Source organism: Lysinibacillus sp. FSL P4-0201 (assembly GCF_038593425.1).
Classification (GTDB): Bacteria; Bacillota; Bacilli; order Bacillales_A; family Planococcaceae; genus Lysinibacillus; species Lysinibacillus capsici.
Window position 1 is genome coordinate 2,820,331 of the sequence record NZ_CP151995.1, and the last position, 230,686, is coordinate 3,051,016.

The 230,686-nt window shown below is 38.1% G+C and carries 235 protein-coding genes, 5 riboswitches and 2 other annotated features (2 of these 242 running past the window's edge); of the genes, 57 read left to right on the plus strand and 178 right to left on the minus strand.

Features of this window, described 5'->3' with window-relative positions; genetic code table 11:
- Positions 1-176: the 5' end (the start) of an amino acid deaminase/aldolase gene (locus MKY76_RS14195; protein ID WP_342556771.1), read on the minus strand. The gene continues 1,000 nt to the left of window position 1, outside the view; the window shows 176 of its 1,176 coding nt (coding positions 1-176); its start codon is at positions 174-176; its stop codon lies beyond the left edge, outside the window.
- Between the two features lie 803 nt (positions 177-979).
- Here MKY76_RS14195 and MKY76_RS14200 point away from each other — a divergent pair.
- Entirely contained in the window at positions 980-1,237 is a 258-nt protein-coding gene (locus MKY76_RS14200) for a GlsB/YeaQ/YmgE family stress response membrane protein (protein ID WP_004231402.1), read from the plus strand.
- Between the two features lie 35 nt (positions 1,238-1,272).
- On the opposite strand, the gene MKY76_RS14205 is transcribed toward MKY76_RS14200, so the two are convergent.
- Positions 1,273-1,971, minus strand: a complete 699-nt coding sequence (locus MKY76_RS14205; RefSeq protein ID WP_016995260.1) for a lytic transglycosylase domain-containing protein — start codon at positions 1,969-1,971, stop codon at positions 1,273-1,275.
- A 204-nt stretch (positions 1,972-2,175) separates the two neighbouring features.
- Here MKY76_RS14205 and mscL point away from each other — a divergent pair, with 204 nt between their 5' ends.
- The 3 genes from mscL to MKY76_RS14220 all read left to right on the plus strand — a co-directional run bounded on the left by mscL (position 2,176) and on the right by MKY76_RS14220 (position 5,543).
- Positions 2,176-2,565: a large conductance mechanosensitive channel protein MscL gene (mscL, locus tag MKY76_RS14210; RefSeq protein WP_009370295.1), complete on the plus strand. Its 390-nt coding sequence runs from the start codon at positions 2,176-2,178 to the stop codon at positions 2,563-2,565.
- A 698-nt stretch (positions 2,566-3,263) separates the two neighbouring features.
- Positions 3,264-4,379 (plus strand): methionine biosynthesis PLP-dependent protein, encoded by a 1,116-nt coding sequence (locus tag MKY76_RS14215; protein WP_026023403.1) that lies wholly within the window; start codon positions 3,264-3,266, stop codon positions 4,377-4,379.
- Positions 4,380-4,382: 3 nt separating this feature from the next.
- Entirely contained in the window at positions 4,383-5,543 is a 1,161-nt protein-coding gene (locus MKY76_RS14220) for an aminotransferase class I/II-fold pyridoxal phosphate-dependent enzyme (protein WP_259419652.1), read from the plus strand.
- A 52-nt stretch (positions 5,544-5,595) separates the two neighbouring features.
- On the opposite strand, the gene MKY76_RS14225 is transcribed toward MKY76_RS14220, so the two are convergent.
- Complete coding sequence (locus MKY76_RS14225) at positions 5,596-6,024, minus strand: NUDIX domain-containing protein (protein ID WP_342556772.1); 429 nt, start codon at positions 6,022-6,024, stop codon at positions 5,596-5,598.
- A 69-nt stretch (positions 6,025-6,093) separates the two neighbouring features.
- Here MKY76_RS14225 and MKY76_RS14230 point away from each other — a divergent pair, with 69 nt between their 5' ends.
- A complete protein-coding gene (locus tag MKY76_RS14230; RefSeq protein WP_004231387.1) occupies positions 6,094-6,585 on the plus strand; it encodes a GNAT family N-acetyltransferase in 492 nt (163 codons plus the stop codon).
- A 30-nt stretch (positions 6,586-6,615) separates the two neighbouring features.
- On the opposite strand, the gene MKY76_RS14235 is transcribed toward MKY76_RS14230, so the two are convergent.
- The 16 genes from MKY76_RS14235 to MKY76_RS14310 all read right to left on the minus strand — a co-directional run bounded on the left by MKY76_RS14235 (position 6,616) and on the right by MKY76_RS14310 (position 21,182).
- On the minus strand, positions 6,616-6,954 hold the full coding sequence (locus tag MKY76_RS14235; RefSeq protein ID WP_342556773.1) for a cupin: 339 nt from the start codon (positions 6,952-6,954) through the stop codon (positions 6,616-6,618).
- Positions 6,955-6,974: 20 nt separating this feature from the next.
- Entirely contained in the window at positions 6,975-7,511 is a 537-nt protein-coding gene (locus MKY76_RS14240; protein WP_342556774.1) for a hypothetical protein, read from the minus strand.
- 119 nt (positions 7,512-7,630) lie between these two features.
- Positions 7,631-7,783, minus strand: coding sequence for a YpzG family protein (locus MKY76_RS14245; RefSeq protein WP_004231380.1), 153 nt, complete (start codon positions 7,781-7,783; stop codon positions 7,631-7,633).
- 108 nt (positions 7,784-7,891) lie between these two features.
- Positions 7,892-9,064: an amidohydrolase gene (locus MKY76_RS14250; protein WP_288584609.1), complete on the minus strand. Its 1,173-nt coding sequence runs from the start codon at positions 9,062-9,064 to the stop codon at positions 7,892-7,894.
- A 17-nt stretch (positions 9,065-9,081) separates the two neighbouring features.
- Positions 9,082-10,269 carry a hypothetical protein gene (locus tag MKY76_RS14255; RefSeq protein ID WP_115673345.1) on the minus strand — a complete coding sequence of 396 codons (1,188 nt, stop codon included), beginning with the start codon at positions 10,267-10,269 and terminating at the stop codon, positions 9,082-9,084.
- A gap of 224 nt (positions 10,270-10,493) precedes the next feature.
- Positions 10,494-10,808: a DUF3784 domain-containing protein gene (locus MKY76_RS14260; RefSeq protein WP_054549218.1), complete on the minus strand. Its 315-nt coding sequence runs from the start codon at positions 10,806-10,808 to the stop codon at positions 10,494-10,496.
- An 11-nt stretch (positions 10,809-10,819) separates the two neighbouring features.
- Positions 10,820-12,103 carry an alpha/beta fold hydrolase gene (locus tag MKY76_RS14265; protein ID WP_342556775.1) on the minus strand — a complete coding sequence of 428 codons (1,284 nt, stop codon included), beginning with the start codon at positions 12,101-12,103 and terminating at the stop codon, positions 10,820-10,822.
- Between the two features lie 13 nt (positions 12,104-12,116).
- On the minus strand, positions 12,117-13,196 hold the full coding sequence (locus MKY76_RS14270; protein WP_054549217.1) for a DUF5808 domain-containing protein: 1,080 nt from the start codon (positions 13,194-13,196) through the stop codon (positions 12,117-12,119).
- Between the two features lie 7 nt (positions 13,197-13,203).
- Positions 13,204-13,581 carry a GntR family transcriptional regulator gene (locus MKY76_RS14275; protein ID WP_054549216.1) on the minus strand — a complete coding sequence of 126 codons (378 nt, stop codon included), beginning with the start codon at positions 13,579-13,581 and terminating at the stop codon, positions 13,204-13,206.
- 538 nt (positions 13,582-14,119) lie between these two features.
- Positions 14,120-14,497 (minus strand): carboxymuconolactone decarboxylase family protein, encoded by a 378-nt coding sequence (locus MKY76_RS14280; RefSeq protein WP_112118372.1) that lies wholly within the window; start codon positions 14,495-14,497, stop codon positions 14,120-14,122.
- Between the two features lie 203 nt (positions 14,498-14,700).
- Positions 14,701-16,080 carry an argininosuccinate lyase gene (argH, locus tag MKY76_RS14285; RefSeq protein WP_009370279.1) on the minus strand — a complete coding sequence of 460 codons (1,380 nt, stop codon included), beginning with the start codon at positions 16,078-16,080 and terminating at the stop codon, positions 14,701-14,703.
- A gap of 81 nt (positions 16,081-16,161) precedes the next feature.
- Positions 16,162-17,355, minus strand: coding sequence for an argininosuccinate synthase (locus tag MKY76_RS14290; protein ID WP_004231366.1), 1,194 nt, complete (start codon positions 17,353-17,355; stop codon positions 16,162-16,164).
- Between the two features lie 288 nt (positions 17,356-17,643).
- Positions 17,644-18,450: a CPBP family intramembrane glutamic endopeptidase gene (locus MKY76_RS14295; protein WP_342556776.1), complete on the minus strand. Its 807-nt coding sequence runs from the start codon at positions 18,448-18,450 to the stop codon at positions 17,644-17,646.
- Between the two features lie 74 nt (positions 18,451-18,524).
- Positions 18,525-19,319 (minus strand): MerR family transcriptional regulator, encoded by a 795-nt coding sequence (locus tag MKY76_RS14300; RefSeq protein WP_342556777.1) that lies wholly within the window; start codon positions 19,317-19,319, stop codon positions 18,525-18,527.
- Between the two features lie 109 nt (positions 19,320-19,428).
- Entirely contained in the window at positions 19,429-20,184 is a 756-nt protein-coding gene (locus tag MKY76_RS14305; RefSeq protein ID WP_048392368.1) for an SDR family NAD(P)-dependent oxidoreductase, read from the minus strand.
- Between the two features lie 8 nt (positions 20,185-20,192).
- On the minus strand, positions 20,193-21,182 hold the full coding sequence (locus MKY76_RS14310) for an MBL fold metallo-hydrolase (RefSeq protein ID WP_342556778.1): 990 nt from the start codon (positions 21,180-21,182) through the stop codon (positions 20,193-20,195).
- Positions 21,183-21,529: 347 nt separating this feature from the next.
- Between MKY76_RS14310 and proC the strand changes: the two genes are divergently transcribed.
- Together proC and namA are read left to right on the plus strand one after the other, a co-directional pair.
- A complete protein-coding gene (proC, locus tag MKY76_RS14315) occupies positions 21,530-22,333 on the plus strand; it encodes a pyrroline-5-carboxylate reductase (protein ID WP_004231357.1) in 804 nt (267 codons plus the stop codon).
- A gap of 48 nt (positions 22,334-22,381) precedes the next feature.
- Complete coding sequence (gene namA / locus MKY76_RS14320; RefSeq protein ID WP_048392367.1) at positions 22,382-23,392, plus strand: NADPH dehydrogenase NamA; 1,011 nt, start codon at positions 22,382-22,384, stop codon at positions 23,390-23,392.
- Positions 23,393-23,441: 49 nt separating this feature from the next.
- On the opposite strand, the gene MKY76_RS14325 is transcribed toward namA, so the two are convergent.
- Positions 23,442-23,720, minus strand: coding sequence for a DUF1450 domain-containing protein (locus MKY76_RS14325; RefSeq protein WP_004231354.1), 279 nt, complete (start codon positions 23,718-23,720; stop codon positions 23,442-23,444).
- 379 nt (positions 23,721-24,099) lie between these two features.
- Positions 24,100-24,315 carry a DUF3955 domain-containing protein gene (locus tag MKY76_RS14330; protein ID WP_054549210.1) on the minus strand — a complete coding sequence of 72 codons (216 nt, stop codon included), beginning with the start codon at positions 24,313-24,315 and terminating at the stop codon, positions 24,100-24,102.
- A gap of 224 nt (positions 24,316-24,539) precedes the next feature.
- Here MKY76_RS14330 and MKY76_RS14335 point away from each other — a divergent pair, with 224 nt between their 5' ends.
- Positions 24,540-24,983, plus strand: a complete 444-nt coding sequence (locus MKY76_RS14335; protein WP_004231350.1) for a hypothetical protein — start codon at positions 24,540-24,542, stop codon at positions 24,981-24,983.
- 86 nt (positions 24,984-25,069) lie between these two features.
- Here the strand turns inward: MKY76_RS14335 and MKY76_RS14340 are convergent, their stop codons facing one another.
- From MKY76_RS14340 to MKY76_RS14475, 28 genes are all read right to left on the minus strand, one after another.
- Complete coding sequence (locus MKY76_RS14340) at positions 25,070-25,744, minus strand: serine/threonine protein kinase (RefSeq protein ID WP_112118366.1); 675 nt, start codon at positions 25,742-25,744, stop codon at positions 25,070-25,072.
- A 355-nt stretch (positions 25,745-26,099) separates the two neighbouring features.
- The gene (locus MKY76_RS14345; protein ID WP_269898231.1) at positions 26,100-26,666 is read right to left on the minus strand and encodes an NADPH-dependent FMN reductase; all 567 of its coding nucleotides are present in this window, start codon (positions 26,664-26,666) and stop codon (positions 26,100-26,102) included.
- A 13-nt stretch (positions 26,667-26,679) separates the two neighbouring features.
- Complete coding sequence (locus MKY76_RS14350; protein ID WP_131521583.1) at positions 26,680-27,735, minus strand: LLM class flavin-dependent oxidoreductase; 1,056 nt, start codon at positions 27,733-27,735, stop codon at positions 26,680-26,682.
- A gap of 16 nt (positions 27,736-27,751) precedes the next feature.
- Complete coding sequence (locus tag MKY76_RS14355) at positions 27,752-28,693, minus strand: ring-cleaving dioxygenase (protein ID WP_066036259.1); 942 nt, start codon at positions 28,691-28,693, stop codon at positions 27,752-27,754.
- 58 nt (positions 28,694-28,751) lie between these two features.
- Entirely contained in the window at positions 28,752-29,195 is a 444-nt protein-coding gene (locus MKY76_RS14360; protein ID WP_048392361.1) for a MarR family transcriptional regulator, read from the minus strand.
- 100 nt (positions 29,196-29,295) lie between these two features.
- Positions 29,296-29,916, minus strand: a complete 621-nt coding sequence (gene cdaS / locus MKY76_RS14365; RefSeq protein WP_054549207.1) for a sporulation-specific diadenylate cyclase CdaS — start codon at positions 29,914-29,916, stop codon at positions 29,296-29,298.
- 88 nt (positions 29,917-30,004) lie between these two features.
- The gene (locus MKY76_RS14370; RefSeq protein ID WP_342556779.1) at positions 30,005-31,384 is read right to left on the minus strand and encodes a DHA2 family efflux MFS transporter permease subunit; all 1,380 of its coding nucleotides are present in this window, start codon (positions 31,382-31,384) and stop codon (positions 30,005-30,007) included.
- An 81-nt stretch (positions 31,385-31,465) separates the two neighbouring features.
- Complete coding sequence (locus MKY76_RS14375; RefSeq protein ID WP_328016185.1) at positions 31,466-32,047, minus strand: TetR/AcrR family transcriptional regulator; 582 nt, start codon at positions 32,045-32,047, stop codon at positions 31,466-31,468.
- Positions 32,048-32,161: 114 nt separating this feature from the next.
- Positions 32,162-32,392 (minus strand): hypothetical protein, encoded by a 231-nt coding sequence (locus MKY76_RS14380; RefSeq protein WP_009370265.1) that lies wholly within the window; start codon positions 32,390-32,392, stop codon positions 32,162-32,164.
- A gap of 65 nt (positions 32,393-32,457) precedes the next feature.
- Entirely contained in the window at positions 32,458-34,452 is a 1,995-nt protein-coding gene (locus tag MKY76_RS14385; protein WP_269898229.1) for a HAMP domain-containing methyl-accepting chemotaxis protein, read from the minus strand.
- A 323-nt stretch (positions 34,453-34,775) separates the two neighbouring features.
- Positions 34,776-35,708 (minus strand): ribonuclease Z, encoded by a 933-nt coding sequence (gene rnz / locus MKY76_RS14390; protein ID WP_054549205.1) that lies wholly within the window; start codon positions 35,706-35,708, stop codon positions 34,776-34,778.
- Positions 35,709-35,806: 98 nt separating this feature from the next.
- Positions 35,807-36,643 carry a class I SAM-dependent methyltransferase gene (locus MKY76_RS14395; protein WP_342556780.1) on the minus strand — a complete coding sequence of 279 codons (837 nt, stop codon included), beginning with the start codon at positions 36,641-36,643 and terminating at the stop codon, positions 35,807-35,809.
- On the minus strand, positions 36,640-38,139 hold the full coding sequence (locus tag MKY76_RS14400; RefSeq protein ID WP_342556781.1) for a cobyric acid synthase: 1,500 nt from the start codon (positions 38,137-38,139) through the stop codon (positions 36,640-36,642). The genes MKY76_RS14395 and MKY76_RS14400 overlap by 4 nt, the downstream gene beginning before the upstream one ends.
- Positions 38,140-38,227: 88 nt before the next feature.
- Complete coding sequence (locus MKY76_RS14405) at positions 38,228-38,764, minus strand: cob(I)yrinic acid a,c-diamide adenosyltransferase (protein ID WP_048392354.1); 537 nt, start codon at positions 38,762-38,764, stop codon at positions 38,228-38,230.
- Positions 38,765-38,777: 13 nt separating this feature from the next.
- Positions 38,778-39,338, minus strand: a complete 561-nt coding sequence (locus MKY76_RS14410; protein WP_342556782.1) for a nitroreductase — start codon at positions 39,336-39,338, stop codon at positions 38,778-38,780.
- A gap of 33 nt (positions 39,339-39,371) precedes the next feature.
- Positions 39,372-40,139: a uroporphyrinogen-III C-methyltransferase gene (gene cobA / locus MKY76_RS14415; RefSeq protein ID WP_054549204.1), complete on the minus strand. Its 768-nt coding sequence runs from the start codon at positions 40,137-40,139 to the stop codon at positions 39,372-39,374.
- Positions 40,136-40,774 (minus strand): NAD(P)-dependent oxidoreductase, encoded by a 639-nt coding sequence (locus tag MKY76_RS14420; protein WP_112118356.1) that lies wholly within the window; start codon positions 40,772-40,774, stop codon positions 40,136-40,138. Before MKY76_RS14420 ends, cobA begins: the two co-directional genes overlap by 4 nt.
- On the minus strand, positions 40,767-42,134 hold the full coding sequence (locus tag MKY76_RS14425) for a cobyrinate a,c-diamide synthase (RefSeq protein ID WP_342556783.1): 1,368 nt from the start codon (positions 42,132-42,134) through the stop codon (positions 40,767-40,769). The genes MKY76_RS14420 and MKY76_RS14425 overlap by 8 nt, the downstream gene beginning before the upstream one ends.
- An 11-nt stretch (positions 42,135-42,145) precedes the next feature.
- Positions 42,146-43,267 (minus strand): cobalamin biosynthesis protein, encoded by a 1,122-nt coding sequence (locus MKY76_RS14430; RefSeq protein WP_342556784.1) that lies wholly within the window; start codon positions 43,265-43,267, stop codon positions 42,146-42,148.
- Complete coding sequence (cobM, locus tag MKY76_RS14435; protein WP_004231312.1) at positions 43,260-44,045, minus strand: precorrin-4 C(11)-methyltransferase; 786 nt, start codon at positions 44,043-44,045, stop codon at positions 43,260-43,262. Before cobM ends, MKY76_RS14430 begins: the two co-directional genes overlap by 8 nt.
- Positions 44,045-44,752 (minus strand): precorrin-2 C(20)-methyltransferase, encoded by a 708-nt coding sequence (cobI, locus tag MKY76_RS14440; RefSeq protein ID WP_004231310.1) that lies wholly within the window; start codon positions 44,750-44,752, stop codon positions 44,045-44,047. Before cobI ends, cobM begins: the two co-directional genes overlap by 1 nt.
- Positions 44,745-45,965 carry a precorrin-6y C5,15-methyltransferase (decarboxylating) subunit CbiE gene (gene cbiE, locus MKY76_RS14445; RefSeq protein WP_342556785.1) on the minus strand — a complete coding sequence of 407 codons (1,221 nt, stop codon included), beginning with the start codon at positions 45,963-45,965 and terminating at the stop codon, positions 44,745-44,747. The genes cobI and cbiE overlap by 8 nt, the downstream gene beginning before the upstream one ends.
- Positions 45,922-47,055: a cobalt-precorrin-5B (C(1))-methyltransferase gene (locus MKY76_RS14450; protein ID WP_004231305.1), complete on the minus strand. Its 1,134-nt coding sequence runs from the start codon at positions 47,053-47,055 to the stop codon at positions 45,922-45,924. Before MKY76_RS14450 ends, cbiE begins: the two co-directional genes overlap by 44 nt.
- Complete coding sequence (locus MKY76_RS14455) at positions 47,055-47,714, minus strand: precorrin-8X methylmutase (protein WP_004231303.1); 660 nt, start codon at positions 47,712-47,714, stop codon at positions 47,055-47,057. The genes MKY76_RS14450 and MKY76_RS14455 overlap by 1 nt, the downstream gene beginning before the upstream one ends.
- 12 nt (positions 47,715-47,726) lie before the next feature.
- Positions 47,727-48,488: a precorrin-6A reductase gene (gene cobK, locus MKY76_RS14460; RefSeq protein ID WP_009370247.1), complete on the minus strand. Its 762-nt coding sequence runs from the start codon at positions 48,486-48,488 to the stop codon at positions 47,727-47,729.
- Positions 48,485-49,429: a sirohydrochlorin chelatase gene (locus MKY76_RS14465; RefSeq protein ID WP_259950821.1), complete on the minus strand. Its 945-nt coding sequence runs from the start codon at positions 49,427-49,429 to the stop codon at positions 48,485-48,487. The genes cobK and MKY76_RS14465 overlap by 4 nt, the downstream gene beginning before the upstream one ends.
- Before the next feature lie 14 nt (positions 49,430-49,443).
- Complete coding sequence (cobJ, locus tag MKY76_RS14470; protein WP_342556786.1) at positions 49,444-51,111, minus strand: precorrin-3B C(17)-methyltransferase; 1,668 nt, start codon at positions 51,109-51,111, stop codon at positions 49,444-49,446.
- A gap of 4 nt (positions 51,112-51,115) precedes the next feature.
- Positions 51,116-51,487 (minus strand): (2Fe-2S) ferredoxin domain-containing protein, encoded by a 372-nt coding sequence (locus MKY76_RS14475; protein ID WP_342556787.1) that lies wholly within the window; start codon positions 51,485-51,487, stop codon positions 51,116-51,118.
- Positions 51,488-51,632: 145 nt separating this feature from the next.
- Positions 51,633-51,815: riboswitch (cobalamin riboswitch) on the minus strand.
- A 251-nt stretch (positions 51,816-52,066) separates the two neighbouring features.
- Positions 52,067-52,252: riboswitch (cobalamin riboswitch) on the plus strand.
- Between the two features lie 147 nt (positions 52,253-52,399).
- Here MKY76_RS14475 and MKY76_RS14480 point away from each other — a divergent pair.
- From MKY76_RS14480 to MKY76_RS14500, 5 genes are all read left to right on the plus strand, one after another.
- Positions 52,400-53,146, plus strand: coding sequence for an energy-coupling factor ABC transporter permease (locus MKY76_RS14480; protein WP_257960732.1), 747 nt, complete (start codon positions 52,400-52,402; stop codon positions 53,144-53,146).
- 3 nt (positions 53,147-53,149) lie between these two features.
- On the plus strand, positions 53,150-53,422 hold the full coding sequence (locus MKY76_RS14485) for an energy-coupling factor ABC transporter substrate-binding protein (RefSeq protein WP_009370241.1): 273 nt from the start codon (positions 53,150-53,152) through the stop codon (positions 53,420-53,422).
- A gap of 5 nt (positions 53,423-53,427) precedes the next feature.
- Positions 53,428-54,201 (plus strand): cobalt ECF transporter T component CbiQ, encoded by a 774-nt coding sequence (gene cbiQ / locus MKY76_RS14490; protein WP_103118389.1) that lies wholly within the window; start codon positions 53,428-53,430, stop codon positions 54,199-54,201.
- On the plus strand, positions 54,198-55,034 hold the full coding sequence (locus MKY76_RS14495) for an ATP-binding cassette domain-containing protein (RefSeq protein ID WP_131521543.1): 837 nt from the start codon (positions 54,198-54,200) through the stop codon (positions 55,032-55,034). Before cbiQ ends, MKY76_RS14495 begins: the two co-directional genes overlap by 4 nt.
- A gap of 147 nt (positions 55,035-55,181) precedes the next feature.
- A complete protein-coding gene (locus tag MKY76_RS14500) occupies positions 55,182-58,679 on the plus strand; it encodes a S8 family serine peptidase (protein ID WP_342556788.1) in 3,498 nt (1,165 codons plus the stop codon).
- 97 nt (positions 58,680-58,776) lie between these two features.
- Here the strand turns inward: MKY76_RS14500 and MKY76_RS14505 are convergent, their stop codons facing one another.
- Both MKY76_RS14505 and MKY76_RS14510 read right to left on the minus strand, forming a co-directional pair.
- A complete protein-coding gene (locus tag MKY76_RS14505) occupies positions 58,777-59,217 on the minus strand; it encodes a GNAT family N-acetyltransferase (RefSeq protein WP_048392339.1) in 441 nt (146 codons plus the stop codon).
- A 118-nt stretch (positions 59,218-59,335) separates the two neighbouring features.
- On the minus strand, positions 59,336-60,424 hold the full coding sequence (locus MKY76_RS14510) for a glycosyltransferase (RefSeq protein ID WP_066036238.1): 1,089 nt from the start codon (positions 60,422-60,424) through the stop codon (positions 59,336-59,338).
- A 256-nt stretch (positions 60,425-60,680) separates the two neighbouring features.
- Here MKY76_RS14510 and MKY76_RS14515 point away from each other — a divergent pair, with 256 nt between their 5' ends.
- The 3 genes from MKY76_RS14515 to MKY76_RS14525 are packed head-to-tail and all read left to right on the plus strand — an operon-like array spanning position 60,681 to position 63,190.
- Entirely contained in the window at positions 60,681-61,280 is a 600-nt protein-coding gene (locus MKY76_RS14515; protein WP_016993848.1) for a glycosyltransferase family A protein, read from the plus strand.
- A 30-nt stretch (positions 61,281-61,310) separates the two neighbouring features.
- Entirely contained in the window at positions 61,311-62,339 is a 1,029-nt protein-coding gene (locus MKY76_RS14520; RefSeq protein ID WP_054549192.1) for a polysaccharide biosynthesis protein, read from the plus strand.
- The gene (locus tag MKY76_RS14525) at positions 62,336-63,190 is read left to right on the plus strand and encodes a sugar nucleotide-binding protein (protein ID WP_054549191.1); all 855 of its coding nucleotides are present in this window, start codon (positions 62,336-62,338) and stop codon (positions 63,188-63,190) included. The genes MKY76_RS14520 and MKY76_RS14525 overlap by 4 nt, the downstream gene beginning before the upstream one ends.
- Before the next feature lie 47 nt (positions 63,191-63,237).
- On the opposite strand, the gene MKY76_RS14530 is transcribed toward MKY76_RS14525, so the two are convergent.
- Genes MKY76_RS14530 through MKY76_RS14540 form a run of 3 tightly spaced genes read right to left on the minus strand, consistent with a single transcriptional unit; the run spans position 63,238 to position 66,699 of the window.
- Positions 63,238-63,990, minus strand: coding sequence for an alpha/beta hydrolase (locus tag MKY76_RS14530; RefSeq protein WP_004231273.1), 753 nt, complete (start codon positions 63,988-63,990; stop codon positions 63,238-63,240).
- A 24-nt stretch (positions 63,991-64,014) separates the two neighbouring features.
- Entirely contained in the window at positions 64,015-65,253 is a 1,239-nt protein-coding gene (locus tag MKY76_RS14535) for a DNA polymerase IV (protein ID WP_004231271.1), read from the minus strand.
- Positions 65,254-65,301: 48 nt separating this feature from the next.
- Positions 65,302-66,699 carry a PLP-dependent aminotransferase family protein gene (locus MKY76_RS14540; RefSeq protein WP_004231269.1) on the minus strand — a complete coding sequence of 466 codons (1,398 nt, stop codon included), beginning with the start codon at positions 66,697-66,699 and terminating at the stop codon, positions 65,302-65,304.
- A gap of 128 nt (positions 66,700-66,827) precedes the next feature.
- On the opposite strand from MKY76_RS14540, the gene MKY76_RS14545 reads away from it, so the two are divergent.
- Entirely contained in the window at positions 66,828-67,991 is a 1,164-nt protein-coding gene (locus tag MKY76_RS14545) for a PLP-dependent aminotransferase family protein (RefSeq protein WP_048392333.1), read from the plus strand.
- Positions 67,992-68,033: 42 nt separating this feature from the next.
- Here MKY76_RS14545 and MKY76_RS14550 read toward each other — a convergent pair whose 3' ends face one another.
- A complete protein-coding gene (locus MKY76_RS14550; protein ID WP_054549190.1) occupies positions 68,034-68,588 on the minus strand; it encodes a helix-turn-helix domain-containing protein in 555 nt (184 codons plus the stop codon).
- Positions 68,589-68,701: 113 nt separating this feature from the next.
- Between MKY76_RS14550 and MKY76_RS14555 the strand changes: the two genes are divergently transcribed.
- A complete protein-coding gene (locus MKY76_RS14555; protein ID WP_342556789.1) occupies positions 68,702-69,289 on the plus strand; it encodes a LysE family transporter in 588 nt (195 codons plus the stop codon).
- 41 nt (positions 69,290-69,330) lie between these two features.
- Here the strand turns inward: MKY76_RS14555 and MKY76_RS14560 are convergent, their stop codons facing one another.
- The 6 genes from MKY76_RS14560 to MKY76_RS14585 form a co-directional block, all read right to left on the minus strand.
- Complete coding sequence (locus MKY76_RS14560; protein ID WP_004231260.1) at positions 69,331-69,453, minus strand: hypothetical protein; 123 nt, start codon at positions 69,451-69,453, stop codon at positions 69,331-69,333.
- A gap of 319 nt (positions 69,454-69,772) precedes the next feature.
- On the minus strand, positions 69,773-70,768 hold the full coding sequence (gene bioB, locus MKY76_RS14565) for a biotin synthase BioB (protein ID WP_112118343.1): 996 nt from the start codon (positions 70,766-70,768) through the stop codon (positions 69,773-69,775).
- Positions 70,765-71,358, minus strand: a complete 594-nt coding sequence (locus MKY76_RS14570; protein WP_259950828.1) for a biotin transporter BioY — start codon at positions 71,356-71,358, stop codon at positions 70,765-70,767. The genes bioB and MKY76_RS14570 overlap by 4 nt, the downstream gene beginning before the upstream one ends.
- Positions 71,351-72,727, minus strand: a complete 1,377-nt coding sequence (gene bioA / locus MKY76_RS14575) for an adenosylmethionine--8-amino-7-oxononanoate transaminase (RefSeq protein WP_342556790.1) — start codon at positions 72,725-72,727, stop codon at positions 71,351-71,353. The genes MKY76_RS14570 and bioA overlap by 8 nt, the downstream gene beginning before the upstream one ends.
- Positions 72,708-73,412, minus strand: coding sequence for a dethiobiotin synthase (gene bioD / locus MKY76_RS14580; protein ID WP_342556791.1), 705 nt, complete (start codon positions 73,410-73,412; stop codon positions 72,708-72,710). The genes bioA and bioD overlap by 20 nt, the downstream gene beginning before the upstream one ends.
- Positions 73,413-73,603: 191 nt before the next feature.
- Positions 73,604-73,786 (minus strand): DUF4177 domain-containing protein, encoded by a 183-nt coding sequence (locus tag MKY76_RS14585; protein ID WP_048392326.1) that lies wholly within the window; start codon positions 73,784-73,786, stop codon positions 73,604-73,606.
- A 139-nt stretch (positions 73,787-73,925) separates the two neighbouring features.
- Here MKY76_RS14585 and MKY76_RS14590 point away from each other — a divergent pair, with 139 nt between their 5' ends.
- Positions 73,926-74,390: a hypothetical protein gene (locus MKY76_RS14590; protein WP_103118398.1), complete on the plus strand. Its 465-nt coding sequence runs from the start codon at positions 73,926-73,928 to the stop codon at positions 74,388-74,390.
- Between the two features lie 177 nt (positions 74,391-74,567).
- Positions 74,568-75,269 carry a response regulator transcription factor gene (locus tag MKY76_RS14595; protein WP_048392324.1) on the plus strand — a complete coding sequence of 234 codons (702 nt, stop codon included), beginning with the start codon at positions 74,568-74,570 and terminating at the stop codon, positions 75,267-75,269.
- Between the two features lie 21 nt (positions 75,270-75,290).
- On the opposite strand, the gene MKY76_RS14600 is transcribed toward MKY76_RS14595, so the two are convergent.
- The 3 genes from MKY76_RS14600 to MKY76_RS14610 all read right to left on the minus strand — a co-directional run bounded on the left by MKY76_RS14600 (position 75,291) and on the right by MKY76_RS14610 (position 83,384).
- On the minus strand, positions 75,291-80,426 hold the full coding sequence (locus tag MKY76_RS14600; RefSeq protein WP_342556792.1) for an ATP-binding protein: 5,136 nt from the start codon (positions 80,424-80,426) through the stop codon (positions 75,291-75,293).
- A 922-nt stretch (positions 80,427-81,348) separates the two neighbouring features.
- Positions 81,349-82,392 (minus strand): beta-carotene 15,15'-monooxygenase, encoded by a 1,044-nt coding sequence (locus tag MKY76_RS14605; protein WP_103118400.1) that lies wholly within the window; start codon positions 82,390-82,392, stop codon positions 81,349-81,351.
- 98 nt (positions 82,393-82,490) lie between these two features.
- Positions 82,491-83,384, minus strand: a complete 894-nt coding sequence (locus MKY76_RS14610) for an AraC family transcriptional regulator (RefSeq protein ID WP_312125410.1) — start codon at positions 83,382-83,384, stop codon at positions 82,491-82,493.
- Positions 83,385-83,490: 106 nt separating this feature from the next.
- Here MKY76_RS14610 and MKY76_RS14615 point away from each other — a divergent pair, with 106 nt between their 5' ends.
- Both MKY76_RS14615 and MKY76_RS14620 read left to right on the plus strand, forming a co-directional pair.
- A complete protein-coding gene (locus tag MKY76_RS14615; protein WP_259419678.1) occupies positions 83,491-84,408 on the plus strand; it encodes a DMT family transporter in 918 nt (305 codons plus the stop codon).
- Between the two features lie 160 nt (positions 84,409-84,568).
- Positions 84,569-85,618 carry a Cj0069 family protein gene (locus tag MKY76_RS14620; protein WP_112118333.1) on the plus strand — a complete coding sequence of 350 codons (1,050 nt, stop codon included), beginning with the start codon at positions 84,569-84,571 and terminating at the stop codon, positions 85,616-85,618.
- 30 nt (positions 85,619-85,648) lie between these two features.
- Here the strand turns inward: MKY76_RS14620 and MKY76_RS14625 are convergent, their stop codons facing one another.
- From MKY76_RS14625 to MKY76_RS14635, 3 genes are all read right to left on the minus strand, one after another.
- Positions 85,649-86,281 carry a LysE family transporter gene (locus MKY76_RS14625; protein WP_048392317.1) on the minus strand — a complete coding sequence of 211 codons (633 nt, stop codon included), beginning with the start codon at positions 86,279-86,281 and terminating at the stop codon, positions 85,649-85,651.
- 102 nt (positions 86,282-86,383) lie between these two features.
- On the minus strand, positions 86,384-87,112 hold the full coding sequence (locus MKY76_RS14630) for a hypothetical protein (RefSeq protein ID WP_241489970.1): 729 nt from the start codon (positions 87,110-87,112) through the stop codon (positions 86,384-86,386).
- A gap of 105 nt (positions 87,113-87,217) precedes the next feature.
- Positions 87,218-88,930 carry a methyl-accepting chemotaxis protein gene (locus MKY76_RS14635; RefSeq protein WP_054549178.1) on the minus strand — a complete coding sequence of 571 codons (1,713 nt, stop codon included), beginning with the start codon at positions 88,928-88,930 and terminating at the stop codon, positions 87,218-87,220.
- Between the two features lie 202 nt (positions 88,931-89,132).
- On the opposite strand from MKY76_RS14635, the gene MKY76_RS14640 reads away from it, so the two are divergent.
- The 3 genes from MKY76_RS14640 (at position 89,133) to nspC (ending at position 92,154) form a co-directional block, all read left to right on the plus strand.
- Complete coding sequence (locus MKY76_RS14640; protein ID WP_004231223.1) at positions 89,133-89,339, plus strand: hypothetical protein; 207 nt, start codon at positions 89,133-89,135, stop codon at positions 89,337-89,339.
- 449 nt (positions 89,340-89,788) lie between these two features.
- Positions 89,789-91,018, plus strand: a complete 1,230-nt coding sequence (locus MKY76_RS14645) for a saccharopine dehydrogenase family protein (RefSeq protein WP_048392314.1) — start codon at positions 89,789-89,791, stop codon at positions 91,016-91,018.
- A complete protein-coding gene (gene nspC / locus MKY76_RS14650) occupies positions 91,015-92,154 on the plus strand; it encodes a carboxynorspermidine decarboxylase (RefSeq protein WP_004231219.1) in 1,140 nt (379 codons plus the stop codon). The genes MKY76_RS14645 and nspC overlap by 4 nt, the downstream gene beginning before the upstream one ends.
- A 45-nt stretch (positions 92,155-92,199) precedes the next feature.
- On the opposite strand, the gene MKY76_RS14655 is transcribed toward nspC, so the two are convergent.
- The 6 genes from MKY76_RS14655 to mce all read right to left on the minus strand — a co-directional run bounded on the left by MKY76_RS14655 (position 92,200) and on the right by mce (position 98,142).
- Complete coding sequence (locus MKY76_RS14655) at positions 92,200-93,081, minus strand: amidase (RefSeq protein WP_342556793.1); 882 nt, start codon at positions 93,079-93,081, stop codon at positions 92,200-92,202.
- A gap of 43 nt (positions 93,082-93,124) precedes the next feature.
- Positions 93,125-93,216, minus strand: a riboswitch (cyclic di-GMP riboswitch).
- A gap of 137 nt (positions 93,217-93,353) precedes the next feature.
- Positions 93,354-93,842, minus strand: a complete 489-nt coding sequence (locus MKY76_RS14660) for a CheW domain-containing protein (RefSeq protein WP_004231214.1) — start codon at positions 93,840-93,842, stop codon at positions 93,354-93,356.
- Positions 93,843-93,865: 23 nt separating this feature from the next.
- Positions 93,866-94,981, minus strand: coding sequence for a M20/M25/M40 family metallo-hydrolase (locus MKY76_RS14665; RefSeq protein ID WP_048392312.1), 1,116 nt, complete (start codon positions 94,979-94,981; stop codon positions 93,866-93,868).
- A gap of 134 nt (positions 94,982-95,115) precedes the next feature.
- A complete protein-coding gene (locus tag MKY76_RS14670) occupies positions 95,116-96,069 on the minus strand; it encodes a hypothetical protein (protein ID WP_066036220.1) in 954 nt (317 codons plus the stop codon).
- Positions 96,070-96,175: 106 nt separating this feature from the next.
- Positions 96,176-97,723: an acyl-CoA carboxylase subunit beta gene (locus tag MKY76_RS14675; protein ID WP_009370220.1), complete on the minus strand. Its 1,548-nt coding sequence runs from the start codon at positions 97,721-97,723 to the stop codon at positions 96,176-96,178.
- Between the two features lie 5 nt (positions 97,724-97,728).
- Complete coding sequence (gene mce, locus MKY76_RS14680) at positions 97,729-98,142, minus strand: methylmalonyl-CoA epimerase (protein WP_004231207.1); 414 nt, start codon at positions 98,140-98,142, stop codon at positions 97,729-97,731.
- A 125-nt stretch (positions 98,143-98,267) separates the two neighbouring features.
- Here mce and prli42 point away from each other — a divergent pair, with 125 nt between their 5' ends.
- Complete coding sequence (gene prli42 / locus MKY76_RS14685; RefSeq protein WP_009370219.1) at positions 98,268-98,363, plus strand: stressosome-associated protein Prli42; 96 nt, start codon at positions 98,268-98,270, stop codon at positions 98,361-98,363.
- Between the two features lie 22 nt (positions 98,364-98,385).
- Here prli42 and MKY76_RS14690 read toward each other — a convergent pair whose 3' ends face one another.
- From MKY76_RS14690 to MKY76_RS14735, 10 genes are all read right to left on the minus strand, one after another.
- Complete coding sequence (locus MKY76_RS14690) at positions 98,386-99,396, minus strand: aromatic acid exporter family protein (protein WP_081010952.1); 1,011 nt, start codon at positions 99,394-99,396, stop codon at positions 98,386-98,388.
- A gap of 152 nt (positions 99,397-99,548) precedes the next feature.
- Positions 99,549-99,989 carry a BrxA/BrxB family bacilliredoxin gene (locus tag MKY76_RS14695; protein ID WP_004231203.1) on the minus strand — a complete coding sequence of 147 codons (441 nt, stop codon included), beginning with the start codon at positions 99,987-99,989 and terminating at the stop codon, positions 99,549-99,551.
- A 161-nt stretch (positions 99,990-100,150) separates the two neighbouring features.
- Positions 100,151-101,248, minus strand: a complete 1,098-nt coding sequence (gene meaB, locus MKY76_RS14700) for a methylmalonyl Co-A mutase-associated GTPase MeaB (RefSeq protein WP_103118406.1) — start codon at positions 101,246-101,248, stop codon at positions 100,151-100,153.
- Positions 101,248-103,401, minus strand: coding sequence for a methylmalonyl-CoA mutase (gene scpA / locus MKY76_RS14705; RefSeq protein WP_004231201.1), 2,154 nt, complete (start codon positions 103,399-103,401; stop codon positions 101,248-101,250). The genes meaB and scpA overlap by 1 nt, the downstream gene beginning before the upstream one ends.
- The gene (locus MKY76_RS14710; protein WP_103118407.1) at positions 103,398-105,101 is read right to left on the minus strand and encodes a methylmalonyl-CoA mutase family protein; all 1,704 of its coding nucleotides are present in this window, start codon (positions 105,099-105,101) and stop codon (positions 103,398-103,400) included. The genes scpA and MKY76_RS14710 overlap by 4 nt, the downstream gene beginning before the upstream one ends.
- 121 nt (positions 105,102-105,222) lie before the next feature.
- Positions 105,223-106,566 carry a dihydrolipoamide acetyltransferase family protein gene (locus MKY76_RS14715; protein ID WP_048392306.1) on the minus strand — a complete coding sequence of 448 codons (1,344 nt, stop codon included), beginning with the start codon at positions 106,564-106,566 and terminating at the stop codon, positions 105,223-105,225.
- A gap of 170 nt (positions 106,567-106,736) precedes the next feature.
- Complete coding sequence (locus MKY76_RS14720) at positions 106,737-107,720, minus strand: alpha-ketoacid dehydrogenase subunit beta (protein WP_016993882.1); 984 nt, start codon at positions 107,718-107,720, stop codon at positions 106,737-106,739.
- Positions 107,720-108,736: a thiamine pyrophosphate-dependent dehydrogenase E1 component subunit alpha gene (locus tag MKY76_RS14725; protein WP_048392305.1), complete on the minus strand. Its 1,017-nt coding sequence runs from the start codon at positions 108,734-108,736 to the stop codon at positions 107,720-107,722. The genes MKY76_RS14720 and MKY76_RS14725 overlap by 1 nt, the downstream gene beginning before the upstream one ends.
- 86 nt (positions 108,737-108,822) lie before the next feature.
- Positions 108,823-110,250, minus strand: coding sequence for a dihydrolipoyl dehydrogenase (lpdA, locus tag MKY76_RS14730; protein ID WP_054549169.1), 1,428 nt, complete (start codon positions 110,248-110,250; stop codon positions 108,823-108,825).
- 177 nt (positions 110,251-110,427) lie between these two features.
- Positions 110,428-111,522 (minus strand): Glu/Leu/Phe/Val dehydrogenase, encoded by a 1,095-nt coding sequence (locus tag MKY76_RS14735; protein ID WP_048392303.1) that lies wholly within the window; start codon positions 111,520-111,522, stop codon positions 110,428-110,430.
- Positions 111,523-111,909: 387 nt separating this feature from the next.
- On the opposite strand from MKY76_RS14735, the gene MKY76_RS14740 reads away from it, so the two are divergent.
- Entirely contained in the window at positions 111,910-112,146 is a 237-nt protein-coding gene (locus MKY76_RS14740; protein WP_004231186.1) for a DUF2627 domain-containing protein, read from the plus strand.
- Positions 112,147-112,193: 47 nt separating this feature from the next.
- Here MKY76_RS14740 and MKY76_RS14745 read toward each other — a convergent pair whose 3' ends face one another.
- From MKY76_RS14745 to nusB, 15 genes are all read right to left on the minus strand, one after another.
- Positions 112,194-112,922, minus strand: coding sequence for a glycerophosphodiester phosphodiesterase (locus tag MKY76_RS14745; protein ID WP_342556794.1), 729 nt, complete (start codon positions 112,920-112,922; stop codon positions 112,194-112,196).
- Positions 112,915-114,486, minus strand: coding sequence for a FapA family protein (locus tag MKY76_RS14750; protein ID WP_048392301.1), 1,572 nt, complete (start codon positions 114,484-114,486; stop codon positions 112,915-112,917). The genes MKY76_RS14745 and MKY76_RS14750 overlap by 8 nt, the downstream gene beginning before the upstream one ends.
- A gap of 278 nt (positions 114,487-114,764) precedes the next feature.
- On the minus strand, positions 114,765-114,944 hold the full coding sequence (locus MKY76_RS14755) for a hypothetical protein (protein ID WP_082148132.1): 180 nt from the start codon (positions 114,942-114,944) through the stop codon (positions 114,765-114,767).
- A 303-nt stretch (positions 114,945-115,247) separates the two neighbouring features.
- A complete protein-coding gene (gene spo0A, locus MKY76_RS14760; protein WP_016993890.1) occupies positions 115,248-116,039 on the minus strand; it encodes a sporulation transcription factor Spo0A in 792 nt (263 codons plus the stop codon).
- A gap of 384 nt (positions 116,040-116,423) precedes the next feature.
- Positions 116,424-117,371: a SpoIVB peptidase S55 domain-containing protein gene (locus tag MKY76_RS14765; RefSeq protein WP_342556795.1), complete on the minus strand. Its 948-nt coding sequence runs from the start codon at positions 117,369-117,371 to the stop codon at positions 116,424-116,426.
- A gap of 122 nt (positions 117,372-117,493) precedes the next feature.
- On the minus strand, positions 117,494-119,185 hold the full coding sequence (gene recN / locus MKY76_RS14770) for a DNA repair protein RecN (RefSeq protein WP_342556796.1): 1,692 nt from the start codon (positions 119,183-119,185) through the stop codon (positions 117,494-117,496).
- Positions 119,186-119,218: 33 nt separating this feature from the next.
- Positions 119,219-119,668 (minus strand): transcriptional regulator ArgR, encoded by a 450-nt coding sequence (gene argR / locus MKY76_RS14775; RefSeq protein ID WP_004231170.1) that lies wholly within the window; start codon positions 119,666-119,668, stop codon positions 119,219-119,221.
- A 100-nt stretch (positions 119,669-119,768) separates the two neighbouring features.
- Positions 119,769-120,587, minus strand: coding sequence for a TlyA family RNA methyltransferase (locus MKY76_RS14780; protein WP_342556797.1), 819 nt, complete (start codon positions 120,585-120,587; stop codon positions 119,769-119,771).
- Positions 120,587-122,488 (minus strand): 1-deoxy-D-xylulose-5-phosphate synthase, encoded by a 1,902-nt coding sequence (gene dxs / locus MKY76_RS14785; RefSeq protein WP_048392297.1) that lies wholly within the window; start codon positions 122,486-122,488, stop codon positions 120,587-120,589. Before dxs ends, MKY76_RS14780 begins: the two co-directional genes overlap by 1 nt.
- Before the next feature lie 163 nt (positions 122,489-122,651).
- Entirely contained in the window at positions 122,652-123,533 is an 882-nt protein-coding gene (locus MKY76_RS14790; protein WP_115673382.1) for a polyprenyl synthetase family protein, read from the minus strand.
- A 3-nt stretch (positions 123,534-123,536) separates the two neighbouring features.
- Positions 123,537-123,770, minus strand: coding sequence for an exodeoxyribonuclease VII small subunit (gene xseB / locus MKY76_RS14795; protein ID WP_008179899.1), 234 nt, complete (start codon positions 123,768-123,770; stop codon positions 123,537-123,539).
- Complete coding sequence (gene xseA / locus MKY76_RS14800; protein WP_054549164.1) at positions 123,767-125,125, minus strand: exodeoxyribonuclease VII large subunit; 1,359 nt, start codon at positions 125,123-125,125, stop codon at positions 123,767-123,769. Before xseA ends, xseB begins: the two co-directional genes overlap by 4 nt.
- A 230-nt stretch (positions 125,126-125,355) precedes the next feature.
- The gene (locus MKY76_RS14805) at positions 125,356-126,171 is read right to left on the minus strand and encodes an undecaprenyl-diphosphate phosphatase (RefSeq protein ID WP_048392294.1); all 816 of its coding nucleotides are present in this window, start codon (positions 126,169-126,171) and stop codon (positions 125,356-125,358) included.
- 129 nt (positions 126,172-126,300) lie between these two features.
- On the minus strand, positions 126,301-127,155 hold the full coding sequence (gene folD, locus MKY76_RS14810; RefSeq protein ID WP_054549163.1) for a bifunctional methylenetetrahydrofolate dehydrogenase/methenyltetrahydrofolate cyclohydrolase FolD: 855 nt from the start codon (positions 127,153-127,155) through the stop codon (positions 126,301-126,303).
- A gap of 31 nt (positions 127,156-127,186) precedes the next feature.
- Positions 127,187-127,570 (minus strand): transcription antitermination factor NusB, encoded by a 384-nt coding sequence (gene nusB / locus MKY76_RS14815; protein ID WP_004231146.1) that lies wholly within the window; start codon positions 127,568-127,570, stop codon positions 127,187-127,189.
- 385 nt (positions 127,571-127,955) lie between these two features.
- Here nusB and MKY76_RS14820 point away from each other — a divergent pair, with 385 nt between their 5' ends.
- Complete coding sequence (locus MKY76_RS14820) at positions 127,956-128,858, plus strand: MerR family transcriptional regulator (RefSeq protein WP_342556798.1); 903 nt, start codon at positions 127,956-127,958, stop codon at positions 128,856-128,858.
- A 124-nt stretch (positions 128,859-128,982) separates the two neighbouring features.
- A complete protein-coding gene (locus tag MKY76_RS14825; RefSeq protein WP_048392291.1) occupies positions 128,983-130,152 on the plus strand; it encodes an MFS transporter in 1,170 nt (389 codons plus the stop codon).
- A gap of 95 nt (positions 130,153-130,247) precedes the next feature.
- Here MKY76_RS14825 and MKY76_RS14830 read toward each other — a convergent pair whose 3' ends face one another.
- Positions 130,248-130,658: an Asp23/Gls24 family envelope stress response protein gene (locus MKY76_RS14830; protein WP_004231142.1), complete on the minus strand. Its 411-nt coding sequence runs from the start codon at positions 130,656-130,658 to the stop codon at positions 130,248-130,250.
- Positions 130,659-130,769: 111 nt separating this feature from the next.
- Positions 130,770-131,075: a nucleoside triphosphate pyrophosphohydrolase gene (locus MKY76_RS14835; RefSeq protein ID WP_342556799.1), complete on the minus strand. Its 306-nt coding sequence runs from the start codon at positions 131,073-131,075 to the stop codon at positions 130,770-130,772.
- Positions 131,076-131,203: 128 nt separating this feature from the next.
- Between MKY76_RS14835 and MKY76_RS14840 the strand changes: the two genes are divergently transcribed.
- Positions 131,204-131,611, plus strand: coding sequence for a hypothetical protein (locus MKY76_RS14840; protein WP_333879728.1), 408 nt, complete (start codon positions 131,204-131,206; stop codon positions 131,609-131,611).
- A 176-nt stretch (positions 131,612-131,787) separates the two neighbouring features.
- On the opposite strand, the gene accC is transcribed toward MKY76_RS14840, so the two are convergent.
- The 13 genes from accC to MKY76_RS14905 form a co-directional block, all read right to left on the minus strand.
- The gene (gene accC, locus MKY76_RS14845) at positions 131,788-133,155 is read right to left on the minus strand and encodes an acetyl-CoA carboxylase biotin carboxylase subunit (RefSeq protein ID WP_004231135.1); all 1,368 of its coding nucleotides are present in this window, start codon (positions 133,153-133,155) and stop codon (positions 131,788-131,790) included.
- 14 nt (positions 133,156-133,169) lie between these two features.
- Positions 133,170-133,676, minus strand: coding sequence for an acetyl-CoA carboxylase biotin carboxyl carrier protein (accB, locus tag MKY76_RS14850; protein WP_004231133.1), 507 nt, complete (start codon positions 133,674-133,676; stop codon positions 133,170-133,172).
- Between the two features lie 200 nt (positions 133,677-133,876).
- The gene (locus MKY76_RS14855; RefSeq protein ID WP_004231131.1) at positions 133,877-134,431 is read right to left on the minus strand and encodes a SpoIIIAH-like family protein; all 555 of its coding nucleotides are present in this window, start codon (positions 134,429-134,431) and stop codon (positions 133,877-133,879) included.
- Positions 134,432-134,851 (minus strand): hypothetical protein, encoded by a 420-nt coding sequence (locus tag MKY76_RS14860; protein WP_048392288.1) that lies wholly within the window; start codon positions 134,849-134,851, stop codon positions 134,432-134,434.
- 62 nt (positions 134,852-134,913) lie between these two features.
- Positions 134,914-135,057: a hypothetical protein gene (locus tag MKY76_RS14865; RefSeq protein WP_004231124.1), complete on the minus strand. Its 144-nt coding sequence runs from the start codon at positions 135,055-135,057 to the stop codon at positions 134,914-134,916.
- Between the two features lies 1 nt (position 135,058).
- On the minus strand, positions 135,059-135,970 hold the full coding sequence (locus tag MKY76_RS14870) for a stage III sporulation protein AE (RefSeq protein WP_004231121.1): 912 nt from the start codon (positions 135,968-135,970) through the stop codon (positions 135,059-135,061).
- A gap of 12 nt (positions 135,971-135,982) precedes the next feature.
- Entirely contained in the window at positions 135,983-136,360 is a 378-nt protein-coding gene (locus tag MKY76_RS14875; protein ID WP_016994741.1) for a hypothetical protein, read from the minus strand.
- Between the two features lie 5 nt (positions 136,361-136,365).
- Positions 136,366-136,575 (minus strand): hypothetical protein, encoded by a 210-nt coding sequence (locus MKY76_RS14880; RefSeq protein WP_012295089.1) that lies wholly within the window; start codon positions 136,573-136,575, stop codon positions 136,366-136,368.
- Between the two features lie 90 nt (positions 136,576-136,665).
- Positions 136,666-137,673 carry a nitronate monooxygenase gene (locus MKY76_RS14885; RefSeq protein ID WP_048392287.1) on the minus strand — a complete coding sequence of 336 codons (1,008 nt, stop codon included), beginning with the start codon at positions 137,671-137,673 and terminating at the stop codon, positions 136,666-136,668.
- A gap of 194 nt (positions 137,674-137,867) precedes the next feature.
- On the minus strand, positions 137,868-138,425 hold the full coding sequence (gene efp, locus MKY76_RS14890; RefSeq protein ID WP_004231115.1) for an elongation factor P: 558 nt from the start codon (positions 138,423-138,425) through the stop codon (positions 137,868-137,870).
- Positions 138,426-138,442: 17 nt separating this feature from the next.
- Positions 138,443-139,504 (minus strand): Xaa-Pro peptidase family protein, encoded by a 1,062-nt coding sequence (locus MKY76_RS14895; RefSeq protein ID WP_081010950.1) that lies wholly within the window; start codon positions 139,502-139,504, stop codon positions 138,443-138,445.
- A gap of 2 nt (positions 139,505-139,506) precedes the next feature.
- On the minus strand, positions 139,507-139,941 hold the full coding sequence (gene aroQ / locus MKY76_RS14900; RefSeq protein WP_036126950.1) for a type II 3-dehydroquinate dehydratase: 435 nt from the start codon (positions 139,939-139,941) through the stop codon (positions 139,507-139,509).
- A 122-nt stretch (positions 139,942-140,063) separates the two neighbouring features.
- The gene (locus tag MKY76_RS14905) at positions 140,064-140,489 is read right to left on the minus strand and encodes a hypothetical protein (protein WP_048392286.1); all 426 of its coding nucleotides are present in this window, start codon (positions 140,487-140,489) and stop codon (positions 140,064-140,066) included.
- A 151-nt stretch (positions 140,490-140,640) separates the two neighbouring features.
- Between MKY76_RS14905 and MKY76_RS14910 the strand changes: the two genes are divergently transcribed.
- The gene (locus MKY76_RS14910) at positions 140,641-141,573 is read left to right on the plus strand and encodes a DUF1385 domain-containing protein (protein WP_016994746.1); all 933 of its coding nucleotides are present in this window, start codon (positions 140,641-140,643) and stop codon (positions 141,571-141,573) included.
- Positions 141,574-141,610: 37 nt separating this feature from the next.
- On the opposite strand, the gene MKY76_RS14915 is transcribed toward MKY76_RS14910, so the two are convergent.
- From MKY76_RS14915 to MKY76_RS14935, 5 genes are all read right to left on the minus strand, one after another.
- Complete coding sequence (locus MKY76_RS14915) at positions 141,611-142,345, minus strand: ABC transporter permease (protein WP_281216225.1); 735 nt, start codon at positions 142,343-142,345, stop codon at positions 141,611-141,613.
- Positions 142,342-143,064: an ABC transporter A family member gene (locus MKY76_RS14920; protein WP_342556800.1), complete on the minus strand. Its 723-nt coding sequence runs from the start codon at positions 143,062-143,064 to the stop codon at positions 142,342-142,344. The genes MKY76_RS14915 and MKY76_RS14920 overlap by 4 nt, the downstream gene beginning before the upstream one ends.
- Positions 143,057-143,524 carry a DUF3021 domain-containing protein gene (locus MKY76_RS14925; RefSeq protein ID WP_048392282.1) on the minus strand — a complete coding sequence of 156 codons (468 nt, stop codon included), beginning with the start codon at positions 143,522-143,524 and terminating at the stop codon, positions 143,057-143,059. The genes MKY76_RS14920 and MKY76_RS14925 overlap by 8 nt, the downstream gene beginning before the upstream one ends.
- A 10-nt stretch (positions 143,525-143,534) precedes the next feature.
- Positions 143,535-143,975, minus strand: a complete 441-nt coding sequence (locus MKY76_RS14930) for a LytTR family DNA-binding domain-containing protein (RefSeq protein WP_004231099.1) — start codon at positions 143,973-143,975, stop codon at positions 143,535-143,537.
- Positions 143,976-144,387: 412 nt separating this feature from the next.
- Positions 144,388-145,314: an alpha/beta hydrolase gene (locus tag MKY76_RS14935; RefSeq protein WP_333879712.1), complete on the minus strand. Its 927-nt coding sequence runs from the start codon at positions 145,312-145,314 to the stop codon at positions 144,388-144,390.
- A gap of 469 nt (positions 145,315-145,783) precedes the next feature.
- Between MKY76_RS14935 and MKY76_RS14940 the strand changes: the two genes are divergently transcribed.
- Both MKY76_RS14940 and MKY76_RS14945 read left to right on the plus strand, forming a co-directional pair.
- On the plus strand, positions 145,784-146,290 hold the full coding sequence (locus MKY76_RS14940) for a helix-turn-helix domain-containing protein (RefSeq protein WP_066038258.1): 507 nt from the start codon (positions 145,784-145,786) through the stop codon (positions 146,288-146,290).
- Positions 146,287-147,129, plus strand: coding sequence for an IS3 family transposase (locus MKY76_RS14945; protein WP_342556801.1), 843 nt, complete (start codon positions 146,287-146,289; stop codon positions 147,127-147,129). Before MKY76_RS14940 ends, MKY76_RS14945 begins: the two co-directional genes overlap by 4 nt.
- Positions 147,130-147,880: 751 nt before the next feature.
- On the opposite strand, the gene MKY76_RS14950 is transcribed toward MKY76_RS14945, so the two are convergent.
- From MKY76_RS14950 to MKY76_RS14965, 4 genes are all read right to left on the minus strand, one after another.
- Entirely contained in the window at positions 147,881-148,357 is a 477-nt protein-coding gene (locus tag MKY76_RS14950; RefSeq protein WP_048392278.1) for a hypothetical protein, read from the minus strand.
- Positions 148,354-149,139: a Nif3-like dinuclear metal center hexameric protein gene (locus MKY76_RS14955; RefSeq protein WP_342556802.1), complete on the minus strand. Its 786-nt coding sequence runs from the start codon at positions 149,137-149,139 to the stop codon at positions 148,354-148,356. Before MKY76_RS14955 ends, MKY76_RS14950 begins: the two co-directional genes overlap by 4 nt.
- A gap of 143 nt (positions 149,140-149,282) precedes the next feature.
- Positions 149,283-151,853, minus strand: a complete 2,571-nt coding sequence (locus MKY76_RS14960) for a vitamin B12-dependent ribonucleotide reductase (protein WP_048392276.1) — start codon at positions 151,851-151,853, stop codon at positions 149,283-149,285.
- A 200-nt stretch (positions 151,854-152,053) separates the two neighbouring features.
- The gene (locus MKY76_RS14965; RefSeq protein WP_081010955.1) at positions 152,054-152,833 is read right to left on the minus strand and encodes a biotin/lipoate A/B protein ligase family protein; all 780 of its coding nucleotides are present in this window, start codon (positions 152,831-152,833) and stop codon (positions 152,054-152,056) included.
- 263 nt (positions 152,834-153,096) lie between these two features.
- Here MKY76_RS14965 and MKY76_RS14970 point away from each other — a divergent pair, with 263 nt between their 5' ends.
- A complete protein-coding gene (locus tag MKY76_RS14970) occupies positions 153,097-153,483 on the plus strand; it encodes a rhodanese-like domain-containing protein (protein ID WP_004231073.1) in 387 nt (128 codons plus the stop codon).
- 523 nt (positions 153,484-154,006) lie between these two features.
- Positions 154,007-154,083, plus strand: a riboswitch (glycine riboswitch).
- 152 nt (positions 154,084-154,235) lie between these two features.
- Positions 154,236-155,573 (plus strand): amino acid permease, encoded by a 1,338-nt coding sequence (locus MKY76_RS14975; RefSeq protein ID WP_342556803.1) that lies wholly within the window; start codon positions 154,236-154,238, stop codon positions 155,571-155,573.
- Between the two features lie 34 nt (positions 155,574-155,607).
- On the opposite strand, the gene MKY76_RS14980 is transcribed toward MKY76_RS14975, so the two are convergent.
- From MKY76_RS14980 to comGA, 21 genes are all read right to left on the minus strand, one after another.
- The gene (locus MKY76_RS14980; RefSeq protein ID WP_048392274.1) at positions 155,608-156,573 is read right to left on the minus strand and encodes a glutaminase; all 966 of its coding nucleotides are present in this window, start codon (positions 156,571-156,573) and stop codon (positions 155,608-155,610) included.
- A 69-nt stretch (positions 156,574-156,642) separates the two neighbouring features.
- A complete protein-coding gene (locus MKY76_RS14985; protein WP_342556804.1) occupies positions 156,643-158,058 on the minus strand; it encodes a M20 family metallopeptidase in 1,416 nt (471 codons plus the stop codon).
- A gap of 19 nt (positions 158,059-158,077) precedes the next feature.
- Positions 158,078-159,298: an MFS transporter gene (locus tag MKY76_RS14990; protein WP_342556805.1), complete on the minus strand. Its 1,221-nt coding sequence runs from the start codon at positions 159,296-159,298 to the stop codon at positions 158,078-158,080.
- Positions 159,299-159,598: 300 nt separating this feature from the next.
- Complete coding sequence (locus MKY76_RS14995) at positions 159,599-160,900, minus strand: hypothetical protein (protein WP_342556806.1); 1,302 nt, start codon at positions 160,898-160,900, stop codon at positions 159,599-159,601.
- Between the two features lie 153 nt (positions 160,901-161,053).
- Entirely contained in the window at positions 161,054-163,903 is a 2,850-nt protein-coding gene (locus tag MKY76_RS15000; RefSeq protein WP_342556807.1) for a hypothetical protein, read from the minus strand.
- A gap of 264 nt (positions 163,904-164,167) precedes the next feature.
- Positions 164,168-166,504, minus strand: coding sequence for an ATP-binding protein (locus tag MKY76_RS15005; RefSeq protein WP_342556808.1), 2,337 nt, complete (start codon positions 166,502-166,504; stop codon positions 164,168-164,170).
- The gene (gene comX, locus MKY76_RS15010) at positions 166,495-166,653 is read right to left on the minus strand and encodes a competence pheromone ComX (protein WP_009370188.1); all 159 of its coding nucleotides are present in this window, start codon (positions 166,651-166,653) and stop codon (positions 166,495-166,497) included. Before comX ends, MKY76_RS15005 begins: the two co-directional genes overlap by 10 nt.
- 276 nt (positions 166,654-166,929) lie before the next feature.
- A complete protein-coding gene (locus tag MKY76_RS15015; RefSeq protein ID WP_054549147.1) occupies positions 166,930-167,313 on the minus strand; it encodes an SMI1/KNR4 family protein in 384 nt (127 codons plus the stop codon).
- A gap of 29 nt (positions 167,314-167,342) precedes the next feature.
- Positions 167,343-168,290 (minus strand): ADP-ribosylglycohydrolase family protein, encoded by a 948-nt coding sequence (locus MKY76_RS15020; protein WP_048392267.1) that lies wholly within the window; start codon positions 168,288-168,290, stop codon positions 167,343-167,345.
- 30 nt (positions 168,291-168,320) lie between these two features.
- On the minus strand, positions 168,321-169,088 hold the full coding sequence (locus tag MKY76_RS15025; protein ID WP_048392266.1) for a macro domain-containing protein: 768 nt from the start codon (positions 169,086-169,088) through the stop codon (positions 168,321-168,323).
- Between the two features lie 397 nt (positions 169,089-169,485).
- Positions 169,486-170,949, minus strand: coding sequence for an aminomethyl-transferring glycine dehydrogenase subunit GcvPB (gene gcvPB / locus MKY76_RS15030; RefSeq protein ID WP_048392265.1), 1,464 nt, complete (start codon positions 170,947-170,949; stop codon positions 169,486-169,488).
- Complete coding sequence (gene gcvPA / locus MKY76_RS15035; RefSeq protein WP_004231057.1) at positions 170,942-172,288, minus strand: aminomethyl-transferring glycine dehydrogenase subunit GcvPA; 1,347 nt, start codon at positions 172,286-172,288, stop codon at positions 170,942-170,944. Before gcvPA ends, gcvPB begins: the two co-directional genes overlap by 8 nt.
- A 25-nt stretch (positions 172,289-172,313) precedes the next feature.
- A complete protein-coding gene (gene gcvT, locus MKY76_RS15040; RefSeq protein WP_048392264.1) occupies positions 172,314-173,417 on the minus strand; it encodes a glycine cleavage system aminomethyltransferase GcvT in 1,104 nt (367 codons plus the stop codon).
- 248 nt (positions 173,418-173,665) lie between these two features.
- A riboswitch (glycine riboswitch) is annotated at positions 173,666-173,760 on the minus strand.
- 144 nt (positions 173,761-173,904) lie between these two features.
- A complete protein-coding gene (locus tag MKY76_RS15045; RefSeq protein WP_004231053.1) occupies positions 173,905-174,420 on the minus strand; it encodes a shikimate kinase in 516 nt (171 codons plus the stop codon).
- Positions 174,421-174,440: 20 nt separating this feature from the next.
- Entirely contained in the window at positions 174,441-174,602 is a 162-nt protein-coding gene (locus MKY76_RS15050) for a hypothetical protein (RefSeq protein ID WP_225340350.1), read from the minus strand.
- Between the two features lie 16 nt (positions 174,603-174,618).
- Positions 174,619-175,044, minus strand: coding sequence for a competence type IV pilus minor pilin ComGF (gene comGF / locus MKY76_RS15055; RefSeq protein ID WP_342556809.1), 426 nt, complete (start codon positions 175,042-175,044; stop codon positions 174,619-174,621).
- Positions 175,037-175,354 (minus strand): hypothetical protein, encoded by a 318-nt coding sequence (locus tag MKY76_RS15060; protein WP_112118304.1) that lies wholly within the window; start codon positions 175,352-175,354, stop codon positions 175,037-175,039. The genes comGF and MKY76_RS15060 overlap by 8 nt, the downstream gene beginning before the upstream one ends.
- A complete protein-coding gene (gene comGD / locus MKY76_RS15065; RefSeq protein ID WP_048392261.1) occupies positions 175,347-175,784 on the minus strand; it encodes a competence type IV pilus minor pilin ComGD in 438 nt (145 codons plus the stop codon). Before comGD ends, MKY76_RS15060 begins: the two co-directional genes overlap by 8 nt.
- Positions 175,784-176,122, minus strand: a complete 339-nt coding sequence (comGC, locus tag MKY76_RS15070) for a competence type IV pilus major pilin ComGC (protein WP_342557911.1) — start codon at positions 176,120-176,122, stop codon at positions 175,784-175,786. Before comGC ends, comGD begins: the two co-directional genes overlap by 1 nt.
- A 10-nt stretch (positions 176,123-176,132) precedes the next feature.
- A complete protein-coding gene (comGB, locus tag MKY76_RS15075) occupies positions 176,133-177,206 on the minus strand; it encodes a competence type IV pilus assembly protein ComGB (RefSeq protein ID WP_257960691.1) in 1,074 nt (357 codons plus the stop codon).
- Positions 177,181-178,200, minus strand: a complete 1,020-nt coding sequence (gene comGA, locus MKY76_RS15080) for a competence type IV pilus ATPase ComGA (protein ID WP_342556810.1) — start codon at positions 178,198-178,200, stop codon at positions 177,181-177,183. Before comGA ends, comGB begins: the two co-directional genes overlap by 26 nt.
- A 327-nt stretch (positions 178,201-178,527) precedes the next feature.
- Between comGA and MKY76_RS15085 the strand changes: the two genes are divergently transcribed.
- Both MKY76_RS15085 and MKY76_RS15090 read left to right on the plus strand, forming a co-directional pair.
- Positions 178,528-179,238, plus strand: coding sequence for a helix-turn-helix domain-containing protein (locus MKY76_RS15085; RefSeq protein ID WP_048392257.1), 711 nt, complete (start codon positions 178,528-178,530; stop codon positions 179,236-179,238).
- A gap of 117 nt (positions 179,239-179,355) precedes the next feature.
- The gene (locus tag MKY76_RS15090; RefSeq protein ID WP_004231035.1) at positions 179,356-179,598 is read left to right on the plus strand and encodes a DUF2626 family protein; all 243 of its coding nucleotides are present in this window, start codon (positions 179,356-179,358) and stop codon (positions 179,596-179,598) included.
- 75 nt (positions 179,599-179,673) lie between these two features.
- Here MKY76_RS15090 and MKY76_RS15095 read toward each other — a convergent pair whose 3' ends face one another.
- Positions 179,674-180,318: an MBL fold metallo-hydrolase gene (locus tag MKY76_RS15095; RefSeq protein ID WP_342556811.1), complete on the minus strand. Its 645-nt coding sequence runs from the start codon at positions 180,316-180,318 to the stop codon at positions 179,674-179,676.
- A 169-nt stretch (positions 180,319-180,487) separates the two neighbouring features.
- Here MKY76_RS15095 and MKY76_RS15100 point away from each other — a divergent pair, with 169 nt between their 5' ends.
- Positions 180,488-180,667 carry a DUF2759 domain-containing protein gene (locus MKY76_RS15100; protein ID WP_004231029.1) on the plus strand — a complete coding sequence of 60 codons (180 nt, stop codon included), beginning with the start codon at positions 180,488-180,490 and terminating at the stop codon, positions 180,665-180,667.
- A 55-nt stretch (positions 180,668-180,722) separates the two neighbouring features.
- On the opposite strand, the gene tyrS is transcribed toward MKY76_RS15100, so the two are convergent.
- The 5 genes from tyrS to rpmG all read right to left on the minus strand — a co-directional run bounded on the left by tyrS (position 180,723) and on the right by rpmG (position 185,808).
- The gene (tyrS, locus tag MKY76_RS15105) at positions 180,723-181,937 is read right to left on the minus strand and encodes a tyrosine--tRNA ligase (protein WP_269898109.1); all 1,215 of its coding nucleotides are present in this window, start codon (positions 181,935-181,937) and stop codon (positions 180,723-180,725) included.
- Between the two features lie 141 nt (positions 181,938-182,078).
- Positions 182,079-182,320: a binding site (T-box leader), on the minus strand.
- 254 nt (positions 182,321-182,574) lie between these two features.
- Positions 182,575-184,470, minus strand: coding sequence for an LTA synthase family protein (locus tag MKY76_RS15110; protein WP_048392681.1), 1,896 nt, complete (start codon positions 184,468-184,470; stop codon positions 182,575-182,577).
- A 280-nt stretch (positions 184,471-184,750) separates the two neighbouring features.
- A complete protein-coding gene (locus MKY76_RS15115) occupies positions 184,751-184,960 on the minus strand; it encodes a YqgQ family protein (RefSeq protein WP_004231021.1) in 210 nt (69 codons plus the stop codon).
- Positions 184,953-185,546 (minus strand): 5-formyltetrahydrofolate cyclo-ligase, encoded by a 594-nt coding sequence (locus MKY76_RS15120; protein ID WP_342556812.1) that lies wholly within the window; start codon positions 185,544-185,546, stop codon positions 184,953-184,955. The genes MKY76_RS15115 and MKY76_RS15120 overlap by 8 nt, the downstream gene beginning before the upstream one ends.
- A 112-nt stretch (positions 185,547-185,658) precedes the next feature.
- Positions 185,659-185,808: a 50S ribosomal protein L33 gene (gene rpmG / locus MKY76_RS15125; RefSeq protein WP_008408521.1), complete on the minus strand. Its 150-nt coding sequence runs from the start codon at positions 185,806-185,808 to the stop codon at positions 185,659-185,661.
- Between the two features lie 150 nt (positions 185,809-185,958).
- Between rpmG and MKY76_RS15130 the strand changes: the two genes are divergently transcribed.
- Together MKY76_RS15130 and MKY76_RS15135 are read left to right on the plus strand one after the other, a co-directional pair.
- Entirely contained in the window at positions 185,959-186,411 is a 453-nt protein-coding gene (locus MKY76_RS15130; RefSeq protein ID WP_231595624.1) for a hypothetical protein, read from the plus strand.
- Positions 186,412-186,414: 3 nt separating this feature from the next.
- Complete coding sequence (locus tag MKY76_RS15135) at positions 186,415-186,897, plus strand: hypothetical protein (protein WP_048392679.1); 483 nt, start codon at positions 186,415-186,417, stop codon at positions 186,895-186,897.
- Positions 186,898-186,943: 46 nt separating this feature from the next.
- Here the strand turns inward: MKY76_RS15135 and MKY76_RS15140 are convergent, their stop codons facing one another.
- From MKY76_RS15140 to MKY76_RS15180, 9 genes are all read right to left on the minus strand, one after another.
- Positions 186,944-187,516, minus strand: coding sequence for an aminodeoxychorismate/anthranilate synthase component II (locus MKY76_RS15140; RefSeq protein ID WP_342556813.1), 573 nt, complete (start codon positions 187,514-187,516; stop codon positions 186,944-186,946).
- On the minus strand, positions 187,513-188,898 hold the full coding sequence (gene trpE / locus MKY76_RS15145) for an anthranilate synthase component I (RefSeq protein ID WP_103118432.1): 1,386 nt from the start codon (positions 188,896-188,898) through the stop codon (positions 187,513-187,515). Before trpE ends, MKY76_RS15140 begins: the two co-directional genes overlap by 4 nt.
- A gap of 138 nt (positions 188,899-189,036) precedes the next feature.
- Positions 189,037-189,247: a binding site (T-box leader), on the minus strand.
- A 39-nt stretch (positions 189,248-189,286) separates the two neighbouring features.
- Positions 189,287-190,357 (minus strand): mechanosensitive ion channel domain-containing protein, encoded by a 1,071-nt coding sequence (locus MKY76_RS15150; RefSeq protein WP_048392250.1) that lies wholly within the window; start codon positions 190,355-190,357, stop codon positions 189,287-189,289.
- A gap of 77 nt (positions 190,358-190,434) precedes the next feature.
- Entirely contained in the window at positions 190,435-191,307 is an 873-nt protein-coding gene (locus MKY76_RS15155; RefSeq protein WP_048392249.1) for a hypothetical protein, read from the minus strand.
- A 177-nt stretch (positions 191,308-191,484) separates the two neighbouring features.
- Positions 191,485-192,144, minus strand: a complete 660-nt coding sequence (gene phoU, locus MKY76_RS15160; protein ID WP_048392248.1) for a phosphate signaling complex protein PhoU — start codon at positions 192,142-192,144, stop codon at positions 191,485-191,487.
- A gap of 13 nt (positions 192,145-192,157) precedes the next feature.
- Positions 192,158-192,991: a phosphate ABC transporter ATP-binding protein PstB gene (gene pstB / locus MKY76_RS15165; RefSeq protein ID WP_048392247.1), complete on the minus strand. Its 834-nt coding sequence runs from the start codon at positions 192,989-192,991 to the stop codon at positions 192,158-192,160.
- A 12-nt stretch (positions 192,992-193,003) separates the two neighbouring features.
- Positions 193,004-193,882: a phosphate ABC transporter permease PstA gene (gene pstA, locus MKY76_RS15170; RefSeq protein ID WP_048392246.1), complete on the minus strand. Its 879-nt coding sequence runs from the start codon at positions 193,880-193,882 to the stop codon at positions 193,004-193,006.
- Position 193,883: 1 nt separating this feature from the next.
- Positions 193,884-194,831 carry a phosphate ABC transporter permease subunit PstC gene (gene pstC, locus MKY76_RS15175; RefSeq protein WP_048392245.1) on the minus strand — a complete coding sequence of 316 codons (948 nt, stop codon included), beginning with the start codon at positions 194,829-194,831 and terminating at the stop codon, positions 193,884-193,886.
- A gap of 64 nt (positions 194,832-194,895) precedes the next feature.
- Positions 194,896-195,870: a PstS family phosphate ABC transporter substrate-binding protein gene (locus MKY76_RS15180; RefSeq protein ID WP_004231003.1), complete on the minus strand. Its 975-nt coding sequence runs from the start codon at positions 195,868-195,870 to the stop codon at positions 194,896-194,898.
- A 243-nt stretch (positions 195,871-196,113) separates the two neighbouring features.
- Here MKY76_RS15180 and MKY76_RS15185 point away from each other — a divergent pair, with 243 nt between their 5' ends.
- On the plus strand, positions 196,114-196,305 hold the full coding sequence (locus tag MKY76_RS15185) for a hypothetical protein (RefSeq protein WP_066036425.1): 192 nt from the start codon (positions 196,114-196,116) through the stop codon (positions 196,303-196,305).
- Positions 196,306-196,645: 340 nt separating this feature from the next.
- Here the strand turns inward: MKY76_RS15185 and MKY76_RS15190 are convergent, their stop codons facing one another.
- The 4 genes from MKY76_RS15190 to MKY76_RS15205 form a co-directional block, all read right to left on the minus strand.
- Complete coding sequence (locus MKY76_RS15190) at positions 196,646-198,850, minus strand: penicillin-binding protein 2 (RefSeq protein WP_048392244.1); 2,205 nt, start codon at positions 198,848-198,850, stop codon at positions 196,646-196,648.
- Positions 198,851-199,130: 280 nt separating this feature from the next.
- Positions 199,131-199,736, minus strand: a complete 606-nt coding sequence (locus MKY76_RS15195; protein WP_016995356.1) for a superoxide dismutase — start codon at positions 199,734-199,736, stop codon at positions 199,131-199,133.
- 175 nt (positions 199,737-199,911) lie between these two features.
- Positions 199,912-200,391, minus strand: a complete 480-nt coding sequence (locus tag MKY76_RS15200) for a DUF456 domain-containing protein (protein ID WP_342556814.1) — start codon at positions 200,389-200,391, stop codon at positions 199,912-199,914.
- Positions 200,392-200,453: 62 nt separating this feature from the next.
- The gene (locus MKY76_RS15205; RefSeq protein WP_342556815.1) at positions 200,454-202,085 is read right to left on the minus strand and encodes a Na/Pi cotransporter family protein; all 1,632 of its coding nucleotides are present in this window, start codon (positions 202,083-202,085) and stop codon (positions 200,454-200,456) included.
- Positions 202,086-202,279: 194 nt separating this feature from the next.
- Here MKY76_RS15205 and MKY76_RS15210 point away from each other — a divergent pair, with 194 nt between their 5' ends.
- The 4 genes from MKY76_RS15210 to MKY76_RS15225 all read left to right on the plus strand — a co-directional run bounded on the left by MKY76_RS15210 (position 202,280) and on the right by MKY76_RS15225 (position 204,992).
- The gene (locus MKY76_RS15210; protein ID WP_103118434.1) at positions 202,280-202,798 is read left to right on the plus strand and encodes a DUF1189 family protein; all 519 of its coding nucleotides are present in this window, start codon (positions 202,280-202,282) and stop codon (positions 202,796-202,798) included.
- Positions 202,799-202,850: 52 nt separating this feature from the next.
- A complete protein-coding gene (locus tag MKY76_RS15215) occupies positions 202,851-203,195 on the plus strand; it encodes a hypothetical protein (RefSeq protein WP_004230996.1) in 345 nt (114 codons plus the stop codon).
- Positions 203,196-203,291: 96 nt separating this feature from the next.
- The gene (ispG, locus tag MKY76_RS15220) at positions 203,292-204,407 is read left to right on the plus strand and encodes a flavodoxin-dependent (E)-4-hydroxy-3-methylbut-2-enyl-diphosphate synthase (RefSeq protein WP_004230987.1); all 1,116 of its coding nucleotides are present in this window, start codon (positions 203,292-203,294) and stop codon (positions 204,405-204,407) included.
- Between the two features lie 12 nt (positions 204,408-204,419).
- The gene (locus MKY76_RS15225; protein WP_048392241.1) at positions 204,420-204,992 is read left to right on the plus strand and encodes a nucleotidase; all 573 of its coding nucleotides are present in this window, start codon (positions 204,420-204,422) and stop codon (positions 204,990-204,992) included.
- Between the two features lie 60 nt (positions 204,993-205,052).
- Here the strand turns inward: MKY76_RS15225 and MKY76_RS15230 are convergent, their stop codons facing one another.
- Positions 205,053-207,140: a methyl-accepting chemotaxis protein gene (locus tag MKY76_RS15230; RefSeq protein WP_342556816.1), complete on the minus strand. Its 2,088-nt coding sequence runs from the start codon at positions 207,138-207,140 to the stop codon at positions 205,053-205,055.
- A gap of 757 nt (positions 207,141-207,897) precedes the next feature.
- On the minus strand, positions 207,898-208,026 hold the full coding sequence (locus tag MKY76_RS15235) for a hypothetical protein (RefSeq protein WP_255349862.1): 129 nt from the start codon (positions 208,024-208,026) through the stop codon (positions 207,898-207,900).
- 198 nt (positions 208,027-208,224) lie between these two features.
- Between MKY76_RS15235 and MKY76_RS15240 the strand changes: the two genes are divergently transcribed.
- The 6 genes from MKY76_RS15240 to MKY76_RS15265 all read left to right on the plus strand — a co-directional run bounded on the left by MKY76_RS15240 (position 208,225) and on the right by MKY76_RS15265 (position 212,713).
- Positions 208,225-208,710 carry a hypothetical protein gene (locus tag MKY76_RS15240; protein WP_342557912.1) on the plus strand — a complete coding sequence of 162 codons (486 nt, stop codon included), beginning with the start codon at positions 208,225-208,227 and terminating at the stop codon, positions 208,708-208,710.
- A 173-nt stretch (positions 208,711-208,883) separates the two neighbouring features.
- Entirely contained in the window at positions 208,884-209,267 is a 384-nt protein-coding gene (locus MKY76_RS15245; RefSeq protein ID WP_342557913.1) for a MerR family transcriptional regulator, read from the plus strand.
- A 32-nt stretch (positions 209,268-209,299) separates the two neighbouring features.
- Positions 209,300-210,634, plus strand: a complete 1,335-nt coding sequence (locus MKY76_RS15250) for a hemolysin family protein (protein ID WP_048392236.1) — start codon at positions 209,300-209,302, stop codon at positions 210,632-210,634.
- Between the two features lie 91 nt (positions 210,635-210,725).
- Positions 210,726-211,130 (plus strand): hypothetical protein, encoded by a 405-nt coding sequence (locus MKY76_RS15255; protein WP_004227282.1) that lies wholly within the window; start codon positions 210,726-210,728, stop codon positions 211,128-211,130.
- Positions 211,131-211,268: 138 nt separating this feature from the next.
- The gene (locus MKY76_RS15260) at positions 211,269-211,718 is read left to right on the plus strand and encodes a helix-turn-helix transcriptional regulator (protein WP_009370152.1); all 450 of its coding nucleotides are present in this window, start codon (positions 211,269-211,271) and stop codon (positions 211,716-211,718) included.
- Positions 211,719-211,978: 260 nt separating this feature from the next.
- Positions 211,979-212,713 (plus strand): metallophosphoesterase, encoded by a 735-nt coding sequence (locus tag MKY76_RS15265; RefSeq protein WP_342556817.1) that lies wholly within the window; start codon positions 211,979-211,981, stop codon positions 212,711-212,713.
- Between the two features lie 68 nt (positions 212,714-212,781).
- Here MKY76_RS15265 and cyoE read toward each other — a convergent pair whose 3' ends face one another.
- From cyoE to MKY76_RS15290, 5 genes are all read right to left on the minus strand, one after another.
- A complete protein-coding gene (cyoE, locus tag MKY76_RS15270) occupies positions 212,782-213,732 on the minus strand; it encodes a heme o synthase (protein ID WP_257960681.1) in 951 nt (316 codons plus the stop codon).
- Between the two features lie 313 nt (positions 213,733-214,045).
- Positions 214,046-214,699, minus strand: coding sequence for an esterase (locus MKY76_RS15275; RefSeq protein ID WP_269898102.1), 654 nt, complete (start codon positions 214,697-214,699; stop codon positions 214,046-214,048).
- Positions 214,700-214,736: 37 nt separating this feature from the next.
- Positions 214,737-215,294, minus strand: coding sequence for a hypothetical protein (locus MKY76_RS15280; RefSeq protein WP_066036433.1), 558 nt, complete (start codon positions 215,292-215,294; stop codon positions 214,737-214,739).
- A gap of 137 nt (positions 215,295-215,431) precedes the next feature.
- Complete coding sequence (locus tag MKY76_RS15285; RefSeq protein WP_103118439.1) at positions 215,432-216,133, minus strand: O-linked GlcNAc transferase; 702 nt, start codon at positions 216,131-216,133, stop codon at positions 215,432-215,434.
- 104 nt (positions 216,134-216,237) lie between these two features.
- Positions 216,238-216,708, minus strand: coding sequence for a thioredoxin family protein (locus MKY76_RS15290; protein WP_066036434.1), 471 nt, complete (start codon positions 216,706-216,708; stop codon positions 216,238-216,240).
- A 192-nt stretch (positions 216,709-216,900) separates the two neighbouring features.
- Here MKY76_RS15290 and MKY76_RS15295 point away from each other — a divergent pair, with 192 nt between their 5' ends.
- Positions 216,901-219,198, plus strand: a complete 2,298-nt coding sequence (locus MKY76_RS15295; RefSeq protein WP_342556818.1) for a YhgE/Pip domain-containing protein — start codon at positions 216,901-216,903, stop codon at positions 219,196-219,198.
- Positions 219,199-219,277: 79 nt separating this feature from the next.
- Positions 219,278-219,790, plus strand: a complete 513-nt coding sequence (locus MKY76_RS15300; protein ID WP_315062639.1) for a PCYCGC motif-containing (lipo)protein — start codon at positions 219,278-219,280, stop codon at positions 219,788-219,790.
- Between the two features lie 32 nt (positions 219,791-219,822).
- Here MKY76_RS15300 and MKY76_RS15305 read toward each other — a convergent pair whose 3' ends face one another.
- Positions 219,823-220,242: a hypothetical protein gene (locus MKY76_RS15305; protein ID WP_233732086.1), complete on the minus strand. Its 420-nt coding sequence runs from the start codon at positions 220,240-220,242 to the stop codon at positions 219,823-219,825.
- Positions 220,243-220,546: 304 nt separating this feature from the next.
- Complete coding sequence (locus tag MKY76_RS15310) at positions 220,547-221,083, minus strand: hydrolase (protein ID WP_054548538.1); 537 nt, start codon at positions 221,081-221,083, stop codon at positions 220,547-220,549.
- A gap of 395 nt (positions 221,084-221,478) precedes the next feature.
- Here MKY76_RS15310 and serC point away from each other — a divergent pair, with 395 nt between their 5' ends.
- Positions 221,479-222,567: a 3-phosphoserine/phosphohydroxythreonine transaminase gene (gene serC / locus MKY76_RS15315; RefSeq protein ID WP_342556819.1), complete on the plus strand. Its 1,089-nt coding sequence runs from the start codon at positions 221,479-221,481 to the stop codon at positions 222,565-222,567.
- A gap of 280 nt (positions 222,568-222,847) precedes the next feature.
- Complete coding sequence (locus tag MKY76_RS15320) at positions 222,848-223,231, plus strand: hypothetical protein (protein ID WP_048392221.1); 384 nt, start codon at positions 222,848-222,850, stop codon at positions 223,229-223,231.
- Between the two features lie 63 nt (positions 223,232-223,294).
- On the opposite strand, the gene MKY76_RS15325 is transcribed toward MKY76_RS15320, so the two are convergent.
- The 3 genes from MKY76_RS15325 to MKY76_RS15335 are packed head-to-tail and all read right to left on the minus strand — an operon-like array spanning position 223,295 to position 225,343.
- Entirely contained in the window at positions 223,295-223,723 is a 429-nt protein-coding gene (locus tag MKY76_RS15325; protein WP_048392220.1) for a Fur family transcriptional regulator, read from the minus strand.
- Positions 223,720-224,583: a metal ABC transporter permease gene (locus MKY76_RS15330; protein ID WP_048392219.1), complete on the minus strand. Its 864-nt coding sequence runs from the start codon at positions 224,581-224,583 to the stop codon at positions 223,720-223,722. The genes MKY76_RS15325 and MKY76_RS15330 overlap by 4 nt, the downstream gene beginning before the upstream one ends.
- A gap of 13 nt (positions 224,584-224,596) precedes the next feature.
- A complete protein-coding gene (locus tag MKY76_RS15335) occupies positions 224,597-225,343 on the minus strand; it encodes an ABC transporter ATP-binding protein (RefSeq protein WP_048392218.1) in 747 nt (248 codons plus the stop codon).
- Positions 225,344-225,508: 165 nt separating this feature from the next.
- Between MKY76_RS15335 and MKY76_RS15340 the strand changes: the two genes are divergently transcribed.
- Positions 225,509-225,745, plus strand: a complete 237-nt coding sequence (locus MKY76_RS15340) for a Nif11 family protein (RefSeq protein WP_004227236.1) — start codon at positions 225,509-225,511, stop codon at positions 225,743-225,745.
- 44 nt (positions 225,746-225,789) lie between these two features.
- Here the strand turns inward: MKY76_RS15340 and MKY76_RS15345 are convergent, their stop codons facing one another.
- The gene (locus MKY76_RS15345) at positions 225,790-226,683 is read right to left on the minus strand and encodes a deoxyribonuclease IV (protein ID WP_048392217.1); all 894 of its coding nucleotides are present in this window, start codon (positions 226,681-226,683) and stop codon (positions 225,790-225,792) included.
- 12 nt (positions 226,684-226,695) lie between these two features.
- Positions 226,696-227,997, minus strand: coding sequence for a DEAD/DEAH box helicase (locus MKY76_RS15350; protein WP_036076216.1), 1,302 nt, complete (start codon positions 227,995-227,997; stop codon positions 226,696-226,698).
- 293 nt (positions 227,998-228,290) lie between these two features.
- Between MKY76_RS15350 and MKY76_RS15355 the strand changes: the two genes are divergently transcribed.
- Positions 228,291-229,346: a 2,3-butanediol dehydrogenase gene (locus MKY76_RS15355; protein WP_048392215.1), complete on the plus strand. Its 1,056-nt coding sequence runs from the start codon at positions 228,291-228,293 to the stop codon at positions 229,344-229,346.
- Positions 229,347-229,396: 50 nt separating this feature from the next.
- Here MKY76_RS15355 and kdpC read toward each other — a convergent pair whose 3' ends face one another.
- Entirely contained in the window at positions 229,397-230,041 is a 645-nt protein-coding gene (gene kdpC / locus MKY76_RS15360) for a potassium-transporting ATPase subunit KdpC (protein WP_115674097.1), read from the minus strand.
- An 11-nt stretch (positions 230,042-230,052) separates the two neighbouring features.
- On the minus strand, positions 230,053-230,686 hold the final stretch of the coding sequence (gene kdpB, locus MKY76_RS15365; RefSeq protein WP_257960670.1) for a potassium-transporting ATPase subunit KdpB. The gene runs 1,430 nt beyond the window's last position; the window shows 634 of its 2,064 coding nt (coding positions 1,431-2,064); its start codon lies beyond the right edge, outside the window; its stop codon occupies positions 230,053-230,055.

Below are 230,686 nucleotides of genomic sequence, written 5' to 3' on the forward strand. Positions count from 1 at the left end.
TTTTTCTGTATATAACGAAGGACCTCAATAGAACGAATCGATTTTGTTGCAATACGAATTTGTTTTCCCCCACAAGCATCTTGAACCATTTGTATATTTTTATCTAGTGCATCTAAATCTAACCATGCAAATGGTCTTTCCAAATCACAAAATGCTTGATCCAATCTTGACGTCATTTCATCACTCCCTTGTATAAACTATGTATTTGACATTTAGCAGAATAATTCCTTTTTTCAGTTAATTAAGCATAATAAAACAACCGTGAGCCTGTTTTACAATAAGACTACACGGTTGTTTTAATATGGGATAAACATTTCATTCACCTTTCTATTAAATTGGTTACGATGCGAATAAGAAATCAGCTGCAAGATTTAGCATTACTAATAAATGCAAACCAGCAATTAAAAAGCCTTGACGATTTAAACGTTTCATAACAGCCATATTCATATGACCACGCTCCTTTTCTACATTATAATCCCTTTATACAGAATTTTCAAACTATTAAAAAGTGGAAATTTACCCATTTTTCTTTTTCTACACAAAAAACTCTCCCAAAGAAATAAGGAATCGCACATAGAATTGACATTCTGTTTCAATAAAAAATAATGTATTTTTTCACGAATGAAAAGGCTATTGTAGTAAATAATTTAGTTAAATGGCTGTTTTTTATTGTTACTGGCGATTGGGCGTTGCATGCATTTCTGGTACGAATTGAATACATGAACATACTATAGAAGTAAGCGATAATCGGTGTATGTACAATATAGAAGTAATTGTAGTTAATGTGGACATTTTCACGGTAGTTTATGCAGGTGGATTAGCTATAAAGTGAGCACAGCAAAGGAGCTGCATTCACTTGTCTACAGCCTTATTTACAACATGTAATAATTACTAAACAAAATCACAGTGTTTAATCTACTCCATTCAGGGTATAACTAAGTAATCGCCATTATATCTTAAATTTAAGGAGATGAAAGTAATGATTAGTTTCATTTGGTATTTAATTATTGGAGGAATTCTTGGATGGCTAGCTGGCGTCATTTTAGGTAAAGATGTACCAGGCGGCATCATCGGGAATATTATTGCAGGGATTGTCGGTTCTTGGATTGGTAGTATGGTTTTAGGGAACTGGGGCTGGAGAGTAAGTGATTTCTACGTGTTCCCAGCACTAATCGGTGCCATCGTGTTGATCTTTATCGTCAGCCTTATTTTAAAAGGTATGCGTAAAGCAACTTAAATATGTAATGAAGAGCCATCCAATGTGATGGCTCTTTATTTTTTTTCATGTAAGAGAACAGCTGCTTGGAGTTCATCGTGAAAATCATCATACAACTGGTAGTAATATAACACATCCTCAACATATTTCTCGCTATGGTTGTATTGATAAACAGCTTTCTTAATATTCCCTGTCGCAGCACCGTATTTGGATAAGTAATTCGCAGCACTAAATACTGCATCCTCAATATCATAGGGATCAGCTATTCCATCCCCATTTGCGTCAACGCCATATCCTCCATATTTAGCAATCGTCTCAGGACTCATCAATTCAGTTTTTGTGATGCTTCCTTTTCCCAAACCTGAGCATGTGGGATGCTGCCAGCCAACGAATGTACAGGGCATGAATTGCATATGCCCCTCTGCCCCAGCAGATGATACCATTGATTTTACCGTAGAAAACCGTGTTTCAATACGATGATGCGCAGCAAGTAATGTCCAGGGTACACCATATTTTTCTTCTGCAGCTACATAAACGGGAATGTATTGCTCAGGAATTTTCATATCGAAATGCTGTTGAATCTCCTCAATTGCCTTTTGCTGGACAAGCTTTTCGAATATCGGTAATGTTTGAAGCTCCTTCCAAGCAAAAAATGTGAGAACATATACGGTAATTGCAATTGGAATCAATAATGCTATCATACCCAATTTTGTCGCGGGTGATAACAGAGGTTTGTTATTCTTTTTCTTTGCCATACGTCACACCTAATCTAGTATTCTTTTTCTATATTACCAAATTTTCCGTAATGTGCAGTATATCTTTTCATTTTGAAAGAATGAAGTCTTCCACATCTATGAAAGTACATCATTTCCACCATGAAAGCAGTTGAAAGGTTTGCTAAAAATATAGTAAAATACAGATTGATTCGTTTATTGGATAATAATAGGGAGGAATTTATTTTGTGGAAAGACTTTAAAGAATTTGCGATGAAAGGCAATATTGTCGATCTAGCAGTAGCAGTAGTCATTGGTGGTGCTTTCGGTAAAATTGTTACCTCCTTAGTTGAAAATATCATCATGCCATTAGTCGGTGTTTTAACAGGTGGTATTGATTTAACAAAGAGTTTTGTTTTTGGCTCAGGTGAAGCCCAAATCAATTTTGGTGTATTTCTACAATCCATCATTGATTTTTTAATCATAGCATTTGCCATTTTTATGGCCTTACGAATTATGACAAAGCTCACACGTAAAAAAGAAGAAGCAGTCGTGGAAGAACCAGCACCTGAACTCGATGCCAAAGAAGAGCTTCTCAAAGAAATTCGCGACTTGCTAAAAAAAGAACAAGCCTAACATGTTGTTAAAGCATCTGTCTCTCAAAGGAGGCAGATGTTTTTATTTTGTCTCCTTTATTTTTTGTGTTCTAACCGCTACTTCAAACCTCTCCCCCACTTTGTCTGCTCTATCCATCACTTTTCACGTTGTATCCGCTACTTTTCACGTTCTAACCGCTACTTCAAAACCTATCCCCCACTTTGTCTGCTCTATCCACCACTTTTCACGTTGTATCTGCTACTTTTCACGTTCTAACCGCTACTTCAAAACCTATCCCCCACTTTGTCTGCTCTACCCCTCATTTTTTACGTTTTATCCGCTACTTTTCACGTTCTAACCACTACTTCAAAACCTATCCCTCACTTTGTCCGCTCTATCCCTCATTTTTTACGTTGTATCCGCTACTTTTCACGTCCTAACCGCTACTTTTGAACCTATCCCTCACTTTGTCTGCTCTATCCATCACTTTTCACGTTCTATCTGCTACTTTCTATCTTGTATCCGCTAACTTGAAACTATCCTCTCTTTAGCTCTATCTTTATCCTGGAATCTCCTACTATTCCTAGGTGATTAACTATAAATAATCTAGCTAATTTTCAGAAATCACCTTGTTCTTCTTTAGTATCCATGTTAAATTGGTAACAATTATTGAGAATACTATTAAATTGAAAGCAAAAGTTGTTGCTTTTAATAATATTGAAGAAAAGAGTGACGTCATGACATTAAACAGAAGTATTGAAACAAAGCTTGTACAACTTGGTAATTTAAGTGACCCAGCAACAGGAGCTGTGAGCCCACCCATTCATTTATCGACTGCTTATAAACATACTGGGATTGGTGAATCTACTGGTTTTGACTATACACGTACAAAAAATCCAACACGTGCTCTTTTAGAAGCAGGAATTGCTGATTTAGAGGGTGGCGATATGGGCTTTGCCTGTAGTTCCGGGATGGCTGCCATTCAATTGGTGTTATCCCTATTTAAACCAGGCGATGAATTAGTCGTGCCAGATGATTTATATGGTGGTACATATAGACTTTTTAATTTCTTCCAAGATACTTATAATATTAAGCCTGTTTATTCAAAATTTGAATCGGTTGAACAGGTGGAAGCATTAATGAATGAAAATACACGTGCAATATTTATTGAAACACCAACAAATCCACTTATGCAGGAGTTTGATTTACAAGTGTATGCGGAGTTAGCACATAAGCATGGGGCATGGCTAATTGTGGATAATACATTTTATACGCCATACTTCCAACGCCCTATTGAATTAGGCGCAGATATTGTGCTTCATTCTGCAACGAAGTATATTGGTGGTCATAATGATGTTTTAGCTGGGCTAGTGGTTGCTAAAGGCACAGAATTAGCCGAACGCATTGGCTTTATTCATAATGGTAGTGGCATGGTGCTAGGAGCTATGGATTCATGGTTACTTATTCGTGGTCTAAAAACAATGCATCTACGCTTAAAGCAACATGATGCCAATGCGAAGGCGATTGCTGCTTACTTAGAGGAAGAAGAGTTAGTGACCGATGTCCTTTACACTGGAAAAGGTGGCATGCTGTCATTCCGCTTGCAAAAGCCTGAGTGGATTGACCCATTCCTTCGTAACTTAAAGTTAATTACTTTTGCTGAAAGTCTTGGCGGTGTCGAAAGCTTTATTACGTATCCTGCTACACAAACACATGCAGATATGCCTTATGAAGAGCGTGTGGAGCGTGGCGTTTGTGATCGTTTATTACGCTTCTCTGTTGGCATTGAGGAAGCAGAAGATTTAATTGCAGACTTACGACAAGTGTTTGATATCCTTAGAAAAGAGGCGTAATTGATGAAGCAACGTATTGAAACAAGCCTCATTCACGCAGGTGTTCGTGATGGCTATAGTAATAAAAAAGGGGCTGTTAACGTCCCGATGTATCTGTCCTCTACTTTCCATCAAGAAAGTATAGATGAATTTGGAGAATATGATTATGCTCGTTCAGGCAACCCTACAAGAGATGCGTTAGAAAAAGCTGTAGCAGAGCTTGAGGGAGGCGTTCGTGCCCATGCATTTTCATCTGGTATCGCTGCCGTATCAGCAGCATTAATGCTGTTATCGCAGGGAGATCATATCGTCATGACTGAGGATGTTTATGGTGGAACCTATCGTTTTGTAACAAAGGTGTTGCCGCGCTTTGGGATTTCCCATACATTTGTAGATTTTACGGATCTAGCAGCTGTAGAAGCAGCAATCACGCCAGCTACAAAACTACTTTATATGGAAACACCATCAAATCCAACGTTAGGCATTACAGATATTCGTGGTGTAGTGGCGCTTGCCAAGCAACACCACTGCCTTACATTCTTGGATAATACTTTTATGACACCGTTACACCAACGCCCACTAGAACTTGGTGTAGATGTCGTCATTCATAGTGCAACGAAGTTTTTATCTGGACATTCTGATATTATTGCTGGCTTAACGGTTACTGCCGATGAAAAGCTAGGTCAGGATCTCTACTTTATCCAAAATTCATTCGGTAATATTTTAGGTGTACAGGATTCATTCACACTACTACAAAACATCAAAACAACAGATGTACGTTTTAGTCGTTCTGCTGAATCTGCACAAAAAATTGCTGTGTATTTGGCTAGCAATCCACTAGTTGAGCAGGTCTACTATCCAGGGCTTGCTTCACACCCAGGCTACGCTATTCATCAACGTCAAAGCACAAGTCCTGGGGCCGTTTTATCCTTCCGACTACCAAGCTATACAGCTGCAAAGGCATTGGTTGAGGCGATGACAATTCCAGTATTTGCGGTCTCTCTTGGAGGAGTAGAATCTATCCTTTCTTACCCTGCAAAAATGAGTCATGCGGCTATGGAGCCTGAAGAGCGTGCTAAACGAGGCATCACAGATGGTCTTCTACGTTTTTCTGTAGGACTTGAGCATGTTGATGATTTAATTGCTGATTTTGCACAAGCCCTAGAGATTGCTGCCAAGGCTTAATTGAATCAACATAAAAACCGCGTCCAATTGACGCGGTTTTATTATAATAGGTTCAATTTCTTACCTTTACTAACAATCGGTATAAATAATCGCCATGCCCCTTTGCTAGCAGGGCATCTTGCTCAGCTGAAATCCAATAGAATGAAAAGATTAAATCCCCTTCGTTTAAGCCTGTTGGATGATGTTGCCATGCATCCCGTGTTTCATCGGATGTTAAATGATAAAAATACCGTTTCTGTAAAACATCTGATGGATGATTAAAATAATCCTGTGCTATTAGCGCTTGAACGACAAGTGTGGTTAGACCTGTTTCTTCTAGCATTTCCCGTTTCACAGCATCTAAAGGTGTTTCCCCTTCCTCAACCGTACCTTTGGGCACCTGGATACCTGCCCCAACTGAATTCTGTTCAAATACGAGTACCTGTAATTGATCCTCATGCGTTCTCGTGATATAGCCAAAAGCTTTTTCAATTACTTGCATGAAAGTGACCCCCTTTGAATGATTGAATGTTACAATAAAGAGAAAAATTGGAATAGAAGGTGAAAAGTGTTGACACTTATTATACGACAGATGCAAGAAAATGACATTACTTTTGTACAAGAAATTGCTAGAATAAGCTGGCATCATACATACGAAGGAATCATTCCACGTGACATTCAAGATCGTTTTTTACAACTAGCTTATAGTCGAGAACGATTAATCGAACGTCTCATCAATAGTCCGTTTCTCGTTGCAATTTTTGATGAATGGCTAGTAGGCTTTGCTAATTTTTCAAATGTAACACAAGGTGAGGCGGAGCTACATGCGATTTATTTACATCCTGATATGCATGGTAAGGGCGTGGGTACTGCACTTTTACAGGAAGGACTACGCATGCTCCCAAATCTATCGTCTTTATTTGTTTGTGTAGAGAAAGAAAATAAACTTGGTATGCATTTTTATCAAGCAAAGGGATTTGTAGCAATAGAAGAATTTGATGAACAATTTGATGGCCATCTACTTAAAACAGTTAAATTGGTTAAACAATATGAAAAAGTGTAACGGTTCTTGCAACTACCGTTACACTTTTATTTATGTAAGATTTATCTGCTCCGCTTGGATAACAAGTGCTGTTAAGCCCGTTATACTACCAGATTCATGTGCCAGACCTTGATGCCATAGTACTCCCTGTCCTGTTTTTATCGTGATTTTTTCAGCATCTTCACCACTAATCCATCCCTCTCCATTAATAACGATAAATAGCTGTGGAATGGGGGCTTCATGCAAACCAACCACACCGCCTGGCTCAATATAGATGAAACCGATCGTCGTAGGTACTTCCGTTTTCGTGATTTTTCTATAAAATGTATCGATGGATTGGTATTGATGAATTGGATTTGCTAAATCTTGTGTAAATTGTATGAGTTGCATTTCGCGAAAATCCCTTCCTTTTAGGCTAGTTCTTCTTCAGCAAATGCTAAAAGTGTTCCATCTTCTTTTTTAAAATAAAAAGCAAATGCATCATAGCCATTTCTTTTAATCGTTTCCCAGTTAGTGGTTTCTCCATTTATAAGTTGAACATTTTCTTGTTCATCTACCTCATAGTCGTCTATTTCTCCGTCATAGTCGATGTTATAGAAAAATGATATTACGACTTTTGTTTCGGGTAAATTATATTTTTCTAGAGGACGGTTGTCACGGTGATTCTCTGTATACGCCTCACAAAATAGCGCATTATAACCATGTAGAGTCGCATCAAAGAGCAAAATTTCCTCGGCGGATAAAGGATCTTTAGCAACGATTCTAGCGGTTGAGCCTGTAATATAAGGCATTTCCTCCCCTTCAATCATTAGCAAATCACCGTAATACCAAATTTCAAATTGTTCATTGCCTGCACTAGAATGAAGCTGAAACTGGGATTCAACATCATCTATAATTTGGACGTTTCCTGCAAATTGCTGTAGATAAATGGGAATAGGATTAATCATAGCTTTCCTCTCCTTTTCTGTTAGATATTACTTTCTTACAATATAATACATCTTTCTTAGTCATAAAGAAAAACCCAGAATTTTTTCTGGGCTTGATGACACTTACTTTTCTAGCATGATTAAAACTGACGGGCCTTTGCTTCACTTCGCAAGAGACGGTTATGGAGAGTAATCTCCGTTTCACCATTTACTTGCGATTTTGATCGCTTAATCCTTGACCAGTTGCGGTGGATTTTTTGAGATTTGGGGTCTAGTTGTTCGAACCTACTCATTTTTCATCCTCCTCATCATTATAGATTTCATAAGTGAAATCTTCTTTATTATGACCAGCTAAGGTGAATTTATACTAATTTCATAAGAAGCTTAGTTACTTCACTTTATTAGTTTTCGCTTAACCAAGTTAACGCATATTGTACATATAATTCGGCTCCAACGCGCAAACCATCTTCATCGATATTAAAATGGCCGTTATGATGTGCCCAGCGTGTATCCTTTTCTGTATTGCCTGAGCCTACTAGAGCAAAACAGCCAGGTACTTCATCTAAGTAAAAGCTAAAGTCTTCTCCACCCATTGTCGGATCATCAATATGATAAGCATCCGCGCCAAAATGTTCAGCTGCAAGGCGCTCGACTAATCTGGCACTCGCCACATCATTGTTGACGGCTTGTGTACCATATTCATAAACGACCTCTGCTGTGCCACCATAAAGTGAGGCAATCTGGTCAGCATAATGACGAATTTGCGTTTCGATATGTGAACGAACCTCTTTATCAAAACAACGCACAGTCCCTTCTAAAATGGCATCTTCTGCAATTACATTAAAGCGTGTGCCAACCTCCATTTTTCCAATTGTAAGAACGGCAGGTTGAAGTGGATTGACTGTACGTGCCACAACTGTTTGGACATTCAAAGCAAACGTTGAAGCAATCATCACGGCATCAATGGCATCATGTGGGACTGCGGCATGACCGCCCTGCCCTTTAAAGCGCACTTTGAAAATATCAGCAGAGGCAAAGGCAGGACCTTTATTACACTGAATTTTCCCTGTGTCAATTTGTGACCAAATATGAATACCAAAGACGTTATCTACACCTTTCATTGCTCCTTGCTCTACCATCGCTTTTGCGCCTGTAGCTACTTCTTCCGCTGGCTGGAAAATAAAACGAACTGTTCCCTCAATTTCTTCTTGTACCATATGTAATGTCTTAGCTGCAATCAGCAACATGGCTGTATGCGCATCATGACCACAGGCATGCATCTTACCATCAGTTTTAGAGCGATACGGAATATCTTCTCGTATTTCATAAACTGATAATGCATCCATATCTGCACGTAAGGCAACGGTTTTTCCTTCCTTGCCCCCTTTTAACTCCGCAATAATGCCTGTTGGCTCTATTCGTCTAAACGGAATACCAAGGTTCTCTAAATATGCTGCTACATAATTCGTTGTTTCATATTCTTCCCAAGAAAGCTCTGGCTCACTGTGCAATTTTTGACGAATTGCCACAAGCTCACTATTTAATTCCGCAATAATTTCTTTCATTTTATTCATGCTGACTCTCTCCTTCTTTATAGCCAATTGACAAAAATACCCGCTAAAATCACAGATGTTATCGTTACACTAATGAAACCTCCCACAAGCATCGGTGGTAACATATGACTTAACAGCATTTCTCGTTCTTTTTGATCGGCTGTGGACGATTTCACTACTTCATTCGTTAAAATATAATCTGCTGGGAACCCATAGAGCGCTGTTAAGGATACAGCAAACGCTAAATTCGGGCTGACCTTTAAAACTTTTCCTGCGATGAAAGAGAAAATATACATACCAATGACTGCTAAGACAATAGACACTACTAATGGCACAATAATACGCATCAGCATTTCAGGGGAAGCCTGTTTTAAGCCATCAAATATAAAGAGCATTAACCCCATAATGGCAAAACCGAAGCCATTTGCTTTTTGCAATGGTTGTCTTTCTAAAAAACCAAATGTCGATGCAAGGACACCAAACACTAGGCATAGCACTAACGCATTGACTGTCACAACAGGTGCTAATGCTGTAGATGTACCATACGCTAATAATCCAACAAGCGCTAAACGGAAAAATTTAAAGTATTCTGTATTGTACTTGGTAGGAATTTTACTAAATAATTTTGGTTGCTCAGATGCCTGTTCAACATCTTCCTCTACCTGTGTTACCGATTGTATATTCCCTTGCTGATGTTCTTTTAATAAACGTTTTGCTTCACGCTTCAATACAATGGACGTGATGGGATATCCTGCAAAACCTTGAATAACATAAATTACAATGGCAAAGACGGCTAAATCCTCTAAGCCAGCTGCAGAAGCGCCTTCTGACATCACTAGCGCTGCCACAACACCACCGACTAATGGTGGAACTGCAACAATCATCGTTTTTAAATCAAATAGCAAGGCACCAATTGTAAATAATATGGCGATGATGCCTACAATACCAGCTAAAGAAATAACGATGGCTTTCCACTGGTTTTTCAATTCCTTAAGGGACAGAAGTGTACCCATATTCGTAATTAATAAATACATTAACATCGTGGCAACGACTGGACCAATCCCGGCAATACTAACAATATCTTTCGGGAAGAATGTCCAATAGCCAATTAAAAATAATACCGCACAGACGAACACAGATGGAATCCACGCCTTCGTTCTTGTTGCTACGATATCTCCGATGTAAAGAATAGCAAGTACTATCGTCAGTGCTAACATTTGCGACATATCAAAGAATTCTCCTAACTTAGTAATTTTTTAATGTCATCTATAATAATACTAATTATTCTTAAAATTCTATTTTTACAGAAAAGAAGAAAAACAGCGCATGAACGAGCATATTCGTGACACTAAAATTACGGTTTTCCAAATATTTAGATTTTAAAGAATTTTCATAAAGCGCTTACAAAAAAATAGAACCATTATAAAATGGTTCTACTTTTTCTTACATGCTATTTTTTGAAACGATTACCTGTGTTCGCATAGATCAATAAAAATATCGTAAGGGCGACAAAAAGTACAAGACCTACATGAAATAACCATTGTGTATGGAAAAATTCGTTTAGTATCCATAAAAGTACACAAAAACAGTAGCCATACATCATTTTTCCCATAAATCTTGCCAGTGCCTTTTCATCATATTGTTCTTTATCTTCCTGTGCCATCGTATGAAAGCCTTCAAGTAGAAAAGCTCCTTTACCTTGCGATAGAACAATGGCGAAGATGAGAAACGGCAGCATGATTATTAAATAGACAAGTACTCCCAAGGTTAATCATCCTACTTTTCATTTTTAATAAATTGCTCAATTGCTGGTAGTAATTCTTCATGCAGTGGCAGCGAAGGGTCTGCATAGGTTGCTAAGTTTTTGGAGCGATCTGCCGGTGCCTTTTTCAATACGTGATTCATACCCGCTAGATAAAGTAATTTTGAGTCTTGTTTGCCTTTCTTCAATGCCTCAGCATCGGCTTCCTTCACTTGTAAATCCGTTGTTCCTTGTACTAGCAATACACGGCTTTTTACTTTTGCAAGCTCATTAGCAGGTTGATATTTTAGCAAGGAAATCAGGAAAGGCTGTACAGATGGACGGAAAAGGGCCTGTAGCTCTGGCGAAATATTTTTCACTTGCTCACCTTGCTTTAAAGCTGTCAAAATATTCGTGGATTCATTAAAAAGCTTTGGTGCTAATTGACCTTTTAATTGCTCTAAAAGCACTTCATCTAACGATCTACCTGCACCGGCAATGGAGACAAAGGATGCTACGCCTGTCTTTTGAGCCGCGAGCAAACCAATGAGTGAGCCTTCGCTATGACCAATCACATGGACACTTGTGTAGGCTTTATCAGCCATCAATGTTTGGATAATTTGTACAGCATCATCAACGTATTGGTCAAACGTTCCATCCTCTTCCTTTGTTAAGAGCGCTTGATTGTCACCAAGTCCTCGCTTATCATAACGCACCGTCGCAATGCCCTGTTGTGCTAAACCTTCGGCCAACATTTTCAAGCTATTATTTTTTCCAGCCAAAGCCGAATTACCATCTTTATCAGTTGGCCCTGATCCTGCTATTATCAGTGCCACTGGTGATGGAGATGGAGAAGCCTTTTGTACAGCTACCGTTAAGTTACCGTTTTGAACGGGAATTTTTAATGTGTCATAGGTAACAGGTTGCTCTTTATAAGCCTTTAGTATTAAAGGAAATTTCCCACCATTTTGTTGAAATGTAGCCTCTATTTGTTCATTTTTGATTGTGCCATTAATGGCAATAGCAGAGCCGTTTAAATTTATGGACACTTTTACTTTATCACCTGTATACGTCACACTTTGAAATGGAAAATTAGATAAGCCCTGTGCTGGCACGGATAATGTACCACTTTCCTTCTTTAAATCGATAATAATCGGTAATGGTCCATTTGGCGTTTCAATAGTTCCTTCCCATTTTCCAATAAACTGTTCATTCATTGCATTTGTCCCCTTTGATCCTTGATGTTGTGCAGTGACCTCTTTTTGCCCACAGGCAGCTAAAAGTAAAATTGTACAGCAAATCAATAACCATTTTTTCATCTAATCTTCCTTTCTATATGAAAATCACCAATAAAATTGGCAGTAACGTAATCGCTATTAAGATGTAACACCATTTGTTCGCGAAATTTACAGTCCAACCAATCCCGAACTTTTTAGGCACTAATAAGGATGGATCATTTTTATTGCAATAAAAAATACCCCATTTCCAGTATTGATCATCTGTGGCAGCTGTTTCATTTGTATGTACCTCATCAAAACGTTCATTACTTTTACTGAGCTTCCAAATGAACACTAGTAAACCACCCAACGTAACGACATTAAAGACAAGAAAAAGTGGGAAGAAGTAGGGAGCCGTTTGGTCTTGTAAAATAACAGTTGTATAGTGTAAAACAACAAATAGAATTGTCATACTAAAATTAATGGCTGCCAGGTACCAGCTTCCGTATTTACGCTGAGTTAACTCCCGATGAATGGATGCTTCTTTGGCCTGTGCACTTAATTGAATTTTGGCACTTTTCATGCCTTGACTCATCATGAAAAAACTAATTTGTATTGCCAATAATATAAGTGGCATACTGATGACTGAAAGCCGCGATTTTTGAGTCCAACCATCGACCTCTCCTGCCCCATTCCAATGTGTTGCGAAAACCTCAGGGATTGACTCATAGTTCATGTACGTAAAAGCGATTAATGCAAGTGTGATGATAATGGGTACACTAAAAAATATAGGTGATAATGTTTCCTCTTTCTGACGGATAGACAAATCTGTCACATATACTGTTTTTATTTGTGCCTCCCACTGCTCCTGCACCTTTAATTTTTTCGTTTTAGCATGATAACTCATGTAAAGACCTGATGATAAAAGGAGCATGACATACAAAAGGATAAAGGAAATTAAAGATACCTTCTCCTCTTGTATAGGTGAAAGATAGAGAGCGATTTGACCTACTAAGAATAAGCCAGCAATCCCTGCGATGATTTGGCTATAATGCTTCTTCCACAGCTTTAATTGTGGATGTTTGACATATGGTTCGGGTATGGAAACACCAAAAACAAGTGTTTTTCTTGTTAAATGTGGTGTCATCATTTCCATAATTCCGACAATGATAAAGATGCCTACAATTATAAGCATACTACCCCTACTTCCATTGTTTTAAAATTCGCTGGAACAAACTTGTCATTTGCTCTTTCTCGAGGCCACGCGCAAAAGCCTCCGCCATGATAGGCTTCAAGGCATTTTCGACTTTTTCAACCTCCGTTTCTTCCAGCGCTCTCTTTTGACCACCAATAATGACCGCTTTTGCTTTCGGCTTCAATTCAATTAAGCCCTTCTCTTCAAGCTCATGATAACTTTTACTGACCGTGCTAACATTGATGCCTAGATCTGTAGCCATCGAACGTACAGACGGTAAAGTATCACCATTTTTCAGCTCACCTTGCGCAATGCATTCTATTATTTGATTGGCCAATTGTTTATATAGCTGCAATTCACTGTTTGGATCTAATTGTATTTGCATAATAACCCTCCAATCTGTATTGCTTGTAACCAAACAGAAATCTGTTATGTATAGAGTAATACAGATTTTCTTTAATGTCAAATGAAGGAATTTTTTATGGTGTTGAGTAGAGGTTTTTTCACAATAAGAGCGGGAGCCTTCCCTTAGTAGTGCTTTGAACTTCATTTAGAGCGGGTTCTCCTTCCTTATGAGCGCTTTAAATTTCATTTAGAGCGGATCTTGAGTACTTTAGACCCCAAATAAGAAACAAAAAGGACCCAGAATAATTCTGGATCCATGGACACTTATTGCTTCTATTTGATTTTTAACTGATATGGTTTACACTTCTTCTTAATCTATAGCAAAACAGAATGTTCTGTTTCACCTTTAGGCTTAAGATTTAGAAGCTTCAACCTTCAACAGTTGTGGCGGACTTTCCTGAGATTCTTGGTCTTTGGGTGTTTGACTATTACTACTCATTCTGCATCCTCCCCATCAGATTAGATTAATAAGTGGTTCCTCTCTTATTATGAACCTTCTTCTATTTTTTATACATGCTTTAGCTTTTTTCTGCAAAGACTTGTTGGGCTATCGTTAAAGCATTTTGCACTCTTGGAAAACCGATGTAGGGTGCTAATTGTAAAAGTGCCTCGACCACTTCTGTCTGTGTCAAGCCTGCATGTAATCCACGCTGAATATGCGTTTTGGTTTGTGGTGCAGCACCTTGTGTAACTACCGCTGTTATCACGACGAGTGCTCGACTCTTTGCATCCAGCCCAGGCCGTGCATAGACATCACCGTAAGCAAATTCAATAATCATTTTGCGTAAATCGGGTGCTATATCGGCTAATGCATCGGATTCAATCATCCGTGCTGCTTCTTCTTCTGTCACATATTGTTTAATTGTTTCGAGCCCCTTTGTAAAACGTTCATTCATTTCTTCATCCCTCCTACATTTACTTATACAAAAACCCCAATTCCGCGTCTCCAGAATTGGGGATTGTCCTTCACATATGTAAGGTTCTCTTCTTCACGTCACCCTCTGGCTCAGTTGAAAAAGGATAAAGGTTTTCATAGTGCCTCACAGGACAGCTTTAATGAATATCTATGCAAAAAGTCACAAGGACATGCACGCAAAAATTAAATGGCTACAAGACAGGCTTTCGCTTTTTCAATTTGGATTTTTACTTGTTCAAAGCCAGTACCACCTAAGGAATGGCGGCGACGAACAGCAGCTTCTGGCGCTAGTACATCATAAATATCCGCTTCAATTAACGTACTTTCTTGCTGCATTTCTTCCAATGGCAAGTCTAATAAATAAATGCCCTTTTGAATACATGTAAAGACAAGCTTACCAGTCACCTCATGTGCCTCACGGAATGGCATCCCCTTTGTAGCAAGATAATCTGCTAGCTCCGTTGCATTTGAAAAATCAGCGTGAACAGCCTGATGTAAGCGTTCCGTGTTGACAGTCATTGTACGAACCATACCTTCAAAGATTTTAAGTGAACCAAGAATCGTATGAACAGTGTCAAACATCCCCTCTTTGTCCTCCTGCATATCTTTGTTATATGTTAATGGTGTGCCTTTTAACACCGTTAATAAGCCCATTAGATTCCCATAAACACGCCCTGTTTTACCACGGATAAGCTCTGCCATATCTGGGTTTTTCTTTTGTGGCATAATCGAAGAACCTGTTGAGAAGGCATCATCCAGTTCGATAAATTTAAATTCATCTGTAGACCAGATAATAATTTCCTCAGCAAAGCGTGATAAATGCGCCATAAGTAAGGAGGAATGACTTAAAAATTCCACGATAAAATCACGATCACTTACAGCATCCATGGAGTTTGCGTAAACCTCGCTAAACCCTAATAACTCTGCTGATTTTAAACGGTCAATCGGGAAAGTTGTCCCTGCCATTGCCCCAGCACCTAAAGGTAAAATATCAATACGTTTTATGGATTCTGTAAAACGTTGTTTATCACGCTCTAGCATCCAAAAATAAGCCATTAAATGGTGTGCAAAGGAGATTGGCTGTGCACGTTGTAGATGCGTATAACCTGGTGCAATCGTTTCAATATGCTCTTGTGCTTTGTCTAATAGTGTTTGTTGGAACGTCACAATTAAATCAATTGCTTCCTGCACACGCTTTTTCAAGAAAAGATGCATATCCGTTGCTACTTGGTCATTTCGGCTACGTCCTGTATGTAGTTTGCCACCGACAGGACCTATTAAATCAATTAACATTTTTTCTAAATTTAAGTGTATATCTTCATTGGCAACGCTAAATTCAAGCTCACCTGCGATTGCCTTATCTTTTAATTGGGCAAGACCACCTAGTATGGCCTCTACATCAGCTGCTGGTAAAATTCCTGTAGCACCAAGCATTGTGACATGTGCAACACTACCTTCAAGGTCCTCTAGCACAAGTTGCTGGTCAAAGCCAATGGATGCGCCAAATTCGTCTACCCATGCTTCTGCTGATTTTTGGAAACGTCCACCCCAAAGTTTTGTCATGTCAGCTCACCTTTTCCTCGATTACTTATCAAAAGGTGTAGTAAAAGCACAAATGCCTCACCACACCTTGCTTGTTCAACATTACTTTTTATTCACAGATGAGTTCACTACAGTTGGTAGACCCCATAACTCGATAAAGCCTACAGCGGAAGCATGATTGAATTGATCTTCCTTCGAGTATGTTGCTAGCTTTTCACTGTATAATGAATTTGGTGATTTACGTCCTTCTACAATCGCATGTCCTTTAAATAGTTTCACACGTACTGTACCATTCACATATTGTTGTGTTTGCGCAAGGAATGCTTCCAGAGCATCACGTAATGGTGAGAACCATAGACCGTCGTAAATTAATTCGGATAGCTTTTTCTCGATTACTGGCTTGAAGTGTGCTAATTCTTTTACAAGCGTTAAGTCCTCAAGCTCTTTATGCGCTGTTAACAGCACTTTTGCACCTGGAATTTCATAAACCTCACGAGATTTAATACCAACTAAACGATTTTCAACGTGATCGATACGTCCTACACCATGAGCACCTGCTACTGCATTTAATTCTTGAATTAAATCAGCAAGCTTCATTTCTTTTCCATTTAATGCTACTGGTTTACCAGCTACAAACTCGATTTCCACATACTCTGCTTCATTCGGTGCATTTTCAACAGAAACAGTTAAGCCATAAGCTTCTTCTGGTGGTGACACCCATGGGTCTTCCATAATGCCAGCTTCATTCGCACGGCCCCATAGGTTTTGGTCGATTGAGAATGGTGAATCCAATGTTGCAGGAATCGGTACATTATGCTTCATTGCATATTCGATTTCCTCATCACGGCTCCAGCCCCACTCACGTACTGGTGCTAATACCTCTAAATCTGGATTTAATGCTTTAATAGATACTTCAAAACGAACTTGGTCATTCCCTTTACCTGTGCAACCATGCGCAACAGCATCTGCGCCTACTTGATTAGCAATCTCTACTAATTTTTTCGAGATAAGTGGACGGGAAAGTGCTGATACTAATGGATACTTTTGCTCGTACCAAGTATGTGCTTGTAAAGAAATTAATGCATACCCTTCAGCAAATTCGTCTTTCGCATCCACCATATAAGATTCAATCGCTCCTACTTGAAGAGCTTTATTTTTTACGAATTCAAGATCTTTTCCTTCGCCAACGTCAAGACATACTGCAATTACGTCCCAACCTTGCTCTTTTAACCAAGGAATTGCTACCGAAGTATCAAGTCCACCTGAATAAGCTAATACCACTTTTTTATTTGCCATTAAAAATGCGCCTCCATTGCTCTATCGATATGTATGTTTATACATTCATTTAAAAGTTTATACACGAATAGTATCATGTTATAAAAATAAATACAAGTGTATTTTTATAAATTCATAGACTTTTATTTTTATTGTCAAAAGTAAGTCGTTCCTTGTATAAGGTTGACAAGAAATCCATGGCAATTCACTCGAAAAAACGTTTTTTTACTATATATATAAATGTATACTATATAAATTTAGCAACGGACGAAAAAAAAGAATCCATGATACAAACTGGATTCTTTCTAGTTACTCGGCTGATTGTATCTTATACAATACTTTTTTAGGATTAATCAAAATAAGTAGAACGGCCACCGCCGAATATAAAATGGCATTATACATAATTAAATCAATTAGGTTTCCATTAATGGAGCCGATAAAAAAATTAAAGAGCTGATGAATAATAATAGGAATGATTAAATTCTGATTGATCGTATAAAATACTGTCATGATGATGGTCGTAGCTATAATCGTTAACATAAAGAAGAAGCTATATTTGATCAAATCCATTCCTATAAACCCTGTTGTAAGCCATATCGGTAAATGCCACATTCCCCACCAAAAGCCTATGATAATTGAAGCTATTAATAGCGAATACTTCTTTTGCAGCTCCAGCAGTGCAAAGCCCCTCCATCCTAACTCCTCACCCAGTGGTCCTGACAAAAGCGTTTTAACAAAATAAAAACTGAGCATGCCCCATGAAGACAGCGTAAAAATAGAGTTTTCTTCATAATTATTCATGATTTGAAACAAAATCATGATAAAGATAGCTGTTTGTATCATCACGATTAAAACAATTACTGAAAGTGACAATTTGTTTTTGAATTTTTGTTTGACAAAGTGTATAAAACGTTGCCCAGGATAGATTCTTGGAAATAGTAACGCAAAGGCAAAGGTGGATGACCAAGCCGATAGACAGCGTACGGTATCAAATAGCCAAGTAGGATAGCCTAATAGCTTGACGGCTCCTACAACACAGAAAAGTGGCCAAAAAATAATATTGGTTAAAATAATAAAGCTTGCTACTGGTTTTTTTAATTTCTTTTTTCTACGCAAGTAGATCCCCCATTTCATCTGAATATCTTCAGCATAAACCTAGGGGTTGCTCACAGGTCAAACCCATTTTGCCTTTATTTTATCGGTACATACATTTCTAAAAAAATACGTTCAAGCCCTTCTTCATAAGTGGTAAGCAATAAGTTGATATAAACAAGCCCTAAAAGCTCATAGCCATTTTCCTTAGCTACTTTTCTTATACTAGCCTCTACTTTATTGTCTATATTTTTGCCACCTGTTGACCAGCGCCCATCTTCAATAACTGTATAAAGACATTTGGGATGCGCTAAAACTTCACCTTTAATTGGATGATCGCTATTTTCTACTTTCCTGACAACCATAAATTTATTTTCGAGCATTCCGCTATCATCGAATCTAATAACTCTTCTTAAAGAAGTAAGAATTACCGCTTTCTTTATACTGTCTGCATTTTCTTTTAACGAATCATATTCATCATAGGCTGTATAATGATCTATTACGCCCATTATTTCTAATGGTTTCATTTCCTTTATAGTATACGTGCCTAGATATTGGCTAATTTTTTGACAATCCTCTTTTACAAGCTGGAGCTTTTTTAATTGTAGCTTTTTATAAGCTATTTCCTCTAACATTACTTGTTCTTTTTCTACTAACAATGATTGGATGCCCTCTATACTCTTGCCTTTTCTCAATTCCTGAATCTTTTTGATTTCAAAATCAATTTCTCTATAAAAATTGATTGTTGTGATATCGTATATATCAAAATGATTGTATGTTCTATACCCATTTTCACTATTTTGCTGAGGCTTTACTAATCCCTTTTCTTCATAAAATTTTAAGGTATCTCTAGAAACTCCTAAAAATTTTGCAACTTGACCAATTGTATACATCTATGTCTCCTTTTCAACTCTTCCTTTTTACTACTATAGCTACAATTATATGTAAATATGAAAAAACCGTAGACATGCACGTGAAGCATGTTTACAGTTTCAAATGTTGTTATTTCTTATGGAAAAATGATTTGCCTAGCCATTCAATGGTTGCAGGGGCTAATGCATACAATTTACTCGACAATCCCATAATTCTAGGTAGATTAATCTCACGAACAGGACGATCAATCGTTTTCACTGTCTCTTGAGCTACTTCCTCCGCTGACAATAAAAAGCGCCCTAAGGATTCTCGGTAGCCACTTGTATCATTGGCTTTATCTAAAAATGGTGTATCAATGGGACCAGGATGGATGGCTGTCACTTTTACATTGTACGGAGCTAATTCCATACGCAATCCATTGGTAAAACCGACAATAGCATGTTTCGTCGCAGCATAGACACTCGCTTTTGGTGTGGCCACCTTCCCAGCCTGAGAACCAATGAATATTAAATGGCCCTGTTTGCGCTCTATCATCTTAGAGGCTAATCGTTTGGCAAGATAAATGGGTACGCTAACATTTAATTCGATCATTTGCGCAATATCCTCATCCTGTAAAGCAGGGGCTACAGCAAACTTCCCTACACCTGCTGAAAGAATCGCTACATCAATCGGTGGTAGCTGCGCACAAACATCATCAAGTGTATGTAGATTGGTTAAATCCGCTTGGATCACTTGAGCACCTAAACGCTCTAGCACCTTTAGTGCAACGGCATTGCGACCTGTGGCATAAACGATATGCCCTTGAGCTACTAGTAATTCAGTTATTTTTAAGCCAACCCCACTTGTAGCTCCTGTCACAAAGATTGTTTTGTTAGGATGTTTCATGTATAAACCTACTTCCTTTGAAATAAATAGATACCTGCTTCTGTCTTTGTTGACGTAATATACTCATTGGCCTCTAGGTAATCTAAATGACCAAGTGTTTTAGATAAAGTTAAACCAAGCTGATGCTGGAAGATAGCCGGATACAAGCGTTTTGTTACTTGGACAACTGTTAATTGATCATTGCCTAATAATTCAAAAACCTTCATTGATTGTTGGTGCTGTCGCTCTAATCGTTTATCAATTAACAACGGAATATCCTCTAGCTCTGCTCCATGACCTGTATGCATCATTTTGACAGGTAATTGACGTAGAATTTCAAGGGATGCATTATATTGTAGTAAAGATTTTGTACGTCCTACAGTACGATCCAATGGTGGCTCTATTAGTGGATTGGGCGTTATTTTTTCAAGCAATAAATCTCCACCAATCACATGATGAGTTTTTTCATCCCAAAAAATGAAGTGACTTTGTGCGTGACCTAATGTTTCGATTGCCTTTAATCCTGGATGCCCAGGAACTTCATCTCCATCTTCCAAAATTTGCGTTAATGGTCGTTCCCCTACAAGCTCCAATTCACGACGAACATGGACACTTTTTGCAATATATTCTTGTGGTACCCCATGCTCCAATAAACGTTCACTGTAAAATTGTTCATGATAGCGTAAAAAGTCTTCATCATGACGAAGCCATTTGTCATTATAGGCATGCCCTAAAATTTCTGCATATGGAAAAGCATCGACCCATCCCGCATGATCTGGATGATGATGGGTTAACACAACCTGTTCAATATCTTGCATGTCAAAGCCTGCTGCTCGAATCCCCCATTTTAAAGCATCATAGGCTTCCATTGTTTTTGGGCCAACATCAAAAATGCTAAGTGCATCGCCTTTTACAATAAATGCATTGACATCTCCTACTGCATAGGGTGTTGGTATTTCTATTTTGTATATAGACAAAGTTGTCTCCCCCTTTTCACGCACTTGTGAATACTGATTCATTCTATTTTACAAGTTTTTTCTGTTTTCGTCATCCTCCTGTTGACAGGTTGCCTATTCCTCACTATAATTTTGAATAATCTAATTATTTATGTGCGTTGAAGAAGACGAGTACGTATCTGGTGAAGGTGTTAGAGAGTGTTACATTTGCTGAGAGTAACATCACCCGCTCCCATTACCGAACCTACTTCTGAGCAGTTATGCAAACATAACCGTTTCCCTTGCGATAAGAGGGCTAAGAGTTGTGCCAACAATTGGCAAACAAAGGTGGTACCGCGGAAACGAGAGCGTTTTCGTCCTTCTAGATAAGGACGAGAGCGCTTTTTTATTTTGAACTGGAGGTTTTGTTCATGAAAAAAATTTTATTTATCGGTGCAGGCTCAATGGCGGAAGCATTGATGCAAGGCTGGATTAAACAAAAGGTGTTCACACCACAGGAAATTTACGTCACCAATCGCTCAGACAAGGAACGCTTACATTTCCTACATGAAACATATGGTGTCCATTGTGTGTTTGATCCTGCGATTTTTCAACAGGCAGATCTGATTATCTTAGCGATGAAGCCGAAAGATGCTATTGCTGCTATGTGTGATTTAAAGCCTAAACTTACGGCACACACTGCTGTACTATCTATTTTAGCAGGCATTGCGATTGATACAATTACAGAATTTTTAGGGAGTCGCCCAGTAGCAAGGGTGATGCCGAATACTTCCGCTACAATCGGCATGTCAGCAAGTGGCATTGCATTCAATAACGAGGTATCTGCAGACCAGCGTATCCTATTCCTCCAGTTATTAGAGGCTGTTGGCTCCGTTATTGAAGTCGATGAAGATCAGTTACATGCAGTCACAGCCCTTTCAGGTAGCGGCCCTGCCTATATCTATTATTTAATGGAAGCTTTTGAACGAGTAGGGACGAAGGTAGGCTTATCGAAAGATACGGTGCGCTTGCTAATGACTCAAACACTTGCGGGGACAGCTGAGATGCTCAAGCAGTCATTAGATGAACCAGATGTCTTACGCAAAAAGGTGACGAGTCCTGGTGGCACGACGGAGGCAGGGATACAGGCATTAGAACAATATCAATTTAATGAAGCCATCGAAGCTTGCATTAAAGAAGCGGAGGCACGATCTCGTTCACTTGCAAATGGGTAGCATTATGTGCAAAATAGAGTGTATCACTAGGAATTAGGAGGCTTTATTTTGAGTAAATTATTCGAACCCTATACATTGCAATCTATCACCTTAAAAAACCGTGTTGTGATGGCACCTATGTGCATGTACTCAGCACAAGACGATGGCATGGTAACGCCCTTTCATTTCGTCCATTATGCAACACGTGCAGCTGGTCAAGTAGGCTTAATCATTTTAGAAGCTACTGGTGTTGTGCCAGAAGGTCGTATCTCAAATAAGGATTTAGGGATTTGGGATGATGCACATATTGAAGGATTAAGTCAATTAGTTGAGGGGATGAAAGCGTACGGCGCTAAAACAGGCATCCAGCTTGCACATGCTGGTCGCAAAGCAACAGTAGATGGCGAAATTTTTGCTCCATCAGCTATTGCCTTTAGTTCAGACTATAAAACACCAACAGAAATGACAGAAGAGGACATTCACTATGTCATCGAGGCATTTAAACAAGCAGCTATTCGTGCCGCAAAGGCTGGCTTTGATGTACTAGAAATTCATGGCGCACATGGCTATTTAATTAGCGAGTTTTTATCACCTGCTACGAATAAACGTCAAGATCAATATGGGGGCTCACAGGAAAATCGATATCGCATTCTACGTCAAGTCATCGATGCTGTTCGCAGTGTATGGGATGGTCCTTTATTGGTACGTGTCTCTGCGGAAGATTATGCGGAAGATGGTACAACAATGGATGACTTTATTGTTTTTAGCCGCTGGATGAAATCTCAAGGTGTTGATTTAGTTGATGTGTCAACAGGGGGCGTTGTACCAGCAGCCATCAATGTCTTTCCAGGCTATCAGGTACCACATGCAGAAGCGATAAAGCATGGGGCTGATATTCCTACTGGTGCAGTTGGTCTTATTACCACAGCCATTCAAGCCGAAGAGATACTCCAAAATAATCGTGCAGATTTAATATTCTTAGCGCGTGTTTTATTACGAGACCCTTACTGGGCACTACATGCAGCTAAAGAGCTAGGAGAAGACGTGCAGCCTCCCGTACAATACGTCCGTGGTTGGTAATTACATTTCCATCAAAAAACAGCTTGTGCTCCAGCAAGCTGTTTTTTCATTAGAAAAGTGGATTTTGTTTTAATTCTTCATCAATAGCCTGTACCAATGTCTCCGCGTCATCTGCTGTCACAACTTCCCCATTTACTATCGCAAAAATACCTTGCTCACAGATTTCACAATGGGATGTACAACCAGATTCCTCTATCTCAATATCTTCTCGTTCTACTAATACATCATACGCATCTGCCGCACCAAGTGCTAAATTAGTGATACAAAACTCCACTCTATTTTTTAGCTGCTGTGGTTCCTTCTTTTTTTTAAAAAGAGAAAATACCATGTTTATTGACCCCCTACTCTCTAAAAATAATCATACCACAATTCCATAAACTTCATGCAAACTGTAGCGTTAAGCAAAATGATTATCATAAAATACTATTAATCTTTCAGCTCAATCAACATAAGTTTTTCTTATGAAATTAATGTACAACCATTAAACGAAGATGACTGCCTTGAAAAAAGGTAGTTACAAACTTATCATGCAAAACCTTCAAGTACAATTTTGCAGTCAACTAAAATAGCTATTTATGTTGTTCAATCAAATCATCAGTCTACTCCATACATCGTGTAAACAAAACTCCCACACAAATGTAGTGCTTTTATTAAGTAAATATTAAAAATAACCAAGTCTCTTATGTATGACCTGGTTGTTTTATCTATTATTTAACGTATTGTGTCTTTTTAATAACCGAATTTAACGCCACCCCTACTACACATATAAATCCAATAACTAACAATAAAAATCCTATTGGAATAAGAAAGAATGGTTCTTCTAATGTACCATCAGGTGCTACATTACTCCCTTTCACCATAAAGATTAAAAAACTAAGTACGCCTAATATGATTGGCATTAATGCAAAAATATATTTTTTCATAACTTTTTCTTCTCTCCTAAATATTTTTATGTTTAATTCCTACACTGCAGCTTTCTACAACTCGCTGTAACAATCATAAATCCAAAATATATTCTAAGTCAATCATTTTTTATTGATAAACAATAAATTTTTATTCTAATTCAACCAATCTCAAAATTGACATTTTGAAATTCTAACTATAAAATGACCATAATCTCGAGTGATAATATGGAAGGGTGATTTGTATGAACTATGAAGATTTAATGCAATGGAAAGGTTATTTGTTTTTAGATAATATAGTAGAGCCAGGGACAAACTCTTTGAGAGTTTCTATTTCTAGAGCTTCCGTCAGCGCCGAAAGCGAGGATATAAGTTTTGAGGAATATACTATAAATGATGTCTATCCTATTGAAATTGATAAGACATTACCGGTCATACATATAGAATTCGATTCATATGTAGCCTATACTGTTTTTGACGAATCATTTCATTTTGTCAATCAAGAAGATGATTTCTTGGGTAACTCAGTACGTCTTTTTACAAAATCAACTTATTTAGATTTTATAAGTAAAGGAACTATAGCTCTCGATATCTATTCCTACAAGGAGCTATTCCATTATCAGATTGTTTGTTTAGACCATATTATTGATATTGTCTCATTCGATAAACCCACTATTATAAGCGAATAAGTAGTTTTTAAAACAGTCAATGAAATCTTGTTGTCTGTTTTCTTTATTTCTATTAAAGCATCTCGTAAAAGGTAGCTCCCGTAAGTTCAATTATTTTTTAATAGAAACTTTAAAATATTTTTTGTAAACTCTTCGTATGAAGTATTCTTTCCACGCTGGTTATACCACTTTCGTATTGTTTCTACTAACCAAAACGGCACAGAATTTCCATCAATTAAATGATAGTATTGCTCATATCCTTTTTTTAAATGCTCCCATCGATGATCATTACCCTGTAGTGTGTACTCAGAGACATCAATTATTTTTGCCCTTCCATTCTGTAGCAAAATATTTTTCAAATGAATATCACGAGGGTTAAGGCCCTTCTTCCGAACATATTCTCTTGCATCCTCCACTTCATTTATAACCTGTTTTGGAATATGAATACCTTGTAGAATGCAATCAAAAAGCGTTTTTCCTTCTTCGTAACTTAAAACAAGGTATTCGTCATGTGAAGCAAAGCATGTTGAAAAGAAAGGTGAATCTCCAAGTAATTGATACACATTTGCTTCAACTTTTACTTTGTGCACTTTGTCTTTGGCATATAGTTTAAATGCATACGCTGGGGCGGAAAGAGCTTGAAAAACAGCCGCATCTGTCCCAACACCTATACATTTCAAATCATCAGCTTCACCACTTATGGTAACCGGCTCGTTATTTGGATTTGAATAAACGTTTATTTTAGAAAGAGAACCTATAGCTTTATCCCAATCGTTTTCCATTTCCATCTCTCCCATCATTTGCATTGAAGTATACTACACTATCTAATTACTTTAGTAGGGATTCTATATCGCCCCTAACAATATTCAAATCTCAAGTTTCCTACACGTACTCTTTAATTTTAAAACGTTGGGAACTACTAGAAGTTTCTATATCCATTTCTCCATATGAAAGTATACGGCTTTGTTAGCTACAGAAGAACCAGTTCTATCCTCTATTTACCCTTAACCACCTTTATTAAAAACTCAAAGTGATTTGGGTATTATTTTTATCATGATTGTCACGAACTTATAGCTAGCCTTGACACAAAAAGAAACGCTGTGTCAGACTACTTCACAGCGTTTCTTCTATTAATCTTTAAAAATCATATTCAGCATCTTTTTTGGCTCGAATTTCTGCAAAAGCCTCTGTAACCATCACGGTATCCTCCGCTAACCGTTCTAAACGAAAAAGGACATCATCATTGACAATTTCTTTACGTAAAAAATCCTTTTCTTCTATAAATACATAGGTCGGTACGATGTGCGCTTTCATATAAGCAAGGATCGGCTTTAGTTGCTGTTCCACCATTAAATAATGCTTGGATGTACCTGCTGTAACAATAACACTGACGACTTTATCGCGGAAGGCATTGACAGGTAAAAGGTCAAAGATGTTTTTTAATGTAGCTGGTATAGATGCTTGGAATGTTGGCGTCCCAATAACGATTGCATCAGCAGCCATAATGGTTTCCGTCACATATTTTGTATCGCCTTCATATTCAAAGTAATTACGTCCATCACTAAAAACTAGCTGATAGTCAGCAAGATCTAGTAATGTTACTTCATGCTGTGGGTATTTTTCTTGTAACATCTCGACTAACTTTTGTGTAGCTGTTCTTGTCTTTGAGCCGACAATAGAACCCGCAAGTGCGACAATTTTCATAATGAGCCACTCCTTATTTTGCTGTGTGTTTTTTTATCGCTGGAATTATATCATTACCAATGATTTCAATATTTTTCATCAATTTTTCGAATGGTACGCCACCAAAATCGATTTGTGCCATAAAGCGTTGCATGCCATATAGTTCGTATTGATAAAGTAGTTTTTCAATAATTTGCTCTTTACTGCCCACCATTAAAGCATCACGTGTATCAGGCGCTTGTGCAAATTGTTGCTTTGGATAGCCCCCACCACGAATAGCTTGGAAACCACCGTTTAAATGTGGATACATGCCCTGTAATGCCTCTTTTGTTGTGTCTGCTACATAAAACAAGCTTGTTGTGGCAATAGGTAATTCATTTGGGTCAAAGCCTTTGCGCTCTGCCGCTTCGCGATAGGCATCCACTGATGGTTTAAAGTTGATAGCAGGTCCACCTAATGTTGTAAGCATCATCGGAATGCCCATATATCCTGCTTTAATGGCGCTGGCAGGTGGTCCACCCACCGCACGCCATATTGGCAACGAGCCGTTTTTTGGCTGCGGTAAAATTTGTGCATGGTGGAGAGGTGCTCTAAATTGCCCTTCCCAAGTCACAAGCTCCTCGTCATTGATTTTCATAAGAAGCTCTAATTTTTCCTCAAAGATTTCTTCATAATCTTGTAAATCAACACCTAGTAAGTGATAGGCACCTACACGTGAACCACGTCCCGCTACTATTTCTGCACGACCATTTGATAATAAATCAATTGTGGCAAAATCCTCATATACTCGTACAGGGTCTGAAACACTTAATACGGTTGCGGAGCTAGACAATTTAATAGTCGAAGTTGCTTGTGCGATAGCACCTAACACGACCGTATGTGCCTGTGTTGTAAAATAAGACTGATGACTTTCACCTATGCCAAATACATCAATTCCAGCTTGCTCTGCTAATTGACTTGCCTCGACTAGCTCTTTTAGTCGTTGTTGAGCAGAAATACGCTCGCCTGTTAGTGGATTAGGGATATGATCACCTAAAGAGTACAGTCCGAATTCGAGTCCTTGTGCTTGATCAATACGATATTTTTCCATCATGTGTTATCTCTCCTTATTCTAGCGGTTCTAAAATAGCTTCAATTTCTGAACGTCTCTCTTCTAAAAATGGCGGGAGGTCTAACTCTTTGCCAAGTTCTTCGACTGCTGAATCTACCGTAAACCCTGGCCCATCTGTCGCCATTTCAAATAAAATACCGTTACGATCTCTAAAATATAGACTTTGGAAATAATAACGATCAACCACACCAGTACTATCCAATCCAAGCTCCTTAATTTTGGTATCCCATTGCTGTAATTCTTCAACGGTTGCAACACGTAACGCAAGATGGTGAATACTGCCTTTACCAGGTTTCTCGCTTGGTCCTTCTAATTCTTTGACAACAATCTCGCCAAGCACTTCCCCTTCTATCGATTGTAGGACCGTTTCTTTGTCCTTTTCTGCAATAACTGTATAGTGAAATAAATCTTGTAATAAATTGACCGTTCTTGATAAATATCGCACAGTGATTTCAATAGTCCCCATGCCTAAAATACGATGTTCCTGCGGTATATCATTTCCATCCCATGGTTGCCATTGAGCAGGCGTTTCTTGTCCTTGGTGGTTTAACAATACCATCCGTAAACCTTCATGATCTTCAAAAAATAAAGCCTCTTTGCCTGCATAAGTAGTGATTTCGCTATGTTCTACCTCTAGCTGCTGAAAGCGTTCTTTCCAATATAGTAGGCTTTCGAAGCTAGGTACAAGTAAGCCAATACGTGTAATAGCATTCGTCCCTCGCACTGTACGTCCTGCAACAGGCATTTCAAAAAATGTTAATTCTGTACCTGCTGCTCCTGTTAAGTCTCCATAAAATAAGTGATACATGGAAGGTGAGTCTTGATTCACCGTTTTTTTCACACGTCGTAACCCTAAAATAGTTGTGTAGAAATGATTATTCTGTTTACCATTTTTCGTTAGCATTGATATATGATGGTGTCCGCTTAATTTGTTCATCCTAATTGTTCCTCCTCATCATTTTCACTTGACTAAGCAAGTGATTTTACAAAAAAAATTACACGGGCGGCAATTTTTTTTCTCGGCTATGTTTTTCAAGCTTTGTCATCGCAATATATAAAGATTTAATTTCTTCAGCTGATAATACTTCTTCAAAAAACGAAGACTGGAAGTGAAGTTGACTAGGTGTTGCTGCATCAATCATTTGCTCCCCTTTTGATGTCAATGAGATGGTTTTCGTCTTCCAATTTTGTTTACGCTCGATTAGTCCCTCTTTTTCTAGTCGGGCAAGCATGCGAGACATGCCACCTTGTGTTACAGTTACTTTTTCTGCTAATTGAGACTGTGTAATCGGGGCATATGTTTTAATCTGGATTAACACATCAAATTGTGCTGTCGTTAAGTCGAAACGTTTTAAAAATTCATTCGATAACTGATTACTTTGCGTTGTAAAGCGCATCATCCGAATCCACGTTAAGGTGCCTAGTGTATGATTTCTCATGACTTCACCCTCCCTTCAGTTATCACTTTACCACGCAAGTGATACTTCCGCAAGAAAAATATCTTGAATTCAAGATATTTTTTAAACATAGGGAGACCCCCTATATGATGCCAGGTGTTGTAACAGGATATAAATTGCCCTTAAGAGCAAAAGAAATTCTACCCGTTTCTTCTGATACAACCATTACAAGTGCATCACTTTGCTCACTCAATCCCAGCGCTGCACGATGTCTTGTTCCTAATTTCTTTTCCCCTGTATACCGCTCGGACAATGGCAGTACATTGGCAGCTGACTCAATTTGATTTTGATGGACAAGTACCGCTCCATCGTGAAGGGGATTACCAGGGAAGAAAATAGATTCTAATAAAGAATGGGTTAAATCTGCACCAATATGAATACCAGGCTGAATTAAATTCTCTAAAGCATCCTGTCTTTGAATAACAATTAAACCACCATGCCTTCTCAAAGACATATTTTGCACACTATGTGATAGCTCTGGATACTTTTCAGTAAACGGGGAAAGATAACAATTTAAATAGAACGTCGCAGCTTTCATTTCAATTGTCATAAACTTCTCTTTAATTTTCTCAAAATTACCGAGGAGACAATTTGCATCTGTATCCATTTCCTGCACACTCTGCTGTAAGGACATGATCACTTCGAGAAGCTCATCTTTTAAAGTTTCTTTCATTGGTGAAAAATCACAATTTGTTGGATCCACAAAAAGCACCTCTTTTCTAAAATCGTGAAGCCTCTTCTCCCCTTAGTTTCTCTATTTAGGCTATTTTTATGCGTATTAGAAATTGAGGTTAATGAGTACTTGGCCCTTTCCTTACATATAGAGACAATAGTAGTCCAATGCTACTTAAAATCGTTGTGGCAATAAAAGCAGTTCGAATACCATTTAGCATCGCATCAGCTTCTCCCAACTCATGTTGTAAAGTAGTCACAGTACTCATGATGGTTACAAGTAATGCCGTCACTAATGCACCCCCAACCATACGCAATGTGCTAGTCATTGCTGTTGCATGGGCCATTAAATGTGTAGGTAACGCATTCATGCCAGCCGTTGTTAGGGGCATCATAATCATTGAAATCCCAAAGGAAATCATCGTAAACACCCCTGCCAGTAGCAAAAGGTTCGTATTCATTGATATCATTATAAGCAGACTTGTTCCAATAAAAATACATGTGAATCCTACTAGTGCTAAGCCCTTTCCTCCAACTTTATCGAAAATCTTCCCTATCACTGGAGACATAAAGCCCATCACTAGAGCACCAATTAATAAAACTAATCCTGTTTCAAGTGCAGAAAGTTGACGCACGTTTTGAATATAAAAGGTTAATAGTATTTGTGTACCAATCATAATGGCATAGACTAAACTTGATAAGAAGGTTGTGATAGAGAACATAGTAGATTGAAAGACACGAAATTCTAGCATGGGTTTGGGTAATCGTAGCTGTCGCCTAATAAATAAAGCCAACATCGTCCCACCCATCCCTAATGTGACAACAACCTGCATTGACTGGAAGCCTGCTGTTCCTGCAATACTAAAACCATATAACAAACCTCCCCACCCTAATGAAGAGAACACGATTGAAAGAGTATCTAGCTTTCCCTCTTTTGTAGTCGTTACATTTTTCATAAAAATCGTCGCTACTGTTAACACAATGACCGAAACAGGTAGGACAGTAAAAAATAAATGTCGCCATGTAAGGTGTTCTAAAATCCAGCCAGATAAAGTTGGGCCAACTGCTGGCGCAAAGCCTGTTACAAGACCCGCTAGCCCCATAATCGAACCCCGTTTTTCTTTTGGATACATCGTTAATAAAATCGTTTGCATTAACGGCATAATCACCCCTGCTCCAGCTGCTTGAATAATTCTTGCGAGAAGCAAAATTGTAAAAGTTGGTGCAAAGGCACCTAAAAATGTACCGATACTAAATAACGTGAGTGCAACGATTAGCAGCAATCGATTTGAAAAACGACCGATTAGAAATGCTGTAATGGGGATGAGAATTCCATTCGTCAATAAATAAACCGTCGTGAGCCATTGTGCTAAGTTAGCATGAATCTTAAAATCTTCCATAATGGGCGGCATAGCTATGAGTAATAAAGTCTGGTTGAGAATAGACACAAATGCTGCAGATAGTAAAATTGCTACTATCACATTTCTTTTTTCCTTCATGTTTGAATCCCCTTTAATTTGTTAGTTAGTTATAACTAACATTTTATTTAAAAAATATATGAAAGCTTTGTGGGTAGAGCATTAAATACAGACTCCACCCACAAAAGTAGCTACTAAATGATCAACAAAACTTTCCTTTTGGTTTTTTAAAAAATGATCATCCCAAAATGCATTGGATACAAAGAAACCGAAAAGGCTCGTTAAAAAAACAGTGGCCTGCCCATTTGTATCAATATCCTTCATCTTTCTCTGTTGGATTTGGACTTGAAAATAACCTTCCAATAATTTTAATAATTGTTTGGTTTGGCTATCCGAAATAAGCTCCATTACTCCTGGTAGTATACTTCTATCTTGTATAGTAATGAGAAATATCGCTTTATTTTTTTCCATAAAAGCTAGATAAGCGTTAGCAATTTGCTGTAAGTCATTCACTAGATTTCCTGATAAATCTCGAGCAAATAACTGTTCAAAGTATGGAATATAAGAATGTCTATCTAGCACAGCTTGTAGAATCCCCATTTTTGTTTCAAAATGACGGAAAACAGTCATTTCACTCACTCCAGCAGTTAAAGCAATGTCTTTCACAGAGACATTGGAGTAGCCCCTTTCAGTCATTAAGCTTGTTGCAGCGGCAAGAATTTTATCCTTTGTATCTTTTTTCATTTTACACGCCCTCTAAATGTTAGTTATGACTAACAAAAATATAGAGGATTGAACCCAATTTGTCAAAAAAAATGTGTTGTTATTAGAACATGCTCTAATAACAACACTTGTGAGTTACATATGCCCTGCTCGGATTTTCTTTACGATGCTGAAAGTCGTGTAGGCAGCAGCGGGTGCTAATACAACAATAAAAATAATCCACACAGTTAAATTATTTGTTGCTTTTAATGTTTCATAATTTGTCATGACAAAAATAATTAGACCGAATAATAGTAAATAGCTCAGCACATTGGGAAAAATGACGATTAATCGTAATAATGCTGGCGGCATCTTTTGTTGATTCATTTAAACCACACCCCTTTTTTCAATTATACGGGAATCTAGTGATTTATCGTACTATATTTTTCCTTTTATACTTTATATTTGCCTGCTGATAGTTGGAGGTTTTCCGCTGTTGTATTTAATTGGTCGATAAATGCGGTCATGCTCTCCATATTTTCCGCTTGATGTTTAGCCTTTTGAGCAACGGCATCAACACTTTGCGATGTCTGCTTAGCCAAGAGCGAAACATCTTCCATGGTAGCTGTTACTTCCTCTGTACTAGCAGCAATTTCCTCAGTGGAGCTTGATACTAAATCCACTTGTGTTGCTAAGACCTGTACATCATTATGAATTCCTTCAAACGATTGCTGTGCTTCTTGTACGATAGCACGTCCTGTATGTAAGACATCTGCTGTTGCTTGGATGGTTGCCACAATATTGGCTGTTTCCTTTTGGACATTCATCACCACCTGAGTGATTCTATCCGCCGCACTCTTAGAATCTTCAGCTAATTTCCGAACTTCTTCAGCTACAACGGCAAAGCCTTTCCCCGCTTCACCAGCACGAGCCGCTTCAATAGATGCATTTAATGCCAGTAAATTCGTTTGATCAGAAATTCCCGTAATCACATTGGTAAATTCCCCGATCATTGTAGATAGTTTTTCAAGCTCCTGTGTTCCAATCACCGCAAAATTCGTTTTCTCATGAACAGTCACTAATTGCTTTTGTAAGGACTGCATAATTTGTAATCCATTATCTGCGTTTTCCTCGGTATTACGTGAAATACTAGAAATTTCTGCTATGGATTCCGAAATATATTGAATGCTGCGCGCCAATTCCTCCATTGAATGCGCACTGTCTGCCGTATTATTCTGTTGTGCAAAGGAGGCCTGAGCTACCTGACTAGATTCTCCTTGGATAATTGCGGCTGATTCAAGTGTTTCATGAGCATTTTCTTGTATTGTATAGGTAGCCTCTTTTATTTGATTGGCCCCTTGCTTTATCTCACACATAATTTGTTGGAAATTATCCATCATCCCATTAAATGATGTCACTAATTGGCCAATCTCATCCTTTGCATGGATTGGAATACGCTTGGTTAAATCTGCTTCTCCTTTACTAATTTCCTCTAAGGAATTGCGCACACTTAAAATACGCGATACTTGTTTTGAAATAGACAGGCCCGTAGTGAAGAAAATCACACAGACAACGATCAATGAAGCTACAATTGTGCCTACCAAAATTTGTGAGAGGATAGCATTGGATACAATAATAGCTAAGTATGTACCGTTTGATAATGGCTTTACATATTGCGTGACACGTGTGCCATCGTAGCGCCCTGAAAATTCAGTCGACTTTTGTGCTGAAAATTGGGCTGGCTCAAAACCAATATCCGCTAAATTTTGTTTTGCTGTAGCGGCAATGGCTTGGCCTTTTTCATCTACAATAGCGGCGAATAATACGGTTGAGGATAAATAGTTGTTCAGTTGATCGATATAAGATTCACTGCCGATACTTGCTTCTAAATCTAGTAGCTGCTGTCCATGGCGAGCCACCTGTACAATTTGTGGAGTTGCTGGATTCCAGCTACCTACCCCGACAAATTTGAAAAATTGATCATCGACATCGCGAATTTGTGCTTTTTGGACAATTTCTTTCGCTCTTCCATCTAAAAGTTGCATATATTCGGCAGCTTGTCCGTTTGGATCAGCGCCAAAGTTAAAATCAACAGTTGGAGCTACTGATGTCACCGTTGTATTCCCTTTATTATCTGTACTCCAAATCTCATCGATGCCACCACGCTCAGCAATGGCCCTTAAATCCTCATATGTAGCACCTTTGTCAATGATGTAAGAAGCCATTACAGATTCGGCAATCATTTCTTTTTCCATAATTTCTTCTGCTTTTTCTCTAGATTGAATCGCTCCTTCCAACCCCATGACAATGGAGTTGGCGATTGCTTCTCCATTGCTTTTTTCACTTTTATATGTAGCTTGATAAACATAAATAGAAAATGCCGCTATAATGAACACCACAATGCCCATAATCTCCAGAAGCATTTTCCATTTCATTGACTTTCTCATGATGAGATCCCCCTAAAAATTACGATTATTTCCACTTCATCATACAATATTACTTCCATATATTTCATTAACAATTTATTAAATATAAAATAATAATTTTTGAAGAAGTTTAAATTGTCATTAATTTGTAAAAATTCCGAAATAGATAAGCAAGGAGGATAAATCTAACTATTTTGTACTAGTAGAGGCATGCAAAAAAGGATCATTCTCATGATTAAACAGTAATATTTAAACAAAATTATCTACACACCTTTAGGACTATAAACTAAAAACATCTATTAGAAGAATCTCCTCTAATAGATGTTTCTTACTTATTAACTATATCAAAATAATTTATTATGTTGCCATGTATATACGGCTTGATCAGCTGTTAGGAATGTATTCGGAAAAATCCCCTGTGCTTCAGCTAAAAATTGAGGTAAGTCATATGGAAGAAAACGTGCGCTTAAATGATTTAATAATAAATAGTGTGCTCCAGCTTGCTGTGCGACTTTTGCTGCCTCCACATTTGTTGCATGACCGTAGCTTGCTGCTAAATCTGTTGTTGTACCATCAAAAGTTGCTTCATGGACAATGATATCAGCGCCCATTGATAATTGGATTGCTTCTTCACAATATTTCGTGTCGCCTAAGACTGACAATGTAAAGCCCTTTTTGGCTGGTGCCACCACGTCTTTCGCAAGTACCACATCACCATTTTCAAGTACAATATCGTGGCCATTTTTTAATTGGCCTAGTAAAGGTCCCTTTGGAACACCAAGTGCCTGTGCTTTGTCGATTAATAATTCGCCTGGTAAATCCTTTTGTTCGATACGATACCCATAGCAAGGTACAACATGGCGTAATTCCTTAGCATGAATTGTAAAATGAGCATCCTCAAAAATAATGCCTTCTTGTACTTCTACAAAGCGTAAAGGATATGTTAAATGGGTTTTTGATAGGGCCAATGTTTGTTCAATCCACTGTTGTAAGCCAGATGGTCCGAAGATCGTTAGCGGCTCATCCCCACCTTGAAAGGAACGCGAGCTTAAAAAGCCTGGAAGTCCAAAAATATGATCCCCATGTAAATGTGTAATAAATATTTTCGTCACTTTCCGTGGCTTTAACGACGTATGAAGGATTTGATGCTGTGTCGCCTCCCCACAGTCAAATAGCCACATTTCACTCACTTCGTCTAATAGCTTTACCATCAGAGCACTTGTATTTCGTTCTTTTGAAGGCATGCCTGCGCCTGTCCCTAGAAAATGTAGCTGCAACATAAGCCACCTCACTTCTTATTTATATCATTTTATTGTACCTTATCCATTCCCATAAGAAAAACCTTTGGTGTACAGTTTCTCCAAAGGTTTCTTGATTATTTTGGTTGCCATGAAACAAGCGCCGCATGGAAATCATGACGATAATAATAACGTCCATCCTTTTCTTCGATAAAAGGTAGCAGTGATTCTTCTACATGGGCTCGCTGAAAATTCGTCGTTAATATTTTTTTACTCTGCGTTGTCACAAGCTGCTCATAGCTTTCATATTCATAGACACGTTCTAGAGGGATAATCTGACAATCCGCGTAAATATCCATTTCATAGAGTAGATTCAAAAACTCGATATAATCTCTGCGCGGAAATTTAATGTCATAACCATACTTTTCATATAACTTTTCATAGTGTGGCTGAATGGGGCCTGTCGTCATCCCAATGATAGCACGCTTTCTCGCCAGCCGATTCATGTGATATAAAGCTGCTTTTATTTCATACATTCGGTAAAAACAATTCACGCCCAAGACGATATCATGTGGTTCAATCTCATCATGCTCTAAACTTTCCCACTTTGCATGAATATAGGAAACGTGCTCCTCCTGCGGCATACACTGCTGTAAGTAATGCAAAATGCTTTCAGAGCTATCCACACATGTGAGCTTCCTTACTTTATCAGCTAATGGAAATGTATAATTGCCCCACCCAGGACCAATTTCTAATACAGAATGCTGAGGTTCAATCTTTTTTTGAAGCTCCTGAAAAATCAATGCAGCATAAGGATCTGTTTGTCTCACTTTTTTACGTGCCACTGATTGGGCCCAAAATTGCTCCTCTAGCTGATCATTCACCATTCGTTCAGGCATATTGCCATGCCAGTCCTTCATGCCTTCCTGCCATAATGCCTCATAGTTAATGGCTAACGGTCCTTTTCTCGTCATATAGATACCTCTAACGATAATATTTCATATATTTTTTTCATATCAAGATTTGCACGAACGTGGTCGGCTAACATATTATAGGCATCTTCTCTTCGTTCTGCGTCACTTTTCACATCACTTGGTAAAGCTGCTAGCCCTTTTTTCACTCGTATTTCATTGACAAGTTGACGGGTAAAGGTACGATTATGGAACAAGCCGTGGAAATACGTGCCAATCACTTGCTCATCTTGACTAACCGCACCATCTTCTCTTCCATCCTCTAACAGTAAAAACGGTGATACCGCACCACGTAAAATTTTTGTACGCCCTAGATGGATTTCATAGCCTGTCAATGTGTCCTGCCCTCTTACGCCTGTCATTTGCACCGTTTTTTTATTGCCTACAAAAATGGTTTCCATCGGCAATAGCCCAAGACCATCTGCAGATTCACCATTCCCCTCCACTGCTTCTGGATCAAGTAATGTTTCACCAAGCATTTGGAAACCGCCACAAATGCCAATAATTTTAGTACCGCATTCACGTAAATGTGTGATGGCTTGATCGAAGCCCTGTGCTTTTAGCCAAGCTAAATCATCCATTGTACTTTTCGTTCCTGGCAAAATGAGTAAATCTGGTGTACCTAATTCATTGACATGACCAATTAAACGTACACCCACCTCAGGCTCATCGAAAAATGGATCAATATCGGTGAAATTTGAAATACGAGGTAAACGAATCATGGCTACATCTACAGCAAATTCGCCTGGCTTTGGTTTTTTAAAACGTAGTGACGATAATGCAAGAGAATCCTCTGCTTCAATATTGACATCGACATAAGGAATCACACCAAGTACCGGAATACCCGTTTCGCGCTCCACCCATGCCAAACCATCATCCAGTAATTCACGCATGCCTCTAAACTTATTGATAATTAATCCCTTAACACGTGCTCGTTCTTCCTCATCTAACAATGCCAGTGTACCAACAATCGAGGCAAAGACACCGCCACGATCAATATCAGCAACGAGGACTACCGCTGCATCTGCTAAATGAGCCATTCGCATATTAGCAATATCGCGATCTTTTAAGTTTATTTCTGCTGGGCTACCAGCGCCCTCTAGGACAATAACATCATATGTATGTTGAAGCGTGCGTACTGATTTTTCTACGATTGGCATCGCTTCTTGCACAAAATTATTGCGGTAGCTTTTGGCATCCATATTTAAAAAATGCTTACCATGAACGATAACCTCTGACATCATATCTTGCTTCGGTTTCAGCAAGATAGGGTTCATATCTGTCGTTGCAACAACACGAGCCGCCTCTGCCTGTACCCCTTGTGCGCGGCCGATTTCACCGCCATCCTTTGTAACAAATGAATTAAGAGCCATATTTTGTGATTTAAATGGGACTACCTTCAGTCCATCATCTGAAAATATACGACATAGTGCAGTACAAATCATACTTTTTCCAACATCGGAAGCTGTTCCTTGAATCATGATTGATTTTGCTGGCATAGTCACTCTCCTCCGTAATTATTCTATGGCAGAACGCATGTATTCGTTTTCGCTTCGTGTGTATTTCCTCCAGCAATTGTAAAGGGCTTTAAAATTCGAGCCCTTTCACCGCTGGAATCCCTTCATCATAGTAATGCTTTGTCGCCTCAATGGTTGACACTAAATCAGCCATTGCTAGTAATGCTGGATTCGCACTTCGTCCTGTGACAACCAAATGCATTGTAGAAGGGCGGTGTTGGATTGCCTCGATGACTTCTGCTAGGGGAAGGACATCATCGATTGGAAACTTGGTGATCGCTAGGGCATTGTTGAGTTCATCGAGGACCAATAAATCAATGCTGTCATCCTGTAGAGCTGCCTTCGTTTTTTTCCAAGCCTTGGCTAATGCAGCTCGATGCTCCTCAGGTGTTTTTGTCCATGTAAAACCTATGCCCATTTGTTCCATTTCTACGCCTAGCTTACGAAGGGCAATTTGCTCTCCATAAGTACGTTCTGGGGATTTGATAAACTGCAGATAACGCACATTTAAGCCTCGACCAACTGCACGCAATGTAACGCCAAGAGATGCTGTCGTTTTGCCCTTACCTTCACCTGTATATACTAAAAACAAGCCTTTTCTTGCCATGCTGATAGCCTCCTTACAGCCATGTTGTCTTTTCTGCAAACGGTGTTCGTTTCTTGTCGGTTTGTTCTTGCTCCTGTGGGTAGCCAATAAATATTGTACCAACTACTTTTTGAGAGTCGCTTGCACCAATAAACGTATGCATACGAGGATCATGTACGAGGCCAACACCACGTGTACGCCAAACAAAGCCAAGACCTAGCTCCTCTGCTGTCAACCACATAGACATAATGGCACTACATACAGCAAAGACATTATCTTCTGTCGCATCTGTGTCCCCCTCTACTATGTCAGCTGTCACCACAATGGCTACAGGGGTTGTTTGTACAACCTTTAATGAACTTTCCACTAAATTTGGCTTCGTGGGAAAGCGTTCTTGTAAATAAGCACTTGCCATTTCTTCATAACGCTTCATGGCTTCATCTTGAATGACATAAAAATGCCAGGGCTCACGCATCCGGTCATTCGGTGCATAGGTTGCTGCCTGTAAAATTTGCTCAATTTTTTCTTTCTCAACTGGTTGTGTCGTGTAATTACGAATTGCTCGACGTTTTTTTAATGCTTCAATGACAGTCATAGTGCTTCCTCCTTGTGCGCTTATAAGAAATGATTATGAAAAGGTAAGTCCTTGCTCTTCAAACCATTGAATTTTTTCACGTACATTGACAACCTCGCCAACAACAATCATAGAAGGGTTATGGTACCCTTCACGCTCAATGATGCTGGCTATCTCATCTAGCGGCCCTGTAATCGTGCGTTGCTGAGCAGTTGTTCCCCACTCAATGACCGCTACTGGCGTTGTTGCCTTCCGTCCATTTTCGATTAATTTGCGAGCAATGTAGGCAATATTACCAACGCTCATATAAAAGGCAACGGTATCTATACCCGTAGCTAAAGCGGGCCAATTCAAAAAATCTTGTCCTTTTTCTTCACGACCATGTCCAGTTACAAGGGCAAAGCTTGTCGCGAAGTCCCTATGTGTAACTGGAATTCCTGCGTATGCAGGAGCTGCAATTCCTGCTGTAATCCCCGGAACGATTTCATAGGCAATGCCATGATTTTTTAATATTTCAGCTTCCTCCGCGCCACGTCCAAAAACAAAGGGATCGCCACCTTTTAGGCGTGTAACAATTTTACCTTCTTGTGCTTTTTCAACGAGTAATGCATTTATTTCCTCTTGAATGAGATGATGCTTCCCAGGTAATTTGCCACAATAAACTAGCTCCGCATCCTTTTTTGCAAAATCAAGCAATTTAGGATTTACAAGACGGTCATAAGCAATTACATCAGACTTTTGAATACATTCCAGTCCATACACAGTAATGAGCTTCGGATCACCAGGACCTGCTCCCACGATATATACGATTCCATCCTTCATTGCGTTGCTCCCATCAATAGTTGTTGTAAATATGCTTCTCGTCGATCGATCTCACCATGACGTGTCCATTCAAGGATGTTTGGCTCTAGCAATGCTTGTAATGCCGCACGTCTTTGTGGACCTTTATCATACTTAGCAGCAATCATTAATCGAGCTTGCTGTAAAAAGCATACATAGTCATCATAAGCATCATCGAATTGCTCTTCTAAATCTGCTTTAATCTTGCGGGCTAGACTTGGGCTTGCTCCCGATGTCGAAACAGTTACCACCAATGGACCACGGCGAATAGTAGCAGGCGTAATAAAATCACTTTCACTTTGTTTATCTGTTCGGTTGATTAATTGCCAATGCTGTGCTGCTTCTTGAACGGCTTCGTTAACTGCTGTCACATTCGTTGCAGCGATAATGAGAATGGCGTCATCTAAATCACGAGGTTCAAATTCCTTTTGCTTCCAAGTAATTTGCCCTGACTCTGCAAGTGACTGTAATGTGTTATGTAAGGTTGGACTGACAATCACGATGTTTGCCTTTGCTGGTAACAGGGATGCTACCTTCTGCGTTGCCACGTGACCCCCGCCTACAATCACAACTGTTTTATATTCTAGATTGATATGAATAGGAAAATAATTAGTCATTACTTTTCACCTTCTTACAAGCTGTTAACCAATTGTCAACTAGCTTTGGGTTTGATACAAAATGGAAATGAGTATAGCCAGCCACTAAATTTCCTTCTTGATAGCCTTCTTTCTTTTTGCCAAAACGACCAATCGTTTCATAGGCTGCTGTATTGTGAGAACCACTATATTTGGAATAATGGAACTCATGGCCCTTCGCTTGTTCCTCAGCACCAATTAAGAAATTATCGGCTGTGCCAAAAATTTCACGATAACCAAGTGCTGCTAGTTTTGTTTGCATCGCCACTTCTCCAGGAATTACCCCTACCATGTCATAGCGGTCGCCATGGCTATTTGTAATGGCCTCTGTTAAATACATAAAGCCCCCACACTCAGCTAATGTTGGAAGACCTTTAGCAATGACTTGACGAATAGAGTCTTTAACGACTGTATTGGTAGCAAGTGACTCTGCAAATTCCTCAGGAAAGCCACCACCAATATACAAGCCATCTGCTTCAGCTGGTACAGGCTCATTCGCAAGCGGTGAGAAAAACTGTAGTGTCGCACCTTTCGCACGTAACAAAGCCAAGTTCTCTTCATAATAAAAATTAAAAGCTGCATCTCTTGCAACTGCTATACAAATGTTTCGTGAAGGCTCCTCCCGAAATAAATGGCCTGATTCTTGCAAGATAGGAGCCTTTGTTAAATGTATTAAGTGATCCAAATCAATCGTTTCCGCCATCAGGTTCCCTAGTTTATCAAAAAATGAATCTAGCTCTCCTCTTTCAATAGCAGGTACTAACCCTAAATGACGACTCGGGATATCGATCCCTTCCTCACGCTTTAGGTAGCCAATAACAGGTATGCCGCATTCTTGTTCAATAGCTGCCTTCGCAATTTCGTAATGACCGACACTACCAACCTGGTTCGCAATAACACCAACGATATTCGGCTTATCTGATAGTAATTGGAAGCCTTTCACAACTGCTGCTACGCTACGTGCCATGCTAGCACAATTGACAATTAAAATAACAGGACTCTCTGTCACTACGCTAATATCAGCAGCAGACCCAGCGTCAGATAAAGGGCTTTTACCGTCATAAAAGCCCATCACACCTTCAATAATAGATACATCTGCATCTATACTTGCACGTGCCACAATATCACGGACTGCTTCGTGTGAAAACATCCAGCTATCAATATTACGTGATACTCTGCCCGTTACAGCTGTATGATAGGTTGGGTCGATATAATCAGGACCGCATTTAAAGCCCTGCACCACGTTCCCTTTGTTTTGAAGTGCCTTCATCAGTCCAATGGTAAAAGTAGTTTTGCCTACACCACTACCCGTACCAGCTAGTACAAAGCGATTTGTTTGCATGGACTTCCTCCTTAAAATAGGTATCTAGCAACTGAAATCGTAGCATTACCCGATTTTTTCTTCTCTAATAGAAGTGATGGAACCTGTGCATAGCGCATAGCTGCTGGTTCACTCACTCCGTATGCACCTGTATATTTAAAGACTGTTTCAGAGGGTGATGGAAATTCGATTTCATTTAATTCAACCGGTGTATACGTAACGAACTCCCAATCATATTTCTTCGTAATCTCTAAGAAACATTGCTCATCTTTCTTCAAATCAATCGTGCATAAGGCTTTCACACTTTTTTTCGAAAGCTTTAGCTCTGCCAAGGTTTCATCGATTACTTGTTCAATTTCCTCTAAAGATGTACCACGGTTACAGCCCATTCCTAGCACAATGGATTTTGGGCGATAAATAACACCGTTTTCTAGAAGAACCTCTTCTTCAGGTTCAATGATTCGATCTGTTATTAATAATGTGGCATGGGGAGTAGCTTGGATGGCTGCCTGTGTTGATGGATAGATTTTAATTTGCTCTGGCATCGGTGTATCACGCATCCACCAATCACGTTCGCCTGTTTCCTGTACAATGGCTACATGTTCCTCATTTACAACAGATGCACTAACTGGTGTCAATTTATCCGCACTATCCCATACCCAGCCAAAGCGGGCTCCAAATAAATCAACTGGAATCGTCTTTTGTACATCAGAAGCCGTTGTAATAATCGGATTTGCACCAAGTGCAGCTGCCACCTCGTGTGTTAGCTCATTGGCACCACCTAAATGCCCTGATAATACGCTAATAACATTTTCCCCTCGATCATCAATCACCACAACACCAGGGTCTGTCTTTTTATCCTTTAAAATCGGCGCAATCATTCGTACAACTGCCCCTAGTGAAATAATTAAAATTAACCCTTTATATTGCTTAAAAAGTGTTGGCAATAGCAGGCGCACGGTTCCTGTAAATAGTTGAATATGCTTTTCTTCTTCATCGCCTTGTTCAAATTTACTCATATAATATAAATCACTTGCTGCAAAGGTTTGCTGCAGACGACGTCCTATTTGGACACCATGCTTCGTAATGGCTACAACGGCATAAGGATTACGTTGATCAACCTCTGGTAACACACCCTCTTGTAACTCAATCACTTGTCTTCACACCTTTTCTAAAGCCATGTGTAAAGCTTGCATCATATAACTTCGAACGATATTGATCTTTATCATGAATGTTCGGGTCTAATGCCCATCCCGCTAAAATCATCGCATGCTTACGAATACCATTCACACGCATCGCTTCATCTAATTCGATTAAAGTTGTTCGTACGATTTTTTGATCGGGCCATGAAGCTCGTTGAATAACTGCTACAGGCGTGTCATCAGCCCAACCAGCACTTTGTAGCTCTTTGACAATTTTTTTCGTCAGCGTTGCACTAAGGAATAAGGCAATTGTACAATGATGGCTCGCTAAATCACGCAGCTTTTCAAATTCTGGTACAGGTGTGCGCCCCTCTGCACGTGTTAGAATAAGGGTTTGTGTTAGATCAGGAATTGTTAGCTCAGCTCCGATTGCAGCGGCCGATGCAAATACAGAGCTAACTCCTGGAATGACTTCATACCCAATGCCTTCCTTTTTTAATAGCGCAACTTGCTCCATAATGGCACCATACATCGCTGGATCACCTGTATGCATACGTGCCACTGTTTTACCAGCATTGACTCGGTCCACCATCACAGCAACCATTTCCTCCAAATGCATACCAGCTGTACGAATGACCTCCGCATCTGGTCTAGCTTTCGCAATAAGGTCCTCACTCACTAAAGAATCTGTATACATGACAACGTCCGCTGTTTGTAACATATGTAAACCTTTGACTGTAATTAAATCTGGATCACCAGGACCAGCGCCGACAATATAGATTTTTTTCATTATTTACGCACCACCATTAATGTTAAATATTCTAAATCGACACCATCCAACTCACGCACATCCCAAATGATTTCTTCATCAGATGTTACCTTTGTCACCACGGATGCTTTATCTAATAAATCTAAATCGCGTAGCACTTCAAGCATTAAATCAATCACTTTCGCCACTTTAATAAAAACAACAGCATCATGTGTTTCAATCGCTTCACGCATAGCTTCGTAATTGTCATACGCAGGAATAATCGCAACACGATCATCACCATCCGCTAACGCAATGCCTAAGCGTGATGCAGAGCCATTAAAAGAAGAAATCCCTGGTACCGTACGAATTTCGACATCTGGATGCTTGTCCTGCATTAGCTTCATCATATGAATAAACGTACTATACAATAATGGATCGCCCTCTGTAACAAAGGCTACATCTTTGCCTGCTTGTAATTTTTCGTAGACAAGTTCTACTGACTTTGTCCATTCACGTTCTAAAACAGCCTCATCTTTCGTCATTGGGAATACAAGACCAAGCATATCTTTTTCTTCTGGATTAATATACACATCTACAATACGATGGGCATAGCTTTTACTGCCTTTTAGCTTTTTTGGGTAAGCAATAACAGGTGATTCCTGAATCACTCGAAATGCCTTTACTGTAATTAATTCTGGATCGCCAGGACCAACGCCCAAGCCATATAAAATTCCTAGATTACTCATGATTTTCTTCCTTTCGATAAGCGGAAATAATGTATATTGGATTTAATGGCACAAAGCGTGTCATATCTAAAATTGGTTTACTGCGTGCCAGCTGAGCCTGTAAAATGTCAACAGCAAAACCACAAGCTTTAAATGCCTCAACAGCTTTATATAAATTTTCAATAGTCGCCGCATTTAAGACAATGCGCCCATTTTGCTTTAAACGCTGACAGCATAACTGCAGTAAATCAACCATTTCACCACCAGTGCCACCGATGAAAATGGCATCAGGGTCTGGAAAGTTGTCTAAACCCTCTGGTGCTTTACTATGAATAGCTGTCATATCAACTCGGAATTTTTGTTGATTTTGAAGACAGTTTTCTAAATCAGGGGCATTTTTTTCTACAGCAAAAACTTGTCCCTCAGGAGCAAGCTTACCTGCCTCAATAGCCATGGATCCCGTACATGTGCCAATATCCCAAATAATGCTATCCCGTTGAAGCTGCATGGCTTGCAAACTTAAAACTCGAATTTCTTTCTTCGTAATAAGTCCTTTATCTGGCTTTCGTTGTGAAAATTCCTCATCATCAATCCCAAGTGTGTAGCGTTTCGGTGCTATTGTTTGTTTTAAAACCACGACATTTAAAGGAGAAAAATGAGTAACTTCCATTTCATCGAGCGAGTACCAGCCACTTTTTTCGTTGTCGCCCTGTAAATTTTCGGCTACAAACGCACGATATTCCGTCATACCAAAATACTTTAAATATCGAGCAAGAGCATTCGGACTATTCTCTACATCTGTTAAAAGTGCTACTTTCTTTTTGCCATCAATTCGCTGTGCCAAGCCCTTCATTGGTCGTCCATGAATACTCGTTACGTAAGCATCCTGCCAGCTCTCTCCCATTTTCGCAAAGGCCAGCTGGACAGAGCTCATATAGGGATAAACCTCTATTTGTAGCTTTTTGGCTAAATAGCCTCCGATGCCATAAAATAATGGATCTCCAGATGCAAGAATCACGGTATTTCTTGTTTCTTCAGACAATCTTTCAACAAGTGTTGAAAGACCTCCTTTTATCAAGATTTTTTCACCCCTAAAGTCTGGGAAAAAATCAAGTACTCGCTCACCACCAACAAGTACCTCACAGTCTTCAATCCACTGAAGGTATTGGGGTAATAAGCTTGCTAATCCGTTATCCCCGATCCCAATCAACTTCATCGATCGATGCAATGTCATCAGCCCTTCCTAATAATTGTCCCTGCATCGAATAGATCGATGTGGAAAGCGTTAAACCGCCCTTAATATGATGGATAGAGGAGTAGCAGCAGGCCTCACATAAACGATGGAAGAACGCATCATAGCCCTTCTCCATCATCATCTCACCCACTTGTGAAGCTGTATTTGCCTCCAGAACTTGTGCTATCGTTTCTCTATCTGCCCCTATATCCTCTGCCAGTTGTGCTAAAAAATTAAAATCGATTGGTGCACTTTTGGAATGCACCATCATGACTCCTTGTGCGACTTTAGAAAATTTCCCCATCATCCCAACGAGTGAAACTTGTTTGATGCCTAGACGCTTACAATGCTTTAATGTAAAACCTACAAAGTCACCCATTTCAATAAACGCTTCTTCTGCTAGATGTGGGTATTGTTTCATTGCAAACTTCTCACTTCGTCCACCTGTTGTCACCACTAAATGCTCACAGCCAGCCTCTTTCGCTACACTGATGGCTTGGACAATACTGGCCATATAAGCAGAACTCGAAAAAGGCACGACGGTTCCCCTTGTGCCTAAGATTGAGATGCCCCCAAGTATACCGAGTCGTCCATTTAACGTTTTTTTAGCAATCTCCTCACCCTTAGGTACAGAAATCACCACATTCACGCCTCGAGTAATGTGAAATTCGTCCAACACACCTTGGACCGTGCTATAAATCATTTTACGGGGTACAGGATTAATGGCTGCCTCTCCGACAGGCACTGGCAGGCCAGGCTTTGTGACACGCCCGACGCCAATACCTCCATCTAAATGAATCCCAGGTGTATCTGCCCAGCTCACTGTGCCAACGATGAGTGCCTGATGGGTCGCATCAGGATCATCACCAGCATCTTTAATCGTTTCACAGCTGACAGCATTTTCTTCAAATATGCATTTTTCAATTGTAAAGGTTGCATCTCGACCAATAGGTAAATGAATCGTACTTGTCTCTTGCTCCTCCTTAGTAATAAGGGCAAGCAGTGCAGCCTTTGATACAGCAGTTGCACAGGCTCCCGTCGTATAACCGTGACGCATGTCCTTGGGGTCCTTTTTTGGCTTCCGCTCCATTATTTTTTCGCCTGTTCGTCCGCTAAAAGTGAGATGGCATTTAAAGCAGCAACCGTCACTGTACTACCGCCTTTACGACCAACATTTGTAATGTACGGAATCCCTTCTAGTTTAAGCAGCTCTTCTTTTGACTCAGCTGCTGACACAAAACCAACAGGCATACCGATAATTAAATCTGGTTTTGCTAGCCCTTCTTTAATTAATCGAATCAATTCCAGCAATGCAGTTGGTGCATTACCAATGGCATAAATACCACCTTCATGTAATTTTGATGCCTTTTGCATCGAAATAATGGCACGTGTTGTATTTTGTTTTTTCGCTTCTATTGATACATCTTCATCCGCAATATAGCAATGCAAATCACCACCATGTTTTTGGAAACGCTTTTTACCAGAGCCACTTTCAATCATTTGCACATCTGCAATGACATGACGTCCTGCAAGAATAGACTTGATACCCGCTTCAATAGCACCTGGTGTAATGATGACACTACGACCTAGCTCGAAATCAGCTGATGCATGGATAATGCGACGTACAACTTTCCATTCATCTTCTGAGAAGTCATGCTCGCCCATTTCCTCTGCAATAATAGAGAAACTGTAATCGTAAATTTTATCTGGGTCTACCGTTAATGGTTTAAAATCTGTTTTAAAATCCATGGAAAATGCCTCCTAAATTGTATGTTCAACAGCCTGTAATACTTCTTCAAATGTTGAATATTGTTGGCCGTACTGTATATTTGGTCGTGCAATAAGAATCGTTTCAATCTGGCATGCGAGAGCTGCCTCTAGCTTCTCATCAACTGAGCCCACTTTACCGCTTTCTTTGGTAATCATCAACGTCACTCCGTATTGACGAAATAGAGCTTCATTTAATTCCTTTGAAAACGGACCTTGAATAGCCACAATATCTCGCTGCGCCACGCCAAGTGCCTCACATTTTTCCATATTATCCAGTCGTGGAAGCATACGAGCGATTACTCTTGTGTTTTCTAAGCCCTGTAAAACCTTTGTAAAGGTAGCGAGTGTTTTACTACCTGTCGTTAGCATAATGACACCGCGTTTTTCTGCAGCTAGCTGAGCTGCCTCCTCATAATCCTTTACAACAGTAATCAATGGATGGGCATAATGTTCATGAGCTCTTTCATAGCGAATATAAGGAATCTTTGCCTGCTCTGCTGCTGCCATCGCATTTTTAGAGGCTTCCTCCGCAAATGGATGAGAAGCATCTACCACCAATTGATAGCCCTGCTCTGTCATGATGGTCGCCATTTCCTCAGCTGTCAGTCTACCGATTAAATGTGGCAGGCCAACGTCAGCAAGACTAGAGGCTGCCGACTCAGTGACGACCGTAGCGGTTACCGCATAACCTGCACGTTGTAATGCTAGGGCTAGATCCCTTGCATCACTTGTCCCTGCTAACATGAAAATCATTTTACCGGCTCCTCTTCATGATGATGGTGATGGTCATGGTCATGATGGTCATGCCCATGATCGTGATGGTCGTGATGATGATGCGCATGTCCATGATCGTGATCGTGATCATGATGGTGATGATGATGTGCATGTCCATGTACTGCCGCATAGGCGCGATAATCTTCTAGATCTTGCATACCTGTTGATGTACCGTTGATTGCCTGTTCAATACGCTCTAATAAAACATTTTGTAACCGTTCATGGTAGCCAAAATAGTTAGCAATTTGAATATCACAATCTGGATAAAGTTCATTAAACTTCTCACACATTCCATGCATGCGTTCCATCAAAATGCCTGTGAATAAAAAGTATGGTAACATGATGATTTTTTTTGCACCTAGTTTGACACAACGTTCAATTCCTTCTTCAACTCGTGGATCTGTGACACCCATAAAAGCACTTTCTACGTATTTTACAGGTAGTTTTTCCCATAAAAGTCGCGTGATTTTATAAAAATCACCATTAGCAGATGGATCACTGCCACCTCGTGCAATCAATAAAATCGCTGTGTCTTCCTGCTCTTGTTCTGAATTAAAGCCAATTTCAGCTAGGCGATCTTGTAAAATGGCAAAGATTTCATCATGGATACCAATTGTTTGACCATATGTGAAGGTAATCGTTGGATAATGCTCACGCGCATGCTCGATTTCCGCTGGAATATGCAGCTTTGAATGGCCTGCATGCAGTAAAATGATTGGAATTACATGTACCTCTGTAGCTCCCTTTTTCACACAGTTTGTAATACCTTCTTCGATGTTAGGTGAAGCAAATTCAAGGAAACAAGTTTCCACTAAAAATTGTTCATCAATACGAGGTGTCATTTGTTCGATAAATGTACGAACCTCATCATTTCCTGCTGCTAAACGGCTCCCATGGCCGACAAATAAAATAGCTTTCATCTCTCTACTCCTTACTAGTCGCCGCACGGAGCTGGCTCTACTTTTATTTTGGAAGACATATCTTGATACGTAAAATGCAGTATCTTTTTCACACGTTTAAAATATTTAAACAAGCGTTCATTTGGATGAGCATTTGCTTTATATTCTTCAATAATATCTGTAATGAGTGGAATCAGTTGCTCAGGCTCCAGCCCTTCTACAACAGGCTGTGCTGCGTGTGCTGTACGACCGACTGGTTTTGCTCCAATAAAGACATCAAATTTACTTTTGCGGTAGACGATGCCAATATCATCAAATACAGCCCGATAACAGGCCATCCCACAGCCATTAAAGCCAATATTTAATGTCTTCGGTAAGGACATACCGCCTAGTTTTTCTTGTATTTCCTCTGCATATGGTATTGAATCAGCCTTTTCACCGTAGCAAAAATCACAAGCCTTCAGTGATAACACATCACCAATCGGAGCTAATAAAAACCCTACTTCCTGTAATTTCTCTGTGATCTGTTCAGGGGCAGTCGTTGGTATTTTCAAATGAATTTGATGATCTGGTGTGTATTCCATCGTCCCCTCATCCCCAACGACCTCCGCTAACGTCATCATTTGCTGGGGAGTAAAAAACTTATTGGCTACACCAGGACTTACTGCTAATTCAAAAATAGATTCTATTTTTTGCTGTACAAGCTTCGGTGTTACTTTGACTGCGCTTGTCCCTTTTACCATTGCAAGTGCCGCTGTAGCCATTTCAAGAGCTGTTTTTTTCGGCTTTGGCGTAACGGCTATACTGGGTTTATTAAAGCGCCCTGCATTAGGGTCAGTCGTAAAGTCATTTCGCGCTGTTCCCGTCTCTTGGTTCATTGCCCAAGGTTCATTTTCTTCGCGTAAACGTTGATGTGGACGTAATGGCTGTTTCTCTTCACCCAGGGTATATTTACGTTGGTAACCGCGGGGCGTAATCATCTTATTGTCATAGAAAAATGTTGACGAATTCCCGATAATGACAGTTGTCAACATACCAATATCATGTTCTAGCATTTCTGCTAGTGTTGTCATGGTCACTTCTTGACGTTCTCGATAGGCACTTTTCACAAGCCCTACTGGTGTGTCTGGCGAACGATATTCTAAGAGTATTCGTTGAGCCTCGACAATTTGTCTTGTTCGACGTCCACTTTTAGGATTGTATAAAGCAATGACAAAGTCCGCCATTGCAGCTGCCTCGACACGCTTTGCAATTAAATTCCAAGGTGTTAGATGGTCACTCAAACTGATTGTACAAGCATCGTGCATAATAGGTGCACCAAGTATGCTAGCGCATGAATTAATCGCAGAAATCCCAGGAACAATTTCTACTTCAATTCCTGTTGCTTCTGTCCAGCCTAGCTCAATTAACACCTCATAGACTAAACCCGCCATGCCATAGACGCCTGCATCACCACTCGAAATTACTGAGACGATGCTCCCTGCTTCGGCTTGACGAACGGCTTCCTGTGCACGCGACACTTCTTCTGTCATGCCTGTACTAACAATCGATTTTGCACTTACTAAATCTTGAATCAGCTCTACATAGGTTTTATAGCCTATAATCATATCACTTTGTTGTAAAGCCTCTACTGCACGTGTCGTAATATGCTTAAAATCTCCAGGTCCAAAGCCTACTACGAAAATTTTTCCTTTTTGCGCCATGTTGTTACCCCTCTTTCACCTTTTCGATCCCTTTAGTGGCAGTTGTTTGAGCAGTACGCTGTAATGTACCTTCACGAAGTGTAAAGACATGTTCGTTGTATAAGGATTCATGATGTAAATCTTGTACTAGTGTTCTAGCATGCTCTGTTGATGGCACACGATACCAGTTTCCTTGAGGATAAGCGATTACCACACAAGCATCCTTGCAGCGTCCATTACAGCGCGTTCTTGTCGTATGTATTTCCTGATCGAGTGCTTGCCGCTGTATCTCATCTCGAATGGCTAAGGTAATTTCCTCCCCATCCTTTTTCATGCAGCTACTGCCATTGCAAATAAAGAGATGTGTTTTCATCCCCTCTAAATTCCAAGTTGTCATCTTCTGTCTCCCCTCATTTGCTTTTTGGAAAAAGAAAAACCTTTACTCTATAACGAAGAGTAAAGGTTTTGTAGAAGCCAAATAAAAACGAATAGAATGAAATACAGGTACCCGCTTTCGCTTCAACTTCTCCCTCCGAAAAGTTTGCATGCACAATCAAATAAGCAGGTTTCCTGACTTAAGCTTCATTTTACTGTCGCACCTTCCCAAGTTTATACCAGTGGCTTTGCGATTTCATCAGCTATTACAGTAGCGGGGGCTGTATTGGATTTTCACCAATTTCCCTATTATCTCGAGCTATTCGAGCACTTATTGACGTTTTATATGAAATTTTTATTAGAATTTTAAATAGAAAACTGTCTTTATCATATCTTATTATTTTAAAATTTCAATATTTCTTTAAAAATTTATGACAAATTTATCAATTTTGAATGGAACTAGGTATGAAATTTATACAATCTATATAATTTGTGCACAAACTTTTATCAGAATATTCACCGTTGACCTTTAATTTAAAAAATTCCATAAAAGGTATAGCATATTTATGGAAATTCATGTTACACTTTGTCGTGAAATCTCACAATTTGAATGTTTTTCGGTGCAAAGTGCTTGTCATTTTGCTTAAAAGGGAAGCCGGTTTGAGTCCGGCGCGGTCCCGCCACTGTAATAGGGAGCTTTATAGAATATGTCACTGTCCAACGGATGGGAAGACCTATAAAGCATTGAACTAGAGCCAGGAGACCTGCCGAAAAATAAGTGATCGTTTCAACCTACGAGGATAGGTGTGCGGCTTAGCAGATGAGACTGTTATTTGCTTTTTTAGCTATGCACTTTTCCACCTAAGGAGAAGTGCTTTTTTAATTACGCACGCAATATTCTAAAAATCTATTAATTAGTTAGGAGGAAAGCTTTTTGAAATTATCATGGTGGAAATTTAGTTATTTTTTACTGGCCTTTTTAATCGTGCCAAAACGTGCCTTTGCCATGCATATCATGGAAGGTTTTTTACCAATCGAATGGGCTATTTTTTGGTGGGTGATCTCTATCCCATTTATCATTCTAGGATTGCGTTCTATTCGAAAAACCATTGATGAAAATCCTGAAACAAAAATGCTTTTGGGGCTTTCAGGAGCCTTTGCCTTTGTGCTATCCGCCCTAAAAATCCCTTCAGTTACAGGTAGTTGCTCTCACCCAACTGGTGTAGGACTTGGGACAGTACTCTTTGGCCCTCTAGCAATGAGTGTAATTGGAACAATCGTTTTATTATTTCAATCTTTATTATTAGCTCATGGAGGAATTACAACTTTAGGGGCTAATGCCTTTTCTATGGCTATTGTTGGTCCTTTTATTGCTTACTTTGTCTTTAAAGGGGCTCAAAAAGTAGGGTTGTCATTTTCACTAGCCATATTCTTTGCAGCTATGCTTGGTGATTTAGGTACATACATTGTGACTTCTGTACAACTAGCACTAGCCTTTCCTTCAGAGGTTGGAGGCTTTATGGCATCCTTTACAAAGTTTGCAGGTATTTTTGCCTTAACTCAAATTCCTTTAGCAGTGAGTGAAGGAATTTTAACGGTCATTGTGATGAATTTCTTGAAAAAATACAATGTTAGCGAATTAAAAACGTTACGTGTTTTCTCAACAAAGGAGGCACATTAACAAATGAAAAAAAATTTATTGTTATTAGCAATTGTTGTGTTGTTAGCCATCATTCCCTTATTCATACAAAAAGGTGCTGAATTTGGTGGTGCTGATGGAGAAGCAGAAGCAGCTATTGGTGAAATCAATGCGGAATATGAACCATGGTTTGAAAGTCTATGGGAGCCACCAAGTGGTGAAATCGAAAGCTTATTATTCGTGCTACAGGCAGCTATAGGAGCTGGCTTTATTGGCTACTTCATCGGCTATATGCGTGGCAAACACAAAGAAGGTTAACCATTATGTTACTCATTGATAAGTATGCCTATCTGAATAAGCTAGCGTCCGTTCATCCGCTAGAAAAAATGATATTTTCACTTGGACTACTTCTCATAACGCTCATCATGAGAGATGAACGACTTTCACTCATTACATTTTTTGTAATGAGTGCTTTTATCATTTTAGGTGCAAAAATTCCGCTTGCATACTACGGCAAATTATTATTGCTACCTAGCTTTTTCTTATTAACAAGTCTCGTATCTATTTTACTTTCCTTTACATCATCAACGAATGCACTCCCTGCCCATATTTGGTCGTTTACATTTAGGAATTGGACTGTCTTTATTGGGAATGCAAGTGTGTTAGCAGCGCAACAGCTGTTCTTTATTGTCCTTGGCAGCATTAGTTGTTTATACTTTTTAATTCTAACCACTTCCGTACAAGGAATATGTTATGTGCTACGACAATGGCGACTCCCCTCTTTATTAGTGGAGCTCGTCGAACTAACCTATCGTTTTATTTTTATGTTTTTAGAAAGCATGCAAAATATACATCTCGCCCAGCAAGCACGTCTTGGCTATCATTCACCGATGCAATGGCTACGCTCTGTCTCCATGCTTATTGTGGCATTATTTGTGGAAATGTTTCAGCGTAGCCGAGAGCTCAACAATGCCATGCAATCACGTGGAGGCGATGCCGTCTACTGGCAAGAGATGGGCTCTTATAGCAAGAAAAATTGGCTAGGCATGGCAGCTATTTTACTAGTCCTCATCGTATATGGAGGGTATTTTACATGACAGCATTTTATTTTGAACTCAACCAATTATCTTATGCCTATGCGGATGGTACGAAGGCGTTGTCAGATATTACATTAGATATTCCAAAAGGTAAAAAAATCGCCATACTCGGACATAATGGCGCAGGAAAATCGACTTTATTTCAGCATCTTAACGGTATTTTAAAACCTACAGCTGGGACGATTGTATTCGAAGGCAACGATCTGGAATATAGTCGAAAAGCTTTAAAGGCCCTACGCCAAAAAGTCGGCATTGTTTTTCAGAATGCAGATCATCAGCTTTTTTCAGGGACCGTCAAGCAAGATATAGCATTTGGCCCATTGAATCTCGGCTGGTCTACTGAAAAAACGGAAGAAAAAATAGCATGGGCCGTTGCGCAAACCGAAGTGGAAGATTTGCTTGATAAACCCATTCATTTTTTAAGCGTAGGTCAGAAAAAACGTGTAGCAATGGCAGGTGTTTTAGCGATGGAGCCCTCTGTCCTTTTGTTAGATGAACCAACAGCAGGTCTTGATAATTATTATGCTACACAAGTATTACAATACTTAGCCAAATTAGATGATGGTGAGAGAACCATTTTACTAGCAACCCATGACATACCTCTCGCCTATGAATGGGCAGATCTAATCATTGTTATGGAGGCTGGAAAAATTATTTATAACGGTGATCCAATCACCTTGTTTTATGAAGACGAATTGTTACATCGCGCGCATCTTGAACGTCCATGGATTTTTGAAATGGTCATAGCTTTGCAAAAAAAGAAGCTATTGCAGGAAAATATCAACATCCCTCGTTCCAAGCAGGAGCTACAACAATTAATAGAAATGATCTAAAGCTTTTAACAATGCTAGGTTTTTTCGTTATACCTACCAAAAATTAAAATAGCAAAGAAAAATTTTCCTCCATTACGAAACTTTTCTAATCTTTGTCCGTATTAATATAGTCGAGATTTAATTTATAACACCAAGGAGAGATAACAATTGAAAAGTTGGTATAAAAAATCAGTCGCTGTTGTAGCATCTGCTGCACTCATGGTTCCTGCTGCTTCTGCCTTTGCTGAGGCACCTCAGCATAAAGCGAAAAACATGCTGGCAAACAGTGCGAAACAAACAGAGAAGAATGAAGAAAAATGGATGAGTAAGGATACAATTGTTATCAAGCATTCAGGTCTTGATAAAAACGTACATAAAAAAATTGGCTCCAAGGTCATCCGCTCCATTCCTTCATTAGGGTATGATGTTGTACAACTAAATAAAGGCGTATCGATCGAAAAAGCCGTCTCTTACTATTTAAAGCAAAACGGAATATCAAGTGTATCTCCTAGTTACATCTATCATTCTTTTAATAAAGAAGCTGATCCTAAAAAACAAGAGATGTATCATTTAAACTTACTGCAAATGGATAAGGCACTAGAATTAGCAGGCAACCATGATGTCACAGTTGCTGTCATTGATTCTGGTGTAGATTTTAAACACCCCGATCTAAAGTCACAAGTACTCCCACCCTATAATGCAGCAGCACCTGCTAATACTACCTATTCAGGCGATCACGGAACACATGTGGCAGGTATTATCGCCGCAGCAAAAGATAATGGCGTAGGTGGGCATGGGATTAATCCGAATGCAAAGTTACTGCCAATTGATGTATTTAACGGCAAAGAAGGTGCTAATGATTTCATCATTGCACAGGGTATTCTTTATGCAATTGAGCAGGGCGTTGACGTCATTAATATGAGTCTAGGAGGCTATGGTGAATCTCCCCTGATGAAGGAAGCCGTTCAGAAGGCAATTGATAGTGGGATTACAATTGTGGCGGCCGCAGGAAATGAATCGACAGATGAATATTCCTTCCCCGCTTCTTTCGAAGGTGTCATTAGTGTTGGTTCAACAAACGAACGCAACAAACTATCAAGCTACTCCAATTACGGACCATCTGTGGATATTGTTGCACCAGGTGAAGACATTTATAGTACCGTTCATGATGCGAAGAAAGGATCATCTTTTGTCAAGTTTAGTGGAACATCCATGGCCTCTCCTGTCGTGGGAGGTATCGCCTCTCTTCTTAAATCCAAAGACCCATCTTTAAAACCGCATCAAATAGAAGCGATTTTAGAAATGACCGCACAAGATTTGGGCGAGAAAGGCTATGATCTTACTTATGGTCACGGATTAGTTGATCCTGTAAAAGCATTACAATTTGATTTAAATAAACTGCCTAAGCATTATTCAGAGACAAAGGAAGATCGTATTAAGAACGCCAAGATCCTTGCTAAAAATAAGCTAAATACAGAACAGGGTGCTTTTGAACAGCAAGACGAAAAGAAATGGTATAAAGTCGATTTAGAAGAAAATGAATATGCTCAATTAACATTAAAAGGCGCTGACAAATACGACTATGCCTTTGATTTATATTTCTACCCAAATAGCGGGATTGGTGATGTAGAGCCTATCCATGTCAATGATGTTCGCGTAGGAAAAAAAGAAGGTTATCTATTTAAAGCAGATCAAAAGGGAACGCTTGTCATTGGTGTCAAAGATCATAATGGAAGCTATAGTTTAAAAGGCAAATCTACTTACATTTTTACAGCACAAACGACGAAGGACTTGCCAATTGATACAATAGACAAGTCTACGATGGAGCCTATTAAAAAGTTCCCATATAGTACAGCAGGTAAAAACTATACATTACTGTCAAAAGATCAACAACAAGATCAAGATTACTTCACGTTCTCTGTCAAAAAACCGACGACGTTACAATTTGATCTATCGGGAATTCCAGGTGTCACTGCCTCTATGGAGCTTTATCTAAAAGATGACTTTAATCCTGTGCCACCAGAAGAAATCGATCAAGCTGAAAATGATGAAGGTGAAGAAGAAGCCTATCCAATGCAGACCGCTTATGGTACAGCAAAAGGTGAACCGGTTCGTATGATTATCGACGCTGTTCCAGATCAAGAGTACGTTTTAAGTGTATCTAATGAAAGTAATAGCGAGTTTTCTATGGAGATGTTCTTTAGTGGCGGCATCGAAAAAGAAGAAACGATCAGCGAATCAATGATCCCTTACACATTAAAAGGTGAAGTAGTTTCCCTCCCACCTGATGAGGATGGTCTACCTGTAGATGAAGCCATGATCGAAGAAAATGTTCCAGAGAGCCAATTACCGCTTATAGAAAACAACATAAAAAAACGTAATGAAATTGACAGCCTGATGAGTATGTTATTGAATCCTACGGCTTCAGGCAACCTAGAAAATGTTGACCCTATCATTAAGCAGGCAATCCGCTTTGAAATAGGTGACGATCAAAAAGCTTATTTCCAAACAGATTATGATGAGGATTATTTCTTATTTAAAGCGAAGGAAGACGCCCTTTATAGCTTCAGCTTTTTGAAAGGCATGAACCAAATGCCGACAGGTACAGTGTTTGAATATGATGAAGAAACAAAAGAATTAATTCCCGTTTCTTCCTTAACTAATGACCTTGGTATACTGGCACTACTACTTGGTTCAGCTGGTAACGAAGACGATGCAAAGGTCATACCATTGAAAAAGGACAAAACATACGTGGTAGCCGTTGTCAATGCTGGAGAACGATCTGCTGAGCCTTATACATTGAAAACAAAGAAAATAGGCGATATTCCAGCAGAGTACAATCCAAACAATCATGAGGAAGCAAAAGCGCTAAAAATTCAACCAGGTACTACTTATAGAGACCACCTGATTTATCAAGATGATGTAGATTATTACTACTATAAGCAACAAGGCAATGATGAAGTCATGAGTCTGCTTCTTTCTTCAGTTCCTTTTACTAATGAACAATTGGCTCAGCTACCTAAAGAACTGCAAAAGGACTTGAAATTTGCAGGAGCTATTATCGAAGATACGAACGGCAATATGAAGATTGATGCCAAAGAAATGGAGACAGAAATTCCATTTGGCTTAGGTGATAATATTCTTGAAATGTTACTTGGAATGATGGGTACAAACGATGTAAATACATCGTTTAAGGCAAAGAAGGATCGAGGCTATTTTATTCTAGTCAACAGTATGGGGCTTGGCCAAGTATCGATTCAGCCTTATACATTAACATTGTTTGATCATAAGCATGTGGATGAAGATGCGGATTCAAAATTAGTAAATGGTGTACCTAGCAAGCCATCTGTTCTTGTGAAAAAGGATGAGAAATGGGTTGCAACGCAATATTTAAATGCAGGTATACCATTTGGTGATAAAGACTATTTTGAATGGAATAACGACCAGAAACGCGAAGTCTTCTTCTCACTCCAAACAGAAAAAGCGTTGGATGGTGTTATTCGAGTGTTAGATGCAAACGGAAAAACCGTCAAAACATTCGATCTTTACGGTGTTGGTGATGCCGAGGTTGGTACGGTGGAGCTTGATGCAGGCAAATACTATATTGAAGTAAGTGAGTTTGATGGCAAAGCTAGCACACAACCCTATACGCTTGAAATAAAATAGTTAGAATTAAAAATATCCCCTAGATCAAAACGATCTAGGGGATAATTATGATCTGAAAGAAGCATTTTCATCCAACGATGAGATTCACCACTTCGGCTTACATAAAATATTTAACATAATTACAATATTCATCTTGCTTCATTTGTAGCTTTTCATAAAGCTTACGTGCATTTACATTATCAGCCGCCGTTTGTAACGTGACATAGCGAGCATACTGTTGCTCGCAATAATGAAATACCTTTTCCATCAATGCCTTGCCCACCCCTAGGCCTCTAGCATCTTCTGTTACATAAATATCATTTAAAATATAGGCTCGCTGTAAAGCAATGGACGAAAATGTTGGATATAATTGTGTAAATCCAATTATCTTGTCATCCATCAGCGCGATAAAAATGACGGATTCTTTCAAGGCCAATCGTAATTGTAAAAATGCCTTGGCACTGCTTATATCTGACTCAATTCCATAAAATTGACGATATTCATCAAACAGTTTTGCTAAGTCCTCTAGTTCATCCATTGTTGCTTGTAGTATTTCCATTCTAGTCTCCCCTTGTGTCTACCCATGATTGTCTAGCTTTATAAAACTAGTTTTTATTATATAGGAAATACTGGTATAAAGAAAAGAATACTCCTCTCAATCCAGAAAAGATTCACTTTTATTCACCTAAATAATTGGCAACCTTCTTGACGATCTGCCTCCAATTTAATTCCTTGCGGGCAAATGCTTGAAGCTGGACACAAGTATCTGCCAATAATGATTCCTGTGCTGCAACTTGTTGCAATGTCCGACCTATCGCCTCCCAATCATGTGTAGGATGGATTGTACCAAAACGCTGTTGTTGTGTAATATCAGCAGCACCATCCACATCTGTTGTCACGATATAGCAACCATTTTTAGCTGCCTCCGCAAAGACATGGGCATAGCATTCGACTAAAGACGTTAAGCAAAAAATTTTAGCCTTACGATACTCCTCTTCTAGCTGAACCTTATCAACAACAGGTCCTACCATCGTTACTTGAGCGGCAAGCGGATGACTATCTAGTAATAGTCTCAGCTCTTCTTGAAATGAGACTGACATCGGCCCTACTAAACGAAGCTCCCAATCTGGCAGTTGTGCTGCTAAAAATGCCTTAACTGTCAAAATTGTTTGCTTTTCTGGTGCATCCAATCGCCCAACTGTTAGAATTCTATTTTCTTTCTCGTGAAACGGCACTGGCTCTGTGGGGAAATGTTCATAAAAACCATTGGGTATATGTTTCACATCCAATTGTGAAAAGTCTTTGATTGCTGTTTGAATAGATATGCATTCAGAGGTAAGGAGATCACAAAGCTGCAACAACTCTAAAAAATAGGGATAGGTTTTTAATCGATTTAGCCAAAATCGATTAACATCTAATTTCATATAAATTTTGCCATTTGGATTAAAATGCTTATAGGTTTTCAAAATAGCTAAATAGGATGGATAGGGTCCAATAGCAAAGGCAATGTCGATGTCCCTTGCATGCTGGGCTAAATAAGCATTCATATTCACCACATAATCATCTTCAAATGGTACAGACTCAAATTTTACAGTGGGAAAGACTTGTTGAAGTAGAGCTTCATTCATTTCTGTCGTGACAATAGTGACCTCATAGCCTAAATGTTCCCCCAATAAAATAGGCACTAGACACAAATCTTTGAAAATATGGGCATCCGAAAGTTTGTAAGATTCCACGCTACAAATAAATGCTATTCTTTTTGTCATCGTATCCCTCTTTCTAAAAAAAGCGCTCTCGCTAGTTTATGACCTCTCTTGCTAAATGTGCTTATGTTAGTAAATTTTCGTCTTTCTTATGCCATATCTCTAGTAAACATAAAAATTCTATCTAAAAACACTCTCTTAAAAACATCCTAAAATAAGCAATTGCCTACAGTAGCACTACGTCTACGCATATTGTATTAAAGGATCTACTCAGTCACATGGAACAACTCTACTAATGAACATAGAATGGAGGGATCAGATGAAGATTAGTTTTTTATCACCTGCATTTAATAGCGAAGAATGGATCGTAACGATGCTTGATAGTATTCCTAAAGAATATGCCTATGAAATTATTGTGGTAGATGATGGCTCTACAGACAATACGCTAGCCATTTTACAGGATTATCAGAAAAACTGTGCAGCTTTAAAAATCATCGTTCACCCAACGAATTTAGGTGCGAGTGTTGCCTACAATCGCTGCATTGCAGAAGCAACAGGAGATTATATAGCCATCATCGATAGTGATGACCACTATTTACCTGCTATTCGCAATGTACTAGCACAAGTGGATGGCACATTTGATATTTACTATTACAACATGATTATTAAAAATGGCTTTGCTTTTATTAAAGATGAATCCAACCGCTATTCCTTGCCTGGGCAATTTAAGATTATCAGGAGAAGTTTAATTGGAGATGCGAAATTTACGATACGCAAAGATATTGCAGGAGATTGGGATTTTAATTGCGCCCTGATGGATAAAAATCCGACAAGTAAATATACTAACGAATTTGCTTATTGGTACAACTACCCTAGGGAGAACTCAGAATGTGACCTACATCAAAGAGGATTGAAATAATAGCATGCAGGAGGTGTAACGAACTATACAATGTTTACAGATAAAATATTATTGATTACTGGAGGCACGGGCTCTTTCGGGAACGCCGTATTAAAGCGATTCTTAAATACGGATATCAAGGAAATTCGGATTTTTTCAAGGGATGAAAAAAAGCAAGATGATATGCGAAAACACTATCAGCATACAAAAATTAAATTTTATATCGGGGATGTCCGCGATATTCAAAGCATTCACAATGCGATGTATAATGTTGACTATGTATTTCATGCCGCCGCTCTCAAGCAAGTTCCCTCCTGCGAATTTTTTCCCTTAGAAGCTGTGAAAACCAATATTTTAGGAACAGATCACGTACTAACAGCCGCCATTCAAGCTGGCGTCAAGAAAATCATTTGCCTGTCGACAGATAAGGCCGCGTACCCTGTCAATGCGATGGGTATATCCAAGGCAATGATGGAAAAAACGTTTATTGCAAAGTCACGAATGGTTGACCCTCACCATACCCTAATTTGTGGCACTCGATACGGTAATGTCATGGCTTCACGAGGCTCGGTTATCCCATTATTCATTGAACAAATAAAGGCTGGGAAACCTTTAACGATTACGGACCCTCATATGACACGTTTTATGATGAGCCTTGAGGAAGCGGTAGAATTGGTATTGTACGCATTCTCACATGCTCAAAACGGGGATATTATGGTTCAAAAATCACCTGCTGCCACAATAGCAAATTTAGCACAGGCTTTACTTGAGATCTTTCAAGCAAACAACGCCATGCAAATTATCGGAACACGGCACGGAGAAAAAATGTATGAAGTATTATGTACGAAGGAGGAAGCAGCAAAAGCTATTGATATGGGCCATTTCTATCGAATCCCCGCGGATAATCGGGATTTAAATTATGGAAAATACCTCGATGAGGGCTCTCCAAAAATTACATTAACGGATGAATATAACTCGAACAATACCCAACAATTAAGTGTGGCTGACATTAAAGTAAAGCTATTAACATTGCCTCTTATACAAGAAGAGCTCCTTCATTGGACAGGAGGAAAACCATGAAATTTTTAGTGCTCGGTGCTACAGGCATGGCTGGTCATACCATTGCCATCTATTTATGTGAACAAGGGCATGATGTAACAACATACTCTCGAACCCCTTTTCCCTATGGCAATAATAGAACAGGTGATGTGACAGACTCCCATTTTTTAAGGTCGCTACTACTAGACAATGAGGTAGATGTCGTCATTAATTGTATTGGTGTTTTAAACAATGCTTGTGAGGCTCATCCTGCCCAAAGTGTTTTACTGAATAGCTATTTACCGCATGCCATTGTATCTCTCCTTGAAAATCGTCACACAAAGCTTATTCATCTAAGTACCGACTGCGTATTTTCAGGCAAAAGTGCTCCCTACTATGAAAATAGTGTACTAGACGGGGAAACCTTTTATGACCGCACCAAAGGTATAGGGGAAGTGAATAACGACAAGCACATAACATTTCGTAATTCCATAATTGGTCCTGATTTGAAAAAGGATGGCATCGGACTCTTCAATTGGTTTATGCAACAAAAAAGTCCCGTCTATGGCTATTCGGGTGCTATTTGGACGGGAGTGACAACACTTACTTTGGCTAAAGCCATTGAACGTGCTGCACAACAAGATTTAACAGGACTCTATCATCTCGTCAATACGACAAATATTTCTAAACACGATCTACTGCATCTATTTAATAAGCACTTCCTGAACAACAGTATAAAAATTCTTCCTCATCACGTTGTTCAAATCAATAAAACATTAATAAATACAAGAAATGACTTTTCATTTATTGTCCCTAGCTACGAAGAAATGATGATAGAGATGAAGGAATGGATATTGCAGCATAAACACTTATATCCTCACTATTTTCAATGATCCATACATCAACTCCATTATGGATGACGATTCGTAATGGGGTTCCCCTACCGAATAACTGTCCCTTCAGGTAATTGACCATCCTTAATCCAATTCTCTACAAAGCGATTAAAAAATGCAGGCTGGGCTAATGAGACGCCGTGACCGATGTTCTTCAATAACACACCCTTGCTATTTGGATGACTTTGCACAAGTGCTTTAGCGGATTTTCTCATGTTGCTTTTCTCTTTTTCTCCCACAGTTATTAGGATCTTTCCTTGAGCTTTGTTAAAGTCAGCTGGGATGGAAAACGACATATTTTCTCGCAAAATTTGAATCAATGTATCTACTTTCATCGTGGCACTCTCTTGATAGTAACGCTCAAAATAGTCTTCTTGAATGTACAGGGCTTTTGCTTGAAGTTTCGCAAATGTTTTATTTTTTATAAGTGGAAATGACAGCCGAATAAAAGGTTGAAGCATCCTTTCCACAGTAGGAGAGGGTATCACGAGCGCACTATTGATGATCGTAAAATCGATTAAACTAGGCTGTAGACTTAGCATTTGAATAGCGATTTGCGCTCCTAAAGAGAAACCAATTACTATAACAGGCTTCCCATTGGCTTTTTTCTCAATAAGCAGAAGAAGCTCTTTCGCACTTTGTTCAATGGAAAATGGATTGTGTGTCATTAGCTCAGGTATAACACAGTGATAATGGGAAAAATGGCGAACTTGCTGATCCCACATCCACCCTCCAACGCCCCCTCCATGAATAAACATCATGAAAGGATTGTTAGCATCCCCATACTCCTTGTATTGCATAGATACACCTACTTTCATTCTTTCTCATTCATGGTCATCTAAAAAATCTTTACTAAAGCTTGTTTGTGATTGATAGGAGGAACGTTTCCCTAAATCTACACCACGTTTTATAATCCCCTTGCCAAACCGTCCCTCAATTTCATCGACAAGCTTGAGAATCGGTTCATCTTTCGCATGCTCCTGAAAATCAAATATCGATAATTGCTGTGAATAATCTTTACGATCCACCACATTGGAAACCGTTACACCAAGTAATCTTACAGGAGATTCATCCCAATGCTTATCAAATAAAGTACAAGCAATATCGTAAATTTCTTCATAACGATACAGGACATTGGACATTGTTTTCGAACGTGTATGATTATGCCAATCAGCATCCCGAATTTGAATGCTCACAGTTGAACCTGCTAAGCGCTTGGCATCAAGACGCTCCACCACTTTTTTACATAGACCTTCGATTGTTTTATGAAGTGTACGAACATCTGTTACATCTTCTGGTAATGTTGTTGAATTCCCAACGCTTTTCGTATCAAAGATTGCCTCAGGATCGACCATGCGCTGATCCACCCCATTGGCCCTTGCTCGAAGCCGTACCCCATTCTTCCCTAAAATTTGCTTCATTTTAAATTCTTCTGTCTTAGCTAAATCACCTATTGTAAAGATGCCTTGTGCATTTAATTTTTTAGCAGTACTTGCTCCAATCCCATGCATGTTGACAACCTCACGATGCCATAATTGCTGTTCAATATCCCGTATTCGTAGTACGGTAATCCCCATTGGTTTCTTCATATCAGAGGCTGTTTTCGCTAAAAATTTATTCGGTGCAATACCGATGGAACAAGGTAAATCCAGCTCAGCTAAAATGCGCGCTTGTATTTCCTGGGCAATACTTAAGGCATGCCGTTCCTTGCTTAGCTCAGTCACATCCAAGTAGCCCTCATCAATCGAAACAGGCTCTACTAATGGTGTATAGCTTCGAAGAATGGTGAACATTTCTTTAGATGCATGACGATACTTTTGAAAATCTGGAGGTAATAACAATAGCTCAGGACATTTACGCTTCGCTTCATGAACAGTCATAGTTGTATAAATGCCTAGCGCTCTTGCTTCATATGAACAAGTTACTAAAATGCCACGCCGTTCCTTTGGGTTCCCTGCAATTGCGATAGGCTTCCCCTTTAAACTTGGGTCATGTGCTTGCTCCACAGAAGCATAGAAACTGTTCATATCCACATGCAAAATAACACGCCCTTTATGTGCCATGCTCATCACCTCGTTTCTTTCTTAGCCTTATTATACGCCCCATAACCTCTAATCAACAAATGCATAATCACCATTACTTTCGAGGAGGTCCTTTAAAATAATTAACGCTTGCTCAAGTTGAGATTCTGGTGCTGCAATGGCTAAACGAACGGCATTGACAGGCTTTGTATTCCCTACGGCAAAGCGTTCCGCTGCATAGACTTGTACACCAGCTTTCGAAGCTAACAATTCAAATTGAACACCCGTAAATTTGTCAGGCAATTGGAGCCACCTAAAAATACATTCCTCATCCCCTAATATGTGATAATCCCCTAAATACTGATCGACAAGCGCATTTTGCTGCTTGGCATATGCTCGGTGTTTTTCTAATATCGTTTGGGCAACACCTTCATGGATTAATCGTGCTGCAAGCTCCAGCATGATAGGAGAAACGGAAATGTTGATATTATAGAGCGTTTCCATTATTTTTTTACGTAGCGCAGGCGGTGTCACAAGGAAGGATAATCGTAAACCAGGTGATAGTGTTTTAGATAGGCTAGCAATGTAAATAACCTTATCGGGTGCATAAGAAGCAATCGGAGCAAGCGGTTGCTCCTTGAGAAAGCTATAGATAGCATCCTCGATTACAAGCAAATCCTTCTGTCTTGCCACGTCTGCAATCATTTTTCTTGTTTCTACTGACATCGTATGAGTCGTTGGGTTATGAAAATCAGGGATCACATAGATTCCTTTGATATGTTCATTTTTACAAGCATATAGTAATCCTTCTTTTGTCATTTCACCCTGACATTGTTGGATAGCCACAAGCTGGATACCAAGCATATTTGCAGCTGTTTTAATGCCTGCATAGGTAATTGGATCTGTACCAATGCGGTCGCCTGGCTGAAATAAAGCTGCAAGGGTTCCCACAATGGCATTTTGTCCGCCTGCTCCTAGAAGAATAGGCTGGTCTGTTTGAAAATTTACTAGTTCGAGTAGCTTCATCACGGCTTCGTTTTGCCATGCATTGCCCTCAGGTCGTCCATATTGAAATAGCATGCTAAAACTAGGTTCGTTTATCATTTTCTTCATAAAGCGTGTAATATCATCATTAACAAAATTATCTGGTAAAACAGAGCCCATTTCAATGATAGGTGTGGCATGGTTGGTTGGCAGTAACATTTTATTGCTAGCCGCATCTGTTGAAACGAATGTACCGCTGCCAATTGAGGCATAAATTAATCCTTTTTGGCCACAAAGCTTAAAGGCTCTTGTAATCGTACTCAAATTCACATCTAAAAAATCAGCTAATTCACGCTGGGGTGGCAATTTTGTTCCTGGTACTAGCTTTCCATCCTTAATATCTTGTTCTAGCTGATGTGCGATGGCTATATATAACGGAGCAGAAATATTGCTAATATCCGGCTTCCAACTCATTGGATACTCGTCAAATGAATTAATAGGCATTCACTAGGCCCTTCTTTCTCTTAATTTGCATACAATAGTTTAATTGTCTTGCATACAATGATAATATTGTATGCACACGATGACAATGATATAATTTTTAAAAAATCAGAAAAAAAGGACCGATAATTATGCAATATTCTGAAAGAATCTTAAAAACACCATCCTCATTTATTCGAAATATTTTAAAAGTGACAGATGCCGAGGACGTTATTTCCTTTGCAGGCGGGCTTCCAAACCCGATTTCTTTCCCGATTGATGCATTGAGAGCATCCGTAGACCATGCTATTACAGTAAATGGCAGCCGATTATTCCAATATTCATCCACACAGGGTTATGCACCATTGCGTGAATATATTGCCGCGAAATATCAACGTGTCCATGGACTTGATGTACATGCTGACGATGTCTTTATTACTACAGGTTCACAGCAAGCGCTTGAACTAATTGGTAAAGTACTTATCAATAAAGGCGATGGCATTATCATCGAAGAGCCAGGTTACCTAGGGGCTATTCAAGCCTTTACTTTAACAGAGCCAACTTTCCATGGTGTTACGCTAGAAAATGATGGTCTTAACTTAGAAGAGTTAGAGCGTGCTCTACAACAACCAAATGTAAAATTCATTTATACGGTGCCGAACTTCCAAAACCCAACAGGACTCACATATTCGAAAGAAAAGCGTGAGCAAATTTGCGAAATAGTGGCAAAATATGATGTTGCTTTAATTGAGGATGATCCATACGGGGAGCTACGTTTCCAAGGGGAGCCACTTCCATATATCGGTGCTGGAAAATTAGAAAATAGTATTTTACTAGGTTCTTTCTCTAAAACGGTCACACCAGGCATGCGTCTTGGCTTTATTATCACAAAAAACAAAGAGCTATTGCAGCATATTGAAACAGCGAAGCAAGCGTCTGATCTTCATACTAATATTTTTTCACAATATGTTATCTACGATTACTTAGCAAGTAATGATTATACCGAACATGTAAAGAAAATTATTGCTTTATATAAAAATCAGTCGGATGCGATGCTTGATGCTATGCAGGAGTTTTTCCCTGCCCATGTTGAATATACTCGACCTGAGGGTGGCATGTTCATTTGGGCAACAATGAAGGACGGTACACCGGCCCTTGATGTATTCAATAAAGCGATGGAACAAAAGGTAGCCTTCGTGCCTGGCGATCCATTCTACACATCAAAAACGAATGTGAATACAATGCGTCTTAACTATACAAATGCAACACCTGAAGTCATCCGTGAGGGAATTAAACGTTTAGCTAGTATTTTATAAAACGAAAACGTATAAACGCTTTTCACAGCGTTTATACGTTTTTTAATGTGGATAGTAAATAGTCATACTAAGTCTTGTTACTGTACTACCTGGATTGCTGTATGTGTGTGGACGGTCAGCCTTAAATCGTATGGCATCACCACTTGTTAATCGATAATCCTGACCCTGTATATGGATGATTAATTCCCCATCAAAAACGGTTATATATTCCTCCGTTCCTTCTCGATGAGCCTCAGCATCTAACGTTCCATTTTCTTTGATTTCAATTGTATATATTTCAAAACGACTATCCTTTTGATAGGGGAAATGAGGATAAACCATATATCGGCCATGATCTTCCTTCAATACTTGAATTTCTTTACCGCGAATAACCTCCGTCTCAGGTTGGGGAGGATGAATAAGCTCTGTAAACGAAACCTTTAATCCATTTGCAATTTTCCAAATTGTAGTCAAAGTTGGACTGGATTCTCCCCTCTCAATTTGACCAATCATCGTTTTACTCACGCCACTAAGCTGAGAAACTTTCTCTAAGCTTAATTTCTCCCTTTCTCGAATTGCCTTTAAATTTCTCGCAAAGACGAGATGAATTTCTTCCATCCAAAAGCCCTCCTTGCATGTACAATATAACGTACGTTTTGTATAATAAAAAGACCGACGTTATACAGTCTATTTCGTGCATTATATCATACAACTTGAAAGAAGGGATTTTTTTGCCTGTATTTTCCTTTTTATTATTTATCATCATTACAAGCTTTACACCTGGCCCTAATAATTTTATGGCGATGGTTTTTGCTAAACAATATGGCTTAGCGAAAACGATTCCATTCTGTTTAGGTGTAGGGATTGGTTTTTTCATCATTATTGGTCTTAGTAGCTTTTTTAACACGATCATGTTAAACATTTTACCTGCCATTGAATTACCCCTAACCATATTTGGTGTAGGCTATATGTTGTACCTGGCTTATAAAATTTTAACAAGCAAAGAATTAGAGGATCACGACAACGAAGAAGAAAAACGAAACCTATTTTTTTTAGGAGCGTTCGTTCAATTTATTAACCCAAAAGGTATTTTATTTGGTCTTACTGTTGTCGCAACTTACATCCTACCCTACTACTCATCCTACATAAGCTATCTACTCTTCTCGTTCTTTTTAGCGCTAGTAGGGGTAATCAGTACATTTAGTTGGGCATTATGTGGCTCCGTTTTTCAAAAAGCACTACAGCAATACCGAAAACCATTTAACATGATCATGGCACTATTATTAATGTATAGTGCTGTTTCCATTGTTATACATTAAAAAACAGCCCTCTGTCGGTAGAGGGCTGCTTTATCAGCAACTTATTTTGTATACGTTAAAACGGCATTTTTCTTGAATTTTGCTAAAGCTTCTGTTGCCTCATTTTTGCTCGCGTACTCAAAAATTCGAACGTCCTTTTTATCAAAAACTGTAATAACCCACATGTGAAAAGCTCCCTTCACTCATTATTTTTGTAATATAACAACCACCAAAATTTGTGATACGACTTATCAACTGTTTTATAACAATTCCTTACTTGATTCTTATTTTACGCTGATTTTTTCAAAAAGAAAGCTTTATGTGAAGGTCTTCACAAACTGTTCAATTTCAAAACGCTTTCATTGAACAATTTGTGAAAACCTTGATTTTATAGGTATATCCACTGCCAGTGAAGTCAGGTCTATCCGTCTCTTTTCATCTATAGCCAAAAAACCGTACAAAAGTACGGTTTTTGCTGTAGTAGTAGATTTACATGTCATAAGTTTAACAAAATACTTCTTCTTGTTTATGTGTTAATTCAATTTCGAAGCCCAAATCCTCCAGCATGCGATAATCGCTATTCGCTTCCTGTCCTGCTGTTGTTAAATAATCTCCAACAAAAATACTATTAGCTGCATAGAGACCAAGTGGCTGAAGTGAGCCTAAATTGATTTCACGACCACCCGAAATACGGATTTCCTTTGTCGGATTGATGTAGCGGAATAAAGCTAAAACCTTTAAACAATAACGGGGATTTAAATCCTTTGTCCCTTCTAGCTTTGTGCCATCAATTGCATTTAAAAAGTTTACAGGAATAGAATCAGCGTCCAATTGATGGAGGGCGCGTGCAATATTGACGACATCCTCTTTTGTTTCCTTCATCCCAATAATGGCACCCGAGCAAGGTGAAATTCCATGCTTTTTCACAATCTCTACCGTATTGACACGATCCTCATATGTATGTGAGGTCGTGATGAAGGAATGATGACGTTCCGATGTATTTAAATTATGATTGTAGCGATCCACCCCCGCTTCCTTTAGTTGCTGTGCCTGTTCTTCTTTTAGTAAGCCAAGACAGGCACAAACCTTCAAGCCATACTTTTCTTTTATTTCAGCAACCGCCTCACTCACGACATTGACATCCTTACGTGTTGGCCCACGACCACTGGCTACAATACAATACGTCCCAATCTTATTGTCAAACGCTCGTTTTGCACCTGCTAAAATTTCCTCTTTTGTAATAAATGGATATTTCTCAATAGGAGCCGTTGATTTAGAGGACTGGGAGCAATAGCCACAATCCTCGGGGCAATATCCGCTTTTGGCGTTCATAATCATATTCAATTTAACTTTTTTACCATAATAATGACGACGAATCGTAAAAGCACCATCCATAAGCTGTAATAGCGCATCATCCTCACTATTTAATATGGCAAGTGCCTCTTCATTGCTAATGATCTTTCCAGCAATAACTTCTTGTGCTAATTGGTAATAATTCATATTACATTCTCCCCCTCTACGTGTGAAAATTTCACATTTCTTGCTGACTGAAATACTTTATACAAGCGCTCAGCTAATAGCGCTGATGTAATAGCTAAGCAAAAATCAGCGACAATACTACTTAAAAAGCCGACAACAAACACATGTGACCAGCTTGACTTCATGTCTAACCAGAAATTCAATGCTACATACAAATAAGGAACAGCCACAGCATAAATAATAACCAGCCCAATAATGGTTGCTGCAATAAAATGCTTTTTCGTCGGCGTCTCAATCCTTTCAATAATGAACCCAATCACATAGGCGGCTAGGGCAAAGCCAATCAGATAACCAAAAGTTGGCTGTAAGACATATGTGATACCACCACCCTGTGTAAAAACAGGTAAGCCTACTAAGCCCACGCTGACATAGACAAGTTGACTATAAAAACCATTCCGACTACCCAATAAACAGCCTGCTAAAAATACAAAAACAATCTGTAATGTAAACGGTACGACAGGCAATGGAATTTTAACAAAAGCTCCGATTGCTGTTAGAGCAGCAAACATGGCAATCATGACTAGCGCTAATGTTTGTTGTCGCTTACCCACCCTTAGCCCTCCTGTCCTGGAAAAATTGTTCGATTGTCTCTTTCGTTGTATGAATCATAAATGACATTTCCTCTTCAGAAATAATATAAGGTGGCATAAAATACAGAACATTGCCGAGCGGTCTGATGAGTAAGCCTTTCGTTAAAGCCCGTTGATAAATTTGATAGCCGATACGCTCCTCACTGGCGAACGCTTCCTTTGTCCGCCGGTCCTTTACTAGTTCAATTGCTCCCACTAAACCAACTTGTCGGTATTCACCCACATAAGGCATATCACAAAAAGCTTCCATGGCTAACGCTCGCATGTATTGTCCCTTGTGCTGAATCATCTCCATCACTTGTTCCTCTTGAAACATCGTTAATACTTCCAGTGCCACACGACAGGCCAATGTATTGCCTGAATAGCTATGCGAATGTAAAAAAGCCTTCATTGTTCCGTAATCATCATAAAAAGCGTCATAGATTTGCTCCGTCGTTAAGACAACTGATAAAGGTAAATAACCACCTGTTAGCCCCTTTGATAAACACATAAAATCTGGCATGATGTCCGCTTGTTGACAGGCAAATAATGTACCGGTCCGACCAAAACCTACAGCAATTTCATCTGCAATGAAGTGCACATCATAATGTGAGCACAACGCCCGTAAGCGCTGTAAATAGACAGGTGGGTACATTTTCATACCTGCTGCAGCCTGAATTAATGGTTCAATAATAACTGCTGTGATTTCCTCATGATGCGCTTGAAGTTGTTCCTCAACAAATTGACTACATGGTGCATTACAGCTTGCTGGATCTTCCTGAAATGGACAGCGGAAGCAATCTGGCCCTTTAGCACGAACAGTATCTAATAACAGTGGCTGGTAAACTTCATTGTAAAGCCCTACCCCTCCTATGGATAAAGCACCAATAGTTTCTCCATGATAGGCATCCGTCAAGGCGAGAAAGCGCTTTTTTGCTGGTTTCCCCGTCTGCATATGGTATTGAAAGCTCATTTTCAGTGCAACTTCAATAGCAGATGAGCCATTATCGGCAAAAAAGACTTTATGTAATCCCTGTGGTGCTAATGTGGTTAATTTTTCAGCCAATTGTATGGCTGGTTCATGTGTAAAATTAGCAAAGATCGTATGCTCTAATGTAAATGCTTGCTCACTTAAAGCTTTGCTAATACGCGGATTGGCATGTCCAAATAAATTAACCCACCAAGAAGATACAGCATCCAAATAACGCTGATCATGTTCGTCATAAAGCCACACGCCTTGCCCCTTTTTTATGACGATGGGTGGAAATGCCTCATAGTCCTTCATTTGTGAGCATGGATGCCAAACATGACGTAAATCTCTTAGCTGTAAATCAGTTAATGCTTGTTTCATAGTTAAAAAGCCTTTCAAACAGTGTTGTGTGCGTCATGGCATAATCCTTTAGCTGTGACAAATTTTGTAGCTTTGGAATAATCGCATAGGGCAAGGGATGGTACTGTAAAATCGTTTGTATATTATCTTGCTCCATACTGCTACCTGTGTTCCCATTAAACACTATGCCAAGAACGTCAACTTCACGAGAGCGCAATGCCTCTATTGTTAATAATGTGTGATTGATCGTCCCTAGGGATGTCCTTGTAACAAGCACTACTGGCAGCTTGCTACTGACGATGACATCAAGCAGCGTCATCCCATGGGGAGCAGTAAAAGGAACAAAAAGCCCACCCGCTCCTTCACATATCACAACATCATAGGACGCTTGTAATAATTGAATCCGCAATAATAGCTCATTGACATCAATTTGCTGCCCCTCCAGTTGCGCAGCAAAATGTGGCGATGCAGCTTCTCTAAATGAATAGCTATTGAGATGCTCTTGTTGAAGCTTTTGTAAGGAATACTTTTCATACATGGCTGTATCATGATAATAGCCACGACCGTTTTCGTATACCTCTCCTGTTTGCACAGGCTTGTATGGTGAAACTTTCAAGCCTTGTTTTTGTAAATGACACATCAACATGGTGGTGACAATTGTTTTCCCAACATCCGTATCTGTACCGACAACCCAAAAATGTTGCATTGTTAACCTCCCTCTTTTAAGTTAACCATTAACAATATTTAAGTTAACACATATATTTTTGTTTTGTAAATGCTATTTCTATATTTTTCTGAATACACTATTTTTGTTAATAAAAACAGCAAATTTTGTATTAAAATAAGAAAACGCTAAACTCCCACCATTTATGGCAAGAATCTAGCGTTCATTGATAGTCATGATAATAATCTCTCAAAAATGATTTCATAGTCTGTTGGTTTCCCATGACCATTATAAGCAATCGGCAATACTTGCACTAAACGCCAACCTTGCTTCGCGTATTCTTCGATTGTTTTCCGATAGGTAGATTCCTGAAAAAAGCTACCTAAATGTGTTTGTACAAATTTATACTCATACATTCACTCACCCCCTGTAAATCTTTACGTAACTACGGAGTCAGGGTTTCAATAATTAGCAGGTTCTCGTTTTTGAATATTATGATTATTTTAAAGGATTTTAATCTTCACTCGTAGTATTAAACTACATGGGGGTGGTAGTATGTTTGGCATTTTTAAAGAACCAGCGAAGATCATCGATACATATGAACAAGTGCATTCAATTTTAAAATCATTACTTACCTATGAACTAAAAGAATTACCTAATCGTTATGAATTTTGGTATCGTGTGGCCATCCGTCAAGAGGAGTATCGGACATTACAAGCAGAGCATCGGGCAAAAATCTCAATGACTTCTGCCGTAGGACGTTTTCATCAAACACAATATGAAGTGATGACACAGAAATTAGCAAAGTTTGAACGCTTATCCGATATTTATAAACTATTTTGTATTGAAGAAGAACGAGAGCTATTAAACCATCGTCTCTCTTTTCATCAAGAAACGATTGCTGCCATCTATGAGCATGTTCAACATAAAGAGCTTTATACGTACAGTGATAGTGTTCAACAGCAATTTTGGGAGGCCATCCGTGACGATCTACTCCATGCTATCGCACACCTAGATTAATTTTTTAGAGACTTCATTTTCTCATGGGAAATAGAAGTCTTTATTTTTTTTAGTAAACTTGCATGATTATTTTGACTAAGGTTATGAGGGATTCTAAAATCATTCGAGTCCTAAGTCTTCTAATTCCCAACCTAGACAAAAGTTGGTATATTTGAAATAGGAAGGTGATTAATAGATATGTCGAACGAGAAAATTTTAATAGTGGAAGATGATATAGATATTATGGAGGTTTTATCGCTCACGCTAGCTAATGCTAACTATAATGTATTAAAGGCATCATCTCTATCCAGTGGCTGGCATCTCGCTGTCACGCAACAACCAGATTTAATCTTGTTAGATGTTAATTTACCAGATGGTACAGGCTTCGAGTTAGCCAAAAGAATCCGTGATGTATCGGATGTCATTATCATTTTTGTGACCGTCAATCATCTAATTGAACAGAAACTTGAGGGCTTTGAGGTGGGGGCAGATGATTATATGACAAAGCCATTTATTCCAAAAGAATTATTGGCCCGTATCCAAGCAAATTTAAAAAGAAGAAACCCAACAAAGAAAAGTAATATTGTACATATAGATAATCTGTCCATACATTTAGATGAGAAAAATGTTTATAAGGATGGACAGCTTTTAAATTTATTTACGAAGGAGAAGCTACTCCTTTTTTTTCTAATTGAGCATGCGAATCAAGTGATTAGTGTCGATCAACTCATTGATCATGTGTGGGGCTATGACGGTGTCACTGATTTGAAAACCGTATCTGTCCATATTAGTACGCTTCGTCGTAAAATTGAAGATATCCCCTCAAAGCCGAAATGGATTCAAACAGTGAGAGGCTTTGGCTACCAATTCGTTTATAAAAAAGAGAGTGGTGAGAAGTAAGAAAACACTCACCACCCCTTTTTAATTTTTTACCAATACCTTAACTAGTGGTAATGTAAAGCTAAATATGCTTCCTTCATTTTCAAGACTTTCAACAAAAATCTCACCATTATGCTGGCGAACAATTTGTTTACAGATAGCTAAGCCAATGCCATGCGAATGTGCTTCATGAGTGTTAGTTGCTCGATAATAGCTATCAAAAATAAAGGGAAGATCACTCTCAGCAATACCAATGCCACTATCTGCAATCGAACAAAACAAGTGCTTGTCCTCTACATGGAAGGACAATTGAATACCACCATTTGATGTATATTTCATTGCATTGGTCATGATATTTTCAATCACTTGATTGATTCGCGTTTTATCAATCAGTAGCTGAGCTTCTTCATGACCGTAAAAGTGAGCACTGAATGCTAATCCTGATTGTTTTACTTCATCCTCATAACGGGTTGCCATTTGTAAAAATAATTCCTTTGCCTTTACCTCTGTAAAAGAAAATTCTGCTCTACCAGCTTCTAGATTTGCTAAATCAAACAAATCTTGAATTAAGTTATTTAATGATAATAGCCTTTCTTTACTTCGTATTAAATATTTCTTTCTGGCTACTGCGTCATCAATCACGCCCTCTAGCATAAGTTCTATATACCCTAATGTAGAGGTTAACGGGGAGCGTAATTCATGGGAAATACTATGCAAGAGTTTTTTACGTTCCAGTTCATTTTTTTCTAAACGTTCATTCATTTTTATCAAATGCCGATTCGTCTCATCTAGCTCCCTAGTACGCAACTGAACACGTTTTTCTAAATCTCCATATATTTTCGCATTTTCAAAAGAAACGGCAATTTGAGCCGCAATTACTTTCAATAGCTGAACATGAGATGGATGGAAGGCATTCGTCATTAAAGTATTCTCAAAATACAATATCGAAATAATTTCATTTTGATGGATAATCGGTAGGCAAAGAATAGATTTAGCCGTCGAATAGGAGAAAAGAGGATGCTGTGTTATTTGTGTATTGTCGATAATCACATGCTCTTTACTATTAAGAACATAGCGTATTATCGATTGCATATTCGCATTAAAATTCTCCATACTTTGTTGATCATACATCGTAAATGTTTTTTCCGCAGCTTCCGCCTTTGCTAACACCAATAATTCCTGCTGCTGTTTATGAATGAAATAGCCACTATCTGCCCCCACATGCTTTAACAGTGAAAACAATATTTTATGCAGTAAATCTTCCATACGAATAGCTGTTGCAAATGATTGAGTCGTCTCAAAAACCGTCATCATATCAAACGTGAGTGATTCTCTACTGTGATTCTCCAGTTTGCGATGCACTTGATATTCTCTTGCCCATCTGCTAGCAACTGTTTCTGCTCCCCACGTTTCAATACTTTGAATACCATTCAATATATAATGCCTTGCCGTTTTCTTTTGCTGTTTTGCGAGATAATAGTTTGCAGCTCGTTCATATGCTAAGGCTGTATCCTGTACAAAACCATTCATACTTGCTAATCGTATTGCTCGGTCATAATAGAGTTCTGCCTCACTGTCGTTATTGTGTAAACGGTAATTCTCTGCCATTAATAAAGCATAGAGATGCTCATAATTTTCTGAAGAATAAACAGCCCATTTCTTAAATTTCTTGAGGCTTTGACGTATATCCGTTAAAAATAACCTCTGCTCCTGTACCTGACAATTTTGACTAAGCAGAAAGTGAAATTGCCACATGGCCCGATAAAAATAATAGACCGTGGTGATTGGTAATGTATAAGTGTCCTTACTTAGCTTCTTTAATTCCACCAGAATCGCTTTCCCTTGTATTTCATCCGCTAATAAAAAGGACATTTGTAAACGCAAAGTATAATGCATGATTTTAATAGCAGGCTGATCCTGTATTGTGATGGGACAAGCCCAATATACAGGATGATGTGGAGAACGGAGGATATTCATCCATCTCCCCATTTCGGCTAAAAAGTCAATCGAAAGGGTACTTGCATGAATAGAAAATTCCTCTTGTTGTCGTCTAATTTCTTGTTGTAAATCCTCTAGGTTAACACCCTGAATAAGGCGTATAGCGACAATAAAACATGATGCTGAGGATACTAAATGATATAAGCCAAGCTCTTGGCTTTTTGCTTGAGCCTCATTAATATATTGAATACTGGTTTCATAGGGCTCTGTCCAATGACTGATAAACACGCCATACACATAATAAGTATGGCCCTTGATATATATGCTTTCTTGGTTATCCGCAACAATGATGGCAAGTTTGCCAAAGCGAGTGGCTTCTTTTATATTGGCAAAACCTGCATTTAAAAGCATAGCATAGTTAATCAATACCATGCCGCTTTTCGATGTAGCGCCATACTTCAACTGTAAACGCAGCCCTTTCATTAAAAGAATGCCTGTTAAGTTAGGATTTAATAGGAAAGCACTTGCCGTCATATTAATAATTAAATGAATCAAAATATCAATTTCTTTACTATTCGTTGGCGGATGCTGCAACAAGTCTTGGTCAGACATATGTCGCAATGCCCATTTCAACAATAGATACTCTTTTAGAAGCTGTGACTTTTTAGGATATGCTGAAATTTTAAGATTCGCAACTTGAAAACCTGCCAAGCCTGCTTCTAGACCAATAGTAGGGTTATCGGACTCAATGTATAATACCGTTTTCAAATTGTTAATCATCAGTTTTTCTAATTTTGTCTCTGCATGTTGCAAAGCTTCTGTTAAATGCATTTCCGATTGTTCGTAGTGGCCTGTTAAATATTCACATTCACCTAAATTCGCATATAATTTAACCGACTGTTCTCTCCTAGTCTCCCAATGATCAGGCGTCAATAGTTCTTTACTAGTTGTAAAAAATTTTAGCGCATTGTCAAAGAGCCCTATTCTTTTAGCCTCAATACCGAGTTGATAATTCCAGATAGCCAGCTTTTGCTTTTCTTCCCCAGTCAATAAGTGGCGACTGTAATTGAAATGCATGACGATTTCGCTTAATCGATCATGATCTGCAGCCATTTGAGAGTCATCTGTTAAAAGCTGGCCAATTTGATAATGGTATTTAGCACGCAATTGCCCTGATAAGTCCTGATAAGCTACTTGTTGAATACGATCGTGAACAAATTGGAATTTGGTAGAAAATGTATGTAAAATTCCTTCATGCTCTAACGTACTTGCCCATTTATAATGGGCATCTAACGGAATAATAAAGCCATTCTCAACAAGTGTTTCAAGGTGTTTTAATAACGCTTGAGCTGATAAGGACACGAGCTTTAAGACATCTGTAAATTCAAAGCGCTGACCAAAACATGCAACTATGCGTAAAATCTCATGGGCTTCTGTTGTTAAATTAGCCATTCTAGTTTCAATAAAGACAAGTAGCTCGTTGTTCAATCGGGATAAATTAAATTTCTTACGATTAAACTCCCATTCTTTTGTTGTTGCATTAAGATAAATTGTGTTATCTTGCTGGAGTGATCGAAACGCCTCTTTCACAAATAACGGATTCCCGTTGGTCAAATTAAATAATTGCTTGGCAATTATCTGTATGGTATGAGGCTTTGCATGGAAAGACGCCTCCAACCATTGTTGAACATGTTGTTCCTGAAGCAAGGGTAAATGGATATGATGACCGCTCGAAAAACTAGAAGTTCTTTGCTGATTTTCCTCCTCTGCGCTGTCCTTATTCACTCGGAATGTACCAATCATCATAAAGTATCCTGCTCGGTGTTGCTCAAAAATTTGGGTCATAATTTCAACTGTACTTTGATTGGCCCAATGCAAATCATCTACAAACCATATAACTGGTTTCTTCTGCATAGCAAATGTTAATAAAATTTTTTGAATCGATATAAACGTATAGGAATGGAGCTGTTTTGTATTTTGGCTAACTTCTTTTTGGAAATGTACTTCCTCCTTCACAAACCATTTAAGTTCAGGTAATAGATGGATAAGTTCATCTGTCACAACTAATTTAACCTCTTGAAATAATTTTTTCCATAAATGGACAGACCTTTCACCTTCCATATAAATAAATTTCAATAAACTCCTTAAAGGATGGATAACAATGGAATAGTCATTTTCTAATTGCAATTGCTCATACTTAGTTGTAATAAAATAGCCTTTTGCGGCCGCTATTTCACCCTTTAATTCTTGAACTAACTTGGACTTTCCATACCCTGCTTGTCCTGATATCGTAACCATCTTTTTGTCACCTTTTGCAACCTGACGAAAAACAGAGGAAAGCTCTGCGAATTGCGATTCTCTCCCATAAAGCTTAGTAGACAGTCCCGTATTCAGATGCAAATCCTGTTCACCAAGCAGGAAATTTTCAAGCGGTTCGTTTACTAAAAGTTTCTGTTGGATTTGTAGCAAATCCTCTCTCAAACCAATGGCACTTTGATAACGATCAGCTGGGTTTTTAGCTAATAGCTTTTCAATCATTTCCCAAAGCAATGAATGGTAACGACTGTCTAAACTTACCAATGGTTCTGGTTTTTTTGTGATGATTTCATAAATCAAATCGACGGCATCCTTTGCTTGAAAAGGCAATTGACCGCCCAGTATTTCGTAAAAAATGGTCCCCAGTGCATATAAATCTGTCCGATAGTCTACCTCTAAATGAAGTCTGCCAGTTTGCTCAGGTGCATAATAGGGTAGCTGTTCTAGTCGTTCATAGGGATTTTCAATCACAACTGGAGATTCTACATCATATTTTGTACTAAATTCAGAGCTTAATAGTTTTATTTTTAAAGAATTAGGATTGATTAAGATTTGATTAGGATGTAGGTGTAGATAAAGTAAACCACTTTGTTGCATTTTCATACAAATATTGACAAGGTCAATGGCAATCTGGAGAAATTGATGCAAAGAAATCAATTTATTACTGAATTGCTTTAAGGGGACTCCATTAAAATTTTCATAGATGATCGCATATTGATCATCTATATAATCAATAGCTATTGGCTTTAATAACCAAGGATTTTGCTCATTCGAAAACAAGGAAAATTCATATTGTAGTTTGGCTCTTGTCTCTGCTGAATTATGATGAACACTTTTTACCAGTACCAGTTTGTTAAACTTCTTCATATACATTCTCTGTAGATGCCAATCTTGACTAGACTGTAAAAGAATGCAATCGTTCATACACAATCCCTCCTCTTCTATGCTAGTTATATATCATCTTTGTAACCGCTTTATATTTTTGCAATGCTACCTTTAGATTTATTTGTTTAACTGATTGTCCAGCAAAGCTAAAAACGAGGCCCTCTAACTTCTTTGGTGTAATATGATAGACTCTTCGAATGAACAGATAGTAGCGCTTCTCAATAACTCCTCTTTACTTGTTGTAGTGTCGATCATAATAGGACAGATATCCTTTACATAAAAACACCAGTAAAGGAATACTTGCTCGTAGATTTTGATCGACTAGAAAGATGCCGAGGTTTTTGTTTTCGTATCTTTTGTTACTCTTACATTTTCTAACATTACTTGTTCTTTAAGAACATCGATTGGATGTACGGGAATAAAAATTTTTGGGATGCTGTCAGAAATGGTATGTTGCTCAATAAGCTTATTATAATATTTCTCCAATAAATGCGCTTCGCCTTTTATTAAAGAAAATTTTGGAACAAGTGATCTGGTGTTTCTACATAATATGCAATCTGCTCATATCGTCTTTTCGTGCTTAATTCTGCTAGTGCAGGCTGGAATTTTGTCATTTCAATCCGTTCACTACATACCAAAGGATGGCTGTTACTCTGTCATAGACTGTATTTGATTGATCTATTCGTTATTGGTACTTCCATATAGCCATGTTGAACATTGCGGTTTTTTAATCATGTACTAATTCGTGCTTTTATTACACTTCCCCTTTATCTCAGGCATACAATTTTCATCCTATCAATCTTTCGCTAAAACAAAGCCCTCCTGTAAATCAATCATTCTCAGTACATTAAAACTATAAAATTCCAAGGTTAAAATTAGTTTAAATAGTATTAAAATCAATCAATAAAAAAATAGTCAATGTTTTGATCACAAAACATTGACTACTACTTTATAAGTAATTTTAATGATGTTGGCTCATTGCCATTCCTTCTACAAGCATTTGTCTAAATTCTTGAACCTGGTCTGCTTTAATGGCTATGTGACTATAGTGCTTCTTGATCCCTAGCATAAACGTTACTTCCACAGGCTCTTTCATTTTCAAAATAAAATGCGGATAGGCCTCACCAAAATCACGTGCTATAAAGTCTATCGTATCTTTTGATAATTTTCCCTCTAACCGCTCCTTGTCTTCGATGATTTCAGCAATATGATCAAAACGAATTTCAGTACGTTTCATTAATCCCAGAGATAAGTACAATGTATCATTTGTGACATAAACAGGGTTTAGGCGAATAGCCTGCATATCCGCAAGAAAGAAGATTACTGAATAAATATTAAAAACAAGCAACACAATGGAAAGTATCATTGACTTTTCATGTAGCCACCAGTGAATACCAATCGTTTCAATAGCAATCCCATGAATAATCATGAGCTGAAAAGCGATATAGCTAGAATTTTTATGCAAAGATAAACCTTGTCGTTCTTGTCTTTTCCAACTCGCGAAACCATAATAAAGCACTAATAAATCAGCACAGATCATCTGAATAACTGGATGCTTGGGTGCATGTTTTTCTACAGCTTTTGAAAATGAAAAGAGATCTGGTAAAGAGCTTCTCCGCACTTCCCCTAGGATTTTTGGCAGGTATCGTACAAGTGTTGCCACTAGGATAATTTCTAATAGAATAATAGACCCTTCAATCGCAAAGCCAGCCCATGTCACTGCCACATAAGGCTGAAGGTGTTCCATAGGAATGATAAAACGTGCAGCAATACAGCCAGCTGCAGCTAATAGGATGGCTTGCTTTAATGAAAATTTACCTTTATAAAGCATAAATAGCACAGGCACCACCACAATACAGTCAATTAATGAGCCCATGACAACACCATTTGTTTCGATAGGTAAAAGGGATGTGCCAAATCCTGTATTATAGAGTGTATAGTTACTCGCTAATACCACTAATAATAAGGCTAGCCAAATATTTTGCTTACTTTTTAAGACCATCATTCACAATGCCCCCTCTCTACTAATAATTTTACTTTATGCCAAATGGTTCATCTTGTATAGAATTTGAGAATAAAAGATGGTCCTATTTCCATTCACGTTCAATTATTTTTCACACTTAAAAACTTCTTACGATAAACATGTGGCGGATAGCCAGTGTATTCTTTAAACTTTTCAATATAATAACTGACGGTACTAAAGCCTGTATTAACAGCTATTTCTGTTATCGATAGCTCATTACCTTTCAATAATTCTATGCTTTTGCGCAGTCGATATTGGCATAAATAGGTAAACGGTGTCATGCCCACTATTTTCTTAAAAAAACGACTACATTCAGCGCGACTTATATACACATGGCTAGCTAAATCTTCTAATGCTATTTTCTGCTGATAATGTGCATGTAAAAAATCTAGCATAGCTTTTGCTCGTTCATGCTGCACAATAGTGGCAGAATCCATTATTTGTTCTGTCAATAAGGATTGGGTTAGCATGGATTCCCAAATAAATAGAAGCTCTCTCCGTACCTTTAACTCAAAAAAAGCGGTTTGCTCTCGCATTAATTCCGCAATCGTTGCTACTTTCTGTGCCAACTCTCCTGTTAGTTTGACATAAGGTATTCGATTACTTGTAATATACGGTTCTACATATTTTGAGAAAAAGATACTGCCCTCATGCCCCCCCATTAACTTTGGATCTACATTTACACAATAAACGATCGCTTGCTCAATTTGATAAGGCTTTGCTTCATGTAATCCAGAGGCATTAATAAAGAGCCCCTCACCTTGGTTCAAAACAAAAACGTCCGTCCCCACTCGATACTGAGCACATCCCTTTTTTATCAAAACAAATTGTATTTCTTTATGCCAATGGAGAGGTAGAAAATCCATGCTTTCTAATCGCATAACCGTTTCATACAAGGCAACTGGAAATTCTTTTGTTCCATGCAAGGTTAATTCTTGTAAATCCTTGGCAATTTTAATATGTGTTAACGGCATCTCTAACACCTCAATATATTGATATTTTATTGGATTAAATCGATATTTATTTCCACTTAATCACTTTATAATCATCTTATATTGATAGTTTAGGAGATGTAAACAGATGAATCAAATTATCCAAAATAAACGTACACTGGGCTTTCTACTAGTTATTCTTGGAGCAAGTTTCTGGGGAATCGGAGGGACCGTTGCCCAACGACTATTTCAGCAGGACAATTTAGAGGTCGGCTGGCTTGTTTCTAGTCGTTTACTTTTAGCAGGTCTGTTACTAATAGCTATATATAAAATGACCCATCGGCATGAATCCATTTTCGTCATATGGCGCACAAAGCAAAATGCTTTTAGACAAATTTTATTTAGCCTACTTGGCATGCTTGCTGTCCAATACACCTATATGATGTCAATCGCTATTGGTAATTCAGCTGTAGCCACATTATTGCAATATTTAGCACCACTGTTTATCATGGCTTATTACTTTCTAACGAGGCAAAGTCCATTGACAAAGCAGGATGGTATAGCTGTGTCACTTACACTTGTGGGGACCTTTTTATTATTAACAAACGGTTCTTTTTCAACATTGTCCGTTCCTTTAATGGCTGTGTTATGGGGTATCTTATCTGGTCTTTCTGTTGCATTTTATACCATTTATGCCATCCCACTTTTACAGCAATTCCATTCATTACTAGTTGTCGGCTGGTCGATGATCATCGGTGGTATAGTTATGAGTATAGCTCACCCACCATGGGCTATCGATCTATCTGATTGGACGTTTTCAACCATTGCCTATTTTCTCTTTATTGTTATTTTTGGGACAATGCTCGCTTTTTGGTTTTATATTGCTAGCTTGCACTATCTTTCACCAAAGGAGTCAAGCCTACTAGGTAGTCTTGAACCATTAATGGCTGTCATCACAAGTGTTTGGTGGTTAAAGATTGCTTTTGGTGGCTATCAGTTTATTGGTACATTGCTAATTCTTCTTATGATTTTATACCTTACAGTATTTCAGAAAAAGCAAGCTTGAAAACAGAAAATTAAGAGAGTTATGAACTTTAATAGTCAATACCTCCTATTACCGAGATAGTAATATATGAATTTATACATAAAATTTACATATTTTATCTATCTTTTCTCCTTATTTGTCTACTATACTGAACATAACAACAGATATAAGGAGGTATTTTATGGATAAAAAAGTTATTTTTTTCGAGGTGGAAGGCGGCACAGATAAAGGCCCAGATGGCTATCGCCCAGATACAATGCCAATGGTGGAAGCGCTACAGCAACGTGGACAGGATGCAGAGGTACTCTTCTTTGATATCACAAAAAAGCAGGAAATCTTTCACTATGTTAAGGAACATGGTATTGCCTATGTATCTCGTATTAACCCAGGCAACTTACAGCATGAGGATGAGTACTTTGCTATGCTACGAGAGCTATGCCAAGCTGGCGTTATAGGGATGCCACATCCAGACGCCATGATTAGCTATGGTTCAAAAGACGTATTATCAAAACTGACGACAACAAATTTAGTACCTGATGATACATTTGCCTACTACACAATCGAAGCATTCAAAAAACAATTCCCTACTTCCTTAGCCTTAACAGAGCGTGTTTTGAAGCAAAATCGTGGTTCAACTGGAGAAGGTATTTGGCGTGTAAAATTGGTGGAACCGCTAGCAGAGGGTATCACTGAAGTGCCACTTGATGCACAAATCAAATGTACTGAAGCAAAAGACAATCATGTAGAATATTGGCAGCTTGGCGACTTTATGACATTTTGTGAGCAGTATATTACAGGGACGAATGGTATGTTAATCGATATGCGCTTTCTTCCAAGGATTACAGAAGGCGAAATCCGCTTATTCATGTTGCGCGATCATCCTGTACACGTCGTACATAAAAAACCAGCTGCTACCGAGGATGCCTTTAGTGCAACTCTATTCTCTGGCGCTCAATATCGCTATGACAAACCTGAAGACTGGCAAGAGCTGGTACAAAACTTTTTAAAGCAGCTCCCTCAAGTAACAAACCTACTAGGCAATTATGATTTACCGCTAATCTGGACAGCCGACTTTATGCTAGATACCAATGAAGTCGGAGAAGATTGCTATATTTTAGGTGAGATGAATTGTTCTTGTGTTGGCTTTACTTCAGAACTAGCATTAGCACATGAAGTAGCAGAAGAAATTTTAGCTTGTTTAAAAGAGCATACTGAGGCTATTGCGCAATAAAAAAAGTGCGATCTTTAGAGATCGCACTTTTCATATATAAATCTTAATTCCTTGTATAAATTCATAGATAAAATAACAAGCAAAACCAATCAATAAGAATCCTGCGACAATGGTAAATGTCCGAATCATCTTCCGATTCATAGCTTTACGAGTAACCGAGACAATGGTCAGCAAACCGATATCGTGGAGTAAAATTCCACTTAAAACACCAGCAGCAATAATTAAAAAGCTCGTTGACTCCCCTTGTCCATAAGATTTTGCTAGCACCACACCAAATACGTTGACCCAAAAAACAAGATTACCAGGCGAAATGGCCACTAGTAAGCCGTTAAAATAAGAGGCAAAAAACGATTTGGTTACTTTTTCTCCTGCCAATGTAATATCATGGTCAGCGTTCTTGATAGAATCATAGCCTAACAAGAATAAAAAGCCCGCTCCAATAATCCACATAGGTAGTTGAATTAAAGGCATAGCCAAGATGGAAGCTAGTCCCATATACAAAGCAAAAACCAATACAATATCAATGGTCATGCCACCAAGTCCAACTGCCCAGCCGTGCATAAAACCATTTTTGAGTCCTTGCTTTGTCATTTCTACTGTAATAGCTCCTACAGGCATGGCAATGGCAAGTCCTACCAATACATACGCTACATATAAACTCAAAAAAACACTTCTTTCATGTCATCGATAAGCTTCATACGTCCGTTTATGGTTTCACTATAGCATAATTATACTTGGAAGGAAATAATTATTAATAGATACCTGTTAGAGCATTTGCTTTTTCCATTGCGCTAACAAATCTTTTGACTTCTCCAAATCCAATTTCAATGTGACCTGCTTAGCTGTACAACGTTTTTTAGCTTTCTCCCATGCTTCTTCCAAGGCAGGTAAATAGCTTAAATTTTTTGTCGCTGCTACTAGCTGGAAAAATATATTACCTTGAATATAGTGCCAACGAGGATTCATTCCATCTAGGAGTATTGCTTCTTCAATCAGTCTTAATGCCAAATAAGGGCTACCTTCGTGACGATTTAAAAACTGTGCAAATGCTCCCCAATACAATGCCTTATTAGGCTGCAATTTGATTGCCTCCGCATACTGTACTGATGCCTTATCCTGTTCTTTTGCAAGGACATAATATTCTGCCATTGTATAGTAGGCGTTCGCCTGCGCTTCTATAGGTCCTGCTAATAATTCATCGACCACTTTACCAAATTGCTCATCATCCTGACTACCTATATAAGCTGCGAGAACATCTCGTTCTGGATACGAACCATCTGTACGTTCCACACTTTGCTTTGCTTTGTCATCAGTAGGCTGAGGCATATTTGCATACCCATTTGCCTCTAGCATTGCCACATGCTGCTGAATGACTTGATAAACCTCTTCTGCGATCGCTGTATCATTGCCCAATATTTCTTTAGCTAGTTGATAACTTTCCTTTACTTGACCACTCAAAAATAAGTCATTAACTTGTTGAACTTGCTCGTTCATTTGTTTTACCACCATTAAAATCCTCACCTTCGCAAAAGAAAAATCTTATTGCTAGTTTACCATTTAAGTAGTATAAGCAAAAGCCAACATGTCCTAATCTTTCTATTATTCTTTTAATTTAAACGCCTTTACATGCTGTTCGAGTGTGTGTGCCATGTGATTTGTTTCATTAGAGCCATGTGCCACCTCATCAATGCTTGCAGTTGTTTGCTGTGCTGCGACAGTAATCATATTCATCGTTTCTTCTATATCACGAATAGATTCTGTTAATTGTTGAATCATCTGCACAATACGTGTAGATTTTTCGTTTTCAGCGGTCATAGCATTAGAAATGGTAATCATTTCTTCTACTGTTGCAGCCACTGCTGTAGAAATATTTCCTAAAGATTGTGCGGTTAGACGTACTGTCTCTGTTCCTTTTTCAATATATTGCGTATTATCATTCGTAGATGACATGACCTGCTGCACATGCTTCATTATATCCTGAATAAGCTGTTCAACTTGCAATACCTCTTGATTAGATTGCTCAGCAAGCTTCCGTACTTCCTCAGCAACAATAGCAAAGCCTTTGCCATGCTCCCCTGCTCTAGCCGCTTCAATGGAAGCATTCAGTGCTAGCAAATTTGTTTGTGATGCGATGTTTGCAATAGACGTTGTAATCGTTTGAATTTTGGTTGCAGATGTAACCAAGTTTTCTACTGTTTGTTGTACCTCACCCGATCCGCTGTGGATTAATGCCATATCATTGCTTATATCTTTTGCTAGTCGCTCACCCTCTGTTGCTAATTCCATCGTTTGTCTAGCATTATCAGCACTGTTATTGGTATTGCTTTGAATCATTTGAAGGTCCTGCGCTAAAGAAGTAAGAACATCTGTCGCATTTTCAGCATGGTGCATCCCTGCCGTCACGGCACTTGTTACCTCTTCGATATTATTAGCGACACCTTGAATGGTATTGCTCATATCGTTCAGGGTGGAAGCGGTTTCATCTGCGTTATTCGTTAAAGTGTTAGAAGTGGAACGCATCGTCATAATCATATTTTGTAAATTAGCTGTCATTCGATTTAATGTATTCGCTAAATCCGCTACTTCATCTTTACTGTTAATTTTTGTTTCAGGTACAGCTAAATTACCATTGGCAATTTCTTTCGCCTGCTGAATCAGCACACTAATCGGTCTTACTTTACGACGAATTAAAAAGCCTGTAATGATGGAAGCAATTAGCATAGGGAAAATACTAATTAAAATCCCATTTCGTACAACATCCCATGTTCGCTCCTTCACGATATTAGCATCAAAGTCGATGACACTAATGGCAATAATTTCTTTACTGGAATCATGGTCTTTAAAAATAGGGGCATAGCCAGATAAACGGTCCATTCCTGCATAGGTATAAGGCTGTGAGTATGTTGGATGCTTATGCGTAAGCAACATATCAATAGCTTCTTTATCTAAATAAAATTGATCACCAGGGGCATAACCTTTTTCAGCCAAATGATCATCAAGCGCTAATAATGTGCCATCCAACGATAAAATATATTGTGTTTGGAAAATATCTTTATGACCTGTTGTCCAGTTCAAATCGTTCCCAATGCTTTCCTGTACAGCCTTGTCGCCTTGAATGGCCTTGTCCAATTGTTGCGGATTGATCAAACCTGTCGTAATATTGGCACAGCCATAGGCCTCAACACCAGCAGCATCATAAAGTTTATTGTAAGCAGTTATGTATGTAGCGAACGAAGTAATCCCTAGCATCACCACTAAAATACCAGCGATAATCGTCCCAAGTTGAAAAGTTAATGAATTGCGTAATTTCACGATCCATCCTCTCCCCTTTCTTGTAATAATCTATGAATATTCCTTTTGTGTTTCATCATACTACAAAAAGATGTATTAAAAAAGCATCTTTAATTATTCTAGTAAGATAAAAACATTGGAAAAAGTTCTGAATTGTGCGATAATTGAAGTTAATTATCTTAAATCCTGAGCATTACCAATTCATCTAATAGGAGGGCTTGCTATGAATAAACGCTTTCATCTAGTATCGATTGTTACAGGCAACTTGTTAACAATAGGGGCCATTTTTATTTATGCCATGCAAAGTCAAGTGGGAGTAGCCCTCAGTACGTATGCTCTTGTGATGGGTTTTTTTAGTACTTTGCTTGTGGTTTTCTTCTATATATGGGGGGAAGAAAAACAACAAGTATCCAATCGTTTTCTGAAATAATATGCATCATTTTCCAGTACACAGATACCTGTAGCACGTTTAATGTGGTTCCTTCCCTTTCTATATGTAGAGGGATTTTTTTATGTAAAGTTAGTAGAAATGATTTAGTAGTTGGTATCAAATCGTCAATCGGTAGAGATACTATGTCAAAACATTCATTTAGAAAAATATTTACTTGATGTCGTAGTATCTTGGATGAATTGTGATATAACTTCACCAATTATTTAGGTCTATACAACAGCAATTTTCCTCTATTTTTACTAAAATGGCGTTGTAGATTTATTCATGATTCCCTTCTTTTCCGAGGCATTCCCCTCCTTATACGTCTAATTGTTGTAGAAAAATAAAATTTTTTGTAGAAAATTTTAAAACAATGATTGAGTAGTATATCAATTTTCTGTATAATCAGCTTGTTTGACAATACTTTATATGAACTTGGGGGTAGACAATTGGGTAAAGCATTGATTATCGGAGCTGGCGGAGTTGCCAGTGTTGTGGTACACAAGTGTGTTCAAAATTCGGACGTATTTGAGGAAATTTGTATCGCAAGTAGAACTGTTTCAAAATGTGACGCTCTAAAAGAAAAACTAGATGGCGGAAAAACAAAAATTCATACTGCACAGGTAGACGCAGACAATACAGAAGAGGTTATTGAGCTTATTAAAGCTTTCGGACCAGATGTAGTGATTAACGTGGCTCTACCTTATCAGGACTTAACGATTATGGATGCTTGCTTAGCGACAGGTGTGCACTATGTGGATACTGCAAACTACGAGCCACCTGAAACGGCAAAATTTGAATATAAATGGCAATGGGCTTATAAAGAGAAGTTTGAAAAAGCTGGCTTAACTGCATTACTTGGAAGCGGTTTTGACCCAGGTGTAACAGGCGTTTTCACAGCTCATGCACAAAAACATGAATTTGATGAAATCCACTATATCGATATCGTGGATGCCAATGCGGGAGATCATGGATATCATTTCGCAACAAACTTCAACCCAGAAATTAACATTCGTGAAATTACAGCGAATGGTCGTTACTGGAAAGAAGGCGAGTGGATTGAAACTGCACCACTTGAGAAAAAAGAAGTGTATAACCTACCTGAAATCGGACCAAAAGATATTTACCTTCTATACCATGAAGAGCTTGAATCCCTTGCAAAAAATATCAAAGGTTTAAAACAAATCCGCTTCTGGATGACGTTCTCTGAAAAATACTTAACACACTTAAAAGTGTTAGAAAACGTAGGTATGACATCAATTGAGCCAATCGAATTCGAAGGGCAAATGATTCAACCAATCCATTTCCTTAAAGCGGTATTACCAGATCCAGCTTCACTTGGACCACGTACAAAAGGTAAAACAAACATCGGTTGTATCATTCGCGGTCTAAAAGATGGCAAAGAAAAAACGTACTATGTGTACAACGTATGTGACCACGAAGAGTGCTACAACGAGGTTGGTTCACAAGCGATTTCTTACACAACTGGCGTACCAGCTATGATCGGTGCAATGCTTGTGATGAACGGTGAATGGCGTAAACCAGGTGTATGGAATGTGGAAGATTTCAATCCAGATCCATTCATGGATGCACTAAATAAATGGGGTCTACCGTGGCAAGAAAGCCATAACCCAGAATTATTAGACCTTGATTTAGATGCAAAGGAATTAAGCCGATGAAACCAATTGATTTTTCAAAAGTTCCATCCCCTTCTTATGTAGTGGATGAGCGATTATTAACAAAGAATCTTGAGCTTTTAAAATCAATTCAAGATCGAACAGGCTGCCGCATTTTATTAGCCCTTAAAGGCTTCTCTATGCATTCAACATTCCCACTAGTAGGGGAATATTTAGCGGGCATTACATCTAGCTCACTGCATGAGGCACGTCTTGGCTATGAAAAAATGGGCAAAGAAGTTCACGTTTATGCACCTGCTTATATTGAGCATGAAATGGACGAGCTTCTAGGCTATGTGGACCACATCGTATTTAACTCATTTAACCAATGGGCTCAGTTCAAGGATAAAGTTAAATCTGCTGGTAAAACAATTGAATGTGGTATTCGTGTGAATCCTGAATACTCTGAAATTGAAACAGCTCTTTATGATCCTTGTTACACAAACTCTCGCCTTGGTACAACATTGGCTAACTTTGATAAATCACAGCTTGATGGTATCGATGGCTTACACTTCCATGCGATGTGTGAACAAAATTCTGATACATTAGAGCGTATTATTGAAGTAGTTGAGGAAAAATTTGGTGATGTTTTACACCAAATGAAATGGTTAAACTTCGGTGGCGGTCACCATATTACACGTGATGATTATGATGTAGAAAAACTTGTGAACATCATTAATTATATTCAAGAAAAGTATAACCTGCTTGTTTATCTTGAGCCAGGTGAAGCAGTAGCCCTTAATACAGGCTATTTAGTAGCAACGGTGCTAGATATTCAAGAAAATGGAATGGATCTTGCTATTTTAGATACATCAGCAACATGTCACATGCCTGATGTACTTGAAATGCCTTACCGTCCAATGATTATTGGTTCTGGACAAGCAAATGAATTAGCACACACATATCGCTTAGGCGGACTAACATGTCTAGCTGGTGATGTGATTGGCGATTATTCGTTTGAACAGCCATTAAAACCAGGTGATCGTCTTGTATTCACAGATATGGCTCATTATTCAATGGTGAAAAACCATATGTTTAACGGTGTCAACTTACCATCTATCGTTTCTTATAATGATGAAGAAGGTATTAAAGTCATTCGTGAATTTAAATTCGAGGACTACAGTGGTCGACTGTCCTAATACCAATAGAAAAGCCCTTCCAGTTTAACACTGGAAGGACTTTTTTTATGGACGCATGGTCATCCAATTCTCCACATAATGAATGGCTACTCCATGAAAAGCATCGTTATTTGAAAAATGTTGCTGAACAAGTATAAGCTGTTCATTCATAAAGGCTTCTCCATTATCATAAAAAGTAATATTTTCCCCTTCCTCTGAAGCGCCTGTTTCTACACCAATTACAATTGATTTATTCACAGTGGAAGCATAAGCGATTTCATGTTCTACAATAGAGATAATATCTTTTGCAGCATCACGATAGGCCATGATCGTCACACTATCCACATGGTCAATGACCCAATCAGCTAATAACCCTTTTCCAAATTGGTTATTATACTGAACTTCATCAAACCAAAATGGCATATCTACTTCTAAAGTAAGTTGTAACTGACTTGCTTTCTCACTTGCTTTCATTATTAGTGTTTGATAGGATTCTATCGTTTGTGCTTGATGTAAGCTCCATTCACTATTTAAATAAGGTTCTACATCAAGATGAACCCCAGAAAATTGCTCAGATTCAGTTGAATTCTCATTATATGTATGTAACCAATTAAACAATTCGTCTTGGCTTCGACTACCCTCAGCTGAAACCCAGCTTGCAGCACCATCCAATGCATAAATGCGAATACCTCTGTGAGAAGCGTTACTAATAAAATGCTTATAGTCATTGCTCGCTATGCCTTGATCGATTTGCAGATAAACTTTATTGACATCGTTATGTTCTAAAAATAATAATATTTTTTCTTGGTCATCAATGATGAGGGATGTATCCCACAGCCAAGTAGCCTTTTCCTGTATAGACATGGCATCAACCTTTCCACTTGATAAAGCTAATGAACTAATCATGATGACGATTAGTGCGGTCCATACTTTTAATTGTCTCTTCATACGAACTAACTCCATTCTACTCGCCACGGCTCCTAGAACAGAACCTGGCAACCTGACAATCTTGCACTGAAATTATAGTGTTTAGACTCATGGCTTTGCGTCCCTCCCTTTCGGTGAAGTTTGCCTTTTTCAGTTTTTTCTTAATCATTATCATACGCGGTTAGTAATTGTTTGTCTGTAGGTATAATGCATAATTGTCACATGTATGATCAGGTAAAAACGACAAAATACAGGTTAAATTTACTATTCAAACATAAAAAAACGTAGAGTACTTAAGCCTCTACGTTTTCCTTTTCATTTTCAAGCATTTTGTGTAAATAATCGATAATTTCTCGAATGCCCTCTAATGAATTAACCAGTATTTTTGGATCAACATATGTTATCATTCGATTTTCAAGATTAGCTACCGCAGTAAAATAGCGTGTTTTACTATAATTGACTAGACCCAATTGCTGAAGTACTGATTCATCGAAATCAAGAATTTCACGTGCTTCTGTAACAAGTAATCCATAATTAACAACATCTGTATTCAACACAATGATACGAGCAGTTGCTGTATTCGATGAACGATTGTACAGTATGCGTTCAAAATCAAGAACAGGTACAAGCTCACCGCGAATTCTTGTAAAGCCTAGAAGATAGTTAGGTAAATGAGGAATAGGTGTTACTTGCTCTAATTTTTCAATTGAAATCGCTTGCTCCACAGGTACAGCATACTCCTCTGTCCCACAAGCAAAAACGACTGCTTTGACACTTTCCATAGGGTCACATCCTTATTCGACTGTTAGTTTTTCGCCGATTCTTTGACGATTTCTACTAGTAAATCTGCTAATTTTTCAAGTTCTTCTACTGGTATTTTTTCATTTGTTGTATGGATATCCTCGTATCCAACAGATAAATTAACTGTAGGAATACCAAAGCCTGCGATGACGTTTGCATCTGAGCCTCCACCAGAAATGCCTAGTGTCGGTGTACGATCAATATTGCGTGCAGCAGCCATAGCTACCTGAACTACTTTATCAGATTCCGTTACACGGAAGCCTGGATACATTAGCTTCACTTCTACCTCTGCACGTGCGCCTAAAGAAGCAGCTACTTGTTCAAACGTATCTTGCATATGCTTTGTTTGCGCATCCAATTTAGCTTTGTCTATAGAGCGTGCTTCTGCAAGGATTGTCACTTCGTCACAAACAATATTCGTCGCTTGTCCACCTTCAAAACGCCCAATATTCGCTGTTGTTTCTTCATCTAAACGACCTAGTTTCATTTGAGCAATGCATTTTGATGCGACTGTTATGGCAGAAATGCCCTTTTCAGGAGCAACCCCTGCATGTGCCGTTTTTCCAATAATCTTTGTGAAAATTTTCGCTTGGAATGGTGCTGCTGTCACGATACCACCAACTTTGCCATCGCTATCAACCGCAAATCCATATTTTGCTTTAATGTTAGCTGGATCTAACTCTTTAGCGCCAACAAGGCCACTTTCTTCACCAGCCGTAATAATAAATTCAATATCGCCATGTGCAATATTTTGCTCTTTCAAACGTTTGACCATCTCAAATAGAGCAGCTAGTCCTGCTTTATCATCGGCACCTAAAATCGTCGTACCATCTGATACGATATAGCCATCTTCACGTAAAGACGGTTTGATGCCTTTTCCTGGAACGACAGTATCCATATGAGAAGTGAAATAGATTGGCTCTACATCCAATGTGCCTTTTAATGTGGCAATAATATTACCTGCCCCATGTCCATTACGCGTATGTGCATCGTCTTGAATCACTGAAAATCCAAGTGCAGTTAACTTATCTACAAGAATTGGTGCTATTAGTTGTTCATGTTTTGTTTCCGAATCAATTTGTACGAGCTCAAAAAACTCTTCTACTAAACGACTTGTCATGTTGTAAAACTCCCTTAGTTTACGTGTATTTCCACGTTATAGTATATGTATCATTTTAGCACAACGTCAGAAGAGTTGAAATCATTGAACAATACTACCAAAATAAAAAGTCTGAGAAAAATCTCAGACTTTCCCTAGTCATTGAAAATAAGCTCTTTTTCTTTTTCTAATGATTGTAGGTAGTTGACAGCTTTATTATGTTTATCCTGTAAGCGCCAAATCGTATTATGTACATCATCTTGAACACGCGAGACCTGTTCCCTTGCTGTCGAGATTTTAGAATGAACAGACCATGCTGAAAAAATATCATCAAAAAAGTAATCAGCAAACTTAACAAACCCATCTGTTTCAATATGCAGCGATTTCGTAGACATTTCATGAACATCTAATAATTCATTATGAAACCGTTGTAACGCAATTTGAGCACTATGTAAATAGTTTTCAGACTGATCGAGTGCATCATGCTTTAAGTGCGTAGCAATCAGCCCACCGCCAAAAAATGTATCCCATGTGGAATATCCATTGGCCGAATGTAATGAAGCTGCTGCTTGCCCTAGCCTTGTAAGAGCTACTTCTCCCGCTTCCTCCGCCTCTTTAATTTCTCTAATGAGCTGCTTTGTTAGCATTTCCTCATGTGCTAAATGCTCTAGCCTTTCTGCTTGGGCAGCATCATGAATCTGTAAATATTTCTTCTTTTTAAGGTAGACCTGTTGAAGTGATTGCTGTAGCGCATTTTCATCAATCTGGGCAAGCTGATTCATCACTTGCACGTTGTCCTCTGCTAAATCATTTTGCATTTTCTTTGCTTCATTCAGCTTTAATTCAAGTACTGCCGCCTTATCAATTTTTTCTGCCCTCAGTTCATCTTGCTGCCCTGTCCACGTACGAATCATATTCATAAACGAGAAACCATCCAATTTATCAAGTTTGGATCGAATTTGGTGGAGTGCTGCTGTATGAGTGTCTATTTCCTGTTGTGTATGTTTAATTTGCCCATCAATTAACTGATTTTGTTCGTTTAATCTAGATGCTTTTCTAAGTTGTGCATGAATCTTTTCTTGCTCTGTTTGTAATTGCTGCCATTCCATTCATCTCAACTCCTCATATCTATCAGTACGGATGACATACAAAAATGTTTCACTTTTTGGCAATGAAAAACCTAGCAACTTTTGAGCTGCTAGGCTTGTATGACTATTATAGAGGAATATTACCGTGCTTTTTCTCTGGACGTGTTTCATGTTTGTTTGACAGCATATCAAGTCCTTGAATCAGCTTGATACGTGTATCTCGTGGATCGATTACGTCGTCTACCATACCGCGAGATGCTGCAACATATGGGTTAGCAAATTTCTCTTTATATTCTTCGATTTTTGCTGCACGAGTTGCTTCTGGGTCATCTGATTTTGCAATTTCACGGGCAAAAATGATGTTAGCTGCGCCAGCAGCACCCATAACAGCAATTTCAGCATTTGGCCATGCAAATACAAGGTCAGCACCAATTGATTTAGAGTTTAAGGCAACGTAAGCGCCTCCATAAGCTTTACGTAAAATCACTGTAATTTTTGGAACAGTCGCTTCTGAGTAAGCATAAAGAATTTTCGCACCATGACGAATAATACCACCATGTTCTTGTTTAACACCTGGGAAGAAGCCAGAAACGTCTTCAAATGTGATGATTGGGATATTGTATGCATCACAAGTACGAATGAAACGAGCAGCTTTATCAGAAGAATCGATATCTAAGCCACCAGCAAGAACTTTTGGTTGGTTACAAACAAGTCCAACTGATTCGCCAGCAATACGTGCAAAACCGACTACTACGTTTTTAGCAAACTCTGCATGTACTTCCATGAACGAACCTTCATCCACTACTTGCTCAACAACTTTACGTACATCATATGGACGTGTTGTTTCGATTGGTACTGTATCTACGATTTCTGGACGGTAGTCATCCCCTTCAGGTCTAGCTTGACGAGGTGCCTTTTCTTTATTGTTTTGTGGTAAGTAGCTTAATAGTTTTTTAATTTCATCAATCGCTGCCTCTTCAGAAGGAGCACGGAAATGAGCATTCCCACTGACCGCATTATTTACTTTCGAACCACCTAAATCTTCAGCAGAAATTTTCTCTCCTGTTACCGTTTCGATTACTTTAGGTCCTGTAATGAACATTTGAGATGTCTTATCCACCATTAGAATAAAGTCAGTAATAGCTGGAGAATAAACAGCTCCACCAGCACAAGGTCCCATAATCACAGAGATTTGTGGAATCACACCAGAATAAATGGCATTTCGGTAGAAGATATGACCATAGCCATCTAATGAAAGAACACCCTCTTGAATACGTGCACCGCCTGAGTCATTGATGCCGATAAATGGTGTACCATTTTTAGCAGCTAGATCCATCACTGTTGCCATTTTTTTCGCATGCATTTCACCAAGCGCCCCACCAAACACTGTGAAATCTTGAGAGAATAAGTATACTGGACGTCCGTTAATTTTACCGAATCCAGTTACGACACCATCACCAGGTCCCTCCATTTTTTCCATGCCGAAGTCTACTGTACGATGTGTAATAAATGGGTTGATTTCGAAAAATGTACCTTCGTCTAGCAACAAGTCTATACGCTCACGAGCAGTAAGTTTCCCCTTCTCATGCTGCTTATCGATGCGATCATAGCCACCACCAAGTTCAATTACCGTTTTACGGTCATACAAGTCATTGATTTTGTCGAACATATCCATACTAATCACTTATCCCCTTTTCCACTTTTATCACATAATTCATATAACACCCCAAATGAGGATTTAGGATGCATAAACGCAACCTCTGCCCCTCCAGCACCTGGCCCTGGCTCTTCGGATAAGAGACGTACACCTTTTTCACGAAGCTCTGCCATTCGTTCACGAATTCCCGTCACACCAAACGCAACATGATGAATTCCTTCTCCACGTTTTTCAATAAAACCATGGATGGCACTTTTATCACTCATTGGTTCTAATAGCTCGATTTTCACGTTCCCTGCATCGATAAATGCCACACGAACCTGTTGAGATTCTACTTCTTCCACTTTCATCAACTTTAAGCCCAAAGTTTCTGTATAATATGTAATGCGTTCATCAAGATCGCGCACTGCAATCCCAATATGGTCTACTTTCTCCATGGTGACATCTCCTTCTGTTATGGTACATACTCTATTTTACAGACTTTTTTGTCAAAACTCTACTACTTGAGAAATTTTTCAGATTTGCTAAACTATTTATAAGAAAAGAAGGAGCGAACGAGCATATGAGTAATAAAAAATTTCAAAAAGTCGTTATTTATAGTATGATCGCAATTATGCTAATCTCATCTCTAGCATTCGGATTATCTATGATAATTTAAGGCAAAGCACGAGGCGTCCACACTACTGTGGGCGCTCTTTTTTAGCCTTTAACCCTTTAAATGACTGCTTTATTTCTAAATACCTGTCCATTTCCTCTATAAACTGATAGAGGGCTGCCTGAGCGATAAATTGCTCGTGGCTTTGTGGTAAAGGAAGCTGAGAAAAATCGCGCTTAACATGTTCGAGTTTTTCGCGATACTGACTAGCCGTATTCCCCGAATGAACATGCTCACCTAGGTCTTGTAAAAAATCTGCCACAATTTCAGCCTCTTGTACTATAACAGGTAATGTCGTCACTTTGGGTAGCACTCTTTCGATAATTTCTAGCTGCTGCTCTCGCATATCGAAATATACATAGTAATCATTTTTACGTCTTGTAAAATGGTTTTGAACATCTTTAAACGCTAATGATTTTGCCTCTTCTAGTGCTTTGATTGCATCGATAATTTCTTGGCCGTTCCACAACGTATCTCCTTGCCGTAAATAGCTGGCAATTTCTAAAAAAATCTTACTATATAGCTCCTCTATTTTGACTCTGTAGTAATTTAATTCCTTTTGAATGTCTGGCATATACATATTAATGGCAATCCCTGTTCCATAACCGATAGCCATCAACGCTAATTCATTATAAACAAGTGTTAATGAATAACCTTCAGCAGCGTAAATATGCATAATAATCACGACACTGGAGATAAATCCATCCGCAACCTTTAAAGATACAATAGTAGGAATAAAGAGTATAAGCATGCCTGCTAGTGTAAGTGGATGATAAGCAAATAACTCAAAGCTTACAAAGGCAAAAAGCATTGCTACAATACTTGCAACCAATCGTGTATAGGCTGCATAAATGGATTTCTTTTTTGTTGGCTGCACACATAATATGGTTAGAATACCAGCAGATGCATATGAGGCTAAATCAAAATACTGTGCAATGGCAATAGCGATGGCCGCACCAATTGCTGTTTTTAAAGTTCGATAGCCGATTGAAAACTTCTTCAGGCCGACTGCCTCCCATCCTTTAGTACTCTTCACTCATTCAGCTAATTATTTAGCCAATATTACAAAAATTTTAATAATAATGAAACTACCTATACATGAGGATCAGTAGGAAGCCTACATAGATAGCATGATCTATGAGGCTTTTCTACTTGATTGAAAATGATTTTTCTTATGCAAGAATAGACTTAAAGCTCGTCACAATATTCTTCAAAGTTTGCTTGTAAATTTGTCACAACTGACATTGGGTCATGCCCTTCAATTTCATAGCGTCCCACTTCTGCGACAACTTGTCCGTCTTTTAATAGAACGAATGATGGTGATGAAGGTAGATGATCTTCTCCAAAATGGTAACGCGCTGCTGCAGTTGCCTCTTTATCTTGCCCTGCAAACACTGTTACTAAATGGTCTGGACGTTTATCATAATGAACGCATTGTGCTGCTGCTGGACGAGCGATACCACCCGCACAACCACACACTGAGTTCACCATTACTAATGTTGTACCTGGACGAGCAAACGCCTCTTCTACAGCTTCTGGTGTTGTTAATTGTTCATAACCAGCTGCCTCAATTTCAGCACGTGCTGTTTTTAAAATTTCCTGCATAAATAAATCGTAATCCATATTCATATAGCGATAGCTCCTTTCAAGTTCGCGCCAATTTAGTTATATTTCAGATAGTAGATTTTTGACGCTTATCCATCTCTTATCATAGCAGTTTGCAAGCAATTTGTGCACCTACTTGCTCAACACATTTCAGTTGAAATTACTACGATTTCAATAAGACTCGTTTACTTGTCTTCCTGCTCCTCGCTAAATAAACGATCCACACCTTGTGTAACTGTCAACTGTCCACTTAAAATTTGACGTTCAAGCTGTTGTACTTGTGCTTTACGTTGCGGGTTTCCATAAAAGATATCTATTAAATGATCGGTAATCATCGATTGGAACCATTCTTTTGTTTGTTGCTGGCGTCGGGTAGCCCAATAGTGATTTGCTTCTACGATTTGCTTGAATTCCCCAATTGTTTCCCAAACCTTATCAAGTCCTCGATTTTCTAGTGAACTAACAGGCATGGCAGTTGACATCCAACCAGGTGTAGCAGGCTGTAAAAAGTGCAAAATTTGTTTGTACTCTGCAACCGTTTTTTTAGCTAGACGTACATTATCACCATCCGCCTTATGCACGACAATTGCATCTGCTAATTCCATAATGCCTTTTTTCATGCCCTGCAATTCATCCCCCGCTCCTGTTAAAACAAGAAGCAGGAAGAAGTCAACCATGCCACGGACATAGGTTTCACTTTGTCCAACACCCACTGTTTCAATTAAAATCACATCATAGCCTGCTGCCTCACAAACTAACATGGTTTCTCGTGTCTTTTTGTGAACACCCCCTAGGGTACCTGCCGATGGCGATGGACGCACAAATGCACTAGGCTTCTTAACGAGCTCTTCCATACGCGTTTTATCGCCAAGTATACTTCCTCCCGATAGAGAAGAACTTGGATCAATGGCAAGAACAGCAACTCGTTTCCCCATATCACAAAGCATAGTACCGAAAGCCTCTATGAATGAGCTTTTTCCTGCCCCAGGCACACCTGTTATGCCAATTCGGATACTATTGCCTGTATGTGGAAGAAGCTCCTGCAATAGTTCTTGTGCCTGTACTTTATGGGTAGCGTTTGAACTTTCAATGAGGGTAATGGCTTTTGATAAATGTGTGCGAGAGCCCGCACGTACTTGTTGTGCAAGCTCTCCTACATTTAGAGTGTCTGCCTTTTTCTTTCGGAACTTTTTGGGTGTACCATATTGCATCCCGTCGTGAGTCGCCTCTACTCCGTCCATGACAAATAGCGCACTTTCTTCCATTCCTTTATTTTTGTCCATTATTCAGACACTTCCTCATAGCCTAAACGTTTGTAGATTTCTTCAATAATTTTTTGTGCGGATACAGGAATCACTGTACCTGGTCCGAAAATGGCTACTGCACCAGCATTATAAAGGAAATCATAATCTTGTGCTGGTATAACACCACCCACAATAATGATAATATCTTCACGACCTAGTTTTTCAAGCTCAGCTATCAATTCAGGCACTAATGTTTTATGTCCTGCTGCTAGTGAAGACACACCAATAACATGAACATCATTTTCAACAGCCATTTGAGCAGCCTCAGCAGGCGTCATAAATAATGGAGAAATATCTACGTCAAAGCCTAAATCTGCATAACCAGTTGCGACAACCTTTGCACCACGGTCATGTCCATCTTGTCCCATTTTAGCAACTAAAATACGCGGACGACGACCTTCATTTTCAAGGAATTCTTCTGTCATTTGTTTCACTTCCGCAATTTGCTCCTCATCAGAGAAGTTTGCAGAGTAAACACCAGAGATCGAACGAATGACCGCTTTATGACGACCAGAAACTGCTTCAATCGCATCAGATATTTCACCTAAAGAAGCACGAGCGCGCGCTGCATCCACTGCTACCGCTAGCAGGTTTTCTTCTCCATCTTGAGCCGCCTTCGTTAAGCGAGCTAAATGTTTTTGAACTTCCGCTTCATCACGAGCTGCCTTCATCGCTTCTAAACGTTCAATTTGTTTTTGACGAACAATGGTATTATCGATATCTAAAATATCGATTGGCTCTTCTTTTGCTAAGCGATACTTATTCACGCCAACAATCGTTTCTGTTTTAGAATCAATTTTCGCTTGACGTTTTGCTGCAGCTTCCTCAACCTTCATTTTTGGAAGTCCCGTTTCAATCGCTTTAGCCATACCACCAAGCGCTTCAATTTCTTCGATTAACGCCCAAGCAGATTTCGTAATTTCTTCTGTTAATTTCTCTACGTAGTACGAACCACCCCAAGGATCAATGACTTTTGTCATCGCTGTTTCCTCTTGTAAAAATAACTGTGTATTACGCGCGATACGTGCTGAGAAATCTGTTGGAAGTGCAATCGCTTCATCTAATGCATTTGTATGAAGGGATTGCGTATGTCCCATCGAAGAGGCATTTGCTTCGATTAAAGTACGTGCAACATTGTTAAATGGATCTTGCTCAGTTAATGACCAGCCAGATGTTTGGGAGTGCGTACGTAATGCTAATGTCTTTGGATTTTTCGGGTTAAACGTAGACATCATTTGTGCCCAAATACGACGTGCTGCACGCATTTTAGCAACTTCCATGTAATAGTTCATACCAATTGCCCAGAAGAACGATAAGCGAGGTGCAAATGCATCAATATCAATGCCTGCTTTTAATCCTGTTCGTACATACTCCAAGCCATCTGCTAATGTATAGGCAAGCTCAATGTCATTTGTTGCGCCTGCTTCTTGAATATGGTAACCAGAAATTGAAATAGAGTTAAATTTTGGCATATACTTCGCTGTATATTCAAAAATATCTGCAATGATTTTCATTGACATAGCTGGTGGGTAAATATATGTATTACGCACCATGTATTCTTTTAAAATATCATTTTGAATAGTACCTGCTAATTGATCTGGCGTTACCCCTTGTTCTTCTGCTGCTACAATATAGAATGCAAGGACGGGTAATACGGCACCATTCATTGTCATTGAAACTGACATTTGGTCTAACGGGATTTGATCGAAAAGGATTTTCATATCCTCAACTGAGTCAATCGCAACCCCAGCTTTTCCTACGTCCCCTGTTACACGTGGATGATCAGAGTCATAGCCTCGGTGTGTTGCTAAATCAAACGCGACAGAAAGACCTTTTTGTCCCATGGCCAAATTTCGTTTGTAAAAGGCATTGGATTCTTCAGCAGTTGAGAAACCAGCGTATTGCCGAACAGTCCATGGACGTGCTACATACATAGTAGGGTATGGTCCACGTGTGTTGGGTGCAATCCCTGCCACATCATTTAGATGTTTAGCCTCTTTAATATCTTCTTTTGTGTAAATATCTTTAATTTCAATCCCCTCATTTGTCATGAACTTGTCTTCAGACGCTTGAGGTGCTTCAGCTGTCAAAACCTTTTCTATTTCTACTGCATTAAAATTTGGCTTGCTCATCGTTGGACCTCCTTCATGCTCGCAAACACGGACTGTAATTTTTCAATGATGTTTTGTCCTGCGAAAATAAAGCCGTTTAAGCCATTTGCTAACCATGCTTCTTCTTCGTCTTTAAATTTGCCCGCTACATCTACAAGCACATTTGCTGGTTTTTCAGCTAAAATGGCCGATACAAATGCTTTTGTATCATCATCATTGCCTGCAATCACTACATACTTAGCCTCTGTCGCCTTCAGCCAAGCTACTGCCTCTTCTACAGTTGTCACTGGCTCACTTTTTTCTGGTACAAGACCCACTGTGTTTAAGAAGCCCGCTACAAAATCTGCGCGTGGTTTAGAGCTTTTTAATGATCCTAATGCTAAAATACCTGTTTTTACATCTGCTGCTGTCATGTCTGCACGTAAGTCCTCAAATGGAGCAGCGATACGCTTAATATCAGCAAATAATGGATTTGTATCCTGTTCAAGAATATCAGCTGGATTAGCATAAATATTCGTTCCAATTAATGATTGCTTACGTGTTTGGGCAGCTTTGATGCGTTTTTGATAGGATGCTTCCACTTCTTCTGCAAGCTTGCCAGAGGCTGTATATTCATCGATACCGCCAGCTGCCTGGATGTCTAAAAATAGTGCCCATGCTTCTTTCACAAAATCTGCTGTTAACGACTCGATAAAGTAAGAGCCCCCTGCTGGATCTTTTACTTTTAAGACATTTGTTTCTTCTCTTAAAATTAATGATACATTACGAGCGATACGAATGGATTGATCCGTAGGTTTTGTTAACACGTCATGTGGATGAACCGTAAAGAGATCAGCACCACCGATTAAACCAGAAAGCGCTTCATTTGAAGAGCGTAGTAAATTTACATACACATCTAATTTAGAAAAGCTTCTTAATGATGTTTCAGCAACAGTAGGGATTTTGATATGATCTGTTACGCCATAAGCGGATGAGAACGCTTTCCAAAGTACTTTAAAAGCACGTAGCTTTGCAATCTCCGTAAAGAATTGTGTATCAATGGCAAATGATACAAAGAATTTCTTCGAGAACGCTTCAAAGCTTTCTTCTTGTTCTGCAAATTTGGCTGCTAATGCAAGTGCATAGGCTAATTCTTGTACAGCGTTAGCACCTTCATTATGATAAACCGTTGTGTCTGCACTGACTGAGCGCACGTTCGGAAATGCAGTCAAAGTGATAGGGTCTTTTGAAATAATGTAACCTTTAATGGCTTCTTGTTGATCTACTGGAATGTTGTCGAATACTGCTAATAATGGGTCTTTTGAATTTTCAATAGTAATTTTAAACGAATATTCTGAGAAATATGATGCTAATTTGACCAATACTTCTTCTGTCCAAGCAAAGCTCACTCGGCTATCAATTGTAATAACTTCATTGCCTCGAGCTAGACTATCCTCAAGCTGTGCAAAAAAAGCTTCGCTTGAATCAGCGTGAATTTGTTGTGCCACCTGAAATACTTGATCATTTTGTAGGGAACGGATTGTGGCAACTTGTAAATCAAGCTCTTCTCCAAGCTTAGCTACTAAACTTTCTTGCGTGTAAAGCGGCTGTAGTGTAACACCTTCATTTGTTTTTGTGAATAGTGACTCAAATGGTTTCCCTTTTAAAGCTTTGATTGCTGCATCTTGCCAGTCTGAATAGGCTGGTATTTCAAATTCAATATTTTTCATGTTGTTTGACATGCGGACGCTTAATCAGCTTCCCCCCTTAGTAGTTTCTATTTGTTATTCTACATGACAAATTGCGACTCGAAAAGCATAAAAAAAATCGGAAACCCTTATACAGCAGGTTTCCGACAAGTCATCAGTAGACTGACGTTGAAGATTTATTTGTATTTTCGAGTATTTCTTTTACTCTATTTAGGAATTTACCACAGACAAGTCCATCAAGCACACGATGATCTAATGATAAACATAAATTCACAATATCACGTGCAGCAAACATTCCACCTGGTAAAACAACAGGTTTTTTTACAATACTTTCCACTTGCAGGATCGCTGCTTGTGGGTAATTGATGATGCCCATTGATTGAACAGAGCCAAATGCACCTGTATTATTCACTGTAAATGTACCACCAGTAATGTCATCCATTGCTAATTTTCCTGTACGAACTTTGATAGCCAGTTCATTGATTTCTTTCGCAATTCCTTTAATGGATTTTTCATCTGCGTGTTTTATAACAGGTACAAATAAGGCATCATCCGTTGCTACTGCAATCGAAATATTGATGTCATGTTTTTGAATGATTTTATCTTCCGCCCACATCGAATTCAGCATTGGGAATTCCTTTAAAGCTTGAGCAACCGCTTTTACAAAGAAGGCGAAATATGTAAGATTAAAGCCTTCTTTTTGCTTAAATTCATTCTTTAAGCTATCACGATAAGTCACTAAATCTGTTACATCCACTTCCATCATCATCCAAGCATGCGGCGCTTCATGTACACTTTTCACCATATTATTCGCAATGGCACGACGGATCTTCGTCACTGGAATTTCGATATCTCCTGGATGAATAGGTTGTACAGGTGCAGCTGCTTTTTCCACTTGTTGCTGTGGTGCAGAAGCTGCTGTAGGTGCTGATGTCGTTTGAACGGTTGGAGCTGCTTGTGCTACATCATTTGCCGTTGGGATATTACCTGTTTCAATGAGCTTTAACAGGTCTTTTCGTGTAATACGACCACCCTCGCCAGTACCTGTTACAAGGTCTAAAGCTATATCATGCTCCTGTGCAAGTCGAAGAACAGCTGGTGAATAACGTACTTTACCCGTACGTGCCTCTTTTGGTGCAGATACTGGAGCTGCTACCTGCTGTGGTGCCTCCTGTTTCTTTTGAACACCTGCATTTAAAATAGCCGTACTTACCGTTGATTTTTTTTCAGGTGGCGGTGCTGGTAATTCACCTTCTCCCGCTATTTCAATCGAGCAAACGACTGCTCCAACTGGTAATGTCTGACCTTCTTGCGCAAGTAGCTCCGTGATAACCCCTTCAAATGATGACGGGATTTCAGCATTTACTTTATCTGTAACAACCTCTGCTAATGGATCATACTTTTTAACTGTATCTCCAGGCTTTACAAGCCATTTTTCAATTGTACCTTCTGTTACACTTTCGCCGAGCTGTGGCATTGTAATATTTTGAACCGACATCTTTTATTCCTCCCATCAATTAAGCCTAGGCGTCATTGTACCTGATGCAGCGCTAAAAACATTAAACGTAGACAGGCATTTAGACAGATTTTGACTTTCATATGTGCAAAGTCAAAATCTGTTGTTCCGTCTGAGGCTTTTATTTTTTCATTCAGCCTTGTTATAATCTATTAGAACGCAGCAAGTTCTCGCATAGCACGTTCCACTTTATCAGGATTAATCATAAAATATTTCTCCATCGTTGGTGCATATGGCATGGCTGGCACATCAGGTCCCGCTAGACGTTGAATTGGTGCATCAAGCTCAAATAAACAATGTTCTGCAATAATTGCAGCAACCTCACTCATGATACTACCTTCTTTATTATCCTCTGTGACAAGCAATACTTTACCTGTCTTACTTGCAGCCTCAATAATCGCTTCTTTATCCAGAGGGTAAACTGTACGCAAGTCAAGGATATGAGCGGAAATACCATCCGCAGCTAGGCGTTCTGCCGCTTGTAAAGCAAAGTGGACTGCTAAACCATAGGTAATGACTGTCACGTCATCTCCTTCACGTTTTACATCTGCTTTACCAATTGGCAATGTGTAATCATCTAGTGGTACTTCCCCTTTAATTAAACGATAGGCACGTTTATGTTCGAAAAATAATACTGGATCTTCATCACGAATAGCAGCTTTCAATAAGCCTTTTGCATCATACGGTGTTGATGGAATGACAATTTTCAAACCAGGTGTACCAGCAAAAAGTGCTTCAACAGATTGTGAATGATAAAGTGCCCCGTGAATACCTCCGCCAAAAGGTGCGCGGATGACCATTGGACAAGTCCAGTCATTATTAGAACGGTAACGAATTTTGGCTGCCTCTGAGACGATTTGATTGACAGCTGGCATAATAAAATCAGCAAATTGCATTTCAGCAATCGGACGCATACCGTACATCGCAGCACCAATACCCACACCAGCTATTGCACTTTCTGCAAGCGGTGTATCAAGCACGCGGTATTCACCAAATTGATCGTATAGCCCAGTAGTGGCTTTGAATACACCACCTTTACGACCAACGTCCTCTCCTAAAATGAAAACTCGTTCGTCACGTTCCATCTCTTCTTTCATTGCTAATGTAATCGCATCAATATAAGACATTACTGCCATTACATGTCACCTCCGTCCACTGGTGCATAAACATATTTAAGTGCATGCTCTGGTTGTGCATATGGAGCCGCTTCAGCATAATCAGTTGCTTCATTTACTTCTGCCATAACACGCTCTTCGATTTCAGTACGTATCGCGTCAGTCATCACGCCAGTATCCATTAAATACTTTTCAAATAATACAATCGGATCCTTTGCTTTGCCTTCTGCAATATCTTCAGCCGTACGGTATTGACGGTCATCATCATCTGAAGAATGGGCTGTTAAACGATAAGTTACTGTTTCGATTAAGCTTGGACCTTCCCCATTACGTGCACGATCTGCAGCCTCTTTCACCACTTTATACACTTGTAACGGATTTTTCCCATCCACTGTCACTCCTGGCATTCCATAGCCAATCCCACGATCAGATACTTTTGCACAGCCTAGCTGACGCTCTACTGGCACAGAAATCGCATATTGATTGTTTTCTACCATAATAATGACTGGTAGCTTATGCACACCTGCAAAGTTCGCTCCTTCATGGAAGTCTCCTTGGTTGGATGAACCTTCACCAAGCGTAACGAAAGAAACAAAATCTTCATTTTGTAGACGTCCTGCAAGTGCAACGCCCACTGCGTGTGGAACTTGAGTCGTAACAGGAGATGAACCTGTTAAAATACGATTTTTCTTTTGACCAAAGTGGCCTGGCATTTGACGACCCCCAGAGTTTGGATCTTCTGCTTTAGCAAACGCAGATAGCATCAGTTCTCTTGGTGTCATACCAAAATGTAAAACAACACCCATATCACGATAATAAGGTGCAATATAATCCTTACTTTTATCCAGTGCAAAGGCTGCTCCAACCTGTGCCGCCTCTTGACCTTGACAGGAAATTACAAACGGAATTTTACCAGAACGGTTTAACAACCACATACGCTCATCCAGTCTTCTGGCCATTAACATTGTTTCGAACATAGCAAGTACATCTTCATTTGACAAACCTAAATCTTCATGTTTGATTTGAACATCTTGCATACGAACACCCCTTTCGTATTATAGAGAAATAACTATCTTATCCTATATCCCCACATTTGGATATGTTAGTTATGAAATTCAGAAAATTAAAAATGGATAGCGCGATCATCCACTGCTAGAGCAGATTCCACTAACACCTCATTTAAGGATGGATGTGGATGAATTGCCTGACTAATTTCCCATGGTGTTGCATCTAACACTTTTGCTAAGGATGCTTCACCAATTAAATCTGTTACATGAGGCCCTACCATATGAATACCCAAAATATCATCTGTTTCTTCATCAGCAATAATTTTGACAAAGCCTTCTGTCTCTCCATTTACTAATGCTTTACCAATGGCCTTAAACGGGAATTTACCAATCTTTAATGAAAATCCTTGTTCTTTAGCAGCACTTTCTGTTAATCCAATGCTAGCAACTTCTGGATAGGAATAAACACATTTCGGTACTTTTAGTGCATCCAATGTCTCGGTTTTCCCTGTTGCTATATGCTCAATAGCTGAAAGCCCTTCATGAGAAGCAACATGCGCTAATTGTAAGCCACCAATCACATCTCCTATGGCATACATATGAGACTCTTTCGTTTGATAGGAACCATTCACTTTAATAAAGCCATTTTCCACTTCAATCTCTGTATTTTCTAGACCAATACCTTGCGTATTCGCCTCACGTCCTACACAAAGTAATAGTTTATCAGCCTCAAAAACTTCTTCTTTTTCATTCACTTGCGCAGAAATGAAAACGTTATCATTTTCAATTTTGAATGTATTTGTATCTAAGCGAGCATTCGTAACAATACGAACGCCTCGTTTCTCAAGTTGTTTCGTCACTTCTTTAACGATGTCCGCATCTTCAGCTGGTAAAATGGATGGACCATATTCTACTACTGTTACATATACACCAAAATCGCATAGCATAGATGCCCACTCAATTCCAATAACACCACCACCAACGATTAGTAGTGACTTTGGTAAACTTTCTAACTGTAATGCGTGGTCTGAATTCAGCACATATTGCCCATCTATCGTTAACCCTGCCATACCACGAGGCTTTGAGCCCGTTGCAATGACAACATTCGTAGGCACAAGCATTTCATTTTCATCGCCATTGGACATTTCCACAGATATTGTACCAGGCATAGGTGAGAAAATAGATGGACCCAAAATTCGCCCTGTACCATGATAAACATCTATTTTGCCTTTTTTCATCAGTGTATTCACACCTTGGCTTAATTGCTCAACGATTGCTTGTTTCCTAGCTTGAACTTTGTCAAATTGTAATGTTACACCTTCAATATCGACACCATATTCGCTAGCTGTTTTATTAGCCATACGATATACTTCGGCACTTCGGAGTAACGCTTTACTTGGAATACAGCCTTTATGCAAGCATGTACCTCCTAAACGCTCACGCTCTACAATGGCTGTTTTTAAGCCTAGCTGAGCAGCTCGGATGGCTGCAACATATCCACCTGTACCTCCACCTAAAATGACAACATCATAATTTTGAGCCATGTTTATTCCCCCTATTGAGAAAAGTGCTAAAGGATTCTATTAAACAATAACCAAGTGATTTTTTTAACAGTCAGTGCTTTAGAAAAACTTTAGCTTTACTTCATTAAAGCCCTAATTTCTTGTTGAAAATAGAAGAAGTCGACAATGCGACTTCTCTTCATGTATCAACTGTCTAAATTAGCGACCGTGTAAAATATTTTTTTCATTTTTTAAAAATTGGCTGCGCGATTTTGCTACGCGAGCGATACGTTCCTCAGCTAAGCGGTTCGCTGCCACATATGTTGGAATGCCATCTCGTTTTGAAATAGCAAAGATTTTTTCAATACTATCATAAATGCCATCAACGCGTTTCATTGCACGTTCACGATTATAGCCATATAATTCATCCGCAACGTTAATAACGCCACCAGCATTGATTACATAATCTGGTGCATAGACGATACCTAATTCATGTAGGTAGTCACCATGACGTGAATCTTTTAATTGGTTATTTGCAGAACCAGCAATCACTTTCGCTTTTAATTGCGGAATTGTTTCATCATTTAAAATTGCCCCTAATGCACAAGGTGAGAAGATATCTACTTCTTGCGCATAGATTTCATCTGGTGCCACTGCAATCGCGTCGAAGTCATTAACAACTCGATCAATAGCTGCCTGATTGATATCTGTTACAACAAGTTTTGCCCCTTCATTATGTAAATACTCGCAAAGCTTGTAGGCTACATTTCCTAGACCCTGTACAGAAACTTTTAATCCTTCTAGTGAGTCTGAACCGAATGCTTCTTTTGCAGCTGCCTTCATACCACGGTAAACACCATAAGCTGTTACTGGAGATGGGTTACCTGAAGAACCGAATGCAGGAGAAATTCCTGTTACATAATTTGTTTCTTCATGGATTAAATCCATATCTGATACCGTTGTACCTACATCTTCAGCTGTAATATAGCGGCCATTTAATCCTTGAATGAAACGACCTAACGCACGGAACATCTCTTCGTTTTTATCTTTAAATGGGTCACCAATAATGACCGTTTTTCCACCGCCAAGGTTTAAACCAGCTGCAGCATTTTTGTAAGTCATTCCTCGTGCTAAACGTAATGCATCTTCAATTGCATTTTCTTCCGACGCATACGTCCACATACGTGCTCCACCTAGTGCTGGTCCAAGTGTTGTATCATGGATAGCGATAACCGCTTTTAACCCTGATGCTTCATCTTGGCAAAATACCAATTGTTCGTAATCATACTTTTCCATATACTTGAAGATTTCCATGAAACTCGCCCCTTTGCTTTGGAAAGTGCATCCCCAAATGCCCATCCAATCAAGTTTTATCTAACAATCTAATCTTCATAGCGTCCTCACTCAGCAAATTCTGAGCTCCTATTCGGTAGTAGGTGTTTAGACCCTAATACTTAAAGAAGAAATTGTTTAGTAATGGATAATATTGCTCCACTTATTTTTACAATACTGACAAATTCACAATTTCGCAACTATTATTACATATTCTTATTTAAGTAAGAATTTTCTAAACATTCAGTTACAATCGCTACTTTCTGTCCTGTCACGTTTTTAGCTAAAAATATTATATTGGTTTATACCCTTCCTTGACATTCCCCCATCCACAGGTAAAATTAATCATAGGAATAAGGAGGGGTATACATGGCCCGTTTAGCTGCATTTATTGTAATGCTTATTCCAGGTCTTATGGCTGCAGGTGGCATTAAATTTATGCGTGATACATTATTTGGTAAGCTTATTTCACCATTCCCATTTTTATGGTTGCAATTTGTAGTTGGTGTCATTTTCTTCGTCATAGGCTTTGGGTTTTTCGCTGGATTTTTACTGCATCGCGATCGAAAAAACGGAAAAGTAGCACCACGCTTCCAAAAAAAATAAAAAAAGCTATCCAAATAAGTCATGCAAGACTTACTGGATAGCTCTTTTTATACCCGCTGCTGAGATGTGATAACTTTATCAGGATAATCCGTAATCCAACCAATAACAGAAGGGTGCGGATTAGTTAAAAATGGTTCCGTGCCATCAATAGCATAAAAACGACATGCTTTTTCACTTGTAACACAGGCCTCCAAATATCTTGGTTTGTAATACCTTTTATGCATATGCACACTATCAGCCGCTTTATAATCAGCTAGAAGTTCCCATTTTATTTTTTTCGTTGCAATAAGGGCCGTTTCAAATTCAGGTCTATGCTTTTTTACGATCTCTAAAAGCTCATAGTGAAAGGATGAAAAATGACTACCTTTTGGCAGAGCCAAGCCTCCAAGAAAATGAATTAGCCCACTCTTATTGTCCAAGATCGTTGATTTTAATTCAATATTCAACGGCATCTGCTGTATATTTGCCCATGCTAAAACTGCCTCAAACGCTGGCATTTTATAGGACGAAAATAGACGTCTCCAAGGCTTGCCAAGTTTAAAGCGCAGAAGCTCCTCCATCGTACAATCGCTCACCAATTTATTGGTGCCTACTAACCTCGATAATTGTGGATCATGATACACTACAGGTAATCCATCTTTTGAGAATTGAATATCTAGTTCAATCCCATCAGCACCTAGCTCTAATGCCTTTTCAAAAGCTTGAAAGGTATTCTCTAATGCATAAGCAGAAGCACCTCGATGTGCAAAAACAGGGATAAAAGCTGCCTTAGACATTTAACTCACCAAATTCTAGTAGGAATTTACCATTCGTCATTTTGCTTAATAAAGATGATTTTCTACCAATTTGAATATAAGTTCCAGGGTGCGCCTCTTTTGTCACAATAATCTCTTCTTTCCCAACATGACGCATTTCATCCATTAATAGTTTTATTTCACGATCTAATGTAATCGCTTCAGCCTTTAATTTAGTTAAGGCTTGTTTTGTTACCTCAAATGACGCTGATTGTTCTTTGGACATTTGATTGAGAAAAGGTAATAAATTTTTCATGCTATTCTCGTGTGCTGAAATCTCTGTTTGCAATTGTTTTAGCTGTGCTGCTTTTTCCTGCATCACGGTGTTATTTTCCTGCTTATTAATACTTTCTATTATTAAATCTGTTCGACGCTCTAATCGGTTTCCTGAAATGGCCGTAACAATCGTATTTTTAGCTACTGCACGTCCCCCAATAATTTTACCTTTTCGTTCATCCACATATATTGAATGAGCAGAAAGTTGTGAACCTAGTGCGTAAAAACCAATATGAATACTATTAGCTGCAAATAAATTTGCTTCATTTACATGTTTAACAAATATATTGCCACCTGCTTCTACCACTGTTGAACCAAGACCAAAGATGCCCCCACGAATATATACATCACCCTCAATGGATTTAATAAGCTTGGCACCGCTTACACCCTCAGCCCCTTCAATGGAAATATCGCCAGTCGCAATAACTGTATAGCCATTTGTTACTGTACCTTTAATACTAAGTGAACCATTAAATTCAAGGTTACCTGTTTCTACTCCTACATCACCATTTATAGGAAGGTGCCTGTTTACACCAATCATGCCTTTGACATCATCTAAAACGCCAGCAATTTTCGAGCGAATGACGATTTTTCCGTCTTCTTCCACTTCATAGGCAGATTTTGTATCATATTTGATAGGATAATCTCGTCCAGGTACAGCAGCAACTTCTTGACCTAGCACATTTTTCCCTGGTTTACCTAATGTAGCAGGAATCTTTTCACCTAGCCAAGAGCCTTCTGAAATTTCCGAAATAAAATTCATATCATAGTAATCCGCTTTACCGTCTTCACGAATGACTGGCTTTCTCTCGGGTTTAGGTAAGTATGTAATTTGTGCATCTATTCCTGCTATAGGTTGCTCACCTTGAGCAATTAAGAATGCTTTTCCTGGTTCAGCCTTCAATATATCAAAATCTAATATGCCATGTATAATTCCATTTTCATTGAGTGTTTCTCGGATTTGTTGTGTTAATTTTTCTTTATTATTTTGAATATAATCATGCGTTTCATATATAAAAACAGAGGCTGACATCTTATCACGTGCCACTTCTGCTTCAATGTTCGGAAGCCAGCGTCCAATTTCAACAGGATTGGTATTCTGGGTTGATAACACATTTTTTAAAATTGAAAAATTAGATAATTTCAGTCGTGGATGACTACGTAGGATGCTATCAAATTCTTTTAATGGGAAACCTGCGCTAAAAGTAAGCATAAATACCTTGCCATTTTCCTCAGAAATTTCGAAGTTTTCATTTCGAACTAGAATCAAGCTACCTCCTCCTTCCCTCTATATGTAAGTATATACAATCCACTTACATTTGTTTAGAGACCATTGTCACTACCGAGAAAGAAAATAGTACCACTTAATCATTAAAATATAAGACAATATTTTATTTAACCTAAAAGATTATAGATATTTAGTACTAATAAATTGTTTGTTTTTGAGTTTTTTTATTAAAATTACCGATAAATTCAAAGTAATTCCATCAGGCTATTTTGAATATATCATCTTCCAAGTACAGGTATCCACGGGTGCTTCCCACTAAACTATAGGTCTAAATAGGTCTTTTTAACTAACAGTGTATTGATATTCCTTTCAATTCGGAAAGTAGAACCTAGTTGTATCAATTGCTGTCGATTCATATATTGCATACTTATTTTACCATCGAATGCTAAACGCACCTCAAATAGCTCTTCTGTTATCTGTGTGATTTCGAGCGAATTCATTCCCTCTAATTGAAAATTTATACTTTTTATTGTAATCACCTACTATAAGTTTGTAGAAAGGTCTCAAATATTATACTCTTCATCTTTAGAATATGACGTTAAATCCACTATACATGTATATATCGTGTATTTTTAGCTGATTTAGACGTTCTTTTAACGATTTCAATGTTAAAGGTCAGCCACAGAAATTTCCACATTATTTGTTCAAGTAACAAAAAAAGCGCCCCTTTAAACTATAGATTTAAAAAGGCGCTATACTATGCGAAGTATAATTGCTGTATATGTTAATGATATATATCGGTACTAGCTAGCCATCATATCAATACGAATTTTGTCTGCGATCATGGCGATGAATTCGCTATTTGTTGGTTTGGATTTCAAGTGATGGACTGTATAGCCAAACATTGACGAAATGGATTCATAATTGCCACGATTCCAGGCTACCTCTATGGCGTGACGAATCGCACGTTCCACGCGGGATGGTGTCGTATTAAATTTTTTAGCGATTTCTGGATATAAAATTTTTGTCACAGATCCTAATAATTCAATATCCTCAAAGACCATTTGAATGGCTTCACGCAAATAGGAGTAGCCCTTAATATGTGCAGGTACACCGATTTCTTTGATGATGGCTGTAATCGTACTGTCTAATTGATGCTGATTTAATTTTTGAGGTACTGTCGGTTGTAATACGCTTGTCTTTTTCGGAAGTGTCGCCTTCTGTCCAGCACAATGTAAAATCTTTTGTACCAATTGGTCGAATTCAAAGGGCTTTAGCATGAAATAAGAAGCTCCTAAATCCACCGCCTGTTTCATGACATCCTCTTGGCCAAAAGCCGTTAGCATAATGACTTGAATTGATGACATTTTCTCATTTTGATACATGGACTCTAATACAGCTAAACCGTCAAGATGAGGCATTATTATATCTAGAAGTAAAATATCTGGTGTAAATTCCTCAAGCATTTGTAGACATACTTTTCCATTTGAAGCAGTTGCAATAATTTCTATTTCGGCATGTCCTTGAAAATACTGCTCCATTGTTTTTAATAACTCACGATTATCATCTGCAATCGCTACTTTTACCTTTGTCATTTCAATTCCTCCTTCTGGACTTGCTTTGAACACCTCAAAGCGATAACCTAAACCCCTAAATGCCGTTTTTGGCACACTGTGGAATTTTCGACATTTTTGTTTTAAAAACCTTTTCTATTTCCAAAAATGAGTATGTAGTCCGATACTTTCTTTTAATATCGACAAGTTACGCTAAATGACGCGACTTGTCGAATGCTCTTATAACTTATTTTAGATAAATTTAGTAGATAAAACTACAGTTTTTTTAAATATCATGCCTTCTTCAGGAAATTATCGGAAATACATGTTGGATTCGATGAAATAAGGGTAAAAAATCCGTGTAGTTTCCCGCGGCTTTTGTCCTGCCTGGGGAAAATTAAACGGATTTTTACCTTTCATACCTTTTTATGAAGACCTTCTTAACATTTCCGCTACTGTTAGCGCTGCACCTTTTTTCGGCTCCTCCACAAACATATGTGTCACAGCACCGACAAAACGACCGTCTTGGATAATAGGACTGCCACTCATTCCCTGCAAAATGCCACCTGTTTTTTCAATGAGCTTCTCGTCAGATACTATAAATTCAAGGCGTTCATTTTCCACTTTGGTAATTTCTATTGAAAAGGTTTCCACCTTACTTCCTTCAATGGCTGTATAGATTTCAGCTTTCCCCGTTTTTATATCTTTTTCATGCATAATTTCTATCGCTTTGGGTAATCTTTGTTGATAACCGTCTTCCCAGCGGCCAAAAATACCATAAATAGTATTTTTATCTATACTACCTAGACGTTCTTGATGCTTTTCAATGGAGGAAATTTTATAGCCAGGTTGGCCTGGTGTGCTTTTTCGGATTTGCTGAATAGAAGCTAAAAAAATGGAGCCAGCTCTAAAAACAGGGGCTTCTTGTAGGGTTGAATCGACAATTTGATGACCTAGTGCACCGTAATTTTTTGTCTCTGGATCAATATAAGTCAGTGTTCCTACTCCATCTGTTTCATCTTTTAAAAAGGAAATGACATGCTCTGCTTCTTGGTTTTGTAATTCCAATGTAATTTGTTGGCCTTCACTATTGATCGTCCATGTCTGTCGGCCATCTTTTGCCACAGCCTGCTTGGCATCAGCAAGAGATTTTACTGGTATATCGTTTATTTTTTCAATAACAGCGCCTCCTTTCATCCACTGATTGGAAGCTAACAGTACATCGTGTGCGACAAATACATGGGACAATTGAAGTTGAATTCCAATTGCTTCGCCCATTGGTATAAGCTTTTTGGCGGCTAAAGCTTGTATAGGCAACACTAATAAAAAGATGAGCATAGGCAAAATGACTAATTGACGCCAATGACGATTCATACGACACCTCCTTTTCATTTTTGTCTTTTTACTATGTGTTGTTGTGACGTTCTTATAAGCGGTAAATATTTGCGCAAAATGAAAAAAGCCAGAAACAGCTGAAACTGTTTCTGGAATAATGGTTAACGCATTTGTTTTTTTCGTTCATCTGCCATTTTTAAAAGCTCCGTGGCATGCTGTAGTGTCAACGCTGTAATTTCCGTTCCAGACATCATACGGCTAACTTCCTCTATACGAGCATCTTGATCAATCTCTGATAAGGAAGTAAACGTTCGATCATGCTCGACTTCTTTTTTAATGAAGTAATGATGATCAGCCATCGCTGCGACTTGAGGTAAATGTGAAATACATAAAACTTGAGAATTAACAGAAATCGCGGCAATTTTCTCTGCAATCGCCTGCGCAACCCGACCACTGACACCTGTATCCACCTCATCAAAGATAATGGAAGTAATTCCATTGGAAGAAGAGAAAATGGTTTTCAACGCTAGCATCATTCGTGATAATTCTCCACCTGATGCAATTTTCGGTAAAGACTTTGGTGGTTCCCCAACGTTTGTGGAAATGTAGAAGATAATTTGATCTTTCCCATTGGCATCGAAATAGGGTAATTCATCGAAATTGACAATAAATTTTGCTTTTTCCATATGTAATTCACGTAGCTCTGCCATAATTGCTTCACTCAATTGTTGAGCTGCAGCTTTACGTACAGTTGAAAGTTCACTAGCCAGCTCATTGAGTACAGCTTCCATCTCTAACACACGTCGTTCTTTCACCTGCAAAATCTCATCACGATTCAACAGCTCATTTAACTCGTTTTTAATTTTTTCATAATAAGCCAAGATCTCTTCCACTGTCGAACCATATTTGCGTTTTAAAGTTTGCAACAACGCTAAACGCTGCTCAACCTCGTTTAAACGTGCAGGGTCAAATTCCAATTCATCTAACACATTTTTGACCTGATAGGCTGCATCCTGTAATGCATAAAACGCAGTTGTCACTGCCTCAGATGATTCTTTGAATTGCTCATCAACCGTTGCAGCATCTTCTAAAGCACCCATTGCTGTTCCGATCCAATCAAGCCCTTTTGTTTCGCCCTGAATGGCTTCATAGGCTGCACTAGAACGTTCAAAAATTTTATTAAAATTCATCAGACGACGGCGTTCGTCTAGAAGCTCGTCTTCCTCACCTAACTTTAAATTAGCTTCGTCCAACTCTTTAATTTGAAATTGATACAAATCGATACGTTGTGCCATCAACTGCTCATCAATGGATATAGAAGCTAAGTCTTTTTTGAGCAAACGGTATTCATCATATTGGGCGCGATAGTTTTTTTGAATCGGCGACAGCTCTTCTTCTGCAAACTGATCAAGCAAATTGATGTGCTGCTTTTCATCCATTAGCTCTTGATTTTCATGTTGGCCATGAATATCTATGAGACTTGCCCCAATGTCTCTTAGTACCGACAAAGGCACGAGCTTTCCATTCACTCGGCAAATACTTTTACCGGTATCATTCAAATCACGACGTAAAATAATTGTATCTTCTTCTATTTCAATGCCTGCTTCTTCTAACTTTTTCAGAACAGGATGAACTGAACTCGAAATTTGAAATAAGCCACCCAATTCTGCTTTTCTTGCGCCATGACGAATAAATTCAGTGTTGCCTCGTCCTCCTGCAAGTAAATGCACCGCATCAATGATAATAGATTTTCCGGCACCTGTTTCCCCAGTGAGAACTGTTAAGCCTTCTAAAAAGCTGACAGTCAAATCCTCAATGATGGCAAAGTTTCGAATACTAAGCTCTCTTAACACAAATTGTCACCTCTAAATCAAATTAACCATTTTTTATAGCATGTCTAATAAACGATTTTTTGTATTTTCACGCTCATTTTCATTTCGACAAATAATTAAAATGGTATCATCTCCAGAAATTGTACCTAAAATTTCCGGCCAATCTAAATGGTCAAGTAGGGAAGCAATGGCATTCGCATTCCCAGGAAGAGCTTTCATGACTAAAAAATGTGATGCCCCATCAATACTTACAAAAGCATCCGCTAATGCACGATGTAATTTTTGGACTGGATTGAAACGTTGATCTGCGGGTAGGCTATATTTATAACGCCCATCCTGTAATGGTACTTTTACTAAATGAAGCTCTTTAATATCTCGTGATACTGTAGCTTGTGTCACATTATAGCCTGCTTCTTTTAAAAAATCGACTAAATCATCTTGTGTTTCAATTTCATGATTGGCGATAATATCCCGAATCCGTATATGTCGTTGTCCCTTATTCAACGAAATCACCTCTTATAAATAATTGTATATGTGTATAATCACACTACCATTTTCAACAAAAAAGCACAAGAAAAAACACGGCTCTATAAGCGAGCACGTGTTATTTTAATGAATTATGCGCTTCTTCAACGAGTGCATTAAAAGCTGTATATGCAGGTAGCACTTCTTGTCCAATAGGATTCACTAAATGGAATAAAAATTCAATATTTCCTTCTCCACCTGTGATTGGAGAGAATGAAGCATCTTTTACTACAAAACCAACCTCAGTTGCCATTGCAGCCGTTTTTTCCAAAACTTCTAAATGTACTTTTTTATCACGAACGATTCCTTTTTTACCTACTTTATCTTTCCCAGCTTCAAACTGAGGTTTCACCAATGCCATAACATCCCCACCTGGCAACAATAATGTTTTTAATACTGGTAAAATCAGTGATAATGAAATAAAGCTAACATCGATTGTTGCAAAATCAGGTAAACCTTCTGATAAATCGGCTGCCGTTGTGTAGCGAAAATTCGTTTTCTCCATTACTGTCACTCGTTCATCAGAGCGAATTTTCCATGCTAATTGGTTCGAACCAACATCTAGTGCATAGCAATGTCTTGCACCATGTTGTAAGGCACAATCTGTAAAGCCACCTGTAGAGGAGCCAATGTCAAGCATTAGCTTCCCTTCTACAGACATATCAAAAATTTGTAGCGCCTTTTCTAATTTAAGGCCTCCACGACTCACATATTTTAAATCTGAGCCCTTTACTTGTAGCGGTGCATCGATGGCAATTTTCTCGCCTGCCTTATCAATTCGTATTTCATTTGAAAAGACAAGGCCTGCCATAATGGACCGTTTTGCTTTTTCTCTTGTTTCACATAGTCCACGCTCTACAAGTAAAATATCTACACGTTCTTTTGGTTGTTTTGTCATTATTTATTCAAACCCACTTGCTGTTTTTGTTGAAGTAATACATGCATACGTGCAACCGTATCTTCTGCTGTCATATGAATTTCTGCGAGTAGCTGATCTACGTTACCATGCTCAATATATTGATCTGGGATGCCCATTCGATCAACTAGTGCATTTAAATAGCCGTGGTCATGAGCAAACTCTAATACACCACTACCAAATCCACCTTGTAGAACAGCTTCTTCAATTGTTAAAATCGGTTTTTGACTAGATAATATACGGTGTAGCATATCCTCATCCATCGGTTTGATAAAGCGGGCATTGACCACTTCAATATCGATTCCTTGTTGCGCAAGCATTTCAGCAGCAGCCATTGCCATTGGAATCGTTGTTCCAAATGTCAAAATAGATGCATCTTTCCCCTCACGTAAAACTTCCCAGCTACCAATTGGTAAAGCTATAAGCTCATCATCTAATGGCACACCAATTCCATTACCACGTGGATAACGAAGTGCAATAGGACCACCATCATAATCAATTGCTGTTTTTACCATATGTTGCCCTTCATTCTCATCCTTTGGCATCATGATTGTCATGTTTGGAATATGACGAAGGAAAGCAATATCAAATACACCTTGATGTGTTTCCCCATCTGCTCCCACTAAACCAGCCCGATCAATACCAATAAAGACATTTAAATTCGGGCGAGCAATATCATGCAATACTTGGTCATACGCACGTTGCAGGAAGGTAGAATAAATCGCTAAAAATGGCTTCATCTTTTGCGTAGCTAATCCTGCAGCCATCGTTGCCGCATGCTGCTCCGCAATCCCTACATCAAAGAAACGATTTGGGAAGTCCTTTTGAATACCTTGTAGCTTTGAACCTACAGGCATGGCAGGTGTAATCGTTACCACTCGCTCATTTTCATGAGCAATTTTACGAACCGTCTCAGCAATTAAACTACTCCAAGCTGGTCCAGTAGTCTCAGACTTCACAAAGGCACCATTTTCAATTTTATAAGGACCTGTTCCATGCCAATTTCCGATTGTATCATCCTCGGCTGGTTTATAGCCCTTTCCTTTTTTCGTAATAACATGAACAAGGACTGGCCCTTTTACTTTTTTCGCATGTGATAATGTCATTTCAAGCGCTTCAAAATCATGTCCATCAATTGGACCAAGATATTTAAAACCTAGCTCCTCAAAAAACACACCAGATACTACTAAATATTTTAAGCTATCCTTTACGCGTTCAACAGTAGAGGCAAGCTTTCCACCTAATACAGGAATCTTATTAATAAGTGATTCCAGCTCTTCCTTGGCTTTTGAGTACTCCTTGGCTGTACGTAGACGACCTAAAACATTGTGTAATGCGCCAACATTTGGTGCAATCGACATTTCATTATCATTGAGGATGACAATCATATTTGTTTTTGCATGGCCAATATGATTTAATGCCTCAAGTGCCATACCACCTGTTAAAGCCCCATCACCAATAATAGGGATAACAAAGTTGTTTTCTTTTTTTATATCACGTGCTGCTGCCATACCCATGGCTGCTGATAAAGATGTCGAGCTATGACCTGTTTCCCACTCATCATGTTCACTCTCCACGCGCTTCGGAAATCCACAAAGCCCTTTGAACTGACGTAGTGTGTCAAATTGACTCGCACGACCTGTTAAAATTTTATGCACGTAAGCTTGGTGGCCAACATCCCACAAAAACTTATCTTTAGGACTGTCAAACATTTTATGCAGCATCATCGTTAACTCAACTACGCCTAAATTCGGCCCGATATGCCCACCTGTGACAGAACATTTTTCGATTAAGAAGGTACGAATTTCTTGGGCAAGCTGCTCAAGCTCCTTCTTATTTAAGTTTTTTAAAAAGGATGGACTAGTTATTTTATTTAAATCCACCTTTCTCACACACCTTTTCAATAAAATATTCACCGCAATTGTGTTTCCACCATTATAGCAGTGTTATCAATATGCTAAAAGTACGAGCACTTCATTGTTTACATATTGCAAACGTTCCCACCTATTCTAGCATATTCTTTTCCTTCAACGCCTTGATTTTCTCTTAGTTTTTACGATGAACTATATAAGCAGCAAAGTCACGTAATAGGCTGACATCTATTGGTAATTGATCGAGTGCGTTAATGGCATGTTGATAATGCTCAGCAAGCTTTTCTTTTGCTCCCTCTAGGGTTAAGAGTGCTGGATAAGTGCTTTTATCACTAGCGACATCTTTTCCAGCTGTTTTTCCTAGTTCTTCAGTCGTTCCCTCAATATCTAAAATATCGTCTTGAATTTGGAAAGCTAAACCAATATGGTGCGCATATTCTTTCAATGTAGCACGGTCTTGTGCTGATACATCTGCAAGTACGGCTCCCGCTTCAATACTAAAACGCAATAAAGCACCTGTTTTATTGACATGGACTTGTTCCAATTCAGCTAAATTAAGCTGACGTTGCTCCCCTTCCATATCTAGTACTTGACCACCAACCATGCCTTCTGCACCTGCTGCAACGCTTAGCAACTGGACAAGCTCAATACGCTTTTCAGCAGAGATATCCATGCGTGCTAAAATGCCAAATGCCAGTGTGTTTAATGCATCACCAGCAAGCGTAGCCAGCGCTTCTCCATAAACTTTATGATTTGTTGGCTTGCCTCTTCTAAAATCATCATTATCCATGCTTGGTAGATCATCATGGATTAAAGAATATGTGTGAATGATTTCAATAACCGAACCGACAATCAAACCGTCCTGAAGATTTTCACGGTAAAGCTCTAGTACCGCTAACACAAAAAGCGGACGAATTCGTTTACCCCCTGCCTTTAATGAATAAAGCATGGATTCCTTTAAATCTGCTGGTGCATCAATTTGTTCAACAAGTGCAAACATCGTCTCTTCAATTTGTGGTGTATTGCTTTCAATAAAGTACTTTAATGGCTCATTCATTTCCTAATTCTCTCCCTTTAGTGGATCAAATGCTGTTGTTTCACCAGTCTCTTGGACAATTGATACAAGCTGCTCCTCAGCATGTTGCAGCTTACTATGGCAAAACTTTGATAGCTCCATTCCTTGCTTGTATAAATCAATCGCATTTTCCAATGGCACATCACCCTGTTCTAACTGGCGAACGATTTCTTCTAGTGCCGTCATGGCTTCTGCAAATGTTTGTTGTTTTTCAGTCACAACAATTCCCCCTCATTCTTTGGCAAGATATTCGTTACGTTAGCCACAACCTTTCCATCATGGAAAGTCAGTGTCAGTTGATCTTGCTTTTGCACCTCAGTGGATGATTTGATCATTTGCTGATCTTTATATGCTACTGTAAATCCTCTTGTTAGAATGGACAGTGGATTTAAAGCTTCTAATGTTCTAACGGTTGACTCAAATTGTTGTTGCTTTTTTGCCACATAATACGTTGTAGCACGTGATAATTGTTGAACGCGCGCTTCAAGCTCTCTCTGATGAAAAGCAAGTGCCTTTTTGGGTGAATGTTGCTCCACCGTACTATGTAATTGTTGAAGTTGTGCAGCTTTTTTCATCAAGCTCACTTGCATTGCTGCCTGTAATCCTGACTCAAGCTGTGCCAATCTTTCTGTAAAAGGTCGATAAAGTCTTTCTGGCATTGACAATGGATAAGACTGCTGGAGCTTATTTAGACGTTGTCGCTCTGCCATAAGTTGCGACCTAACCATTTGATGTAGCTGTGATTTCTGCGTAAGCACGCGTTGGTAGAGATCCGCTTGATCGGGCACAGCCAACTCAGCAGCAGCTGTTGGAGTAGGTGCACGTAAATCGGCTACATAATCGGCAATCGTTGTATCTGTTTCATGGCCAACCGCACTTATAATAGGAATTCGGCTTTCAAAAATAGCTCTTGCCACAATTTCTTCATTAAAAGCCCATAAATCCTCGATGGAGCCTCCTCCTCGCCCGACAATCAACACATCACAGCTTGCCTCTTGATTAGCACGTTGAATATTTTGCACAATATTCGGTGCAGCCTGAGCTCCTTGTACAAGGGTTGGATAAATCAAAATTTCAGCAAGTGGGTAACGCCTCTTTAAGGTTGAACAAATATCCCGTATAGCTGCACCAGTTGTTGACGTGAGCACACCAATTTTTTCAGGAAATTTTGGTATCGGTTGCTTCCACTCAGGTTTAAAAAGACCTTCTTTTTGTAATTGCTCTTTTAATTGATTGAAGGCAACAAATAAGCTACCAATGCCATCTGGTTGCATTTCCTGTACATATAGCTGATAGGTTCCATAGCCTTCGTAAACGTTTACATCCCCTCGGATAAATACTTGCATACCTTCCTTTGGTTCAAACGCTAATTTGGTAGCCGCTGCTTTAAACATCGTCGCAGCTATTCGGGCACCATCATCCTTTAATGTAAAGTAAATATGGCCGGATTGATGAATTTTCACATTTGATAATTCACCTTTTACATACACTTCACGCAAATGTGGATCTGCATCGAATTTTCGTTTAATATATTTTGTTAACGCTTTTACTGTTAAATAAGAAGCAGAGGACATGTTTTCGGCTCCTTTACTAAAATCAAGTTTTTCACAAAACTACACCTATCATAACATTTTTTGCAGTCGTTGACGTGCCAAAATGCAGTTTCGATAGAAAAAATGACTGTCTTTCTTCTATCGAAAAACAACTATAACACATTCCTACACGTTCTCACTATTAGAAATCGTATATTATGACAAATAACAAACAAAGCCCCATAACTTCATACGTTATGAGACTTTATATTTTAATAAAATAGTAATAAAAGAGTTCCTACAATAAAACAATAATACGTAAAGTAGCTAAGTTTGCCACTTTTCATAATGCCCATAAACCAACGCATCGCAAAATAAGTCATAATGAGTGTTGCCAAGAAAGTGGCGGCATATGGAAGAGCTAAGGCACCTTTATTCGGCTCGTCTAAAAAATCTGTAATGCCAAGGACTACCCCACCCAAACTTACAGGAATATAAAGCATAAAGGAAAAACGTAAGGCTGTATCCTGCTTCATCCCTACTGCTATGGCGGAAATAATCGTAGCTCCAGAACGGCTAATGCCTGGCGTTAAAGCAACTGCTTGCCCCAGCCCTACAATGATGGCATCTTTAGCACGTAAATCTGCATCTTTCTTCTTGCCACGCATATTACGAATTAACCATAATGCAGTCCCTGTCACAAATAGCATGAGCGCAATCGTCGTCATACTTACGTTATCTGCAATAACATCACTTAATAACACCCCTAAAACGCCAGCAGGAATTGAACCGATGACAATATAGAGCGCAAAGCGAAAATCTGCGTTATACCGCTTTTCTCTAGTTTTCAAGTAAAGAAAAAAATGACTGATTAGACGAACAATATCCTCACGATAAATATACATAATAGCAAGTAACGAAGCTGTATTGGTTAAGATGGCAAAAGTAAAACCTTGTTCACCTAGTCCCAGCATTTCGCTAGCAATCATTACATGTCCACTCGACGATACAGGAATTGGCTCTGTAAAACCTTGGACAAGTCCAATAATGATATGCTTGACAATTAACATAATATCGATATTTTCCATAAAAACCTCCTCCTCAGTATGTATGTCCCAAACGTTACATTAGACGACATAATCGAAGAAAAGTTCTGAATTTACACAACAAAAAAGTCACCTCACACAATGTTGAGATGACTTTCTTCAAAAGGTTTTTTATTTTGCAAGCGTATTTTCAGCTGCTTGCACTGTGTTGAATAGTAACATTGTGATGGTCATTGGTCCTACACCACCTGGTACAGGCGTAATATGAGACGCAATCCCATCTACTTCTGCAAAGTTTACGTCACCGCATAATTTATTGTTGTCATCGCGATTAATGCCTACATCAATAACAACAGCCCCTTCTTTCACGTGCTCTTTCGTAATAAAGTTTGCACGACCAACTGCGGCAATTAAAATATCTGCTTGTTTTGTAAATGAAGGTAAATCTGGCGTTTTAGAGTGTGTATAGGTTACCGTTGCATCCTTTTGTAAAAGTAGTTGTCCCATTGGTTTACCAACGATATGACTACGACCTACGATTACAGCATGCTTTCCTGCGATTTCAATTCCTGAATACTCAAGAAGCTTCATCACGCCAAACGGTGTACAAGGTAAAAATGTTTCTTGGCCAAGCATCATTTTCCCAACGCTTACAGGTGAGAATCCATCGACATCCTTCTCGACAGCAATCGTTGCAATGACTGTATCCTCATCAATATGTTTTGGGAGTGGTAATTGAACTAAAATACCATGAATATCCTCACGTTGATTTAAAAGCTCAATTTGTGCTAGTAATTCCTCTTGCGTTGTCTCTTCGGGTAATTTAATGAGTTCTGAAAACATACCAATCGCTTCACAAGATTTTTGTTTATTTCTCACATATGTAGCTGATGCCTGGTTGTCTCCAACTAACACAACCGCTAAACCAGGTGTCAATCCTCGCTCTTTTAAACGAATGACACGCTCTGCTACAGCATTACGAATTTCTTGACCAATCTCTTTACCATTAATAATTGCACTTGACATAAACCTTCGTTACTCCTTCCAATTCAACACATTATTCTTGTTCTGTAAATTTAGAAAGTACACCATTGACGAATTTAGATGAACTATCATCGCCAAATGTTTTACATAACTCGATTGCTTCGTTTAGTACTACTCTTTTTGGTGTTTCTGGCATGTATAACAATTCATATACAGCTAAACGTAAAACCGTTCTTTCAATTTTGGGTAGACGGGCAAGTGACCACTTTTCAAGATGCTGTTCTAATGTAGCATCGATTTCCTCCAAATGTTCAGCTGTTCCATTTACGATCTTTTCGTAGAAGGCATTGGTAGGTTGACCTTTAATATGGCCCATTGCTTCTTCAACTGTTAGATCCGTATTGTCTAGCTGAAACAAAACTTGCAACGCTTTTTCGCGTGCTTCATGTCGTTTCATGTAAAGCTCTCCTTCTTAAGTGGCATTAAGGTTTATAATAGCATAAAATCACATGAGAAACACGATTTCAAGCAAGTTTTCAATAATCTGAACCTTTTTCAAGGAACTTTTTGTTTAAGCCCACTTCTCATCGAAATAGTGGTATTCCAAAAATGAATGTTTCCTGTTCGTAATGGTATAATAAAGAAAAACGTTAGAGGTGTCACAATGCAAACTGAAGCTATATGTCTTAGCTGCAAAAAACATTTAAAATGGTTGACAGTGAAGAACAATATCAACAAATGAAGGAACGTACATCTCACCTATTTTACTGGGTGGATGCAAGCATAAAATTCGTTTTGATGCCATTCGAAACTTTTTTAGCTTTTATTAGTGGAGGCCATTTATGAAGGAACATTATTATACGATAGGTGAGGTTGCCAAACTTTCAAACTTATCGGTTCAGACATTACGTTATTATGATCAAATTGATTTATTTAAGCCTGCTTATATCGATACCTTCACCAATTATCGGTATTATAAAGGCAATCAGCTATTCTATTTAGACATTATAAAGTCCCTTAAATATATCGGCGTGACGCTCGATGATATAAAACAAGCACTTAGATTAACCTCTGAGGAATTGCTTGATTTTTTAGCTCAGCAGGAGCTACGCATCAATGAAAAAATTTCACGTTTAAACGAAGCAAAAAATACCTTACTGAAAACAAAAAAGCAATTACAAGAGCAAATTGATATCCCAGTTTTCGGTGAGATTTATGTGCAAATAGAGGAAGCAATGCCCGTTCTTCAAGTAACCACTACTGAATTAACACCGACATCGAGCACCAGTACATATTATGCCACTTTAATTAAAATCATCGAAAAGGAAGGCAGTGTCTTAAACAGTCGTTATGGTTGTATTTATCCACTAGAGCCTTATAAAGATGTCAATGACATCATTTATGATGCTATTTTCACTCCCCTATTAACGGAGCGCACATTTTCGCAGCTTTCACCAAACATACAACAAACCATTATTCCTGGGGGTAAATATGTATGCATTGCCTTTATTTACGATCCTGATACTTATTTTTCATTCTATGAAAAGTTGAGAAATCATGTATTGGCTCAGCAGGAACTATTTGAATCGCAAGTGTATGAGCTATACATGCCAGCAACGCTCACTATGGAACAAGAAAAGAAATTTATAGTAGAATTAAAGATTAGGCAAAAACAAGAGACACAAAATTCCTCCGAAAAAGTAGTGGCGCATTCGTATAACTCTCAGCCAGAACTCCCAAACTGATAAAAATTTTAAAAAATAAAAACAAATCTTTTGACCCTATAGTTACTATAGGGTTTATCGTATTACATGGAAATATTCTAGTAGATTGAAAACATGTATCGCGAACAATTAGAAGGAGAAGTTTATGAGCAAGAAACAAAATATAACCTTAGCTATTTTATTATCTAATCTTTTCATTGCCTTTTTAGGGATTGGTTTAGTCATCCCTGTTTTACCAACCATCATGAATGAGCTACATATTTCTGGCTCTGTTGTTGGTTATATGGTGGCAGCCTTTGCCATTACACAATTAATTGCATCACCAATTGCAGGTAAGCTTGTTGATAATATTGGCCGCAAAGTTATGATTGTTGCAGGTCTTTTTATTTTTGGACTTTCTGAGTTTTTATTTGGGTTTGGTCGTTCTGTTGAAATTCTTTTTGTCTCTCGTATGTTAGGTGGCGTGAGTGCCGCTTTCATTATGCCAGCTGTAACCGCCTATATAGCTGATATTACGACATTGGCACAGCGCCCTAAAGCACTTGGCTATATGAGTGCAGCCATTAGCACAGGTTTTATTATCGGCCCTGGGATCGGTGGTTTTTTAGCTGAAATTGGTACACGTGTCCCATTTTATGCAGCTGGGGTACTTGGTCTGTTCGCAGCTATCCTGTCATTGCTGTTTTTAAAAGAGCCAACACGTGCTACAGACAATGAAGAAGTAGCACAATCCATGTTAGGTAGTGTCAAGCGTGTGTTTAGTCCACTCTACTTCATACCATTCATTCTTATTTTCGTGTTATCATTTGGCCTCGCTGCATTCGAATCATTGTTTAGCTTATTCGTTGATCACAAATTTGCGTTTACACCATCGGATATTGCCATAATTATTACAGGAAGTGGTATTGTTGGGGCACTAGCTCAATTAATACTATTTGATTGGCTGACAAAGAAAATGGGTGAGATTAATGTTATTCGTTACTCACTAATCCTTTCAGCAGTATTAACATTTGCCATGACGATCGTGAGTCATTATTTTGCCATCTTATTCGTGACATTCTTTATTTTCGTAGGCTTCGATTTAATTCGACCTGCTGTTACTTCGTATTTATCGAAAATTGCCGGAAATGAACAAGGATTTGTTGGTGGCATGAACTCTATGTTTACAAGTCTTGGTAATATTTTTGGCCCAATTCTAGGTGGGGTATTGTTCGATATCAATCTGAACTATCCATACTACTTTGCTACAATCGTATTGGTGCTAGGCGTCATACTTGCTTTATTCTGGAGAAAGCCAAAGCATATAGAATTATAAAATAGCGATACATCCACATGAACATCCTAGAGAAATCCATATAAAAAGGACTGCCCTTTGATGAACGAATCATCATTGGGCAATCCTTTTCTTTTTTATTCATGCACTACTGTTTCTTCTTTTTCAAAGTGAATACCTGTAATATGCACATTTACTTCTGCTGTTTCTAGTGCCGTCATATTAAAAATAGCCTGACGGATTTGCGTTTGAACTTCTTTTGCTACTTTAGGAATGGCATATCCATATTTCACAGAGCAAAATACATCAATCGCAATTTCACCAGTTTCCGTTACACCTGATTTAATGCCTTTATTGTGTACTTTTTTACCGAAACGTTCCACGACACCCGTCGCAATATTCCCACGAGTTGCAGCAATGCCTTCTACTTCATTGACAGCAATCCCAGCCACAACCTCGATCACCTCTGCCGCTACCTCAATTTTTCCAAGCTCTTCTTTCCCAGAAGGTGTTGGTTGTACGAAAGATTGTCCTACTTTCTCTGCCATACAAATATCATCCTTTCCCTTACACATCACAAACAAGTGCTGTACTTACATTTATTATACTATAAAAAGGAAGGTTTGGCTGTCGAAAGCCGTTTTAATTTAAAACCGACTTTACTGATCCACTACATCGATTAAATAAATTCCCTTTTCAAATCCCCCACGAGCATTTCTCTTGTGTTCACGCGTCTCTTCTAGCTCCTCAAAGCTTACACCTAGCACACCGATAGCCATATGAATGAGCTCCAGTATGTCTGCGAGCTCTTCAACACTATCTTCTTTATGCTGGGCTTCGTAAAATTCTGTAGCTTCTTCTATCATTTTAGCCTTTATTGCCTTTACCAGCTCACTAGGTTCTAAAATGTGTGCATGATAGGATAAACCCTTCGCTTCAATTACTTCTAAAATTTTATCCCTCACTAGCTTATTGTATGTATATTGGCATCCATTGTTTCACTCCTTTTCAGAGGGATGACTATTTCTTTCTTCTATTATATAGTATTCTTTCTATAATATAGAATTGATTTGAGATAAAGTAGAGGTAGAGTATGTTACAAAAATGGTTGTTTGGCATCGGTGGGGTTGTCCTCATGTTTACAATGTTTTTTTTATTTTTTGGAAATAGTGCTAGTGAAGATACATTGCTTGCGAAAAATATAATGGAAAAAGCAAATAATGGTACAACTGTAGTTTCACTAAATAAATTAACGGATTTTGATTGGGAAAAAGCGCAAATTTTTGGACCTTATACAACGAAAGATGCGATTGAAGAAACAATGCACATACAGTTTAAAGGTAGTATTAGTGGATTAGATGTACGGGAAGATATTTTCCTTCTTGTATTTGCGAAAGAAGGCCATGCGATAAAGACAGCTGTGCTTTACAGAAACATAGGAGACTATTCAACAAAGAATGGTATGTTAACACCAGATAACGATCTTCTATCTATAAAATAGAACTTTTATAATCTTTTTCACCACACTTCAATTAGTAACGGTTTAAGCTTCTATAACGGTCAATCTTTCTTCTATGATTGATCTTCCTACCTGCAAGTAAGTCTTCCATCTAGTTATGCTTAGACATAAAAAACCTCCTAACTAATAATAGCTAGGAGGTTTAAACTTGCGAACGCTTACTTCACTTTTTCTGCTACACCCAATACATCGTTCTCTTCTAGGAACTTCGTATTGAATTGCGCTGATTTGAAGACATCATTGTTCATTAGTGCTTGGTGGAATGGAATCGTTGTATTAATTCCAGGACCAGATACTTCGAATTCACTTAAGGCACGGTTCATTTTCGCAATCGCTTCTTCACGTGTATCCGCATGAACAATTAGTTTTGCTACCATTGAATCGTAATATGGTGGGATTGTATAGCCTGCATAGACAGCAGAATCAATACGTACACCATAGCCACCTGGTGTTATATACGTATCAACAGTTCCTGCTGAAGGCATGAAGTTTTTATAGGCATTTTCTGCGTTAATACGGCATTCAATCGCCCAACCATTTAATTTTATATCATCTTGTGTGAATGGAAGCTTCTCACCAGATGCAATTTTTAATTGTTGTTGTACAAGATCTACACCAGAAATCATTTCTGTTACTGGGTGCTCAACCTGAATACGAGTGTTCATTTCCATGAAGTAGAACTTGTCCTCTTGATAGTCATAGATAAACTCGATTGTGCCAGCACCTTCATAGTTACATGCTTGTGCCGCTTTTACTGCAGCTGCACCCATTTCAGCACGACGCTCAGAGGATAGGGCTGGAGATGGAGCTTCCTCTACTAACTTCTGCATACGACGTTGAACCGTACAGTCACGTTCGCCTAAATGCACCACGTTACCGTAGCCATCTGCTAAAACTTGGATTTCACAGTGACGGAAGTACTCGATAAATTTCTCTAAATATACGCCAGGGTTACCGAATGCTGCAGCAGCCTCTTTTTGCGTAATTTCAATACCTTTTACAAGATCTTCTTCTGTACGTGCTACACGGATTCCTTTACCGCCACCACCAGCAGTTGCTTTGATGATGACAGGGTAACCAATTTTAGCAGCCCATTCTTTACCAGTTTCGATATCTGGTACAATACCAGTACCTGGAACAAGTGGAACGCCTGCTGCTTCCATTGTTGTACGTGCAACGTCCTTGATGCCCATAATTTTAATAGAATCAGATGATGGACCGATAAATTTAATGCCAGCGTTTTCACAAGCTTCAGCAAAATCAGCGTTTTCTGATACGAAGCCATATCCTGGGTGGATGCCATCAGCACCTGTCTTTTCAGCTACGCTAAGTAGCGCTGGGAAGCTAAGATAAGAATCTTTTGATAGCTTCGGTCCGATGCAATAAGCTTCGTCTGCTAACTTCACATGTAATGCGTCAGCATCTGCTTCAGAGTACACAGCAACCGATTGAATGCCTAACTCTTTACAAGCACGAATGATACGCACAGCGATTTCGCCGCGGTTTGCAATTAAAACTTTTTTCATTTGTTTTGCACTCCTTACTCAGCTTTTACAAGGAATAATGGTTGGCCGTACTCTACTAAGTCGCCATCTTTAACTAGAATTTCAACGATTTCCCCTTGCACTTCTGCTTCGATTTCGTTGAATAATTTCATTGCTTCTACGATACATACGATTGTTTCGTCCCCTACTTTGTCACCCACTTTTACGTAAGCAGGAGAATCTGGGTTTGGTGCTTGATAGAAAGTACCGACCATTGGAGATACAATTTTATGTAACGATGGGTCGTTAACTGATGGTGCCGCTGCAGCTGGTGCTGGCGCTTCTTCTTTCGCTGGTGCAGGTGTTACTGCTGGAGCTTCTGCTGGTGCAGATTGTTGTACAACAGGGGCTACTACTTCTTTTTTAGGTGCTACAGTTTCTGTAACAACAACATTATTCTTTTTAAGTTTTACTTTTGCGCCATCTACTTCATACACAAACTCGTCAATAGAAGAAGAATCCACTAATTTGATAATTTCACGAATTTCTTGAATTTTGAACATTTCTAACTCTCCTTATGAATTAAAATCTACTACAATAACTATTCTATATTTTTTCGTATCAATTTGAAATAGTTAAATGAAAATTAAGTAAATATGAACAAAATAAAAGGCTTTCCTTTACTAAGCGAAAGCCTTTTCATGAAGCTGATATATAACAACCTTTTATGAATTAACTAAAAATTTATTTTTTTCTCTATTTTTTAATAATTATTTGCACTGAACTTTACTTGCACATCATTTGCGCCTTCCATCTCTGTTTTTACCAGATAAATAATTTCGTTTGCTTGTGCTTTTGACAATTCCTCTGCCATCACTGTCACCGACACTTTTTCTCCCTCAGCACGAACAAACGCATCCGAGTAGCCTAATGATTTAACGAGCATCTCCAGCATAGCTTCAGCTGATTCACGTTTAATAAGGCCATCCATTTCATTATATGCTTCATTTTTTTCTTCGGCAGAATATTCTTCTGAGGCAATCTTTTGTGTTAACTGCTCACGAAGCTGGCTTCTCTCATCACTAACCTGCATACGCATTTCTTCAAATAAGTGACTTGGTGAAGATACTTCTTGTGTTATATCATTTGTTGCCTCCTGATCTGTAACACCTGTGACAGCTGTTTGTTGCAGTGTATCATCTGTAAAAATAGTAAGACCATTGAATTGCTTTGCTGGATCTACCAAATAATACACTGAAATGACTGCTACTAAACTTAATAATGTCATAAACCAAACTGTTCTTCTACGTACGCGCATTTACTTTTCCTCCTTATTTTCCATTGGAACGATAATAATTCGATGAATCGGTAATTGCATCACTTGACTGACGACAGCACGAATTTCATTTTTCACAAAGATATCGGAAGCACCCTCTGAAACAACGAGCATTCCTGTCACGTTTTTCGTGCCTTGTTCAGTCCCTCGAAAATATTGGCTGAATAGTTTATTGGCATTCTGATCATCTGTCATCTCTCCATAATAAAAGTAGACTTTAACCTTCCCAACACCTTCCATTGCCTTCAGGGTTTGCTCAAGTTTTTCTTCATTCGTGAGCGGTGAACCATTGTCGCTTGTTGAATTCGTTTGATACATAGGTAAAATGATGAAAATTCCCACGGAGGCAGCTATCAAAATTAAAACCATCAATGACGTTGTTTTTTTTCGTGTCTTTTCCACATCACTTGTACATTGCCTCCTTTCATCTTCTCTTTTTCAAGTGTATGTACGCTTGTTTCTTCCTATGAATTGATAAATGGAATCTTTAATAGCAATTGCAAAAATACTAACGTGATGACCAACTTTGTCAGTGAAATTATTTCCTTATCATCCGTTAGAAACACAAAAATCTGACAGACAAACAGCAATGCCAATAAAAGAATCAATCTATCTCCCCCCTGCCATGACTTGTACGAACACAATGAGGAAAAAACAAGAAAACATAAATGAAAAAGCAATTAAAAATGATACAGCACATAAAGTAAATAGTGATTTGCTAACTTGATCTAGTAGTCTACAAATATCATCAAAGGCAATCGGTTCTAAAATAGCAGCGAGCATTTTCAAAGAATAGGCACTAACTACAAGCTGCACGGTTGGGATAAAAGACACCGTAATGACGGCGATAAAGGCGCTAATACTTGTAAGAGAAGATGTAAATTGAGTCATATGCTGAAACATCGAAAAACTATCCACAATAAAAGAACCAACAACTGGAATATTTTCTTCAATTAGCTTTTTCACAGGCTCCGCTACAGCCGCATTGACACTAAATGCTGCTACACCACTTGCGGTCATCAGTAAGACATAGCAAATAACTGAGGCCGACACGATGCTCATAATTGTAAAGCGAATCAATTCAGCTATTCGAGTAAAGGAGATTTCCTTTACGATCACACTGCATACATCAAAGACAATGGCCAAAAGCACGCCAGGAATAAGCCACTTACTACTGATAATGGTGAGGACTTGTACAAAAAACAGTAAAAAAGGCTGCCAGGAAGCAATCGCTGTAATACTACTGGATAATAAAAAGCTTGATGTAAGAATTGGATAAAATGCCGTAAATAGATGGGCTAGTCCTTGTGCAATTTCATCAATTAATGTAAAGGAGTTGACAACAACAGGACCGATTGTTGCTAAAACGATAAGAAAAAAAAGTATCCTTGTCCCTTTTTCAAACTCTGGTAATAGCATGTTCACAATCAAAATGATGATGACGTAGCTGCAAAGCATGAGCGTCATCTTGAGCAAGAGAAAGAATGGGTCGATTAAAAACGATAATATTTGCTCCTGCAATGGCTTCGCTCCTTAGTTTAGCCTTTTTAAAATGGCCGACACCTCCTGTAGAACAGCCAGAAATTCTTTAAACCAATACAGCAAAATCACAATTTTCACCGCAGCAAAAACGATGTTCCCGAGCACTTTATAATTATGTTCTGCCAAAAGCAATGCCACCCACTGCCCGACATAGAACATACTTGCACTGATTAAAATAGCCTTCGCATAAGGTAAAAACGCAAGTGTTTCTAACAATTGTTTGGCGAAAGGCAATAAAAGCGTCGAGAACAACATGCCAAAAAGCAAAAAAGAAAACATCACACTGATTAGCGCATGGAGTGGCTGTATAACTTCTTTTATCAGCAATAATAAAAGCAGCATGACAACAGCGACGATAACAATTTCCATTCACATTACCCGGATGAGGTAAGCCATTGGAAGAAGGTTAAAATCTCATTAAAGAATAGACGTAAAAATCGAAGTAATTCTGCTGTCATATATAAGTAAGCAATGAAAAAGAGGAAAAATGAAAACTCCTTCTTCCCTGTTTGATCAAAGAAAACATGAAGAAGCGCAACGACTAGTCCCACTCCAGCAACTCTTAATACGTCTTGTAATTCCATTCCTACGCCCCCTCGTGTACAGCAATATATGTCGCTCTTCAAAAAAAAAGACCTCTATACAGATGTATAGAGATCTTCTACGATAAAAAATTATAATAGTTTGCTCACAATGTTTTTCACCGTATCCGTTTGCTGTATGAGGTGACTATTTTCACCCATCCACATGGATAAATATTCTGCATTACCTTGCTCAGCACTTTCCTTACGAATGGTAGTCGTTAGATAATTTTGTAGTGGATAGGGTGCTACTGTCGCATCCTCCATACGTTTCGTGAAATCATTTGCTAAACCTCTTGCTGGTTTACCAGTAAATGCAAGCGTAATCGTCGTTTGTTGTTCTTTTGATGCCAATACAGCATTTTTATAGAGTGGCGAAATTTCGCATTCATCTGCCACTAGTAAAGCCGTCCCAATTTGAACTGCCTGTGCCCCACTTTCAAGTGCCTTTTGAATATCCTCTTTGGTTACAAGGCCTCCCGCAGCTATAATTGGAATCGCAACTTTTCCCACTACTTGTTGTAGTAAGTCATGCAATGGAATTAATTGCAGAGGGTCAGTAAAAGAGCCTCGATGACCGCCAGCCTCTCCCCCTTGTAATACAACCGCATCCATTCCTGCTTGCTCCACCAGTATGGCTTCCTCTAATGTGGTAGCAGTACCAATCGTATAGACGCCATGATCTTTTAATTGTTTAAGAACAGCTGGAGATGGCAGCCCAAATGTAAATGAACAAACTGCTACCTTTTCTTCAATCACAGCTTGAACCTGTCCTGCAAAAACTTCCTTTGATGTTACGCTCTGTACAGGGGATAATCCTAATTCATCGTAAAAAGGTTGCAGTGCCATTCTGGCTTGTTGTAAAACCTCGACATCAATTTTGGGTTCTTCTTGCACAAATAAATTGACCGCAAAGGGCTTTGTCGTTAATTTCTTCACTTCTTGAATAAACTGCTTTGTTTGTTCACCATCTAAGTAACCTGCACCAATTGAACCTAATAGGCCTGCCTCAGCACAAGCCGCCACAAATTTAGGTGATGTCACGCCTGCCATTGGTGCTTGTATAATTGGATATCGCATATCAAATGTTGTTTGTAGCATACCTTTCACTCCTTACTCTGATTGTAAACAATTCTACCAGTAATGACCATCTATCTGATGATAGAAACTTGATAGTACCTCAATAAAAATTAAATAGTGCTTCTATCTATTATCACATTAAATGAACGATTTGACAGTATATGTATAAGAAAAAAATAAAAACCTACTCTTTAATGAAAAGAGTAGGCTGATCATTATGCACGTGAAACGTAAGAACCTTCATCCGTGTTAATGATTAAAACGTCACCTTGGTTAACGAAGAATGGTACTTGTACGATTAGACCTGTTTCAAGAGTAGCAGGTTTTGTACCGCCAGAAGCTGTATCACCTTTGATTCCTGGTTCTGTTTCTGTTACTTCTAATTGAACAGTGTTTGGTAATTCAACACCTAACATTTCACCTTGGTAAGATTGAATATGCACTTCCATGTTTTCTTTTAGGAATTTTAATTCATACTCAATAGCAGATGAAGCTAGTTCAGTTTGCTCATATGATTCCAAGTCCATAAATACATGCTCGTCACCTTGTGCATATAAATATTGCATTTTACGATTATCGATTTGTGCCTTTTCAACTTTTTCACCAGCGCGGAATGTTTTTTCATTCACTGAGCCGTTACGTAGGTTACGCAATTTAGAACGTACGAACGCAGCACCTTTACCTGGTTTTACGTGTTGGAAATCTAACACGCGGTATAATTGGCCATCAACAATAATTGTTAGACCTGTACGGAAATCGTTTACTGAGATCATTTGTGTTCCTCCAAAGTTTATAAAATAATGAGTTCTTTTGACGAATGTGTTAGTAGTTCATTACCCGTTTCTGTGATTAAAATATCATCCTCGATACGGACACCACCGATTCCAGGTAAGTAAACACCTGGTTCAATCGTCACGGCCATACCTGGCTCTAGCACTGTATCAGAACGCATCGATAAGCCAGGGCCTTCATGTACTTCAAGACCAATACCGTGTCCTAAAGAATGACCAAATGCTTCGCCATATCCTTTTTCTTTTAAGTAGTCACGTGCAATCGCGTCCGCTTGAATACCTGTTAATCCAGGACCCACTTTTTCAAGTGCTAACAGTTGAGAAGCAAGGACTGTATTGTACATATCTACCAATTTTTCAGATGGTTCTCCCACAGCCACAGTACGTGTAATATCCGAAATATAGCCATTATAAAGCGCACCAAAGTCTAATGTAACAAAGTCGCCTTTTTCAATCACTTTATTCGTTGCAACGCCGTGTGGTAATGCTGAACGAAGACCAGACGCAACAATCGTGTCAAACGAAGACTGAGTTGCTCCTTGTTTACGCATGAAAAATTCTAATTCATTCGAAACTTCAAGCTCGGTTTTACCAGGCTTGATGAAGCCTAAAATATGTGTAAATGCGTGATCTGCAATTTCACACGCAGCCTTAATAATATTAATCTCTTGTTCCGTCTTAATCAAGCGAATTTTTTCAATTAGCCCAGAAATCGGCACTAAATCTGCTTGAATCTTCGATTTATACAGTTCATAAGTGCCATAGCTTACAGTATCTTTCTCAAAGCCCAATAATTTGATACCCATATTATTTACTTGAGTAGCAATTTCTTCAATAATTGTGGCTTCATGCTTGACAATACGGAAGTCCTGAATTTGTGCAGCAGCCTGCTCTGTATAACGGAAATCTGTAATAAATACAGCATCATTTTGAGACACAATTGCTACGCCTGCTGTCCCTGTAAAACCTGTCATATAGCGACGGTTGTACCCATTCGTAATTAAAATACCATCGATGCTTTGTTCTTGAAGTGCTTTACGTAGCTTTTGTAATTTCAACATAATCAATTCTCCCTCTCGATAAATGTACGTAGTGCCAGTTCATAGCCTTTCGTACCTAGTCCACAAATTTGACCAAGGCAGGCCGGAGCAAGATAGGAATGATGTCGGAAAGCCTCACGTTTGTGGATATTGGAAATATGTACTTCGATAACTGGCACAGAAATACCTGCTATCGCATCATGCAATGCGATGCTTGTATGGGTATATGCACCAGGATTAAAGATAATACCATCATATTTTTCGTCCTCTGCTTCATGCACCCAATCTACTAGTACCCCTTCATGATTGGATTGACGAAATTCAACTGTAGCACCTAAAGAAGCCGCAAGATTTTGAACATTTTCTTGAACATCATCCAATGTTTCATGTCCATAAATATGTGGCTCTCGTTTACCAAGTCGATTTAAGTTCGGTCCATTCAAACATAATAACTTCACGCTTCTATTCGCCTCTTTCTATGTACTTGCCATTTATTTTATCATACACCGTGCATTCAGCAACTAATTTCAACTAGTGGTGCCATAAATATCCCCTTAAACGAAGGGGATATTTTGTACCTTCAACTTTGTTTTTGTGCTGTATGTTCCTTCTGATGGAAATTGGCGGTTTCAAGCAAGAAACGTAATAAACAAATAACGGTCACCATAAAGGGAATCGACAGTTTTTTAAAAGACGTAAGCTGTAATGGTAAATCTAAAGCAATCCATTCCAATGAGATGGTCACCAAAAGACCTAATAAAAGGGAAGAAAAAACAGCTGGGATGATATATACATAGCGCATAGTCATGTATAAAAATAAGCCGATAATAAATAGTAGAAAAATAAAAAAGGTCCATTGAAATAATTTGGAGCTTTCTTCAAACCAATTCCATTTTTTATAAAACCCTATCGGATGCCATTTAATGAGATGGAAATAATGTAAACCTTTTAAGCACAGCGCTAAAACAAGCGCATTGACAAGTGCTGTAATTGTCGCTACTTTCACCCTATACCTCTCCTTTATGCACACTAATTATTTCCTAAAATGTACGATTAGTGTAGCCATATAGAAAATTTACTATGCGTAACGGTAGAGGTTTTTCACTAAATTTAGTACAATGGTACAGTTGAAATATATAAAGAGAGTGGTGTTAGCCTTGAGCAATTCACCTGTATACGGGGGACAAGCACAATTAGAGGGTGTGATGTTCGGAGGAAAGGAACATACTGTTACAGCCATTCGTCGTAACGATGATTCCATTGATTATTATCATTTCAAAAAAGTACAAAAACCTTTGTTACAAAAGCTTAAAAAAATCCCATTTGTACGAGGCGTTGTCGCGCTAATTGAATCCGCTGGCTTAGGTTCTCGTCACATGCAATTTGCTGGGGATCGCTATGATGTGACACCTGGTGAAGAGGAAGATCATAAAGAAGAAGGCTCTAAACTTCAAATGATACTGGGCGTTGCTGTAGTAGGTATTCTTTCCTTTCTATTTGGAAAATTTGCCTTTACATTAATTCCTGTTTTTATAGCTGATTTTTTCTCAAAATGGATTGAAGGAAAAACGGGACAAATTTTACTGGAAAGCGGTATTAAATTATTGTTACTGCTAGCCTATTTATATTTTATCTCGTTAACCCCCCTCATTAAACGAGTATTTCAGTACCATGGTGCAGAGCACAAGGTGATAAATTGCTATGAAGCTGGGTTAGACATTACCGTAAAAAATGTTCAAGCTCAATCACGCCTACACTATCGTTGCGGCAGTAGCTTCATATTATTCACAGTGTTCGTTGGGATGTTTTTATATTTCTTTGTGCCTACAGATCCACTGTGGCTTCGTATTTTAGATCGTATTCTATTAATTCCTGTTGTTCTGGGGATCTCATTTGAAGTCTTACAAGCGACAAATGCCTGCCGTAATATTCCAGTGTTACGCTTCCTTGGCTACCCTGGCTTATGGCTCCAATTACTAACAACTCGTGAACCGAAGGACGATCAAGTAGAAGTAGCGATTGCTTCCTTTAATATGCTACGCCAAGTAGAGCAGCAACCTGAAATCGCTGCGACATTAAATCATGATTAATAAAAAAGGCAGCCCAACGTCGGAGCTGCCTTTTTTTTCATTTTGTACTGCCTTGCATTTTCTGCTTAAACATAAAGATAGCGAGAATTGTCATAATTATTGTATAACCAATGACAACAATAAGTGAATAAAACACATTCGCATACTCTGCATGTAAGATAGCCCTAGCTGCATTGACTGCGTGCATGAAAGGTAAAAGCTGCGCAATCTTTTGGAATGGTCCACCAATCATATCTAATTCGAACCATGTTCCACTTAACCAAGTTGTCACATTAACAAAGATGGCAAATATCCCTCCTACCTGCTTATCTGTAAATAATGTCCCAAATAATAATCCACAACTAATATAGAGTGGTGAAATTATTAGAAGTACAAGAATCATAAAGAGGATAGGCTTATTAAATGGCAACCCTAAAAACATGGCGGTAGCTAAACAAACAAAAATTTGTAGCAGAGCTATTGGTAGTAAAGGTATCATATACCCTAAAATGTAATCAGCGGCAGACAAAGGAGAAACAAAAATCCTCATTAAAAAAGATGAACTTTTATCTTTTCCTAGTAACATTCCTGAAAACAGTGTGAGAAAAGAAAAACTAAATACAATAACGCCCGGTGTTAGGTTATTCATTTCATATAAAGCAAATGGCATATTTTTTTGCATAACAGAAAATAAGCCCAATAAAAGAATTGGTAAGCCTATACCAAATAATAAAGTGATTGGATCGCGGACAATCTCTTTATGATTCCTTGTTGCAAACGCAGCTACCCTCACAATAACGCCTCCTCTGTTTTTTCCAAGAATACCTCTTCTAAAGAATGCTTGCCTGTTTCAGTGATCAATTGTTGGATCGTGCCTAGTGCACATATTTGCCCATGATGCATAATTCCTACACGATCAGCTAAAGCCTCTATCTCTTCTAAATAATGGGAGGTCAAAATAATCGTGACATGTCCTTTTAAGTGCTTCAATATGTTCCATACATCATTCCTTGCCCGTATGTCCATCCCTAAAGTCGGTTCATCGAGGAACAATACCTTTGGGTTTGACATTAAAGCCATTGCTACACTTAAACGACGCTGGTAGCCGCCAGATAGTGTCTTAGCCTTGTCATGCTGATGTGGTGTCAGTCCGAATAAGGCCATTTTGTCATATACTTGTTGTTGTGCTTTTTCTTTTTCGTAGCCATAAATCTGACTGAATAATAATAGATTTTCATATACCGTTAAATTAGGCGCAACGGCCGTTTCTTGAGGAGAAATATTAATAACTTGTTTTACAGCCTGTGTATTTTGCACAATGCTTTTTCCATCAATTGTGGCATCCCCCTCTGTAGGTGAAAGGAGCCCACACAACATTTTGATTGTGGTTGTTTTGCCAGCACCATTTTGTCCTAAAAGAGCGAAAAGTTCACCTTGATGGATTTGTAAATTTAATTGATTAACGACTACACGCTCTTTATAAAGCTTTGTTAAATCTCTTATGTTAATCATCCTGCTCTTCACCTCGATTGGTAAGAATCGCATTAATTTTTTCTATGTCACGTTGTGAAAATCTATATTGTAAAACCCATGTCACAATATAAGTTCCGAGAAAGCTGGCTACGAGAGAAAAAATATTAGCCATCGTTTTTGGCATCCATAGTAGCGTTACAATCGGTATCCAAATCATTGCCGTTATGAAAAAGTGGACGAAATATTGCTTCAACATTCCCCAGCTAGCCATTTCAAAAATAAGTGCAGCAAGAGCAAAGGTAATGCCAATAACACCCGTTAATAGAATTTGAGTAATTATTGCACTTATTTCATCTGTAAAGTAAGCACGAAATTCTGGTACCACCCAAACATATTTTCCTTGCCCTATGCCCATTGATACAAAGAATTGCACAATTTGTCCCATCACTATACCGATCAAAAATCCACCAATAATACGTGTTAAAATGTCTTTTCGCATATTTATCACCTCAGATTCCTAATTGCTTCTTAATTTTGCTTACATAACGCCTAGAAGCGTATGTTTTCGTGCCATTCTTCAATTCAACTCCGATTGTACCTGTTCTACTAATGTCCATATGCTTGATCATGTAGCGATTGACTATTTCAGCATTTGAAATACGGAGAAACATTTGAGGATTGAGCTTTTCCTCCAGCTCATAAAGACGCAAACGTACCGTATAAACACCGTGAATGCTTTGGACACAGACCTTTTTTTGCTCTGTATAAATACGCACGATCTCCTTACTATCGATCAATTCAACGCCTTTATGGGAGAAAGCTAATAAAGTGCTTTCCGCTGACGTAGTAATAATTTGCATAAGATGCTCAATGTCATCAGTCATTTTATCTGTGAGAATGATTACTTTGGGTTCTTTATATGTAGGGTCAATCGATATTTCCACCTTCATATGATCACTGTCCTTTCTACGCCTCACTATAAATTTTTCCATACATGTTGTAAATGGATTATCGACAACTGGTCGTTATCAAGGAATAAGTGGTAATCTATAAGATTCTGGCGAACAATAAAAACACCCTTTAGATAGGTCTATTCAAAGGGTCAAACGTACAATTTGGCTTACTTAGAATCTTTTTTTACTTACGTAAAAACACCCATCATATTCAGGAGCTTTTAAAATATTGGAGGTAAGCTCTAATGATTGATTGTTTTGAAACACCAACTAATTTTGACAAATCCTTCTGCGATTTCTGCAATTCACAAATTTTATTTTTCAAACATCTACAGATAAATAAACCTTGCTAAAAATGTACATAGAAAAAAACGTATTTTGAATGGCTCAAAACACGTTTTTCTGTGAATTATTTACTTAGGATATTGATAATCTTCTGTTGCGCATCCACTGCCTCAGGGATTGGCATCACAACAAACACATGATTCATCTTAGGATAAACAAAGGTATTGATTGCAACGCCTTGTTCTGTTAACTTCTCATCAAACTGTATTGCATCTGGATATAAGCTTTCGTGGGACCCAATAAAATGAGTAATCTTGCCAACTCCTTGAAAATCGCCGTAAATTGGACTAATTATTGGATCCTTTAGAGCTTTATCAGCTGCCCATATTTTTGTTATGACTTCCATTCCTTCACTAGCTAACATGGGATCGTTTTCTTCATATTCCTGAATAAGTGGATTTTCTAAACTCATATCAACACATGCCGACAATAACATAATATCTTGTGGTTGAGGCAGACCGTTTCGCTTCAACAGTTGAATTAGACCAAGTGCTATATTTCCACCTGCTGAATCTCCTATAATGGTTAATTGATTGGAGCTTTCAATAGATGCTAGAATCTCTTTATATAAGCTGAGCATCTTTGGGTACGTATCTTGATAGCTAAAATGAGGGACTTTTGGATAGATAGGCGCAATAACTTTTGCATTTAAGGCTTGTGCCATTTTATCCATGAACAACCAGTGTAAATTTAAAGGTTGATTCGTCCAAGCTCCACCATGAATATAAAGAATCACCATTTGTGATGAAGACTTTTGGTCATTTAAAATAAAAACCTGCATATCCTCGAATGTTTGCTCCTTCAAAGCGCTTAAAAGATTGACATCCTCCCCAATCACATAGGGGTGAATATTTTCTGTTCCTCTTTGCTTAATAAATTGTTGAGCATTTTCAATACTAGAAAAGCTCTTTTTATTACTTTGTGAAAACAATAATTTTTCAAATTGCACACTCTCTACAGATCGTTCTCCATTAAAAATTTCTATACTCATGTTTTTCTCTCCTTTTATTGTCATTTCTGTTTCCAAACATGTAATGATTAATAAAGTGATGTGCCAAACCACTAAAACTGAGTATCGACAATAGTAAAATGCATCTTTTTAGCGAACTTTATTTTAATTCCACATTTTGAAGAATACTCCTTCTAAAATCTATCATCAAATAAAAAGACCTTCCTGTTGTAATCCCTAAATGTAAAGAGCATTGATTGTGCTGTATATAAAAAGCTGCCATTTTGAAACAAAATGACAGCTTTCATGTTGTTGAAAAAAGATGATGTCAACAGCAGAAAAAGTAACTTTGCAAGGTGAGAGGTTGATTTCCGTTCCGCTAGCGTCCTTTCCAGGGGGCGTCCGATGAGCCGCTTCACTCACTTCCGTTCGCTGCAGGGTCTCATCTGTGACACTATGAACTGCACCCAAAATATTGGACTTAAAAAATCTAATACAGGGGGTGCAGTTAGTGATTTCTGATGAACAAAAGTTAGCCGCAGTTCTAGCTTACATTGAAGAAAAGGAAAGTACGTATCAGATTGCCAATAGATTACAGAGGGATCGACAGTACGTTCGATTATGGATTGAATTATATCGATACCATGGCATTGAAGGAATTATTCGTCCTCAAGGGTTCACGAATTACGAAGATTCTTTTAAAATAAAAGTAATTCAACACCTGATAGAGACGGGCGATTCGCTCCTTCAGACTGCTGCGAAGTTTAATATTCCTTCTCGTGAAACCATTCGGAGATGGAAAAAACAGTGGATGTCCAAGGCTGGAAAGGTGCTCTATCAAATAGAAAAGGAGCACCAATCAATGCCAAAAAAACAACCACCTTCGTCCGATTTAAATGAAAAAACAACGGAAGAGTTAAAAGCGGAAATTGAGTATTTACGGATGGAAAATGCCTATTTAAAAAAGTTGAAAGCCTTAGTTCAAGAAAAGGAAGCATTCAAACCGAAGAAAAAATGAGAGCTGTGTATGAGCTAAGGCTGGAATTTCCACTTCAAGCTCTATTAAAAGTGGCAAAAATCAAGAAAAGTACGTATTATTATCATCTTCAAAAATGGGTAAAACCAGATAAATATCAGGCGATCAAAGAACGAATCCAGACACTTTTTCATCACCATAAGGGGCGTTATGGCTATCGTCGTATTTGTCTTGCCCTCCGAAATGAAGGTTTTTTCATCAACCATAAAACGGTACAACGATTGATGCAAGAATTGGGCTTAAAAGGGACGGTACGCCCTAAAAAATACCGTTCGTATAAAGGGACAGTCGGCTATGTCGCAGAGAATGTCATCCAACGTGATTTTGAAGCCACTGCATCCAATCAGAAATGGGTAACCGATGTCACAGAGTTTAAAATAAACGGTCAAAAAATCTATGTATCGGCTGTATTAGATTTATTCAATCGAGAAATCGTTGGATATGAGGTATCAAAATCACCTAATTTTGAGTTAGTTCAACAGTCTTTTAAAAAGGCGTTTACGTATACAAAGTTATCGAAAAAGAGTGGCTTAATCATTCATTCTGATCAAGGATGGTTATATCAAATACCCCGTTTTAAAGCGTTATTAATAACGCATGAAATCAAGCAAAGTATGTCACGGAAAGGAAATTGTTTAGATAATGCCGTAATAGAAAGCTTTTTTGGTATTCTGAAATCAGAATTTCTGTACACAACTACGTTTAAAAACTATGTAGAATTTACAAAAGCATTAGCAGATTATATTTACTATTACAATCATGAGCGGATTAAAAGAAAACTCAACGGAAAAAGTCCCGTTGAGTATCGAAAAGCTTCGTAAAAAAGTTTATATTTTTGGGGTCAGATCACTAAATCCCCTAGGAGTGACGCTGGCTCCACTCCAATCAACTATTCTGCAAAATGTCTTTACTTTTTTCATAGTAGTGGAGCGATCAAATCGCCCATTATCTATATTCTTAGAGGGTTATTTTCAATGTGGAGATGTGATGCTTGACAACACCACTTCATAAAGAGTAGTGAACACCTTCAATTTACTAAAAAACTTTCTCTAAAAAGGTAACACTTTGGTGGGTTAGAGTGGAAGGCTACTTGACTCCCGTGGGATAGAGAGACAGGCGAGCCACTAAACGGAGCGGTAGTGGAGGAAGCGGCTTGGCGGTCGCCCACAGGAAAGCAAGTAGCTTGCAACGAAATCCATTTCTACCTTTCAATTGACTGTTTTATTTTTCAACACTAAGAAAGCTGCCTTTTTGAAACAAAATGACAGCTTTCGATTAGGTATCTGTTCCCTCAAACCTACCGCTATATTATTGGAGGTGGATTTGATAATGACGAGTAACTATACCTATCCCATTTTCTAACCTCTTCCACTCTATGAATGGGGCTAATCAATTTTGTCTTGCTAACATGTAGATAGTTAAGATTAATTATCCTGAAATAATTCATCTACTTCTTTTGATAAAATTTCTACCTCATCTTCTAAATTTGGAAATAGGGCTTGATTTGCCTTTTCATCTATTGCTTTATGTTTTTGCTTGTCTATTATGTGGAGCTCCATCATTCAGAGGTAGCTATACAAAAGCGACACGTATGTATTCCTCGTTCTTTAAGCTTTCAAGGTGATGCAATTCAAGGTCATCCATCGTAATACGACGGATTTTTAATTTTTTATCATAATCCCCTGCCCAGAACCTAATTAATTCAGCACCTTGCTCTGGTTGTATATGTTCCTTCAAATAACTTAAAAAATCTTCTAAAAATTGAGGACCCCAATTTCCCTCGATGCCGTATACAAAGGGTTTTTCATTATAAAGCCCTAAGTCGTAAGGTGGATTATTCCATTCGAATATATTCAAATTTTCAAAAGCTGATTCATCTGCTGCATGTAAAACTCGTGCATCATCATCCATCAAATGCCACGACTGTGTTGGTGTACTCTCTGTAATTGGATATAATTTTTTTAATTCTCTTACTGTTATTTCAGCAATTCCTGTACAATCAACTGTTTGTAAAGCACTGTTCGCCACTAGGACAGAATATAACGTCATATGCTTGTCTCCTTAAGCTTTATTCTAATATTCGCTTCATAATGTTCTTCATTTAGTCTCACTACTTCAAGTTCTTTTTTATTGTCATTCAATTTTAATGCTAAACTTTGAATGCCAAAGAATTCTGTGAAGGTATGGCTTCCAATGATAAGATTTATTCCTATAAATTGAGCATATTGAATTGTATATAAATTACATTCTCCTGTAATGTATACATCACATTTATTTTCAACCGCTTCCTTCAGGTAAGCTGTTGTGCCTCCATTTCCACAGACTAAGCCTACTCGATTCACCATTTTGTCATTGAACTGCCAAAATCTAACGGGTTCTTCAAGTAAAAATTCAAGTTTTGTTACGAAATCTTTAAATTCAATTTCTTTCTCATATTGAGCAATTCTACCGAAGAATAGTCCTTCCCATTCATGGGTTCTTTTAATAATCTCTAAATTCAATTTTTTTATTAAGCTATCATTTGTGCCAAAGTTACAGTCATCAAGTGGTAAGTGATTATAGTAATGGCTTATACCATACGCTGCTAGTTTTTCAGTGCATGCCTCTTTTAATCCATAGATTTCATCCCATGCATCATGGTGTGTTATCATCATGTCCACTCCATGAATTCTTGCTTCCTCTATCGTTTCAAGCGTTAGGTTAACACAGTATCCTATTATCTTCACCTCTTTATCTGCATGGTATGTAACCCCAGATTCATTAGCATAGATTTCCTTATTTGTTACATTAAACAGTTCATCAATTCTTTCAACTATTTGTGAAACATCCATACTTCCATCCCCCCTCAACATCTATTCTCGATTTAACACTTCGTACCCAAATTACTAGGAATTTATTTCCATTTATACAAAAATACCCCTTTAGATTATCTTATCTAAAGGGGTAAAAAGTTACAACTGTTATTAAATCTAATTTATAGACCGCATTTCAACTGTGCGCCACAGTTTGTACATGTATTACAGCCGCCCATTTCTTCGACTGTGCCTTTACGGCATACTGGGCATGTATTCCCAACGTCTGAGCCAATAACAGTTGTTGACTCTAACGCTTGAATCGTATCTACTAATACGACTGGACGTTTTGTATGTTCTTCAACCAATTCCTCTTCAAATGAAAGTTGATCCATATCATTTTCTTCTGCTTTTAGTGTAAGTACTTGTGAATCACGGCTACCGTCAACATAAACCGTACCACCCTTAGCGCCACCTTTATATAGTCGCTCGTACACTTTTTCAACTTGCTGTACTGTATAGCCTTTTGGTGCGTTTACAGTTTTAGAAATAGATGAATCGATCCATTTTTGAATAATACATTGCACATCCGCATGCGCTTCTGGTTTTAGCTCCATTGCTGTAACGAACCATTCTGGAAGCTCTTGCTCATTTACTTCTGGATGACGGTTCAGATATTCTTGGACAATTTCAGCTTTTACTTCAATGAATTTACCTAGACGACCAGAACGATAGTACGTGAAGGAGAAGTATGGCTCAAGACCTGTTGCTACCCCTACCATTGTTCCTGTTGACCCTGTTGGTGCAACCGTTAATAAATGTGAGTTACGGATTCCAGTCGCTAAGATTTGCTCTTTGATATGAGCAGGCATTTTTTGCATAAAGCCTGTCTCTGTAAAGGCTTTACGTAAACGAGCTGTTTCTTCGTCTGTAGCACCTACTAAGAATGGGAAGCTACCACGCTCTTTCGCAAGCTCTGTAGACGCCTCATACGCAGTTTCAGCGATTGTTTTAAAGATTTCATCGACTAACGCATTACCTGCTTCTGAACCGTATTCTTTTTCACAGTAAATCAGCAAATCGGCTAAGCCCATAACGCCTAATCCGACACGACGTTCACCAAGAGCTTGTACACGGTTTTCTTCTAAGAAGTAAGGTGTCGCATCAATCACATTATCCTGCATACGAACACCAACACGAACTGTTTCACGTAGTGCTTCGTAATCAACTGATTGATTTTCTTTATTCGCAAACTGTGCTAAATTCACAGCAGCTAAGTTACACACAGAATATGGTGCAAGTGGTTGCTCGCCACATGGGTTCGTCGCTACAACACTTTGACCGTATGCCTTTGCATTTGTCATGTCATTGGCGTTGTCAATGAAGAAAATACCTGGCTCTGCTGAGTATGTTGCACATACATTAATTAAATTCCATAACTCTTTTGCTTTAATTGTACGGTATGTGCGGACTTTATAGCCCATTTTCTCCCATTCACGAACATCACCAACTTCATGCCATTTCGTGTTGTAAACGCTCATTTCTTCCTTTGTATATTCTTCAACAGCTGGGAAACGAAGCTCGAAGTCAGCATCTTTTTCAACTGCTTCCATAAATTCTTTTGTTAATGTCACAGAAATGTTGGCACCTGTTAAAAACTCTGGGTTATGAACAGTGTACGTGCCACCATCACGTAATTTATTTTCAGCCTCACGAATGATAGCTGTATCAAATCCACCTAAGCCTTCAATGTTTTTATAATTCACGATGCCTTGATACATCGCTTCTTCTTGCATAGAAAGTGGCTTGAAGTTTAATTTTTCTTTGGCTAGACGGATGATTGTTTCATCCGTTGTATTTTCGATCAGGTAACGCAGAATACGTGGATTTTGCATTTTGGAAATAATAAACTCCACAATATCTGGATGCCAATCTGCTAGCATAATCATTTGTGCGCCACGACGTGATCCACCTTGCTCCACAAGATGTGTCAATTTAGCAATATCATCTAACCAGGAAACAGAACCAGATGATTTACCGTTTACACCACGAGCTAATGTGTTGCGTGGACGTAATGTTGAACCATTTGTTCCTACACCGCCACCACGGCTCATAATCTCCATTACTTGCTTACGGTGATCACTGATACCTTCACGAGAGTCAGCGACAAATGGCATCACGTAACAGTTAAAGAAAGTTACATCTGTTTCAGAACCAGCTCCATAAATCACTCGTCCAGCTGGAATGAATTTCAAGGATACTAATTGCTCATAAAATTTTTCAAACCATTCTTGACGTTTTTCTGGTGTTTTTTCAACAGCGGCAAGGCCCGTTGCATTTCGTTTTGCAATTTGTTCATAAAATATCTCAAGAGGCTTTTCTAACACGTCAATTGAACGCGTAATCACACCCGTTTCTTGCTCTTGCGGATCGTCTAATGCGCTACGATAATCCTCTTCAATCAAAATCTCTGCTGTTTTTGTAGACATGTCCAATTTTTGAATTGTCCCTAAACCACGTGCAGGAAATTTCGGATCAGCTTTTACCGTTAATACAACAAAGTCGCCGGCTTTCAATGTTTTCTTTTCTGTGTCTTTAAACGAATAGCGATCGATCATGACAAGTCTTGATACACCTTTGTGTGTAATATGCATATCAGATGTTACGGGGTGTACCTGCGGGAATTGTTCAATATCTTTGTTTAACTGTTCAAATTGATTGTTTACTTCGGGTTGATGATTTGTGAGTACCATCGTTTAGCCTCCCTTGTTTTCTTCATTACAAAATAAATACACAATATCTTGTGTCGTTAAACACTACATATTGTGTATATGTCTTTAAAAAAGATACTATATATAGTTTTTTAATTCAACTCTTGCTTTTTTTAATAGATTCAGAACTACTTGTTATGACTAGGATTGAACGTTAAAAAATATTTTTTTCATACCATTTTTTACTTTTTAAAGTTCCACTCATCTGAAGCATATTTTTTTTCTTCTAAAGCTTGGACATATTCTAATTGCTCCTCAGAAAGTGTAAATGGTTTTAATTCAATTTGCAACGATTTTGCAAAGCCATCTCTAAAAGCTGTCACACATTGTTCAACTGTCACTGGCTCTTTTACAAGACTGTTGATGGCAACAGCCTTTTCTGGTAGCTTTCTACGCATACGATTCTTCGCTTCTTCACTGGAGAAATTAAATACGGATAATAATTTCTCTTGATCCAAATCTAATAAAATGGCGCCATGCTGTAAAATGACACCCTTTTGACGTGTTTGAGCACTTCCAGCTATTTTTTTCCCTTCTACGACAAGTTCATACCAACTTGGTGCATCAAAGCAAACAGCACTTTTTGGACTCTTCAGGTCCGCTCTTTTCTCCTCTGTATCAGGTACACTAAAATAGGCATCCATACCTAGGTTATGGAAACCTTGCAAGATTCCCTCACTTAACACACGATATGCCTCTGTCACAGATTCTGGCATATTCGGATAGCTTTCCGTCACAATAACACTATAAGTTAGCTCATGTTCATGTAGGACAGCTCGTCCACCAGTTGGTCGACGTACAAAACCTAAGCCTTGTTCACGCACAGCATCTAAATTAATATCTCTTTTAGCTTGTTGAAAATAACCAATGGATAATGTCGCAGGCTCCCACTCGTAGAAACGAATTACTGGTGGAATTAACCCCTCACTATGCCAATCAAGTAAGGCTTCATCTAGTGCCATATTAAAAGAAGGACTACATTTCCCTGAATTTAAAAAATACCAAGTTGTCATATGCTCATCTCCTACAAATATAAAATGATCCATCAGGCCCCACCTGTGGGTCAACTTTAACGAATATTATACTACAGTTCAAATTGCGAACGATTGCTTGTGTAACGAAAAAAGTGATTTCGCTACAACCTAGTTAATTTTATCAAACTCATTGGACTATCGCTAGCGCATCTTTTATAATAATAGAGAAGATAGAAAGGGGTAAGAAAATCTTGGACATACTTATCACAATCGGTGTCGTTTTAGTAGTCACAATTGCATATATCGGAATTAATGCACTACGACTCAAAAAAGCCGTAACCAACCTAACACAAGAGCAATTCATAGAAGGCTATCGTAAAGCCCAGCTGATCGATGTTCGTGAGCAAAAAGAATTTGATGCTGGTCACATTCTTGGTGCACGAAATGTGCCTTCGACAACACTACGTCAACGTTATAAAGAAATCCGCCCAGATTTACCAGTATATCTATACTGTCAAAATACAGGCCGTAGCTCACGTGCTGCACTATTTCTTAAAAAACGTGGGTACAACCAAATTTACCAACTTCAAGGTGGTTTCAAAACTTGGACAGGTAAAATAAAAGCAAAAAAATATTAATACTCTCATCAAAAAAAGTCGTCTCAAAGTACTATGAGACGACTTCTTTTTTAAAAAATTCAGAGTTTCTACTATATTATATCTATTTCAAATGATGCTGTACAAGCTTCATGTCATTAAAATAAAAAAGAAAAGCAACAAAACGCATTATAGTCCCCTTATTTGATACAAAATCTACTTTGAAAGAGTTCGCTACTTAGTCGGGGCCTCATAAAAATGAGCGCTTTGATGTCTTTTTGGAGCGGTTTTCACTTATGTTTGAGCACTTCGAAAGCTACGTTGAGCAATCTTCCAATAAACCACCTCATATTTAAAAACTCCTTCACGAAACACTTTGTATGACCAAAAATACTATTTTTCGTTAGAGATATGCCAGTTACGAACCCTATTCTTCTATTTTTCTGAAAATAGTTAAAATTTATTGTTGAATAATTTTAGAAGCACTGTTAGGATGTATAATATCTTACAATAATAATTGATTATCAAGTTAATAAGCTATGAATGCTATGGATCAAACTATAGCAGGAGCAGTTCTGGAGAGAGCGCACATTGCGTCGCCGAAGGGTTCACTATCTCAGGCAAAAGGACAGAGGAGTAATACAGCTTTTATAAGCGATGCTACACTATTTCATGTAGACATCTGCGAATAAATGGTATTTGTTATTCTGACGTTTTTCCGAGACTAGTGTCACAACTAGTCTCTTTTTATTTTTCCAGTCATAGTTTTTTATGCATCTTTGAGGGGGATTAACGTGGAACAGCAACAATTAAAACGAGATTTAAAAAATCGCCATGTACAGCTTATTGCCATTGGTGGAACAATTGGGACTGGTTTATTTTTAGGCTCTGGAAAAGCTATTGCCTTAGCAGGGCCTTCGATCATCCTAGCCTACTTAATTGTAGGGACAGCGCTATTTTTTGTGATGCGTGCCTTAGGTGAATTGTTACTATCCAATGCAGGCTACACTTCATTTACGGATTTTGCATCCGAATACATAGGGCCTTGGGCAGGTTATATCACAGGTTGGACATACTGGTTCTGTTGGATTATGACGGCGATGGCAGACATTATTGCGGTGGGGGTTTATACACAATATTGGTTTGATATCCCACAATGGGTGCCAGCCATTGGTTGCCTCGTATTGTTATTACTACTAAATCTATTAACTGTTAAGCTTTTTGGTGAGCTAGAATTTTGGTTCGCTATTATTAAAGTTATTACAATTGTAGCACTTATTATTATTGGTCTTATTATGCTAGTAACTGGCTTCCAAACTAGCTCAGGAGCAGTATCTGTTGAAAACCTGTGGGCACATGGAGGCTTGTTCCCAAATGGAATATACGGCTTTTTAATGGCCTTCCAAATGGTTGTCTTTGCATTTGTTGGTGTGGAATTAGTGGGGGTTTCAGCAGCTGAAACAGCAGATCCTCAAAAAAATATTCCTTCTGCCATTAATAAAATTCCATTTCGCATTTTACTTTTCTATGTAGGGGCATTATTTGTTATTTTATGTATTAACCCATGGTATGAAATGTCTGCTTCAAGCAGTCCCTTTGTCCAAGTGTTTACATTAGCAGGTATCCCGATTGCTGCTGGTATTATAAATTTTGTTGTGCTTACATCAGCGGCTTCAGCAGGTAACAGTGGGTTATTCTCCACAAGTCGGATGCTCTATAATCTTGGTAACAATAAACAGGCATCTCCAGCATTCGCCAAACTCAACAAAAACAGTGTACCAAGTAATGCACTCGTTATTTCTACTATTGTTGTATCAGCTGGTGCTCTGTTAAGTAAATTGATGCCAGAGAACGCCTTTAGTGTTGTGACGACGATTAGTGCAATTTGTTTTATATGGGTGTGGAGCATTATCATCATTTCGCACATTATCTACAAACGAAAAAAACGTGCTTTACATGAAGCTTCAATCTTCAAAGCACCACTGACACCTTTTATCAACTACGTCGTGCTTGCGTTTTTCGCCTTTTTATTAATGGTGATGTTTATTTCTGAGGCTACGCGTACGGCACTGCTGTTAACACCAATTTGGTTTATCGTTTTATTTATTATTTATAAAATGAAAAAAAGATGACTTCAGACTAAGCGCTGAAATCATCTTCCACTTATTAAAAAATAGTCATATCCCATTCTGTTGCTAGCTGTTTCAGCAACTGTACACCTGCCACACTGTTTCCTATTGGATCAATCGCTGGTCCGTAAATTCCGATACCACAGCCAGTAGGAAACGGCGAGTGTAGGCCTGCATGTCCTGGAACAGCCGCAAGAATCGCACCTGATACACCACTTTTGGCAGGGAGACCAATAAATGCCGCAAACTTCCCTGAGGCATTGTACATACCACACGTTACCATCAAAGCCTTCGCTAATTTTGCCACTTGTTTTGGGAATAGCTGTTTCTTTAACAGTGGGTGATAGCCATCATTCGCAATAACTAGGCCAATCATGGCTAAATCTGATACATTGACTTCAATTGCACATTGCTTCAAATAAACCTCAAGTGCCGCCTCTACTGGACAATCTAAAAACCCTGAATCCATTAAGTAATAGGCCAATGCTCGATTACGATTAGCCGTTTGCCACTCTGACTGGAATACTTCTTCATTGATACTCAATTGCTTGCCTATGATTTGTTCTAAAAATTGTAGAATCTTTGTGACCTTCTCTTGTGGAGAATGACCAGCCAACATGGAGGATACCGTAATAGCCCCAGCATTAATCATCGGGTTAAAGGGTTTACCTGGCTGATGACTTTCTAAGCGAATAATTGAGTTAAAGGTATCTCCTGTTGGCTCAACATCTACTCTTTCTAAAACATATGGTAAGCCTCGATCCATACAGGCTAAAATAAAGGTAATAACCTTGGAAACGCTTTGCAGGGTAAATAGTTCTTCGGTATCTCCCGCTTTGATTTCGTGGCCTTCAGTCCCAACAATCGCAACAGCTAATTGATTAGGATCTTTTTTGGCTAAAGCAGGGATATAATTAGCACATTGCCCTTCTTTGGTAGCTGCACGATACTGTGATACCCACTGTGCTAGAAGATGATGCTGATGATTGGGTTGTGTTGACATGTCGCGTTCTCCTTTCAAAATGAGGCAAAAACAGAGCCTTCATAGTTCTCCTATGAAGACTCTATCCTGTTAGCGCTTAGGTGGCTGTGTTCCCTCTGGAATTAAAGATTGATATGTTTCACCATCTAGACGTTCTTGCCATTCCTTTTTCGCTTTTTCAATGTATAGAGGATTATCCAGCAACGCTAAGGCTGTACAAGCCATAATTTTAGCAGCCTGTAGCATCCCTTTATGCGCTATTGGGGTCACTCCCTGAGACACTACCTGCCATGTATGTAATGGTGTCCCTAATGCCATGCATACAGTTGTACACTGTACGGTTGGTACGTTCCAGCTAACATCTCCAACATCTGTAGAGCCACCCATAATAAATTCAGGTAGCATGCCTGGAACATGATCAGCAATCACTTTTCCTTGTAATAGCTTGGCATCTTCTTTACGTAAGCCTACTAATGAAGCTGCTTGTACTTCTGGTGTAAACGTATTGAAAATAGCCTGCGCATACTGTTCATCCTCTATTGTATAGTCTGGCATACCAATTTCAAGTATTTGTTGATACATCACATCATAAAGTGTTTTATTTGTAATAAGATTCGAAGCAGCACCTTCAAACTCGATGTCCACTGACGTCCCTGTCATCATTGTGGCACCCTTTGCAATGTTCTCAACGCGTTGATAAATTTCCTGTACTTGCTGCTTTTTAGGTGCCCTAACTAGATACGTTACCTCTGCATATGGTTGAACTACATTTGGCGAAGTTCCACCAGAATTAGTAATGGCATAATGCACACGCGCTTCTGGAATGATGTGTTCTCGTAAGTAGTTTACCCCAACATTCATAAGCTCAACAGCATCTAAAGCACTTCGTCCAAGATGTGGTGCAGCTGCGGCATGAGCACTTTTGCCCGTAAACTTAAACGTTGCGGCATAGTTTGCTAGAGAACTACACGTCATCACAGTCGAAAACGTACCTGGATGCCAAGAGATCGCGATATCAACATCATCAAAAAGGCCAGCCTTTGCCATATAAGCTTTACCAGATCCATTCTCCTCTGCAGGGCAACCGTAAAAACGGATTGTTGCTGACTGATGATTTTGCTCTAAATAATCCTTTACAGCAACAGCAGCTGCGAATGCGCCAGTACCTAATAAGTTATGACCACAGCCATGTCCGCTTCCACCATCCACAAGAGGCTCATGTTGTGTCGCCCCACCTTTTTGACTCAAGCCTGGAAGCGCATCATATTCACCTAAAAAGGCAATTACAGGCTTGCCAGAACCATAAGTTCCAACAAGCGCTGTGTCAAGACCCGCAACACCGACTTGTGTTTGAAAACCCTCTTTTTCTAGTGCCTGTTTCATATATTCCATCGATTTCTTTTCTTGAAAATGAAGCTCGGGTACAGCCCAAATCGCATCGCTTAATGCTACTGTAGCTTGCTGTTTTGCTTCAATTAACATTGAAATTTTCTCATGATAACTCATATTTGTCCCTCCAATTTCATTATGCTTTTAACAATGTTCCTTTTTGGTCGTTTAGTGTGACAAGCGACACAATACAGATAAGCGCAAAGCCAATTAACATCCAAAAGGCTGCATCAAAGGAGCCATTAAAGGCATCCACCATAAATCCAATTGCCATCGGTGTAACAAACCCTGCTAATTGTCCCCCTGTATTGGCAATTCCCATTGCAGAACCTGTAATAGAAGAAGGTAATTTCTTGAGTACAATAACAGGTAGTAATGTAATGACAAACGCAATAAATATCGAAACGACTGTTTGGTAACCAATAAATAACGTCACTGTTTTGGCAGTAAACATTAAATACAATAAAAGACCAATGACTGCGCAGGAGATGGAGCCTAACACTTTCTCCATACCTTTTGGTAGCTTATCAGTGATATAGCCACTACCATATACACCAATTATCGTTGTAATGGCAGGTATTGTTTGCGCCCAACCAATGGACATTAAATCCAAGCCTCGATTTTTTTGAAGATATGTTGGAATCCAAGAAACTAATCCCCAGTTCACTGCATAAATACAAAAATAAGCAATGATTAAATTCCACATTAGGGGTGTTTTCAGTAACTCTTTAAAATTCACTTTGTTCGTAGTATTTTCTGTTCCCGCTGTAGCTGCCTCATCTTTCGGGAGTTGAATGTATTTCCAATATATAAAGGCAATTATTGCCCCTATTGCCCCAATGATGATAAACATCATGCGCCAGCCAATCGTTCCTAATAAATAAGCAGCTAGCAAAGGGACGATGAGTGAAACAATGCCACCAGAAGTAAGCATGATGGACATCGCTCTACCTCTTTCCTCTTTTGGGAAAATCGTAGCAATAATTTTAGAGCTTGATGGCTGAAAACCACCCTCACCAATGCCAAATAAGAAGCGAATCACAATCATTGCTGTTAAAGACCAAGCAATAGCCGTTAGGCCCGTAAAAATAGACCACATGATAACAGCCATTAATAAAACTCGTTTTGCGCCAAACTTATCGGCAAGCCAGCCACCTGGTATTTGCATTATGGCATAGCCTAAAAAGAAAGCGCTTAAAATAATACCCGTTGAAGATGCATCCAGGTGCAAATCCCCTGTAATCGAAACTACTGCGTAGTTCATAATATAGCGATCTAAATTCCCTAAAGACCAGCCTAAAAATAAAAGTGCAAGGATGACATTTCTAGATTTCTTCGTTATTTCATTTGTTGTCATTCATATCCCTCCCATATATAGAAATCCTCTCTTTATTGCCACCACTATTCTTGAATATGCTTGCCCCCTTGTCCGTAAATCCCCTTTTATATACCGACATTTTCGTTATATATTCGTATAATAATCAAAGTTCAACAAAAAGACAATATTTTTTTGAAAATTTCTAATAGATAATCGTCTTCGTAAATCCATATTATTTACCTAAATAACCGCTAAATTCATTAATTTATCAGTATTTAAGGCTTCAAAAAGCATAAAAAAATGTCCCACACCATTTATTGGTTTGGGACATTTTTGTTTTTAGACAAGTTGATACATTTTAATAGGTCTGCCTCGAGTATGCTGTAATTCTTCCCCACAAATTCTCGCTAAATCTACATTACATAAATCTGCTACGATTCGTTGGGCATTTCTCTCGCTCATTTGCAGTTGTGACGCCAAATCCTTTGTCGTAAAATGCTTCCAATGCATTTTTTGTACAAGTGCATGGATTTTCATATAGGTTTTAATACTAATATTCCCTTTTTTTAGTTTTTCTAAAATATAAGGGTCTTCTGCTCGGTAGGAATAGGATAGCTCTTCTACATTCCCTACCGATTCAATAATGGTGCCATCATCCTGTATCATCACGATGTCAATAGCCTCGTTTTCCTTCGTCTGTCTTAGTCCTCGGTGAGCATGTAACTCAGCATTGAACACTGTTTGAGCAAAGCCAATGCCTGCTGTCACCTTCGTCTCCATTTCAATCGACAACTGATACATTTTTTCCTGTAAAAATCGTATTTGCCCTTCAATCGCACCTCTTGTACTAAAGATCGTATATTTACCATTCCCCTCTTCAATAAGAGAGCCATCAATCTGTTCACAGAGCTGTAGTAGATTTTCCTTCGTACGCAATTCTAAATATTGAATACGATAGCCTTGCTTCATGCGCTCTTTTAATGAATCAAAGTCCTTAATTTCAAGCATGACTGCACCAATTTGTGTCTCTTTATAGTAGGACGTTTTGATCTTCTCTGTAAAAAGCTGAACTGTATGATAAATTTCTGTTTTTGTCGGGGAAACCCAATATGATGGAACTCCTCGCTTCTTCAGCTCTTCATCAACAGAGGGATAACAAGTAATCGCAAAATCAATTTTGCCCGCCTGCCAAAGACTATAGTGGAAATCAAATAGCTCTTGTGGATCAATAGCGACATCAAATTCCTTTAAATACATATGATGGACATTATGCTGAATCTCTGCAAGACTTTCTGAAGCCATTTGAGAAGGCGAAGGAATAATATCGATACTAACATTTTCTATAAACTTTTTTTGCTGATAGGATTGCTCTAAAAAACCCCGATAAATAGCCGCTTCGGAAAAAATAATATGGGTCAATTTATCTTTGGATACATTCGTTTGACTGGCAAGCTTATAAGGGATGTAACCAGAAAACAACCAGAAATCGACAGCCTGATTATGTGTCTCCACAAGATACTTTGTTTCTGTCGCCACTTCATATATATACGGAATAAATTCCATATCCTGTTCGATTTCTCGTGCTAAGGCAATAATTCTTTCAACGGATTGAATGGGACCAACAACACCTATTTTATACATCTTTTGTTCCTACCTTCTTTGTGAAACTACAATCTTTATGTAAAAAATTTCTTCCTTTGTTGTACATAGTATAGCGGACAATCAAATTACTAGACAAATCTTATGTATAAAGAAAAGCCTCGAAAACTGTTCGAGGCCATCTGGAAGTAACAATTATTGCTCGGTTGGATACATGTTTGTATAGAGTAACTCTAATCTTTTAGAGAGCTTTCCATAGGCTGTTTGCCATGCTTTACGTGCAGCATCATTACTGCTCCCTGCTGGTTCGTATATAGCATGCACCTCTTCAACCTTCTTCAAGTCAGCCTCTGCTTGTGTGAGCTTCGAATAATTTTTAACAACCTTCTTATCAGCATCACTCAGAGCATCATAGGCTTTACGGATTTCACTTACTTTCTCCTGTAAACCGTTGATATATTCACCTTTTACAAGAAGTGAATTGATGGATTCAATTAATGACAATGCATTTTCATTCGTTTGTTGTTGTCCTTTTTGCTTATCAATGATCAATTGTCTAGTTCCTGCATCAATCAGGCTCACTTGTTTAGATGTAAGCTTTTCATATGCCTTGATCACAGTGCTTGGATTTGAAGCAAAGGATTTCTCATAGGTCTTCATAAAGCTTTCCACTTTTTTCACGTCTGCAAGCGCAGTTTTTAAAATATCATAGTTCGTAATCAGTTTTTTCTCACTTGAACTAAGGCTACTATATTGTGTAGAAAGATTTTTAATACGTTCAATCGTTACGACATAGAGATTATTGGAAACAATTGTGGCAATATCATTATTTAGCTGTGTAATTTTCGATGCATTTTCATCTATATTTTGATTTTTTAATAAAGCTTCATATTGTTCTTTTGCTAAATGCTGCTGATTCGCAGGTAATTTCGCATAAGCTTTTTGCACTGTTTCAACTTTTTTAGCCTTTTTCGCAGCATCTGTTTCTTCTCTAGCAGTCTGTATTTTTTTATAGAATGATTTTACTCCTGTAATATCCTTATTTGCTGCTGTTAATAAATAATAATTTGTCACGTATTTTCTTGCAGCTGAAGACAATTTTTTATAGGAATCAGAAGCTGTATTAACAGCGGTTTCTAATTGATTGAATGAATATTTCGTAACATCCGCAAATTTGGCAATATCCGCCTTTAACGCCTCTGCTGCTGCTTTATCAGTAGGCACTTTACCATTGCCATCAACTGAAATCTTTGGCGTGTTTAGTAAAAATTCTTCAGCATTATATACAAGTGATTGCTGTAAATTTGTAAGATTATTATAAGCTTTTAAAGTACTTGTATAGCTTGAATTAAGTTTACTTTCCGTTACACCAGTTGTTGCAGATAATTTTTGATAGGCATCCATATCTTTAATTACTTTTTCAGCTGCTTTTAAATCTTTCTGTAAGGTAACAAGACTATCGTAGCCAATAATTTGTGCTGCCGAGGCTTTCGTTAAGCTCTTATATTCTTTGATCATTTGATTGACATTATTGACATGACTTTGCCATGAACCAGCAGACGGATTGAACGGATAAACATCATCGCTAATATAGCTATCTATAACATTATTTAAATTTATAATTTGGCTTTCTTCTGCACGTTCTGCTGTAGTCAAACGCTGCACATACACATCTGGCACTAATTTTAATTGTTTATACGTTAATTTTTCATAGGCTGTACGGATTGATTTAGCAGTCGTCACTTGTTTATTAGGCGTACTATTTGTAGCTAATTTATCAAATGATTTAATGAATTGCTCCACCTTTTTAATATCCGATTTAGCCTCAGACAAAATTGCTTGGTTTTGAACAGCGGCTCGGTAGCTTTGTGATAATTTCTCAATATCTGCTTCGATTGTCTTTACGCTCGCTTGTAAGGAATCAACATCCGAAGCTACATATTTCACAAGTGAATTCTCATAAGATAATAAATTAATAATAGCTTGATTGAGTTTTCTGACTTCTTTTATCTCTTCAAGATCATTTGGCTCGTTTAATAGATTTTTAATGCTCGTATATAGGGTCTCATCTACATCTAAGCTACGCTGTAACAGATCTAGCTTATTATAAGCCTCTTCTAGTTCCTTTATTTCTTTTTCATTACTAGTCTCTATTTTGCTCCATTTTTCATTTAACTTAGTTATTAATTCAACATCAGCAAGTGCTCGCTTTAAGACATCATAATTAGACACATTACCTTTAGCTACCGCTGATAAGGATTGATAGTTTTTTTCTAGTTCCGCAACTTTAGCACTAAATTCTGCTAAGCTTGATACATTGTATTTATTATCATTGACCAGTAAAGCTTTAATCTCTTTCGTTAAAGTATCAGTGGGTTGTTTAGAGACTGTGATGGTATCAGATAGTTTAGATTCCGCAAAAGAAAGACCCACTTTTGCTTTGACAGTAACAGCAATATTTTTAATATCCTTTTCAATGGCATCCTTCGGAATGGTATATGTACTACCTGCAGCTCCCTCTATGATAGTAAAGGAGTTATCGCCTAATTTATAAAACCATTGATAACTATATGTAATTTGATCACTTTGCAGTTTTGCACCATTCTTATCAGTTACAGTAATACCAGCCACTTTCACTGTTTCTCCAGGTGCTACAAAACCAGCGGATTGACCTTCTAACGTTGGAATGGTGATATCGAGCTCTAATGGCTGAATAGTGCGCGGTGCACTTTTAAATTTTTTACCGTCTGTCGTAGTTGCTTCCACAAAAATGCTTTTTCCAGCTGCTTCAACGGGCACTTTTAAGGAAATAGATGTTGCTCCAGAGATGGGCTTATTTGTTGAACCCTCTTCACCAGTAATTTCCTCTAGATAATACCATTGATAGGCATTGACGATTGTATCATTTGGTAATTTTTCTACTTTTAATGTTGCATTGACAATATTTTCTCCAGTGACTGAAACTGTTTCGGCCGCACCTGCTACAGTGGGAACGATAAGTGCAACAGGAATAGCTGCTGCTGTTAAAAATAATTTTTTATTCAAATCTATTGACCTCCTCAATCCTTCTCCTGAATTATATCGGTCATATGGCCATAATTTCCTTGAATATTAGGTAAATACTCTAAAAAGTGTATTTTTTCCTGATTTACTATTTACCAAATAATATTTTTTTGATAACGTTTTATCATTTTTGATTATAAATAAATACTTTTCAAACAAAAGCCTTCTAACCCACATTCGTAGCCTCTACGAAGAGATTAAAAGGTGTTAAAAAAATATATGCACTTATGCTTCCGCTTCATCTGGTTATCCTCGTATCATATAAGTTGGTCGGGTCAGGGTCTTATAGGTATAGGGATTCGTATGTTGGGTTTCACTTACTTGGATACGAATCGTCATCCCTTCTCCTACTTTGCTATCTAATGCGAATTTCCCATTAAAAGCTTGAACGCGCTCCTGCATGCCTTGTATGCCCATAGAATCGGCAAGTAGAATATCATCTATATTACAACCAACACCATCATCGCTATACAAAATTTGGAATCCCTCTTCGGTGCCCAGTAAATGTATTTCAACTGTATTAGCATAGGAATGTTTTAACGCATTGTTTAATAATTCTTGAAACAGTCGATAAATCATTAAATTTAAACGCTCATCCTCTAAATAGAGGCGGTCAATCGTATATATCAAAACAAAATTAGCCCGTTTATGAATTTTCTGTATTAATTTTTCAAGGGCTGCATTTAAGCCCAATGTATCTAATAGAGGTGGCTTTAAGTTTTCGCAGTAGCCCCTCAAATCATTCAGAGAGATAATCATATGTTCATGAAGCTTTATAAGTTTAGATGGGATCTCCTCTTTTTCTTTGGTATGCATGAGGACATCCATTTCCCTTGCAATGTGCAGTTGTTCTTGTAAAATCGTATCATGAAGTTCCTGTGCTAACTGATATTTTTCTTCCTCGAACCTTAGCCAGAGTAATTTATTGAGCCATGGTAGCTGTCGATTATCAGCTTCTTTCATATGCTTTAACTGATTTAAAAGCTCCTCAACCATTTTTGTGTTTTCGATAAAATTATTTAAATAGAGCAGCAATAATTCTAGCCATAGCAGTTCCTCGTCCTTGAGATAAATCGTTTTATTATGATCCACAACAAGGATTCGTTTATAGTTCACATCCTGATGAATAAAGGCGATATAGAAATGATCTGTCTTCTTTATATCTCCCAAGCCTAATCGTTCGACTAGTACCTCATCTATTTGATGCTGCGTATATTCTTTAGATTTATTTGTTAAGGTAACTTGATGTGTTTGAAAATCGTAAGTGAGCACATACACACTTTCCATTTCAAGCTGAACCACAACCTCTTGTACAAATTTCTCCAATAAGTCCTCAATCTTCACCACTCTACCAATACTCTCAACGGTCGTATACAAGCGGTGGATGTAGTCGCCTTTTGTAGAAAATAAAATTTTCCGCTTACGATAATCAATCCGCTCTTTAATGTAGAACAACGCCATTAACGATAGAAAGGCAAAAAAGAAAATCTCTGTCATGTGCGTAATTGAAAGATCAGTGAGTAAATATAGTCCTATTAACAACCACATAGTAAATCCAAATGAGAAATTGAAGTAATATCGTAAACGTGAAATAAAATACTCCATATCAAATATACGTTCAGTAAGTTGTGTAAAGATAAAACTAAAAGGAATAAGCATTAAGAATAGAGAACAAATTTCTGCAGAAAGTATATACCTATTAAATACTATTACAGGTAAAGCGTACATAAAAAGAAAAGGTAAAAATGGTATAAAAACACTACTCAACAGAACTTTTAGTTGAGGTACTTTATATTTTAGATACCCGACTATCATAATGGTTAATAAGGTCACCAAGAGTAGAAAGAAAATACCAAGTACAATATAAGAATGGTGGTAATGTGTATATGGAATTATTATACTAAAAAAACTAAGTATAACAGCAGATATAGGAATTAAATAAAGTATTTTTACATTTTCAAAAAATATCCATTTGAGATTCAGAAAATAAAAGTACTCTTTTAAAAAATGTATTAAAATTACTAAACATAACAACATACTGCTTCTATTTACTATTATTCCAATAGGATCTAGTCGGCTTGAAGCACCGCTACTAACATATGCCAGAGAAACAGTAAGGATAAATAAAATAAGTAATTTAATTAAGTTAGAATTTTTTTGTTTGTATTTAATATATAAAGTAATAAATAAAGTGAGTAGAAAATAACAAGAAGGAATAACTAACACATAATAGAATTGTTGAGGAATATCTAAATGCCTTATTTTCACCACTAATATCTGGCCATCTGGCTTTTTTATTACTAATTCATTTGCTGCTCTAATCACAGAATCATATTCTAGATTAGAAACATTTTCTGTGTGCGTACCATTAACTTCTAAAACAATATCCCCTAGCATTATTTGATGATTATCTGCCCATTTTTTAAAATATGGCTTCTTTACGAACCATTGGCCGTCTTCTTCTTGAATTTCAATATTTATTGAAGGAGAGCTATAAGTTACATTAATTAAATATAAACCAATAAATAAATAAAAACTTATAGCTATCCATATAGGTTTATTTATAAAATATTTTAGTACCAAATTAAACTTTGAGAACAGAAATCTTCATCAAACGAATCCAATATTGCCTTTTGTTCTAATGCTGTTACACCAATGAGAGAAGCTTTTTTTTCTTTTAACAATGTCACTAACGTCGGATTTTGCTCTAAATACTGAATCATGTTAATCATTAAAATCGCCTCATTTCTTCATTTTTTTAGTTTATAGTCACTATTTTTTGCCAATAATTCCTCTTAATAAGGAATTATTAACCATTTATGTAACTATATTTTCATTATACTACCTCTCTCCAATAATTCAACATAATTTTCTAAAAAATTCAAAAAATAATAGATTACGTAATAATTTTGCTTTATTTTCAATTATTTTTCTCCAATAATAGACATAAAAACAAATGAAAAGCTCCTTCCTTCTAGTAGGAAGAAGCTTTTCATTTTTCTCTTTTGCTAATACTGACACCCTTCTTGTAGCCACTTGTAGAAATCACATGTAATCAATGTTGCATGCTTTGGGTTCATATCACCACTATCTACTGCTAAAACACGATAATCCTCTGCCTTTATGTCCATTAAAAAGACCATTCCTCCACTATCATCACCAATTGCAATATAGCCTTTTGCATATTCCTCCACTTCCCAAGTCTGGTTTCTTTCTATTACTTCCTCTGTACCATAAATGAACACGCCATTCGTAAACGATAAACCGTTACTTTCCTTTAATACAAGTGTATACGCACTCGGAAGTTGACAATTCAGCCTATGTTCTATGTGTACAATTTGGTGATCTGTTGCTGGTGGATTAGCTGTATAGCTATTATGTATAGGTAACATGTCGTCACCGTCCTTTCCAATAAACTTTTTTACGTCTGCGCTGCACAAAATTCATAAAACGCCAGGATTAAGGCATCAACCTTTTGTTTACTGACAATTTTACCTAACCATTCTTCTGGAATATTGTCCAACTGTTTATACATTCCCGCGATCGATCCTGTAATTGCTGCAACGGTGTCCGTATCTTCTCCTAAATTAACTGCCATCAGAATCGCTTCTTTAAATGTTGTAGAATTACCTACACACCAAATAGCCGCTTCTAACGAATGAACAATATAGCCACTCGATTGAATCTCGTCTTCAGGCGTATTTAAAAAGTTTTCATGAAAAATCCTTGCATAAGCATTTAACTCTGCTTTCATTTCATTTTGTAAATTATTTTGGAGTAGTTCAAAGACCTCTTTTAAGGCCACTTCTAGTGAATTATTTCGGTATAAGCTTAATAATAGTTCAATGTAAATGATGGACCCTACTATGGAACGCGGATGACCATGAGTAATCTCTGTATACTGATGAACTAATTCTTTTCTTTTAATAAAATCTAACTCATGCATTACCACGAATACTAAAGGAGCAATTCTCATTAACGTACCATTGCCATTATCAAATTCGCCCGTTTTACCACATTTTGCTGGCGGAACACCTTTTTTATAGTTCGAAACGGCTTCAGCTGTAGTAATTCCAATATCAAACATTTCGCCAAATGGTGTGAGATAGCCCTGCTCCATGTATTGTACAAATTTATTCATTAATGTTTTGGTATTCCCATTTTCAATAATGTTCTCGACCAGGCAGAGTGTTAAAGAAGTATCATCAGACCAAGTACCAGGTGGCTGATTGTAAGTACCGTACCCCATCACATCTTGCACATGGAAAGTCCCTCTTTGTTTAAACTCAACAGGTACGCCCATTAGATCACCGATAATCCCACCGTATAAAGTGTCAAACACCCGCTCCCTCAATTTTGTATCTACCATAGATGCCACCCCTAACTTTAATTTAATTTATCACAATTCAAAAACAGTACATTTAATTTTATAATAAATCAATTCCTCATTTATTATTTTTTCGATCTCTCTCCAATCTCCTCCAGCTAAACCTGAACCAATTTTAGGCATCTGTATCGATAATCTATTTTTTAAGGCAAACCTCGCAACTTTTCTTAAACATAAACGAAGCACATCATAATCAATATAGGTTGTACGATCTTTATCATTTTTCCTCACACCATGCTGTGCAAGCATATTGGCAACAAAAGTAGCTTTCTGCTGGTCTACACATACAAACTGAACCTCTCCTAACCCAAAAGTTTCTTTATCCTTCGACCATTTTACATAATCATTTTTAGCAATAGGGAATTGCTTTGATAAAGATAAAACAAAGCCTTTTCCCCATTTTCCTAAAATATTGACTACATGAATAATGAGTGTATGTTCTTCTAAAGGAAGAGATGCATCGCCCTTTAAGTAGTTTATTGGAGATTTGTTAGCTACAATTCCCTCCTGCCATTTTTTCTCAAAATCTAATCTTGTAATAGGTACACTATCGCTTACATCTAAACTATCGATATGTCCGTCATACAATAAAAATCCAATATCTTCGTTCCAATCGTGCAATGATGAAGAACAGTACATATCATTTTTTATTATATTGATCTGCCTAGTTGCAACGCCATCATCAAATTCTGTATATAATTGACCATAACCTTTTAAAAATTCAATATTATCACATTTATAGTATAATAGACTATTACCAAACTTGATATCTTCTTCCATCACTTTCCCCCCTTAATAGAACCAACCTAACCCTATCTTGTGCTTAATAAGGTGCAAAGATTTTATTAATTATACTTTCGATTGTAGATAGTTAGGCACTACCTCTAAGTCCTTAAATTGAATCCCTTTAAGATGGAATTTTTCACAGATTTAAATTTTTCTGAACAAAACAGGTATCTACCCAGTTTAAATCGTTTAATGGAAATAAATCAAGATCAGAGTCTTTTAACACCAATCTTATATACTTATCAACGAAACTTCCATCAACTTTTAATTTTGCATTACTTGGCACTTCTCTTGTAAGATACTCAGATTTTCATAATCAATTGAAGATTCGTTTAGCCTGTAATTTAAGGTGCAAAAAAACCGCTCACATAAACGTGAACGGTTTTGGAAACTATGCTTTTTGATAACGAAGCACTGGTGTACGAGCAGCGCGTGTTTCGTCTAGACGAGATACGACTGTTGTATGAGGTGCTTCTTGAACGATTGATGGATTTTCTTCTGCTTCTTTCGCAATTTGAATCATTACATCACAGAATGCATCTAACGTTTCTTTTGATTCTGTTTCAGTTGGCTCAATCATCAATGCCTCTTCCACATTTAATGGGAAGTATGTTGTTGGTGGATGGTAGCCAAAGTCTAACAGACGTTTTGCGATGTCTAATGTACGAACGCCTAGTTTCTTCTGACGACGACCTGATAAGACAAATTCATGTTTACAGTGACGGTTATATGGTAGATCGTAGAATGGCTCTAAGCGACGCATCATGTAGTTGGCGTTTAATACAGCATATTCTGTAACAGCTTTTAAGCCATCAGGACCCATTGTACGAATGTACGTATAAGCACGAACATTGATACCAAAGTTACCATAGTAAGGTTTTACGCGTCCGATTGATTGTGGACGATCGTAGTCAAAGTGGTATGTGCCTTCTTCAGTTCTTACTAATACTGGTTTTGGTAGGAATGGAATTAAATCTGCTTTTACACCTACTGGACCAGAACCTGGACCACCGCCACCATGTGGGCCTGTAAATGTTTTGTGTAGATTTAAATGCACACAGTCAAAGCCCATATCGCCAGGACGTGCTTTACTCATTACAGCATTGAGGTTCGCACCATCATAGTACACTTTACCGCCTACAGAGTGAATTAGCTCTGCCATTTCGATAATGTTTTCTTCAAACAACCCTAGTGTATTCGGATTCGTTAACATTAGAGCTGCTGTATCAGAACCTACTACTTTGCGAAGGTCTTCGATATCAACTAAGCCATTTTCATCTGATTTAACAGTGATTGTTTCAAAGCCTGCTACTGTCGCAGATGCTGGGTTTGTACCGTGAGCTGAATCAGGAACGATTACCTTGTTACGGTGACCTTCACCATTTGCTTCATGGAAGGCACGAATCATCATTAACGCTGTCCATTCACCATGAGCACCTGCTGCTGGTTGTAATGTAACTTCATCCATCCCAGTAATTTCCACTAAAGAAGTTTGAAGATCATAAAGAAGCTCCATTGCCCCTTGTGCTGTTGATTCATCCTGTAATGGGTGAACATTTGCAAAGCCAGAAAGACGTGCAACTGTTTCGTTAATTTTCGGATTATATTTCATCGTACAAGAGCCAAGCGGATAGAAGCCAGAGTCTACTCCATGGTTTCTACGAGAAAGTGCTGTATAATGACGCATAATATCAAGCTCAGACACTTCAGGTAGTTCTGCTGCCTCTGAACGTACTAAGTTTGCAGGTAATAAATCTGCTAGGTCTACCTCAGGCACATCTAGTGCTTCTAAGCTATAGCCAACGCGACCTTCTTTTGAAATTTCAAAAATGAGTGATTGATTTTCGTTATGCATTAAGAGCCCCCATTTCTGCAACAAGTGCATCAATTTCTTCTTTCGTGCGTAATTCAGTTACTGCGATTAGCACATGATTTTTAAGAGAGTCATAATTTTGACCTAAAGGATAGCCACCGATAATACCCTTTTCGATTAAGCCTTTATTGATTTCCTTCACACATTTATTCGTTTTCACAACGATTTCATTGAAGTGTGCGCCTTGGAATGCTACTGTAAAGCCTGCTGCTTCAAAGGCATTTTTTGCATAACGTGTTTTCGCGATATTTTGAGTAGCCATTTCACGAATTCCTTGTTTTCCTAGAGCTGTCATCGCTACAGAAGCTGCAAGTGCAAGTAGTGCTTGGTTCGAGCAAATATTGGAAGTTGCTTTATCACGACGGATATGTTGCTCACGTGCTTGTAGTGTTAATACGTATCCACGACGGCCTTCACCATCCACTGTTTCACCAACAAGACGTCCTGGTACCTTACGCATCAATTTTGTTGTCACTGCAAAGAAACCACAGTGTGGGCCGCCGAAAGCTTCAGAAATACCAAATACTTGCGCATCACCTACACAAATATCAGCACCAAGCTTGCCAGGAGGCGTTAAAATTCCTAATGCCAATGGGTTAGAAGATACAACGAGTAAGCTTTTTGCAGCATGTGCAATATCCCCAATCACTTGGATATCTTCCACTTGGCCAAAGAAGTTTGGATATTGTGCAATAACAGCTGCTGTGTTGTCATCGATTAACTCTTTTAATGCATCCACATCTGTCACACCATCTTTTTGCGGGATAGTCACGATATCAATGGATTGACCATATGCATATGTAGCAACAACATCGCGATATTCTGGGTGCACTGCTTCTGACACTAAAATTTTCTTGCGACGCGTATGACCAGCTGCCAACATACCCGCTTCTGCCAATGCTGTACCACCGTCATACATAGAAGAGTTAGCAAGATCCATTCCCGTTAGCTCAGCAATCATCGTTTGGAATTCAAAGATAGCTTGTAGCTCACCTTGTGAAATCTCTGGCTGATATGGTGTATAAGCTGTATAGAATTCTGAACGAGAAATAACATGGTCTACGATCACTGGTTTATAGTGGTTATAAACACCTGCACCTAAAAATGATACGTTGGCATTTGTGTCCTTATTTTTAGCAGCAAGTGCCGTTAACTCTTTTAATAACGCAGATTCTGATTTTGCTTCTTTAATATCATAAAGGCCTTTAAAACGGACTTTCTCAGGAATATCCTCAAATAACTCATCGACTGAGGATACACCGATTACGTCTAACATTTCTTTTTGATCTTGCTCCGTCATAGGTAAATAACGATGTTTCATAAATGTAGGTCCCTCTTTTCAACTATTATTTTGAACGCTTGTAAAACGGTGTTTCTACTGTTATTACCTTTAAGTGTTTACCGCGAATTTCAATTTCTAGTTCAGTTCCGATTGTTGCGAATTGACTGTCAATTAATGCGTGACCAACATTACGTTTTGATGAAGGAAGCTGTGTACCAGTTGTCACTTCACCGATTTCTTGACCATCCTTAAACACTTTGTAGCCATGGCGTGGAATGCCTTTATCAATCATTTCAATGCCTACAAGTTTGCGTGGTAGACCATTTTCCTTTTGAGCTACTAATGCTTCATGACCAATGAAGCCTTCTTTATTTAATTTCACAGCGAAACCAATACCAGCCTCTAGAGGAGAAATTGTTGCTGATAGCTCTTGACCATATAGTGGTAGCCCCGCTTCAAAACGAAGTGTATCACGACATCCTAGTCCAGCTGGAACCACACCTTTTTCTTGACCTGCCTCTAAAATTTTACCCCAAAGCGCTTTGATGTCTTCTGGAGCGCCATATAATTCAAAGCCATCTTCACCTGTGTAGCCACTGCGAGAAACTAATACTTTATGTCCTGCAACCTCCACATTCTCTTGGAAGCGGAAAAATTTAATGGCACTTACATCAGTCGAAGTAAGGGATTGAAGAACTTCTTCTGCTAGTGGTCCTTGAAGAGCAATTTGTGCGTAGGCATCCGATTGGTTATCAATCGTCACATCATATTGATGTTGATTTTCCATCATCCAATCATAGTCTTTTTCAATGTTAGCTGCATTGACACATAATAAATAGTGATTGTCAGCTAATTTATATGTTAATAAATCATCAACAACGCCACCATCTTCGTAGCACATTGCCGTGTACTGCGCTTGACCGTCAGCAATTTTTGATACATCATTTGATAAAAGATTTTGTAAAAAACCTAATGCATCGGGACCTGTTACTAAAATCTCTCCCATATGTGATACATCAAATAAGCCTGCACGATTACGCACTGCATCATGTTCTTCTTTAATAGAAGAGAATTGAACAGGTAATTCCCATCCACCGAAGTCAACTGTTTTTGCACCATATTTCGCGTATTCTTCAAATAGAGGTGTACGTTTTAATTCATTCGACATTCTTTTTTGCCCCCTTATTGTTAGTTACATTTTTACTGGTAGTAGTTCGTCTGCTTTTTGTATTCCTACAGTCAATTAAGTAAAACGGGCTATAGACATAAAAAAAGACAGACGAACCCCTTTTCGGGATTCTCTGTCCTTGCACCTGAAAGTTACACCAGACTGGCTCGCAAGCTTTACCGTTGCCAATCAGTCGGCTTTCCCCTTTGGTGGCTGTTATTGTTATACTACAGCTCTCTCCAGAGTTGCGTCTTGTACGAGTCCTTTTACCTGAGAGATTCATAGCCCATTTTGCTACTTGCTCCTTCGGTGGCGTCTACACGCTCTCTCCCCGCACAATCATCCGCCCAAGATAAATCTTGGTACTATTTAGTATTCAATGAACATTTAGTTACTTATTTGTCTATATCCTAACATTAAATGCATTGGAAAGGCAATCATTTTTTAAAAGATAATAAAACACGAACATTAAATAAATATACTCTATTCATCGTTCGTTTTTCAATCTTTTCACTTGAAATACTAAATACTCTAGAATTTGGCGAATCGTCCTACCTTCTGTCAGTACCTGAATATGGCCTGCATCACGGTAAAACTTCCTTCTGTAGTGATACAGACTTTCTAGCTCCTCTTTTGTAGAGCTCTGTACAATGGGTCTATTTGGATCATGCTGAACTCGTTTATAAATATCCTCAAACGACGCATCTAAAAAAAACACCAGTCCACTGCGTCTCATAATTTTTCGATTTTCAGCATTGATGGCAACGCCACCACCAGTCGAAATAATACAGGCCTCGTCCCTAAAATTTTTCAAAAATTCTGTTTCTATTTCTCGAAAGTGGGCCTCACCGTATTTTTCAAAAATCTGTGGAATTGTCATCCCCTGCTGACGCACAATCTCATGATCCATATCATAATATGGCATCTTCAATAAATAGCTTAAACGTCTTCCTAATGCACTTTTTCCACTACCCATAAAACCAACTAAATATATTTTTCGCAATTCGATTCACCTTCTTATAACTACGATTCTACACTGTCTGACAAAATTTGTCCCAATAAATTTATCGTAGCTCGAACATTCAATTTTTCTAGCCCATCATATGTTCGATACTGCATTTCATAAGACATATAATACGCAAGAACAAAAGTAGTTACAAAAAATAATAATGCAATTGCGATCAAAAAAATAGCCCCTCTGTCATTTTTCAATAATTGGCACATAAAAGGTTCGCTCCTTTTGAATACCACTAGCCATTTCAACAGCTACCGTCAGCTTATTTTCGGAATAGCTAAATTGACATTTATTGATTCCTATTAGCATAGGAACATGTCCACCCTTTACCTGCTCACGAATAATATTCGAGTAGCAATCAATATGATGGAGCGTATTAGCTGTTTGGAAAGTTATTCTTTTATGATCTTCACGAATGGAAAAGGTGGAAAGTTCTTTTAAAGAGAGGTTCAAGTCAGAAACAAATAGTTCCCACTTTGTTTGTTCATCTATTAGCATAGTTGATTTCATTTCAGCAAACCAAAGTATTATAAGGACAAAAAAATGAGAAATAAGCACAAAAACGACTAATTGAAACATAGCTTCTATTAATGTATAGCCTTTCTCATTCATGCACTTCACCTGTCACTTGGATACATTTTTGGCGTGACTCCTGTAAATTTTGAAATTGGACACAAACTTGTTGTTCGTCAACTATCCAATGATAAGCAACCTGTTCAATGGTCCGAGAGCCCTCTGTTACTTGAATAGCATGGTACTGTTTTAAACCTTCGTATGCTGTTTCAGCTGCAATTAGCTCCATTTTTTTATTAGCAAGATTTGTTTTCATCGTATAGGTAATGGGGATTAACGAGGTACAAAGCAGCATCAAAATACCCACACCTAAAATAGTTTCTACAAAAGAATAGCCTGACTCATTCAATCCTAGCTCTCCCTCGCCCTAATGTTATGATTACTTTTTTCTTGCCCTGTGGTGTTTTAAATGCCATGGTGCCTGCTGTCATCACATTGCCGCTATAGTTATAGACAAGTGTTTGAATTGAACTCTCAGCTGGCAAAAATTCAACCCCCTTTGGAAAAGAGCGTTCATATAAATGAGTATAAATATCTTTTTGAATAGTATAACGATTTGTTGAACCTTCCATTTTCAGGGCTATATATTGTCGTTGGCTCATACTATAGGTTTGAATATATTGAATATCCAGTTGTAATTGCGTAAAAAATCGTTCTAATTCCTTGGTTTCTGCTATTTTCAATGAGAATTTACTAACAATCGCTGTTAAACTCATAACAAGAAATAAGACAACCAGCATTTCAAGAATTGTAAAACCACCGTTTTTATGAACATTCATTAGCTATCCGTACCTGTTTCCAAGTTGACATTGGCTGGACGTACCTCTCCCTCATTAGTAATCACTATTTCTTCTTTATTTGGGCAGGTTGTTTCATTTTCCTTTAAATAGCCCTTTGCCACTAAATCCTCTAAGGTAGGATAAGCCATATAATCTACACGATACGCCTCTACTTGACCTTGTACCATGGTTATATAAGCCGTACAGCCTTTCTTATCTATTGTGGCGAAATGCTTTGTAACATTTGGGATTGTAATTAAAATAAGAATGGATATAATTAACAAAACTATAAGCATCTCAATTAAAGTAAAACCAGCTTGTTGGTTAAGACGTTTCATCATCTTCCTCCTAAACTAATTCAATCATGTGATAGATGGGTAATAATAAACTGATATAAGCCGCTATTATACAAGCAGCTATAAGGATAAAGAAACTTGGCTGCACAAAAGCTAATATTTTTTGCAAAAGCTGTTCCTGCTTTTCCATTAATAAATCGCTATACAATACTAACTCTTTTCCTAAATATCCGCTGTGCTCGCCATGCTCAACGAACATCGGAAAATCCTTTTGAAAAACGGCCATGATCGTTACCGCCTGTGTGAGTGATTCTCCAAAGATGACTCTATCTTTTATACGCTGTGAAAGAACTTGAAGAAATGGTTGTAGTTGCTGTTCCTCTAATAGCTGTAGGCTTGCTTGTAATGAAAATCCACTTTGTAGTAAGCTTCCTAAATAAGCAGCAAATTGCCTTGTCAAAGTCAACCTAAAATAGCGTTGTATAAAGGGGATTTTTAATAAGACTGTAAGTTGATGAGCAACAGCTTGTCGTTTAAGATAGAATCGAAAAAGGAATACGCTACCTATTACTATGAACATGGTCGAGATAACTACATCTGGAACATGCAATAACAGATTGGACAATGCAATGCTTGTCTCTTCTGTTTCAGAGGTACGACTGCCGACCATTCTTTCAATGTTCGGCAAAAAAAATGTACGAAACACAAAAAATAATAACAATAAAAAGATAATCAGTGTGACAGGATAGATCAGCAGCTTGATTAACTTTTTTTTAGTCTTTTCACTTACTGTTATCTGTTTAGCTACACCTTTAAATGCTTCTATCATGTGGCCATTGTTTTCCGCCACCTTAATTGCCATTAAATAATGATTCCCTAGCTGTAATGTTTCAAATATCCCTGCAACGCCTACTCCTTGTCTGAGCTTTTCATCAATTTGCTGCTGTATGTCCTCATGTGCTTCAATATGATGAGGTAGTAGCATGGAAATAGCTTGGGGAAATAAATATCCTTCCTGCATTAATACACATAAACGATTGAAAAGCTGAGCTTGCTCCTTTACCCGCCATTTCGTAGCCCGATTATAAAAAAGAACAATTTTATCGATGTATGTTTGTAACTGCATATAGGCTCTCCACTAATTCTTTTTGTCCCATTAATGTTACATCATAAGGAAGTTTGTAATTGCCCTTATTTTTGATGGCGGTGATGGCTCTTGATAGATGGTCATCATGTAATATCTCATAGACAGCTCGACGTTCTTCATGTATAGCTGAGGTTTGAACAAGCATTTGGGCAACTATACCGATAACCGTTTGACGAAGCTCCTCTATCGACACACCTAAATCCATTAAACGGTAGAGACAATTAATGGAGTCTTTTGCATGAATAGTGGAGACAACTAAATGCCCTGTTAGAGAAGCTTGGATGGCAATATTTGCTGTTTCTCTATCGCGAATTTCACCAATCATAATGACATCAGGTGAATGGCGCAAAATGGCTTTTAATCCTGCAGCATATGTAACGCCTGCTCGTTCGTTGACTTGAATTTGAAGTAAATTGGCTTGGCTGTTTTCTACAGGATCTTCTAAAGAAATCACATGTCGATTCAATTCTGTGGAACAGTAGTGGATGAGGGAATAAAGTGAAGTAGACTTGCCAGAGCCGGTTGCTCCCGTAAAAAACAGAAGACCTTGTCGGTTTTGTACCAGCTCCATGAGTTGGTAAGCTGCGCTTTTGGAAAAGCTTAGGGAAGTTAGTGGAAATGCATGATTTTGGAGAAGTAAACGAATAATTAAGCTTTCTTTTAAAAATACAGAAGGCAGTGTGGATACACGAAACGAATAAGAATTTTGCTCCATTGCCTTTTGAAAGGCACCGCTTTGAGGTTTACGACGCTCACTAATATCTAATTCTGCAAGAAATTTATAGTAAGAGATCATTCTTTCTGCAAGTTCATGAGGTAGCTCACCAGCGTGGAGAAGTTTATCATATTTTCGAAAATAGATCCGATACTTTATGTTTCCTGGAACTAGCAATAAATCGGATGCTCCAAAATGATAGGCCTTTAGTAAAAGTTGCTCACATTTTTGTTCAACAACTGTTTCAAAATTCTGCATATATGCACCTCTCTTTTAGTTCATTCGAATATGACCGCTCTATTCGTTATTTCCTAGTATAAGGAGGAACTCGCCACGAGAAAAGCCCTTTTCAGAAAATAAAAATTTATAAGTTAATTTTCTGCCAATAATGTTTTTTGCTATAAAAATGTGGATAAAGTGCAATTTTCCACTAAAAAAGAATATAAATACATGAAAAAATTAATATTTATGCCGAAATGAACTGTATCTTTTTCAATAATACAATATAATAGTATCAACATGATTATTTTCCTAACACTTGGTAGACGAACATAATTTTTATAATTAATTAAAGAGGTGAAGCTCATGATCCATCCATTAAAAATTACTAGTACACTAGCGGATGAAACAAGATACTCTATTTATGAGTACATATTGCAAGAGAAAAAAACAGTTACTGTACAACATATTGCTGATAAATTCGGTATCCATCCAAACGTTGCTCGACTTCATTTAACGAAGCTTTCAGAAATAAATATTATTACAGCTGACTATGTAAAAACAGGTAAAGGTGGCAGACCTGGACGTGTTTATAAAGCTTCAGAAAAAGGCGTATCTCTTACTTTTCCAAGACGTGATGAAGATCGTTTATTAAAATGGACGATACAATTAATTGAAGACTTTGGTCCATCTGCATTAACAAAGTGCCAGGAAATTAGCTACCAAGACGGCTACCAGCAAATGAAAAATTATATGAGTGCTGAATTGACATTAAGTAATTCTCTTTCCTTCGATGAAAAACTTCAGCTATTAACGGACAATGCCGCTTTAATTGGCTATATTCCACAGATTCAACAAACTGAGCAAGGAAAAAAAGTTATCTTCTCCATCTTCAATTGTCCATTCCAGGAGCAACTGACAGCCTATTCTGAAATTGTTTGTTCATTACATGAATCCTATTTAAAAGGGCAATTAGATGCATTGTTTACGAACAATGAATTTGTGCAAATGGAAAGTATGATACATAATTGCGATTTATGTAAATATGAAATAAACGTGACAGAAATCGATAGCTAGATTAAAAATCCATTTGTTTGTCACAAACATGGAGAAGTTCCAGTTTACAGACACCTTTCATATCATTTATAATGAGTAAGAGATTATTGTGTCGTGGGCAAAAGGAGGGGAAATTTCATGGATAATATGTATAAAGTTATGGCATTCTGGACAGGTATTTTTGCCGTTATGTTCTACCTTGGAGGTATGAACGAGGTATCGCTATTATTCTTAGGTAATACAGGTTTATTCTTATTATTAGGCTTCTTAAACCTTTCAGAACGTATGTACATGTACATTTTCGGAGCATATTTAACTGTATTCTTCGCTGGCTTCACGTACTATACAACATTCATTCACGTACCTGGTGGCGGTCATTAATACAAACAAAATCGCGTATCTCACTTTCGGTGAGATACGCTTTTTTATGTGCTAAAACAGTTTATTATCCATGTTTTAAAATCCATTTAAAAAAGGATTTGTCTCCATTTCTGCGCCTACCGTTGTATAATTACCGTGTCCAGGATAGATAATAGTATCCTCAGGTAATGTCAACAGTTTATTATGGATAGATTCCAATAAAATTTTGGTTGATCCCCCTAATAGATCTGTACGTCCTACACCTTGTTCAAATAACGTATCTCCCACGATGGCAAAACCGTCGTTTTCAAAGATATAAGAAATACTCCCCGGTGAATGCCCAGGTGTAAAAACAGCTTGAAACACAAAATTACTTATTTCAATTTGCTGTTCTTTTTTGATAATTGTATCTTGCGCTGGTGCAGCTACCCTATAATCTGGTAATGCAGGATATTTACTAGAGCCATTCTTCGTTGGATCTGCTAGCCAACTAACTTCCTTTTCATGAATCCATACAGGAACGTCAAATACCTCACGCACTGCATCTACTGACCCTATATGATCAAAATGGGCATGTGTTAAAAAGATAGCAAGAGGTTTTAAGCCGTTGCTACGGATTGTTTTAATTAGACGCTCCGCCTCTTCACCTGGATCAAATACGATACATTCTTTTTCTTTATTCGATACGATATAGCAATTCGTTTGGACGGGACCAAGAGAATAACTTCGTACGTTCATCATAGTTATCACCTCAACTTCCTATTATACAGGCTTTGCCACAATTTGACGATAAATGTTCATAGTTTACAGTATTTTAGTCCTCGACAAAAACAAGTAGAACGTTTACAATTAAGGAGGAATATTGTTTGCGACATTCATTTTCTGATGTCGAAAGGAGTGTCTATTTTTAATGAACTTATTAATGGTTATTTTTGGTCTAGTAGCGATTTTAGCTGTATTTGGTACATTCCAAGCAATTAAAGAAAAGAACCTATTAAGCGTTGTTTTCAACTTATTAAGTGCTGCTGTATTCGGATGGTTCGTCATCATGACGATTGTTCACAGCGGTTACCCACCAAAATTACACTAAAATTCAGACAGAAAAAGAGCAGTCTCTTCGGAGATTGCTCTTTTTTTGTCTATTATTACTTATTGAATTGAAGAAACCGCTTCTTGCCGATTTGTAGTACATCATTATTCATTAATACTTGTGATATGTCATCCATCGCCATTTTTTCTCCATTCAAGGATACTCCTTTTTGCTTGATTAACCTCAAAAACTCACTCTTACTTTGAATAAAACCCATTGTCACTAGTTGTGGAATGATATCCACGATTCTTTCCTTATCAATTTCTAAGAGCAGTATAGGAATGTTTTTTGGTATTTCCTTTTTTTGAAATGCTGCTTCAAAATAAGCTCTTGCTTCCTCCACTGCTGTAGATCCATGGTATAAAGCCGTTATAATTTCTGCTAATAGGAATTTCAAATCGCGGGGATTCTCTCCCTTTTGTAGTCTATCTTGAATAGCCTGCACTTGTAGTGGATGCTCATCTGTTGCTAATTCGAAATATTTGATAATTAAAGTATCTGGTACTTCCATCACCTTTTTAAACATAATCTCAGGTGCTTCATTGATGCCAATATAATTACCTAAACTCTTACTCATTTTTTCAATACCATCTAACCCCTCTAGTAAGGGCATAAAAATAGCAATTTGTTTTTCTAATCCTCCATGCTTTTGTAAGGTGCGTCCCATTAAAATATTGAACGTCTGATCCGTTCCACCTAACTCTATATCTGCCTCAAGTTCTACTGAATCATATGCTTGCATAAGTGGGTAGAAAAACTCATGTATACCAATTGGGATGTGCTGTTGGTAACGTTTCTGAAAATCTTCGCGCTCTAGAAGTCGAGCAACAGATGTTGTGGCTGCTAGCTTGATGACTTCTTCAAAGGACAGCTTCGCTAACCATTCACTATTAAAACGAACCGTTGTCTTGTTCGGATCTAGTACTTTAAAAATTTGCTCACAATAAGTTTGGGCGTTTTTCTTCACTATATCGTCATTTAAGGCTATTCGCCCCTTAGCTTTACCTGTAGGATCGCCAATTCGTCCTGTAAAATCACCGATAACAATAACTGCATGATGGCCTAAATCTTGCATTTGCTTGATTTTCCGTAGAACAACCGCATGACCTAAATGAATATCTGGTGCGGACGGATCGAGCCCTAGCTTAATCGTTAAAGGTCGCTGTTCTTTATACGATCGCTCTAATTTTTCAAATAAATCCTGTTCATCAACGATCTTGTTAGCACCCTTCTTGATAATCGCTATTTGCTCCTTTGGTGTTAAAAACATACGAAACATCTCCTTGTAATATTAAATATTAATATTGCAAGTTCTATAAGAGTAAATGGGGTACCGATTTTGTTTACAAGGCTTTAATAGCTTTACACGTTTTGGCTTAGAAGGCATAAAAAAAACGCCTTTAGGAAATTCCTAAAGGACGTAGATAAACGTGTTACCACCTTTTTTCGAGAGCTATTCACATAGCTCTCCTCAACAAGTACAGCCATAGCGATACTTTTGCAATGATTACGGATGCAACCCCGTCGTAGCCTACTATAGTTTCGGTACGCAGCTCCAAGATGTATTCACTTTAATATCCCCTTGCGCCTCTCAACAACCGGCTACTCTCTGTCAGTTCCATTAAAGTTACTCGTTCTTTTCGATGCCTTTCACTCTTATACTCCGAAATGCGAAAAACAAATCTTCGTTATGCAGATATTTACACTTATTATAATCATATCTTGCTATTTGTCAATAAAAAGAAATGTTCAATAAAGTGTATTGACGTTGCATAGTGTTGTAAAACATTGCGAAAAGTGTTTTCTTTAGCATAGGATTCACAAAAAAATTTTATGAATAGTGCTTGAGACTAATTCTTTTTTATCAGCAATAAAAAGAGAGATCCCTATACGAGATCTCTCTTTGATTATTTAACTGAATCCTGCTTTAAATTACCTGTTTTTTCGTCATAGAAGCGAAGTAAGTCTCCATTAATGATGGCATCAGAATTTTCTAGCTCCATTGTAGCACGATCAGCATAAGACTGACATGGCTCACCATCTATTTCTTCGCCAGTTGCTTTGTCATAGCAAGCTTCACCAGCATAGACGTATTTATCTGTAATAAAACGTCCATCACGGAAGACTACAAAGTCCTCATGCTCTGGAGAAAATAAATCTGCCCCCATTTGCATATCTTTTGACGTTTCAACGCCAAGAAGGTGTAAGATCGTTGGACGTAAATCCATTTGTCCTGAAATCTCAGTCATTTCTTTTCCATCGCCAGCTCCTGGGATGTGGATGAATAAAGGTACTTCTTGAAGCATTGCATTATCCATTGGTGTAATTTGATCTTTTCCTAAATATTGTGCCATTGCTTTATTATGGTTCTCAGAAATACCATAGTGATCCCCATACATCACAATAATAGAATTATCATAGACACCTTGATCTTTTAACTGTTGGAAGAAGTCTTTTAAAGCCTCATCCATATAACGTACTGTTTGGAAGTAACGATTTAATGTACCTGAATTTGAATCATATTCAGGAATCATAATATCTTCTGGATCCAATGTAAATGGATAATGGTTCGTTAAAGTAATAAGTCTAGAGTAGAATGGCTGAGGCATATCTTTCATTAAAGCAGCTGATTGCTCTAAGAATGGAACATCTTTCATTCCCCAGTTTACAGCTTGCCCCTCTTCCACAGTATATGAATCTATATCGTAGAATTTATTAATTTTTAACGATTGATACATCATGTCACGATTCCAGAATGATTTATTATTAGGGTGCATGACATTTGTAAAGTATCCATTTTCTCCAAGGCGTTCAGCCATTGAATTATACGTATTTCCACCATGCGTGAAGAATACAGCACCTCGACCTAAACCAAACAGTGAGTTTTCAACAATAAACTCCGAGTCAGATGTTTTTCCTAACCCTGTTTGGTGATAGAAGTTACTGAAATAATACGTATCTTTATCTTTTGTTAAAGAGTTTAAGAATGGCGTAATTTCATGACCATTCATGTCATTATTAATGACAAAGTTTTGTAATGACTCCATCGATACCACAATCAGGTTACGACCTTTATATTTCCCAAACATCTCTGGATTTACAGCAGCCTGATTAGAACGTATATAGTTGTTCACTTCTACTAGTTCACTACCATCGGCTAACGCACGTTGTGCAGATGATTTAGATTGAATATAAATGTCATACAAGTGGTAATTGTACGTTCCAATGTTTTTTACTAATAATTCGCGGTCAAAACTACGTGTTAGTAATTGTGGACGCTCAGTTTCTGCTAAGCCTAAATTTAAGAATGTCATTGCTATTGCAAGCACAAAGAATGCACGACGGAATTCAATATTCACTTTAAATGCATCTTTCATTTTTGGTAAAAATTTATTCGCTAAGATTAAGATAACGACATCAACGAAATATAATACATCCCAAGGCTCAACAATGGCTGCTACTGATGTTCCTAAGTCACTAAAGTTACTTGTTTGGAATAATACTGGTAGCGTAATAAAATCATTGTAGAATCGATAGAACGCTACATTTCCGTATAAAACAATGGACAAAATAACGCTGACCGTAATCAAATAACGATTTCTAGCTTTTGCTGATTTAAAGAATAGTGATAAACCATACGTAAATAGCAAGAAGCTTAATGGATTAATAAATAAAATAAATTGTTGCATTGCATTTTCAATTTTCATTTCAAAGCTTGTGTGGTAAACAATGACCGTTTTGATCCAAGTTGCTATAATTGCTAGTATCATAAATGAATGTTTAGGCCACTTTATTGATTTCATTCCTAACATCCTCCCTACTTCCTTACAAAAAAATAATAATTATTTACATTTTGTTACGGAAACAAAATATATCTTAATCCTTTTTTAACAGATAATCAACACATATCTTAGGGAAAATTTTTTCTCCCTGCTCTTTCTATGCACCAGATATCTATATATACGTTTTGCATTGTAAAAAGTTTCGTAAAAACATAAAAACAGCGGAAACCCACTGTTTTTAAGAATATTACATACATGTTACATTAATTTTACAATACCCAATTACATTATATTTCAAACATTACTTTTTATGCTCTTCCATACGAAGTCTTGTTGTTTCTTGTCGAATAAGCAGTAGAGCCATTTGATAATCTTTTATATCTAGTACATTCGCTTTATAGAGCTCACGTATTTCATCCTCCATCAACATCAAATCGCCAATAGGATCACGTGTATAAATATAGGTACCATATGTTTTCAAGAGTTCATAAATATCTAGCATTTTATCCATTTTCATTCGCTCCTCGTTGTGCAACACAGTCAATACGTTTTGTGGGCGTCACAATGATATCTACTGGGCAATCATGTGCTTCAGTAGGAACACAATCAATGATTTGCTCATCAAAGAGCAGCGACATCAGCTTACCCTTATTATAGTTTAATACATAGCGGTCATAATAACCACCGCCATAGCCGATTCGATAACCGTATGGATCAAAAACAACGCCTGGTACAACAATGATATCCATCTCATTTGCGTCAACAAACTCACTTTTTGCTGGAATGGGCTCACGCAAATGCATATATACAGTTTCAAGCTGTGCAAATGATTCAATGGAATAAAATGACATTTCTCTTGTTTTTGGGTGACATTTAGGAACTGCGACCTTTTTACCTAGTTTCCATAATTCCTCAATTATAAGAATTGTGTCGACTTCTGGCTTATTTGAAATGGTCATGCCAATTGTATTTGCTTCTATTATATATGGTTCCTGTAGCACCTTGTTTAACACAGCTAATGATTGACGATGATAGTCTTCATCCGTCATAGTTGCAAGGGCTTGGCGTACCGTGTTTCGTAAAGTTGTTTTATCCATCTAGGCTACCTCCTATATCGTAAAACTTCATATCCTCCTGGAATTGTTACATTGAATGATGTGATAAAATGTAGAAAGCCAAAACCACTTGTGGTTTTGGCTTAATGAGCGATTACTTAGTTTCACGGTGAAGAGTGTATTTCTTCTCGCGAGAGCAATATTTTTTAAGTTCAAGACGCTCTGGATTGTTACGCTTGTTCTTTTTAGAAATGTAGTTACGTTCGCCGCAATCTGTGCAAGCTAAAGTAATATTTACGCGCATCATTAACCCTCCCACTCTATATCAAGAATTTAAATTTGAGCATGATTTATACGACTAACCTATTATAACATAAACTGAAAAAAAATCTACCTTCATTTCATATTAAGTTTGCATATGGTAAAATATCTTATAATTACATACTACATTGAGGTGAAACTATTGGATTTATCCATCGTATTAATGAGTATTGGCATTTTTCTGATCATCGTTTCGTTCTTTTTCAAAAATAGCTCGAAAAAAATCGAACAAGATGTCGAAGAATTATCTATCTCCATCTTCCAAGAAACGAATAATTTAAAACGTCGCCTTAAGATTGTGGAGGAAGAACTTTTACTAGAGCCAGAGTTCCAAGTGAAATCAAAATCAAGTATCCCTCCAAAAGGTCAAGATCCTAAAGTGCACCAAGTCATGCAGGCCGTTCAACAGGCTGCACAGAGTTCAAAAGTTGGACAAACAACAGCACCAGCAAAACCGATTCATCAAATTATTATTAGTCAGGTACTTGAATTAAATAAACAGGGTCTTTCTGTAGCAGATATTAGTATTCGCTCAAATTTAACAGAAGAGCAAGTTCGGCAAGTGATTGCAAACGGGGGGCGTTGATTGATGAATAAGTCTGCCATTCGTGCATTTGGTATAGCCATTTTTCTTGTTGGGGCATTGCTTGCACTAGCAAACCGCTTCGATGTAAATATTGGTCTTCCTACTAAGGAATTTTCCAATCAACAACAGGTAAAAGAACTACAAAACAAATTAAGTAAGGCCAATCAGGAAATTGCCTCGTTAAAGGATCAATTAAAGCAAGTACATACGACTGAAAAAACTTCTACAACAGATGCATCTGAACAAGCTGATGAAGAAGCAGATACAGATGTAACAACGATGTCTCTGCAAATCTATAGTGGTATCACACCCTATAGTGTGGCCCAAAAACTTGAAGACGGTGGCATTATTACCAATAGTGTTGAAATGGAGTTACTACTCGCTAACCCTAAATATGCTAGAAGCTTACAAATCGGCTCCTATGAAGTCAATTCTGCCATGACTTTAGAAGAAATAGCTAATTTAATTACAGGTAAGAAACAATAACATAAAAAGCTGTCGCCCATTCATATATGAGGCGACAGCTTTTTTATTACGCTATACTTTCTAGAAAGGCTTGCATCATCATACTACCTTCTTTTGTGCCGATTGATTCAGGATGAAACTGCAGCCCATAAAGTGGATATTCTTTATGTTGAATGGCCATGATTTCTCCGTCATCACCCGCTGTGGCGAGTATTTTAAAATCCTTGTGTAAAGTTTGTTCTTCAATAATAAGTGAATGATATCGCATAACCTCGGTATCCCCATCTAATTGGGCAAATAAACCTGTTTGCTCGTATTGTAATGGGGACAGCTTTCCATGCATAATATTTTTTGCCTGTACTATATTTGCGCCAAAAGCCTGACCTATCGATTGGTGCCCAAGACATATACCTAAAATAGGGAATTTTTTACAGAGTTCCTTGATGACCTCTATCGTTATCCCTGCTTCATTTGGCGTTCCTGGCCCTGGTGATAAAATGATGGCTTCTGGCGACAGTTTTTGAATTTCTTCTATAGTAATGGCATCATTCCGTACGACCTTGACGCTTTTTCCAAGCATACTGATTTGCTGAAATAAATTATAGGTAAAAGAATCGTAGTTATCTATGATTAAAATCATTTTTTTACCTCCAATAGGGCACGTGCCTTATTCAGTGTTTCTTCATATTCTGACAATGGAATCGAATCATAAACAATACCTGCTCCTGCCTGTACATGTGCCTTTTGATCCTTAATGAGCATCGTGCGAATCGCGAGGGCCAAGTCCATATCACCAGTTGTCGAAATATAGCCTACTGCTCCTGCATACACCCCACGCTTTACTGGTTCTAATTCATTAATCAATTGCATGGCCCGAATTTTTGGTGCCCCTGACACTGTACCAGCAGGTAAACAAGCACGAAGTACATCCAGTACATGGAGGTCATCTCGCAATTCGGCAATAACCTCAGATACCATATGCATCACATATTTATAGCGCTCAATTTTCATGTATTTGGTTAGCTTGACAGAACCCACTTTTGCAATACGTCCAAGATCATTGCGACCTAAATCCACTAACATACGGTGTTCAGCTATTTCCTTGCTATCCACTAATAGCGCATTTGCGATGGCTTCATCCTGTTCTATTGTCGTGCCACGCGGCTTTGTACCTGCTATTGGATTGGTTGTCACTTTTCGATTTTTTACTTTTACAAGACTTTCAGGAGATGTTCCTAAAATAATATAGTCACCATAATCCATATAAAACATATAGGGTGATGGGTTAGACGTGCGCAATTGACGATAGAGCGAGAACGGCGAACCTGTAAACGGCGCAGAAAAACGTTGCGATAACACAATTTGGAAAATATCACCTCTCAAAATATGCTGCTTAGCACGTTCCACCAAAGCAACAAATCGTTCCTTTGAAATCATAGGCTTAAACTGTAGCTCATCCACCTTTAATACCTCAAAGGTCGTACCTGCACAAAGCTGTTGCTCCATCCTTGTAATAGCAGCTTCCATCTCCTCTAATGAACGCCCATCCTGAAATAGATCAATCGAAGCTAGTGTAATTTCTTGTGTTAGATGATCAAAAACAATAAATGTATCATAGAAAAAAACATGAACATCAGGCATAGCTAAATCATCCTGTAAATAGTCACCTATTTTTTCTGTGTAAAATGCTGTTTCATAGCCAAAGAAACCTATAGCTCCTCCAAAGAAAGCAAAAGGATAGCTTTCTTTATGAAAGGGTATTAGTTCTTTTAATCGATCAAGCACATTGCCCCTAGCCTTGTCATTTTCTGCTCCTTTTGAAAACACGAATTCTTCATTGTTTCCTTTTAGTTCAGCCACTGGATTGATGGCGATAAAGGAATATCGCCCACTTTCCTCATGTTTCGCTGAGGATTCGAACAACATTTTATGCTGCCCTTTCAGTGATTGATACACAGAGATCGGGGTCATCATATCCCCATGTAATACTTTCATAGCATACTTTCTAAGCTCAACTGTCATACTCTTCTCTCCTTCTCTAAGCTCTGCTCATCTACACCTCATCTATCTTTAGCAGCAGAAATCTGCTAAAGGCTTTCTCTTCTTTCAGCTAAAACATTTGCCGTCTAAAGAAAAAAATATAAAAAGGCCTTTCCATCACAAAAGGACGGAAAAGCCGTGGTGCCACCTTCATTGGTCTCCTGATAGGAAAACCCTCTCTAAGCCTTGTAACGTAGGCATCCGCTAATCCGTACTTTTTTCAGGATTAGAGCTCCGAAGTCCATTCACTAAACATTTGTACTAGTTTTCACCAACCACTAGCTCTCTATAACAAATTGTACTAGCTACTACTCTTCATCAAAGCTGATTTCTTGGTAATATTGTAAAGCAAACTATCTTACAATTCAATTTATTTTTTATTTCGCAGACTTTCTTCTTCAGGATGGCTAGCTAATGTAATCGATAGCTCCTCCATTATTTGACGAATGGCAAATAAAATATCCTGCCGCACTTCCAGCATAACAGCGGTATCATTTGTGGCAACAAAGAATCGAACAAGCACGCGATACGAATCATGATGAAATTCATCTATAAATACATGAATCATGTCTTTCTCTGTTTTAGCATGTAAATAAATTTCCTTATGAATGGCCGTTAAAGCGCTACGTATGTCTTCCTCATTATTAGCAGCAGCGATATATAAAAATTGCTCACATTTCCGTTTTTCTCGTTTAGATAAATTATAAAGTGGGCGATTCACTAAATAGGAGTTCGGCACATACACAAGTCCTTTGTCTCCTGTTTGAATTAACGTACTTCTTAAATTGATATCCTCAATCGTTCCTTCAATTTTTTGATCCTCTGTCGCAATCCAATCTCCTATTTGGAATGGATTATCTAAAGCTACGGACATGCCACCAAATACATGCGCTAGTGTATCGCGAATCCCAAAGGCAATCGCCACACCCGTTAAGCCGATTCCAGTTAAAAAGCCATTCAGATTAAAATCCCAAAAGGAAGCAATCGTAAACATAGCAAAAATCATGATAAGTACTTTACCGATTCGTAGAAAAAACGGTAGTAAAACATTCTGATCCTCTTCGCTTGTTAATTCAAATGGTTGTTTCGTATAAAAATTCAAAACATCGTAAATCCCTTTAAAAGCAAAAAACACCATAATAGACAATACAAAATTCTTTGTTGATGGATGTGTAAATAAAGGGACTTTTATTAAATAAGATAAGCTTAGCACAATGACCGTCGTCATAAAGGCATAGCCAATTGCTTTACTAAATTGAGCCAGTACATTTGCTTGGAAATTGCGCTGACGATCTTTTAAAAATAGCACAACACGATGAATAATTTTTTTGATGATGAATCGTTGAATAAGCCACCCGACTAAACAAATAATGACAGCAATTAAGCCATCTAGCCAGGTTGGGACTGTAAATTTAGGTAATAACCAATGTAATGAATCCATGTATTTCTCCTTTATAACTACCTATGTATCGCCAGCAAAAAGGAGCCGACCTTCAGTAATGGTTAGCCCCGTTCTTGTTATTGTATGGCATCATCTGCAAAAAAAGCCTTACTAGCAAACCAAAATTGCTGTTTATTAAAGTTATGTTCATGCATGGCAATTACCGAAAATTCAGCATGATATTTTTGCTTCATTTCCTTTAGCATCATTTTTGCTTGCTTGCCAACGAGATGCTGCCCATCAATAGGTGCTCCTTCTGTAAAAATAATGACATCTGCTTCTGTACCTAATTGATTTTCCTGTAGCAATGCTTTCACAAATTGTAAAACAGGTAAAATGGCTGCCTCTCCCTTTGCCTTATATTCGATAAAACTTTTAAAATCAGCTAAATTTAAATGACCATTTTCAAAGCGGTAGTGGACATGAATTTGCCGATCATACGGTACAATGTATAAATCACGGCCTTCTCGATGTGCACTCATAAATAACGCTAAAATCATACTTTTACAAATCTCAGAATAAGCGGCCATTCCTGTCGTTTGTTCTAAACAAATAATCATCGGGCCAGGGTCTTGTTGATAATCATGAAAGGGTACATAGTAAATATTGCCGCTTTTCGTTGTCTGTTGCTTAAGCTTTTGACGTCTAAGCTCTGACCATTTTCGTTCATAATACTGGCGTTGCTCTTTGCCATTTGCTAAGCGTTCTGCCTTCTCAATAGCAGGAATATTCTCTTGGATTTCATGCATGATATCCGTCAATTCCAGAGCAAATGCTGCCATATTTCGTAATGGCTCACTCTTGAAAAAATAATCGATAAAATAATGTTGTTCCCCTTCACTTAACTCCTCTATATGTAGGTTTTCATAGAGAAAACGTAAATAGTCAAGTTGTTCTATTGTCAACTGCTTGTCAAATTGCTTGATGAGGGATTCAATCGCATCTTTCATGTAGCAGCACCTCCTAAGCACCACATTTTTTGGATAATGTCTATAGTATAACCAAAAAAAATTTTTGACAATACAAAAACGCTTGCTATAAAGACGTTACAGCCAAAGACAATGTTGCTGCCACAGGAGATTTTTTTCTACAAATGAAAAAAAGAGCTAAAACGCAGCTCTTCTTTCTTAATTATTTAATTCATAATGTTTGCCTTTTACTAAGTAAAATAGATGTTCAGCAATATTTGTAGCATGATCAGCAGAACGCTCTAAATAGCGGCAAATAAATGTTAGGTGTGTAATCTGTGAAATATGGGAGGGGTTTTCTACCCCAGCACGGAGTAAAAGGGTGATCGTTGCCCCGTATAAATCGTCCACGTAATCATCTAACTCTGCAATCTCTTTAGCGCGTACCGTATCTTCCTCAGTAAAGGCCTTCATGATGCTCTCTAGCATTTCTACTGTTTTATTGCACATGGTTTGGAGATTTGTTATTGGGAATATCATTGGCTCCTTACCAATTCGAATTGCTTCTTTAGCTATATTAACCGCATAGTCCCCTACTCTTTCCATATCTGAAGCTGCCTTTACGAGAACCATGAGACGGCGTAAATCTGTTGCTACTGGTTGTTGCTTGGCAATCATTAGGATCACATGGTCATTAATTTCTTCTTCAAGGCGATTAATGATTAAATCGTCCTCCAAAATTTTCAAAGACTTTTCTAAATCCTGCTCTACCAATGCTTCAAAAGCTGTTTTTAATGCAAGGATACTGCTATTAGCAATTGCAAGAAATTGTCCCTGTACCTCTTTTAACTCTTGTTCAAAACGTTCACGTACGATCATTCATTGCTCCTCCTTAGCCGAAACGTCCCGAAATATAGTCTTCTGTACGTTGATCTGCTGGTGTTTGGAAAATAACATCCGTTTTATCGTATTCGACAACCTCTCCACTTAGGAAGAATGCTGTACGATCAGAAATACGTGCCGCTTGCTGCATATTATGTGTCACGATGACAATGGAATAATCCTTTTTCAGTTCTTGAACCAGCTCTTCCACTTTCAACGTAGAAATCGGATCTAAGGCAGATGTTGGCTCATCCATTAAGATGACATCAGGCTCAATCGCTAAGCAACGTGCAATACAAATACGTTGTTGCTGACCACCTGATAATCCGTAAGCATTTTGATTCAAACGGTCTTTTACCTCGTCCCAAATGGCTGCCCCTCTTAATGATTTCTCCACAATTTCATCGAGAATTTTTTTATTTTTAATGCCATGAATTCTTGGTCCATAGGCAATGTTATCATAAATAGATTTTGGAAACGGGTTTGGCTTTTGGAATACCATACCTACACGTGTTCTTAATTCCTCTACCGTATAGTTTTTATCTAAAATATTTCGCTCACGATATAAAATTTCTCCTGATGTACGTACGATTGGTACAAGTTCAACCATGCGGTTTAATGTTTTTAGATACGTAGATTTCCCACAGCCAGATGGTCCAATAATAGCCGTTACTTCATTTTCATAGATGCTTAAATTAACATCTTTTAAACCATGATGATCACCATACCATAAGTTTAAATTGCGTGTATCATAGACAATATTTTTCGCCACATCTGCTATAGGCTTAGTCGTTGCCTGGTTCCGTTTGACAATTGTTTTTTCCTCTTTAAAATCTAATACCATAAGGTCACCTCATTAATAACGTTTTTGGAATTTATTTCGGATATAGATGGCAATCGAATTCATTAGTAGCAGCACTGTCATAAGCACTAAAATACCTGCGGCTGCTACGTATTGAAAGGCTTCTTGTGGTCGTTTTGCCCAATCATAGATTTGCATTGGTAATGCTGTAAATTGACTCAGTAAACCATTCGGTAAAAACTGGAGGATAACTGGAATTCCAATTACAACTAGTGGAGCTGTTTCTCCAATGGCACGAGACAAGGCTAAAATACTTCCTGTCAAAATACCTGGAATGGCAGCTGGCAATACAACACGCAAAATCGTTTGCCATTTCGTTGCACCCATGCCATATGAAGCTTCACGTTGTTCGTTTGGCACTGCACGAATAGCCTCTTGAGCCGCTACAATGATAACAGGTAAAATTAACAAACTCATTGTAAAGCCAGCAGCTAAAATGCTTTTTCCTAGACCCATCATACGTACAAAAATAGTTAATCCAAGTAATCCAAAAACAATGGAAGGAACACCTGCTAGATTCGATATATTCATGCGAATAAAGTCATTTATTTTATTTTTCTTGGCATACTCCTCTAAATAAATCGCAGTACCAACTCCTAAAATAATCGATACTGGTGCTACAACTGCCATTAACCAAAGCGAACCGATTAAAGCAGCTTTGATACCTGCCTTATCCGCAAATCGTGATGCAAAATTCGTCAAGAAATCGATATTTAAGTAATCAATCCCCTGTGTCACAATGCGGTACAGTAAAATAGCTAAAGCAACAAGTGCAAACGTAGTAGCTAAGAAAAAGAGAGTTTTCCAAACTTTATTTGCTGTAATACGCTTTGTCATTCGTTTCATGACGACTGTGTCATCCATATAGCGCATGCTAGTAAACCTCCCTGAAGCGTTTCGAAATATAGTGAGCAAGTAAATTCATTACTAGAGTAAAAATAAATAGTGTAAATCCTACTGAATAAATTGAGTAATAAATGGTTGTACCATAACCTGCATCACCAGTTGAAACCTGTACAATGTATGCAGTCATTGTTTGAATAGAGTCTGTCACATTGAGGTCAAATTTCGGTGTTGAACCACCTGCAAGCGATACAATCATTGTTTCTCCAATTGCCCGGGAAATAGCTAACACAACAGAAGCGACAATCCCTGAAAGCGCAGCTGGTAATACTACTTTGATTGCTACTTCAAATTTCGTCGCACCTAGAGCTAAGGCTCCTTCACGCATACTATTTGGTACAGATGACATAGCATCTTCTGAAAGAGATGTAATCATTGGTAAAATCATAATCCCTACAACAATACCAGGACTTAATGCATTAAATAGTTTGAGTCCAGGTACAATTTCTTGTAAAACTGGTGTGACAAATGTTAAAGCGAAGAAGCCATAAACAATTGTTGGCACACCTGCTAATACCTCTAAAATAGGTTTCACTGTACGTCGTGTTTTCTCACTTGCATATTCACTTAAATAGATAGCTGAAGCAATTCCAAATGGTACAGCTACTACAACTGCAATAAGTGTCACTTTTAATGTACCAGCGATTAATGGCAGTATCCCAAATAACGGTTCGTTACCTGAAAACGGTAACCATTTAGTACCGAAAAGGAAATCCGTAATCGACACACGTTTAAAGAATTCAAACGTTTCAAAAATAAGGGTGAAAACAATGCCAAATGTTGTTAATATCGAAATAATAGCTGCAGAAAATAATAGAGCTGGCATGGCTTTTTCCACTATTTTCTTTGTTTTTTGGTTGCGCGAATTTGCAATTAATTGCTGCACAGATGATGTCTTATCTTCCTTTTGAGAAACCATTGGGAGCTCCTTTCAAATAAGTGAGGGAAAGAGCATACATCTCTTCCCCTCTATGCATGTCTTCTTATTTTAAGCCTTCTAAAGTTTTTAAGCCTTCAGTATATTTTTCTTCAGGTAAACGAACATAGCCCACTGCTTCAGCCATATCGCCTGCGTTTTCAAGTGTAAATTTAATGAAGTCGTATGCTGCTTCATTGTCCTTCATTGCACTATTTTTTACGTATGTGAATAATGGACGTGAAAGTGGTGTATATTCGCCACCTTCAATTGTTTCATTTGTTGGCTCTACGCCATTTACTTTGACAATGTTTAATTTATCTTTATTTTCAAGGTAGTAAGCATAACCGAAGAAGCCAATCGCATTTTTATCACCAGCTACACCTTGCACTAGCATATTATCATCCTCTGATAATGTTGCTGAGCTTACTAGATCTGCTCCATCTAAAATCACTTCATCAAAGTAGTCGTATGTGCCTGAATCAGTACCTGGTGAATAGTAAACGATTTTTTCATCTGGCCAAGATGGATCAATATCAGACCACTTTTTCTCTGTCCCATCTTCAATCCAAATTTTTTGTAGTTGTTCTACCGTTAAGTCCTTCGCCCAATCATTTTCTGGGTTCACGACTACTGATAAACCGTCATATGCTAAAGCTAGCTCTGTAAAATCAATGCCCGCTTCTTCTAATTTCGCTTTCTCTTCATCTTTTATATTACGAGATGCATTTGAAAAGTCTGTTTCACCTGCGATGAATTTTTCAAAACCACCACCAGTACCAGAAACCCCCACTGATACTTTGACATCTGGTTGTGTACCTGCATACTCTTCAACAACTGCCTCAATGATTGGTGCTACTGTTGATGAGCCATCTCCAGCTACAGACCCTTGTAGCTTTTCATCAGCAGCTTCTTGTCCTGAGCTTGCTGGTGCGTTCGTTTCTGTATTGTTTCCGTTTTGTGCAGAATCGCTACCACATGCACCTAGCATTAATGCAGAACCCATTACCGCTGTCATCGTTAAGTACTTCCACTTTTTCATCTCATTTGCCTCCGTCATGAACTGTTTTATAGTTATTTGTCTTACAATCTTTACTATAATGACTGATTGTTGAAGTCGTATAAACGGTTCGTAAAAGAGATGTAAAGGAATGTAATGCTTTGTAAACGTTTGTAAAGATGAATTTACAATAGAGGAAACTTGCTTCCTATAAGAAAGGTGTTATAATAAGCAATTGTGTCAGGAAATATTTATTTTAATGATAAGGAGAGTTTGACCTTTGTCATGAAACATACAAAAGTACAAAATGTCGATTATTTTAAAACATATTTATCATTAGTAATGGAACATCGGGACTACACACTTCAAGAGGCGATTGATTTTATGCTAGCTTCTTATTTCTATAACAATATAGAACTTTATGGGGTAAAACCAAGAGAGCAATTTGAATTAGCCATTCAGCAATTATCCGCATAAAGACACTAAATATCTGAAAGGGGCATTTTGCTATACAAACGCCCCTTTCACTACTTAGTTAAGTTTAAATTTCACAACTGATTCAGTTCATCAGCAATTTTGACAAGTGCCTATGAATTGCGTACAGTGTCAACGATCGCTATAGTGGATTTTTGAAAATGAATAGAAATCACCCAGCTCGTATTTCAATACCTTATTATTGCCAAAACAAGCTATACATTCCATATTTACTTAAGGATTAGCGTAACATCATTCAAAATTCATAAAAAAGTAAAAATAAAACGGATTTGGAAAATAAATTTTCCAAATCCGTTTTGTATTAGCGCATATCCAATACCCTTTATTCCTGCTCATTCTCTCCAATTTTTTCTTCCGTAATCGCTGGTAAAATTGGTTGTTTCACATTACTATCTGTTACTTTTTCAGCTTGATATTTAGCTTTTAATTCAAAATACTTATCTAAAGAACGTCTAGCAATGACATTATTTTGATAGTAGTGTGGCGCTAAATTTGTATTAACCCATGGGATCACAACTGCATAGGCAATTTCAGGATTTTCATATGGGGCAAAGCCAACATGCGTTAAATTAATCGTATTTGTGCCGTAGTGCTCACGTAACGGACCATAATACACTACCTCTGCTGTCCCTGTTTTCCCTGCAGCTGTATATGGAGTATCGGCAAATTGTGCTCGTGCTGTACCATGTGAACCAGTATATACACGACGTAGCCCTTGCTTTACATAATCGATCTCTTCTTTAGGATTATCAATTTGATTCAAAATTGTTGGACCTACTTCTGTTACTAACTGCCCTAATTGCTTCCCATCCTGTGATGGGTCTCGAACCTCTTTCACAACATGTGGCTGAATACGATAGCCACCATTGGCAACTGTTGAAATATATTGTGCAAGTTGAAGTGGTGTATACGTATCATACTGACCAATCGCCAAGTCAAGTGTTTTACCACCCATTGTTGGACCTGATGGACCACGCACTCCGCTAAATTCATTTGGTAAATCAATGCCTGTTTTCACACCTAAACCAAATTGCGCATAATTATTACGCATTTTTGAGAACGTATCGTCCTTTAAGCGTAATGGCATACCATAACTATAAGGGGTTCCATTAAGCAGCATCGCAATTTTAAACATATAGGAGTTGGAAGAACGTTCTAATGCTAACAAGTCATTCATCGGGATATATCCAGCCCTGTTAAAAATAGACGTTTTCGGGTCCGTGCCAGCTAATATAATCGGCTCGTCTCCCATTGAAGTACCCATCGAAATAACATCCTGATTGTAGCCAGTGAGAACTGTTGCTGCTTTAACAGATGAACCTGCCTCATAAGCTGTTGTAAACGATCCATATGCATAGTCAATGACTTCATTTTGCCCTGTTTCGGGATTTTTTTCTATTTTCTTACCTACCATCGATAAAATGTCGCCAGTATTTGGATCCATCATAATAAGGAAGGCACGGTCTAATAAATAGGAGCCGGGAAGTGCCTTTAAGTTAAGCAGTTCTTCTTCTACAATCTTATCCGTTTCAGCCTGCAGCTCACTATCCAATGAAAGGATTAAGTCTTTACCTGGCTCCCCTTCATAGGTTGTGACTGTATCGACTACTTGACCTTTTTTATTGGTAATATTTTTGACGACTGTTTTTTGACCTTGTAATAATTCTTCATATTGTGCTTCAATGTAACTTTCTCCCACACGGTCATTACGTGAGTAGTCACGTGCTAAATAGTAATTGAGCTTCTCTTTTGGTATCCCTTTTGTTGGGACCGTTGTACGTCCAAGAATAGATAAAGATGATAATTTGACACGTTTCCAGTCTGTTGTTGTATTAACACCTGGTAGTTCAGTTAAACGCTCAGATACACGAGCAAATTCATCAGCTGATACATTTTCACTTTTAATAATTTGAGGAGATAGATTATAGCCAGATACCATCTCACGATAAATCGCTAATACCTCTAAATCTGCCTCTGTTAATTGTAAAAGTTCTTCGTTTGTGATACGTTCCCTTACCAGTTTATCAATCTCTGCATTAATTTGACTTGTTGTAATATTTTCTTGTGCATTAATTTTTGTTTTTTCTGCCTCTGTGACTTTTTCATAGGCAGCATCGTGATTTTGTAATATCCAAAAATCCTGTTTATCACGCAATGTGACACGCTTTGTTGGCTGTTCAATTAACTGTGCCAGCTTTTTCGCGATATCAAGCATCTCCTCTGTTGTGGTCGTTTGCATTTTCGTATACGTAATGGCATTTTCCGGGTGATTATCCACTAAAATACGACCGTAACGATCATACATGCGTCCCCTTGGTACACTTGTGTTGACAGGAACTTCTTCTGTACGCTCTAAAATACGTACATAATCTTCCCCTTTGACGATTTGCATATAGCCAAGTCTAAAAATTAACATTGAAAATACGATAAATATTGCAAAGAAAAGGATATTCATACGAAATGTTAAGTTAGAATGATGTTTTGCTTTAACACTCGCCGCGCGATTTTTTCCAGGTGCTTTGCGCATATGTATTCCCCTCCTCATCTTCTGATCATTTCAATACACGATACCTAGTATACCATTCGAAGGTATGACAGAAAAGCACGCACTTTCGATTTCTTATGTAAAACATCATTTATTTGACGGTACTTTATGGAGAAAGGTTGCCCTATTTCACGCTCTCCTTATATTTCGTCTTCATTATCCTGATATTTTCAGATTCTATCCCTTAATTTGCTGTTTTATCCAACAAAAAAAGGCTATGCCTCCGTGATTGCTCACTTTAGGCACAGCCAATTATTCGTTATTATTTTGCAGCTTGGAATTTAGCTTCTACTACATCCCAGTTTACTACGTTCCAGAAAGCACCGATGTAATCTGGACGACGGTTTTGGTAGTTTAGGTAGTATGCATGTTCCCATACATCTAAGCCTAAAACTGGAGTTTTCCCTTCCATTACTGGAGAGTCTTGGTTTGGAGTAGACGTAACAGCAACTGAGTCACCATCAACGATTAACCAAGCCCAACCTGAACCAAAGCGAGTTGTAGCAGCTTTAGCAAATTCTTCTTTGAAAGCGTCGAAAGAACCGAATTTAGCATCGATTGCTTTTGCTACTTCACCAACTGGTGTATTTGAACCGCCTGGAGCGATTACTTCCCAGAATAATGTATGGTTAGCATGTCCGCCACCGTTGTTGCGTACAGCAGTTTGTTTGTCAGCTGGAAGAGCATCTAGGTTTGCGATTAAGTCGTTAATGTCTTTTTCTGCAAATTCAGTACCTTCTACTGCTGCGTTTAAGTTTGTTACATAAGTATTGTGGTGTTTAGAATGGTGAATTTCCATTGTTTTTGCATCGATATGTGGTTCTAATGCGTCATAAGCGTAAGTTAATTGTGGTAATTCGTAAGCCATTGTTAAGTTCCTCCCTAAAATAAGAAATAATTAGTACATCCTTAGATTATCAAAATTGGTCAAACCATTCAACGAAAAATACTTCAATTTGAAGATTTCAGCCTTTTGACCGAAATACCGATATGTTTACTATCTTACCCTTTTCTCTCACACACTAAACCTTAAAAGAAAGGCATTAAATGGCGATAAAAAATACAATAATCATAACAATTTGAATAACAGCCTTGACAATAGTAGATGTCAAAAAGCCAATTAAAGAACCTACACCACTTTTCACTGCCTCACTAAATGTACGTTTCTCAACGATTAGTTCCGCAATCACAGCCCCTAAAAATGGTCCAATTAAAATCCCTGCCACAGGGATCACAAATGGACCAATTAATAACCCAATGGTGCTCCCCCACATGCCAGCATTGGAACCACCAAACTTTTTGATACCAAACGCATTTGCCACAGTATCTGCCCCAAATAACAACACGACAAATAGTATTTCAATGATCCAAAACCACCAGCTTAGCTCTGCGAATGAGAAAAATAAGCCATAGAGCAAAAACCCACCGACTAAAAACAGTACTCCAGGAATAATTGGATATACTAAACCAATAAATGAAATAATAAAGCAGGCAATCACTAAGATCCAGCCAACAACTTCCATAAAGATTCTCTCCTTTTAACGTGCATTGCCTTTCATACGAAATAACAAAGTGAAAAGTTTCATTAATGACGAATGCCTAAAATAGAATCTGCAATATTTACTGCATGGTCTCCTATACGCTCTAGGTTGCTAACGATATCCATATAAACAATTCCTGCAGCCCCACTACACTCATTTGTGTTTAATCGGGCAATATGCTTTTGACGTAGTTTATCTTCCATATCATCAATCAGGCTTTCTAGCTCTGTTACTTCTTGAGCTAAACTTAAGCTAGCGGTATCTAATGCTTCTATACTTTTGCGCACTGCCTCTATGGCTAAACTAAACATACCTATTAAGTCCTGTCGCGCTGATTTACTTAAGCTTACCTCGTGGTGATCCTTGTACTGTAAAAGCTCTAATATATTTTCAAAATGATCCCCAATTCGTTCAAAATCCCTTACATTTGTCAATAAAGTATGATGTCTTACAGAGTCTGCACGGGAAAGAGGCTGCTTAGACACCATTACTAAATAATCAGTAATTTCATTGTCTAGATGATTTAGCCCGACTTCTAGCTGTAGCACCGTCGGAATATGCTCTACCTCTCCAGATTTCATATATAAAAACGTTTCTTCTAACCCACGCAATGCATGTTCACCCATTCGTAATACCTCTTCTTTAGCTTGACCTAGCGCAATAGCAGGAGAGGAATCAATGAATGAAGGATCTAAATGCTTAGTTGTTACATTGATATGGCCATCATGTCCCGGCAATAGCTTTGTAACTAAGGCTGCGAGTCCAGCAATAAATGGTAGTTGGATCATCATATTAAAGACATTGAATGAGCCATGAGCAATGGCAATCTGCATGCGAGGCTCTAAATGAAATACGCCACTGATCCATTGTACATATTGCATAAACGGTGTGAACAATAACATGAAAATAATCGTTCCAATCACATTAAATAATACATGAGCCGCTGCTGCACGCTTAGCGTAAATAGAAGCACCAAGAGAAGCTAAAACAGCTGTAATGGTCGTGCCAATATTTTCCCCAAACAATATCGGTAAGGCACTATTTAAACCAATTAATTGTTCTGCATATAAACCTTGCAATACCCCCACCGTTGCGGTAGAGCTTTGCACAAGTAATGTGAAAATGGTTCCTAAAAATATGCCTAATATCGGTTGATTGCTTAAATGAAGCGTTAACGATGCAAAATCTGCAAGCTGGTGTAACGCCTGCATACTAGCACTCATCAACTCTAGCCCTAAAAATAAACCGCCAAAGCCAAATAGAATCTGCCCAATATGTTGATACGTTGCTTTCTTTAAGAAAAATAAACAGGCTGCTCCAATTGCCAATAAAGGGTAAAAATAGAGTCCAATATTAATACCAATAATAAATGCAGTAATAGTTGTACCAATATTTGCCCCCATGATGACGCCGATTGCTTGACGCAGTGTTAAAAAACCAGCACTCACTAACCCTACAGTGATGACTGTTGTGGCAGAACTTGATTGTATGCAAATTGTTACAAATATACCTACCAGGACACCCATAATAGGGTTTGTGGTAAAGCGATTTAACCATTCACGTAACCGATCATCCGCTGATTTTTGAAGCCCATCCCCCATGAATTTAATGGAAAATAAAAAGACCCCTAGCCCGCCTAAAAACTGAAAGAGAATGCTTTGCCAATCTATTGTCAATTGTTTTCGCTCCAATTCCTACATCTCTACTACCCTCGTTCTAATCATTAAATGATTCCAAACAAAAAGTAAAGAAATCCTTTAACTTCTTTACATAATGTTAACATTTTATCACCAAGACCCTCCTCATTTATACTTCTTTCATATCTTGTCCTCATTGAACATGTTAAAATATCGATTGGAGGAGATATAGCATGAAACACTCACAGCTTTTTATTGATAGTCTTATACATCCTAAAAAACTAGCAGCCTATCGTTTATTACCTATTGGAAAGGTTATTCAATATACTTTTCTACTGATTACCATTGTGTCCGTATTCTCTTTAGGTCGTTTTGCAGCAGGTATGTCCGTTGATACATTCGATATGGATAGTTTAACTGGTTTAACAGATTACATAGAGGGCATTAAATGGCTCTTATATCCATTCACCTTCCTAATGCTTTTCGTCGTGACAACAATGCTTATTTTTGCACAAATTGCCCTTTATGCTTTAGCAGGTTTATTTATCTTGAAAGCGATGAAGCGTCGGGGTGAGTATCGCCATATCTGGAGAACAACTACCTTTGCGATCACTTGGGCTACGTTACTTTCGATGTTAGCAGACTATCTGCCCGTTAGCAGTTCTGTTATCACTGTACTATCTTTATTTTTAACCATTTCTCTATTAATTGTGGCCTTTACAAAATATCCAAAACAACCAAATATAAAATAATGTGCATGAATCCCCTCTCTTCTCAATATAGTGTAGAAAAGGAGGGGATTTTTTGCGAGCATTCATCTTAACAACTATCATCATCGTAATTGCCTTTGTCGTCAAAGTAGATTTAACAGAAGGGTCCATCCCACTTGCGGCTTTATCCACAAAGAGCTCAGAAAACGGACTTTGTGAACAACAGCGTGAGCCAAATTATATTACTGTACAAACGATTGAAGGAGATACCATTCATAGTTTATTTGCTCTACACCCTGCTAAAGTTCCCATGACCTTTCCAGAACGCTTACAACTTTTTTACAACTTAAACCCACACTTACAATTACAAGCACTAGTTCCAGGTGAAAATATCAAGCTTCCTCTCTCATTTGAGCTTGAAAACAAATGCGGAAAATGAAAAGTTAGCGTTTCTTCCTTGTCCTTATTTTCTTACACTGCTAAAATAAATGACAGTGACGGCTGAAAATAGTGGCCCGAAAAGGAGAGAAAGTTAATGAGTGAAATTTGTCACCGTTCAAATACACGTCCTGTGCGTGTCGGTAACTTAACAATTGGTGGTAGTAATGAATTATTCATTCAAAGTATGTGTACAACCAAAACACATGATGTAGAAGCAACAGTTGCAGAAATTCTTCGTCTTGAGGAAGCAGGCTGTCAAGTTGTTCGTGTTGCTGTACCAGATGAACGTGCAGCGGACGCGATTGCCGAAATCAAAAAACGTATTCATATTCCATTAGTAGCTGATATTCATTTTGATTATAGATTAGCATTAAAAGCCATTGAAAATGGTATTGATAAAGTACGTATTAATCCAGGTAATATTGGTCGTAAAGAAAAAGTGGAAGCTGTTGTTAATGCAGCCAAAGCAAAAGGTATACCAATTCGTATTGGTGTAAATGCCGGTTCATTAGAGCGTCATATTTTAGAAAAATACGGTTATCCTACAGCTGATGGTATGGTAGAATCTGCTCTACACCATATTAAAATTTTGGAAGACTTGGACTTCCACGATATTATTGTATCAATGAAGGCATCTGACGTTAACCTTGCCATTGAAGCCTATGAAAAGGCGTCTAAAGCCTTTAATTATCCGCTACATTTAGGGATTACAGAATCAGGAACATTATTTGCTGGTACTGTAAAATCAGCAGCAGGTCTTGGAGCCATCCTATCAAAAGGTATAGGAAACACATTACGTATCTCCCTTTCCGCTGACCCTGTAGAAGAGGTTAAAGTAGCACGGGAACTATTAAAATCCTTTGGCCTCGCTTCTAATATGGCAACTTTGATTTCTTGCCCAACATGCGGACGCATTGAAATTGATTTAATTTCTATTGCAAATGAAGTAGAAGAATATATTTCAAAATTAAATGTACCGTTAAAAGTAGCTGTTCTAGGCTGTGCGGTAAACGGTCCTGGAGAAGCGCGTGAGGCAGATATCGGTATTGCTGGTGCCCGTGGTGAAGGCTTGTTATTCATGAAGGGGAAAACAGTCCGAAAAGTGCCAGAAGAAACAATGGTGGAAGAACTGAAGAAAGAAATTGATAAATTAGCAGCAGAAATGGAAGAAAAACGTGCAGCGGAAGAAGCTCAAAAAGCGAATGCCTAAGGAGGTGCTAGCATGAAAAAGCCCCGCTTTGGTATTGATATTGATGGGACTGTGACATGTCCAAGTACACTCATTCCACATATTAATAAACAGTACAATGTAAATATTACGCTAGATGATGTTTGTGAATATGATTTTTTATCTGCCTTCCCACACCCTATTGACCGAAGTGCCTTTAATACTTGGTTTAAGGAAAATGAACCTTATATGTACGAAGTCTCTGAGGTGGCAAAAGATGCAAAAAATATTCTAAGCGCTTGGAAAAATAATTTTGAGCTGTATTATATTTCTGCACGTGGTGAAAATGTAGCAGACATCACTGTCAATTGGTTTAAATCGCAAGCTATACCTTACGACCATATCGAGCTTCTCGGCAGCCATGATAAACTAGCCGCTGCAAAAAAGCATCGTGTAGAAGCTTTCTTTGAGGATAAGCATGATAATGCGGTGATGCTGGCAGAGGAGTTAAAAATACCTGTTGTGTTATTTGATACACCTTATAATCGTCTTGCCGTTCCTAATAATGTTGTAAGGGTTTATAACTGGCAGGAAGCAAATCAATTTATTACACAATTTTTCAAATAAGTATTAAGAGCTGTAGGCAAGGTTGGATGAAAATTTCACCTTGCCTACAGCTCTTTTATTTTAATATTGAAATTTAGCTAATGCTGCCTGTAAAGAGTCCGTCATAGCTGTTAATTGTTGGGCTTTGCTATTGATGTCATGAACCGCTAAATTCTGCTGTTCCATCGTTGCCAATAACTCCTCTGTTCCTGCTGAGGATTGCTGGCTAACAGCTGTCATATTTTCCACTGCACGTACAACCTCCAGTGTCTCCCTTTGAATGACACTGGAGGCAGCTGTCACATTATCGATTTGCGCTACTGTATCGACAATATGGCGTAAAATCGCATCAAGTGCCTGCTTATTGGCATCAATATATTGCGTATTGTTTTCCACAGCTAAGACAACACTTTGCATAGCATCACTAGCCTTTGCTGCTTCCCTCACAACCATATCAATAATGGAGGCGATTTGGCTTGTTGATTTGGCTGATTCTTCTGCAAGCTTTCGTACTTCCTCTGCCACAATCGAAAAGCCCTTGCCATGCTCACCTGCACGAGCAGCTTCTATCGCCGCATTTAATGCTAATAAATTTGTTTGACCTGCAATAGCATTAATGACTTGTAAAATACGATTAATTTCTGTTGATTGGTCGCTGAGCTGATGGACGACCATAGCTGTCAGTGACACTTTTTCAGACATCACTTCCATCCCTTGAATAGACTGCTCTGCATGAATTAAACCTTGTTTAGAAGACGCTGTTGTAAGCTGAGAATCCTGAAGCATTTCTTCAATTGCCATTTGAATTGCTTGCAATTTATGCTCAACCTCTTGTGTAACGCCTAATGTGGTAGACGCCTGTTCGGCTTGTACGGTAGCACCTGTCGCCAATTCACTTGTTGTTGTTAGCACCTGTTCGATACTGATGCTCATATCATTGGTAGAAGCACGTAATTCTCCGCTGTATACATTCACCTGATTGGAAATATGCGTAGCCGCTTGTAACAGCTCGCGCATATTGTCTGTCATATGATTCATTGCATGTGCAAGCTCGCCAATTTCATCCTTCGAACGAACCTGTAACGGCTCCACTGCTAAATTTCCACCAGCAATGGTTTTGACCTGTTCCACTGTCTGAACCACTGGTTTGACGATCCGTTGAGCTATCCAAGTAATGGCACCAACTAATACAATAATACCAATAATAGCTAGTAGTATTGATAACCACATTGCCTCACTTGCGGCTGCCATTACCTCATCAGATGGAATAATTACCTGCAATGCCCACGGTGTCGACGTTTGACCAATTTGGATAGGTGAGACAGCAATAAAGGAAGCTTTCTGTAAATAGGATGAATAATCCTCTACTAGATGGGGTTTGCCCTGTTCAACAGCAGACAAAATTTTATCCGTATTTTTATATTTTTCCATTTCAGTCACTGGTCTATTGACATAATCAGGAGATGGGTGGGAAACAAATGTCCCCTTATGAGACACAATGGCACTATACCCTGTATCATAGAGTACAATTTCATTATTAATGGCAACCAATGTCTCTAAGCTTATATCAATTCCAACAAGACCAACGACTTTTCCATCTATTTGAATAGGTATAGCTGTGGAAGTCATCAATACATCCTGACCGTCAACTGGGTAAGTTAACGGCTCTAAAATAACCTCTTGTTTCAACGTTTTAGGTAATACATAATAATCACTAGTTTCATAGTCTTCTAGAGGAGCAAGCGTCACACCATTGTTGCTGCGTGCCCAATATGGAAGGAAACGACCTGATGCATCATGCCCTTTCAAATTGGCAAAATGAGCATCTTGTCCATCAAAGGCATTTGGCTCCCAAATCGTCCAAACCCCTAGAAAGGTGTCATTGTGTTCGAGTAGTTGTTTGAGCATCTCGTTTGCTAAATCACGATCTCCTTTATGATTGGCTACCATTGCTTGGAGATTAGAGGCTACTGTCCTTGCTGTATCCATGGCATAATCAAGTTCCATTTGCATTTTATATGCACTTTCGGACGCCCGCGATTGAGCAAGCTGTCGTGCATCCTCCACTGCTAATGAATTAGTTTTTACAATATTGACACTTAAAATAATGATGAACACAATCATCATTGTAGATAACGTTGTCAGTAATATTTTATGTAGTAATTTCATATGTACCAGCTCCTGCCTATAGCAACTAAATAAATAATAGCATTTATGCGTCAATAAATAACTAAATATTCAGAAAAATATTTTTAATGGTAATTAACATACAATTTAGCCGTATGTCATCCCGTTGTACAGAAGATGACACGAAGCCTTAGTTCTCTACTAAAAATGGAATTTTGCTAGTGTTTGTTGTAAGGAGTTCGTCATACCTGATAAGCTTTCTGCCATATTTTTTGAACCGCGGGATTTTGCTGCTCCATCGTTGCTAATAGCTCCCCTGTTTCTGCTGAGGATTGCTGGCTGACAGCCGTCATATTTTTCCACTGCCCACACTACCTCTACCGTTTCCTTTTAAATTAAAAGAGAGGCAGTTGTCACTTCGTCAATTTGCGCCACAGTAACAACGATATGTTGTAAGATGACATCAAGTGCTTGTTTATTAAATTTTGAATCTGGTACGCGTTATTAGATGTTTCTGCTTGTGCCATTTTTTGAGCTGTTTCAATCATTTAATTTTTTGTTTGATAAATATTCACAGCTGTTAGAACTGCGAATACCTACTGTTCAAATGACAGTTGTGAGAATTTTCCCCAATAAATTCATATGCATCATCCCTTTTAGATAGAAAGTAATAGATACGTAACCAATTAAGCTAATTATAGCATCAGTAGCAATGAGTAAAGTATCTAATTTAAGAGTAAATATGTATTTTTTATAGATAAAAACTCCTGTTTCCAGGAGTTTTTTAAAGTACAGCTCACTATATGTCAAGTATGCCTCGTAGCCAACGCTCCACAAAGTTTTCAAACGTAATTCCATAAGTATCATAAACAGCATGATAAACAAAATATGTTCCTAATCGATCAAGCATTTCATCATTAATTTTCATCACAAACCGCTCCCATTCTTTTGTTTTTTTACTAAATATTCAGACTTATATAATTCTCAAATGCCGAACAATCAAGTGGAGGTCGCATCGTTGCAAAACCGTCACAAACTACCGCCTTCATGCCCTTTCTTCATATTTTTCTTTTCGTTAAGATAGTTATAACAACTTACTAGACTGGAGGGACTACTTGTGAAATGGATGACAAAAGTTGCTTGTATCACATGCATCTGCGGACTACTTTCTGGCTGTAGTGGTCGATTTTCAGAAATTAAAGATGCTGCGTCAGGCATCAATTCAGCTGCTAATTCCGCAGCTAGTGCAGTTAGCCGGGATGTCCATGCAATACGTGCTCTAGACATTAACTATAAAGATACATCGTTTACGGTTAATGACCTATTTAAAACTATTTTACGTGACATACGCTGGGATTATGACCTTGAAAAAAATGAGCTACATGTGAGAGGTACTTGGCAGCCTCCACTATTTTCTGATCAGGCGTGGAGTGACGATATGAAAGAAAAGCTTACTGAATCAGGCTTTGTGACTGTTACCTGTCAAATAATTGACGACAAAATTGATAGCCAACAAACGAGCATAACACTTACATATAATGATGAAATTCTCTTACAAAAAAATGGTGAGGAAGCACTCCATCACCTATACGATACTTATTTACTTCCGTAAACCTAGGAACGTCTCTACCATTTAATCATGGTAGAAACGTTCTTTTTTTGAAAAAAATTTTATAATTTCGAAATATCAAAGGCTATCATTTGAATAAACTAAAACCATCACGTTATAATCAAAGTATCACGTGATGGTTTGGAGGTGTTTGCATTGGGACAGAAAAATTAAAGATTGGCGAGCTTGCAGAAAAAACAGGCATTACTAAACGAACAATTGATTACTATACAAATATTGGTTTGCTAGATGCAGAACGTTCTGCAGCAAATTATCGCTACTATGACCAAGCCATGATTAAACGGCTTCAATTTATTGAACAGCGCAAACAACAGGGGCTTTCACTTGTACAAATCCAACATGAGTTAAACATCACACCCTATGAAGAAATCGATGTACAGGTGCTTCGTTTAAAAATGCAAGATTTAGAGCATGATGTTACATCTCTGCTCGCACAAATGAACAGGCAAGATGATAAAAAAATTGAAACGATTAAGAAAAATGTTTCACCCGAAAGTATTGCATTAATGCAATCTTTATTATTACTCATTCATAATTAGGAGGTGACGTTCTGTTTTTACAGAACGACTATTTGGAGACCATAATAAACCTATCGATTTTTACCATTCTATTAGCTTTAACAGGCTTTTTCGTGGCAACAGAATTTGCCATTGTAAAAGTACGTTCCTCAAGACTCGATCAGCTGGTTGCAGAAGGCAATAAAAAAGCAGTTGCTGCTAAACATGTTGTTCAACACTTAGATGAATACTTATCAGCGTGTCAATTAGGGATTACTGTAACCGCTCTTGGTATCGGGATGGTTGGTGAAAAAACTTTTGAATTTATGCTTCACCCGCTATTCGAAATAATCGGCATTTCTGATAAATATATGACGATCTTTACAATTGGAACAGCCTTTGCCATTGCTACGTTTTTACATGTAGTGGTCGGCGAATTAGCCCCAAAAACAGCTGCCATTCAAAAAGCTGAATCCATTACACTTCTTTTCGCAAAACCCATTATGTTTTTCTATAAGATCATGTATCCATTTATTTGGTTCTTGAACGGTTCTGCACGCGTGTTAGTTGGCTTATTCGGTATGAAACCTGCTAGCGAACATGAGCTATCTCATACAGAGGAAGAATTGCGATTATTACTGTCTGAAAGCTTTAAGAGTGGTGAAATCAATAAATCTGAGCTCAAATATGTCAATAACGTCTTTGAATTTGATGAACGTATTGCTCGTGAAATCATGGTTCCCCGAACAGAAATTATTGGAATTGAACAAAATGAATCTTTTACAAACATTATTCATTACATCGCTTCTGAAAAATATACGCGTTACCCGATCTATGATGGGGACCGAGATAATATATTAGGTTTCATCAATGCGAAAGAACTACTAACGCAGGGTCTACTTGAACAACTTACAGACGACTCCTTAGTTCTAGAAGATTTCATAAATCCAGTCATTCGCGTAATTGAAACAATGCCCATTCAAGAATTACTTGTACGTATGCAAAAGGAACGAATCCATATGGCTATCCTAATGGATGAATATGGTGGTACATCTGGTCTTGTAACGGTTGAAGATATTTTAGAAGAAATTGTTGGTGAAATTCGAGATGAGTTTGATGATGATGAAATTGCGGATATTCGAAAAATTACAGATCATCACTATTTATTAAATGCAAAAATGCTTGTGGAAGATGTAGAAAATCTATTAAACATTACCCTGGATGCTGAAGAAGTGGAAACATTAGGTGGTTGGTTCTTAACTGTGAATAACGGCATTAAAGCATCAAAAAATATTGAGCTAGGCTCCTATATTTTTAGCATCTATGAGCAACAAGGTCATCAAATTCATTATATCGAGGTTCGTCCTCTTCGAAAAAGTCTACCTCTTAAAACAGAGGTTCAATCGTAACAGTAGGAAACAGTATTCCTTATTCCATTATTAGCCATTTCACTATATAATGAATAGAGAAAAATGATTTTAGTTGCAGGGGGCCATACACATGACATTATTTAAGCTATATCATTCAGATGGTATTCACATTATTACTGATGTAAAAAAACACAAAACAAATATTGAGTTAAAAACAATCACGGGAGAAGTTCTATTTATTATCGTGGTAACAGATGAAAATTACACAGTCTACGATGATCGGTTTGCAGGAGCTTCCAAGCAATTAAATTCAGTTGAAGCTTTCGATATTGATGGGAGTTTTCGTAGTTTAGATTTCGATAATATGCGCTCTCTATTTAAAGAATCTTTTACAAAGCTTTTACAAGAGATTGCTGTGTGTGTCAAAAATAAAGAGGAGCTTGTGGATATCGATACACTCCGCCATAAAGTCAGCGCACAGATTAAAGGCATCCACTTCAGGGTGATCTCGGATACAAAAAAATATGAAATCTAACATCCAACAGACTGTCCATTAGGGGCAGTCTGTTTTAATTTTACGCGACCTTTGCCACTTCCCAAGGTGAAAGAAAAACACGCTTCTTTACTTTCATGTATAATGGAACTTAACAATCTGAAAATAAGGGGTGTTAGGATGAATCGTGAACAATTAATCACACTCGTTTCAGAAAAACTGAAATTAATCCGTACAGAAAAAGCTTTCACACAGGATCAAATGAGTGATTTACTAGGATTATCAAAAAAAACACTTGTCCAAATTGAAAAGGGCCGTATACTAGCTGGCTGGACAACCACTGTTACAGTTTGCACATTGTGTAGAGACAGTACGATTTTACAGCATGAGCTTGGTGGTGATCCATTAGAGGTTGTAGATTTAATCGCAAATAATGGAACATTGCAGCCAAAAGAGAAAACAATGGGTGGATACATATGGTGGAAAAACATTCAGGAGTATGGTGGTTTTCGACTACAGCAAAACGTCATCAGTCAGCATTATCGCATTTTAGACAGCAATAATTTTCGCCTCATTTCAACATTTGATGAACAAATAGCTAAGCAAGCATGGGAAAAACTACAGATATAATTTTTAAGTCAAACAGTAGGAGCATTGCAATTTGCTTCTGCTGTTACGTTTCAAGCATTTCCCTCCTCTCATCACCCATCTTCTCTAGACAAATGAATAAAGCCATAAAAACATCCTTCATATGATAAACATAGTAGTAAGAGAATTGTTTCTTTAAAAATTCTATGAAAAAAGCTAGGAGAAGCTCGAAAAGTCGAAACTTGTAGAATAATTCTCTATACTTAAGGGTAAAGCTGTACTATTAGAAAGGATGCTCGTAAATGAACCGTATACTAGCAATTAGTGACATACATGGAGAATTAGGGCTACTGGAAGAATTATTATTAAAAGCTAACTATGACCCAATGAACGACCAGCTTTTTCTTCTTGGTGATTATATTGATAGAGGGCCCTCTTCTAGTGGTGTGTTAAATTTAGTGAGTGAATTACAGACAAAAGGTGCGCGAGTTTTACTAGGCAATCATGAGGCGATCATGCTCAATGCATGCCGTTCAGGTCTTGCTAAGCCATGGAACCATTGGGTAGGGCTTTGTGGTGGTGAGGCAACGTTAGCAAGCTATGGCTATCAGTTGGCAGACTTTGAGGAAGCCATCCAAAGTAATACTCTGCCTAGCTTTATTAAAACGCTCCCTAAGCTCGAAGAACATTTACAGTTAATCGAGACATTTGAAATATATATTGAGTTAGAGGATGCTATTTTCGTCCACGGTGGCGTTGTGCCAGGTGCTGCAATAGCCGAAACTGACCCCATGCGCTTACTTTGGATTCGTGAGGAATTCCACGCAGGCTATCAAGGGGAAAAAACAGTAATCTTCGGCCATACCCCTACGTATAACCTGCATCATGATCCAACCGATTATCGTGTTTATTTCGGAGAAAATAATATTATTGGCATTGATGGTGGAGCTGTGTTTGGCGGACAGTTACATGCATTCGAGTGGCCTAGCCGCCAAATCATTTCTGCCGATAATAAAAAACCAACAAGTAACGAGTAAACTTGTTGGTTTTTATTTTCGTAATTGTTTTCGCACCACTTTATTTTTTTAGGGCAATTTTTGAAGAATTAATATAACTTAAAAATAACTCCTACTAGCGAGTACACAATAACAGTTGAGAATAGTATAGTCATGTGGAATAGGGAAAAAACAAACATTTTGGTAGCCCATTTCACTTGATCTGTATTACTATGATAACCGTAAATACTCATCACTAGCCAAGCAACACTTAAGATCAATGCCACAAGCATGATGCCTACACTTAGTGAGCCAAATAAAAAGCTTGATAGAATCAATAGTATTAAATAGAAATTGGTTTGATAATACGTTCGACGCATCCCTTTGATAACTGGTAGCATGGGTACACTGGCTGCTTCATAGTCTATACGTTTGCGAATGGCAATAGCATAAAAGTGTGGCATTTGCCAAATGACCATAACAAAAAATAAACCAAGTATCGCTGGGTGTGTAATATCTGTAGATACAGCAGACCAACCTATTAATGGTGGCACCGCACCACTAATACTACCGATTTCTGTATTATATATCGTACGACGCTTTGTCCACATTGTATAAGGGACTACATATAGGAATACGCCTAATAATCCAAATGCCGCTGCTAAAGGTGAAGCAAGTGCCAACACAGCTACGCCAATAATTAACATTACAACAGCTAATGATAACGTCGATTTTGCTGACATTTCGCCTGTTACAGTTGGTCTGCTTTGTGTACGAGGCATAATTGCATCAATATCACGATCATAGACATTATTAAAGGCCCCCGCAGCTCCAATGACAAGGGCGGAACCGATTGTTGAAAAAATAATTTCTGGTATATTGTCTACAAATGTCATTTTATTTTTGTACATGCCTAGCGTTAAACCAGCCCACATAGGTATTAAATTGGATTTGATAATCCCTGTCTTGACGGTTTGCGCTAAAATAGAAGAACGTGATGACTTCCCTCTTGTTTTTTCGGAGGATAGTGGTTTATGCTCCGTTTTCAGATTTTGTTCCATTCAGCTTAATTCCTTTTCTCCATAATTTCTACACGCTTTCATCGATAGAAAGCGACAAAATTTGCATCTAGCACATCAAATTATTATTTTACCCCTTTTAGATCTGTTCTGTCTCTCTTTTCACATAAAGTACATGTTTTTCATCTAACAAAGCACGTTCATTCACAACATCTACTATGATACCACCGACTGACGTGAATTTGAACCTTCTTGCCTCGATTCTTCCAAACACTATTGGAGAAAAATAATTTGAGAATAGGTTATATTACGATAGCCAAAAAAACCGAGACAAATTTTTGCCTCGGATTTCCTTTTATTGAATTTCTTTCTGAAGTTGCTTCGCTAAAAATGCCACTAGATCACGTAGATTATCAGGTGTTACACCATGTCCATCTGGGTATTGTTTAAATGTCACTTTGGCACCAAATTGTTCAAAGATCTCCTTGCTTTCCATTCCCCATTGAGAAGGTATTACATAATCATAATCACCGTGCGAAATAAAAGCATGTAAATGTTCTACAGAACGAATAGCGTATTCCTCCGTCACAAACTTTGGCGTATAGCCACTTAATGCAACAATACCCGTCACTAAATTCCCCATCACAAAGGCAAGTGATTGTGCTAAAACCGCACCTTGGCTAAAGCCTAAAACAAATACTTTATGAGGATCGATTTGATATTCTTCGATGGCCTCTAATATAAATCGTTGCAATGCAATCAACACTTTATCGAAGATTGCACGATCCGGTTGCCCCACCTCTTGAATGGTAAAAAAAGCATAGCCGGGATGTTGCGTAATTGGCCCTCGTAAGCTAAATATATGACATTGCTCTTGAAAATCCTGCACTAATTGTGGTAAATCATCTTCATGGCTGCCCATGCCATGAAGCAAAAAAATAGCAGGGTACTTCTTCGTAGGGTCCATATTTGTTGGTTGTGTATGGTTAAAAGTAAATGGTGTATTCATTTAATCAAATTCCTTTCGCGTGAAGCTTTGTAACAAATTAGTGTAATTTTGTTTTATTAATTAATCCATCTGTATGGTAGGCAATATAGCCATTGACAATTCGTATCGTTTCTTGTGGATCTGCATCAAAGAGTATTTTTGATTGCTCTGGCGTGGATACAAGCACGGTTAATAAATCCATACGCATGGAATGTCCAGCAGAGCTATAGGCATAGTCATAAATAATCGCTTCCTCTGTCATGCCTTCTGTCTCATATTGCTTATGGAATAAATTCTTTGCAGCATCCAATTGCTCTGCCACTTGTTGACGAATTCGCATCTGATGCATTAATAATTCCTCTTCAAGAGCTGATGGCTTTAGCCACTCCTTAGCTTGAAGCATATTTAGAAATTCCTGCTCCCAAGCCTGTTCATTCTCAGTAAAATAAAGCATATTAATCATCAACATGTCCCAAAAGTCCATAGATGTTGCGGCTGATTGTCGCTGCATAGTAATTGTTTCTTTAAAATGCTCTTCCACTTTTGTAATATTCATATTGCGAACTAAATGATTACATACGTTTTCTATAAACTTATTTGCCGCTTCTTGTGCCATAAAAAATCCGTCCTTTATATCTACAAATCATTTTCTTTCTTATCATACCATGATTGTGAAATATGGCAACGAACCCCGCTCACTTGATTTCTCAGTGAAAAGGATGTCTCCATATCCGTTGGAGACATCCCAAAATCTTAGGAGAAAACATAGCTATCCATATTATTTATTGTATTTTGAATGGCCTCTTTCAATGACCGCTGTTGTTCGCCACAAGAAGCTAGCGCATCCTCCAATGTCAGTGCTGCATTCGCCATAAATGGAGCCATTTGCAAATCTTTTGCCAATTGAATAAGTACGAGGGCTCTATTCCATTTCCAACGAGGATTTGTTGGATCTAGCTGTATCGCTTGTTCTAAATAACCGAGCGCATCAAATGGCATCCAACCAAAACGATGCATCGTCTGCCCTGTGATCCCCCAGTAGACAGCCTTATTCGGATTTTGCTTTACTGCTTGCTGAAAGCAGTGAACACTCTCATTGTATTGATGTGCGAATAGGAACAGCTCCCCCTGTGTAAAAAAAGATTGCGCCTTGTCTGCGGGTGTTCCAGTTTTTGCGACTTCCTCCAATTGCTGAATACGCTTCGCAAATGACTCTTCATCTTTTATTGACCGTATATCTGCAACTAGATCTGATTCTGGATAGCTTTCATCAGCGCGTTCCACATGCTGTACTTCGAGATGACCATTTGGCTTTGGATAACGATCATATTCATATTCTTCTAATAGTCGAATATACTTTTGTGCTAGTGCTTTGTCCGCTTCGTTTGTTACCTGCTTCGCTAATTCGTAGCATTTCATTAGTTCACCATTATAAAAATAATCATCCATTGACATTCATCATTCCTCCAGTGTACAACTATTCAGTATTTTTAGTATACACTACAAAAACAAAAGAGACCGTATCTAAATAATTATGATACAGTCTCTTCCTTTTCTATTTATTTAACCGTATTTAAGAACGTTCGTAAATCTTCTTCTTTAAGAGCTCCTACAAAGCGATTTACTTCTTTACCATCTTCGAAACGAATAAATGTTGGTGTTGCTTCAATATTATACTTGTCTGTTAGATCATCGTATTCATAGACATTTAATTGTGCAATATCAACACCTAGCTCTTCTGCAATTGGCATTAACACTGGCGTGAAAGCTTGACAGTGTATACAAATCGGGCTGAAGAAATAAGCATTGACAGGCTCACCAGCTTTTATTTTTTCCTCTAACTTGTCTGGCAACATAATGTTTTGATAGTTTTTGTCATCTACTTGATCGATTGTTTCTTGTTTAAGCTCTTTATCGCCATAAAGTTTTTTTGCGATTTCTAACTTACTTTGATTTGAGACGTTGGTAAGCACAATAATTGCTGCAAATAAAACAACAATCACTGAACCAATAATTAATAATTTTTTCACTAAAGTAGTGACCTCCTTTTTTACACTAAAAGCCCTAGTTTTAGTGCATTCGCGATTGATTATAAATTGTTTTGAAAACCTAGTAAACTAATTCGCCTTTAAATGAAGATATTTCACATTTATAACATAATTTCAAGTATATTTGGGAACATACATAGTGAGAGTTCATGAAAATTTGAATGTGGGGTGATCATGATGAAAAACTCGTTCCAGCATGTTTTTCAAATTTATACAAAAGATATCCGTAATATTGTCACAAACTGGGTCGTAGCTGTCATTATAGGTGGACTAATTTTTCTTCCATCACTTTATGCCTGGCTAAATATTTATGCCTCCATGGACCCTTACGCCCACACCTCTAATATGAAAATCGCGATTGTCAATGAAGATACGGGAACCACAGTAAGAGATGAAGCAATTAATGTCGGGAATGAAGTAATTGAGACTTTACGTACGAATAAAAGCTTTACTTGGAAGCTCGAAACAGAGAAAAAAGCTAAAGAACAATTAAAAAATGGTGATTACTTTGCAGTCATAATCATTCCAAATGATTTTTCGCAAAAACTAACCTCTATTTTAACCGACCAACCAACGAAGGCCCATATTGATTATTATGTAAATGAAAAAAAGAATCCTATTGCCCCTAAAATTACAAGTAAAGGAGCGAGCGTACTTACACAGCAGGTTTCGAATGAATTTGTATCCACCGTCAATGGGACACTTTTTTCTATTTTTAATACAATTGGAATTGAAATGGAACGTGACATCCCTGATTTCCGCAAATTCGAAAATTATGTTTTTACTATCGAACAGCATTTACCTGATATTAATTCATTTTTAACGCAAGCCTCTACTCAAGGAAAGGAGGCAAACCAATTACTTAATCAGGCGCTGACACAAGTTCCACAGGTGGAACAACTAACGACAGATGGTTTAACTACCATTCAAAGGGGTTTACATTTAGTGAATGAAGCAGATGCTTTATTTAATGAACTATCCCCTATCATCAAAAAGGATGTCGCAACTGTTCAAAATATTGCCCAACATTTTACAGAAATCATCAATAAGCTCAATCGTATAAATTTTGACCCTGCCTCCATTACGCAAACAAAAGAGGCACTTAAAAATCAATTGTCAACTTCTAAAGACAACATAAACAAGAGTATTCAAACACTTGAGGCACTGCAAAAATTAATTCAGGCAGATGCTTCTACTCGTAAGCAATTAGAAGACTCTTTAACAACCATTATTGGTTCATTACAGGAAAGTAATGCAGAAGCGAATCAACCAATCATCGAACAGCTTACAGCCATTCGCGAAGCTTTGGAACATCCACCAAACTTCATTGATTCTACGTCAAATGCGCTTAACTCATTACAACAATTACAGACTCTACAAGACGATTTACTAAATAAAGTGGATCAATTAAAGCCAATTGATAAAGATGTTATCAAGCAAGACATTACAGCTATTCAGCAAATCGCACAAAATGCTACAGCTAATTTACAAAAATTCTTATCCTACTATAACGAAAGTCTAGAGCCACAAATTCGATCTACCCTTACCAGTGCGAAACAAACTTTAACTAACGCTTCTACCATGCTCACAAATGTTAAACAATTCATACCTCAGGCAACAGATAAATTGACACAGGCCAAAAACACGCTAGGAACAGCAAATCAAGCTATTCAAAAAATACAAACTGAATTTCCAACTTTAAGTGCTAAAATCAAAGAATTAGCGAATAAGCTACGAACTTTAGAAGAAGAAGCGGATCTAGCAGAGATTGTGCAATTACTAAAAAATGATGTCAACGCCGAACGTGATTTCTTTGAGGAGCCTATTAAATTAAAGGAACATCGCGTATTCCCTATTGCGAACTATGGAACAGCCATGACACCGTTTTACACAGTACTATCTATTTGGGTAGGCTGTTTACTGTTAATTTCATTATTGTCTGTGAATCTCCATGGAGATACATCTTATAGTATTCGAGAAATTTACTTTGGTCGACTCTTAACATTTGCAACTTTCTCGTTTATTCAAACTCTCATTATTACCATTGGAGATATTTTCTTAGTAGACGGCTCCATTCAAGCACCTGCCTACTTTATCTTATTTGGACTTTTTATTAGTCTCGTATTTGTAACGGTTGTCTATACACTCGTATCCGTCTTCGGTAATGTAGGAAAAGCATTAGCGATTGTGATGCTTGTGTTACAAATTGCAGGCTCTGGTGGAACCTATCCAGTCGAGTTATTGCCGAGGTTCTTCCAAATAATCAACCCTTTTTTACCATTTACGTATGCGATTGAAATGATGCGTGAAGCTGTCGGCGGAATTATTTGGTCAACAGTCTGGATGGACCTCATCTTCCTATTAGGTTTCTGGTTCATTTTTATCCTGTTCGGATTCTTCTTAAAAAAATTATTGAGCGAGAAAATGGAACATTTCATGAACAAAACACGTGGATTAGATATATTTCACTGATTTTCAACGAGGCGTCTGTAAATGTTTATGAAAACGATGTTATAATGGAAGTATTGTAAACATGTAGGAGGCGCTATTTTTGAAGAAATCGATTACTATTTTTGTTGTATTGGCGTTACTGTTATTAAGTGCTTGTGGAGAAAATAAAAACAGTGCTGAAACCACTCCTAAAGCAAATGACGCTTCACATGAAGGTCATAACCATGCAGAGGCATCTGGTGATATCCAAGAAGAAACAGCTTCTGCTGACGTCCTACCAACCTTTTTAGAGGGCAAGCAAGAAAATATACGCTTAGTCTATCAAATCGCTGGACAATCAACAGAGATTCTCGAATGGATGCCATGCTATTGCGGCTGTGGGGAATCTGCTGGCCATAAAAGTAATTTAAATTGCTTTATTCAGGAAAAACGTGAGGATGGTTCGATTGTTTGGGATGATCATGGGACGCGTTGTTTAGTGTGCTTAGAGATTGCTGTCCAATCAGCACAACTGCACAAAGAAGGCAAGAGCTTAAAAGAAATTCGTCAGTTCATTGATGACACGTATAAAGAGGGCTATGCAAAACCAACACCAACGGACATGCCTGCATAAAAAAGCAAAGTCGCACATTCGCGACTTTGCTTTTATTGTTTCAGTTGATTTTTCTTTCGTTTACGAAGGATGATATACAGGATAACTGCAATGACAAGGATGAGCCCAACAAATTCTGCAATTAAAACATAGGATATTTCACCTTTTTTAGCTACTTTCCCGTCTTCCTTATCAGCATTTTGATTTATGGCTACAACAAATTGCCCTTCTTTTGTTTCAATCGCAGCTTCTGTCTGTGAATTCGTCTCTTTCAAGTGAGCATAAAAGTTACCTTTTACAGAGGCATTTTCTAATGAATGAATCCATAATAAAGGCTCTTTAAGCTGCCAGAAATTTTTCGTTATGAACACATATTGGCCAATTGCCTCAGGTAAAAACCCTTGTGAGATAAGCTGCTCAGATGTGTGAGGGATTTTTGAGGATTGCTTGGCAAGCCATATTAGCTGTTCCATTTCTCCCATACAAATGACTGTTTTTTCATAGTCATCATCCTAATTAAAAGTTATTTACCCATAACGAATTCCCGATTTTTAATTATAGTATACAACAAATGGAATGGCTAAGTTTTTATATGAGTAATGTCACACATAATCTAGCCCTAAAATAAAAAAGATGCCCAATAAGTGTCTATAGACCCATTAGACATCTACATTTATTCAATCTAACCCAATTTCTTTGTATATATTTCTCTTGAAAGCAAAATTGTTATTACAATGAATGGAATAAACATACCAATTGTTTCAATTTTAATTTGCGTTATTTAACAAGCTTCAAAATGGTTTTAAAATGTTCATGATCTGCACGTTGTAGTAGTTCATACAAGATCATTTCGGTGCTAGTTGGGTAAATACCAAGCGCATGCATCTTTGTAAGCCCAATTTCTTTATTTGCCTTTGTTCGAGAAGATACTGCATCTACAACAACCTCTACTTCAAATCCTTGTTCTTTCAGGTGTCTCGCCGATTGGTACACACAAATATGTGTTTCGATACCTGTCACAATGAATTGAGTACGTCCATTTTCCTTCATCGCCTCTACAAATGCCTCTTCTTGGCACGCACTAAAGGCCATTTTAGGAATCGGTTGCCCTTCTAAATGCTGAGCAATCTCAAGAGCCGTTCCGCCTAAACGACTTGGATTTTGTTCTAGCCATAAAATAGGTACTTCCAGTGCCTGCATTGCTTGTACGAGCTTTGCCACATTTTCAATTACCATTTCACTGTCATCAACAATTGTTGCTAACTTTCCTTGCACATCTACAACTACTAAACAAGCTTTCTCTACTGTAAACATCCTGAACACCTCTTTTTCTTTTCTTTATAATATTATACAAAAACCTGCTTATCTCTCGTTAAGTAATAAGGAGTTTTCTCTAACAATCGATTTTAATAGTTTTGCTTTAGCCTGTAGGTTTCACACTCCCAAGAAGGAAATACTTGTAAATAAAAACACGAACATTATCGTTTTTATGGTAATAAAAAATATTTAATATACGGAAAATATCACTTAATTTCAAAAATAACTTTCTATTTGTTCGTTTTTAATGAAAAATACCTGCTTAAATGTGTACATTTTGTTGCGAGTCTGTCTCCATTCTGCTCAAATATTAAGAATTTTATTTTTTCTCTTGAAAATTAGGTTATAATCCAGTAAAGTTCTGTTATTAACCAAACAAGGAGTGTACCACTTTGACACAACGTGCATACAATTTCAACGCAGGTCCATCTGCTCTACCACAAGAAGTATTAGAAAATGCTCAACAGCAATTAGTAAACTTCCGTGATTCAGGTATGTCCATTATGGAAATGAGTCACCGTAGTGCCATTTTTGATGAAGTACATAACGAAGCCATTACTTTATTAAAAAAACTTTATGCTATTCCTGAAAACTATGAGGTACTATTCTTACAGGGTGGAGCAAGCCTTCAGTTTACAATGGTGCCTATGAACTTCTTAACAACTGAGCAAAAAGCTAGCTATGTATTATCAGGCTCATGGTCTGAGAAAGCTTTTAAGGAAGCTAAATTATTTGGGACACCTGTTGAAGCTGCAAGCACAAAAGAAAACCAATACCGCAATATTCCTGCTTTAGAAGATATTCAATTCAATGAAGATGATGCATATGTTCACATCACATCCAATAATACGATATATGGTACGCAATGGAAAAACTACCCTGATACAGGAAATGTTCCATTAGTGGCAGATATGTCAAGTGACATCCTATCAAAACCAGTTGATATTGAAAAGTTCGGAATCATCTATGCTGGTGCTCAAAAAAACCTTGGTCCTTCAGGTGTAACGGTCGTAATTATTCGCAAAGATTTTCTTGAAAAAGCCAATAAAAATATTCCGACGATGCTAAAGTATACAACACATGCTGATAGTAATTCACTTTATAATACACCTCCAACATTTGGGATTTATATGCTAGGCGAGGTGTTAAAATGGGTTGAAGCTAAAGGCGGCGTAGCAGAAATTGAGAAACATAATGAATTAAAGGCAAAAGTCATTTATGATGCCATTGACAATAGTAATGGTTTCTACAAAGGCCATGCCACACCAGAAAGCCGTTCTTTAATGAACATTACATTCCGTGTTGCAGATGAGGAGCTGGAAAAACTATTCCTTGTAGAGGCAAAGGCAGCAGGTTTTGTTGGGCTAAATGGACATCGTTCTGTAGGTGGTTGTCGTGCTTCCACTTATAATGCAGTGCCCCTTGAGGCATGTGAAGCTTTACGAGATTTCATGGTAGATTTCCAACAAAAACATCAATAAACTTCTATTTAAAAGATGAATCTTTACAGCAATGTAAAGACTCATCTTTTTTTTCGCGCTTGTAGAAGGAAATAAGAAATCTATCCCCATACAATTAGCTTGATTAGATGTTTATAGCAATATCTCAGCTTAGGGCTTTACACATCGCAAAAGTTTTTGAGAAAAATATAGATTTTTAATCTGCCTATCGGACATATCGCCAGCCTCTAGCTATGCACCAAACATAGATTATTACTGTAAGGGTTACCCTTACGAAACTAGAGGAAGGGAGGTCTAGACAATGGAAGATAAAAGATATATGTCACATATGAACTGGCAAGGCTGTAAATGTCCTAAAAAAGAGGAAAAATGCTGTCAACGTAAAGTTGAAAAATGTCATTGCCAAAAAGAGGAAAAATGTCATTGTAAAAAAGAAGAAAAATGTACACCAAGAATGAGCAGCAACTGTAGAGGCTGTATTTGTCACCAATTAAGAAAATTAGAGCTAGCTACTACACTAGATATCTTCTTATCTGGAGGTATTAGCTTCTTAGGTGTGACTTTCATTTCCTTCGATCCAAGAAATTGCTGTGCATACTTCCTTGAGCCAGGTGCAGCAGCTGCTTCTCCTTTAATCGTAGATTGCAATAAAATTGTTGCGATTCGTCGAGTGGCAGTAGCTTAATCCTTTTAGAGGGTAGCCTTCTATAGGCACCCTCTTCTTACATAGAAAAAACTCTGTCAACATTTAATGTGACAGAGTGTCATGCTTACAATCAGGGCACTTACCATATATTTCAAACTTATGATTTTCAATTTCATAATCAGGCAATTTTTCACCTAACATTTCCATTGGACAAAGATTAAGCTCTTTGACGTTACCGCAGTCCATACAGATAAAATGATGGTGATGATGCGCAGATTCACAGTGCATACGGAAATTACGTTCCCCTGATAGCTCTGTTTCTTCTAATATCCCAAGTTTCACAAAAGTAGCAAGGTTACGATAAATAGTATCAAAACTCATTCCCGGAAAATCTTTTTTTAAAACATCCAATAAATCACGGGCTGTTAGATATTTATCTGTTGCTGCAAACATATCTAATATTAACTCCCGTTTATCTGTTTTTTTATAGCCATTTTCCTTTAATATTTCCCACGCTCTTGAAATATTCATTGCGCTACCTCCCCCTGCTTTGCAGCCATTTTAAGTGCTACTTTCTTCCCTAGGATTACAAGTAACAAAATCAGAATAGAAGTGACAACAATCGTGCCTCCTGGCGCTAAATCCATATAAAATGCGCTAATTAGACCAATTAGTACAGCTGTTTCTCCAAAAACAATGGCAAAAATGATGGTTTGTTTAAAGCCCTTTGCCAAGCGCATTGCTGCTGCAACAGGCAATGTCATCAGAGATGATACAAGTAAAATACCAACTATGCGCATACTTGCCGCAATGACAAGTGCTGTCACAATCATAAATAAAAGATGAACCCAACGAGCCGGAAGTCCACTAGCTTTTGCATATTCCTCATCAAAAGACAAAACAAATAATTCTTTAAAAAATAAAAACAAAAAGATAATCACAATGGCAGCAATGCCAATCACTACCCATAAGTCTTGACGAGATACAGCAGAAACCGAGCCGAATAAATAACTCATTAAATCTGTGCTAAAACCACTGGCAAGTGAAATAAAGATGGCGCTAATCCCAATACCACCTGACATGATAATTGGAATGGCAAGCTCCTCATAGTGCTTATACAAACGTCTTAAACGCTCAATCAAGACAGAGCCACTCACAGAGGCTAGTATTCCTAGATAAATAGGATTGAGCATTGCTAAGGCTGTTACTGATTGACTAATGTATAAGCTCCCAGCAATTCCTGCAAGTGTTACATGCGACAAAGCATCCGCAATCAAGGATAGCCTACGTACAACAATAAACACACCCAGCAGGGGCGCAAGTATGCCAATTAATAATCCAGAGAAAAAGGCATTTTGTAAAAATTCATAATGTAAAATTGCTTCAATCATATGCCTACTCCTTCTAATGAATCTTTCTCACGGAATGGCCATACCAAGCGTCTAACGCATCCTGAGAAATATTATCAAATTCATTTTTATAGCCGTGGAAGTGAATCGTTTGATTCAAACATGCCACATGGCTGATACGATTCGATACCGTATCGACATCGTGTGTGACAAGAATCATCGTAATTCCTTGTTCCCGATTTAATTTCGCCAGCATATCATAAAATGACTGCACATTCTCGTGATCAATGCCGACAGTTGGCTCATCTAAAATGAGCAATTTGGGATTACTGACTAAAGCTCTTGCAATAAAAACACGTTGTTGTTGTCCACCAGATAGTTCTCCAATGTTGCGATTCATATAAGCATCCATGCCAACTGCCTTTAAAGCTTCTTGAACTTTGTCTTTGGCATCTCGGCCAGGTCTTTTAAAAAGCCCTAATTTTTTCGTTAATCCACTTTTCACGACCTCTTGCACGGTTGCCGGGAACCCAGAATTAAAGGCATTGGATTTTTGCGAGACATAGCCAATCCATTCACGGTGCTTAAAATTTGCACTTGGTTCACCAAATAATTTTATTTCTCCGGATAAAGGTTTCAGCAAACCTAAAATAATTTTTAATAATGTTGATTTTCCCGAACCATTTGGGCCGAGAAGTGCTAAAAAATCTCCCTCTTCTACACGAAAAGAAATGTTTTTTAAAACTTGCGTATAGTCATATTGAAATGACACATTTTCAATGTCAATAAGTGTTGTTTTCATGCATGATCGCTTCTTTCTAATTCAAAATCATTACGATTTACAAATTGTAAGTATAAAGGAAAGTGCAGTTTTTGTAAAGAAAAAAAGATGGATGCTTTTTCGAATAGCTGATTGCAAGTGTATAAATGATTTCGTGAAAATTAATGAGATAAAGGAGGATTGACTTTGAGTATTCAATTTTTACAGCAATTAGCACAAAGCACGGATAAGGAAATTGTCGCGATTGCTCGTGAAGAAGGCTTTAGCATTACGACTTCTGAAGTAAAAAAACTTCGACCTTATTTGGAGCAATTCTCATTTTCTTGGCTATTTTTAGGGATTCCTAAAGATATTCTTGTTGAAGTGGAGGCCGTTTTAGGAAGAAAGCGCTCTCGTCAACTTATCGCCTTGTTTACAAAATAAAAAAAGCCCGAAATCAGAACTAGCCTGATTTCGGGTTATTTCTGTTAGCCTTTTAAAGCTTCAATATGCTCAGGTTTAAAAGTACCGCTTCGTAACATATCGATTTCCACTTTATACGGAGCTACCTTAGATTTAGCGTCACTCTTGAGAGGGACAAAGGGTGTTTCTAAAATTTTAGGAACATCCATTAATTGTGGATGGTGTACTACATAGTTAAGGGCATCAAAGCCAATATGACCAAAGCCAATATTTTCGTGACGATCCTTACCTGCACCGCGCACATTTTTGGAGTCATTGATATGCAATACTTTAATGCGTTCCACGCCTATAATTTTATCAAATTCGTTTAATACACCATCAAAATCTTCCACGATATTATAGCCAGCATCATGTGTATGACAGGTATCAAAGCATATAGAAAGTCGCTCGTTATTCGTTACACCATCAATAATTTTAGCAAGTTCTTCAAAGGAACGTCCACATTCTGTCCCCTTCCCTGCCATGGTTTCTAATGCAATTTGAACGGGATAGTCCTGAGACAATACCTCATTTAAACCTTCAATAATTTTAGCAATACCAGCATCAGCACCAGCTCCTACATGGGCACCAGGGTGTAAAACAATTTGCGTTGCCTCCAGTGCAGCAGTACGTTCAATTTCCGATTGTAGAAAATCTACACCGAGACGGAATGTTTCTGGTTTTTCCGTATTGCCAATATTAATAATGTAAGGTGCATGTACAACAATATTGGTCATCCCATGCTCTTTCATATGCAGGAGTCCATTCATAATGTTTAAGTCAGCAATGGCTTTGCGACGTGTATTTTGCGGTGCTCCAGTATAAATCATAAATGTATTGGCTCCGTATGACAGTGCCTCTTTACTAGAGCCAAGTAGCATTTCTTTCCCGCTCATCGAAACATGTGAGCCAAGTAACATGGAAAAGCCCCCTTATTTTTTACCGCGTGCCTTTAAGCGACGTTCACGTTTTTTAATTTTTTCCATTTCCCATTTCATATTACGTTTATAGCCAGGTTTTACCTTTTTAGGCTTACGTACCAACGCTTTTGCTTTCACATCAATTTCATTCTCTTGCTTCACACGATTTTTACGGGCATGACGCTCTTTTAACTCTGACCATTCGCCATCTTTTACATCTTTTTGTACAAAAGGAATGCCCATTTTTTCTACGCGAACTACTGCATCCTCATCTGATGGCTCAAATAAAGTAATGGCTGTCCCTTTATTGCCTGCACGCGCTGTTCGACCAACGCGGTGAATAAAGAATTCTAAGTCTTCTGGAATCTCGTAGTTAATAACATGAGAAATGCCTTGGATATCAATACCACGAGCAGCTAAGTCAGTTGCTACAATGTATTGGTAGTCAAGTTCACGGATTTGCTTCATCATTTTTTTACGATCACGTGGACTTAAATCACCGTGAATTTGGCCACAACGGATACCATGTTCATTTAAATAGCCAGCAACGTGTTCTGCTGTCTTACGTGTGTTGGTAAAGATAACAGCTAAAAAGGGATTAATGCCCTCAATGACTTCTAATAAACGTTTATTACGCGATTTTGAGCGCACTGGTACAAGTACAAAATCGATACCTTCTGCCACTGGTCGTTTATCATTCATATGGACATGCACTGGCGCTTCCATATATTTCTTTAAAAATGGCTGAAGTTTTTCTGGTATTGTTGCAGAGAAAACATACATTTCAAGCTTTTCGGGCATCTGTGAAGCAAAGCCATCAATCTCTTCAATGAAGCCCATATCAAAAGCTAGATCCGCTTCATCGACAACTAAAATTGGTGCTGTATGCACAAATAACGCTTGTGCTGAAACAAGGTCACGAATACGTCCTGGTGTTCCAACAACAATTTGTGGCTGTGTTTTTAATTTATCAATGGAGCGTTGTTTGTCCGTACCTCCAATAAATAGTTTTGCTTGAATAGCTGTTCCTTCTATTAATTGATTTAATGCATCAAAAATTTGCTGTGCTAACTCTCGTGTAGGAGAAGTAATAACGGCCTGTACTTCCTGTTTTTCTACATCAATACGTTGAACAATTGGAATTAAAAAACTATGTGTTTTCCCTGTTCCTGTATGTGCCTGTCCAATAGCACTTTTCCCTTTTAATAAAAGCGGAATAATTTCTTTTTGAATTGGTGTCGGTTCTGTAAAGCCAAGATTTGCAATGGCGTCCTGCAAAAATGGCTGAAAATTATAATCAGTATATTTTGACATCATTCGTTCCTCCTAACATCTTTTTCATTGTACCATGATTCGAACTTTAAGGTATATTTACGTCCTATTTCTTACTAGCATAAACATATTTTTAATGTTTTATTATCACCGTAACAAAGCCCTTATCAAAGGTACTTGAAATACGCAGAATATGCAATCAAAAAAGCGCTGTAACAATGTTCGAAAACGCTTGTAATATGTAATTTTTATGTCAATTTATAGGGAACTAATGATTAGCAGATTCCCCACATGTTATGATAGAGCTGTAAGATATTATGGGAGGTTGGTAGATTATGAAAGCAGCAAGATGGTATAAAGCAAAAGACATCCGTGTAGAAAACATTGAAGAACCAGTCATCGCACCTGGAAAAGTAAAAATCAAAGTACATTGGACAGGGATTTGTGGCAGTGATTTACATGAATACGCAGCTGGGCCAATCTTTATTCCAGTGGAGCAACCTCACTATGTAAGTAAAGACATAGCACCTATTGTAATGGGACATGAATTTTCAGGTGAAGTAGTTGAAATTGGCGATGGTGTTACATCTGTTAAAATCGGTGATCCTGTAGTAGTAGAACCAATCCTTGCATGTGGCGAATGTGCTGCCTGTAAAAAAGGTAAATATAATATTTGTAAACATTTAGGTTTTCACGGTCTTTCAGGCGGTGGCGGTGGATTCTCCGAATATACAATGGTAGATGAAAAAATGGTTCACAAAATGCCAGAAGGGCTTTCTTATGAGCAAGGAGCACTTGTTGAACCAGCAGCAGTCGCTTTACATGCCGTGCGTCAAAGTAAATTAAAAGCCGGAGACAAAGCTGCCGTCTTTGGAACAGGACCAATCGGGCTACTTGTCATTGAAGCATTACGTGCAGCGGGCGCATCAGAAATCTATGCTGTAGAGCTTTCAGCAGAGCGTGCCGCAAAAGCTTTAGAACTTGGTGCAACAGCCGTCATTAATCCTAAAGAGGAAGATGCCGTTGCGCGTCTACATGAATTAACAAATGGTGGTGTAGATGTTGCCTTTGAAGTAACGGGCGTTCCTGTGGTATTACAACAAGCTATTGACTCAACAACTTTTGAAGGTGAAACAATCATCGTGTCGATTTGGGAGTCTACAGCTGCTATCCAACCGAACAATATCGTTCTATCAGAGCGAACAGTCAAAGGAATTATTGCCTACCGCGATATTTTCCCAGCCGTAATGGAGCTAATGACCCAAGGTTACTTCCCTGCAGACAAGCTTGTTACGAAACGAATTGCTCTTGATGAGGTGGTAACAGAAGGCTTTGAGGCATTAATGAAGGAACGTAATCATATTAAAATTCTTGTAAATTCTCAAGCATAAAATACGATCAGGTAGAGAACAAAGCATTTCTCTACCTGATTTTATAGTTATTATTCTTGTCTATTATCCATTTTTTTCATGATAGTTAAATTCGCCATTAGAACGTTCACTTTATTTTCTCCAAAGATTCCTAGTGTTCGTTTCTCCGTATTTTCTTCAATAATTTTTTCAATCTCTTCTTCTGAAAGACCGCTTGCTAGGGCAATGCGCTTCACTTGAATGTTTGCAGCCTTCACACTAATATGTGGATCCAGCCCTGAGCCAGAAGCTGTCATTAAATCTGCAGGTATATCTTGGCGTTTTACTGTTGGGTTTGCAAGTAGAAACTTCTTGATATCTGCTTCAATTCGCTTCTTCAATTCTGGATTAGATGGTGCATAGTTAAAAGTTCCAGAAGTCACACCACTATAATTTAACTGACCATTTTTGTCTGGTACCGTATCATCCTCAGTATAAACATTATAATGAATGGCTGAAACACGTCCCCAGAAATATGATGGTGCTGAAAAGGATTGACCGATCAGTTCTGAACCAACAGCTTTACCATTGATTTCTAGTAAACTACCATTTGCTTGATGATGGAGTAATCCTTGAGCTAAAGCAGTCACCGCAAAAGGGTAGATTAGCCCACACAGTATAAACATTGTTATTGTAATCAGAATTGCTTGCTTTAAGTTCATAAATAGTTTTCGCATGTACCTTCCTCCTATAGCCCAAAACTACGGCATAGTGGACCAACTAGTATGTCAATTAACTTAATCCCAATAAAAGGAGCTATAATACCACCTATACCATAGACAAATAAATTTTTATTCAAAAGTTTTGTAGCACTCATTGGTTTATACGTTACACCCTTTATTGCAATTGGAATTAACAAGGGAATAATGACTGCATTAAAAATTAAGGCAGAAATAATCGCACTTGTTGAAGAATTAAGTTTCATTATGTTTAATGCGCTCATCTCAGGTACAGCCACCATCAACATAGCAGGTATGATGGCAAAATATTTTGCTATATCGTTAGCGATACTAAATGTTGTTAAAGCGCCACGTGTCATCAAAAGCTGCTTCCCTATCTCTACAATTTCAATAATTTTAGTTGGATTTGAATCTAAATCAACCATATTAGCTGCTTCTTTTGCTGCATTTGTACCTGAATTCATTGCAAGACCAACATTGGCCTGCGCTAACGCTGGTGCATCATTTGTACCATCACCAGTCATTGCTACTACCTTCCCTTGTGCCTGTTCATCCTTAATGACTTGAATCTTATCCTCAGGTTTGCTTTCTGCGATAAAGCTATCTACTCCAGCTTCCTTTGCAATGGCTGCTGCTGTAAGT

What these genes read in the sequence shown, in the direction of transcription:
- MKY76_RS14345 (WP_269898231.1), bottom strand. Translation starts at nt 26,666, where the DNA reads ATGAAAATTGTCGCACTTGCGGGTTCTATTGTCGGCTCAAAGACAAGA.
- MKY76_RS15285 (WP_103118439.1), bottom strand. Translation starts at nt 216,133, where the DNA reads ATGTCAATGGATGATTATTTTTATAATGGTGAACTAATGAAATGCTAC.
- MKY76_RS15115 (WP_004231021.1), bottom strand. Translation starts at nt 184,960, where the DNA reads ATGGATAAAATGCTAGATATTTATGAACTCTTGAAAACATATGGTACC.
- MKY76_RS14875 (WP_016994741.1), bottom strand. Translation starts at nt 136,360, where the DNA reads ATGGAAATTGTTATCGTCGCTGTTGTCATGCTGCTTTTATTATTGCTG.
- MKY76_RS14995 (WP_342556806.1), bottom strand. Translation starts at nt 160,900, where the DNA reads ATGTATAAAATAGGTGTTGTTGGTCCCATTCAATCCGTTGAAAGAATT.
- MKY76_RS14670 (WP_066036220.1), bottom strand. Translation starts at nt 96,069, where the DNA reads ATGGAATGGCAGCAATTACAAACAGAGCAAGAAAAGATTCATGCACAA.
- MKY76_RS14525 (WP_054549191.1), top strand. Translation starts at nt 62,336, where the DNA reads ATGAAATTTTTAGTGCTCGGTGCTACAGGCATGGCTGGTCATACCATT.
- MKY76_RS14990 (WP_342556805.1), bottom strand. Translation starts at nt 159,298, where the DNA reads ATGACAACAAATGAAATAACGAAGAAATCTAGAAATGTCATCCTTGCA.
- argH (WP_009370279.1), bottom strand. Translation starts at nt 16,080, where the DNA reads ATGACAAAACTTTGGGGTGGACGTTTCCAAAAATCAGCAGAAGCATGG.
- MKY76_RS14765 (WP_342556795.1), bottom strand. Translation starts at nt 117,371, where the DNA reads ATGAATCGTCATTGGCGTCAATTAGTCATTTTGCCTATGCTCATCTTT.
- MKY76_RS15225 (WP_048392241.1), top strand. Translation starts at nt 204,420, where the DNA reads ATGAAAAAGCCCCGCTTTGGTATTGATATTGATGGGACTGTGACATGT.
- MKY76_RS14660 (WP_004231214.1), bottom strand. Translation starts at nt 93,842, where the DNA reads ATGGAAAGTGTCAAAGCAGTCGTTTTTGCTTGTGGGACAGAGGAGTAT.
- MKY76_RS14855 (WP_004231131.1), bottom strand. Translation starts at nt 134,431, where the DNA reads ATGCGCGTACGTAGAAGAACAGTTTGGTTTATGACATTATTAAGTTTA.
- MKY76_RS15325 (WP_048392220.1), bottom strand. Translation starts at nt 223,723, where the DNA reads ATGAATATTTCAAGAGCGTGGGAAATATTAAAGGAAAATGGCTATAAA.
- mce (WP_004231207.1), bottom strand. Translation starts at nt 98,142, where the DNA reads ATGGAGAAAGTAGACCATATTGGGATTGCAGTGCGCGATCTTGATGAA.
- MKY76_RS15090 (WP_004231035.1), top strand. Translation starts at nt 179,356, where the DNA reads ATGGATAATATGTATAAAGTTATGGCATTCTGGACAGGTATTTTTGCC.
- MKY76_RS14585 (WP_048392326.1), bottom strand. Translation starts at nt 73,786, where the DNA reads ATGTATGAGTATAAATTTGTACAAACACATTTAGGTAGCTTTTTTCAG.
- MKY76_RS14310 (WP_342556778.1), bottom strand. Translation starts at nt 21,182, where the DNA reads ATGAATCAGTATTCACAAGTGCGTGAAAAGGGGGAGACAACTTTGTCT.
- cobA (WP_054549204.1), bottom strand. Translation starts at nt 40,139, where the DNA reads ATGAAGGATGGAATCGTATATATCGTGGGAGCAGGTCCTGGTGATCCG.
- MKY76_RS15295 (WP_342556818.1), top strand. Translation starts at nt 216,901, where the DNA reads ATGATGAAAAACTCGTTCCAGCATGTTTTTCAAATTTATACAAAAGAT.
- MKY76_RS14485 (WP_009370241.1), top strand. Translation starts at nt 53,150, where the DNA reads ATGAAAAAAAATTTATTGTTATTAGCAATTGTTGTGTTGTTAGCCATC.
- meaB (WP_103118406.1), bottom strand. Translation starts at nt 101,248, where the DNA reads ATGGACAAAAATAAAGGAATGGAAGAAAGTGCGCTATTTGTCATGGAC.
- proC (WP_004231357.1), top strand. Translation starts at nt 21,530, where the DNA reads ATGAAAAAAATTTTATTTATCGGTGCAGGCTCAATGGCGGAAGCATTG.
- cbiQ (WP_103118389.1), top strand. Translation starts at nt 53,428, where the DNA reads ATGTTACTCATTGATAAGTATGCCTATCTGAATAAGCTAGCGTCCGTT.
- MKY76_RS14250 (WP_288584609.1), bottom strand. Translation starts at nt 9,064, where the DNA reads ATGAATAAAATGAAAGAAATTATTGCGGAATTAAATAGTGAGCTTGTG.
- cobI (WP_004231310.1), bottom strand. Translation starts at nt 44,752, where the DNA reads ATGAGTAATCTAGGAATTTTATATGGCTTGGGCGTTGGTCCTGGCGAT.
- MKY76_RS14560 (WP_004231260.1), bottom strand. Translation starts at nt 69,453, where the DNA reads ATGTGGGTTATTACAGTTTTTGATAAAAAGGACGTTCGAATTTTTGAG.
- MKY76_RS15230 (WP_342556816.1), bottom strand. Translation starts at nt 207,140, where the DNA reads ATGAAATTACTACATAAAATATTACTGACAACGTTATCTACAATGATG.
- MKY76_RS15350 (WP_036076216.1), bottom strand. Translation starts at nt 227,997, where the DNA reads ATGTCAAAATATACTGATTATAATTTTCAGCCATTTTTGCAGGACGCC.
- bioB (WP_112118343.1), bottom strand. Translation starts at nt 70,768, where the DNA reads ATGAATTATTACCAATTAGCACAAGAAGTTATTGCTGGAAAGATCATT.
- MKY76_RS15320 (WP_048392221.1), top strand. Translation starts at nt 222,848, where the DNA reads ATGGAAGATAAAAGATATATGTCACATATGAACTGGCAAGGCTGTAAA.
- MKY76_RS14305 (WP_048392368.1), bottom strand. Translation starts at nt 20,184, where the DNA reads ATGAAACATCCTAACAAAACAATCTTTGTGACAGGAGCTACAAGTGGG.
- MKY76_RS14825 (WP_048392291.1), top strand. Translation starts at nt 128,983, where the DNA reads ATGAGCAAGAAACAAAATATAACCTTAGCTATTTTATTATCTAATCTT.
- MKY76_RS14255 (WP_115673345.1), bottom strand. Translation starts at nt 10,269, where the DNA reads ATGTCGCAAATGTTAGCACTGACGATAGTACTTGCTATTCTTTACATC.
- MKY76_RS14455 (WP_004231303.1), bottom strand. Translation starts at nt 47,714, where the DNA reads ATGGATTTTAAAACAGATTTTAAACCATTAACGGTAGACCCAGATAAA.
- gcvT (WP_048392264.1), bottom strand. Translation starts at nt 173,417, where the DNA reads ATGTCGAATGAATTAAAACGTACACCTCTATTTGAAGAATACGCGAAA.
- MKY76_RS14475 (WP_342556787.1), bottom strand. Translation starts at nt 51,487, where the DNA reads ATGACAACTTGGAATTTAGAGGGGATGAAAACACATCTCTTTATTTGC.
- MKY76_RS15150 (WP_048392250.1), bottom strand. Translation starts at nt 190,357, where the DNA reads ATGGATTCATTACATTGGTTATTACCTAAATTTACAGTCCCAACCTGG.
- MKY76_RS14340 (WP_112118366.1), bottom strand. Translation starts at nt 25,744, where the DNA reads ATGGAAAACGATTGGGATAAAGCTATAGGTTCTCTTTCTAAAATAAAC.
- MKY76_RS14530 (WP_004231273.1), bottom strand. Translation starts at nt 63,990, where the DNA reads ATGCAATACAAGGAGTATGGGGATGCTAACAATCCTTTCATGATGTTT.
- MKY76_RS14235 (WP_342556773.1), bottom strand. Translation starts at nt 6,954, where the DNA reads ATGCAACTCATACAATTTACACAAGATTTAGCAAATCCAATTCATCAA.
- MKY76_RS15335 (WP_048392218.1), bottom strand. Translation starts at nt 225,343, where the DNA reads ATGAAAACAACACTTATTGACATTGAAAATGTGTCATTTCAATATGAC.
- MKY76_RS15195 (WP_016995356.1), bottom strand. Translation starts at nt 199,736, where the DNA reads ATGGCTTACGAATTACCACAATTAACTTACGCTTATGACGCATTAGAA.
- MKY76_RS14540 (WP_004231269.1), bottom strand. Translation starts at nt 66,699, where the DNA reads ATGCCTATTAATTCATTTGACGAGTATCCAATGAGTTGGAAGCCGGAT.
- MKY76_RS14595 (WP_048392324.1), top strand. Translation starts at nt 74,568, where the DNA reads ATGTCGAACGAGAAAATTTTAATAGTGGAAGATGATATAGATATTATG.
- MKY76_RS14725 (WP_048392305.1), bottom strand. Translation starts at nt 108,736, where the DNA reads ATGCAAGATGTTCAAATCAAACATGAAGATTTAGGTTTGTCAAATGAA.
- tyrS (WP_269898109.1), bottom strand. Translation starts at nt 181,937, where the DNA reads ATGTTTTTAACACCAAAGGAGCAAATAGCGATTATCAAGAAGGGTGCT.
- comGC (WP_342557911.1), bottom strand. Translation starts at nt 176,122, where the DNA reads ATGAAACGTCTTAACCAACAAGCTGGTTTTACTTTAATTGAGATGCTT.
- MKY76_RS14755 (WP_082148132.1), bottom strand. Translation starts at nt 114,944, where the DNA reads ATGAATTCGCTCGAAATCACACAGATAACAGAAGAGCTATTTGAGGTG.
- MKY76_RS14410 (WP_342556782.1), bottom strand. Translation starts at nt 39,338, where the DNA reads ATGACTGTCATTGAAGCATTAAAAAAACGTCGAGCAATTCGTAATTAC.
- MKY76_RS15265 (WP_342556817.1), top strand. Translation starts at nt 211,979, where the DNA reads ATGAACCGTATACTAGCAATTAGTGACATACATGGAGAATTAGGGCTA.
- MKY76_RS14335 (WP_004231350.1), top strand. Translation starts at nt 24,540, where the DNA reads ATGAACTATGAAGATTTAATGCAATGGAAAGGTTATTTGTTTTTAGAT.
- MKY76_RS15345 (WP_048392217.1), bottom strand. Translation starts at nt 226,683, where the DNA reads ATGTTACTTGGCTCACATGTTTCGATGAGCGGGAAAGAAATGCTACTT.
- MKY76_RS14745 (WP_342556794.1), bottom strand. Translation starts at nt 112,922, where the DNA reads ATGTCTAAGGCAGCTTTTATCCCTGTTTTTGCACATCGAGGTGCTTCT.
- MKY76_RS15255 (WP_004227282.1), top strand. Translation starts at nt 210,726, where the DNA reads ATGACATTATTTAAGCTATATCATTCAGATGGTATTCACATTATTACT.
- MKY76_RS15020 (WP_048392267.1), bottom strand. Translation starts at nt 168,290, where the DNA reads ATGGTAGATACAAAATTGAGGGAGCGGGTGTTTGACACTTTATACGGT.
- nspC (WP_004231219.1), top strand. Translation starts at nt 91,015, where the DNA reads ATGAAACCAATTGATTTTTCAAAAGTTCCATCCCCTTCTTATGTAGTG.
- rpmG (WP_008408521.1), bottom strand. Translation starts at nt 185,808, where the DNA reads ATGCGCGTAAATATTACTTTAGCTTGCACAGATTGCGGCGAACGTAAC.
- MKY76_RS14375 (WP_328016185.1), bottom strand. Translation starts at nt 32,047, where the DNA reads ATGAAAAAAGATACAAAGGATAAAATTCTTGCCGCTGCAACAAGCTTA.
- comGF (WP_342556809.1), bottom strand. Translation starts at nt 175,044, where the DNA reads ATGAATGAGAAAGGCTATACATTAATAGAAGCTATGTTTCAATTAGTC.
- pstB (WP_048392247.1), bottom strand. Translation starts at nt 192,991, where the DNA reads ATGGTATTAGATTTTAAAGAGGAAAAAACAATTGTCAAACGGAACCAG.
- MKY76_RS15330 (WP_048392219.1), bottom strand. Translation starts at nt 224,583, where the DNA reads ATGATTGAAGCAATTTTACATTATGAATTTTTACAAAATGCCTTTTTC.
- MKY76_RS14380 (WP_009370265.1), bottom strand. Translation starts at nt 32,392, where the DNA reads ATGAATCAACAAAAGATGCCGCCAGCATTATTACGATTAATCGTCATT.
- spo0A (WP_016993890.1), bottom strand. Translation starts at nt 116,039, where the DNA reads ATGACAAAGGTAAAAGTAGCGATTGCAGATGATAATCGTGAGTTATTA.
- MKY76_RS14830 (WP_004231142.1), bottom strand. Translation starts at nt 130,658, where the DNA reads ATGGCAGAGAAAGTAGGACAATCTTTCGTACAACCAACACCTTCTGGG.
- MKY76_RS15120 (WP_342556812.1), bottom strand. Translation starts at nt 185,546, where the DNA reads ATGGATAAAACAACTTTACGAAACACGGTACGCCAAGCCCTTGCAACT.
- bioA (WP_342556790.1), bottom strand. Translation starts at nt 72,727, where the DNA reads ATGAAACAAGCATTAACTGATTTACAGCTAAGAGATTTACGTCATGTT.
- MKY76_RS14840 (WP_333879728.1), top strand. Translation starts at nt 131,204, where the DNA reads ATGTTACAAAAATGGTTGTTTGGCATCGGTGGGGTTGTCCTCATGTTT.
- MKY76_RS14805 (WP_048392294.1), bottom strand. Translation starts at nt 126,171, where the DNA reads ATGGAAAATATCGATATTATGTTAATTGTCAAGCATATCATTATTGGA.
- folD (WP_054549163.1), bottom strand. Translation starts at nt 127,155, where the DNA reads ATGTCAAGTGCAATTATTAATGGTAAAGAGATTGGTCAAGAAATTCGT.
- MKY76_RS14495 (WP_131521543.1), top strand. Translation starts at nt 54,198, where the DNA reads ATGACAGCATTTTATTTTGAACTCAACCAATTATCTTATGCCTATGCG.
- pstC (WP_048392245.1), bottom strand. Translation starts at nt 194,831, where the DNA reads ATGGTTTCTCAAAAGGAAGATAAGACATCATCTGTGCAGCAATTAATT.
- MKY76_RS14655 (WP_342556793.1), bottom strand. Translation starts at nt 93,081, where the DNA reads ATGAAGAGACAATTAAAAGTATGGACCGCACTAATCGTCATCATGATT.
- kdpC (WP_115674097.1), bottom strand. Translation starts at nt 230,041, where the DNA reads ATGCGAAAACTATTTATGAACTTAAAGCAAGCAATTCTGATTACAATA.
- accB (WP_004231133.1), bottom strand. Translation starts at nt 133,676, where the DNA reads ATGTTCAAAATTCAAGAAATTCGTGAAATTATCAAATTAGTGGATTCT.
- MKY76_RS14280 (WP_112118372.1), bottom strand. Translation starts at nt 14,497, where the DNA reads ATGAATGAACGTTTTACAAAGGGGCTCGAAACAATTAAACAATATGTG.
- MKY76_RS14665 (WP_048392312.1), bottom strand. Translation starts at nt 94,981, where the DNA reads ATGACAAGTCGTTTAGTAGAAGAGTTTTTTGAGCTCGTACAAATTGAT.
- MKY76_RS14965 (WP_081010955.1), bottom strand. Translation starts at nt 152,833, where the DNA reads ATGGCACTAGATGAAGCCTTACTTGATTGGCATAGTGAGGGGTTAATT.
- MKY76_RS14600 (WP_342556792.1), bottom strand. Translation starts at nt 80,426, where the DNA reads ATGAACGATTGCATTCTTTTACAGTCTAGTCAAGATTGGCATCTACAG.
- MKY76_RS14980 (WP_048392274.1), bottom strand. Translation starts at nt 156,573, where the DNA reads ATGTCAACACAACCCAATCATCAGCATCATCTTCTAGCACAGTGGGTA.
- comGA (WP_342556810.1), bottom strand. Translation starts at nt 178,200, where the DNA reads ATGCAGAATTTTGAAACAGTTGTTGAACAAAAATGTGAGCAACTTTTA.
- MKY76_RS14710 (WP_103118407.1), bottom strand. Translation starts at nt 105,101, where the DNA reads ATGTCAAACAACATGAAAAATATTGAATTTGAAATACCAGCCTATTCA.
- MKY76_RS14675 (WP_009370220.1), bottom strand. Translation starts at nt 97,723, where the DNA reads ATGGATATGTTCGACAAAATCAATGACTTGTATGACCGTAAAACGGTA.
- MKY76_RS15110 (WP_048392681.1), bottom strand. Translation starts at nt 184,470, where the DNA reads ATGAAATCAATAAAGTGGCCTAAACATTCATTTATGATACTAGCAATT.
- MKY76_RS15095 (WP_342556811.1), bottom strand. Translation starts at nt 180,318, where the DNA reads ATGATGAACGTACGAAGTTATTCTCTTGGTCCCGTCCAAACGAATTGC.
- MKY76_RS14395 (WP_342556780.1), bottom strand. Translation starts at nt 36,643, where the DNA reads ATGACGAGAAAAGGACCGTTAGCCATTAACTATGAGGCATTATGGCAG.
- MKY76_RS14960 (WP_048392276.1), bottom strand. Translation starts at nt 151,853, where the DNA reads ATGGTACTCACAAATCATCAACCCGAAGTAAACAATCAATTTGAACAG.
- MKY76_RS14985 (WP_342556804.1), bottom strand. Translation starts at nt 158,058, where the DNA reads ATGAGTTATCATGAGAAAATTTCAATGTTAATTGAAGCAAAACAGCAA.
- MKY76_RS14240 (WP_342556774.1), bottom strand. Translation starts at nt 7,511, where the DNA reads ATGATTAATCCTATTCCCATTTATCTACAGCAATTTGCAGGAAACGTC.
- MKY76_RS14640 (WP_004231223.1), top strand. Translation starts at nt 89,133, where the DNA reads ATGAATAAACGCTTTCATCTAGTATCGATTGTTACAGGCAACTTGTTA.
- MKY76_RS15275 (WP_269898102.1), bottom strand. Translation starts at nt 214,699, where the DNA reads ATGAATACACCATTTACTTTTAACCATACACAACCAACAAATATGGAC.
- accC (WP_004231135.1), bottom strand. Translation starts at nt 133,155, where the DNA reads ATGAAAAAAGTTTTAATTGCAAACCGCGGCGAAATCGCTGTGCGTATC.
- prli42 (WP_009370219.1), top strand. Translation starts at nt 98,268, where the DNA reads ATGAGTAATAAAAAATTTCAAAAAGTCGTTATTTATAGTATGATCGCA.
- MKY76_RS15140 (WP_342556813.1), bottom strand. Translation starts at nt 187,516, where the DNA reads ATGATTTTAATCATAGATAACTACGATTCTTTTACCTATAATTTATTT.
- MKY76_RS14630 (WP_241489970.1), bottom strand. Translation starts at nt 87,112, where the DNA reads ATGAACGAGCAAGTTCAACAAGTTAATGACTTATTTTTGAGTGGTCAA.
- MKY76_RS14450 (WP_004231305.1), bottom strand. Translation starts at nt 47,055, where the DNA reads ATGGAGCGGAAGCCAAAAAAGGACCCCAAGGACATGCGTCACGGTTAT.
- MKY76_RS15210 (WP_103118434.1), top strand. Translation starts at nt 202,280, where the DNA reads ATGAAACACTCACAGCTTTTTATTGATAGTCTTATACATCCTAAAAAA.
- MKY76_RS14945 (WP_342556801.1), top strand. Translation starts at nt 146,287, where the DNA reads ATGAGAGCTGTGTATGAGCTAAGGCTGGAATTTCCACTTCAAGCTCTA.
- MKY76_RS14215 (WP_026023403.1), top strand. Translation starts at nt 3,264, where the DNA reads ATGACATTAAACAGAAGTATTGAAACAAAGCTTGTACAACTTGGTAAT.
- MKY76_RS14740 (WP_004231186.1), top strand. Translation starts at nt 111,910, where the DNA reads ATGGCCCGTTTAGCTGCATTTATTGTAATGCTTATTCCAGGTCTTATG.
- MKY76_RS14615 (WP_259419678.1), top strand. Translation starts at nt 83,491, where the DNA reads ATGAATCAAATTATCCAAAATAAACGTACACTGGGCTTTCTACTAGTT.
- MKY76_RS14620 (WP_112118333.1), top strand. Translation starts at nt 84,569, where the DNA reads ATGGATAAAAAAGTTATTTTTTTCGAGGTGGAAGGCGGCACAGATAAA.
- MKY76_RS14515 (WP_016993848.1), top strand. Translation starts at nt 60,681, where the DNA reads ATGAAGATTAGTTTTTTATCACCTGCATTTAATAGCGAAGAATGGATC.
- MKY76_RS15100 (WP_004231029.1), top strand. Translation starts at nt 180,488, where the DNA reads ATGAACTTATTAATGGTTATTTTTGGTCTAGTAGCGATTTTAGCTGTA.
- scpA (WP_004231201.1), bottom strand. Translation starts at nt 103,401, where the DNA reads ATGAGCAAGCCAAATTTTAATGCAGTAGAAATAGAAAAGGTTTTGACA.
- ispG (WP_004230987.1), top strand. Translation starts at nt 203,292, where the DNA reads ATGAGTGAAATTTGTCACCGTTCAAATACACGTCCTGTGCGTGTCGGT.
- MKY76_RS14350 (WP_131521583.1), bottom strand. Translation starts at nt 27,735, where the DNA reads ATGGAAAAATATCGTATTGATCAAGCACAAGGACTCGAATTCGGACTG.
- MKY76_RS15180 (WP_004231003.1), bottom strand. Translation starts at nt 195,870, where the DNA reads ATGAAAAAGTGGAAGTACTTAACGATGACAGCGGTAATGGGTTCTGCA.
- MKY76_RS14300 (WP_342556777.1), bottom strand. Translation starts at nt 19,319, where the DNA reads ATGTATACAATTGGTCAAGTTGCAAAATTTTTAGGAGTTTCTAGAGAT.
- MKY76_RS14720 (WP_016993882.1), bottom strand. Translation starts at nt 107,720, where the DNA reads ATGGCAGTAATGTCTTATATTGATGCGATTACATTAGCAATGAAAGAA.
- cobM (WP_004231312.1), bottom strand. Translation starts at nt 44,045, where the DNA reads ATGAAAAAAATCTATATTGTCGGCGCTGGTCCTGGTGATCCAGATTTA.
- MKY76_RS14400 (WP_342556781.1), bottom strand. Translation starts at nt 38,139, where the DNA reads ATGCCAGCAAAATCAATCATGATTCAAGGAACAGCTTCCGATGTTGGA.
- MKY76_RS15260 (WP_009370152.1), top strand. Translation starts at nt 211,269, where the DNA reads ATGAATCGTGAACAATTAATCACACTCGTTTCAGAAAAACTGAAATTA.
- MKY76_RS14270 (WP_054549217.1), bottom strand. Translation starts at nt 13,196, where the DNA reads ATGCTTATAATTGTAGGCATCTTTATCATTGTCGGAATTATGGAAATG.
- MKY76_RS14955 (WP_342556802.1), bottom strand. Translation starts at nt 149,139, where the DNA reads ATGGATGTTTCACAAATAGTTGAAAGAATTGATGAACTGTTTAATGTA.
- nusB (WP_004231146.1), bottom strand. Translation starts at nt 127,570, where the DNA reads ATGAAACGACATGAAGCACGCGAAAAAGCGTTGCAAGTTTTGTTTCAG.
- MKY76_RS15355 (WP_048392215.1), top strand. Translation starts at nt 228,291, where the DNA reads ATGAAAGCAGCAAGATGGTATAAAGCAAAAGACATCCGTGTAGAAAAC.
- MKY76_RS14420 (WP_112118356.1), bottom strand. Translation starts at nt 40,774, where the DNA reads ATGACTAATTATTTTCCTATTCATATCAATCTAGAATATAAAACAGTT.
- comX (WP_009370188.1), bottom strand. Translation starts at nt 166,653, where the DNA reads ATGATTAACATGATTCAGTATTTAGAGCAAAATCCGACGTTAGTGACA.
- MKY76_RS14885 (WP_048392287.1), bottom strand. Translation starts at nt 137,673, where the DNA reads ATGCTACAAACAACATTTGATATGCGATATCCAATTATACAAGCACCA.
- MKY76_RS14265 (WP_342556775.1), bottom strand. Translation starts at nt 12,103, where the DNA reads ATGAAAAAATGGTTATTGATTTGCTGTACAATTTTACTTTTAGCTGCC.
- MKY76_RS15310 (WP_054548538.1), bottom strand. Translation starts at nt 221,083, where the DNA reads ATGTTTACAGTAGAGAAAGCTTGTTTAGTAGTTGTAGATGTGCAAGGA.
- cbiE (WP_342556785.1), bottom strand. Translation starts at nt 45,965, where the DNA reads ATGACATTGCATCGATCGATGAAGTTGATTGGGATCGGGGATAACGGA.
- MKY76_RS14950 (WP_048392278.1), bottom strand. Translation starts at nt 148,357, where the DNA reads ATGACGTTATATTCTGTCCTAGTGGCGAACAGTGCTTTACAAACAGTT.
- MKY76_RS14205 (WP_016995260.1), bottom strand. Translation starts at nt 1,971, where the DNA reads ATGGCAAAGAAAAAGAATAACAAACCTCTGTTATCACCCGCGACAAAA.
- MKY76_RS14385 (WP_269898229.1), bottom strand. Translation starts at nt 34,452, where the DNA reads ATGAGAAAGTCAATGAAATGGAAAATGCTTCTGGAGATTATGGGCATT.
- MKY76_RS14245 (WP_004231380.1), bottom strand. Translation starts at nt 7,783, where the DNA reads ATGAGTAGGTTCGAACAACTAGACCCCAAATCTCAAAAAATCCACCGC.
- MKY76_RS15235 (WP_255349862.1), bottom strand. Translation starts at nt 208,026, where the DNA reads ATGAAAATTAATGATGAAATGCTTGATCGATTAGGAACATATTTTGTT.
- MKY76_RS15240 (WP_342557912.1), top strand. Translation starts at nt 208,225, where the DNA reads ATGACAAAAGTTGCTTGTATCACATGCATCTGCGGACTACTTTCTGGC.
- gcvPB (WP_048392265.1), bottom strand. Translation starts at nt 170,949, where the DNA reads ATGCATAACGAAAATCAATCACTCATTTTTGAAATTTCAAAAGAAGGT.
- MKY76_RS14465 (WP_259950821.1), bottom strand. Translation starts at nt 49,429, where the DNA reads ATGAAAGCTATTTTATTTGTCGGCCATGGGAGCCGTTTAGCAGCAGGA.
- MKY76_RS14405 (WP_048392354.1), bottom strand. Translation starts at nt 38,764, where the DNA reads ATGGCAAGAAAAGGCTTGTTTTTAGTATATACAGGTGAAGGTAAGGGC.
- MKY76_RS15085 (WP_048392257.1), top strand. Translation starts at nt 178,528, where the DNA reads ATGATCCATCCATTAAAAATTACTAGTACACTAGCGGATGAAACAAGA.
- MKY76_RS14925 (WP_048392282.1), bottom strand. Translation starts at nt 143,524, where the DNA reads ATGCGAAAAGACATTTTAACACGTATTATTGGTGGATTTTTGATCGGT.
- trpE (WP_103118432.1), bottom strand. Translation starts at nt 188,898, where the DNA reads ATGACAGTTGAGCTTAGAAAGTATGCTATGAAAGTATTACATGGGGAT.
- MKY76_RS14790 (WP_115673382.1), bottom strand. Translation starts at nt 123,533, where the DNA reads ATGAATGAGCCATTAAAGTACTTTATTGAAAGCAATACACCACAAATT.
- cobK (WP_009370247.1), bottom strand. Translation starts at nt 48,488, where the DNA reads ATGATTTTCATGTTAGCAGGGACAAGTGATGCAAGGGATCTAGCCCTA.
- cobJ (WP_342556786.1), bottom strand. Translation starts at nt 51,111, where the DNA reads ATGGCGCAAAAAGGAAAAATTTTCGTAGTAGGCTTTGGACCTGGAGAT.
- MKY76_RS14735 (WP_048392303.1), bottom strand. Translation starts at nt 111,522, where the DNA reads ATGGAAATCTTCAAGTATATGGAAAAGTATGATTACGAACAATTGGTA.
- MKY76_RS15015 (WP_054549147.1), bottom strand. Translation starts at nt 167,313, where the DNA reads ATGTTACCTATACATAATAGCTATACAGCTAATCCACCAGCAACAGAT.
- MKY76_RS14370 (WP_342556779.1), bottom strand. Translation starts at nt 31,384, where the DNA reads ATGAAGGAAAAAAGAAATGTGATAGTAGCAATTTTACTATCTGCAGCA.
- gcvPA (WP_004231057.1), bottom strand. Translation starts at nt 172,288, where the DNA reads ATGAAACATCGTTATTTACCTATGACGGAGCAAGATCAAAAAGAAATG.
- MKY76_RS14355 (WP_066036259.1), bottom strand. Translation starts at nt 28,693, where the DNA reads ATGAACAAATTAAGCGGACACCATCATATATCAATGCTAACGAAAAAT.
- MKY76_RS14545 (WP_048392333.1), top strand. Translation starts at nt 66,828, where the DNA reads ATGCAATATTCTGAAAGAATCTTAAAAACACCATCCTCATTTATTCGA.
- phoU (WP_048392248.1), bottom strand. Translation starts at nt 192,144, where the DNA reads ATGATCGTACGTGAACGTTTTGAACAAGAGTTAAAAGAGGTACAGGGA.
- MKY76_RS15185 (WP_066036425.1), top strand. Translation starts at nt 196,114, where the DNA reads ATGAAACATACAAAAGTACAAAATGTCGATTATTTTAAAACATATTTA.
- MKY76_RS14590 (WP_103118398.1), top strand. Translation starts at nt 73,926, where the DNA reads ATGTTTGGCATTTTTAAAGAACCAGCGAAGATCATCGATACATATGAA.
- MKY76_RS14820 (WP_342556798.1), top strand. Translation starts at nt 127,956, where the DNA reads ATGAAGGAACATTATTATACGATAGGTGAGGTTGCCAAACTTTCAAAC.
- MKY76_RS14325 (WP_004231354.1), bottom strand. Translation starts at nt 23,720, where the DNA reads ATGGTATTTTCTCTTTTTAAAAAAAAGAAGGAACCACAGCAGCTAAAA.
- MKY76_RS15135 (WP_048392679.1), top strand. Translation starts at nt 186,415, where the DNA reads ATGAATAAGTCTGCCATTCGTGCATTTGGTATAGCCATTTTTCTTGTT.
- MKY76_RS15155 (WP_048392249.1), bottom strand. Translation starts at nt 191,307, where the DNA reads ATGAAAGATGCGATTGAATCCCTCATCAAGCAATTTGACAAGCAGTTG.
- bioD (WP_342556791.1), bottom strand. Translation starts at nt 73,412, where the DNA reads ATGCAACATTTTTGGGTTGTCGGTACAGATACGGATGTTGGGAAAACA.
- MKY76_RS15025 (WP_048392266.1), bottom strand. Translation starts at nt 169,088, where the DNA reads ATGGAAGAAGATATCAAGTTTGGTAATAGTCTATTATACTATAAATGT.
- MKY76_RS14360 (WP_048392361.1), bottom strand. Translation starts at nt 29,195, where the DNA reads ATGAGAAATCATACACTAGGCACCTTAACGTGGATTCGGATGATGCGC.
- lpdA (WP_054549169.1), bottom strand. Translation starts at nt 110,250, where the DNA reads ATGGCTCAAAATTATGATGTTGTCATTTTAGGTGGAGGTACAGGTGGA.
- MKY76_RS14275 (WP_054549216.1), bottom strand. Translation starts at nt 13,581, where the DNA reads ATGCAAATACAATTAGATCCAAACAGTGAATTGCAGCTATATAAACAA.
- MKY76_RS14550 (WP_054549190.1), bottom strand. Translation starts at nt 68,588, where the DNA reads ATGGAAGAAATTCATCTCGTCTTTGCGAGAAATTTAAAGGCAATTCGA.
- MKY76_RS14510 (WP_066036238.1), bottom strand. Translation starts at nt 60,424, where the DNA reads ATGACAAAAAGAATAGCATTTATTTGTAGCGTGGAATCTTACAAACTT.
- MKY76_RS14425 (WP_342556783.1), bottom strand. Translation starts at nt 42,134, where the DNA reads ATGCAAACAAATCGCTTTGTACTAGCTGGTACGGGTAGTGGTGTAGGC.
- MKY76_RS14715 (WP_048392306.1), bottom strand. Translation starts at nt 106,566, where the DNA reads ATGTCGGTTCAAAATATTACAATGCCACAGCTCGGCGAAAGTGTAACA.
- MKY76_RS14920 (WP_342556800.1), bottom strand. Translation starts at nt 143,064, where the DNA reads ATGATTAACATAAGAGATTTAACAAAGCTTTATAAAGAGCGTGTAGTC.
- MKY76_RS14290 (WP_004231366.1), bottom strand. Translation starts at nt 17,355, where the DNA reads ATGGCAAATAAAAAAGTGGTATTAGCTTATTCAGGTGGACTTGATACT.
- MKY76_RS14505 (WP_048392339.1), bottom strand. Translation starts at nt 59,217, where the DNA reads ATGGAAATACTACAAGCAACAATGGATGAACTAGAGGACTTAGCAAAA.
- MKY76_RS14220 (WP_259419652.1), top strand. Translation starts at nt 4,383, where the DNA reads ATGAAGCAACGTATTGAAACAAGCCTCATTCACGCAGGTGTTCGTGAT.
- MKY76_RS14935 (WP_333879712.1), bottom strand. Translation starts at nt 145,314, where the DNA reads ATGAGTATAGAAATTTTTAATGGAGAACGATCTGTAGAGAGTGTGCAA.
- MKY76_RS15200 (WP_342556814.1), bottom strand. Translation starts at nt 200,391, where the DNA reads ATGGAAGTTGTTGGCTGGATCTTAGTGATTGCCTGCTTTATTATTTCA.
- MKY76_RS14895 (WP_081010950.1), bottom strand. Translation starts at nt 139,504, where the DNA reads ATGTTGAAATTACAAAAGCTACGTAAAGCACTTCAAGAACAAAGCATC.
- MKY76_RS14880 (WP_012295089.1), bottom strand. Translation starts at nt 136,575, where the DNA reads ATGGAATTACAAGACGTATTAAGAGTTGCTGGAGTGGGACTAGTCGTT.
- MKY76_RS14695 (WP_004231203.1), bottom strand. Translation starts at nt 99,989, where the DNA reads ATGAATATGGATTACGATTTATTTATGCAGGAAATTTTAAAAACAGCA.
- pstA (WP_048392246.1), bottom strand. Translation starts at nt 193,882, where the DNA reads ATGCGCTATATGGATGACACAGTCGTCATGAAACGAATGACAAAGCGT.
- MKY76_RS15280 (WP_066036433.1), bottom strand. Translation starts at nt 215,294, where the DNA reads ATGGCACAAGAAGCGGCAAATAAGTTTATAGAAAACGTATGTAATCAT.
- MKY76_RS14330 (WP_054549210.1), bottom strand. Translation starts at nt 24,315, where the DNA reads ATGAAAAAATATATTTTTGCATTAATGCCAATCATATTAGGCGTACTT.
- MKY76_RS14780 (WP_342556797.1), bottom strand. Translation starts at nt 120,587, where the DNA reads ATGACAAAACAACCAAAAGAACGTGTAGATATTTTACTTGTAGAGCGT.
- MKY76_RS14520 (WP_054549192.1), top strand. Translation starts at nt 61,311, where the DNA reads ATGTTTACAGATAAAATATTATTGATTACTGGAGGCACGGGCTCTTTC.
- comGB (WP_257960691.1), bottom strand. Translation starts at nt 177,206, where the DNA reads ATGCAGTTACAAACATACATCGATAAAATTGTTCTTTTTTATAATCGG.
- MKY76_RS14930 (WP_004231099.1), bottom strand. Translation starts at nt 143,975, where the DNA reads ATGAAGGTGGAAATATCGATTGACCCTACATATAAAGAACCCAAAGTA.
- efp (WP_004231115.1), bottom strand. Translation starts at nt 138,425, where the DNA reads ATGATCTCAGTAAACGATTTCCGTACAGGTCTAACAATTATTGTTGAT.
- comGD (WP_048392261.1), bottom strand. Translation starts at nt 175,784, where the DNA reads ATGAATGTTCATAAAAACGGTGGTTTTACAATTCTTGAAATGCTGGTT.
- MKY76_RS14200 (WP_004231402.1), top strand. Translation starts at nt 980, where the DNA reads ATGATTAGTTTCATTTGGTATTTAATTATTGGAGGAATTCTTGGATGG.
- xseA (WP_054549164.1), bottom strand. Translation starts at nt 125,125, where the DNA reads ATGTCCTCTGCTTCTTATTTAACAGTAAAAGCGTTAACAAAATATATT.
- MKY76_RS14225 (WP_342556772.1), bottom strand. Translation starts at nt 6,024, where the DNA reads ATGCAAGTAATTGAAAAAGCTTTTGGCTATATCACGAGAACGCATGAG.
- cyoE (WP_257960681.1), bottom strand. Translation starts at nt 213,732, where the DNA reads ATGGAACAAAATCTGAAAACGGAGCATAAACCACTATCCTCCGAAAAA.
- MKY76_RS14605 (WP_103118400.1), bottom strand. Translation starts at nt 82,392, where the DNA reads ATGATGGTCTTAAAAAGTAAGCAAAATATTTGGCTAGCCTTATTATTA.
- MKY76_RS15190 (WP_048392244.1), bottom strand. Translation starts at nt 198,850, where the DNA reads ATGCGCAAAGCACCTGGAAAAAATCGCGCGGCGAGTGTTAAAGCAAAA.
- MKY76_RS15305 (WP_233732086.1), bottom strand. Translation starts at nt 220,242, where the DNA reads ATGGAACAGCTAATATGGCTTGCCAAGCAATCCTCAAAAATCCCTCAC.
- MKY76_RS14535 (WP_004231271.1), bottom strand. Translation starts at nt 65,253, where the DNA reads ATGGCACATAAAGGGCGTGTTATTTTGCATGTGGATATGAACAGTTTC.
- MKY76_RS14610 (WP_312125410.1), bottom strand. Translation starts at nt 83,384, where the DNA reads ATGCCGTTAACACATATTAAAATTGCCAAGGATTTACAAGAATTAACC.